General features: G+C 59.9%; 196 protein-coding genes and 1 pseudogene (2 of these 197 cut by a window edge). 87 read left to right on the forward strand and 110 right to left on the reverse strand.

Annotated elements, in window-relative coordinates:
- Nucleotides 1-1,243 carry the 3' portion of an acyl-CoA carboxylase subunit beta gene (locus ACQY1J_RS01305; RefSeq protein WP_430249803.1) on the forward strand. 290 nt of this gene lie to the left of the window's left edge, so the window shows 1,243 of its 1,533 coding nt (coding positions 291-1,533); its start codon lies off the left edge, out of view; it ends in the stop codon at nucleotides 1,241-1,243.
- 10 nt (nucleotides 1,244-1,253) lie between these two features.
- Complete coding sequence (locus ACQY1J_RS01310) at nucleotides 1,254-3,257, forward strand: acetyl-CoA carboxylase biotin carboxylase subunit (RefSeq protein WP_430249805.1); 2,004 nt, start codon at nucleotides 1,254-1,256, stop codon at nucleotides 3,255-3,257.
- A 57-nt stretch (nucleotides 3,258-3,314) separates the two neighbouring features.
- Here the strand turns inward: ACQY1J_RS01310 and ACQY1J_RS01315 are convergent, their stop codons facing one another.
- From ACQY1J_RS01315 to ACQY1J_RS01330, 4 genes are read right to left on the reverse strand one after another with little or no spacing between them, the layout of a single operon-like run.
- Entirely contained in the window at nucleotides 3,315-4,205 is an 891-nt protein-coding gene (locus ACQY1J_RS01315) for a lytic transglycosylase domain-containing protein (RefSeq protein WP_430249993.1), read from the reverse strand.
- A gap of 55 nt (nucleotides 4,206-4,260) precedes the next feature.
- Nucleotides 4,261-4,803: a hydrolase gene (locus ACQY1J_RS01320; RefSeq protein WP_430249806.1), complete on the reverse strand. Its 543-nt coding sequence runs from the start codon at nucleotides 4,801-4,803 to the stop codon at nucleotides 4,261-4,263.
- A 58-nt stretch (nucleotides 4,804-4,861) separates the two neighbouring features.
- Nucleotides 4,862-8,026 (reverse strand): efflux RND transporter permease subunit, encoded by a 3,165-nt coding sequence (locus ACQY1J_RS01325; RefSeq protein WP_430249808.1) that lies wholly within the window; start codon nucleotides 8,024-8,026, stop codon nucleotides 4,862-4,864.
- Nucleotides 8,023-9,222, reverse strand: a complete 1,200-nt coding sequence (locus ACQY1J_RS01330) for an efflux RND transporter periplasmic adaptor subunit (protein ID WP_113111471.1) — start codon at nucleotides 9,220-9,222, stop codon at nucleotides 8,023-8,025. The genes ACQY1J_RS01325 and ACQY1J_RS01330 overlap by 4 nt, the downstream gene beginning before the upstream one ends.
- A 542-nt stretch (nucleotides 9,223-9,764) precedes the next feature.
- On the opposite strand from ACQY1J_RS01330, the gene recQ reads away from it, so the two are divergent.
- On the forward strand, nucleotides 9,765-11,624 hold the full coding sequence (gene recQ, locus ACQY1J_RS01335) for a DNA helicase RecQ (protein ID WP_430249810.1): 1,860 nt from the start codon (nucleotides 9,765-9,767) through the stop codon (nucleotides 11,622-11,624).
- 66 nt (nucleotides 11,625-11,690) lie between these two features.
- On the opposite strand, the gene ACQY1J_RS01340 is transcribed toward recQ, so the two are convergent.
- The 3 genes from ACQY1J_RS01340 to ACQY1J_RS01350 all read right to left on the reverse strand — a co-directional run bounded on the left by ACQY1J_RS01340 (nucleotide 11,691) and on the right by ACQY1J_RS01350 (nucleotide 13,651).
- Nucleotides 11,691-12,056 (reverse strand): response regulator, encoded by a 366-nt coding sequence (locus ACQY1J_RS01340; RefSeq protein WP_430249812.1) that lies wholly within the window; start codon nucleotides 12,054-12,056, stop codon nucleotides 11,691-11,693.
- Between the two features lie 150 nt (nucleotides 12,057-12,206).
- On the reverse strand, nucleotides 12,207-12,647 hold the full coding sequence (locus ACQY1J_RS01345) for a hypothetical protein (RefSeq protein WP_062459686.1): 441 nt from the start codon (nucleotides 12,645-12,647) through the stop codon (nucleotides 12,207-12,209).
- 140 nt (nucleotides 12,648-12,787) lie between these two features.
- A complete protein-coding gene (locus tag ACQY1J_RS01350; protein WP_430249814.1) occupies nucleotides 12,788-13,651 on the reverse strand; it encodes an SDR family oxidoreductase in 864 nt (287 codons plus the stop codon).
- A 291-nt stretch (nucleotides 13,652-13,942) separates the two neighbouring features.
- Here ACQY1J_RS01350 and ACQY1J_RS01355 point away from each other — a divergent pair, with 291 nt between their 5' ends.
- The gene (locus ACQY1J_RS01355; RefSeq protein WP_062459695.1) at nucleotides 13,943-14,152 is read left to right on the forward strand and encodes a cold-shock protein; all 210 of its coding nucleotides are present in this window, start codon (nucleotides 13,943-13,945) and stop codon (nucleotides 14,150-14,152) included.
- A gap of 121 nt (nucleotides 14,153-14,273) precedes the next feature.
- Nucleotides 14,274-14,498, forward strand: coding sequence for a hypothetical protein (locus ACQY1J_RS01360; RefSeq protein ID WP_062459699.1), 225 nt, complete (start codon nucleotides 14,274-14,276; stop codon nucleotides 14,496-14,498).
- A gap of 95 nt (nucleotides 14,499-14,593) precedes the next feature.
- Here ACQY1J_RS01360 and ACQY1J_RS01365 read toward each other — a convergent pair whose 3' ends face one another.
- The 4 genes from ACQY1J_RS01365 to ACQY1J_RS01380 form a co-directional block, all read right to left on the reverse strand.
- Complete coding sequence (locus tag ACQY1J_RS01365; RefSeq protein WP_430249815.1) at nucleotides 14,594-15,016, reverse strand: hypothetical protein; 423 nt, start codon at nucleotides 15,014-15,016, stop codon at nucleotides 14,594-14,596.
- A gap of 139 nt (nucleotides 15,017-15,155) precedes the next feature.
- Complete coding sequence (pcaF, locus tag ACQY1J_RS01370; protein ID WP_430249817.1) at nucleotides 15,156-16,361, reverse strand: 3-oxoadipyl-CoA thiolase; 1,206 nt, start codon at nucleotides 16,359-16,361, stop codon at nucleotides 15,156-15,158.
- Between the two features lie 10 nt (nucleotides 16,362-16,371).
- Nucleotides 16,372-17,076, reverse strand: a complete 705-nt coding sequence (locus tag ACQY1J_RS01375) for a CoA transferase subunit B (protein WP_062578016.1) — start codon at nucleotides 17,074-17,076, stop codon at nucleotides 16,372-16,374.
- A complete protein-coding gene (locus tag ACQY1J_RS01380; protein ID WP_113111465.1) occupies nucleotides 17,073-17,795 on the reverse strand; it encodes a 3-oxoacid CoA-transferase subunit A in 723 nt (240 codons plus the stop codon). Before ACQY1J_RS01380 ends, ACQY1J_RS01375 begins: the two co-directional genes overlap by 4 nt.
- Nucleotides 17,796-17,912: 117 nt before the next feature.
- On the opposite strand from ACQY1J_RS01380, the gene ACQY1J_RS01385 reads away from it, so the two are divergent.
- On the forward strand, nucleotides 17,913-18,674 hold the full coding sequence (locus ACQY1J_RS01385) for an IclR family transcriptional regulator domain-containing protein (protein WP_430249818.1): 762 nt from the start codon (nucleotides 17,913-17,915) through the stop codon (nucleotides 18,672-18,674).
- A gap of 39 nt (nucleotides 18,675-18,713) precedes the next feature.
- On the opposite strand, the gene mmsB is transcribed toward ACQY1J_RS01385, so the two are convergent.
- The 7 genes from mmsB to ACQY1J_RS01420 form a co-directional block, all read right to left on the reverse strand.
- Nucleotides 18,714-19,601: a 3-hydroxyisobutyrate dehydrogenase gene (gene mmsB / locus ACQY1J_RS01390; protein ID WP_062459718.1), complete on the reverse strand. Its 888-nt coding sequence runs from the start codon at nucleotides 19,599-19,601 to the stop codon at nucleotides 18,714-18,716.
- A 9-nt stretch (nucleotides 19,602-19,610) separates the two neighbouring features.
- A complete protein-coding gene (locus tag ACQY1J_RS01395; RefSeq protein ID WP_062578415.1) occupies nucleotides 19,611-21,206 on the reverse strand; it encodes a GMC family oxidoreductase in 1,596 nt (531 codons plus the stop codon).
- Between the two features lie 13 nt (nucleotides 21,207-21,219).
- Nucleotides 21,220-22,218, reverse strand: a complete 999-nt coding sequence (locus ACQY1J_RS01400) for a branched-chain amino acid ABC transporter permease (RefSeq protein ID WP_062459725.1) — start codon at nucleotides 22,216-22,218, stop codon at nucleotides 21,220-21,222.
- A gap of 15 nt (nucleotides 22,219-22,233) precedes the next feature.
- Complete coding sequence (locus ACQY1J_RS01405) at nucleotides 22,234-23,121, reverse strand: branched-chain amino acid ABC transporter permease (protein ID WP_062459730.1); 888 nt, start codon at nucleotides 23,119-23,121, stop codon at nucleotides 22,234-22,236.
- A 97-nt stretch (nucleotides 23,122-23,218) separates the two neighbouring features.
- Entirely contained in the window at nucleotides 23,219-23,923 is a 705-nt protein-coding gene (locus ACQY1J_RS01410; protein WP_062459733.1) for an ABC transporter ATP-binding protein, read from the reverse strand.
- Nucleotides 23,923-24,705, reverse strand: coding sequence for an ABC transporter ATP-binding protein (locus tag ACQY1J_RS01415; protein WP_174197701.1), 783 nt, complete (start codon nucleotides 24,703-24,705; stop codon nucleotides 23,923-23,925). The genes ACQY1J_RS01410 and ACQY1J_RS01415 overlap by 1 nt, the downstream gene beginning before the upstream one ends.
- Nucleotides 24,706-24,708: 3 nt before the next feature.
- The gene (locus ACQY1J_RS01420; RefSeq protein ID WP_430249819.1) at nucleotides 24,709-25,923 is read right to left on the reverse strand and encodes an ABC transporter substrate-binding protein; all 1,215 of its coding nucleotides are present in this window, start codon (nucleotides 25,921-25,923) and stop codon (nucleotides 24,709-24,711) included.
- 212 nt (nucleotides 25,924-26,135) lie between these two features.
- On the opposite strand from ACQY1J_RS01420, the gene ACQY1J_RS01425 reads away from it, so the two are divergent.
- The gene (locus ACQY1J_RS01425; RefSeq protein ID WP_184655383.1) at nucleotides 26,136-27,056 is read left to right on the forward strand and encodes a LysR family transcriptional regulator; all 921 of its coding nucleotides are present in this window, start codon (nucleotides 26,136-26,138) and stop codon (nucleotides 27,054-27,056) included.
- Between the two features lie 77 nt (nucleotides 27,057-27,133).
- Here the strand turns inward: ACQY1J_RS01425 and ACQY1J_RS01430 are convergent, their stop codons facing one another.
- Nucleotides 27,134-29,413: an FdhF/YdeP family oxidoreductase gene (locus ACQY1J_RS01430; protein WP_430249820.1), complete on the reverse strand. Its 2,280-nt coding sequence runs from the start codon at nucleotides 29,411-29,413 to the stop codon at nucleotides 27,134-27,136.
- Nucleotides 29,414-29,696: 283 nt separating this feature from the next.
- On the opposite strand from ACQY1J_RS01430, the gene osmF reads away from it, so the two are divergent.
- The 4 genes from osmF (at nucleotide 29,697) to ACQY1J_RS01450 (ending at nucleotide 33,524) form a co-directional block, all read left to right on the forward strand.
- Nucleotides 29,697-30,608, forward strand: coding sequence for a glycine betaine ABC transporter substrate-binding protein OsmF (osmF, locus tag ACQY1J_RS01435; protein WP_062578000.1), 912 nt, complete (start codon nucleotides 29,697-29,699; stop codon nucleotides 30,606-30,608).
- Between the two features lie 68 nt (nucleotides 30,609-30,676).
- The gene (locus ACQY1J_RS01440; RefSeq protein ID WP_092663035.1) at nucleotides 30,677-31,843 is read left to right on the forward strand and encodes an ABC transporter permease; all 1,167 of its coding nucleotides are present in this window, start codon (nucleotides 30,677-30,679) and stop codon (nucleotides 31,841-31,843) included.
- Nucleotides 31,840-32,778, forward strand: a complete 939-nt coding sequence (locus ACQY1J_RS01445) for an ABC transporter ATP-binding protein (RefSeq protein WP_062459754.1) — start codon at nucleotides 31,840-31,842, stop codon at nucleotides 32,776-32,778. The genes ACQY1J_RS01440 and ACQY1J_RS01445 overlap by 4 nt, the downstream gene beginning before the upstream one ends.
- A complete protein-coding gene (locus ACQY1J_RS01450) occupies nucleotides 32,775-33,524 on the forward strand; it encodes an ABC transporter permease (RefSeq protein ID WP_062459757.1) in 750 nt (249 codons plus the stop codon). Before ACQY1J_RS01445 ends, ACQY1J_RS01450 begins: the two co-directional genes overlap by 4 nt.
- A gap of 33 nt (nucleotides 33,525-33,557) precedes the next feature.
- Here the strand turns inward: ACQY1J_RS01450 and ACQY1J_RS01455 are convergent, their stop codons facing one another.
- From ACQY1J_RS01455 to proV, 4 genes are all read right to left on the reverse strand, one after another.
- Nucleotides 33,558-33,818, reverse strand: a complete 261-nt coding sequence (locus ACQY1J_RS01455) for a helix-turn-helix domain-containing protein (protein WP_062459760.1) — start codon at nucleotides 33,816-33,818, stop codon at nucleotides 33,558-33,560.
- 78 nt (nucleotides 33,819-33,896) lie between these two features.
- Nucleotides 33,897-34,769, reverse strand: a complete 873-nt coding sequence (locus ACQY1J_RS01460) for a glycine betaine ABC transporter substrate-binding protein (protein ID WP_430245663.1) — start codon at nucleotides 34,767-34,769, stop codon at nucleotides 33,897-33,899.
- 67 nt (nucleotides 34,770-34,836) lie between these two features.
- Nucleotides 34,837-35,727, reverse strand: a complete 891-nt coding sequence (locus ACQY1J_RS01465) for an ABC transporter permease (protein ID WP_062459766.1) — start codon at nucleotides 35,725-35,727, stop codon at nucleotides 34,837-34,839.
- 88 nt (nucleotides 35,728-35,815) lie between these two features.
- Nucleotides 35,816-37,048: a glycine betaine/L-proline ABC transporter ATP-binding protein ProV gene (proV, locus tag ACQY1J_RS01470; protein WP_062459769.1), complete on the reverse strand. Its 1,233-nt coding sequence runs from the start codon at nucleotides 37,046-37,048 to the stop codon at nucleotides 35,816-35,818.
- A gap of 712 nt (nucleotides 37,049-37,760) precedes the next feature.
- Between proV and ACQY1J_RS01475 the strand changes: the two genes are divergently transcribed.
- The 4 genes from ACQY1J_RS01475 to ACQY1J_RS01490 all read left to right on the forward strand — a co-directional run bounded on the left by ACQY1J_RS01475 (nucleotide 37,761) and on the right by ACQY1J_RS01490 (nucleotide 41,181).
- Nucleotides 37,761-38,939, forward strand: a complete 1,179-nt coding sequence (locus ACQY1J_RS01475; protein WP_430249821.1) for an amidohydrolase family protein — start codon at nucleotides 37,761-37,763, stop codon at nucleotides 38,937-38,939.
- Between the two features lie 67 nt (nucleotides 38,940-39,006).
- Nucleotides 39,007-40,005 (forward strand): alpha/beta fold hydrolase, encoded by a 999-nt coding sequence (locus ACQY1J_RS01480; protein WP_430249822.1) that lies wholly within the window; start codon nucleotides 39,007-39,009, stop codon nucleotides 40,003-40,005.
- Nucleotides 39,992-40,435: a DoxX family protein gene (locus ACQY1J_RS01485; protein ID WP_430249823.1), complete on the forward strand. Its 444-nt coding sequence runs from the start codon at nucleotides 39,992-39,994 to the stop codon at nucleotides 40,433-40,435. Before ACQY1J_RS01480 ends, ACQY1J_RS01485 begins: the two co-directional genes overlap by 14 nt.
- Nucleotides 40,436-40,563: 128 nt before the next feature.
- Nucleotides 40,564-41,181, forward strand: coding sequence for a hypothetical protein (locus ACQY1J_RS01490; RefSeq protein ID WP_062578413.1), 618 nt, complete (start codon nucleotides 40,564-40,566; stop codon nucleotides 41,179-41,181).
- Nucleotides 41,182-41,198: 17 nt separating this feature from the next.
- On the opposite strand, the gene ACQY1J_RS01495 is transcribed toward ACQY1J_RS01490, so the two are convergent.
- From ACQY1J_RS01495 to ACQY1J_RS01505, 3 genes are all read right to left on the reverse strand, one after another.
- Nucleotides 41,199-42,557 (reverse strand): histidine kinase dimerization/phospho-acceptor domain-containing protein, encoded by a 1,359-nt coding sequence (locus ACQY1J_RS01495; protein ID WP_430249825.1) that lies wholly within the window; start codon nucleotides 42,555-42,557, stop codon nucleotides 41,199-41,201.
- 4 nt (nucleotides 42,558-42,561) lie between these two features.
- Complete coding sequence (locus ACQY1J_RS01500; RefSeq protein ID WP_062459782.1) at nucleotides 42,562-43,215, reverse strand: response regulator; 654 nt, start codon at nucleotides 43,213-43,215, stop codon at nucleotides 42,562-42,564.
- Nucleotides 43,216-43,396: 181 nt separating this feature from the next.
- Entirely contained in the window at nucleotides 43,397-45,097 is a 1,701-nt protein-coding gene (locus ACQY1J_RS01505; protein ID WP_430249827.1) for a phosphoethanolamine transferase, read from the reverse strand.
- A 351-nt stretch (nucleotides 45,098-45,448) separates the two neighbouring features.
- Between ACQY1J_RS01505 and ACQY1J_RS01510 the strand changes: the two genes are divergently transcribed.
- Nucleotides 45,449-46,678 carry a M24 family metallopeptidase gene (locus tag ACQY1J_RS01510; RefSeq protein WP_430249829.1) on the forward strand — a complete coding sequence of 410 codons (1,230 nt, stop codon included), beginning with the start codon at nucleotides 45,449-45,451 and terminating at the stop codon, nucleotides 46,676-46,678.
- Nucleotides 46,679-46,862: 184 nt separating this feature from the next.
- Nucleotides 46,863-48,971: a carboxy terminal-processing peptidase gene (locus ACQY1J_RS01515; RefSeq protein ID WP_430249830.1), complete on the forward strand. Its 2,109-nt coding sequence runs from the start codon at nucleotides 46,863-46,865 to the stop codon at nucleotides 48,969-48,971.
- A gap of 713 nt (nucleotides 48,972-49,684) precedes the next feature.
- Here ACQY1J_RS01515 and ACQY1J_RS01520 read toward each other — a convergent pair.
- The 8 genes and pseudogenes from ACQY1J_RS01520 to ACQY1J_RS01555 form a co-directional block, all read right to left on the reverse strand.
- Nucleotides 49,685-51,355: pseudogene (locus ACQY1J_RS01520) on the reverse strand (HAMP domain-containing methyl-accepting chemotaxis protein); the annotation flags it as partial.
- A 436-nt stretch (nucleotides 51,356-51,791) separates the two neighbouring features.
- Nucleotides 51,792-52,277 (reverse strand): chemotaxis protein CheW, encoded by a 486-nt coding sequence (locus tag ACQY1J_RS01525; protein ID WP_062459796.1) that lies wholly within the window; start codon nucleotides 52,275-52,277, stop codon nucleotides 51,792-51,794.
- A 1-nt stretch (nucleotide 52,278) separates the two neighbouring features.
- Nucleotides 52,279-53,514, reverse strand: coding sequence for an HD-GYP domain-containing protein (locus tag ACQY1J_RS01530; RefSeq protein ID WP_082471774.1), 1,236 nt, complete (start codon nucleotides 53,512-53,514; stop codon nucleotides 52,279-52,281).
- Nucleotides 53,515-53,525: 11 nt separating this feature from the next.
- Nucleotides 53,526-55,718 (reverse strand): ATP-binding protein, encoded by a 2,193-nt coding sequence (locus tag ACQY1J_RS01535; RefSeq protein ID WP_192087348.1) that lies wholly within the window; start codon nucleotides 55,716-55,718, stop codon nucleotides 53,526-53,528.
- Nucleotides 55,715-56,224 (reverse strand): molybdopterin-dependent oxidoreductase, encoded by a 510-nt coding sequence (locus tag ACQY1J_RS01540; RefSeq protein ID WP_342366109.1) that lies wholly within the window; start codon nucleotides 56,222-56,224, stop codon nucleotides 55,715-55,717. The genes ACQY1J_RS01535 and ACQY1J_RS01540 overlap by 4 nt, the downstream gene beginning before the upstream one ends.
- A gap of 341 nt (nucleotides 56,225-56,565) precedes the next feature.
- The gene (locus ACQY1J_RS01545; RefSeq protein WP_062459805.1) at nucleotides 56,566-57,300 is read right to left on the reverse strand and encodes a helix-turn-helix transcriptional regulator; all 735 of its coding nucleotides are present in this window, start codon (nucleotides 57,298-57,300) and stop codon (nucleotides 56,566-56,568) included.
- Between the two features lie 102 nt (nucleotides 57,301-57,402).
- The gene (locus tag ACQY1J_RS01550; protein ID WP_092663013.1) at nucleotides 57,403-58,860 is read right to left on the reverse strand and encodes a chemotaxis protein CheW; all 1,458 of its coding nucleotides are present in this window, start codon (nucleotides 58,858-58,860) and stop codon (nucleotides 57,403-57,405) included.
- Nucleotides 58,861-58,863: 3 nt separating this feature from the next.
- Nucleotides 58,864-60,966: a methyl-accepting chemotaxis protein gene (locus tag ACQY1J_RS01555; protein WP_430249832.1), complete on the reverse strand. Its 2,103-nt coding sequence runs from the start codon at nucleotides 60,964-60,966 to the stop codon at nucleotides 58,864-58,866.
- A 266-nt stretch (nucleotides 60,967-61,232) separates the two neighbouring features.
- On the opposite strand from ACQY1J_RS01555, the gene ACQY1J_RS01560 reads away from it, so the two are divergent.
- The 4 genes from ACQY1J_RS01560 to ACQY1J_RS01575 all read left to right on the forward strand — a co-directional run bounded on the left by ACQY1J_RS01560 (nucleotide 61,233) and on the right by ACQY1J_RS01575 (nucleotide 65,642).
- Nucleotides 61,233-61,481 (forward strand): hypothetical protein, encoded by a 249-nt coding sequence (locus ACQY1J_RS01560; RefSeq protein WP_062459810.1) that lies wholly within the window; start codon nucleotides 61,233-61,235, stop codon nucleotides 61,479-61,481.
- Nucleotides 61,482-61,840: 359 nt separating this feature from the next.
- Entirely contained in the window at nucleotides 61,841-62,542 is a 702-nt protein-coding gene (locus tag ACQY1J_RS01565; RefSeq protein ID WP_062577964.1) for a gluconate 2-dehydrogenase subunit 3 family protein, read from the forward strand.
- Between the two features lie 2 nt (nucleotides 62,543-62,544).
- Nucleotides 62,545-64,314, forward strand: coding sequence for a GMC family oxidoreductase (locus ACQY1J_RS01570; RefSeq protein WP_062459814.1), 1,770 nt, complete (start codon nucleotides 62,545-62,547; stop codon nucleotides 64,312-64,314).
- Between the two features lie 11 nt (nucleotides 64,315-64,325).
- Nucleotides 64,326-65,642, forward strand: a complete 1,317-nt coding sequence (locus ACQY1J_RS01575; RefSeq protein WP_430249834.1) for a c-type cytochrome — start codon at nucleotides 64,326-64,328, stop codon at nucleotides 65,640-65,642.
- 64 nt (nucleotides 65,643-65,706) lie between these two features.
- Here ACQY1J_RS01575 and ACQY1J_RS01580 read toward each other — a convergent pair whose 3' ends face one another.
- The 4 genes from ACQY1J_RS01580 to ACQY1J_RS01595 form a co-directional block, all read right to left on the reverse strand.
- Nucleotides 65,707-66,681 carry a GGDEF domain-containing protein gene (locus ACQY1J_RS01580; protein ID WP_430249836.1) on the reverse strand — a complete coding sequence of 325 codons (975 nt, stop codon included), beginning with the start codon at nucleotides 66,679-66,681 and terminating at the stop codon, nucleotides 65,707-65,709.
- Nucleotides 66,682-66,799: 118 nt separating this feature from the next.
- Complete coding sequence (locus tag ACQY1J_RS01585; RefSeq protein ID WP_430249838.1) at nucleotides 66,800-67,105, reverse strand: hypothetical protein; 306 nt, start codon at nucleotides 67,103-67,105, stop codon at nucleotides 66,800-66,802.
- A 39-nt stretch (nucleotides 67,106-67,144) separates the two neighbouring features.
- Nucleotides 67,145-68,734 (reverse strand): globin-coupled sensor protein, encoded by a 1,590-nt coding sequence (locus ACQY1J_RS01590; RefSeq protein WP_092663004.1) that lies wholly within the window; start codon nucleotides 68,732-68,734, stop codon nucleotides 67,145-67,147.
- Between the two features lie 520 nt (nucleotides 68,735-69,254).
- A complete protein-coding gene (locus ACQY1J_RS01595; protein WP_092663462.1) occupies nucleotides 69,255-69,599 on the reverse strand; it encodes an ArsR/SmtB family transcription factor in 345 nt (114 codons plus the stop codon).
- Between the two features lie 281 nt (nucleotides 69,600-69,880).
- Here ACQY1J_RS01595 and ACQY1J_RS01600 point away from each other — a divergent pair, with 281 nt between their 5' ends.
- Nucleotides 69,881-70,147 carry a flagellar biosynthetic protein FliQ gene (locus ACQY1J_RS01600; RefSeq protein WP_430249840.1) on the forward strand — a complete coding sequence of 89 codons (267 nt, stop codon included), beginning with the start codon at nucleotides 69,881-69,883 and terminating at the stop codon, nucleotides 70,145-70,147.
- 21 nt (nucleotides 70,148-70,168) lie between these two features.
- Here ACQY1J_RS01600 and ACQY1J_RS01605 read toward each other — a convergent pair whose 3' ends face one another.
- The gene (locus tag ACQY1J_RS01605) at nucleotides 70,169-70,540 is read right to left on the reverse strand and encodes a hypothetical protein (RefSeq protein ID WP_430249842.1); all 372 of its coding nucleotides are present in this window, start codon (nucleotides 70,538-70,540) and stop codon (nucleotides 70,169-70,171) included.
- 146 nt (nucleotides 70,541-70,686) lie between these two features.
- Nucleotides 70,687-71,559: an MBL fold metallo-hydrolase gene (locus ACQY1J_RS01610; protein WP_174197741.1), complete on the reverse strand. Its 873-nt coding sequence runs from the start codon at nucleotides 71,557-71,559 to the stop codon at nucleotides 70,687-70,689.
- A gap of 466 nt (nucleotides 71,560-72,025) precedes the next feature.
- On the opposite strand from ACQY1J_RS01610, the gene ACQY1J_RS01615 reads away from it, so the two are divergent.
- The 4 genes from ACQY1J_RS01615 (at nucleotide 72,026) to arsK (ending at nucleotide 75,163) form a co-directional block, all read left to right on the forward strand.
- Nucleotides 72,026-72,559, forward strand: coding sequence for a lipocalin family protein (locus ACQY1J_RS01615; protein WP_430249843.1), 534 nt, complete (start codon nucleotides 72,026-72,028; stop codon nucleotides 72,557-72,559).
- 300 nt (nucleotides 72,560-72,859) lie between these two features.
- A complete protein-coding gene (locus ACQY1J_RS01620; RefSeq protein ID WP_113111623.1) occupies nucleotides 72,860-73,192 on the forward strand; it encodes a metalloregulator ArsR/SmtB family transcription factor in 333 nt (110 codons plus the stop codon).
- Nucleotides 73,193-73,238: 46 nt separating this feature from the next.
- Nucleotides 73,239-73,946, forward strand: a complete 708-nt coding sequence (gene arsH, locus ACQY1J_RS01625) for an arsenical resistance protein ArsH (protein ID WP_184655801.1) — start codon at nucleotides 73,239-73,241, stop codon at nucleotides 73,944-73,946.
- Nucleotides 73,943-75,163: an arsenite efflux MFS transporter ArsK gene (gene arsK, locus ACQY1J_RS01630; RefSeq protein WP_430249845.1), complete on the forward strand. Its 1,221-nt coding sequence runs from the start codon at nucleotides 73,943-73,945 to the stop codon at nucleotides 75,161-75,163. The genes arsH and arsK overlap by 4 nt, the downstream gene beginning before the upstream one ends.
- A gap of 45 nt (nucleotides 75,164-75,208) precedes the next feature.
- Here the strand turns inward: arsK and arsB are convergent, their stop codons facing one another.
- The 17 genes from arsB to ACQY1J_RS01715 form a co-directional block, all read right to left on the reverse strand.
- Nucleotides 75,209-76,279, reverse strand: a complete 1,071-nt coding sequence (arsB, locus tag ACQY1J_RS01635; protein WP_430249847.1) for an ACR3 family arsenite efflux transporter — start codon at nucleotides 76,277-76,279, stop codon at nucleotides 75,209-75,211.
- 84 nt (nucleotides 76,280-76,363) lie between these two features.
- Nucleotides 76,364-76,798: an arsenate reductase (glutaredoxin) gene (gene arsC, locus ACQY1J_RS01640; RefSeq protein WP_113111431.1), complete on the reverse strand. Its 435-nt coding sequence runs from the start codon at nucleotides 76,796-76,798 to the stop codon at nucleotides 76,364-76,366.
- The gene (locus tag ACQY1J_RS01645) at nucleotides 76,795-77,322 is read right to left on the reverse strand and encodes an arsenate reductase ArsC (protein WP_062577942.1); all 528 of its coding nucleotides are present in this window, start codon (nucleotides 77,320-77,322) and stop codon (nucleotides 76,795-76,797) included. The genes arsC and ACQY1J_RS01645 overlap by 4 nt, the downstream gene beginning before the upstream one ends.
- Nucleotides 77,319-77,672, reverse strand: a complete 354-nt coding sequence (locus ACQY1J_RS01650) for an ArsR/SmtB family transcription factor (RefSeq protein ID WP_092662990.1) — start codon at nucleotides 77,670-77,672, stop codon at nucleotides 77,319-77,321. The genes ACQY1J_RS01645 and ACQY1J_RS01650 overlap by 4 nt, the downstream gene beginning before the upstream one ends.
- A gap of 97 nt (nucleotides 77,673-77,769) precedes the next feature.
- Nucleotides 77,770-80,271, reverse strand: a complete 2,502-nt coding sequence (locus ACQY1J_RS01655; protein WP_430249849.1) for an ATP-binding cassette domain-containing protein — start codon at nucleotides 80,269-80,271, stop codon at nucleotides 77,770-77,772.
- Between the two features lie 72 nt (nucleotides 80,272-80,343).
- A complete protein-coding gene (locus tag ACQY1J_RS01660) occupies nucleotides 80,344-81,411 on the reverse strand; it encodes a substrate-binding domain-containing protein (protein WP_062459847.1) in 1,068 nt (355 codons plus the stop codon).
- Between the two features lie 23 nt (nucleotides 81,412-81,434).
- Nucleotides 81,435-82,430, reverse strand: a complete 996-nt coding sequence (locus ACQY1J_RS01665) for an ABC transporter permease (RefSeq protein ID WP_200943513.1) — start codon at nucleotides 82,428-82,430, stop codon at nucleotides 81,435-81,437.
- Nucleotides 82,427-82,663, reverse strand: coding sequence for a hypothetical protein (locus tag ACQY1J_RS01670; RefSeq protein WP_430249850.1), 237 nt, complete (start codon nucleotides 82,661-82,663; stop codon nucleotides 82,427-82,429). The genes ACQY1J_RS01665 and ACQY1J_RS01670 overlap by 4 nt, the downstream gene beginning before the upstream one ends.
- Before the next feature lie 276 nt (nucleotides 82,664-82,939).
- Nucleotides 82,940-84,001, reverse strand: coding sequence for a ketopantoate reductase family protein (locus ACQY1J_RS01675; protein ID WP_430249851.1), 1,062 nt, complete (start codon nucleotides 83,999-84,001; stop codon nucleotides 82,940-82,942).
- Between the two features lie 73 nt (nucleotides 84,002-84,074).
- Nucleotides 84,075-84,374, reverse strand: a complete 300-nt coding sequence (locus ACQY1J_RS01680; protein WP_430249852.1) for a Dabb family protein — start codon at nucleotides 84,372-84,374, stop codon at nucleotides 84,075-84,077.
- Nucleotides 84,375-84,517: 143 nt separating this feature from the next.
- Nucleotides 84,518-85,576 (reverse strand): maleylacetate reductase, encoded by a 1,059-nt coding sequence (locus ACQY1J_RS01685; RefSeq protein WP_430249853.1) that lies wholly within the window; start codon nucleotides 85,574-85,576, stop codon nucleotides 84,518-84,520.
- A gap of 9 nt (nucleotides 85,577-85,585) precedes the next feature.
- Nucleotides 85,586-86,443: an intradiol ring-cleavage dioxygenase gene (locus tag ACQY1J_RS01690; protein WP_430249854.1), complete on the reverse strand. Its 858-nt coding sequence runs from the start codon at nucleotides 86,441-86,443 to the stop codon at nucleotides 85,586-85,588.
- Between the two features lie 39 nt (nucleotides 86,444-86,482).
- Entirely contained in the window at nucleotides 86,483-87,541 is a 1,059-nt protein-coding gene (locus ACQY1J_RS01695; RefSeq protein WP_430249855.1) for an SDR family oxidoreductase, read from the reverse strand.
- Between the two features lie 4 nt (nucleotides 87,542-87,545).
- The gene (locus tag ACQY1J_RS01700) at nucleotides 87,546-88,529 is read right to left on the reverse strand and encodes a zinc-dependent alcohol dehydrogenase (protein ID WP_430249857.1); all 984 of its coding nucleotides are present in this window, start codon (nucleotides 88,527-88,529) and stop codon (nucleotides 87,546-87,548) included.
- Nucleotides 88,530-88,551: 22 nt separating this feature from the next.
- On the reverse strand, nucleotides 88,552-89,565 hold the full coding sequence (locus ACQY1J_RS01705) for a Gfo/Idh/MocA family protein (protein WP_430249859.1): 1,014 nt from the start codon (nucleotides 89,563-89,565) through the stop codon (nucleotides 88,552-88,554).
- Nucleotides 89,562-89,846, reverse strand: a complete 285-nt coding sequence (locus ACQY1J_RS01710; RefSeq protein WP_062459867.1) for a YciI family protein — start codon at nucleotides 89,844-89,846, stop codon at nucleotides 89,562-89,564. Before ACQY1J_RS01710 ends, ACQY1J_RS01705 begins: the two co-directional genes overlap by 4 nt.
- A 116-nt stretch (nucleotides 89,847-89,962) precedes the next feature.
- Complete coding sequence (locus tag ACQY1J_RS01715) at nucleotides 89,963-91,036, reverse strand: 2,3-butanediol dehydrogenase (protein WP_430249860.1); 1,074 nt, start codon at nucleotides 91,034-91,036, stop codon at nucleotides 89,963-89,965.
- 506 nt (nucleotides 91,037-91,542) lie between these two features.
- Between ACQY1J_RS01715 and ACQY1J_RS01720 the strand changes: the two genes are divergently transcribed.
- Together ACQY1J_RS01720 and ACQY1J_RS01725 are read left to right on the forward strand one after the other, a co-directional pair.
- On the forward strand, nucleotides 91,543-92,445 hold the full coding sequence (locus tag ACQY1J_RS01720; RefSeq protein ID WP_062459871.1) for an NAD(P)-dependent oxidoreductase: 903 nt from the start codon (nucleotides 91,543-91,545) through the stop codon (nucleotides 92,443-92,445).
- A 94-nt stretch (nucleotides 92,446-92,539) separates the two neighbouring features.
- Nucleotides 92,540-94,258, forward strand: a complete 1,719-nt coding sequence (locus tag ACQY1J_RS01725) for an extracellular solute-binding protein (RefSeq protein ID WP_430249862.1) — start codon at nucleotides 92,540-92,542, stop codon at nucleotides 94,256-94,258.
- Between the two features lie 113 nt (nucleotides 94,259-94,371).
- On the opposite strand, the gene ACQY1J_RS01730 is transcribed toward ACQY1J_RS01725, so the two are convergent.
- Entirely contained in the window at nucleotides 94,372-94,800 is a 429-nt protein-coding gene (locus tag ACQY1J_RS01730; RefSeq protein WP_062577910.1) for a DUF3429 domain-containing protein, read from the reverse strand.
- Nucleotides 94,797-95,792 carry an NAD(P)/FAD-dependent oxidoreductase gene (locus tag ACQY1J_RS01735; protein ID WP_430249863.1) on the reverse strand — a complete coding sequence of 332 codons (996 nt, stop codon included), beginning with the start codon at nucleotides 95,790-95,792 and terminating at the stop codon, nucleotides 94,797-94,799. Before ACQY1J_RS01735 ends, ACQY1J_RS01730 begins: the two co-directional genes overlap by 4 nt.
- A gap of 215 nt (nucleotides 95,793-96,007) precedes the next feature.
- On the opposite strand from ACQY1J_RS01735, the gene ACQY1J_RS01740 reads away from it, so the two are divergent.
- Nucleotides 96,008-96,424 carry a thiol-disulfide oxidoreductase DCC family protein gene (locus ACQY1J_RS01740; protein WP_430249864.1) on the forward strand — a complete coding sequence of 139 codons (417 nt, stop codon included), beginning with the start codon at nucleotides 96,008-96,010 and terminating at the stop codon, nucleotides 96,422-96,424.
- Between the two features lie 126 nt (nucleotides 96,425-96,550).
- Here ACQY1J_RS01740 and ACQY1J_RS01745 read toward each other — a convergent pair whose 3' ends face one another.
- Nucleotides 96,551-97,933, reverse strand: a complete 1,383-nt coding sequence (locus tag ACQY1J_RS01745; RefSeq protein ID WP_062459880.1) for a GntP family permease — start codon at nucleotides 97,931-97,933, stop codon at nucleotides 96,551-96,553.
- Nucleotides 97,934-98,130: 197 nt separating this feature from the next.
- Nucleotides 98,131-99,054, reverse strand: coding sequence for a helix-turn-helix domain-containing protein (locus tag ACQY1J_RS01750; protein ID WP_430249865.1), 924 nt, complete (start codon nucleotides 99,052-99,054; stop codon nucleotides 98,131-98,133).
- A gap of 145 nt (nucleotides 99,055-99,199) precedes the next feature.
- Between ACQY1J_RS01750 and ACQY1J_RS01755 the strand changes: the two genes are divergently transcribed.
- The 6 genes from ACQY1J_RS01755 to ACQY1J_RS01780 all read left to right on the forward strand — a co-directional run bounded on the left by ACQY1J_RS01755 (nucleotide 99,200) and on the right by ACQY1J_RS01780 (nucleotide 107,401).
- Nucleotides 99,200-100,435, forward strand: a complete 1,236-nt coding sequence (locus tag ACQY1J_RS01755; RefSeq protein WP_430249866.1) for an ABC transporter substrate-binding protein — start codon at nucleotides 99,200-99,202, stop codon at nucleotides 100,433-100,435.
- Nucleotides 100,436-100,517: 82 nt separating this feature from the next.
- Nucleotides 100,518-101,426 (forward strand): carbohydrate ABC transporter permease, encoded by a 909-nt coding sequence (locus ACQY1J_RS01760; RefSeq protein WP_430249867.1) that lies wholly within the window; start codon nucleotides 100,518-100,520, stop codon nucleotides 101,424-101,426.
- Nucleotides 101,426-102,277, forward strand: a complete 852-nt coding sequence (locus ACQY1J_RS01765) for a carbohydrate ABC transporter permease (protein WP_430249868.1) — start codon at nucleotides 101,426-101,428, stop codon at nucleotides 102,275-102,277. The genes ACQY1J_RS01760 and ACQY1J_RS01765 overlap by 1 nt, the downstream gene beginning before the upstream one ends.
- Nucleotides 102,274-104,376, forward strand: a complete 2,103-nt coding sequence (locus tag ACQY1J_RS01770) for an alpha-galactosidase (protein WP_430249870.1) — start codon at nucleotides 102,274-102,276, stop codon at nucleotides 104,374-104,376. Before ACQY1J_RS01765 ends, ACQY1J_RS01770 begins: the two co-directional genes overlap by 4 nt.
- Nucleotides 104,373-105,470 (forward strand): ABC transporter ATP-binding protein, encoded by a 1,098-nt coding sequence (locus ACQY1J_RS01775; RefSeq protein ID WP_430249872.1) that lies wholly within the window; start codon nucleotides 104,373-104,375, stop codon nucleotides 105,468-105,470. Before ACQY1J_RS01770 ends, ACQY1J_RS01775 begins: the two co-directional genes overlap by 4 nt.
- Entirely contained in the window at nucleotides 105,470-107,401 is a 1,932-nt protein-coding gene (locus ACQY1J_RS01780) for a beta-galactosidase (protein ID WP_430249874.1), read from the forward strand. The genes ACQY1J_RS01775 and ACQY1J_RS01780 overlap by 1 nt, the downstream gene beginning before the upstream one ends.
- Nucleotides 107,402-107,615: 214 nt before the next feature.
- Here ACQY1J_RS01780 and ACQY1J_RS01785 read toward each other — a convergent pair whose 3' ends face one another.
- The gene (locus tag ACQY1J_RS01785; RefSeq protein WP_430249875.1) at nucleotides 107,616-108,425 is read right to left on the reverse strand and encodes a transporter substrate-binding domain-containing protein; all 810 of its coding nucleotides are present in this window, start codon (nucleotides 108,423-108,425) and stop codon (nucleotides 107,616-107,618) included.
- Between the two features lie 237 nt (nucleotides 108,426-108,662).
- Between ACQY1J_RS01785 and ACQY1J_RS01790 the strand changes: the two genes are divergently transcribed.
- Nucleotides 108,663-110,945 (forward strand): putative bifunctional diguanylate cyclase/phosphodiesterase, encoded by a 2,283-nt coding sequence (locus tag ACQY1J_RS01790; RefSeq protein WP_430249877.1) that lies wholly within the window; start codon nucleotides 108,663-108,665, stop codon nucleotides 110,943-110,945.
- Between the two features lie 152 nt (nucleotides 110,946-111,097).
- Nucleotides 111,098-111,691, forward strand: a complete 594-nt coding sequence (locus ACQY1J_RS01795) for a hypothetical protein (protein WP_162728385.1) — start codon at nucleotides 111,098-111,100, stop codon at nucleotides 111,689-111,691.
- Between the two features lie 79 nt (nucleotides 111,692-111,770).
- On the opposite strand, the gene ACQY1J_RS01800 is transcribed toward ACQY1J_RS01795, so the two are convergent.
- The 4 genes from ACQY1J_RS01800 to ACQY1J_RS01815 form a co-directional block, all read right to left on the reverse strand.
- The gene (locus tag ACQY1J_RS01800) at nucleotides 111,771-112,421 is read right to left on the reverse strand and encodes a hypothetical protein (protein WP_092662941.1); all 651 of its coding nucleotides are present in this window, start codon (nucleotides 112,419-112,421) and stop codon (nucleotides 111,771-111,773) included.
- 697 nt (nucleotides 112,422-113,118) lie between these two features.
- Nucleotides 113,119-113,742: a pyridoxamine 5'-phosphate oxidase family protein gene (locus ACQY1J_RS01805; protein WP_184655823.1), complete on the reverse strand. Its 624-nt coding sequence runs from the start codon at nucleotides 113,740-113,742 to the stop codon at nucleotides 113,119-113,121.
- A 204-nt stretch (nucleotides 113,743-113,946) separates the two neighbouring features.
- Complete coding sequence (locus ACQY1J_RS01810; RefSeq protein ID WP_430249879.1) at nucleotides 113,947-115,716, reverse strand: CHASE2 domain-containing protein; 1,770 nt, start codon at nucleotides 115,714-115,716, stop codon at nucleotides 113,947-113,949.
- 36 nt (nucleotides 115,717-115,752) lie between these two features.
- Complete coding sequence (locus tag ACQY1J_RS01815) at nucleotides 115,753-119,397, reverse strand: FecR domain-containing protein (protein ID WP_430249881.1); 3,645 nt, start codon at nucleotides 119,395-119,397, stop codon at nucleotides 115,753-115,755.
- Between the two features lie 127 nt (nucleotides 119,398-119,524).
- On the opposite strand from ACQY1J_RS01815, the gene ACQY1J_RS01820 reads away from it, so the two are divergent.
- A complete protein-coding gene (locus ACQY1J_RS01820) occupies nucleotides 119,525-120,079 on the forward strand; it encodes a Pycsar system effector family protein (protein ID WP_062459905.1) in 555 nt (184 codons plus the stop codon).
- A gap of 143 nt (nucleotides 120,080-120,222) precedes the next feature.
- On the opposite strand, the gene ACQY1J_RS01825 is transcribed toward ACQY1J_RS01820, so the two are convergent.
- The 8 genes from ACQY1J_RS01825 to ACQY1J_RS01860 all read right to left on the reverse strand — a co-directional run bounded on the left by ACQY1J_RS01825 (nucleotide 120,223) and on the right by ACQY1J_RS01860 (nucleotide 127,573).
- On the reverse strand, nucleotides 120,223-120,945 hold the full coding sequence (locus tag ACQY1J_RS01825) for a hypothetical protein (protein ID WP_430249883.1): 723 nt from the start codon (nucleotides 120,943-120,945) through the stop codon (nucleotides 120,223-120,225).
- On the reverse strand, nucleotides 120,945-121,976 hold the full coding sequence (locus ACQY1J_RS01830) for a zinc-dependent alcohol dehydrogenase (RefSeq protein ID WP_430249884.1): 1,032 nt from the start codon (nucleotides 121,974-121,976) through the stop codon (nucleotides 120,945-120,947). Before ACQY1J_RS01830 ends, ACQY1J_RS01825 begins: the two co-directional genes overlap by 1 nt.
- Before the next feature lie 31 nt (nucleotides 121,977-122,007).
- Nucleotides 122,008-122,853 (reverse strand): ABC transporter permease, encoded by an 846-nt coding sequence (locus ACQY1J_RS01835; protein WP_113166521.1) that lies wholly within the window; start codon nucleotides 122,851-122,853, stop codon nucleotides 122,008-122,010.
- Nucleotides 122,846-123,613 (reverse strand): ABC transporter ATP-binding protein, encoded by a 768-nt coding sequence (locus ACQY1J_RS01840; RefSeq protein ID WP_062577877.1) that lies wholly within the window; start codon nucleotides 123,611-123,613, stop codon nucleotides 122,846-122,848. Before ACQY1J_RS01840 ends, ACQY1J_RS01835 begins: the two co-directional genes overlap by 8 nt.
- A gap of 43 nt (nucleotides 123,614-123,656) precedes the next feature.
- Nucleotides 123,657-124,679 (reverse strand): ABC transporter substrate-binding protein, encoded by a 1,023-nt coding sequence (locus tag ACQY1J_RS01845; RefSeq protein WP_430249886.1) that lies wholly within the window; start codon nucleotides 124,677-124,679, stop codon nucleotides 123,657-123,659.
- Nucleotides 124,680-124,796: 117 nt separating this feature from the next.
- Nucleotides 124,797-125,750, reverse strand: coding sequence for a LysR family transcriptional regulator (locus ACQY1J_RS01850; protein ID WP_430249887.1), 954 nt, complete (start codon nucleotides 125,748-125,750; stop codon nucleotides 124,797-124,799).
- A complete protein-coding gene (locus tag ACQY1J_RS01855; RefSeq protein ID WP_062459919.1) occupies nucleotides 125,740-126,648 on the reverse strand; it encodes an alpha/beta fold hydrolase in 909 nt (302 codons plus the stop codon). Before ACQY1J_RS01855 ends, ACQY1J_RS01850 begins: the two co-directional genes overlap by 11 nt.
- Nucleotides 126,641-127,573 (reverse strand): LysR substrate-binding domain-containing protein, encoded by a 933-nt coding sequence (locus tag ACQY1J_RS01860; RefSeq protein WP_062459921.1) that lies wholly within the window; start codon nucleotides 127,571-127,573, stop codon nucleotides 126,641-126,643. Before ACQY1J_RS01860 ends, ACQY1J_RS01855 begins: the two co-directional genes overlap by 8 nt.
- A gap of 144 nt (nucleotides 127,574-127,717) precedes the next feature.
- Between ACQY1J_RS01860 and ACQY1J_RS01865 the strand changes: the two genes are divergently transcribed.
- Nucleotides 127,718-128,974 (forward strand): FAD-dependent oxidoreductase, encoded by a 1,257-nt coding sequence (locus tag ACQY1J_RS01865; protein WP_430249889.1) that lies wholly within the window; start codon nucleotides 127,718-127,720, stop codon nucleotides 128,972-128,974.
- Between the two features lie 144 nt (nucleotides 128,975-129,118).
- Here the strand turns inward: ACQY1J_RS01865 and ACQY1J_RS01870 are convergent, their stop codons facing one another.
- The gene (locus tag ACQY1J_RS01870) at nucleotides 129,119-130,081 is read right to left on the reverse strand and encodes a dihydrodipicolinate synthase family protein (RefSeq protein ID WP_092663450.1); all 963 of its coding nucleotides are present in this window, start codon (nucleotides 130,079-130,081) and stop codon (nucleotides 129,119-129,121) included.
- 101 nt (nucleotides 130,082-130,182) lie between these two features.
- Nucleotides 130,183-130,887, reverse strand: coding sequence for a GntR family transcriptional regulator (locus ACQY1J_RS01875; protein ID WP_062578394.1), 705 nt, complete (start codon nucleotides 130,885-130,887; stop codon nucleotides 130,183-130,185).
- A gap of 215 nt (nucleotides 130,888-131,102) precedes the next feature.
- Between ACQY1J_RS01875 and ACQY1J_RS01880 the strand changes: the two genes are divergently transcribed.
- Nucleotides 131,103-132,305, forward strand: a complete 1,203-nt coding sequence (locus tag ACQY1J_RS01880) for a M24 family metallopeptidase (protein ID WP_430249891.1) — start codon at nucleotides 131,103-131,105, stop codon at nucleotides 132,303-132,305.
- 65 nt (nucleotides 132,306-132,370) lie between these two features.
- On the opposite strand, the gene ACQY1J_RS01885 is transcribed toward ACQY1J_RS01880, so the two are convergent.
- The 3 genes from ACQY1J_RS01885 to ACQY1J_RS01895 form a co-directional block, all read right to left on the reverse strand.
- Nucleotides 132,371-132,871, reverse strand: coding sequence for a cytochrome b (locus ACQY1J_RS01885; protein WP_113166514.1), 501 nt, complete (start codon nucleotides 132,869-132,871; stop codon nucleotides 132,371-132,373).
- A gap of 439 nt (nucleotides 132,872-133,310) precedes the next feature.
- On the reverse strand, nucleotides 133,311-135,227 hold the full coding sequence (locus ACQY1J_RS01890; protein ID WP_430249893.1) for a PAS domain S-box protein: 1,917 nt from the start codon (nucleotides 135,225-135,227) through the stop codon (nucleotides 133,311-133,313).
- 21 nt (nucleotides 135,228-135,248) lie between these two features.
- Nucleotides 135,249-136,001 carry a helix-turn-helix domain-containing protein gene (locus tag ACQY1J_RS01895; protein WP_082471767.1) on the reverse strand — a complete coding sequence of 251 codons (753 nt, stop codon included), beginning with the start codon at nucleotides 135,999-136,001 and terminating at the stop codon, nucleotides 135,249-135,251.
- Nucleotides 136,002-136,112: 111 nt separating this feature from the next.
- Between ACQY1J_RS01895 and ACQY1J_RS01900 the strand changes: the two genes are divergently transcribed.
- From ACQY1J_RS01900 to ACQY1J_RS01920, 5 genes are all read left to right on the forward strand, one after another.
- Nucleotides 136,113-136,853 (forward strand): response regulator, encoded by a 741-nt coding sequence (locus tag ACQY1J_RS01900; RefSeq protein ID WP_430249895.1) that lies wholly within the window; start codon nucleotides 136,113-136,115, stop codon nucleotides 136,851-136,853.
- A 938-nt stretch (nucleotides 136,854-137,791) separates the two neighbouring features.
- The gene (locus ACQY1J_RS01905; protein ID WP_430249897.1) at nucleotides 137,792-138,988 is read left to right on the forward strand and encodes an acetate/propionate family kinase; all 1,197 of its coding nucleotides are present in this window, start codon (nucleotides 137,792-137,794) and stop codon (nucleotides 138,986-138,988) included.
- A gap of 73 nt (nucleotides 138,989-139,061) precedes the next feature.
- A complete protein-coding gene (locus ACQY1J_RS01910) occupies nucleotides 139,062-141,467 on the forward strand; it encodes a phosphoketolase family protein (RefSeq protein ID WP_430249898.1) in 2,406 nt (801 codons plus the stop codon).
- A 143-nt stretch (nucleotides 141,468-141,610) separates the two neighbouring features.
- Entirely contained in the window at nucleotides 141,611-141,970 is a 360-nt protein-coding gene (locus ACQY1J_RS01915; RefSeq protein ID WP_082476380.1) for a TraR/DksA family transcriptional regulator, read from the forward strand.
- Between the two features lie 156 nt (nucleotides 141,971-142,126).
- Nucleotides 142,127-142,774, forward strand: a complete 648-nt coding sequence (locus tag ACQY1J_RS01920; protein ID WP_430249994.1) for a CBS domain-containing protein — start codon at nucleotides 142,127-142,129, stop codon at nucleotides 142,772-142,774.
- 131 nt (nucleotides 142,775-142,905) lie between these two features.
- Here ACQY1J_RS01920 and ACQY1J_RS01925 read toward each other — a convergent pair whose 3' ends face one another.
- Nucleotides 142,906-143,607 carry a CBS domain-containing protein gene (locus ACQY1J_RS01925; RefSeq protein WP_430249900.1) on the reverse strand — a complete coding sequence of 234 codons (702 nt, stop codon included), beginning with the start codon at nucleotides 143,605-143,607 and terminating at the stop codon, nucleotides 142,906-142,908.
- Between the two features lie 250 nt (nucleotides 143,608-143,857).
- On the opposite strand from ACQY1J_RS01925, the gene ACQY1J_RS01930 reads away from it, so the two are divergent.
- Nucleotides 143,858-144,688, forward strand: a complete 831-nt coding sequence (locus ACQY1J_RS01930; protein ID WP_092662899.1) for a universal stress protein — start codon at nucleotides 143,858-143,860, stop codon at nucleotides 144,686-144,688.
- A gap of 302 nt (nucleotides 144,689-144,990) precedes the next feature.
- A complete protein-coding gene (locus ACQY1J_RS01935) occupies nucleotides 144,991-146,841 on the forward strand; it encodes a heavy metal translocating P-type ATPase (protein ID WP_430249902.1) in 1,851 nt (616 codons plus the stop codon).
- A gap of 85 nt (nucleotides 146,842-146,926) precedes the next feature.
- Here the strand turns inward: ACQY1J_RS01935 and ACQY1J_RS01940 are convergent, their stop codons facing one another.
- Entirely contained in the window at nucleotides 146,927-147,943 is a 1,017-nt protein-coding gene (locus ACQY1J_RS01940) for a LacI family DNA-binding transcriptional regulator (RefSeq protein ID WP_062577848.1), read from the reverse strand.
- Between the two features lie 133 nt (nucleotides 147,944-148,076).
- On the opposite strand from ACQY1J_RS01940, the gene ACQY1J_RS01945 reads away from it, so the two are divergent.
- The 9 genes from ACQY1J_RS01945 to ACQY1J_RS01985 all read left to right on the forward strand — a co-directional run bounded on the left by ACQY1J_RS01945 (nucleotide 148,077) and on the right by ACQY1J_RS01985 (nucleotide 157,088).
- Complete coding sequence (locus tag ACQY1J_RS01945; protein ID WP_430249996.1) at nucleotides 148,077-149,111, forward strand: Gfo/Idh/MocA family protein; 1,035 nt, start codon at nucleotides 148,077-148,079, stop codon at nucleotides 149,109-149,111.
- Between the two features lie 50 nt (nucleotides 149,112-149,161).
- Nucleotides 149,162-150,028, forward strand: coding sequence for a sugar phosphate isomerase/epimerase family protein (locus tag ACQY1J_RS01950; protein ID WP_430249998.1), 867 nt, complete (start codon nucleotides 149,162-149,164; stop codon nucleotides 150,026-150,028).
- 78 nt (nucleotides 150,029-150,106) lie between these two features.
- Complete coding sequence (locus tag ACQY1J_RS01955) at nucleotides 150,107-151,342, forward strand: ABC transporter substrate-binding protein (RefSeq protein WP_430249904.1); 1,236 nt, start codon at nucleotides 150,107-150,109, stop codon at nucleotides 151,340-151,342.
- 118 nt (nucleotides 151,343-151,460) lie between these two features.
- Nucleotides 151,461-152,363, forward strand: a complete 903-nt coding sequence (locus ACQY1J_RS01960; protein WP_430249906.1) for a carbohydrate ABC transporter permease — start codon at nucleotides 151,461-151,463, stop codon at nucleotides 152,361-152,363.
- On the forward strand, nucleotides 152,360-153,187 hold the full coding sequence (locus ACQY1J_RS01965; protein WP_062577842.1) for a carbohydrate ABC transporter permease: 828 nt from the start codon (nucleotides 152,360-152,362) through the stop codon (nucleotides 153,185-153,187). Before ACQY1J_RS01960 ends, ACQY1J_RS01965 begins: the two co-directional genes overlap by 4 nt.
- Nucleotides 153,184-154,254, forward strand: coding sequence for an ABC transporter ATP-binding protein (locus ACQY1J_RS01970; protein ID WP_430249908.1), 1,071 nt, complete (start codon nucleotides 153,184-153,186; stop codon nucleotides 154,252-154,254). Before ACQY1J_RS01965 ends, ACQY1J_RS01970 begins: the two co-directional genes overlap by 4 nt.
- A gap of 3 nt (nucleotides 154,255-154,257) precedes the next feature.
- Nucleotides 154,258-154,473 carry a hypothetical protein gene (locus ACQY1J_RS01975; protein WP_430249910.1) on the forward strand — a complete coding sequence of 72 codons (216 nt, stop codon included), beginning with the start codon at nucleotides 154,258-154,260 and terminating at the stop codon, nucleotides 154,471-154,473.
- A 40-nt stretch (nucleotides 154,474-154,513) separates the two neighbouring features.
- On the forward strand, nucleotides 154,514-155,188 hold the full coding sequence (locus ACQY1J_RS01980; RefSeq protein WP_062459961.1) for a response regulator: 675 nt from the start codon (nucleotides 154,514-154,516) through the stop codon (nucleotides 155,186-155,188).
- Nucleotides 155,189-155,570: 382 nt separating this feature from the next.
- Nucleotides 155,571-157,088, forward strand: coding sequence for a sensor histidine kinase (locus tag ACQY1J_RS01985; protein ID WP_430249912.1), 1,518 nt, complete (start codon nucleotides 155,571-155,573; stop codon nucleotides 157,086-157,088).
- Between the two features lie 74 nt (nucleotides 157,089-157,162).
- On the opposite strand, the gene ACQY1J_RS01990 is transcribed toward ACQY1J_RS01985, so the two are convergent.
- Nucleotides 157,163-157,510, reverse strand: coding sequence for a hypothetical protein (locus tag ACQY1J_RS01990; RefSeq protein ID WP_430249914.1), 348 nt, complete (start codon nucleotides 157,508-157,510; stop codon nucleotides 157,163-157,165).
- A gap of 204 nt (nucleotides 157,511-157,714) precedes the next feature.
- Here ACQY1J_RS01990 and ACQY1J_RS01995 point away from each other — a divergent pair, with 204 nt between their 5' ends.
- The 4 genes from ACQY1J_RS01995 to ACQY1J_RS02010 all read left to right on the forward strand — a co-directional run bounded on the left by ACQY1J_RS01995 (nucleotide 157,715) and on the right by ACQY1J_RS02010 (nucleotide 164,456).
- Entirely contained in the window at nucleotides 157,715-159,613 is a 1,899-nt protein-coding gene (locus ACQY1J_RS01995) for a mechanosensitive ion channel family protein (RefSeq protein WP_430249916.1), read from the forward strand.
- Between the two features lie 233 nt (nucleotides 159,614-159,846).
- Complete coding sequence (locus tag ACQY1J_RS02000) at nucleotides 159,847-160,131, forward strand: hypothetical protein (protein ID WP_430249918.1); 285 nt, start codon at nucleotides 159,847-159,849, stop codon at nucleotides 160,129-160,131.
- 53 nt (nucleotides 160,132-160,184) lie between these two features.
- Nucleotides 160,185-161,297, forward strand: a complete 1,113-nt coding sequence (locus ACQY1J_RS02005) for an efflux RND transporter periplasmic adaptor subunit (RefSeq protein ID WP_430249920.1) — start codon at nucleotides 160,185-160,187, stop codon at nucleotides 161,295-161,297.
- 30 nt (nucleotides 161,298-161,327) lie between these two features.
- A complete protein-coding gene (locus ACQY1J_RS02010; protein ID WP_430249922.1) occupies nucleotides 161,328-164,456 on the forward strand; it encodes an efflux RND transporter permease subunit in 3,129 nt (1,042 codons plus the stop codon).
- Nucleotides 164,457-164,536: 80 nt separating this feature from the next.
- Here the strand turns inward: ACQY1J_RS02010 and ACQY1J_RS02015 are convergent, their stop codons facing one another.
- Both ACQY1J_RS02015 and ACQY1J_RS02020 read right to left on the reverse strand, forming a co-directional pair.
- The gene (locus tag ACQY1J_RS02015; protein WP_113469222.1) at nucleotides 164,537-165,928 is read right to left on the reverse strand and encodes a DUF4360 domain-containing protein; all 1,392 of its coding nucleotides are present in this window, start codon (nucleotides 165,926-165,928) and stop codon (nucleotides 164,537-164,539) included.
- A gap of 57 nt (nucleotides 165,929-165,985) precedes the next feature.
- A complete protein-coding gene (locus tag ACQY1J_RS02020) occupies nucleotides 165,986-166,576 on the reverse strand; it encodes a DUF4360 domain-containing protein (protein WP_062577828.1) in 591 nt (196 codons plus the stop codon).
- A 249-nt stretch (nucleotides 166,577-166,825) separates the two neighbouring features.
- Here ACQY1J_RS02020 and ACQY1J_RS02025 point away from each other — a divergent pair, with 249 nt between their 5' ends.
- A complete protein-coding gene (locus ACQY1J_RS02025) occupies nucleotides 166,826-167,110 on the forward strand; it encodes a hypothetical protein (protein ID WP_430249924.1) in 285 nt (94 codons plus the stop codon).
- Nucleotides 167,111-167,164: 54 nt separating this feature from the next.
- Here the strand turns inward: ACQY1J_RS02025 and ACQY1J_RS02030 are convergent, their stop codons facing one another.
- From ACQY1J_RS02030 to ACQY1J_RS02060, 7 genes are all read right to left on the reverse strand, one after another.
- Nucleotides 167,165-168,289, reverse strand: coding sequence for a zinc-dependent alcohol dehydrogenase family protein (locus ACQY1J_RS02030; protein WP_113111592.1), 1,125 nt, complete (start codon nucleotides 168,287-168,289; stop codon nucleotides 167,165-167,167).
- Nucleotides 168,290-168,328: 39 nt separating this feature from the next.
- Nucleotides 168,329-169,210 (reverse strand): MBL fold metallo-hydrolase, encoded by an 882-nt coding sequence (locus ACQY1J_RS02035; protein ID WP_430249926.1) that lies wholly within the window; start codon nucleotides 169,208-169,210, stop codon nucleotides 168,329-168,331.
- A gap of 25 nt (nucleotides 169,211-169,235) precedes the next feature.
- The gene (locus ACQY1J_RS02040) at nucleotides 169,236-170,204 is read right to left on the reverse strand and encodes a flavin reductase (RefSeq protein WP_092662867.1); all 969 of its coding nucleotides are present in this window, start codon (nucleotides 170,202-170,204) and stop codon (nucleotides 169,236-169,238) included.
- Nucleotides 170,205-170,221: 17 nt separating this feature from the next.
- Nucleotides 170,222-171,565, reverse strand: coding sequence for an MFS transporter (locus tag ACQY1J_RS02045; protein ID WP_430249928.1), 1,344 nt, complete (start codon nucleotides 171,563-171,565; stop codon nucleotides 170,222-170,224).
- Between the two features lie 81 nt (nucleotides 171,566-171,646).
- Complete coding sequence (locus ACQY1J_RS02050; RefSeq protein ID WP_062459166.1) at nucleotides 171,647-171,964, reverse strand: DUF4387 domain-containing protein; 318 nt, start codon at nucleotides 171,962-171,964, stop codon at nucleotides 171,647-171,649.
- Between the two features lies 1 nt (nucleotide 171,965).
- Complete coding sequence (locus tag ACQY1J_RS02055) at nucleotides 171,966-173,327, reverse strand: acyclic terpene utilization AtuA family protein (RefSeq protein ID WP_430249930.1); 1,362 nt, start codon at nucleotides 173,325-173,327, stop codon at nucleotides 171,966-171,968.
- Nucleotides 173,328-173,348: 21 nt separating this feature from the next.
- Nucleotides 173,349-174,716, reverse strand: a complete 1,368-nt coding sequence (locus ACQY1J_RS02060) for an LLM class flavin-dependent oxidoreductase (protein ID WP_430249932.1) — start codon at nucleotides 174,714-174,716, stop codon at nucleotides 173,349-173,351.
- Between the two features lie 183 nt (nucleotides 174,717-174,899).
- Here ACQY1J_RS02060 and ACQY1J_RS02065 point away from each other — a divergent pair, with 183 nt between their 5' ends.
- Nucleotides 174,900-175,925, forward strand: coding sequence for a LacI family DNA-binding transcriptional regulator (locus tag ACQY1J_RS02065; RefSeq protein ID WP_082476356.1), 1,026 nt, complete (start codon nucleotides 174,900-174,902; stop codon nucleotides 175,923-175,925).
- A 46-nt stretch (nucleotides 175,926-175,971) separates the two neighbouring features.
- Here the strand turns inward: ACQY1J_RS02065 and ACQY1J_RS02070 are convergent, their stop codons facing one another.
- From ACQY1J_RS02070 to ACQY1J_RS02085, 4 genes are all read right to left on the reverse strand, one after another.
- Nucleotides 175,972-177,252 (reverse strand): TRAP transporter large permease, encoded by a 1,281-nt coding sequence (locus ACQY1J_RS02070; RefSeq protein WP_092662859.1) that lies wholly within the window; start codon nucleotides 177,250-177,252, stop codon nucleotides 175,972-175,974.
- A gap of 1 nt (nucleotide 177,253) precedes the next feature.
- Nucleotides 177,254-177,784 (reverse strand): TRAP transporter small permease, encoded by a 531-nt coding sequence (locus ACQY1J_RS02075; protein WP_062459152.1) that lies wholly within the window; start codon nucleotides 177,782-177,784, stop codon nucleotides 177,254-177,256.
- Between the two features lie 158 nt (nucleotides 177,785-177,942).
- Entirely contained in the window at nucleotides 177,943-178,932 is a 990-nt protein-coding gene (locus ACQY1J_RS02080; protein WP_062459149.1) for a TRAP transporter substrate-binding protein, read from the reverse strand.
- A gap of 169 nt (nucleotides 178,933-179,101) precedes the next feature.
- Complete coding sequence (locus tag ACQY1J_RS02085; protein ID WP_430249934.1) at nucleotides 179,102-180,082, reverse strand: LacI family DNA-binding transcriptional regulator; 981 nt, start codon at nucleotides 180,080-180,082, stop codon at nucleotides 179,102-179,104.
- 92 nt (nucleotides 180,083-180,174) lie between these two features.
- Here ACQY1J_RS02085 and hisD point away from each other — a divergent pair, with 92 nt between their 5' ends.
- The gene (gene hisD / locus ACQY1J_RS02090) at nucleotides 180,175-181,485 is read left to right on the forward strand and encodes a histidinol dehydrogenase (protein ID WP_113166492.1); all 1,311 of its coding nucleotides are present in this window, start codon (nucleotides 180,175-180,177) and stop codon (nucleotides 181,483-181,485) included.
- A complete protein-coding gene (locus ACQY1J_RS02095; protein WP_113166491.1) occupies nucleotides 181,482-182,234 on the forward strand; it encodes an SDR family NAD(P)-dependent oxidoreductase in 753 nt (250 codons plus the stop codon). The genes hisD and ACQY1J_RS02095 overlap by 4 nt, the downstream gene beginning before the upstream one ends.
- Here ACQY1J_RS02095 and ACQY1J_RS02100 read toward each other — a convergent pair.
- Complete coding sequence (locus ACQY1J_RS02100; protein ID WP_430249936.1) at nucleotides 182,231-183,169, reverse strand: 3-hydroxyacyl-CoA dehydrogenase; 939 nt, start codon at nucleotides 183,167-183,169, stop codon at nucleotides 182,231-182,233. The genes ACQY1J_RS02095 and ACQY1J_RS02100 overlap by 4 nt on opposite strands.
- A 1,196-nt stretch (nucleotides 183,170-184,365) precedes the next feature.
- On the opposite strand from ACQY1J_RS02100, the gene ACQY1J_RS02105 reads away from it, so the two are divergent.
- From ACQY1J_RS02105 to ACQY1J_RS02205, 21 genes are all read left to right on the forward strand, one after another.
- Nucleotides 184,366-186,384 carry a bifunctional diguanylate cyclase/phosphodiesterase gene (locus ACQY1J_RS02105; RefSeq protein WP_430249938.1) on the forward strand — a complete coding sequence of 673 codons (2,019 nt, stop codon included), beginning with the start codon at nucleotides 184,366-184,368 and terminating at the stop codon, nucleotides 186,382-186,384.
- 287 nt (nucleotides 186,385-186,671) lie between these two features.
- Entirely contained in the window at nucleotides 186,672-187,100 is a 429-nt protein-coding gene (locus tag ACQY1J_RS02110; RefSeq protein ID WP_430249940.1) for a YeeE/YedE family protein, read from the forward strand.
- Nucleotides 187,100-187,537, forward strand: coding sequence for a YeeE/YedE family protein (locus tag ACQY1J_RS02115; RefSeq protein WP_174197540.1), 438 nt, complete (start codon nucleotides 187,100-187,102; stop codon nucleotides 187,535-187,537). Before ACQY1J_RS02110 ends, ACQY1J_RS02115 begins: the two co-directional genes overlap by 1 nt.
- Nucleotides 187,538-187,884: 347 nt before the next feature.
- Complete coding sequence (locus tag ACQY1J_RS02120; protein WP_430249942.1) at nucleotides 187,885-189,498, forward strand: TolC family protein; 1,614 nt, start codon at nucleotides 187,885-187,887, stop codon at nucleotides 189,496-189,498.
- Between the two features lie 313 nt (nucleotides 189,499-189,811).
- Entirely contained in the window at nucleotides 189,812-192,718 is a 2,907-nt protein-coding gene (locus ACQY1J_RS02125) for a BapA/Bap/LapF family large adhesin (protein ID WP_430249943.1), read from the forward strand.
- An 84-nt stretch (nucleotides 192,719-192,802) separates the two neighbouring features.
- Nucleotides 192,803-195,010 (forward strand): type I secretion system permease/ATPase, encoded by a 2,208-nt coding sequence (locus tag ACQY1J_RS02130; RefSeq protein WP_430249945.1) that lies wholly within the window; start codon nucleotides 192,803-192,805, stop codon nucleotides 195,008-195,010.
- Between the two features lie 4 nt (nucleotides 195,011-195,014).
- Nucleotides 195,015-196,214, forward strand: coding sequence for an HlyD family efflux transporter periplasmic adaptor subunit (locus ACQY1J_RS02135; protein WP_430249946.1), 1,200 nt, complete (start codon nucleotides 195,015-195,017; stop codon nucleotides 196,212-196,214).
- 6 nt (nucleotides 196,215-196,220) lie between these two features.
- Nucleotides 196,221-197,933, forward strand: coding sequence for a hypothetical protein (locus ACQY1J_RS02140; protein WP_430249948.1), 1,713 nt, complete (start codon nucleotides 196,221-196,223; stop codon nucleotides 197,931-197,933).
- A 182-nt stretch (nucleotides 197,934-198,115) separates the two neighbouring features.
- Nucleotides 198,116-199,060, forward strand: a complete 945-nt coding sequence (locus tag ACQY1J_RS02145; protein WP_430249949.1) for a DMT family transporter — start codon at nucleotides 198,116-198,118, stop codon at nucleotides 199,058-199,060.
- 58 nt (nucleotides 199,061-199,118) lie between these two features.
- Nucleotides 199,119-200,408 (forward strand): 3-oxo-tetronate kinase, encoded by a 1,290-nt coding sequence (otnK, locus tag ACQY1J_RS02150; protein ID WP_430249950.1) that lies wholly within the window; start codon nucleotides 199,119-199,121, stop codon nucleotides 200,406-200,408.
- Nucleotides 200,405-201,052, forward strand: a complete 648-nt coding sequence (locus tag ACQY1J_RS02155; RefSeq protein WP_092662831.1) for a class II aldolase/adducin family protein — start codon at nucleotides 200,405-200,407, stop codon at nucleotides 201,050-201,052. Before otnK ends, ACQY1J_RS02155 begins: the two co-directional genes overlap by 4 nt.
- Nucleotides 201,053-201,071: 19 nt before the next feature.
- Complete coding sequence (locus ACQY1J_RS02160; protein WP_430249951.1) at nucleotides 201,072-201,860, forward strand: shikimate dehydrogenase family protein; 789 nt, start codon at nucleotides 201,072-201,074, stop codon at nucleotides 201,858-201,860.
- Nucleotides 201,861-201,993: 133 nt separating this feature from the next.
- Nucleotides 201,994-203,097, forward strand: coding sequence for an ABC transporter ATP-binding protein (locus ACQY1J_RS02165; protein ID WP_430249952.1), 1,104 nt, complete (start codon nucleotides 201,994-201,996; stop codon nucleotides 203,095-203,097).
- Between the two features lie 44 nt (nucleotides 203,098-203,141).
- Nucleotides 203,142-203,972, forward strand: a complete 831-nt coding sequence (locus tag ACQY1J_RS02170) for an ABC transporter permease (protein ID WP_430250000.1) — start codon at nucleotides 203,142-203,144, stop codon at nucleotides 203,970-203,972.
- Nucleotides 203,969-204,760 (forward strand): ABC transporter permease, encoded by a 792-nt coding sequence (locus ACQY1J_RS02175; protein ID WP_430249953.1) that lies wholly within the window; start codon nucleotides 203,969-203,971, stop codon nucleotides 204,758-204,760. The genes ACQY1J_RS02170 and ACQY1J_RS02175 overlap by 4 nt, the downstream gene beginning before the upstream one ends.
- Before the next feature lie 43 nt (nucleotides 204,761-204,803).
- Complete coding sequence (locus ACQY1J_RS02180) at nucleotides 204,804-205,871, forward strand: extracellular solute-binding protein (protein WP_082471756.1); 1,068 nt, start codon at nucleotides 204,804-204,806, stop codon at nucleotides 205,869-205,871.
- Between the two features lie 115 nt (nucleotides 205,872-205,986).
- Nucleotides 205,987-206,337: a hypothetical protein gene (locus ACQY1J_RS02185; RefSeq protein WP_062577779.1), complete on the forward strand. Its 351-nt coding sequence runs from the start codon at nucleotides 205,987-205,989 to the stop codon at nucleotides 206,335-206,337.
- Complete coding sequence (locus ACQY1J_RS02190) at nucleotides 206,327-208,573, forward strand: N,N-dimethylformamidase beta subunit family domain-containing protein (RefSeq protein ID WP_430249955.1); 2,247 nt, start codon at nucleotides 206,327-206,329, stop codon at nucleotides 208,571-208,573. Before ACQY1J_RS02185 ends, ACQY1J_RS02190 begins: the two co-directional genes overlap by 11 nt.
- Nucleotides 208,574-208,656: 83 nt before the next feature.
- The gene (locus tag ACQY1J_RS02195; RefSeq protein WP_430249956.1) at nucleotides 208,657-210,324 is read left to right on the forward strand and encodes a N,N-dimethylformamidase beta subunit family domain-containing protein; all 1,668 of its coding nucleotides are present in this window, start codon (nucleotides 208,657-208,659) and stop codon (nucleotides 210,322-210,324) included.
- Nucleotides 210,325-210,386: 62 nt separating this feature from the next.
- A complete protein-coding gene (locus ACQY1J_RS02200) occupies nucleotides 210,387-211,253 on the forward strand; it encodes a transketolase (RefSeq protein ID WP_430249958.1) in 867 nt (288 codons plus the stop codon).
- Nucleotides 211,250-212,248, forward strand: a complete 999-nt coding sequence (locus tag ACQY1J_RS02205; protein WP_430249960.1) for a transketolase family protein — start codon at nucleotides 211,250-211,252, stop codon at nucleotides 212,246-212,248. The genes ACQY1J_RS02200 and ACQY1J_RS02205 overlap by 4 nt, the downstream gene beginning before the upstream one ends.
- 23 nt (nucleotides 212,249-212,271) lie before the next feature.
- Here the strand turns inward: ACQY1J_RS02205 and ACQY1J_RS02210 are convergent, their stop codons facing one another.
- Complete coding sequence (locus tag ACQY1J_RS02210) at nucleotides 212,272-212,994, reverse strand: GntR family transcriptional regulator (protein ID WP_192078357.1); 723 nt, start codon at nucleotides 212,992-212,994, stop codon at nucleotides 212,272-212,274.
- A 258-nt stretch (nucleotides 212,995-213,252) separates the two neighbouring features.
- Here ACQY1J_RS02210 and ACQY1J_RS02215 point away from each other — a divergent pair, with 258 nt between their 5' ends.
- Entirely contained in the window at nucleotides 213,253-214,488 is a 1,236-nt protein-coding gene (locus ACQY1J_RS02215; RefSeq protein WP_430250002.1) for an aminotransferase class III-fold pyridoxal phosphate-dependent enzyme, read from the forward strand.
- Nucleotides 214,489-214,594: 106 nt separating this feature from the next.
- On the opposite strand, the gene ACQY1J_RS02220 is transcribed toward ACQY1J_RS02215, so the two are convergent.
- The 6 genes from ACQY1J_RS02220 to ACQY1J_RS02245 all read right to left on the reverse strand — a co-directional run bounded on the left by ACQY1J_RS02220 (nucleotide 214,595) and on the right by ACQY1J_RS02245 (nucleotide 220,485).
- Nucleotides 214,595-215,698: an FAD-dependent oxidoreductase gene (locus ACQY1J_RS02220; RefSeq protein WP_430249962.1), complete on the reverse strand. Its 1,104-nt coding sequence runs from the start codon at nucleotides 215,696-215,698 to the stop codon at nucleotides 214,595-214,597.
- Nucleotides 215,691-216,365, reverse strand: a complete 675-nt coding sequence (locus ACQY1J_RS02225; protein ID WP_062577766.1) for an ATP-binding cassette domain-containing protein — start codon at nucleotides 216,363-216,365, stop codon at nucleotides 215,691-215,693. The genes ACQY1J_RS02220 and ACQY1J_RS02225 overlap by 8 nt, the downstream gene beginning before the upstream one ends.
- Nucleotides 216,365-218,053: an ABC transporter permease gene (locus ACQY1J_RS02230; protein WP_430249963.1), complete on the reverse strand. Its 1,689-nt coding sequence runs from the start codon at nucleotides 218,051-218,053 to the stop codon at nucleotides 216,365-216,367. The genes ACQY1J_RS02225 and ACQY1J_RS02230 overlap by 1 nt, the downstream gene beginning before the upstream one ends.
- A gap of 42 nt (nucleotides 218,054-218,095) precedes the next feature.
- Nucleotides 218,096-219,325: an ABC transporter substrate-binding protein gene (locus tag ACQY1J_RS02235; RefSeq protein WP_092662806.1), complete on the reverse strand. Its 1,230-nt coding sequence runs from the start codon at nucleotides 219,323-219,325 to the stop codon at nucleotides 218,096-218,098.
- Nucleotides 219,326-219,412: 87 nt separating this feature from the next.
- Nucleotides 219,413-219,658, reverse strand: coding sequence for a zf-HC2 domain-containing protein (locus tag ACQY1J_RS02240; RefSeq protein ID WP_113166147.1), 246 nt, complete (start codon nucleotides 219,656-219,658; stop codon nucleotides 219,413-219,415).
- 35 nt (nucleotides 219,659-219,693) lie between these two features.
- Nucleotides 219,694-220,485, reverse strand: coding sequence for a TVP38/TMEM64 family protein (locus ACQY1J_RS02245; RefSeq protein ID WP_430249964.1), 792 nt, complete (start codon nucleotides 220,483-220,485; stop codon nucleotides 219,694-219,696).
- 154 nt (nucleotides 220,486-220,639) lie between these two features.
- Here ACQY1J_RS02245 and ACQY1J_RS02250 point away from each other — a divergent pair, with 154 nt between their 5' ends.
- Nucleotides 220,640-221,248 (forward strand): RNA polymerase sigma factor, encoded by a 609-nt coding sequence (locus tag ACQY1J_RS02250; RefSeq protein ID WP_430249965.1) that lies wholly within the window; start codon nucleotides 220,640-220,642, stop codon nucleotides 221,246-221,248.
- A 17-nt stretch (nucleotides 221,249-221,265) separates the two neighbouring features.
- On the opposite strand, the gene ACQY1J_RS02255 is transcribed toward ACQY1J_RS02250, so the two are convergent.
- From ACQY1J_RS02255 to ACQY1J_RS02285, 7 genes are all read right to left on the reverse strand, one after another.
- Nucleotides 221,266-221,883, reverse strand: coding sequence for a CDP-alcohol phosphatidyltransferase family protein (locus tag ACQY1J_RS02255; protein WP_430249966.1), 618 nt, complete (start codon nucleotides 221,881-221,883; stop codon nucleotides 221,266-221,268).
- The gene (locus ACQY1J_RS02260; RefSeq protein WP_430249967.1) at nucleotides 221,880-223,382 is read right to left on the reverse strand and encodes a dihydrolipoyl dehydrogenase family protein; all 1,503 of its coding nucleotides are present in this window, start codon (nucleotides 223,380-223,382) and stop codon (nucleotides 221,880-221,882) included. Before ACQY1J_RS02260 ends, ACQY1J_RS02255 begins: the two co-directional genes overlap by 4 nt.
- A 164-nt stretch (nucleotides 223,383-223,546) precedes the next feature.
- Nucleotides 223,547-224,806, reverse strand: coding sequence for a DUF2254 domain-containing protein (locus ACQY1J_RS02265; RefSeq protein ID WP_430249969.1), 1,260 nt, complete (start codon nucleotides 224,804-224,806; stop codon nucleotides 223,547-223,549).
- A 254-nt stretch (nucleotides 224,807-225,060) separates the two neighbouring features.
- Nucleotides 225,061-227,049 (reverse strand): BCCT family transporter, encoded by a 1,989-nt coding sequence (locus tag ACQY1J_RS02270; protein ID WP_430249970.1) that lies wholly within the window; start codon nucleotides 227,047-227,049, stop codon nucleotides 225,061-225,063.
- 363 nt (nucleotides 227,050-227,412) lie between these two features.
- Complete coding sequence (locus tag ACQY1J_RS02275) at nucleotides 227,413-228,123, reverse strand: ribonuclease activity regulator RraA (RefSeq protein ID WP_430249971.1); 711 nt, start codon at nucleotides 228,121-228,123, stop codon at nucleotides 227,413-227,415.
- Nucleotides 228,124-228,143: 20 nt separating this feature from the next.
- Nucleotides 228,144-229,880, reverse strand: coding sequence for an L-arabinonate dehydratase (araD, locus tag ACQY1J_RS02280; RefSeq protein WP_430249973.1), 1,737 nt, complete (start codon nucleotides 229,878-229,880; stop codon nucleotides 228,144-228,146).
- A gap of 49 nt (nucleotides 229,881-229,929) precedes the next feature.
- Nucleotides 229,930-230,686, reverse strand: partial view of a tripartite tricarboxylate transporter permease gene (locus ACQY1J_RS02285; protein WP_430249974.1) — the 3' portion only. Its footprint extends 743 nt past the window's final position; 757 of the gene's 1,500 nt are visible here — the last part of the coding sequence; its start codon lies beyond the right edge, outside the window — the gene reads right to left on this strand; its stop codon occupies nucleotides 229,930-229,932.

The raw sequence follows: 230,686 nt of genomic DNA on the forward strand, positions 1-230,686 counted from the left end.
CGGGTCTCTGTCCGAAACCCATGCCCAGAAGATCTGCAAGATCATGGATATGGCGGTGAAGGTCGGGGCGCCCGTCATAGGCCTCAACGATTCCGGCGGGGCTCGCATTCAGGAAGGTGTTGCGTCCTTGGGCGGCTATGCGGAGGTGTTTCGACGCAATGCCGAGGTTTCCGGCGTCATCCCGCAGATCTCGGTGATCATGGGACCATGCGCCGGCGGCGCCGTCTATTCGCCTGCCATGACCGACTTCATCTTCATGGTGCGTGACACGTCCTATATGTTCGTGACGGGCCCGGACGTGGTGAAGACCGTGACGAACGAGATTGTGAGCGCCGAAGAACTGGGGGGCGCCACGACCCATACCCAGAAATCCTCGGTCGCGGATGCCGCATTCGAAAACGACGTGGAAGCGCTGGAAGCGGTCAGACAGCTGTTCGACTTTCTGCCTCTCAACAATCGCCAGAAGCCACCGGTTCGACCCGTTCATGACGATCCGTCGCGGTTGGAGATGCGCCTGGACACACTGATCCCGGATAGCGCGGCCAAGCCCTACGACATGAAGGAGCTTATCACCGCACTTGCCGATGAAGGCGACTTCTTCGAGATCCAGGAAGCCTTTGCGAAAAACATCATCACCGGTTTCATTCGCATGGAAGGCCAGACGATCGGCATCGTTGCCAACCAGCCGATGGTGCTGGCCGGCTGCCTCGATATCAACTCGTCGCGCAAGGCAGCGCGGTTCGTGCGGTTCTGCGATGCGTTTTCCATTCCGCTGCTGACGCTGGTCGATGTGCCGGGCTTCCTTCCGGGCACGGCGCAGGAATATGGCGGCGTCATCAAGCACGGCGCAAAGCTGCTGTTTGCCTATTCGCAGGCCACCGTGCCGATGGTGACGCTGATAACCCGCAAGGCATATGGGGGCGCGTATGACGTGATGGCGTCCAAGCATATCGGCGCCGATATCAACTATGCCTGGCCGACGGCTGAAATCGCCGTTATGGGCGCTAAAGGTGCGACCGAGATCCTGTATAGGTCGGAGCTTGACGATCCGGACAAGATCGCAGCCCGCACCCGGGAATACGAGGAGCGGTTCGCCAACCCGTTTATCGCGGCAGAGCGTGGCTTTATCGACGATGTGATCATGCCGCATTCGTCGCGCCGTCGTATCGCAAGGGCATTTGCCTCGTTGCGCGACAAGCAGGTGCAGACCCATTGGAAAAAGCACGACACAATCCCGCTGTGAGGCTCCAAGCATGATCAAGAAAATCCTGATCGCCAATCGCGGCGAAATTGCCTGCCGGGTCATCCGGACCGCCAAGCGGATGGGTATCGCAACCGTCGCCGTCTACTCGGACGCTGATCGTGATGCGCTGCATGTGAGGATGGCGGATGAGGCGGTTCATATCGGTCCAGCACCTTCCGACCAGTCCTATATCGTCATCGACCGTATTCTCGATGCCGTCGCGAAAACAGGCGCAGATGCCGTCCACCCTGGATACGGGTTTCTGTCGGAAAACGCCCTGTTCGCAGCAGCGCTCGAGAAAGCCGGCATCATCTTCATCGGTCCGCCGGTCAGGGCGATCGAAGCGATGGGCGACAAGATCACGTCCAAGAAGATCGCCGCCGAAGCGGGCGTTTCGACCGTGCCGGGTCACATGGATCTCATTGCGGATGCCGATGAGGCCGTAAAGATTTCCTCCTCGATCGGCTATCCGGTCATGATCAAGGCGTCTGCCGGCGGTGGCGGCAAGGGCATGCGGATCGCCTGGAACGATGCCGAGGCCCGGGAAGGTTTCCAGTCATCCAAAAACGAGGCGAAGTCTTCCTTTGGCGACGATCGCATCTTCATCGAAAAATTCGTGACGCAACCGCGTCACATCGAGATCCAGGTACTCGGCGACCAGCACGGGACCACGCTCTATCTCGGGGAGCGCGAATGCTCGATCCAGAGGCGAAACCAGAAGGTTATCGAGGAAGCGCCGTCTCCCTTCCTCGATGAGCAGACCCGGAAAGCGATGGGCGAGCAGGCCGTCTTGCTCGCAAAGGCCGTTGGTTATTTCTCCGCAGGAACAGTCGAATTCATCGTCGACGGCAACAGGAATTTCTACTTCCTCGAAATGAACACCCGGCTGCAGGTCGAGCATCCCGTGACGGAGCTAATTACCGGCGTCGATCTCGTCGAACAGATGATCCGGATCGCGGCTGGCGAAAAGCTGGCTTTCAGACAGGATGACGTGAAGCTCGAGGGCTGGGCGATCGAAAGCCGGCTCTATGCCGAAGATCCCTATCGCAATTTCCTGCCGTCGATCGGCAGGCTCAGCCGCTACCGTCCACCGGTCGAGGGCGTCAAGCAAGATGGCACGATCGTGCGCAACGATACCGGCGTCTTCGAGGGTGGCGAGATTTCGATGTACTACGACCCGATGGTCGCCAAGCTCTGCACCTGGGCAAAAGACAGGACGGCTGCGATCGATGCGATGGCGACTGCGCTCGACGGTTTTGAGGTCGAGGGCATCGGCCACAACCTACCCTTCCTCTCGGCGGTCATGAGCCAGGAGCGTTTCCGCTCCGGCAACTTGACGACGGCCTATATCGCCGAGGAGTTTCCCGATGGCTTTTCCGGTGTGCAACCCGATGCGGATGCGTTGCGGACGCTGGCAGCGATCGCGGCGTTTGCGCATCAGATGATCAGGCAACGGGCGCTGCAGATCTCAGGAACGCTTGCGACCGCTGGCCGCGTGACGGCAAAGGACTGGATCGTGGCGCTGGCAGACGCTGAGGAAACGGTCACGATCGAGACCGGATCGGCAGAAAGCGCCGTCGTATTTGCAGATGGCAGTCGCTTCGCGATTTCTTCGGACTGGCTGCCCGGCAAGCGACTTGCCAGTTTTACCATCGGTGACAGAGTTGCCGAAGTGAAAATCGATCTGATCGGATCGGCCATCCGGCTACGTTGGCGAGGTATGGATGTCAGGGCGCGGGTGCGTTCACCGCGTGTTGCGCAGCTTGCACGCCTGATGCCGGTCAAGGTCCCGCCGGATATGTCGCGAATGCTGCTTTGCCCGATGCCCGGCGTCATCACCTCGGTCACGGTCGGCGTGGGCGATCAGGTGGAAGCAGGTCAGACGCTGGCGACTGTCGAGGCGATGAAGATGGAAAATGTCCTGAAGGCGGAACGTCGTGGCGTGGTGAAGCGGGTGACAGCATTGCCCGGCCAGAGCCTTGCGGTTGATGAACTGATCATGGAATTCGAGTAAGGCCCGCCGACGATTTCTCAGGAAACGGTATCGACGCCCACACACAGGGTCCACGGTTCAGCGGTTCTTGAGAACCGTGCAGGAAACGCCGTGGGCTTTGATTTCATTGCAAAGCTTGACTGCAGCGGCCCGGCTTTCCTCACCGATGCGGGCTGCGTAGCGCGGACGACGACCAAAATTTCCGCCGCGCTGGCGCACGATAAGTGCGCGTTCGGCATTAAGCGGCGAGGGCAGTTTCGCAGCCGAGGCCGCAAACAGCCGGCCGGCAACGCCAGGGTTATAGTGCGCGGCGAGCTGGACACCCCACGGCGCCCAGTCGGCTGACGCACCGAGAACCGGATCGTTGATGCGCCGAGTGTCCGCCAGCGCGACGCAGGCGTCCTTAAACGGTTTTTGAGGGTCCAGATCGGGTGCGGCAACCGCCGGAGCATTGTCTCTCCAGACTTCCGCGGGATAGCCTGTGATGGCGAAGACGTAGTCCCGCGTCTCCATCGGCAGGCTTCCCGAGGTGAGAAACCTCTGCAGCCTTGCTTCGCCGGCATTGTATGCGGCCGCCGAGAGACCGAAATTGCCGAACTTACCTCTCATTTCAGCGAGATATGTCGCGGAGGCATCAAGCGCTTCGAGAACGTTGAAGCTGTTGTTCAAACCGCGTAGACGGGCCGTATCCGGCATGAATTGCGCGATGCCCTGCGCGCCTTTCGGGCTGACTGCTTCAGGCCGAAAAAGGCTCTCGCGCCATATCAGGCGGGCGAAAAAGGCGGGCGGGATCTTCTGTTCTGTGGCAAAATGTTCGATTGCGTGACAGAGATCGACGTTGAACGTCTCCTTGGCGATGCAGAGCGCTTCGTCGCCGTCGCGCCGCTCGTAGAGGCACTCCGTCTCTTTGGTTGGTTCCGGAGGTGCGGTCTCGGCAGCGACGGGTTCGGCAAAGGCAGCCGCGACCATCAAAGCGCCAGCGCCCAGAAGTTGGAATTCCCTTTTCAACAAAAACCGCTCTCTTCTATCCGTTTGCATATCCGCCGCCCTGTGTCACGACAGAGGCGACCTTTGGCGCTGCCTTCTTCTTGACGACATCCTCCAGCGTTACCGGCCGAAGCCCCTGCGCATCGACGCCAACGTCAAACTGCCGTGGCAGCGGTTTGAGCCGGCCATGCGAGTGGCCGTGGAGGTTGATCGATTTCTTGCCCATCTTGTTCCAGGTGCGAAACGCGTAGTGGCAGAGGATCAGATGGACATCGTCGATATGAAGCTCATGATAGTGCTGCACGGACGTCCAGCCACCGGCCGACGTCGTGGTCTCCGGGTCGTTATTGCCGATGATCAGGTGTTTGCGGCCGTTGAGCTTCGCCAGTAGCCCATCGCAATCGCCACCGCGTACCGACATGAAATCGCCGAGATGCCAGACATCGTCGTCAGCGCCGACTATATCATTCCAGTATTGAATGAGTGCCTCGTCGTGCGCGACCATGTCCGGGAACGGTCGCCGGTCGATGCGCAACACGCGAGTATCGGCAAAATGGGTGTCGCTTGTGAAGTAGATCATGTGGTTTTAACCGGACCGCGCGAGAAGGACAGCCGCATCTATAACGGACATGCTGGTGCTATGCGGTCTCTGTCTTGGCCTCCAGATTTTCTGCCTTAGCTTTGCGACCGCTGAAGATGCGCCGTACGAGCACGAAAAACAGCGGGACGTAAAGCGTTGCAAGGATCGTCGCCGTGATCATGCCGCCGATGACCGCCGTACCGATCGCGATGCGGCTCTGTGCACCCGCGCCGGACGAAATTGCAAGCGGCAAAACGCCGAAGATGAAGGCAAGACTGGTCATCAGGATCGGTCTTAGCCGCAGGCGGGCGGCTTCCATGGCCGAATCGTAAGCGCTCTTGCCGGACCGTTCCGCCTGTTCCGCGAACTCGACGATCAGAATCGCATTCTTTGCAGAAAGGCCCATCGTGGTCAGAAGGCCGATCTGGAAGTAAACGTCGTTCTCCAGTCCGCGCAACGTGACAGCACAGACCGCTCCGATGATGCCAAGCGGGATGATGAGCATGACCGAGAACGGGATCGACCAGCTTTCGTAAAGTGCTGCAAGGCATAAGAAGATGACGAGAAGCGACAGCCCGTACAGGATGGGCGCTTGTCCGGCGGACAGTCTTTCCTGGTACGAGAGACTGCTCCAGGCCACCGACGTCCCCGGCAGTTCCGCGGCCAGTTCCGTCATACGGTCCATTGCCTGACCGGAGCTTAGGCCCGGTCCCGCTTGTCCCTGGATTTCGTAAGACTGCAACCCGTTGAACCGCGTCAGCGTTGTCGGCGCCTGGGACCAGCTCGTCTTGGCAAACGAAGAGAAAGGTGCCATTTCGCCGCTTGCCGTGCGCACATACCAGCCATCGAGATCCTCGACAGCGCCGCGGTGGGCGGCGTCACCCTGGACGTAGACCCGCTTCACGCGCCCACGGTCCACAAAATCGTTGACATACACGCCACCCCAGGCTGCGCTCAGGGTTGCATCGACATCGGACTGCTGGATCCCGAGTGCGCCGACCTTTTCGTCGTCTATGTCGATCTGTAACGTCGGGACGTCTTCAAGTCCGCTCGGACGTACGCGCGCAAGTGTCGGATCCGCAGTCGCCGCAGCGAGAAGCTGATCGCGCCGCTGCTTGAATTCCGTCAGGCTGAGATCGCCATTGTTCAAAAGCTGCATGGTGAAGCCGTTGGACTGACCCAGTCCCTGCACCGATGGCGGTGTCAGCGCAAAGAACTGGGCGTCGCGCAAGGAGCGCCCGAGCGCGGCTGTGGCACGCGCCACAATCGAGGCGGCCGCGTTCTCTTCGCCCACTCGTTCGTCCCATGGCTTGAACTGCACAAAACCCTGACCGACGTTCTGGCCGGAACCGCTGAAACGGAAACCCGAAATCGTAAACAGGCCAGCAATATTCGCCTGTTCCGGTCCGAGGAAGTGGTCTTCGATCGCGGCTGCCGTCTCGACCGTGCGAACACGGGTTGCGCCGGGAGGAAGGGTGTACTGAACCACGCCGTAACCCTGATCCTCGACCGGGAGAAAGCCTCCGGGAAGTTGGAGGAAGAGAAACACGACGGCGCCGACCAGCGCACAAAAGGCGATGATCGAAAGCCAGATCCTGCGGATGGCGATCGTGACGGCCGCGAGATATGTCTTTTGAACCCAGCCGTAACCGCGGTCGAACATCGTCCCAAACCGCCGGATCAGGCCGCCAGTTCGCTTTGGCGCATCCTCTTTGCCGCGTGGTTTCATCAGCGTTGCGGTCAGGGCCGGAGTCAGCACCAGCGCCACCACGACCGACAGAACCATTGCGGAGATAACAGTAACCGAGAACTGCCGGTAAATGACCCCGGTTGAGCCGCCGAAGAATGCCATCGGAACAAACACCGCCGACAGGACCAGCGCGATCGCAATCAACGCCGTCTGGATTTCACCCATCGAGCGAAGCGTCGCGTCTCGGGGGCTTAAGTCCGGCTCCTCCTCCATGACTCGTTCGACATTCTCGACGACGACGATCGCGTCATCGACCAGAAGACCGATCGAAAGGACCAGTCCGAATAGGGTGAGCGTGTTGATCGAATATCCGAACAGTGCGAGCACGCCGAACGTGCCGAGCACGACGACCGGGACGGCAAGTGCTGGAATAAGCGTCGCGCGCCAGCTGCGCAGGAAGACGAACATGACGATGACGACGAGAACAATCGCCTCGATCAGTGTCTTCACCACTTCCTCGATCGAAAGCCGGATGAACTCGGTGGAGTCACGAGGGTAGGTGACGCGGTAGCCATCCGGCATGTTTGCCGCTTCGCCATCGATAGCCGCTTTCACCAGCTCGGCCGTTTCAAGCGCGTCCGCGCCGGGGGCAAGCTGAACGGCGATGCCGGATGCCGGATGACGGTTGAAACGGGTGAAGCGCGTATAGCTTTCCTGTCCGAGTTCGACGCGGGCGACATCCGCCAAGGTGACACGTGCGCCGCTTTCGTCCGTGCGGATGACGATCCGCTGGAACTCCTCCGGTGTCGTCAGGCGCGAACGGGCGGTCACGATCGCATTCAGCATCTGCGTGTCGGGGGAGGGTTGGGCGCCGATCTGGCCGGCCGCAACCTGCGTATTCTGCGCCTCGATCGCGGTGATGACGTCCGACGGCATCATCCCGTATGAAAACAAACGACCCGGGTCGAGCCAGATGCGCATCGCGTATTGCGAGCCGAAAAGGTTGGTATCGCCGACACCGGGAAGGCGACCGATCCGCTCCTGGAGATTGGCGGCAATGTAGTCCGAAATGTCGGAATCCTTCGCCTTATCGGTTTCGTCGTAAACTGCGGCGACAAGCAAAAAGTCACTGTTAGACTTCGTAACGGTGAGACCTTGCTGCTGCACCTGCTGGGGCAGGCGAGAGAGAGCCTGCTGCACTCTGTTCTGAACCTGAACCTGCGCGATATCAGGATCGGTACCCTTGTCGAATGTCACCGCGATCGTGACCTGGCCTTCGGCGCTGGAGGTCGACGTGAAGTAGATGAGGCCGTCGATGCCGGTAAGCTGCTGCTCGATCACCTGTGTCACGCTGGTTTCAAGCGTTGCAGCAGAAGCCCCAGTGTAATTGGCGCGGATGTTCACCTGCGGCGGCGCGATATCCGGATACTGCTCGACCGGAAGCGTCAGGATGGAGCCGATACCACCCAACATGATCACGATCGCGATCACCCAGGCAAAGATTGGACGATCGACAAAGATACGGCTGATCATAGCGCGGGGACCGCCTTGTTCTCTGTTGCTTCTGCGGTCTGCTTCTTACCCACGTCGACAATCTTGACCTTGTCGTCGGGTTTGACCTTGGAGACGCCTTCAACGATGACCCGGTCTCCGGGAGCAAGGCCTTCGGTCACAAGCCAGCGATTGCCGACAGCCTGAGCGACCTGGAGCGCACGCCGCTGGACGGTATCTCCCTCGCCGACCACGAGCGCGCTTGCCTCTCCCGTCGGGCTCCTCGTCACGCTCTGCTGCGGCACGAGGATCGCATCCTTCGCCTGAGTCTGTGAGAGAACTGCGCGGACATACATGCCTGGCAGGAGGATGGCGTCGGGGTTCGGAAACTCGGCGCGAAGTGTGACAGACCCGGTCGACGGATTGACGGTGACATCGGTAAACTGGAGTTTGCCCGGAAGCGGATATTCCTGCCCGTCTTCCAGTTTCAAACGCACCTCGGCCGTGTCCTTGGACAATTCGCTCGAGGCCATCGCATCTCGCAGCTTCAGAAGCGCGGTCGAGGATTGCTGAATATCGACGAAGATTGGGTCGAGGCGCTGGATGGTCGCCAAGGCCTGCGTCTGCTGAGCCGATACGAGCGCACCTGTCGTCACCAGCGAACGGCCGATCCTGCCGCTGATCGGCGCGGTCACCTTGCTGTAGCGCAGGTTGATCTCCGCGGTCTGGAGCTTCGCATTGTTCTGTGCGACGGCCGCAGTGGCAGACCGGAGCGCTGCAGTGGCATCCGTAAACGCCTGCTCGCTAACCGCTCCCTTTTGCGCCAGGGGCTTTAAACGTTCGAATTCGATCCGCGCGTTGTCTTCGCCGGCCTTGGCACTTTCGAGATTGGCGCGTGCCTCCGCAACCGAGGCTTCGAACAGGCTTGCATCGATCTGGTAGAGCGTGTCTCCCTTCTTGACGAAAGCACCTTCGGTAAACGAGCGAGCCTCGATGATCCCTGACACCTGGGGCCTGACCTCAGAAGTCTCGAACGGGGAGGTGCGACCTGCAAGCTCGTTCACGAGCGGCACGTCTTCTGTCATCGCCGTCACAATCCCAACTTCCGTTGGCTGGCGCGGTGGCTTTGCTTCCTCCTCGGCCTGCAGATTGCAGCCGGCAAGCGCAACGGCACAGCCGATGGCTGCGAGCCGCGGCAGCAACCCCTTCTTCGGGTAGGAGAACTGTGTGGGGATCATCGTAATTTGGCCTGTTCCGTCGCTGCCGAGATGAGTTGCTCGGCAGGTAACGCGGAAGGCGGCAAATCGTACGGTGGTGTTTCATCACGATGTTGCGATGCAATCGCGAGCCGAACATTTTGCGTCCGAGAGGCCTGAGAAAGCTGGCCGATGAGAGCTGGCCTGTCCGCAGTTTCTGCAAACAGTTTCAGAGTAGCTGTATGGTGACTGCTTCGACCAGAATATGATAGATATTCTCTATGACCGTCTGGCAATCCGTTTTGAACGGTGCCGACAGGTTTTTAGAATGTTCCTAAAGTGTTCAAATTATCGGTATCTAATATTATCGTTTGCTAATTTTGCAACGTGGTCGCGATCCCGCTGCCCCCTTAAATCTAGGGGTGTGTCGATTGATATTTTCTATCAGGTCATTTGTTTCGTGCCTCAATGTCATTCGGGCACGAACCGCTTGATGGATAGTGGCGATATCTGCGTCGGCGGGCTTTGCAAAGGTCGTGCCGTGTGAGATGGCTCGCGAGCAAGGATGGAGGCGGAACGAGCTCATGCAAGCGAAATCAACCAGCGAAGATGGTGAACGCAAAAGCGGTGTGCAGGCGGATCCGGTCGGGGTTTTGCAGAAGGTTTACGGCTACCCTTCCTTTCGCGGCGACCAGGAGGCTGTCGTTCGCCATGTTGTTTCGGGCGGAGACGCGGTTGTGCTGTTTCCGACAGGCGCAGGAAAATCTCTGTGCTTTCAGATCCCGGCTCTCTGCCGCGACGGCGTCGGCATCGTTGTTTCGCCGCTGATTGCGCTGATGCGCGATCAGGTCGAAGCGTTGAAGCAGATTGGCGTCCGCGCCGCCTCGATCAATTCCTCCATGCCGCGGGAAACGTTCGGCGAGGTCAAACGCGCGCTGGCGGCCGGCAGGCTCGACATGCTGTACGTGACCCCCGAGAGGATCGTGACGTCAGGGTTTCGTGAGTTGATCGGAGACGCCAAGGTCGCGCTGTTTGCAATCGATGAAGCGCATTGCGTCTCGCAATGGGGGCATGATTTTCGCCCGGAGTATCGGCAGCTCGGTGAACTCGCCGACCTTTACCCGGGCGTGCCGCGTATGGCGCTGACCGCGACCGCCGACCCGCATACGCGGGAAGATCTCATCGACAGGCTCACCCTGCGCAATGCCCGGGTCTTCACCGCATCGTTCGATCGCCCCAATATTGCCTACGAGATCGTCGAGCGGGATCAGCCGCGCCAGCAGTTGCTGCGCTTCCTGGAGAATCACAAGGGATCGAGCGGTATCGTCTACTGCCTGTCGCGCGCGAAGGTCGAGGAAATTGCGGAGTGGCTAAGTGCGCAAGGCATCCGCGCGTTGCCCTACCATGCGGGTATGGACCGGGAGGTTCGCGATGCCAATCAGGACGCCTTCTTGAAAGAGGAAGACCTCTGCCTCGTCGCGACCGTTGCCTTCGGGATGGGCATCGACAAACCCGATGTACGCTACGTCGCGCACCTGGATTTGCCGAGCTCAGTCGAAGCCTATTATCAGGAGACGGGCCGTGCCGGTCGTGACGGTCTGCCGTCCGAAGTTTGGATGGCCTACGGGATGGCCGACGTCATTCAGCGCGGCAGGATGATCGACAACGGCACGTCCGGCGACGACGTCAAGCGGGTCGAGCGCGCCAAGCTCAATGCGTTGCTTGCTATCTGCGAGACGGCCGGCTGCCGACGACAGGCGATCCTCGCACATTTTGGAGAAAAGCATGCGGGGCATTGCGGAAACTGCGATACCTGCATCAAGCCCGTGGACACCTGGGACGGAACCGAGGCCGCCATCAAGGCGCTCGCTGCTGTGTATCGAACAGAGGAACGGTTCGGTACCGGCCATTTGATCGATGTCCTGCTCGGCAATGACAACGAAAAGACACGTCGCTTTGGCCATGTGGACATGCCGGTCTTCGGTGCGGGAAAGGATCTGGCACAAAAGACGTGGCAGTCTGTCTATCGCCAGCTTCTTGCCGCAGGCCTGGTGCGCGTCGATCACCAGGCTTTCGGAGCTTTGAAACTGGAGCCTTCGGCACGCGATGTCTTCCGCCACGAGCGGACCGTCCGTTTCCGCAAGGACCCGGTGACCGGCCGCAAGACGCCACGAGGGCAAACGGCAGGCTCGAAAAACCCAAGGTCGCAGTTGGGAGAAACCGACGCGGTCTTGTTTGAGGCATTGCGCAAGATGAGAATGACGATTGCGAAGGATCTGGCGATCCCTCCCTACGTCGTATTCGCCGATGCGACGCTGATCGCGTTTGCAACGCAGCGGCCGACAACCCACGACGCGCTCCTTGGTGTATCCGGCGTCGGGCAAGCGAAACTTGAGCGCTATGGCGACGCGTTCCTCCATATTATTCGGGCACACGACGGATAATTGATAGACGACGCGCTGCGAGCGGCTAATGGTCGCCCCGACACTATATCGGGACGACGCCGGTCCTTACTGCTTTGTGACGGGAAACGTTCTGAGGCGGTCCGGCGGGCACGTGCCCTCGATCCCGGCGCGTCTGTCCGCTACGTACTGGATTGCTTTCACGACCTCGAGATCGAGGATCGGCTTCTCCATCACGCCAAGCGTTCCCTTCACGCCCGCCCCCAGCGCGCCCGGATCGCTCGTCATGAACAAGACGGTGATGTCGGCGATTGCGAGGTCGCGCCCGATGCCCGGCCCGGTTGGACCGTCATCGAGGTTGACATCGACCAATGCCATATCCGCCGTGGCAGCAAGCAACGTGGCTTCCGCTCTGTTTCTCGCCACGCCAATCGAATGGTGCCCCAACGCTTCGACAGCGTCTTCCAGACCCATGCAATAATTGGCTGATCTTCGACAATCAGAACATTGAAAGCCATTTCCATTCTCCGTTCATGAACACTTTTGCGTAATCTCTTAGTGAACGAACGGGCGGAAATGCAGGGTGTTCCAGTTTTCGTCACAAATACTTATGGTTGAACGTGGCTATCGCGTGATGCCCCACAGAAATCCGATAGCCGCCGCAAGCCCAACGGCTCCGATTGGAGATCTTTGGATACCGCGCTTGATGTCGTCCACAATAAGGCGGGGTTCGTTCGCGTACTCGCGGTAGGTTGCCGGCTCTACGGCTCTGTCCTTCAAACTTTCGAGCTCGGCGCGCAGGGCTGTCAGCGTATCTCGTGCTTTGGCAGTTGCCGAGTTGTCGCGGTCGTGGACCGATGCCAGCGCTTCATCGACAAGCGGTTCGTCTGAACTCGTGCTCGGGCCGCCAAAGCCTGTGGCAGTGGACGAAGATGAAACAGGATCGGAACCCGGGAAGGTCTCCTCGAGGCCCTGTTGCAGGACTTCGTCTGGAGTGCGGGCGCGTTGTGCTGCCTGTTCGCGAAGAAGAGAAGCGGCAGCAGGCGACTGGGAATGATCGGCCATTGGGTTTTCCTTGCTTGTTTGTTTGGGGATCGAGACATCCTCTGATCCGGCTCGTGTTTCTATGGGTACCGAAACTCGCTCTTCGAGAGCGGTTTCGGGAGAGGAGCGAGCCTTCCCGAAACCGAACGACAATGAACGGATCAGATCATGATCTCGCCGCCGGTCACCGGAATGACGGCGCCAGTCATGTAGCTGCCAAGGTCGGACGCCAAGAGAACATAGGCACCTGCCAATTCGGCTGGCTGGCCCGCACGACCGAGCAAGGTCTGCTCGCCGAACTTCGCCGCCTTTTCAGCCGGCATGGTCGAGGGAATGAGAGGCGTCCAGATCGGGCCCGGCGCGACGGCATTCACCCGGATCCCATGTTCTGCCACCATTTCGGCAAGACCAGCCGTGAAGTTGGAGATGGCACCCTTGGTCGAGGCGTAGGCGAGAAGCTGTGGCGAAGGTTGACGCGACTGGATCGACGTCGTGTTGATGATCGAGCTACCCGGCTTCATCAGAGGGACAGCCGCCTTCGATAGGTAGAATGGTGCGTAGATGTTGGTCCGGAACGTCTCGTCCCACTCTTCCGCAGTGATATCGGTAATGGTGGCATAGGTGCGCTGGAAGGCGGCATTGTTGACGAGGATGTCAATTTTTCCGAGCTCATCGGCCGTGCGCTTCACGAGCGCGTTGCAATGCTCCTCCGACTTGATGTCTCCGGGAACGACCACTGCCTTGCGGCCTGCTTCGCGCACCCACTTCGCCGTGTCTTCAGCGTCTTCGTGTTCACTGAGGTACGAAATGAGGATATCCGCGCCTTCGCGGGCGAATGCGATCGCCACAGCTTTGCCGATGCCTGAATCGGCTCCGGTGATCAGCGCGACCTTGCCCTCAAGACGACCATTGCCCTTGTAGGAGTGTTCGCCATGATCCGGCGCCGGATCCATCAATGCGGTCTGGCCTGGCGGATCCTGATGCTGGGCGGGATGGGGAGGTGTCGGGCGACGTGTTTCTTGCATGGTTTGATCTCCAGTCTAGCGTTCTGAGCAGAAACAAGCTGATCCACAATCGGTTCCGTTGTCGCTCGCTCAGCCTCTTCGAAAGCGCTCCACTCGGGCCGGGGAAACTAAAAGTTGACTTTCGGGAGCGTAGCCGCTATTTGTGGTTTATCGATATTTTGCTTGCTGATCTTTGGTTATTGCGCTTCGAACGAAGCGCCTGAGCGAACTTCCTCTTCAAAACAAATCGCTATCACCTTCTGCAAGATCTCGTTTTGCAGATATCTTCTCTATGCTTTGAAAGGGTTCACTATGACCACCGGCACAGTAAAATGGTTTAATTCCACTAAGGGCTTCGGCTTCATTCAGCCTGACGATGGCGGCGCTGATGCGTTCGTTCACATCTCCGCAGTCGAGCGCGCCGGAATGCGCGAAATCGTTGAAGGCCAGAAGCTGGGCTACGAACTTGAGCGCGACGCAAAGTCGGGCAAGATGTCGGCCTGCAACCTTCAGGCTGCTTAATTCGATTTTTGCTTCGCTTTGACCACGGATGTACTGGCACTGTCGAAGTAGCAGTTGGTGAGGGCCGAGCATACGTGCTCGGCCTTCTTATTTGGCGTCTACCGCCAGGATTGGATAAGAAATGACGGAAACAATGTCGAAGTCGCGCGAGCGTGCGGAAGCCGCATTTGCTCAGACCCAGACCCAGTTTTTCTCCCGCGTCGAAGCGGTCGCAGAATTAAACGCACACGTCGCCGAACGTGACTCAAAGACGGCTCGGCTCAAGGCTGCGCGCCTTGCAAAAGAAATTGAAGACCGCGCCTCGGCGACTGCTGCCCTGATTGCCAAACGCGCCAAGAAGGCCTGACACCAGCCCGACTTCGAATGAACTCGGCCCGCAGCCTGCGCGGCCGATCTTGTTTCATGCCCGTGGCTCCGACTACCGCTATAGTCGACCAGAGATCACGGACCTCCGATCGTGGGCAGATACGTCTCGACTTCACGCCTTCCCACGGTGTCGAGCACAGCGATATTCTCGTTCCAGAAATCTTCAGCTTCTTTGGTATCGGTTCCCCATGCACGCGTAGCGCTGCGACGGCCACCGAGACGCAGATACTGATGGGCCAGCATCGACAGGCCGGACGCAGTCCCAGTCTCAATCGTGGAGTTTCTAACGGGAAGTGCAGATAGCATCCGCTCAAGCGCGTCGTGCTCGGGGCCACGTGGGTGTTGACTTAAGAACACGTCCACTGGAATCCGCGTTTCGTGGCCACCGGACGGCAAGTTGCCACGGTGCGTGACGGTTGCGCGATGGTTGTCGGGATCAGGTTCGATAAACCACCGATCTCCATTGGTGCTGTGCGCAAACTCCTGCGGTTCGTTCATGCTGCCGATCCTTACGAGTTTTCGAGGGGGAGACGCTATCCGGCTTGTGTTCTTGCCGTGCGCCTCGCTTATCAACAGTCACCGCCGCCAATGGTTGCCGGAGGCGTCGAATTGTCTTCGAGCTCCGGCTGCAATCCCCCTAAACTCGTTCCAAAGCCAGAGCTATCCCCTGGCCAACGCCGATGCACATCGTGGCAAGCGCGTATCGCGTACTCCCCAGCGACAGCTCCAGTGCCGCGGTTCCGGCAATGCGTGCTCCGGACATGCCGAGCGGATGACCCAGCGCGATGGCGCCGCCATTCGCGTTAACATGCTCTGCATCATCTGGGATTCCGAGCTCGCGCAAAACGGCGATGCCCTGAGAGGCGAAGGCTTCGTTCAGCTCGACAATCCCGAAGTCCTGCGGCGACAGGCCGAGGCGTGCACAAAGTTTCTGCGTCGCTGGCGCAGGCCCGATGCCCATCACCCGTGGCGGAACACCAGCCGCAGCGCCGCCGAGGACGCGTGCAATCGGCGTCAGGCCATATTTCCGGGCCGCCTCCTGCGAGGCGATGATGAGGGCCGCTGCCCCGTCATTGACGCCGGATGCGTTGCCGGCCGTGACCGTGCCGCCTTCGATCTTGTTCACCGGCCTGAGCTTGGCCAATGCCTCCAGGCTTGTCGTACGGGGATGCTCGTCCTTGTCGACAATGATGCTATCGCCCTTGCGTTGCGGGACGCTGACGGGTGTGATTTCGCGCGCTAGACGGCCGTTCTGCTGAGCTGCCGAGGCTTTCTCCTGGCTGCGCAGTGCAAAAGCGTCCTGATCTTCGCGAGAGACGTGATAATCGATCGCGACGTTGTCGCCGGTTTCCGGCATGGAATCGACGCCATACTGCTTTTTCATCAGCGGATTGACAAAACGCCACCCAATGGTGGTGTCATAGATCTCGGCGTTGCGCGAAAACGCGGTCTCGGCCTTCGGCATCACAAATGGCGCACGGCTCATGCTTTCGACGCCACCGGCAATCATAATGTCGGCTTCGCCGGCCTTGATGGCGCGGGCAGCGGTGATCACGGCATCCATGCCCGATCCGCAGAGACGGTTGATCGTCGTGCCGGATACGGAAACAGGCAGGCCGGCAAGCAGCAGCGACATGCGCGCGACATTCCGGTTATCTTCGCCCGCCTGGTTGGCGCAGCCAAAGACCACGTCGCCGACCGCTTCCCAGTCGACGGCAGCGTTTCGCTCCATCAGTGCCCTAAGAGGTACAGCGCCCAGATCGTCCGCACGGACCGATGACAGCGCGCCGCCGAAACGACCGATCGGGGTACGGATATAATCGCAGATAAATGCTTCGGTCATCGATCTCTCCTCAAAGCGCCGGTACGACAAGATCGGCAACAGCGCCGTCCACATGGAGCTGCGCGCCGGTCATCGCCTGCAATTCCTCGATGGTCATTGCGGCGAGCTTTTCACGCAGGACAAAACGGCCGTCCGCGATATCGATCACCGCATGGCTCGTATAGACCCTCGTGATGCAGCCGACGCCAGTCAGGGGAAATGTGCATTTGGAGACAAGTTTCGGCTTGCCGTCCTTCGTCACATGCTCGGTGATGACGAAAACCTGCTTGGCACCATGCACCAGATCCATCGCGCCGCCGACCGCCGGCACGCCTTTGGAGCCGACGCGCCAGTTGGCGAGATCGCCATTTTCCGCCACCTGATAGGCGCCGAGGATTGCAACGTCGAGATGGCCGCCCCGCACCATGGCGAAGCTGTCCGCGTGATGAAAGAAAGCCGCGCCGGGCTTGACCGTGACGGCCTTTTTGCCCGCGTTGATCAGATCCCAGTCTTCCTCACCGGCTGCCGGAGGCTCGCCGAAATCGAGGATGCCGTTTTCCGTATGGAAGATCGCCTGTCTGCCGGGCGGCTGATAGCGGGCGACCATTTCCGGAAAACCGATCCCGAGATTGATATAGGCGCCATCTTCGATATCCTGCGCGGCACGCCAAGCGATCTGCGTGTTCGACAGTTTGATGTCTTCGCGGGTGTCCAGTGTCTGAGTTTCGCCGCTCATGCGCTCATTCCTCCGGCATAGGCCACTCCGGCCCGGATGAGTTCTTCTTCTTGCTGAGGGTTTGAAACCTCGACCACCGCATCGACAAAGATGCCGGGCGTGATCACGTGTTCGGGGTCGATGTCGCCGGGTTCAACGATCTGCGAGACCTGGGCGATGGTCGTGGTCGCCGCCATGCACATCAGAGGATTGAAGTTCCGGCCGGCCTTGCGATAGGTGAGGTTGCCATGGGTGTCGCCCAGATGCGCCTTGACGATGGCAAAGTCGGCCTTGAGCCAGCGCTCCTGCACATAATGTCGTCCATCGAACTCGGCGACTGGTTTGCCCTCGGCGAGTTCCGTTCCATAACCCGTCGGCGTGTAGAAGGCCGGTATGCCGGCGCCACCTGCGCGGATCCGCTCGGCAAGCGTGCCCTGGGGGACGAGTTCCAACTCGATCTTTCCGGCCAGATAAGTATCGGTGAAGGCGCGCGGATCGGACGAGCGAGGGAAGGAGCAGATCATCTTCGCGATCATGCCCGCATCGATCATCGCCGCAATACCGATGCGTCCGTTCCCGGCGTTGTTATTGATCACGGTCAGGTTTTTAGGACCATTGTCGATCAGCGCGTGGATGAGTTCGATCGGCGCACCGGAGCCTCCGAAGCCACCGATCATCACCGTTGCACCGTCGGTGATCTTGGACACGGCATCAGCCAAAGTCCGAATTGTTTTATCCATCAGTATCCTCCGCAAACCGCTCCCGCTGCAGAAACAACTAAATCCCATAAGGATGGACGGCAAACCATTTGTGCGATATCGTCTCTTTGTACGATTATCGCACAAAACGAGGCTCTGTTGGACGTCAAGACGAGAGACATGATGGGCGGGCTGGCAAAGGGCCTCAAGGTCATAGAAGCCTTCTCTGCCGAGCGACCGCGTCTCAGCATCGCCGAAGCCTCACAGCTCACCGGTTATGATCGCGCGACGGTGAGACGATGCCTCCTGACGCTCTCCGAACTCGGCTATTGTGCCTATGACGGAAAATTCTTCACCGTCACGCCCCGCGTCTTGCGACTGGGAACGGGATGCCTGGCAGCGATGCCACTTCCGAAGATCGTGCAGCCTTGGCTCGATGACCTGTCCGAACAGACAGGCCAAAGCACATCCGTTTCCATTCTTGATGCGAGTGACATCGTCTACGTCGCGCGGGCCGCGCAGCGCAGGGTCATGTCGATTTCGCTGATGCCGGGCTCACGCCTTCCAGCCTACTGCACCTCTATGGGGCGGGTGATGCTGGCAGCACTTCCTGTCGAGCAGGCAGAAGATCTTCTTTCATCAAAGCCGCTCGTGGCGAGGACCGCAAAGACCGTGACCGACATCGAAACACTCAAGGGCGAACTGCTCCGCATCCGTGATCGCGGCTATGCCTGCATCGATCAGGAGGTCGAAATCGGCCTCCGCTCTCTGGCCGTCCCGCTATTCGGCCCCCGCGGCCAGGTTGTCGCCGCATTGAATATCGGGCTCGCCGCATCGGAAGAGCCGATGCAGGCTGTCGCTGACCGTTATATTCCGTCACTGCTTAAAGTTCAGAAGGAACTGACAGGCATATCCAGCTGAAATTGCAGGATATGACAGTCTTCCAACTCCGAAACCATCTTATTCCCGCGGTATCTCCTGCAGCATCCGGATGATGGCGGAAAAGTCCTCGCCGCCGTGTCCGGCTGCCTCGAACTGGGCGTAGAGGTCGGCCGCGTGGGCTCCGAGCGGTGTCGCGGCGCCGGATTGTTGTGCTGCTTCTTGCGACAGCAGCAAGTCCTTCAGCATCAGCGCCGTGGCAAAACCAGGCCGGTAGTCGTTGTTGGCAGGCGATGTCGGCACGGGACCGGGCACAGGGCAATAGGTCGTCAACGACCAGCACTGGCCCGATGAGGTCGAGGCGACATCGAACAGCGCCTGATGCGAGAGGCCCAGCTTTTCAGCCAGACCGAACGCTTCGCAGACGCCGATCATCGAGATGCCGAGGATCATGTTGTTGCAGATCTTTGCAGCCTGACCCGCACCATCGCCGCCGCAGTGGACAATCTTGCGGCCCATGGCTTCGAGGATAGCCTTACCCGACGCAAACGCACTCTCCGAGCCGCCCACCATGAATGTCAGCGTGCCCGCTTCCGCGCCAGTCGTTCCCCCGGACACCGGAGCATCGAGAGAGAGGCAACCCATCGCGCTTCCCAGAGCATGCGCCTTGCGGGCGCTTTCCACGTCCACGGTCGAGCAATCGATGAGCAGCGTTCCCTCGGGGATCACGGATGCCAGATCCGACCAGACGGCGAGGACATGCTGGCCCTTGGGCAGCATGGTGATAATGCAGTCTGCATTCAGCACAGCCTGGGGGAGGGTGCTTGCCGCGTTGACGCCATGCGCGCTTGCGGCATTCCTGCTCGCCTCCGAAAGATCGAAGCCCCAGACGTCATGTCCCGCCTTGACGAGATTGGCCGCCATCGGCCCGCCCATGTTCCCAAGTCCAACGAATGCAACCTTGCTCATAGTCCCCCCTTACCGATTGTCCGCCAAGATCATCGCCGCCGCCTTTTCGGCAATCATGATCGTCGGAGAATTCGTGTTGCCCGATGTGATGGCGGGCATGATTGATGCGTCGGCAATTCTCAGCCGGCCGAGTGCTCTCATTTTCAGTCGCGGATCGACGACGCTATCGGGATCCGACCCCATCCGGGCCGTGCCCACGGGATGGAAAATCGTCGTTCCTATTTCGCCGGCAGCGCGCTCCAGATCTGCATCCGTGTCGTACGCCGGTCCCGGCTTGTATTCTTCCGGCTGGTAGCGGGCGAAAGCAGGCTGCGCGACGATGTTGCGGGTCAGCCGGATCGAACTTGCCGCGACACTGCGGTCGGCAGCTGTCGAAAGATAGTTCGGCCGGATCGCCGGCGCTGCTGCAAAATCCGGGCCTTTCAGATGCACGGAACCGCGGCTTTCGGGGCGAAGATTGCATACGCTTGCGGTGATTGCCGGAAAAGCATGAACCGGATCCCCGAAGCGGTCCAGCGAGACCGGTTGGACATGGTATTCGAGATCAGCCGTTTCCTTGTCCGGACCCGACCGGGTAAAAATCCCGAGCTGGCTTGGAGCCATGGACATAGGTCCTGAGCGTTTCAGCGCATATTCCAGCCCGATCGCAGCCTTGCCGAGCCAGCGAGAGGCTTTCTCGTTCAGCGTCGGCACGCCGGTGACCTTGTAGACCAGCCGTAGCTGCAGGTGATCCTGCAGGTTTTCGCCGACCTGTCGCACCTCCTTGACCATCTCGACCCCGGCGTCCGCCAGAACCTCGCCGCGTCCGACGCCTGAGAGTTCGAGCACATGCGGCGTCCCGATCGCGCCGGCCGAAAGCACCGTCTCGCGACGGGCATGAGCCACCTGCGACACGCCATTCTGCTGGAACTCGACGCCTTTCACCTCACCGGTTTCGATGATCAGGCGGCGGACATGCGCCTTGGTGAGGACGCGTAGGTTCGGCCGCTTCATGGCGGGCCGCAGAAACGCCTTGGAGGTGTTCCAGCGAATGCCCGAACGCTGGTTGACGTCGAAATAGCTTGAGCCTTCGTTGTCGCCGCGGTTGAAATCCTCGATCATCGGGATGCCCGCCTGTTCCGCCGCCTTGCGGAAACTGTCCAGCACCGCCCAGTGCAGACGCTGCTTTTCGACCCGCCATTCGCCGCCTTCGCCATGCAGATCGTCGCCGCCCTTGTAGAAGTCCTGGCTCTTGCGAAACAGCGGCAGCACGTCGTCCCAGCCCCAGCCGGCACATCCCATCTGCCGCCATAGGTCGTAATCGCGCGCTTGGCCGCGCATATAGATCATGCCGTTGATCGAGGAGCAGCCACCGAGCAGCTTTCCGCGCGGATAGAACAGGGAGCGGCCGTTGAGGCCTTCCTCCTTTTCGGTGGCAAAACACCAGTCGGTGCGCGGGTTGTTGATGCAATAGAGATAGCCGACCGGGATATGCACCCAGTGATAGTTGTCGGTCCCGCCGGCTTCCAGCAGCAGCACGCTGTTGCGGCTATCGGCCGAAAGGCGGTTCGCAAGAACGCAGCCGGCGCTTCCGGCACCGATGATGATGTAGTCGTAGGTTTCCATGATCTTCAGCCAATCAGCGGCGATGCTCGAAGCCCAGTTTTCGGCCAAGCCGCGAGGCGTAGAATTCCCCGATCAGGCCGCGCCGGAAGAGGAGGACGCAGACCATGAAGACCACGCCGGTGATGATCGTGACGGGAAATTCCGAGGTCGCGAGGTAGTTCTGCAGTGCCACGACAAGCCCGGCGCCAAAGATCGGTCCGATCAGCGTGCCGATGCCCCCAAGCAGCGTCATCAGGATCACCTCGCCGGACATCTGCCAGCCGACATCGGTCAGCGTCGCGAACTGGAAGACGAGCGCCTTGGTTCCGCCGGCAAGCCCGGCAAGCGCCGCCGACATGACGAAGGCGCCGAGCTTGTAGCGGGATACGGAATAGCCGAGCGAGATGGCGCGCTGCTCGTTTTCGCGGATCGATTTGAGGATCATGCCGAAGGGCGAGTTGATGAACCGCCAGATGATCGCCATGCCGATCAAGAAGACGGCCAGCACGAAATAGTACATGTTCGTCGTTTCGCTGAGATCGATAAAGCCGAACAGGTGGCCGCGCGGCACGGACTGGATGCCGTCTTCGCCATGCGTGAATTCCGCCTGCAGGCAGAAGAAGAAGAACATCTGCGAAAGCGCAAGCGTGATCATCGCAAAGTAGATGCCCTGCCGCCGTATCGCAAAGAAGCCCATGATCAGGCCAAGCACGGCCGCTCCGAATGCACCGACGAGAATGCCGAGTTCCGGCGACAGACCCCAGACCTTCACGACATGGGCAGTAAAATAGGCGGCTCCGCCGAAGAACGTCGCATGGCCGAAGGACAACAGGCCCGTGTAACCCAACAGCAGATTGAACGCGCAGGCAAATAGCGCAAAGCACAAAAGCTTCATCAGAAAGATCGGGTAGAAGAACAGCGGTGCAACAAGGAGCAGCACCAGTCCCAACCCGATGAAGATCGCGTAGGTTTTCGTGGCTGTGCCCGATCTCTCGATGCGCGGCGGGGCGGCGGTGTGGATGATGTCGCTCATCTCTGGCATCCTTCCCTAAACATCCCGGCCGAAAAGACCGGCTGGCCGCAGAAGCAGCACGATCGCCATGATCACGAAGATCACGATGCTCGATGCTTCCGGATAAAACACTTTCGTCAGGCCCTCGGCGATTCCGAGCATGTAGCCGGTCAGGATCGCACCCATGATCGATCCCATGCCGCCGACGACGACGACCGCAAAGACCACGATGATAATGTTGGACCCCATCAGCGGCGAGACCTGGTAGATCGGCGCCGCCAGAACGCCGGCAAAGGCGGCAAGGCCCGCGCCGAGCCCGTAGGTGAGTGTCAAAAGCACCGGCACGTTGACGCCAAACGCCTGCACCAGGATCGGGTTTTCCGTGGCTGCCCGCAAATAGGCGCCGAGCTTGGTCTTTTCGATCAAAAGCCAGGTGCCGATACAGGCGACCAGGGAGACGACCACCACCCAGCCGCGATAGATGGGTAGGAACATGAAGCCGAGATTGGTGCCGCCGGCAAGCTGCGTCGGAACCGAATAGGGCTGGCCCGACGAACCGTAGAGATACCGGAACGTGCCCTCGATGGTGAGCGCCAATCCGAAGGTGAAGAGCAGGCCGTAGAGGTGGTCCAGTTTGTAAAGCCGTGACAGCAGGAAGCGTTCGGTAATTGCTCCGAACAGGCCGACGACGAGAGGTGCGAGAACGAGCGCGAACCAGTAGTTGATGCCGAAATACTGCAGCATCAGCATGGCAACGAAAGCGCCGAGCATATACTGCGCGCCGTGGGCAAAGTTGATGACCCGCAGCAACCCGAAGATGACCGCAAGACCGAGGCTTAAAAGTGCGTAGAAAGAGCCGTTGATCAGGCCGATCAGGAGCTGTCCGAGGAAAGCCTGGAGCGGAATGCCGAAAATCATGGTCATGGTGCGGCGCTCCTGGCGTCGTCTGATTTTACCGAAACTGGACGCGAGCGCGTTGCCAGGTCGTCCGTGCGGTGATCCGTTTGCATTGCGACCATGCTCAAACCCCCAGAACCTTATGCAGCATGTCCATCCGCTCCGGCAGCTCGCCGACGGGGAAATTGGCCACCATTTTTCCGTGGTCCATCAGGTAGAACCGGTCAGCGACTCGGCTTGCGAAGCGAAAATTCTGCTCGACCATCAACACCGTCATGCCGCGGTCCTTGAGCGTCTTCAGGACTTCGCCGATGCGCTGCACGATGACAGGCGCTAGCCCTTCCGTCGGCTCGTCGAGGATAAGCAGTTTTACCCCGGTGCGCAGGATCCGGGCGATCGCCAGCATCTGCTGTTCGCCGCCGGAGAGTTTCGTGCCGGGACTGGAGCGGCGCTCGTGAAGGTTCGGGAATAGTTCGTAGATCTCGCTGAGCGGCATTCCCCCTTGCGCAACGACCGGTGGCAGCATGAGGTTTTCCTCGACCGTCAGCGTCGAGAAGATTCCGCGCTCCTCAGGCACAAAGCCGAGACCCGCATGGGCGGTTCTGTGCAATGGAACCCGCGACATGTCCTGGCCGGAAAACAGGATCTCGCCGCGCCGTTCGCGGATGATGCCCATGATCGTGCGCAGCGTCGTGGTCTTGCCGACGCCGTTGCGACCGAGAATGGTGATGGTTTCGCCCTCGTGCACCGTCATGTCGACGCCGTGCAGGACATGGCTTTCACCATACCAGGCATTGAGATTGGAAACCTGAAGCAGCGGTTGTGCCATCATGCCTCCTCCGTGCCCATGTAAGCGGTGCGGACACGCGGATCCTGGCTCACCGTCGCGTAATCGCCCTCGGCCAGAATTTCGCCGCGCTGTAGCACCGTGACGTGGTGGCAGATATCTGCAACGACGGAAAGATTGTGCTCCACCATCAGCACCGCGCGGGTTTTCGCCACTTCGCGGATGATGGCGGACACGGTGCCGATATCCTCCTGGCCCATGCCGGCCATCGGCTCGTCGAGCAGCAGCACTTTGGGATCGAGTGCCAAAGTCGTGGCAATCTCCAGTACCCGCTTGCGACCGTAGGAAAGGTCGGCAGCCAGCGCATTTCGCTCGCGTTTCAGCCCCACAGTCTCGATCAGCTCGTCGGCGCGGGCATCCAGCCGGTCGAGCGAGGAGAGCGGCAGCCAGAACTGTGTCGACAACCCGCTCGGACGCTGCAATGCGACGCGGACATTGTCACGCACGGTCAGATGCGGAAACACGGCCGAGATCTGGAACGAGCGGACCAGCCCCATCCGCGCCACCTTGTCGGGTGGCAGTTTCGTGATGTCGGCGCCCATCAGCGTGATCGAACCGGCCGTCGGCTGCAAAAACTTGGTGAGCAGATTGAACACCGTCGTCTTGCCGGCGCCGTTCGGACCGATCAGCGCATGGACACTGGCGTCGTGAACATCGAGATCGACATTCTTGACGGCTGCGAATGCTCCAAAGCTCTTCGACAGGCCACGGGCGGACAAGACCACCCGTGGCTGCTCGTTAGTCGAGATCGATGCGACTGCCATCGCTCACTTCACCAGCTCGCAACCGGCCTTGGCCGGGTCGAGATAGGCCTCCTTGCCGGGAATGGTGGCAAGCACGTTGTAATAGTCCCACGGCTCCTTGCTTTCGTCAGGCTTCTTTACCTGCAGCAGGTACATGTCGTGGATCATTCGGCCGTTGGCTCCGACCGTGCCGCCGCGCGCGAAAAAGTCGTCGACCGGCATTTCATGCAGAGCTTTGGAAACCGCATCGCTCTCGTCCGTACCGGCCTTCTGCACGGCTTTGAGATACTGCGTCACGGCAGAATAGGTGCCCGCATGAACCATGTTCGGCATCTTGTTGGTCCGGGCAAAAAACTTCTTGGCAAACTCGCGGCTCTTGTCGTCGAGGTTCCAGTAATAGCCTTCCGTTAGCGTCAGGCCTTGTGCTGCCTCAAGTCCGAGCCCGTGCACTTCGGCCAGCGTGAACAGGAGCGCCGCCAATTTCTGACCGCCTTGGACAATACCGAACTCGGCCGCCTGCTTGATCGAGTTGGCCGTGTCGAGACCGGCATTGGCAAGCCCGATCACCTTCGCGCCTGATGACTGCGCCTGCAGCAGGAAGGATGAGAAATCCTGGCTCGACAGGGGATGCCGCACCGAACCGACGACCGTGCCGCCATTGGCCTTCACGTAGTCACTGGTCTGCTGCTCGAGGGAATAGCCGAATGCATAGTCCGCGGTCAGGAAAAACCAGCTGTCACCGCCCTGCTTGACCATCGCACCGCCTGTGCCGACCGCAAGCGCGTGGGTATCATATGCCCAGTGAAAGCCGTAGGGCGTGCAGGACTTGCCCGTGAGATCAGTGGTCGCCGCACCGGTGTTGATGGTGATCTTCTTCTTGTCCTTGGACAGCGCCTGGACCGCGAGACCGACCGACGACGTTGTCAGGTCCATGATCGTATCGACCTGCTGGGTATCGTACCACTGGCGGGCGATGTTGGAGGCGATGTCGGGCTTGTTCTGATGGTCGGCGTCGATGACCTCGATCGGAACATTCAGAACCTTGCCGCCAAAATCCTCGACCGCCATCTTTGCAGCCTCAACGGACGACTTGCCGCCGAAATCGGAATACACGCCGGACTGGTCGTTCAGGATACCGATCCTGACCTTGCCGTCGGATGCCGTTTGGGAAAATGCAGTGCTGCTGGCGAGCAATACGGCCAGCGGTGTAACAACGGACGCCACAAACGTCTTTCGCATAAGGTCTCCTCCCAGAGATAACAGCGCGCGAGTCTGTTCAAATTTGGCGGGCCACCCTCCTCAAAGCAGCCCCTCCTGTGGGTATGGTCGAGTAAAACGAACGTTGACGCAAGGAGGAGCGCGCTATTAATTGCAAACAGCCTCTGTTCAATTTTGAACAGACACGTGACAGCGTTTGAACAGATAGGGACATTGGAGCGCTAACCGCCGACATGACAGCCAGCCCGAACTTCACCTGGGACGACCTTCAATATTTCCTGGCCGTCGCCCGAACCGGGCAGCTTTCCGTCGCGGCCCGGCAGTTGCGCACCAGCCATGCCACCGTATCGCGCCGCATCGACCGACTGGAATTCAGTCTCCGGATCAAGCTTTTCGAGCGCAATCCGCGCGGCTATGTCCTAACGGGAATTGGACAACGCTTCATCGAAGCGGCGGAACGCATGGAGGCGGAAGCGGACCGGTTACAGATGGATATCTTCTCGGGGAGCGCTGCTCACCAGGGCGTCGTCCGTCTCAGTGCTCCGGAAGGAATTGCGAACTTCTTCCTCGCGCATCAGATCAGTGATTTCACCGTCCAGCATCCCAATCTCTCGCTCGAGCTGGTGACGATCCAGCAGATCATGTCGTTGTCGCGCAAGGAGGCCGACATTGCCATCTCGCTCGATCCGCCGAAGGGCGGACCCTACGAAATCGAGAAGATCACCGACTATCGGCTGAACATCTACGGCGCAAAATCCTACCTGTCCGATCGACCGGAGATCAAAAGCCGCGACGACCTGCTGCTACACCCCTTCATCGGCTACATCCAGGATATGATCTTTGCGCCGGGACTGGACTATCTGGGCGACGTCCATCCGGGGATCCGGCCGCGGTTTCAGAGCTCAAGCATCTCGGCGCAACTGACGGCGACGCTTCAGGGCCAGGGACTCTGCATCCTGCCGCATTTCATTGCGCGCCGTCAGCCGGATCTCGAGTTGGTGCTGTCCCGCGAGGTGCAGTTGACCCGGCACTACTACCTGGTCCGCCACCGCGACATGAGCCGCATTCCCCGTGTACGTGCCGTCGCCGATTACCTTTTGGCAGTCGTGCAGAACAATCGAGATGCTTTTCTTGGCGAAATAGAAAGCGCCTGAGCAGAACGAAATGTGCCCGCCAAACCGGGTTTACCTGGCGTGGCGGGCACTGTACCGAGACAGTACCGCGTTTGGAATCAGTGGCTGACGATTTTTACCGGGATTGCCTTGGACGCCGGCGTCTTGGACATCTCGTCGTGATGGTCGATTGCGTTCAGCACATTGCATTCGGGATAGTACCCACCGATCGTGCCGCGCGGAAGCTTGTGCGCTCTGACCGTCAGCCCGCCGAGTTCGCGGTGTTTGCCGTCTTCGAAGTCACTGACGAGCGATACGACCTGACCTTCCCGAAGTCCTGCTGCAGCGATGTCTTCCGGACACATGAGAAGCACGTCTCGCGTACCCTCGATGCCGCGGAATCGATCCGAATAGCCATAGATCGTTGTGTTAAACTGGTCGTTGGATCGCATCGTGATCAGCCGGAACCGACCAGGCGCATCCTCGAACGACAACGCGTTGAGCTGATGCGGCGTTGTAAAGACCGCTTTCTTTTCCTCGGTATTCCACTTGCGGTCATGCGCATCATTGCCGCGGTAAAAGCCGCCGGGCTCGAACATGCGCTGGTTGTAATGCTTGAAGTCGTCGGGGTAGGTTGCCTCGATGAGATTGCGGACGAGGCTGTAGTCCCGCGTCCATTCGTCCCATTTCAGCTTCGGGTTATGGTCGAGGGTTGCCTTGGCGATGCCGGTCACGATCGCAAGTTCGCTCTGGAGTTGCTTGGATGCCGGCGTGCGCTTTCCGATCGAACCGGAAATGTGGGAGAAGCTGTCTTCCGTCGTGACGGACTGATTTCCGGTCGCCTGCATGTCGATCTCGGTTCTGCTAAGACATGGCAAGATCCAGGCCTCCTTGCCCGGAAACAGATGGCTGCGGTTGAGCTTGGTCGAGACCATGACAGTCAACTCCTGCTCGGCCCAGACCCGCTCCATATCGACCTGATCCGGCACGGCGCGAAGCAGATTGCCGCCGAGTGAGATCGTGGCGCGAATGGTTCCCGCCATCATGCCTTTGACCGCATCGACGATGTGCGTTCCGTCCTCGGTTGGAGGATCGAAATCGAACAGTTCCTTCAGTTTGTCCATCGGGATGAGCTTGGTTTTTTCGGCGATGCCGACGGTCCGCTGGCCCTGAACGTTCGAGTGGCCACGCACCGGACAGCAACCAGCCCCCTCGCGGCCGATATTGCCGCGCAGGAGGAGAAGGTTGACCAGCATCGCGATGTTGAGGCCGCCCTGCGAGTGCTGGGTCAGTCCCATTCCATAGACGCCGATGACGCGCTTGGCGGCAATATAAGTCGCGCCTGCCTCGCGCAGATCAGCCTCCGTGAGCCCGCTTTCGCGGACAATGTCCGACCAAGGCGTATCGCGCACGCATTCGATGAACTTGTCGAAGCCCGTCGTATGCTCGGCGATGAAATCGACATCGAGAACACGCGCCCGGCCAGCGGCAACCGCCGCATCATCGGCCTCGACGACGGTCTTACAAAGACCCAGCATGGCAGCGACGTCACCACCGGCCTGCACCTGCAGATACTGATCGGATATCTTGGTCTCGTTGCCCGTGACCATGTCGAGCGGATTTTGCGGGTTCACGAACGACACGAGACCCTGCTCGATGACAGGGTTGAATGTGACGATCTTCGCGCCGCGCTTTTTGGCTTCCTGCAGCGGATGCAGGAAACGTGGACTGTTGGTGCCCGGGTTCTGGCCGAAGAAGAAGAAGGCGTCGGTCTTTTCCAAATCTTCCCAGACGATAGTACCGACCGGCGAGCCGATGACCTTGGTGAGGCCGACGGACGTCGTCTCGTGGCACATGTTCGAGCTCTGCGGCAGGTTGTTGTTGCCGTAGGCGCGTGCCAGCAAGGCATAGAGGTAGGATGCTTCCAGTCCGGCATGGCCCGACGAATAGAAGACTACACTCTTCTTCTCCAGGCGCTTTAGCGTTGCGCCGATCTTCTGGAAAGCCTCGTTCCAGGTGGCCTCCACGTATTGTCCGGTCGCGTGGTCGAAGCGGAGAGGATGGGTCAGGCGACCTATCATCTCCAGATCGTGGTCTTTCCAGCCCTTCAGCTCCTCCACCGTATGCTTCTTGAAGAAATCAGGTCCGCAACGGGAGTTGGTCAGGTCCCACATGGTGGCCTTGGCACCATTCTCGCAAAACTCGAAGGGGTGATAGTTCTTAGGCTTTGGCCAGGCGCAGGAGACGCACATAAATCCGCCCGGCTTGTTTTGGCGAGACAACGTTTCGAGAAACGCTGGTGGAGGCGAACTCTCGCCGTAGATCCGGAAAATCGACTTTACCGAGCCCCAACCACCTGCAGGGCCTTTGCCTTCAGGATTGCTGATGTTGTCTGCCATGGGTGGGCCTCCGAAATGTTCGCTGAAAGGGATGCTAGGGGCGGCATCGACATAACTCGAAGAAGGCGCGATCGTTCCTCCCGCCGGGCAGTCGTTTCCGAGCGGCTGTCGGATCCGGAGACGGCATAGGGCTTCGGTTTCAGGATGACGCATAGAGCAAATGACTGACGTGACGTTGCTCCACTATTCTTCTTGAACCGGCGGCATATATAGGCGTTTGCGTCCGGACGATTGCGGTTGGGCGCGCCAGGCAAGACTAGTTGTAAACAGGGAGATACCGGCCGTGCACCTGCCCAAGATCGTGATCGGAACCATATTCGCCATTGCCGCATCTGCGGCCACGGCATCGGCGCAAGTCGTCGTATCTTCAAAGATCGATACCGAGGGCGGCGTCCTCGGCAACATCATTTTGTCCATCCTGAACGCAAACGACATCAAGACGACGGATCGCGTTCAGCTCGGCGCCACACCTGTCGTGCGCAAGGCGATCACCGCCGGCGAAATCGACATCTATCCGGAATATACCGGCAATGCGGCGTTCTTCTTCGAAAAAGCCGAAGACCCGGCCTGGAAGGACGCGGCAAAGGCCTATACTGAGGCCAAGAAGCTGGATTACGATGCAAACAAGATCGTCTGGCTGACCCCGTCTCCGGCAAACAACACCTGGGCGGTCGCCATCCGCAAGGAAGTCGCGGACGAAGGCAAGATCAAGACCTTCAGCGAATTCGGCTCGTATGTTGCTGGCGGCGGTAAGGTCGTTCTGGCTGCCTCCTCGGAATTCGTCAACTCGGCTGCAGCCCTTCCGGCCTTCCAGAAGACCTACGGCTTCACGCTGAAGTCCGACCAGCTGATCACGCTGTCCGGCGGCGACACCGCTGCTACGATCGCAGCAGCTGCAAACCAGACCAACGGCGCCAATGCGGCGATGGTCTACGGCACGGACGGTGGCATTGCGCCATCAGGTCTCGTCGTTCTGGAAGACGACAAGGGCGTCCAGCCGGTCTACCAGCCGGCTCCGATCATCCGTGAAGCGGTTCTGAAGGAGCATCCACAGATCGAAACGCTTTTGAAGCCTGTCTTCGAAAAGCTTGACCTTGTGACACTTCAGGAATTGAACGGCCGCGTGCAGCTCGGTGGCGAACCGCCGAAGGCCGTTGCCGAAGACTTCCTGAAGAAGAACGGATTTCTGAAGTAAAGCTGGCTGTATGATGCATTCCACCCTCAGGGGCGGGATGCATCACCCGGGGGCCAAGGAGGATCGGATTGAAGCTTCGCCTCGATAAGCTGGGTGTCGTCGTGGCGCTGCTGGCGGTCTACGCTGCCTTCTTCGCGCCCCTCATGATTTTCCGTCCCAACCGGATCGTGCCGGGGCAGGGGAAGTCTCTCTGGGAATCCCTGCCGCCCTCCACGTCGATCGCCTTCGTCGTCGTTATCGGCGTCGCGATCCTCATCACACTCTTCAAAACACCTCTTTATCTGAGGCTGTCGGCTGCGGCGGCCGTTCTCGCGGGACTTGCCATCTCCGTCGGTTCCGCCGCGTCGTTTCTGACGCCGGACGGCAATACCTATGCTCGTGTTTCGCCGGCCTCCGGTGCCTGGCTGTTGATGCTTGCCTTCGCTCTGCTCGCCGCCGATGCGATCGCCAGACTGCGGCCAACGCCCGTCGTTCGGATCGCCTTGCTGGCGGTCAGCCTAGCGGGAATAGCGGTCGTCCTGTCTTCGGGTCTCTGGGACGGACTTTCCATCATCAGGGAATATGCGGGCCGCGCCGACGTCTTCTGGCAGGAAGCGGGAAAACATGTGACATTGGCGATCGGATCGCTGATTGCAGCCGTCGTCGTCGGTCTTCCCCTCGGCGTTCTTGCCCACCGAGTCACGTCCTTGCGTTCCGGCATTCTCAACACGCTGAACTTCGTCCAGACGATCCCGTCGATTGCCCTGTTCGGCATTCTCATCGCGCCGCTCGGCTGGATCGCCATCAACGTGCCGGGTGCGGCCGCGATCGGCATACGCGGCATTGGCGCTGCACCCGCGTTCGTCGCGCTGTTCCTCTACTCCCTGTTGCCTGTTGTCGCCAACACCGTCGTTGGCCTTGAGGGCGTGCCCCGGGAAGCAAACGAGGCGGCCCGCGGAGTCGGCATGACCGGGCGCCAACGCCTGTTCGGCATCGAACTGCCGCTCGCCATGCCCGTCATCCTGACCGGTATCCGCATCGTTCTGGTTCAGAATATCGGGCTTGCGACCATTGCGGCCCTGATCGGCGGCGGCGGGTTCGGCGTCTTCGTCTTCCAGGGCGTCGGCCAGACGGCAATGGATCTTGTGCTCCTGGGCGCCGTACCCACCGTCGTGCTCGCCTTCACCGCAGCCACCGTATTGGACGCACTCGTCGAACTGAACGCCCCTGTTGGCACTCGAGGCAAAGCCGCATGATCGAAATCGAGACCCTCACCAAGCGTTACGGCGACAATACGGTTGTCGACACAGTGACTATGACGATCCAACCGCGCACGGTAACGGTCATTGTCGGAACGTCCGGCTCCGGCAAGACCACGCTTCTGCGGATGATCAACCGGCTCGTGGAACCGACCTCCGGAACCATCAAGCTCGACGGCGTCGACAATCGCGACCTGCCGGGGTTCGAACTGCGGCGCAGGATCGGCTACGCGATCCAGGGACACGGGCTTTTTCCGCATCGAACCGTCGCGCAGAATATCGCCACTGTTCCGGGTCTGCTTGGCTGGGACCGGCCCCGCATTGACGCCAAAGTAAAAGAGCTGCTCGAACTCTTCCAGCTCGACCCCGCCGATTTCGCGTCGCGTTTTCCGCATGAACTCTCCGGCGGGCAGCAACAGCGCGTCGGCGTGGCACGCGCACTTGCGGCTGAACCCAACGTGCTCCTGATGGATGAGCCGTTCGGCGCTCTCGACCCGATCATTCGCGCCAAGGCGCAGCAGGACCTTATCAGCATTCAAAAAGTGCTCGGCACGACCATCGTTCTCGTCACGCACGATATGGACGAGGCCTTTCATCTGGCGGACCGGATTGCGGTGATGGACAAGGGCAAGGTCGTTCAATACGGCGCGCCCGTCGAGCTGGTTCGACAGCCTGCGACCCCGTTCGTCGAGACCCTGATCGGTGATACGGAGCGGCCGTTCCGGCTCCTGTCGATGCAGACTATCGGTGAGGCCGTCGAGCCCAATCAAGCGACAGGGGAACCACTGTCCGAAGACATGAGCCAGCGAGAAGCGCTATCAAAGCTTTTGTGGACGGGACAGCAGGCATTGCCTGTTCGCGCATCCGATGGGCGGATCATCGGCTCTGTTTCGGTCGAAGGACTTTCGAAGCGCGCGGCGGGTCTGGCATGAGAGCGTGGCTTCCTCTCATGCTGCGGGCGTTACTGCTCGTTCTTCTGCTGACGTTCCTGCTGATGCCCGAATCGTTCGATCCCATCCTGCGCCCGCTGGTTCAGCAGAATGCGCCCGCGATCTACAATCAGGGAAGTCTTCTGACACTCACGCTTCTGCATCTGAGGACGGTCGCCATCGCCACGACAGCAGCGATTCTTGTGGCTGTTCCCATGGCAATTCTCGTGACGCGGCCGATCGGCGCCGAGTTTTTGCCGCTCTCGCGGGGCCTCGTGAATATCGGGCAAACCTTCCCGCCAGTAGCGGTGCTGGCGCTCGCGGTTCCAACGCTGGGGTTTGGTGAAAAACCGACGCTGGTCGCGCTCTTTCTCTACGGTTTGCTGCCGATTTTCGAAAACACACTGACGGGGCTGACGACCCTTCCGCCGTCTGTCATGGAGGCGGCGCGCGGGACAGGCATGACCGGGTTGCAGCGGCTGTTCAAGGTCGAGCTGCCGCTCGCCACACCCGTCATCCTCGCCGGTATCCGTCTGTCGGTCGTGATCAGTCTCGCCACGGCCACGATCGGTTCGACCGTTGCCGCAAAAACCCTGGGCGAAGTCATCATCGCCGGCCTGCAGGCCAACAACCTCGCCTTTATCCTGCAAGGCGGCCTGATCGTCGGCGCTCTTGCGATCCTCATCTACGACACGCTGTCCGCCGTCGAGCGGGTTGCAGCTCGTCGTACGGGCCTGAACGTGCGGTAATTCCGCTTCTGGTAGAGCTTCAACGCTGACAGTCTAGCTGTCCCACTTCGGCCCGACACCGCGGCCGGTAATCAACCAGCCGAGGCTTACCTGCAGGGAGCGTGCGACGATCTCGAGATCGGTTGCGATCGGTGCGTCACGGTCGTTCTCCCAGGCCTCCCAGACACTCCGGTCAACACCGGACATGTGGGCAGCATCATCTACCGAAAGATCAGTCGCATCGCGTGCCAGGGAGATACGCCCGCCGAGCGTATCGCCGGTAGCCTGGTCGAGATCCGTTCCGTCAATAAACATCGTCTGCTCCTAACAACTGGACGCTGGCATCAAGTAGCAAAAGGGCTCCGCGGATAACCGCGAAGCCCGAGGCCTATGTCAGCCTTCTTCTCCAACCCAGGCCTTGACCTGATCCGGATGGTCCTTGATGTATTTTGCGACCGCTTCGTCGTAGGACGTCTCCTGCGCGGTAAACATCCCCGCTTCGAGATCAGCGATCGGCAGCTTCATGCGCGAGAGGAAGCCGGCAACCTTCGGATTTTCGGTCTTGAAATCCTTGCGGGCGAGAACGTCGACATGCTCTGCTTCACCCAACGATTTCTTGGGGTCGGTCAGGTAACGAAGCTTGTACTTGCCGAACATCCAATGGGGGCTCCAGGACGTGGCGACGAACCACTTTTCGCTGCGCATGGCGCGATCGACCGTCGTCAGCATGCCCGCCTCACTGGAGATCTGCAGCTTGTAGTCGTCGAGACCGTAATCCTTCACGGCCTTTTCTGACAACCGTGTCAGACCTGCGCCCGGATCGATGCCCTGCACGATGCCGGAAAGCTTCTTTTGCACTTCAGGCTTCTTCAGATCCTCGATCGAAGCGATCTCGCTTTCCGGGATATAGGCCGGAACGACCCAGCCCAGCTTTGCGCCGTCATAGACGGTACCGAGCGTTTCGACCTTGTCCTTCACCTTCTCGTAGTAGTCCGCATGGGTCTGCGGCAGCCAGGCCATCATCATCGCGTCGAGATCGCCGCGGCTGACACCCTGGTAGAGCGGAGCGACATCGGACTGTACCAGCTCGACTTCCGTGCCGAGTTCATCCTTGATGAGCTTTGCGGCGAGCTTGGTGACAAATTCAGCATCGGACCAAGCGGACCAGCCGATCTTTACCGGCTTGGCGTCCTGCGCCATCGTTGCGGTCACAGATCCACCGATGAGAGTGGCGGCGAGCCCGAGGGTTGCGAGGGTCTTGAACATGTAGTCTCCTTTTTGGGAGGTTTGCAATTGCGGGTTCATCACCCGCACGGTTCGGCGAAGGACTGGATCAGGCGGTTGCCGTCACCATGTCCTCACGCTCGTTTCTCTTGAAAAGCGCGCGCCAGAGGGCGTTCGGCTTTCTGGATTTCTGGCCGAGGCTCTGGGTGATCCGGTCGAGAATGACGGCCAGGATGACGACGGCAAGACCGCCCTCGAAGCCCGTGCCCACATCCAGGCGCTGGATACCGGTCAGAACCGTGTTGCCGAGCCCGCCGGCGCCGATCATCGAAGCGATGACGACCATCGACAGCGACAGCATGATCGTCTGGTTGATACCGGCCATGATCGAGGGCAGGGCATTGGGAAGCTGGATCTTGAACAGAAGCTGCGTCGAGGTGCAGCCAAACGCGTTGCCTGCCTCGATAAACTCGTGATGTACCTGGCGGATGCCAAGATTGGTCAGTCGCACGACAGGCGGCATTGCAAAGATCACCGTGGCGATGGCACCCGGTACCGCTCCAAGCCCGAAGAACATCGCTGCCGGAATGAGGTAGACGAACGCCGGCATGGTCTGCATCAGATCGAGGATGGGCCGGACGATGGCTGCGACACTATCCTTGCGCGCCATGGCAATGCCGAGCGGCAGGCCGATGATCATCGCCATCAGCGTGGACGCGATCACCAGGGAAAGCGTCTCCATCATGGCGCTCCAAAGACCCATGTGGTCCACCAGCCAAAGTGCGATGCCGGTCAGCAGGCCGAAGCCGAGGCCGACCCGCCAGAGGGATAGCGCGACAAAGATGGCAATGCCGACGGGCATCGGGAGCGCAAGCAGCGCATCCTGGATCGTCCCGGTCACAAAGCCGATCGCCGACGCGATCAGATCGAGAAAGGGGGAGAAGTTGTCGAGGATGTAGTTGACGGCTGTATCGATGCCGTCGCCGATGTTGAAATTCATGTCTGTCTCCGGTTTCTGGCCGGCTACAGCGCCGCCTGCATCGTGGACCGGCAGGGCGCTGCAACAATTCTAAGGTCGTGAATGGAAATCAGCTGGCGCGGTCGAGCGTTTCGAGCAGCGTCGTTTTGCTGATCGATCCGAGATAGCGCTTGGCGTCATCGATGACGGGGACCGGCCAGGCGCTGGCGGCGACCGTGCCGAGAACGTTCGACAGCGGTTCGTCGGCTGCGATTGTCTCGATCCCGGTGAGAAACGCTCCGCGGTAGGGATCATCCGCCTTGGCGCGCAGCTTTTCGACAAGCGATGTCTGGCTGACCATTCCCTGGTAGGTCTTGTCGCGACCAAGAATGATCGCGTATTCGCGGTCGAAGTGCTTCATGCGTTCGAGTGCGGCGGCGGCCGATACACCCTGACGGTCGATGATCGTGACCTGGGTCTTGCGGGCAACATCGCCGGCCTTGAAGACATGGCTGACATCAACATTGCGGAAGAAGGAGCGGACGTAATCATTGGCCGGGCTCATGACGATTTCGTCCGGCGTGCCTACCTGAATGACGCTGCCGTTCTGCATGATGCAGATACGGTCGCCGATCCGCATGGCTTCGTCGAGATCGTGGCTGACGAAGACGATCGTGCGGCTTTGTTCGGACTGAAGACGGACCAACTCGTCCTGCATCTCGGTCCGGATGAGCGGGTCAAGTGCCGAGAAGGCTTCGTCCATGAGAAGAATGGTCGGTTCACTGGCCAAAGCACGGGCAAGGCCGACGCGCTGCTTCATGCCGCCGGACAGCTGATCCGGAAGGCTGTCCTCGTAACCGTCGAGGCCCACGGCCTTCAAAGCAACGAGAGCCTTCTGCCGACGCTCGGCTTCGTTGACGCCTGCGACCTCGAGACCGAAGGAAGCGTTGTTGAGCACGGTACGGTTGGGCAGAAGCGCGAAGGACTGGAACACCATGCTGATATCGCGGCGCCGCAGATCGATCAGTTCCTTGCGCGACATCTGGGTGATGTCACGCCCGTCGATTTTTATCGCACCGGATGTCGGCTCGATGAGCCTGTTCAGCAGACGAAGGAGGGTGGATTTTCCGGAGCCGGACAGGCCCATGATCACGAAAATCTCGCCAGCTTTGATCTCGAAGCTCGCGTCGTTGACACCGACGGAGCAACCGGTCGCTGAATGGATTTCGGATTTTGTCTTGCCGGCGCGGATCATGTCCAAGGCCTTGTCAGGCCGCTCGCCGAAGATTTTGTAGACGTTGTTTAGACTGATCTTGGTCGGTGTCGCTTCGAGCGGCGCGTCATTTTCAGTTGCATAAGCCATTAAAAATTTGGCCCGGGCTCGGTAGCGCGGGCATTCTCCTAGACAGTCGGATCTACTCTAAGGCGGAAGCATAGGCTTTCCGGCCAGAGGTCGTCCGTGTATTTTATTTGGGCGATATAGCCATCGCCGGCGAAGAACCAATCCGATCAGCGTATCGCGAGGATTGTATCAAGTCAGACGTCACGCACTAAAAGCGCGCTTCAGACGCACATTCGTTATGCGCATCTGCAGCCCGTCCATGACCTGTTTGTAGAGCGAGAGATGTGGATGTCCATCAAAAAATCCAATTTGCATGGGCCGGAAAATCTCCCGAAGCGCGCTCATCCATCGCAGATCCACTGCATCAACGAGCATCTCGCCCTATCGAACCCGGATTTCAGACCGGCCATCACGAAACCGTGAAACAATGAAAATCATGCTCTAGCCCAAATTGCGAACCTCCAGACTTTGTGAGCCAGTGAGCTAGACTGCGACGCGCAATCGTCCCAACAAGCCGATTTCCCGACCGTTACACAGCCAACGCAACTCCCCGCAGTCGCTCTGAGAAACACTCGCGTTGCACTGCGACATGGGATATTTGCATTGTTGGGTGATGGGCGGGTAACGACGTCTGGTCTTTGTGAAGCGGTTTACTCAGCGTGGTCTCATGAGCGTTGTCGGGCAGAGTACTTTTATCATCGACAATCTGAGATTAGCGGACGGTCGCCAAGGCATGTCGCTGAGTGTTTCGAACGGCGTGATAGTCGCGATCGGAGAGCAGACCGCACAGCTATCGTCGCCGCGTTTCGATGCTGGAGGGGTGCTGATCCTGCCGGGACTGACGGATGCGCATGTCCATCTCGACAAGGCGATGATCCTTGGCCGCTGCCCGCTGTGCGAGGGGACCCTTGCTGAAGCCGTTCGGCTGACGGCGCAAGCGAAACGCAGCTTTACCGCAGAGGATGTCGAAGCGCGCGGCGCGCAAGTCTTGGAATTGGCTGTGCGTGCGGGTACGCAGCGCATGCGCAGCTTCGTCGAGGTGGATCCACGCGCAGGTCTTCGAAGTCTGGAAGGTCTGCTGCGGCTGAAGCGCAGATGGTCGGGTCTCATCGACGTCCAGCTTTGCGCCTTCGTGCAGGAAGGCCTGACCAACGAGCCTGAAACCATCGACCTTCTTCACGAAGCCATGAGGATGGGTGCGGATCTGATTGGCGGATGTCCTTATACGGACCCTGATCCCGTTGCCCATGTCGAGCTCATCTTCGGCCTTGCCCGTCGTTACAACGTTGATGTCGACTTCCACGCCGACTTCGATCTCGATCCCGGAAATTCCATTTTGCCCGAGATCATCAGGCAGACCGAAGCCTTCGGCTGGGGTGGGCGTGTCACTGTCGGCCATGCAACGAAGCTTGCAGCCTTCGACCCTGACGAGCGTGAGAGGATGGCGCGGAGCATGGCCGAGGCCGGTATCGCTCTCGTCGTCTTGCCCGCGACAGACGCGTTTTTGAACGGATCGCGCGACAACCCGATGCGGCCGCGCGGCATCGCTCCGGCAGCCCAGATGAAGCGCTTCGGCGTGGATGTCGCGCTCGCCACCAACAATGTGCAAAACCCGTTCACCCCGTACGGCGACGCCTCACTGCTTCGGATGGCAGGTCTCTACGCCAATCTCGATCAGCTCTCGACGGCTGCCGACATGCACAGCGTTTTCGAGATGGTTTCGACGGATGCGGAGAAGATCATCGGGATGCTGGCGCCACCGATCGCTGTGGGTGCGAAGGCCGAATTCATTCTTGTTGCCGCAGAAACGGCCGAAGATGCGATCCGCCGCAACGCGCCCGTCGTCGCCGCTGTCAAACGCGGCGTGTTGCGACTATGGGCGCCTCTTGCGCCTTTGATCATTCCGGACTGAAACTTTCCTTGTCCCGCGCGCGTAGTAGGAGCGAAATGCTCATTTCGGCGAAACGCATTGAGGACTAATGCAAAAGATTGTCTTGCTTCTGGGGTTTGCGCTCGCGGCGTTCGGCATCGTCGGCGCGCGGCAGGTGACGGCCGATGACCATGTGCCACAAGCGGTCCGGATCGATGTCGGCGGTTACAAACTCAACAGCGTTCTGATCGAGCCGGACAAAAAAGCGGATCTTCCCCCGATCGTCTTTCTCCATGGTGCGAGCACGAGCCTCAAAGATCCCCTCTTTTCGTTCAGGAAGACGTTGCAGGGCAGGGCGCGACTGCTGTTCGTCGACCGACCGGGACATGGCAGTTCCGATATCGGAGGCGAACAGAATATCCTTCCGGATGGCCAGGCTGATGCCGTCGCGCAACTGATGAGGAAGCGGGGGATCGGCAAGGCCATTATCGTCGGCCATTCCTTCGGGGGCGCCATCGCCGCGGCATTTGCAGTTCGGCATCCGGACATGGTGTCCGGTCTCGTCTTCCTCTCGCCGGCGGTCTACCCCTGGGACGGAAGCGTGGCATGGTATTATTCTGCAGCCACAGCCCCTTTCACGGGCCAGGTCTTCAGCGCACTGGTCGTTCCACCGGTGGGGCTGCTGGCGATCAAGGGTGCGGCGAGCGCAGTCTTCTCTCCCAACCCTGTCCCCGCCGGCTATATTGCCGAGACCAATGCATTTCAGGCGCTGAGCCCAACCGCATTTCGCCATAATGCGCGGGAAATCTCGGCGCTCAGCGACTGGGCACGTACCGCCTCGCGACAATATCCGAAGATCAAGGCGCCGACAGTGATCATCACCGGTGATGCCGATGAGATCGTATCTCCCGAAATCCATGCCAAACATCTGGCGCGCGATATCCGCGGCGCAAAACTGATCGTCGTCCACAAGCTCGGGCACAAGTCCGACTACATCGCGAGGGATCTGGCGGTGGCTGCCATAGAAAGCGTTGCGGGCCGACGCAAGGACTTAGCCTCCATTGCAAGGTCGGTGGAGCGACGGATAGCGGCAGATGCAAAGGATTGAACCCGCCAGGGAACGCGAGGGACAGGACCTGACCGTCTGGCGCCGTCGGTGCCGGTTGGGCCTCTTCCTGTTCTATGCCGCAGCGGGCGTCCTGCATATCACCGTGCCGCGGCCGTTTCTCAGCATCACACCCAGCTGGGTCCCTGATGCACCGGAGGTGATTCTTGTAACGGGCCTCTGCGAGATCGCAGGCGCGATCGGATTGCTTATTCCTTGGTCGCGTCGGTATGCAGGCATTGGCCTGGCGCTTTACGCAGCCTGCGTCTTTCCTGCCAATATCAAGCACGCAGTTACCAGCCTGACTGCGCCAGATGCCTCGCAGTGGCAGTGGCTTTATCACATGGTCAGATTGCCGTTGCAGCCTGTTCTGATCTGGATCGCCCTGTTTGCGGCGGGCATCGTCAGGTGGCCGATGAGGGCGAGGGGCTGATCTGTCGCCTCTGCGCGACAACAATTCCGCGCCGGCATCGTGCCGCGCTCGGCGAAGGTCGGAGGATTTCCAACCCGAATCCACCGGCAGCACGACACGACCTTAAGGGTTTCAAAAAGGAAGAGACCATGTCCTCCATTTCCAGAACCGGCTTTACGATACTCTCAGGCGCACTGATCGCCGTCACGCTCGGTGTTTCGGCCTTTGCGGCAGACACCGTCCGGGTCCGCGGTACAGTCGAGAGCCTCCAAGGCAAGACCCTGTCTGTCAAAACCCGCGAAGGCACGAATGCCAAGATCATGCTCAAGGATGACTGGAAGGTGTCGAGCGTTGCCAAGGCCTCTATCGATGACATCAAGCCTGGTGACTTTGTAGGGATCGCCTCGCTGCCGACTGCCGATGGCGGTGACGGCGCTCTTGAAGTTCTGATCTTCCCGGCGGCGATGAAAGGCACCGGCGAAGGCAGCTACGCCTGGGATCTGAAGCCGAACAGCTCGATGACCAATGCGACGGTTGCCGATGCGGTCAAATCCGTCGATGGCCACACAGTCACCGTGACGTACAATGGCCAGGAGAAAAAGATCTCGATCCCTGAGGGCACACCGATCGTGACGTTCGCGTCAGCAGTCGAAGCGGATATCAAGGCAGGCGCGACTGTGTTTGTGCCGTCGGAAAAGGCGGCCGATGGCTCCATGTCGAGCGGCCGGGTCGTTGTCGGCACCAACGGCGTCGTGCCTCCGATGTGAACGAGCTCGTCGATCGCCTAGAGATGGCGCAGTTCTATCCGCGCTTCGAAACCGTCGGAGCGTCCTGTCGCCGGAGATGCGAGGATCAACTGTCCGTTCATCTGACCGAGTAGTCGGTCCACAATGGAAAGACCGAGACCGGAGCCTTCGGCTTCGGTCCGGCCACGCCCGAAGCGCTTGCGAATGGCGGCGAGTTCAATCGCACTCATAACCGGCGATCCGTTGGTAATGCGCACCGGGCCACCATCCTCAAGAAACACCTCGACCGGTTTATCCGGCGTCCCGTGAATGAGTGCGTTTTCGATCAGATTGCGCAGCACGATTGCGAACGCATCCTCGCTCACCGGCGCCGTCAGGCGCGCGCCGGCTGGATGGTGGAGGACAAGCCGTTGCGGATCCGCCATGCCGCGCTGAAAATCGGTCACCACCATGTCCAGAACGCGACCGAGATCGACGGCGTGGTCGGCGAGGCCGATGCCAGCTTCTGCGCGCGACAGCTGCAGCATCTTTTCCGCAAGGTGGCTCAGTCGCGTCAATGAGGCTTCAACCTGGTCGGCACGCCGGCGATGAGGGCTTCCCACAAGTTCGGCGACCAGCATCTGAGTCTGCGCCAGCGCGCCCGCAATCGGCGTTCTCAGCTCGTGGGCGCTGTTGGCGGTAAATTCACGCTCTGCATCAAGTGCTGTGCGCAGCCGCTGCATCAGCCGATTGACCGATGCGGCAATCGGCATCAACTCTTTCGGAAGCGCCGTCGCGTCGATCGGCTCGGTGTTGCCGCCGTCCTTGGTTTCGATCTCCTCGCGCAACGCACCGACGGGACGGACAGCTCGCCGCACCACGAACCAGATCGCCATTCCGCAGACGGGAATGAGCAGCAGAAGTGGCAGAAACAGTGCCATGGCGCCTTCGCGAAGCGCTTCTTCTCTGTTTTCGAAAGCGTCGGCGACCTGCACGAAGACACTCCGATCGCCATTCGCCGCGGTATAAAATTGATAGGTGTCGCTTCGCCACAGCCCTGCCTTCAGAGGCGCCTCGAAAGGTTCTGCCGGCGCATCATGGGAACGGATCAGGATCCGCCCGGCCGTGTCTCTCACCTGATAGATCAGGTACTCCCGTTCGCCGCTCGAACTCGCGGTCTGTAGTTGTTGGGGGGAGGCGCCGACGAGGCTGCGATGTTCAAGGTCGTCGACGGCAAGAGGAACCAGTCTCTCGGCCGTATCCTGCAGAGTGCCATCGAAAATTTCGGCGAGCTCCTCTTCCATCACAACCAGGCCGAGGCCCACGGCAAGCAGCCAGAGAAACGCCATCACCACGGTCAGCCACAAAATCAGACGCCGGGTCATGGAAGGCGCCGACTTGGAAAGAAGCATGCTCATCGATCTACCCTAGCCGATATCCAATTCCGCGCAGTGTTGTGATGTGGTCGCGGCCAAGCTTCTTGCGCAAGCGGCTGACATAGACTTCGACGGTATTGCTCTCGATTTCCGAGCCGAAGGCGTAAAGCGCTTCCTCGATCTGTGATTTGGAAACGACCGCACCGACACGAGACGACAGCGCGTCAAGCACGGCCCATTCCCGGCTGGAAAGTTCGATGACGGTGCCCGTTGCGGTAACGCGGCGGTCGGTCGCATCGATCTCGAGATCGCCCACGCGAAGAAGCGAAACCGGACGGCCGCTGTACCGGCGACTGACCGCCAACATGCGCGCCGTCAGCTCACCCAGGTTGAAAGGCTTCACGAGGTAGTCGTCTGCACCGCTGTTCAATCCTTCGATGCGATCTGAAATCTGGTCATGTGCCGTCAGAATGATTACCGGCGTGGTAATACCCTTGGCGCGCAGGCGTTTCAAAAGCGCGATGCCGCTGCCATCCGGCAGGCGCAGATCCAGAAGGACAAGACCGTAGCCGGTCGTCGAGAGGGCGCTCTCTGCAGCGTCAAGCGTCTTGGTCCAGTCGACGGCATGGTCGGCGCTCACCACATGGTCGCGCACTGCTTCCCCGAGTGTCACGTCATCCTCGACCAGAAGAACTCTCAAGCAGTCTGCTCCATCCCTTTGCCATTTCGCTTCGGCGATCCGGAGACGAGGATAGCCGGAAATCTCAGGAAGTGGAGCGACAATCGTGCGCACACAAGCGAAGCACGAGAGTCCTGTTGCCAACCCAGCAAGCGATGTCGAGAAGAACTGTCTGACCGGACTACCACCAGTGTCGAACGGGTCAGAAGTCTGCACGCGCGCTGGCAACGCCGCTACTGTCTCTCACCCGCCGGCATGATGCCATTACGTCAAGGTCCGGCTTGTAGCTCGAAGTCCGAACGGACATCATTCCGAGTACGGTGTGAAACAGATTGTCATGTGAGGCGGGTGCAGCCGCTCGGGAAGAGAGGCATTGCGGATCGGTCGTGGTTTTCAACTCCGACCCTTGCCACAGCACAAAGGGCACGTGGGTCTGCTGCGATGGCGCAACGACATACGGAGCGCCGTGCAGATAAAGGCCATGCTCACCGAGCGACTCGCCGTGATCGGACATGTAGATCATGGCTGGAGCGATGACGTCCTGACGCGCCTTCAGACTGTCGATAACCGACGCGAGGATGTGGTCCGTGTAAAGGATCGTGTTGTCATAGGCGTTGACGATCTCGTCGGTTTTGCAATTGCCCAGTTCAGCATTGCGGCATTCCGGCTTGAAGCGGGCAAAGGCCGTGGGATAGCGCTCAGAATAGGCGGGGCCATGACTCCCCATCTGATGGAGGACCAGAACGCTGTCGCCCTTGACTGTCGAGAGCCAGCCATCGAGTGCCGCGATCATTCCCTCGTCGAGGCACTCCCTGTCTTTGCAGTAGCGGGGATCGTTTGCATCGGAAAACGAGTGGTAGGCGGTACGGCTTGCAACGTTCTTGCTGCCGGTGTTGTCGTCCCACCACTCCGTTTTGACACCCGCGTGACCGAGGACATCGAGCAGATTTTCGTTCGCGAGGCCGGCACGATGGGAATAGCCCCGCCGTGTCAGGTTGGAAAACATGCAGGGCACGGAAACCGCTGTTGCCGTGCCGCAGCTTGATGTTTCCTTGAAGTAGGTAATGTCTCGGCGGGCGAGCTCCGGATTGGTGTCGCGGCCGTAGCCACCAAGCGAAAAATTCTCGGCACGGGCCGTCTCGCCGACAACGATCACCACGACGCGCGGTCGGCCGGAGGATGTCGGGGCAATGACGCGGGCATCGGTCCCGAGCGATTTCACGACGACGGTTTCGTCCTCGCCGGTCGCCATGGCAAAGCCGATGGCATTGCCGATCGGCACGAAGGGGTTAAGTGTCATCATCAGGTCTTTGTGGAGCCGCGTGACCGAGGCAATGCTGCGAGCGCTGCTCATTCCGCAGGCGAGCGCGACCAGCAGAAGTGGAACGATTGCCGCGCTGTTCCACAAGACTTTGCCGAAGAACGGCCTGTGTTCGATCTTGACCCAGCAGACCAGAAGCGATGGCAGGATGCCGAAAACGGCCATGTGCAGCACGAAGGCCGGTGTCAACAGATGCCCGGCTTCGGATGACGTCGTCTGGACGGCGTTGCGGATCATGTCGACGTCGATGATCGTTCCGAACCTGTCCATGAACCAGGAGCCCGCAGCAGCGCTCACGAAGAGAAAGACCAGAACCGGCTTCAGGACATACTTGAGCGACAACGATACGATCAATGCTGCGAAAAGGCATGCGAGACCGAGTATGAAGGCAGCAAAGGCAAGGTGACTGTCGAAATAGGCGAAAGCCCGCGTGAGAAACATCCGGTTGGTAAAGGCCGCCAGATAGAGTGCACCTGTCACAGCCAGGGTAACGCTACCCATCCGCGGGCGGAAGAAAGGAGGTGCGGTTCTGGACAGACTGTAGATCGGCACTGGTTGATCCTCGGCGATATCGATTGCCACGGATTTGCATCGGATCCTGACACGCACCTGAATGCCCTAGACCAACGGCCACCCTTCAGCTGGGAGTCAGCTTCGTTCGTCATCATTGCCTGAGTGAGAAGCAACAAGGCCTATACTCGGTGAACAGTTTTCGTCTTCGGCCCGGTCTAATTTTCGTGGGCATATTCGTACTGATCGTGTGCTCGATCTCGCTGCTGCGCGATCCCCGGCACATTCGCAATCCCCAGACGCTACCGGGATCGAACGTTCGACAAACACATATGCCGACGGGTTAAGCCGCCGCATCTTGACCGGCCGATGTCCGGTGCGCCATGTCATGGGGTGCATCTTTACGGACGACGGGGGCAGGCAGTGGGCGATATCGATCGGGACAGGGCAGAGCGATTGATGCAAGAGGCCGATCTTGATGGCCTGCTGCTATTCCAACCCGAGGGATTCCGCTACGCAATCGGCGCACCCGCTGGCGTAGCAACGATGTGGGGCAGGGCAGGGGCAGCAATCGCTTTTGTTCCGGCGGATGCGGGGCTCTCGCTTGCCGCCGTCGTCAGCGATCACGCCCTTACAAGCATCCGCAAATCCGCACCTGATGTCGAGCTGCGCAGTCATCGGATCTGGATCGACACCGTCGATACATCGGACGCCGGCTCCATCGCGCAAATCGACCAGTGCTATCGCCGAGGTGGGGCGACGGGGGAAAGGCCTGAAACCTTTGATCGCGAAGTGTCCTTCGGCCTGCTGGGAGAACTGCTTCGCGAGCGCGGTCTATCTGAGGCTCGTCTTGGCGTTGACATGGAGTTCATGCCCGCCGCCGATTTTGCCGCGCTGAAGCACCATCTGCCCCGCGCCTTGTTGACAGATGGATCTCCGGTTCTGCGCCGCCTGCGCTCGGTGAAGACGCCGGTCGAGATCGCTCGATTGCGTCTTGCGGTCAATGCGGCAGAGGCAGGCATTGTCAGAATGGTCGAGGCCATACGGACTGGCTCCTCTGTCCAATCGCTTTCCGACGCTTGGAAATCCGGCGCGAAGGCGTTCGCAATCGGGAAGGGCGTCAGCCTGTCCGGGTCATGGGACTACATCTCCGTTGGCCCGGATCTTTCAGACGCGAACGCAACGGTTGTTCCGGGTGCGCTCATCAAGGCAGATGTAGGAACGCTGGTGGAGGGATATTCTTCCGATAGCGCACGAACCTTTGTCTATGGCGAGGCGTCGCCGCTCGCGAACGATCTCGACAAGATCCTCCTCGAGGCATTTGAAGCGGGCCTCGAGCACATCCGGCCCGGCAATACATTCGGCGCGGTGCATCGGGTTGTCACGGCCGCCATCCGTCGTGGGGGATTGAGCGAATATCATCGTGGGCATTTCGGGCACTCGGTCGGCGGCAGTGCCGGCATCGAGGAATGGCCATTTTTCTCGATGGGAAATGAGGAACTGATCCAGCCGGGCATGGTGGTGGCGCTCGAGACGCCCTTCTACGGGAATGGCTTTGGTGCCCTGATGATCGAGGACCAGTTCCTTGTGACCTCTGACGGCACGGAATGCATGAATAGATTGCCGCGCGGTCTTCAGAAGATCATGTATTGAAGCCTGACGACCGAACGCCCGCGAACGGCATTCTTCAGAAATCAGGGGCCCTCCGCGCACGCCGTTCGTCCTGGTTCTTGCGATGGACACGCAATATTGCACACCCAGACAGTTGCCAAAACTCGATCATTGTTGCACCACCATTGCGCAAAACGAACCGACATCGCAATTGGAACATAGCGGAATGCGTCTGAGATATTCTTTCTTTGGTCTACTTCTTGCCATCGCACCAGCAGCCTATGCCTTGGAACCGGGCACACCCCCCGTCTTGGCTCCGCTCGATCGGCAGGCACAGGCGGCCAATATCAGCGCACAGTTTCTCGGCCGCTACAGCTACAAGCCCGTACCGCTGGACGACGCGCTGTCGGTCAAGATCATGAACAGCTTCATCAAGTCGCTGGATCCGGACCGGAGCTTTTTTCTCAAATCCGATATCGACAGCTTTGCCGCGAACAGCAAGAAGATCGACGATGCGATCGAGGACGAGGACCTGAAGCTTCCCTTCTCGATTTTCAACGTTTATTCGCAGCGCGTTTCAGAGCGCCTGACCTATGCACGTGAGTTGCTGAAGCAGGGTTTCGACTTCACCCAGCGGGAAGAGTATTCCGTGCTGCGAGACGACGCGCCGTGGCCGCAGTCGCAACAGGAAAGCAACGACCTGTGGCGCAAGCGTGTGAAAAGCGACTGGCTGCGCCTGAAACTGGCAGGCTCCCAAGACGCGACGATCCGCGAGACGCTCGACAAGCGCTACCAGAACGTCCTTGATCGGACCTACCGTTATAAGAGCGACGATGTATTCCAGTCTTTCATGGCTGCCTACACGACGTCGGTTGACCCGCACACGGACTATTTCGGGGCGAGGGCAGCGGCTGAATTCGACATCTCCATGAGCCTGTCTCTCGTCGGTATCGGCGCGGTTCTGCAAGAACGCGACGGTTACACCACGATCCGTGAACTCGTGCCTGGCGGCCCGGCGCAGCTCTCCGGCAAGCTCGCTGTCGGCGATCGCATCGCAGGCGTTGCGCAAGGTGAAGATGGCCCGATGAAGGACGTCGTGGGTACGCGCCTCGACGAAATTGTGCAGATGATCCGTGGCGCGAAGGATTCTGTCGTCCGTCTGGACGTGCTGCCTGCAGATACCGGTGAGACCGGAAGCCACCGGGTTATCAGCCTCGTGCGCGACCGGGTTAGTCTCGAAAAACAGGCAGCCCAGAAAAGCATTATTCCGGTCGAGGACAAAGGTGTCACCCGCCGCATCGGCGTGATCACTCTGCCTGCCTTTTACGAGGACTTCGAAGCGAGACGCAAAGGCGAGAAGAACTACAAGAGCGCCAGCCGCGATGTCGCCAAGCTGCTCGTTGAACTCAAACAGGAAAACGTTGATGGCGTCCTGATTGACCTGCGCGACAACGGAGGCGGATCCCTGTCTGAAGCGATTGAACTCACCGGGCTCTTTGTCGGCAAGGGACCGGTCGTACAGCAGCGCGATGCCAAGGGTAAGGTTGAAATCCTGAAGGACGATCGGTCTGCTCCCGCTTGGGCGGGCCCGGTCGGCGTGCTCATCAACCGCGGTTCGGCTTCGGCCTCCGAGATCTTTGCTGCAGCTATCCAGGATTATGGTCGCGGCGTTGTGATCGGCGAGCCCAGCTTCGGCAAGGGAACCGTGCAGACCGTCGTGGATCTCGATCAGGCGACGCGCAGCAGCGAATCGAAATACGGCGAATTGAAACTGACCATCGCCCAGTTCTTCCGTGTCGATGGCGGTACGACCCAGCTTCGCGGTGTGACGCCGGATATCAGCCTCCCGGGCCTTTCTGACCCGAAGACGCTGGGTGAGGCGAGCTATGACAATGCCCTGCCATGGACACGTATCAAGCCTGCCAAATATGCCGCAGTCGGAAATGTCGCATCGGTTCTGCCACAACTGCAGACCCAGCACGAAGCCCGAATCAAGGATGACCCGGATTTCCAGCGGTTCATCGAGGACGCTGCCGAACTGAAGCAGCAGCGCGAGAAAAAGGTCATCTCGCTCAACGAGGCCGAACGCCGGGCAGAACTCGCAGCCGTCGCCAGTCGTCTGAAGGCTCGCGAGCAGATCAACAATGGCCTGGTCGGCAGCGAAGACGATGGTCTTCAAGCAAACGAACGTAGCTTGAGTGCGGAGATCGCTCTTGAGGATGCGCGCAAGAATGCCAAGGACGTCCTGAAAAACGAGGCGTCTGCGATTGTCGCCGATCAGGCGACTTTGCTGCAAGACAGCAATGCACAGCCCGGGCGCGCCAAGCGGAACTAGTCACCAGCGGGGTGCGGGGTCGTCGGGGTTCAAGTGAACCTAATGACGGTCATCAGAGCAACTTCGAATGACGTCGACAGCGCGCGGTAGCGATACCGTGCGCTGTCGTCAAAGCGAAGGGGAGATGCAGTTTCAGCGACGTGGAAAACCCGAGTCACCCAAACACAGCGCATCACCCAGTTATCAGATAATATGCATTATGGAACCAACGGATATTGATGGCGTGTAGCAGGCTTAGCGGCCTTGGCTGAGACGGTAGATACGTCCGCTACGGTTCAACGTGCCGCCTCTGAAGTGCCGATATCAGCACGCCATTCCCGGCTATCTTTGCCGACGCGTGAGAGACGAAGCGTGAGAAGCAGTGGCCGCGGGTTTAAAAAATGCAAATCCTAGTTCAGCCGCGACCTTCGGTAGCTTGTAATCCCGGCCGACCTTGGAGCCTTACCAGACCGCGGCTAAAACTCCTCCCACGCCTCGGCGACAGCTGCACTTGTTGGAAAAGAGCTGTTCACTCTCGCCATCAGCTTTCTGGCTGGGGACGGCATATGGGGCGCGCCGTTGGCGTTTCCGGTTCGAGGTTGAAGGTCATGTCCTTTGCTCAACGTGAACCGACCAATCATGGTGAAAAGGTTATCTGCTTCGCGGGCAAGGCTGTTGCTGGCTGCAGTCGATTGTTCGACCATGGCCGCATTCTGTTGCGTGGCCTGGTCCATCGTATTGACCGCCATATTGATTTCCTTGAGCCCGACCGCCTGCTCCTTGGCCGCTTCGACGATGGCGGTGACATTGACGCTGACGTCTTGGACGCGGGAGACGATCTCAGTGAGCGATTTTCCGGTTTCTGCAACAAGCTGAACTCCGTTTCGAACCTGCTCGCCTGAGGTGTTGATCAGGGTTTTGATCTCCTTCGCCGCCTTTGCAGAGCGTTGAGCAAGTTCACGGACCTCCTGCGCGACGACGGCAAATCCCTTTCCGGCCTCCCCGGCGCGCGCCGCCTCGACGCCGGCATTCAATGCCAGCAGATTTGTCTGGAAAGCGATATCATCGATGACCCCTATGATATTGACGATCTCGTTCGACGAGCGCTCGATTTCGCCCATTGCCGAAATAGCTTTTCGGACGACGTCGCCAGACTTTTCGGCACTGTCCTTTGTCTCGGTGACAAGGCGACCAGCGGCTTCGGCACGCTTGCTCGATCCGGCAACGGTGGTCGTGACCTGCTCAAGGGCCGCAGCCGTTTCTTCAACAGAGGCAGCCTGTTGCTCGGTGCGCTTCGAAAGATCATTGGCGGCCGACATGATCTGGTTGGAACCCGCCGCGATCGTCTGCGCGTTCTGGCCGACAGTGCGCAAGGTCTGCTCGAGCCTTTCCATGGAGCTGTTGAAGTTCGTCCTCAACACATCAAGCTGCGCAACGAATGCTGCATCGATCCGATGCACGAGATTCCCATTCGCAAGCTGATCGAGACCATGTTTCAGGTTATCGACAGCGAACTCCATCGCTTCGGCTTCGGCGGCTCTGATCCGGTCGCGTTCGATACGCTCCCGCTCTGAAACGCTGCGGTTTGCATCGGCCTCGGCCTCAAGACGAGCTCGATCTTTCGCACTTTGCCTGAAGACACCAACGGCGCCTGCCATTGTGCCGATCTCGTCGCGGCGGCCCTCTCCAAAGATGCGCACGTCAAGTTTGCCGCCCGCCAACTCGGTCATGGCCCTCGTCATCTCGGTCAACGGCCGGATAACCGCAGAACGAACCGTCCAAACCGAAATCGCCACGACGGTAAGACCCGCGAAGGCAATGATCGCCATGACCAATGTCAGGCTAGCCTTCATCTCCTTTCCTGTCGCGAGCGTTTCGGCTGCGACACGAAGCTGAAGCTTCACCAGTTCGTCGATTGGACCACCAAGCGGATCGATTGTTGGATAAAGATCGGCGTCGGCGAAGCGTCCCAAGGCATCCAGATCGCCGGATGCAATCAGGGTCAGCAGGCCTTTCAGCTTTGCATCGGCCGCTGAGCGAGACGCCTCGAAGGTCGTGGCGATCGCCTGCTCTTCGGCTGTCATCTTCGTGTTGCGATATTCGCGCCATCGCAGGTCGATGACCTTCATGGCGGTCTCGATGTTTTCGGTCGCCTGCCGGGCTGTCAACGTTCTCGCGCGGGCCTTGTGGACCGTATCGACGATGTTTACCGCGTAACTGTCGGCGACCTGCTTCAACTGTGCCAAGGGGATGACGCGATCTTCAACGATGGAATTGGCAAGCTTGCCTTCTTCGTCGAGTGCATAGAAAGCAAAACCAGCCATCGACAGTAGCGCCGTAGCGAGGACGAAAAGACAGGCTAGAAGCTTTGTTCGTATCAACATTTTCAACCTCTCATCGGGCATCGACCTGCCACCGGCACAACGGGCCGGAAGTCAGTATGGTCGCAGATTTTGGATTTTGGAAAAACTGACCGTATGCAGTGGCAAGGCGTCTTGCTCGCCGGTACCGCAGGGGTCAATCGGAAAAGGAATTCTAGACGATTGGCCCAAACTAAAATTGTTGCCGTTTACCGGGCAGTGCAAATCCTGAAATCGGTCTCGCGCTGACAAAAGACGAGCGCCTACCCACTCCCTCGATTTGTAGGGCAGATTCGTTAAACTGTGGTTACGATGCGAAAATCAGCAATTCGTCTTAATCAAATACTCATACGTTGTGCGATTGAGGCGTAAGTTGCGTTTCAGGTTGTACCTGCTTCCGCAAGCCAAGTTTGGTCGTGCACCGAACCGTCATCTGACAGTCACGGAGCGTCTAGGCGGATGAGTGCGAACGGCGCAGCTATCAGGCGGCGATGAGGCCGGCAGTATTCAAACCTTCGAACATTCGTTCCAGGTTCAGAAAACAGATCATTCCTGTGGGCTGGACGATGATGCCGTCGGAATAGCTCGTCGCGGCACCCGCGTTCATGTCAGGCACAGGCTGCATGTTTTCGACGGGAATCGTGAGGATGTCCGAGACCCGGTCGACAACAAGACCAAAGGCCATTCCGTGGACTTCCGCCACGACGATCGCACTCCGCTCATTGGGTTCGGTACTCCGCATACCGAGCTTGCAGGCGAGGTCGATGATCGGAATCACTGCACCGCGGAGGTTCATCACTCCCAGAACCTCTCTGGGTGAATGCGGGATCGGCGTCGCAGGGCCCCAGCCGCGGATTTCGCGGATCGTCACCGTCCTGACGCAGAACTCCTGGTCGTGAAGGCGGAACGCGATGATTTCCAGGGTCTCACCGGAACGTGCAGAATTGGAAGGATGCAAAGTGTTCATTTCATCGTCCTTGCAAAGCGGTCGGTTGATTTTCGAGTTCGTAGTTCTGTGTTGTTGGTGACGTCATCATTGCAACAGTCAGTGGACCGTCATTTTTCTCCACGCGGGCATCGCTGATGGCGCGGCGGCAGCGTTCAAAGGATTCCTTCGACTGCGAGCACCCAGCGTGAACCGGGATGCAGCTTGTAGGCACTGAAAGCAGGCTTTCCCTGCGATCGGTCTCCATGATTTCGAGAATGACGGACAATGCCTTGTCGAAGGCAGCGACGCAGCGGGGGTCGAAGTGGCTCCCCGATCTTTCACGTATGTGGGCTACGGCGCGATCCACGCTCCACGCCTCTTTGTAGGGCCTTGCGCTCGTCAACGCATCGAAATTATCGGCAATAGCGACGATGCGGCCGGAAACCGGAATGGTCTCACCCGAAAGACGGAACGGGTACCCCTGCCCGTCCCAGCGTTCATGATGACTGCCAGCAATTTCCGCAGCAAGCTGCAGAAGACTCGACTTCGATTCCCGGAGAATATCGCAGCCGACGACCGTATGTCGCTGCATGGCCGCGAACTCCTGTTCGGTCAGCTTGCCGTTCTTCAGGAGGACGGCATCGGGAATGGCGACCTTTCCGATATCGTGCATCGGCGAGGCAAGCCTGATGTCGGAACAAGCCCGCGCCTCCATGCCGTAGGCCCGCGCGATTGCCTCGGAGTAAAGGCCTACGCGCCGCGTGTGCCGGGCCGTCTCGAAGTCCTTGTAACTTGCTGCGATAGTCAAGCGGTCAATGATTTCCTCCTCGCGGGCACGCAGCTCAACGACCGCTTTCTCGACCTCGATACGAAGCCACTCGGCCTTGTCGGCAAGCTTGTTGCGCGCGTCCACGAGGGCGACCAGGTTCTTGATCCGGGCCTGAAACTCCAACGGGTTCACGGGTTTCGTCAGAAAGTCGATCGCGCCTGCATTGAGCGCCGCCATGCGCGTCGCCGTATCGGTATCGGCCGTGACAAATACCACGGGCTTGTCGCGGTAATTCTCGAAGCGAACGAGTTCGGTCAATAGCTCGATGCCGCTATAGACAGGCATCTGGAAATCGATGACGGCGATGTCGAATTCGAGCGCTGGAGCATCTGCCAGCACGTCTTCGGGATGAAGATAGGGAATGGCGACGCAGTCCGGCAGTTTCTCGACGAGTCTCGTCAGGAGAGAGAGGTTCGTTTTATTGTCGTCGACAAGTAGAATGCGCATGTGAACGTCCCTTATGCGACAAGGAGCTGCCTGTAGCGGGTGACTGTGTCTTCAAGGTCTGCAAGTACGGTTTCGGTGATTGATGCATGACGGAGGTCTTGAGACCGGTCAGCCACGTCTTGAAGACCGACGCTGCTTGCTGCGCCCTTCAGAGTGTGCAGCAGATGATCGGTATGACGGTGGTCATTGACGGCCAAGGCGGAGTGAAGATCAGTGAGGAGTAGGCTTGCGTCTTCGAAAAAGCTCGACAGGAGTTCGTCGAACGTCTCTTCGCCCAGTGCCTCCACGATCTCCAACCGCCGGGTTTCGAACGCGTTATCGATGCTCGGACTTTGGACAGCCTCCACAGCAGTTTCCGCAGCCGCCTCCAGAGACCCGATGATACCCCGAAGCTGATGCATCGAGACTGGCTTCGACTGGAACCCCGTCATCCCCGCCTCCTCGCAAAGCCGCCTGTCGTCGTCAGAAGCATTCGCGGTCATGGCGATGATGGGAGCATTCCGGCTAAGGCCGTTGGAAGCGCGAATTTGCTTGGTAGCCTCTATGCCGTCCAGCCTCGGCATCTGCATGTCCATGAGGACGAGATCGAAGCGGGTCGTCTCCGCCAGTTTGACGGCTTCCAGCCCGTCGTTCGCGATCGTGACCAACTGGCCGAGATGGGCGAGAAACCCGGCCGCGACCTGCTGATTGATCACGTTGTCCTCGACAAGAAGGATATTCCATGCCTGAAACTGTTGGGGCGCAGCCTTTGCCGCCAAGGCGTCGACAAGACCCTTCTCGGCCGGGTTGGCAGGGATTACGAACCAAAAGATGCTGCCCTCGCCTTTGCGGCTGTTGACACCTATTGTTCCCGACAGCGCCTCTACGATCTGCTTGCAGATGGTCAGTCCCAGTCCCGTACCACCGTATTTCCGGCTGATAGACGCATCGACCTGCGAGAACGGCTGGAATAGCTTGCCAAGACCTTCACCGTCGATCCCGATGCCTGTATCTTCAATCTCAAACCTCAGCTGTGCGTCTTGCGGCTCGCCAATCTCCAGCACGCGCAACGTGACGGTGCCCTCGCTCGTGAATTTGATGGCGTTGCTCAACAGGTTGAGAAGAACCTGACGCAGACGGGTGGGGTCCGATGATATGACCGGCGTGGTGAACGAGGTCGGCAGTTCCAGCGCAATGCGATTTCCATGTTCAGTTGCTCTGTCTCGTACCATTTCGACCGTGGCTGTGACGACGGCCCGAACGTCAACCGCGCGGGTCTCGACGTCCAGTTTTCCGTGTTCGATCTTTGCGAAGTCGAGGATTTCGTTGATGATTTCGAGAAGAGCCTGACCAGAACGCCTGATGGTCTGCAGGCCAGGTGCAACTGACGGCGGTAGGGGGGACAACTCCAGTAGTTCCGCAGTTCCGAGAATGGCGTTCAAAGGTGTGCGGATCTCGTGTCCCATCGTCGCCATGAACTGGGACTTGGCGCGGTTCCCGGCTTCCGCCGCGAGATATGACTCCTTCAGCTGGTTCGAAATCGCCTCCAGGCTGAGACCGGCAAGCTGAACTGACTTGAGCTGACGTCGCAGCGTAAGAATGAGGAATACCACGCAGCAGACAAGAAGTGCGACGAGACCCGCCGATTTCATCTGAAGGTCAAGGACTGCGTCCCGAGCCTCAGCCCGTTCGATGCTGACGGTGCTGTTCGTATAGAGAAGCAGTTTTTCCGTGTTCTCTACCAGCCTCTCAAACTCTGAATCTGCTGTCTCTAGCTGCACCGGATCCACGGGGTCGCCTGCGGCCAGTCTGTCGAAAACGGCGCTGCGACCGAACACCGCGTCGCGAATGGCAGTGACCTGCTCGGCAACAGCCGCATCCAGCTTGAACTTTGTCTCGAACGAGGTTTTGTCGAGAATGTTCATTCGCGAGTACAGAATGTCGTAGCGCGTCCCGAGAGCCTTGATGCGCTCCGGAGTCAGGTCGTTTTCAACGAGCATGATGTGCAGGGTCTCGTGCAACCGGCGCGCTTCCCGGTCGAGCTGGTAGACGGACCACAAAGCGTTCTCGCGAATGCCGTCCTGCAGGGCGGAGTATTTCCTTGAGATATCGGCAAACAGAAAAACGAGGCCCAGCAACAGCAACACGGCAAAGCACTGCAGCACGACGGTCGCCTTGCTGGCTTTCCGGATGATATCGCCACTCTGCTGGGCGGCAGTGATCATTCAGTGACCTCGATATCCTTGATCTGCCAGACCGACCGGGAGAAGTATTTCTCGTTGAACAGACCTTGGTCCTTATCGAAAGGATACACGAGGAAGAGCGGGCCCTTGTCGCGGACAGACATCAGCTTGCCGTCCATGCGGGTGGCGAGCATTGTGTCGAGCGAGGTTGCATCTTCCATCGGCAGGTCAGCGGCATAATCGTTGAGCGCAATGACCTTGAGCTTGTTGCCATGGGCCCCCGCTGCCTCGAGTACAGACCGCAGAAGCGGGCCGGAGAACTTGACCACGCCTTCGGTCCAGGGGGTCTCCATTTCACCCGTGCGGCCCGCAAGGGCTTCGAGCATAGGCATGTCGAACTGGGCTTTGCCACCGACGTTGGGATGATCGAGCTTGGTGCCAGTCACCGTAAGCACCACCTTGCCTTTCGGCAAGTCAAGCGCCGTCGCCTGAAGAGGAAGCAGCGCGCCGGCGACAATGACGGCTGCGATCATGATGCGGTTTATCACTTGAAACTCCAAGATACGAAGTAGACTCGCGGCGCGCGCGACAAGCTGTCAAAACGGGGGGTGCCTATTGGCCAGCGTCCCATCGGGGCATGCGTGGTGGAATACACCGCGCGCTCCTCCCAGATCGGCGTCATGCCGATTGCGTGTTCAACGCTGTGGACGCCTTAATTCTAGGGCGGAGGCATTTATATTAGGTGAATCTTGAAATGAGAATTGGAGTAGAAAGAGACGTTACGAGACGTATCGCTCAATTCTTACTTCTTTGCTGTTGCCTCAGGCGCTTACGGTCGAAAAGATGACCGCGCCCTGTGGCAGATCGCTTTTTAGCTAAGCCGATGCGATCATGCGATGAGCCGGCGGCGTATAGCTTCGGCAATGGCCTGCGTTCGGTTGGTCGCGCCGATCTTCTTCACGGCCGACTTTATGTAACTGTTGACCGTATCGTTCTGGTATCCGGTCGCGACCGCAATCGCCTCGCTCGTAAGCCCAAGACTGGCCTGGGTCAGGCAGGCAATTTCACCCTTGGAAAGCCGAAGCTGGTGGGCAGCGAAGCGATCCATCAGCGGCTTGGTGACAGCCGTGTGAATGGATTCCGCTACCAGCGAAAGGAAGATCAACTCTTTTTCGTCAAACGGTGTCGAGCGGGAAAAACAGATCGCTCCGTAAATGACATCGTTCCTGAGGATCGGGATAAGCGTTCGGTTGTGCAGGCCGAAGGTTCGTTGGAGGTAAACGAGCCTCTGCGGCGGCGGAGTTTCCGCGTAGACCTCGCTCTCGACCACGATCACGTTCGAGGCCTTCGCGGCTAGCACGAACGGGTCGGTCAGATAGAGGCGATCCGCGTCATAGGCGTCGAGGAATGCAGGAGGCATGTCGGTGTCGATCGAAAAACCCTGACCGAACCTGTAGTGGTCGACGTCGAGACCGCTGATGGAGATGTAGTCAAATGGAACCGCCAACCGCAGGCGGTCAACGATGTCGTTTTTTCCGAAATGACGATGCTTCGGCACCGAACGCAGGTCGCAATAGTCGTCGAGAGCGTTTGGATCAAGAATGGAAAGCGCGCTGACGGGCATATCAGAATCCGTTGGAAGATCGTCAACACGAGTTTTGGCGTCTCAGCGTTAACAAAAGGTAAAGACTCAACCTTGGATTTTGCAACCAACAGTCGGGCTCTTTCAAGCGAGGGCTTTTCTGAGGTCGATATATGGGAGGAGCCGCCCGTCCGCTGACCGAACCATGAAGTCTCCCAGGATCCGGTGCTCGAACCCGCTGGAGTCCGTAGCGTCCGGTCCTGTCGCACATTTCGAGGCCATTTCGATCCGTGCCAGACTGTCGACCACAAGGCCAGTCGTCTTGAGGCCGTCCGACACGAGAAGAACGCGACCTTCTTGGCCGGGAGGAACTGCAGGCAACCGGAGCCGTCTGGCAAGGGAGATGAGAGGGATAGCTGTGCCACGGTGGACAAACAGGCCCATCGTGCCGCGTCCGACATTGTTCAACGAAACGTAGTCTTCCGGCATCTCGACGATCTCCCGGACATCGGCAACCGGCGTTGCCATGTCTCCCCCTGCTCTGAAGACCAAGTATGGCAGCAACGCGTCTCCGCGCTGCCCCGGCGCTCGACCGGCCGCCGCTGTCTTGGGCTTGGTGGATGAAAGTCGCGAAAACATCAGCAGGACATCGTCACTCATCATTGTGCGCTCGTCGAGGACGAGAAACAATGTCCGTCCGTCGACGGAATAGACACCGCTGAGAACAGACCCGGTCTCTACGGCATTATCAGGCATCGCCATAATGTCGCCCAACGGTATCGGCCGTATATCGACGACGGTATCGAGCGCAAAGCCCAGCAGCCGGTCGTCGGGGTAACGCAGGACGAGGACGGACGACTGCTTGCGTTCCGACAGGACGCCCATGCCAAGCACCCGAAGCGTATCAAGAACCGGCACCTGGGTGCCATGATGATCGATGACACCGAGGCAGGTCTCCGTCTTCATCGGCGAATCCTTCAACTGCGCGGTCGGCGCGGTGGCCTCGACCACCCCGGCCGCAACGCCGAAAGAAAACGCGCCGCACGTGAACAGCAGAAGCGGCTTCGCATTCGAGCTCGTCTTTGCGACCGCCTCCGCGACTGGCTCTTGCACCGACGGAATTCCCGGCAACGCCAAGATGCGCTCCGCTGCCAGGACCGAGATTACCTTTCCGCTGTGGAAGAATGAATGCGTGACCAAAGGTCCCTGTACAGCGGGTCGCGACACGCCCAGTTCATCGAGTGCCGCGACGTCTTCTGTCGCGATGCCGCGCACTTCGTCAGCAAAAATGCATATCAGCCTCTGTCTTACCCGCAGGACCAGAATCACGGCGCCGTAGGCCTCCGTCGCCGGCAGGCCGAGCATCGGTCGGATATCCATAACCGGGATGGTGCTGCCTCTCAATTCGAACAACCCGCACAAGCCGGTTGCCGCGATGCCTGCATTCGATAGCCCACCGGGCGCCGGAACGACTTCTCGGATATTCTCGACATTGATGGCAAGCATCGCCTCGCCAATGCGCAGGAGGCCGAACTGCTGCGTTGCAGGGCGACTGCCTCTCAGCACTTCCGGCATCGCGAGAGATCTGACCATCTGGTTCATGGGTTAACCCACTTTGCGCTGTTGCGCCGTCGATGACGTCAGGTCATTGATGAGCTCGACAACAGTCCTTGAGACACGCTGCTGAGCATCCGTCGATTGCGCAATCTCCCGGATGGACTCGCCGGTCTTGTTCACGCTGCCGACGATCCGTTCGAAAGCCAGTCTCGCATGCTGCGACCGGTCCGTTCCCTGGTTGACGCGCATGGTCGATTCCTGGATGAGCTTGGATATCTCGTGCGCAGCTTCCGAACTTCTCTCGGCGAGTTTCCTGACCTCGCCCGCGACGACCGAGAACCCGACCCCATGTTCCCCTGCCCTTGCGGCTTCGATTGCCGCGTTGAAGGCGAGAAGGTTGGTCTGACTGGCGATCTCGCCAATCACCTTGACGATATCGGAGATTTCCGTGGAGGACTTCTGGATGAGATCGATTGCCGCGATCGCGCTGCCCAGCGCTTCTGAACCCTGTTCCGCATTGCCCTGCGTCTCGGACGCAAGCGTGGTGGCCGTGCGGGTGTTAGCGGTGATTTCCGCGATCGATCCGGACAGTTCTCCGACAATGCTGGTCATTTGCTGCGATTTCGAACGGATGTCATGCTCGAGCTTGACCTGATCGGTGATGTCGCTGGCATACTTCACCACGCGCACCGTCTCGCCCCGCAGATTGACGATCGGGCTGTAGATCCCCTGAATGTGCACTTCCCGGCCATACTTTCCAACGCGGGCAAAACGCCCCGAAAAGAATTCACCCTTGTTGAGACGCAGCCAGAAATCCCGGTAGTCTTCCGAGACGATGTAATCCTGGCTGCAGAACATGCTGTGGTGCTGCCCCGTGATTTCGCGAAGTGAGTATCCCATGACCCGTAGGAAGTTCTCGTTGGCGGAAACGACATGTCCGTCGAGATCGAATTCGACGACCGCCTGCCCCCGCGAGATCGCGTCGACCCTTCCCTCGAACTCGATGTTGCGCAGTTTCGCCTGCGTGATGTCAGAGGCGAACTTTACGATCTTGATCGGGCGGCCTGCGAGGTCGAGGATCGGATTGTAAGTCGCCTGAAGCCATATGTCGTTACCGCTTCTGGTGAGGCGCCGGTATTCCCCTCCTTCGAACTGGCCACGTCCAAGCCGGTCCCAGAAGGAAGCGTATTCCGCTGTCTGCGTGAAGGCAGGGTCGCAGAACATCCGGTGGTGCTTGCCCCGGACTTCCTCCAGTGAGTAGCCGACGGCGGCAAGAAAATTCTCGTTCGCGTCAAGGATATTGCCGTGCAAGTCGAACTCGATGACGGCCTGGGCCCGGCCGATCGCGTTGACCTTGCCTTCGAACTCGGCGTTCCGGATCTTGCTGGCAGTCACGTCATAGGCATACTTGACCACCTTGCAGGGGTTGCCGTTGAGATCGAAGATGGGATTGTAGGTCGCCTGGATCCAGACATCCTTTCCGCCCTTGGCGAGACGACGGTACTCTCCGCTCTCATAGTCGCCGCGCCCCAACCTCTGCCAGATTGCCTTGTAGGCGGGTGTTCGGGTTTGGTCGGCTCCGCACAGCATCCGGTGATGCTGACCGATGACTTCTTCCCGAGCATATCCCATCAGGGTGAGGAAATTTTCGTTCACTGCGAGGACGTGGCCTTCGAGGTCGAATTCGATCACGGCCATTGCGCGGTCGATCGCCGCTACTTTTCCCAGGAGTTCCGCCTCTACCGACTTGGTCGCTGTGACATCCATCGCGTACTTGACCACCCCGATGGTCACGCCGTTGTCGTCGAGGATCGGATTGTAGCTCGCCCGGATCCACACCTCGCGTCCGCCGCGTCCGATGCGCTTGAACTCTCCGTCGTGGAGCTTGCCCTCCGCCAGATCACTCCAAAACGCGGCATATTCGGGAGCTTCGACGATCTCCGGCTCGCAGAACATGGAGTGATGTCGGCCACGCACCTCGGCCAGCGAATAGCCCATGAGGGAAAGGAAGTTCTCGTTAGCGTTCTTTACCGTGCCGGTTAGATCAAATTCGATGACCGCTTGCGCACGGTCGATTGCGCGTGCCTTGTTGCGCAGAACGGCGATCTCGTTGAGGTCCGAAAGGGTGCTGACAGAAGACTTTACAGTCATGGGAGAGCACTTTCGGTAACCAGGCAAACTTCGAATTTCATCACGAACCCCCTCCATCTGAAGCAACGGCACGACCGCGACGGTCTGATACCCGAATTTTAGAGGCAACTAACTAATGAAGGATTAATGCTAAATTAGAGCCTGCGTCGTTATGCGTCCGTTTCCGGTCGTACTGGCGCCGTCGCGGTAACCAAATCGCTGTAACCAAATTTTGACGGGTTAGCGCTCATCCTTGTCCTGAATTGTAGTGAGTACGGGATAGGAACATGCGTTTCAGCGCTCAGCGGCTTGGCGATCTCGCCGGTATCATCCGGCATCTGAACTGGCGCCTCAGCCCGCTCAGCCGGATGGGTGTCGCCCGGATGGTCAACGACACGACGGCAGCGCTGGAAACTCTTGCTCGCAGCGAGGCCGATCTCTCGATATCGGAGCAAGCTGAAATACGGGCTATTGCCTCGCGGCTGATCGTGATCCTCCAGGACGCGTATTCCGGCAAAACACCGACAATCCACTGACGTCGGCAACCGGCCGTGGCCCTCCCACCTTTTTTATCGGACCGGTCCTGCGGATCCCGCCACCTGAATTTCGAACGCCGACAGCGATCCGCCGGCAAATTGACAATTGATAATAATACTCGATGAAGTCGAGCAAGCCACGAACTTCCCGCAGAGGTAGGCATTTGTGCGCACGCATGGCAGCATCGCTAATTAGCGCAAAATTTTTCTCATAAATCGTACCTCATAAGCATTGCATACTCAAACCTTGCGGGTTTAAAGGTCAGCAACGAATGAGGCCATATGTCGCAGCGACGGGTGCCTCACGTTTCCAGCCTATTCGGTTCCGGCCCCCTGTCGGGACACCAAGGAGCGATACAATGAGAGATGTCCCGGGGTTACCGTCCCGCCGTAGCTTTTTGAAAGCTTCGGCGGCAAGTGCGGCCGTCGTCGGCGTGGTGATGCAGGCGAAGGCGGAGACCCCGCCGGCCCCGCCACCGATCGAAGAATACCAGCCGGTCTGTCTCAAGCCCACTGAGTGGGCCTTCGTTATGGCTGCCACGGCGCGGCTCATTCCCTCCGAAGGCGAAGGTCCCGGTGCCATCGAGGCCCGCGTCCCCGTCTTTATCGACAAGGAACTGGCCGGTGGATTCGGTGAGGCGGCAGACTGGTACATGGAAGGTCCGCACGATGCCGCAGCCCATCCGTTCCGCGGCTGGCAATCGCCTTTGACGCCGCTGCAAATCTATCAGCAGGGTATCCCGGTGTTCGACGCATGGTGTCAGCAGACGCACGGCAAGATATTTGCCGAGCTTGACGCCGCAACTCAGGACAAGGCCCTGACCTCCCTCCAGAAAGACGAGATGAAGATCAAGCCCGAACTGCGCGACTTCTTCACGATCCTCTTGCAGAACACCAAGGAGGGCTACTTCGCAGACCCGATGTATGGCGGCAATCACGGCATGCAGGCCTGGAAATATATCGGTTTCCCAGGTGCCCGCGGCAGCTACAAGGAGTGGGTGTTGAAGCACAACGTCGCCTACCCGCTCGGTCCCGTTTCGATTTCCGGTGAGAGGGCATAACGATGGCACGCACGGCAAAGAAGAAGGACGTCGTCATCGTCGGTCTCGGCTGGACCGGCTCGATCCTCGGCATGGAACTCGCCAACGAGGGTCTGGAGATCGTTGCGCTCGAACGCGGCCATGACCAGAACACCGTTCCGGACTTTCAGTATCCGAACATGATCGACGAGCTGAAGTACGGCGTTCGTCTCGGCATGATGCAAAAGCCGCGCAATTCGACCCTGACGATCCGTCGCAACGTCGATGAAGCCGCCCTGCCCTATCGCAGCCTCGGCTCGTTCCTGCCGGGTATCGGTGTGGGCGGTGCAGGCACCCACTGGAACGGTCTGAACTGGCGTCCGCAGCTCTCGGAATACCGTCTGCGCTCGCATGTGGAAGAGCGCTGGGGCGCCGGCATCATTCCGGAAGACATGAACCTGCAGGATTACCCCGTCAGCTACGAAGAGCTGGAGCCGTTTTTCGATCGGTTCGAGCATGTCGCGGGGATTTCCGGCAAGGCCGGCAATCTCAATGGCAAGAAAATCGAGGGCGGCAATCCGTTCGAGGCACCGCGCTCGCGCGAATACCCGATGCCGCCTATGCCGGTGACCTGGGACGGAGCCAAATTTGCCGAAGCCGCGAAAGCTGCCGGCTGTCACCCGTTTCCAAGCCCGGGCGGCATTGCCTCGCAGGCCTATGTCAACGAATACGGAATGCAGATGGGCCCTTGCAACCACTGCGGTTTCTGCGAGCGCTACGGCTGCTACAACTATTCGAAATCCTCGCCGCAGACGGCGATTCTCGACGCGTTGAAGCGCAAGCCGAACTTCGAATACCGCACCCATGCGGAAGTGTTGAAAATCGAAATGGCGCCCGACGGCAAAACCGCGACCGGCGTGACCTATTTTGACGAAAAGGCCGGCGAAGAGGTGTTCCAGCCCGCGGATCTGGTAATCCTGGCCGCCTACCAGTTGCACAACGTCCATCTGATGCTGCTCTCGGGCATCGGTCAGCCGTTTGATCCCGCAACGAACGAAGGCGTCACCGGTCGCAGCTATGCCTACCAGATGAACGGCGGCTACACGATGTTCTTCAAGGACGAGGTGTTCAATCCGTTCATCGGCACCGGTGCCAACGGCATGTCGATCGATGATTTCGGCATGGACAATATCGACTTCGGTCGTGAAGGCTTTATCGGCGGCGCCTACTGGCGTGCCGGCCAGTCCAACGGTCAGCCGATCCGCTCCATGGCGCTGCCCGCGGGCACGCCGACCTGGGGTGCCGGCTGGAAGAAGGGCATCGGCGAGTGGTACGGCCACTCGATGTCGATCGGCTCGCACGGTTCACACATGTCCTATCGCGGCAATTATCTCGACCTCGACCCGACCTACAAGGATCGCCACGGTCGTCCGCTGATGCGCATGACGTTCAACTGGCAGCCGAACGACATCCGCATGACCCAGTTCATGAAGTCGAAGATGGAGCCGATCGCCAAGTCGATGAACCCGACCTCAATGCAGGAAGGCTTCAAGAAGGACGGCGCCATGTACGACGTGCGTCCTTACCAGACGACGCACAATGTGGGCGGCACTGTGATGGGTGACAATCCGAAGACCTCGGCAATCAATCGATATCTGCAGGCCTGGGACAAGCACAACATCTTCGTGATGGGCGCCGGCGCCTTCCCGCAGAACACCCAGTACAACCCGACCGGCATGGTCGGCGGCCTGGCCTATTGGGCGGCGCATGCGATCCGGACGCAGTACCTGTCCAATCCGCGGCCACTGGTGTGAGGAGCGCAACGATGAAAACCTTTCTTCGCGTCATTCTCATCCTCGCCGTTCTCGGCGTCGTCGGCCTTCTCGCCTTCATCTTCGTGCCGGTCCAGCGCACTGCCGCGGTTGCCCAGCTCCCGGCTGATTACAAAGCACCGGCAGGCAGTGGCGAATACGCCATGCGGGCCGGTGACTGCATGGCCTGTCACACCGCGGAGGGCGGCAAGCCCTTCGCCGGCGGCCGGCCGATCCACAGCCCGATGGGCACGATCTGGGCCACCAACATCACCCCGGACAAGGAAACCGGCATCGGCAATTACACGCTCGATGATTTCCGCGCGGCGCTCTACGACGGCGTTCGCAACGACGGTGCGCATCTCTACCCGGCCATGCCTTACGAAAACTATCGCAAGCTGACGGAACAGGACATCCAGGCCCTCTACCAGTATTTCATGACCGAGGTGCCTGCAGTTTCCAACAAGGTCGAGGAAACGGCACTGTCCTTCCCGTTCAACCAGCGCTGGGGCATTCGCGCCTGGAACTGGCTGGCGCTGGGCAAGCCGGGCTTTGAACCTGTTTCGCAGGACGAGCAGTTCAACCGCGGTGCCTATCTCGTGCAGGGCGCCGGACACTGCGCCGCCTGTCACAGCCCGCGCAACCTGCTGATGGCACAGGACGGTACCGACGAGAGCAGCGCTGCCTTCCTGACCGGCGGCGAGATCGACGGCTATACGGCACCTGACCTGCGCGGCCCGCAAAGCGCACCGCAGAAATGGTCCACCCAAGAGCTCGCGGCCTATCTTACGACTGCCCGCAACGCGCATTCCACGGCAACCGGCGAGATGATGCTGGTGGTGCGCGATTCGCTGCAATACATGACGCCCGAGGACAATCTGGCGATCGCAACCTACCTCAAGAAGATCGGCAGCACTGGTGGTTCCACGGCACCGGCAACGCCTTCGGCGGCGCCTGAAAAGGCCGAGGTTACCGACACCGAGAAAATGCTGACGGAAGCCAAAGCGGATATGCCGCTCGGTCCCCGCCTCTATCTCGACAATTGCGGTGGCTGCCACTTTGTCAACGGCAAGGGTGCCGCGGAAATCTTCCCGGAGCTTGACGGAAATTCGCTGGTTACCGCGAAGTCTTCAAAGGGCCTGTTGGATGTCATGCTGCACGGAGCGGAACTGCCTTCGACCAAGGACCGTCCCATGCGCGTGCGCATGCAGGGCTATAACGACCGCCTGAACGACGAAGAAGCGGCAGCACTTGCCACCTTCCTGCGCCAGGCCTGGCATAACGACGCTCCGCCGGTCACTGCGGAAGACGTCAAGGCTGTCCGCCGCTAGACCACGACATCAGACCCTGCCGGTTCGTAACTGGCAGGGTCTTTACACGTCGCCATGGGTGGCATCAGCCGTTGGCCGTTGCCAAGGCCTCCGGCGGCCCGAGGATCGCAATACTTCGCCGCGTCAGTTTGGCGTGATACATGCGCCGATCTACGAGAGCGACAAGAGCCGTTCTCGACCACTTGACCTCGCTTGCAAAGCCAAAACCCAGCGCCGCACCGACGCTCAGCGTTTTGCTTCCGATCGTGACGGCGGCCAGCACAGTGTCCATCATCACGGCGAGCCTCTGCTCCTGCATTTCACTGTCTCCCATGTCTGACTGGAACAGGAGGGCAAACTCGTCACCGCCCAGCCGCGAGACGAATTCGCCCGCTCTCAGGGACGACAACAGCCTTTTCCCGATAACCGCAAGCAACTCGTCCCCGACCGGGTGACCGTGCATGTCATTGACGATCTTGAAGCCGTTGAGATCGAAGATTGCGAGCCCGAACTCCTCATGGTTGGCGCGATCTTCGATAAAGTGAGCGATCCGTTGCTCGAACCCAAGACGGTTCGGCAGCCCGGTCAGGCTATCGGTGACGGCCGCGGCTCGCAACGCCTCTTCCTGTCTGATTTGCGCGCTCGTCTGTTCGGTGACATCGGTCAGCGCCTCGAGATCGTAGAGGTCGTTTCCGATCGTGATCCGGCGTGCGGAGATCATCACGGAAATCTCCCGCCCGTCACGATGCCGGATCTTGCCCGACTGCGCGGAGTAATACCCAACCTCGTCAAGGAGTTTGATCCTGGCAACACGGTCTGAGCCATCGACGATCAGGCCGACATCTGTCAGTTTGCGACCAACCAGTGCCGTTTCGTTCATCCCGACGAGGTCCATGTAAGCCTGGTTGACCCGCACATAAACGGAGTTTGGCCCGGCCATCGAAATGGCATAGGCAAGCGGAGAGATGTGAAACAGCGTCTGCAACATTCCGTCCAGCCCATCTCCGCCCTGTGTCACACTGGAAAAGAGTGAGGCTGCCGCCCGTTCATCCGAAAGCATCGGCCTAACCCTTATTCGCTTTAGGGAATTGCCACAGCAGGACGACCGGTGACGGCAAGAACCGCAGATCCACCCGATATTGCATGTCGCAGGTTCTGTCTGTCATCATTCCCTCGCCTCAACCTCGCCCGATGGAGAGGTTCGCGGCTGAAAAACCTCCAGCTAGTTTTGCGTCCACAATACGAGTCACAAACTCGACGACTTCCGTCATCTCTGTCCATTCGGCCCCGGCTGCTTGCTGTCTTGACCGATACCCTCGACGACCCGCAATCAACGTGAGCAATACCAGATCGAACTGCGCCGTATTGCCGATGTCCAGGTGCCCAAGATTCCTCCTGACCAAAAGGATCAGTTTATCGAGCGCTTGTGCGGTGGAGAGCCCGGCAGCCAGCAGTGCGAGTGGTATTGCGATCAGCATTTTCACAAAACTACCCTCATGATGTGGCGTACCGGGTCGCCATGCTCAGAATTCCGACCAGCCTTCATTGGCCGCCTTCGACCGCTGTAGTTTGCCAGGAAGCGACTGGATCATTTGTCGCGCAGGCGAAGCTGCAGGCGCATGCGCCCGACCGTTGCTTTGCCCTACCGCGCTTGGCGTCGTTTTGAACCCGGCGACAAGCTCGGAAAGTCTCTCGGCCTCGTTGGAGAGTTTTATCGTCGCCGCAGACGTCTCTTCCACCATGGCAGCGTTTTGCTGCGTGATTGTATCCATGCTGCCCACGGCAGAGTTGATTTCAGCTATCCCAGTCGCCTGTTCGCGCGACGACATGGCAATCGATACCATGTGTTCATCGATCGTCTGCACCTGTCTGCCGATGCTTCTCAATGCCTTGCCCGTTGTGTTCACAAGATCGACGCCGCGCGCGACATCCTGAGAAGATCTCGAGATGAGATCCTTGATTTCCTTGGCGGCCCGGGCTGAGCGTTGCGCGAGCTCCCGCACCTCCTGCGCCACCACCGCAAAGCCTTTCCCCTGGTCACCGGCACGGGCTGCTTCGACCCCCGCATTGAGTGCGAGGAGGTTCGTCTGGAACGCAATTTCGTCAATGACACTAATGATGTCGTTCATTTGTTTGGATGACTCGACAATGTCGCTCATCGCCTTGACGGCCTGCTCTACGATTTCTCCGGACGTTGCTGCCTCTGTTGCAGAGGCCGTTACGACCGCCTGGACTTCTGTCGTCCGGGTTTGAGACTGCCGCGCGATTGAACTGATCTGCTCTAGCGCTGCCGCTGTTTCTTCAAGCGCCGTGGCCTGCCGTTCGGTGCGCTTTGCCATTTCGTCGGTCGCAGTGGCGATTTCGGCCGACTGCGAGAGAACGAAGCCGACCGTGCTTGAGATCTCGGAAAGAGCACCGTTGAGGCTCGATACGGAATCGTTGAAATTATGCTTGAGCCCGTCGAAACTGACCGCGAGGGGCTGTTCCAAGGGCCGGGTCAGATCACCGCCGGAGAGAGATCTCAACGCACTTTCGAGGGCTGAGAGCGCTGTGTCTTGTTCCGCTTTCAGCGTCGCCTGCTCCGCTTCGGCCTTGGCTCTCTCGTCCGCAAGGACGTCGAGATAGACGGAGATCGCGTAATCCATGTCCACGAGGGCCGCTTTGACAACCGTCGTTACGTCGTCTCCGATCTTTTGGCGTTTGCCGCGCACCAGGAAACTGCCGAGCTCGTTATCGATGACGGCGCGCACGATGTTCTCGATCATCAACGCATAGCCGCCAATGTACCAGCGCGGTTGAAGCCCAAGCCTTGCATGGGCTTTGCCGATCATGGTGACTTCATCAACATAGGCTTCGTCGAACTTTGCCGAGGAAATCGTTTCCCAGTGTCGAGCCTGTCGTCCTTTTGCCTGGGTGATGTGATTTTCACCGGAAAAGTATTTGGAGGTTTCCGGGTGATGACGGACCTTGGCGTAAAACACATCGAGCGCGCTATCGAGCGACCCGTTAATGATGGGCGCCAATGCTGCGAGTGTCCTGCGCTGTGGATCACCAAGACCAGCGAAGTCCAGTCGGTCGTTAAGCGTTGCCTGTGCTGATTTCTGCGTACTCATGTATGTCCCCTGCTGCGGTCCCTTGGTAACAAGGCATGGTTGGTCTGCCCGCTAAAGCGAGTGCGATCTGTTGCTGACGGGAACGCAGTCCATCACCGGCGCGCGTGCTTCGAAGCCATCGCGGGGCAAGCAAGGGGGCTCAAAAACCCAGATGTCTACCGAACAGGTGTTAGACTGTCAGGTGGCGGCTGTTCCTGATCTTCACGGCCATAAAACCCTCATGGGTATGCGGCGCCACGGCGCCTATCTGGCACCACAAATCTAGGATTCAGGGGATAAAAAACCGTTAATAGTTCGCCCTATGCTATAGTAGCAGAACTTGATTTAAGCTGCGCCATCGTTTGACCGAGGCTAAATCTGGCAATCGTCAAGCATAGAGCCAAAAATACGAGTTTTTGCCTTAAAATTCATGCCGCATGTAAGCGCTGCTATGACCGGCAGCGTGCTCATTGCATTCTCAAGACAGCGGTCGATATTGACAGAAGAGAGCTGGGACATCGTCAAGGTCATTGCGTAGGGTCTAAGCGTAGGCAACCGCCACAGCTTCGTGAGTCTCTGCGACGGGACAGAATATGCTTTGCATACAGTCAAGAACCTGGCGGACGCCTTCCTCGTGAGAGCGATAGAAAACCGTCTGCGCTTGTCGACGCGCCGAGACGAGGTTCGCGTCCCTGAGAATCTTCAGATGTTGAGAGAGTGCCGATTGGCTGAGATTCACCGCCTTTGCGAGTGAACGCACGTCGCGCTCCCGATCCTGCACCAGACAAAGGACTTTGAACCGTGCGGGGTGCCCCATAACCTTCAGTAGATCGGCGGCGTCGCCCTCATCGAAGGGAAGAACTTCTCCCGACAGACCGATGTCCATAACGCCTCCAACCACCATTGAATAAAATCGCGTATCTTCATGGACCGAACCGAGTCCGGCGCCACATAAGCGAGAAGTAATACAAGCAAGATATAAGCTGCGGTGGCTAAGCATCTCCGCATTACGTCTCTGCTTCAATACGCAAATTGTACGTTATTTTATCGCAGTCCAGACGTTTTACGCATCTTAACAATACTTAACTCTGATAACCGCCGAATCTGTATTAAGGCAGATACGAAACGCGGTCTCGCCGCCCAATATACATTCAATGCTGGTGTGAAATGACAGAAGCAGACGCGTTGGAGATCCTGCGGATCTCTGTCTGGGCAATGCTCCTTGCTTCAGCGCCCGCGGTTTTCACCGCGATGGCAGCCGGCCTGGTTATCAGCCTTGTCCAGGCTCTCACGCAGGTCCAGGAAAGCACGCTGAGCTTTGCGCCAAAAATTGTTGCTGTCTTTGTAGCGCTGGCAGTGGCCGCCCCGTTCATAGGCGGCCAACTCAATCTTCTCGTTGTCGAGATTTTCTCTCATGTGCAGTCGGGTTTCTAGGCCGGCTGCGATCTCAAGAGGTCAGGCGTCTGCAGTCTCTCGCACTACGTCGAGCAGGAAGAACACGACCACATAGCGGGTCGCATAGGATCGGCCGCCCTCGGCATCGCCTGCGTCCGAACCTCCGTCGGCCGGGTGCCATTGCTGGTAGTGCGGATTGTTGGCGATCAGCGTGATCGCTTTGCCAGTACGGCTACCGCCAAGACGATAGCGTGTTTCCGCCAACGGCCAGACACGTTCGTAATCCTGTTGCGTGAGACGGACCTTAAGAGCATGGCGCGTTACCGTTTCGCCCTGCGAAACATCTCCCTTGCGGGCCACTGGAACCTCCAGCGAAACCTCCTCAGCCCCATCCAGTATGAAGTCGAATTCCTCAGGCCACGTCCGCTTCATGTAATCGCTCCTCCAAGCTATACCGAGGGTTGCCGACGACTGTATCGTCGTCTGCCGAGACAATATGCAAACATTATCCCCTTCTGAAAAGCATCAAACCGCCTACGGCCGCACTATTTCGTGAGGCTTGGCGCCGACAAAATGTCTTACCAGGCCGCCACAGGGAAGGCGTCGATCGGGATCTTCAGGTACCTCACGCCGTTCGCCTCCTTTGGCGGCAGCTCTCCTGCCATCAGATTGACCTGCAGGGCATGCAGCATCAGTTTCGGAAACGGCAACGTTTTGTCACGGCTGATGCGGGACTGGATAAACTCGTCACGCCCTGACCGGAGGTGAATGTTCTGCGCCTTCTGTTGCGCGACGGTGCTCTCCCAGAGCGCTTCCCGCCCGCCATGACGATAATCGTGGCCGGTGAACAGCCGGGTGTCGTCGGGCAAGTTCAGGATTGCCTCGATCGACGACCACAGATCTTCAGCGCTGCCTCCGGGAAAATCGGCGCGGGCCGAACCGCTGTCGGGCATGAACAGCGTGTCGTGGATGAAGGTCGCATCACCGACCAGATACGTGATCGATGCCAGTGTGTGGCCGGGCGAATGCATGACGCGGCCCTCGATCTCACCGATCATGAACCGGTCGCCATCCGAAAACAGCCGGTCCCACTGGGATCCGTCGGTTGGCATCGCCGGCGCATTGTAGATGTCCTTCCATAGCGCCTGGACCTTGACCACGTCGGCGCCGATCGCGGTCGGCGCGCCGGTCTTCGACTTGAGGTATGCTGCTGCGGTGAGATGGTCTGCATGGGGATGCGTGTCGAGGATCCACGCGACGTCCAGTCCCTGCATTTGGATATGTGAAAGGAGCGCATCGGCGTGACGCGTGGCCGTGCTTCCGGATTTCTCGTCGTAGTCGAGAACCGGATCGATGATGGCGCATTTCTTCGTGGCCTTGCAGCTTACGACATACTGGATGCTGCCGCTACGCGCGTCGTAAAAACCAGCGACTTCGGGTTGGGCACTCATGGTGTAAAATCCGGCTTGTCAAACGCCTACACTGGCGCGGCTCTATGATGGTCTGGCCACAGGATGTCCACGAGGCAGGTCTGATCGCAGCAACGCTGTGACAGCGGGCAAGACGAGGACATCAAGCGTCACGGCGGCCCCTCCTAAGTCAACCTCTCACGAACGTCAACTCGGAGCCCTTTGCCGCAATCTTGCTTACCAAGCGATAGGGCCAACCCGATAAGCCGCGCCATTGGATCGAGACCAGCCGAGCAGTTGTTCGCGCGTGGCAACGCGCTTGATTTTGCCCGTCGCAGCCATAGATCCACATCGTTGGCCGGCAAACAAACTGGTTGTGCCTGTGGCGCATGTCTCGGCGACCCTGGATGCGGCTGATGTGTGGTTCCGTTTGGCAACTGCGAGTACTTCCGCGGGGAGTACGGTTGCCTCGAGATCACGCGGGATCGGCAACCGACAGGATGAGCATATGCACAATCTTATCAGACATCTCAGCTTGCACTTAATCACATGCCTTTTCGCGATCGGCGTCGTATCGCAGGCCCTCGCCGCTCCCGATGTCGTCAAAGTCGGGCCGGATCATTACCAGGGGACATGGCTGGAAATCGGGAGGACCCCGATGTTCCTGACCGACGGCTGTGTTGCCGGTTATTCCACCTACCGCAAGGGCAAAACGCCTGACACGGTCATGGTCGAAGACGGTTGTCGTGTCGATACTCCAAACGGTCGCCTCAAAACGATCAATGGGACCGGGAAGATCCAGGATTACGGAACGACGAACGCAACGATGCGCGTCCGCTATCCACTGTTCATCACCTTCACCTACCGCGTGCTCTACAAATCGCCGGATAAATCCTGGTTCATCAGCGCCAACCCGTCGATGTCGGACCTGTGGATCTATTCGCGAAACGTACCATCGAAATCCAAGCTCAACCGCATGGTGCGCAAGGCGAGCGAACTCGGCTACGACGTAAAGAAGCTGGAATTTCCGCCAGCCCGCTAGGCTGACTGGAAAGCGTCCGAACGGTTTGGCGTCCACGCGACAAGACAACCGTTCGGAACGCGAGCTTCGCTGCGGCTTCGAGCCTTGGTTTTATAAAGCTCGGCCCCTACCCTGCGACCAGCTTGAGAGACCGAATGGAATTCTGGGATCGAGCGCGCGGGCTTCGTCACGCAGATTGTTTTCGGCCAATATTTCAATAATCCTTGAAGTCTTGAATAATTATTGTTCTATAGCCTTTACAGGGCTTTGAAAGCCGGGCAAGCGCCCGCGCCTGATCACTATTGGACAAGGAACGAACTGGTGAACGAGCGACAGGTCCTTGATGCGTTTGGCGCACTGTCACAGCAGACCCGACTGCAGGTCATTCGCAAGCTCGTCGTCGCAGGCCCGGGCGGACTGGCGGCGGGTATGATTGCCGACGCTGTGAACGTGTCGCCTTCCAACATTTCTTTTCATCTCAAAGAACTGGAACATGCGGGCCTGATCAGCGCTCAGCGGGAGTCACGCTCCATCGTCTACAGCGCGAATTTCGAGACCCTCAACGGCCTCGCCCATTTCCTGATGGAGAACTGTTGTTCGGGCCAATCTGATGCCGGTTGCGGGCCTACAGAACTCGCAGGGTCTGCGTTATAGGAGCCCCAAATGCGAACGTTTCAATTTTTTTCGATGGAGTATCCAAATGGCTGATCTGCCAGCCGCCTCGCTTGATCTTATTTCCCAGCCCGACCTTGAGGCACTTCGCCCACCCTATTCGCAGCACAAGCCGCGGATCCTGATCCTCTATGGATCGCTGCGGAAGATTTCGTTCAGCCGTCTTTTGGCGGAAGAGGCATCACGGCTCCTCGAGCACCTTGGATGCGAGGTGAAGATCTTCAACCCCGAAGGTTTGCCCCTACCAGATGGCGCACCCGATACGGATCCGAAGGTTCAGGAATTGCGGGCGCTTTCTCTCTGGTCGGAAGGCCATGTCTGGGTCAGCCCCGAGCGGCACGGTGCGATGACCGGCATTATCAAGGCGCAGATCGACTGGATCCCCCTCACGACCGGTTCGGTGCGACCGACGCAGGGCAAGACGCTTGCCGTCATGCAGGTTTCCGGTGGCTCGCAGTCCTTCAACGCGGTCAATCAGTTGCGCATTCTCGGTCGTTGGATGCGGATGATCACCATTCCGAACCAGTCGTCGGTTGCCAAGGCATGGCAGGAGTTCGACACGGATGGCCGCATGAAACCCTCGGCCTACTACGATCGCGTCGTCGATGTCTGCGAGGAACTGGTCAAATTCACACTGCTGACCCGCGATGCGTCCGACTACCTGACAGACCGCTATAGCGAGAGGAAGGAAGAGGCCGCAAAGCTCGAACAGCGCGTGGATCTGAAGTCGATATGAGCGAGCGGCCGCCGATCGGCACTATCCTTGCCCTGGGCCTCACCCAGATCATCGGCTATGGAACTCTCTATTACAGCTTCAGCATTCTTGCACCCGATATGGCGCGAGACCTGAACTGGTCGACGGAGTGGATATTTGCCGCACTTTCGGCGGCACTTCTTCTGGGCGGCTTGACCGCTCCCTGGCTCGGCCGGGCCATTGATCATTTTGGCGCAGGACGGGTGATGACGGCCGGATCCGCGATTGCCGCGGCAGCGCTGGTCGCTTGTGCCTATGCGCCGGGCAAGAGCGGCTTCGTCGCCGCTTTGATCGTGATCGAGATCGCCGCCAATCTCGTACAATATGGCGCGGCCTTTGCGCTGCTGGTGCAGGCAAGCCCCCGCACCGCCCAGCGCAGCATCACCTATCTGACCCTCATCGCCGGCTTCGCCTCGACGATCTTCTGGCCCATCACAACGGCTCTGCACGCCCATCTGTCCTGGCAGAATGTCTACCTGGTGTTTGCCGGGCTCAATCTGCTCGTCTGCCTGCCTCTGCACGCCTGGCTGTCCTACGGCCTTGCCCAGGGGAAGTCGCAGAAACAGAACGGCACGGCGCAAGTCGTCGAAGGGTGCCTCAGCCCGGACGTCCGGCAGTTCGGGTTCAAGCTGATGGTGGTGGGGTTCTCTTTGCAATCTCTCGTCAGTGCGGCGATCCTGGTGCATATGGTGCCGCTGTTGTCGGGTCTTGGCCTTGGGGCCACTGCCGCCATTGTCGGCACGCTGTTTGGTCCGTCACAAGTGCTGAGCCGGTTTGCCAATATGGTGCTCGGCGGCAATCTGCCGCCGCTGGCTTTGGCAACGATTGCCGCCACGTTGATCCCCGGGGGTGTATTGATCCTCACCCTCACCGCTCCGTCGGTGACAGGCGCCATGGCGTTTGCCGTTGTCTTCGGTTTGGGCAACGGTCTTTTCAGCATCGTCACCGGCACCCTGCCGCTGATGCTGTTTGGCAGCGCTGGCTACGGCAGGCTGCAGGGCAAGGTCATGGCCGCACGATTGATCCTGTCCGCGACCGCACCGTTTGCGCTGTCGTTTGCCATGGCCCATTTCGGCACGCTGTGGTCACTGACCATCACAACAGCGCTCGGGGCCTGTGCGATTGTCGCCTTCGTCGGGATTGCGCGACTGGAGCGCCGTCAAAAGTCTGGCGATCATCTCGCGAGCCGTCCGGCCTGAACCAGTACGCCGGGTCCGTGCGTCCTTCGGTGCCCGCTAGGAGCGCTACACGGCCGGGCTTCCTGCCGATTTGGCAAAATATCTGCGGCCCATCCACAGTGCCATCTGTACCAAAAGGATCAGCACAGGCACCTCGACGAGCGGGCCGATGACGGCCGCAAATGCGACCGGGGACGCCAGGCCGAACGCGGCAATGGCAACCGCGATGGCCAGCTCGAAGTTGTTGCCGGCCGCAGTAAAGGCAACCGCTGTCGTGCGCGGATAATCTGTCCCCACCGACCTCGCCATCCAAAAACTGACAAGAAACATGATGAGAAAGTAGATCGTCAGCGGAATGGCGATCATCACCACATCGCCCGGCAGGCGGACCACGTCTCCGCCCTTCAGGCTGAACATGGCGACGATCGTGAACAGAAGGGCGGCCAGGGTCATCGGGCTGATCTTCGGGAGGAAGACATTCTCGTACCAGTCCCTGCCCTTGCTCGCGGTCAGCAAGCGGCGCGACAGATATCCCGCGAGGAACGGAATACCGAGATAGATCAACACCGCTTCCGCAATCGTCCAGAACGAGACGTCAATCACACTGCCTTCAAGACCAAACAGCGGAGGCATGACGGACAGGAAGAACCACGCATAGACGCTGAAAAACAGGATCTGGAAAATCGAATTGAAGGCAACGAGACCCGCGACATACTGGTTGTCGCCCCGGGCAAGCTGGTTCCAGACGAGAACCATTGCAATGCAGCGGGCAAGACCGATCAGGATGAGGCCGGTCATGTATTCCGGATAGTCCCGCAGGAAGGTCACCGCCAGCGCGAACATCAGCACCGGACCGATAATCCAGTTCTGCAGGAGAGAAATCGCCAGAACCCGCTTGTCGGCAAACACCTGAGGGAGTTCCTCAAAACGCACTTTCGCCAGAGGCGGATACATCATCAGGATGAGGCCGATTGCAATCGGAATATTGGTGGTGCCGACGGACAGGCTGTCGAGCGCTGCGGGCAGGCCGGTAAAGACAGTTCCGAGCAGCACACCCAGTGCCATGGCGGCAAAAATCCAGACGGTCAGATAGCGGTCGAGGAACGACAGACGCAGTGTTGGTTCTTCGGGACGCATTTGCGACCTCCTTGGCAGATAGACATCGTCCGCAGCCTTGCCATGAAGACTGGGGCCGCACGGGTTCGGCTTGAATGGCGTGCGTCAGACGACGCGACGACCGGCCTGATCGACGACGACTTCGCCATCTTCCTTGGCAAACGCAGCCTGCTGGCCAGCTGGAAGAATATCCAACACCGCTTCCGATGGTCGGCACAGCCTGACACCGGCAGGCGTGACGACGATTGGACGGTTGATCAGGATGGGATGGTCCATCATGGCATCGACCAGTTGCTCATCGGACAAGGAAGGGTCGCCCAAACCGAGTTCGGAAAATGGCGTTCCCTTTTCGCGAAGAAGATCGCGCACTGAAATTCCCATCCGGTCGATCAACTGCTTAAGCAGCGCGCGCGCTGGCGGGGTTTTGAGATACTCGACCACATGGGGTTCGATGCCGGCGTTGCGGATCATCGCAAGCGTGTTGCGCGAGGTCCCGCAGTCCGGGTTGTGGTAGATGACGATATCGATAGGGTTAGTCATGCGACGTCAGGCCTTTTGTTTGTCGATCCTTCGAGCTGACCGATTTCCTGAAGCTTGGCGGTCAAGCTTATCCTTTCGAGGCTTTGCAAAGGCAGCGCGGCGAAAGCCGCAATACGCAGCTTCATGTAGCGAAGCGCTGTGGTGAAGGCGATGCGCTTTTCCGCGTCGGTCCCCTCCACCGCAGCAGGATCCTCGATACCCCAATGGGCGGTCATCGGTTTTCCCGGCCAGACCGGGCAGGATTCGCCAGCAGCGTTGTCGCAGACCGTAAAGATAAAATCTAATTGCGGAGCCTCGGCACCCGCAAACTCGTCCCAACTTTTTGACCGAAGTCCCTCCGTGGGAAACTTGTGGCCAACAAGCACATCGAGCGCCATTGGGTTGACGTTGCCTTTAGGCTGGCTTCCCGCCGAGTAGGCATTGAATTTCCCAGCGCCAATTTTTCGCAAAACACTTTCCGCGAGGATCGATCTCGCAGAGTTGCCGGTGCACAGAAACAGGACGTTGAATGTCTTGTCGGTCATGAGAGCGCCTTTTCCGGAGGGCAGCACGGGGTGAGTTCCGCAATCAGCGGCGCGCAGAGCTCTGCGTTTCCGCCACAGCAGTCCTTGAGAAGGAAGAGCACCAATTCCCGTAACGTCTCCATCTCCACACGGTAGGTAACGACGCGGCTTTGGCGCTGCGAAGAAACAAGACCCGCGCGTGACAAGATGTTGAGATGCGCAGACATCGTGTTTTGTGGCACCGCGAGCGCGCGCGCTATGTCACCTGCGGGCAGTCCATCCGGTTCATGCCTGACAAGCAGGCGAAAAGCTTCGAGCCGGGTTGGCTGAGCAAGCGCAGCAAGGGCGAGAATAGCGACTTCTGATTCCATATATCCAGAATACTGGATTTATGGAATCAGTCAAGATGCGTGTTCCGGGTCGTCTTCTTACGATCGACGGCAGGTACTCGTGTTCAGAACCAGGAAGTCAGTGCGATTTCCGCCGGCCAGCGCTTGCGTAGATCAGCGCTGCCACCACAACCAGCAATCCCTGGAAGAGATACTGGTAGGTCTGGGTCAGCCCCAGGAATGTCACCGCGTTCAGCACTTCGGTCAGAAGCACGGCTCCGAGAAGGGTTCCGATGAAGGTTCCCCGCCCGCCCGAAAGGCTCGTTCCGCCCAGAACGACTGCGGTGATGCTGGCCAGCGTGTAGTTCACGCCCTGGCGCGGGTCACCGACACCGATCTGCGTCATCAGCATGATGGCACCGACAGCGGTCAGCAGCGAACAGGCGATATAGCCGCCGATGAAGGTGAGTTCGACAGGAATGCCGGCCCGGCGCGCAGATTGTTCATCGGATCCGACCGCCCGCAGACGCCATCCGGCCCGGGTCCGGCGCAGCAAGAATTCGGCGCCGACCGCTGCAACAACCAGTACCAGAAAGGCGACCGGGAAAGGACCCAATTGCCAGTTGACCCAGTCGGTGACCGTCGCGCTGATATAGCCATCCGGATTGTCACGCAGCAGGAAGCTGCAGCCCTGGATCGCGATATACATGGCGAGCGTCGCGGCAATCGGGGTGAAATTCGCAAATCGGATCAGCACACCGTTGATAGCCCCGGTCACAAAGGCGCCGGCAAACATCAGGAGGAAGCCGACCGCCATCATCGCAGTGGAATTGTCGTCGGTAATGAAGAATGACGCGACCACGACCAGAAATCCGGCGAGAGGACCGACCGAAAGATCGATCCCGCCCATCAGCAGCGCCAGTGTCTGGCCCATGGCAATAAAGCCGAGCGCGGTCGCCAGAAGCAGGATGTTGTAGATGTTGTAGACGGAGAAGAAGTTCTCGTTCTGGCCATAGACATAGAGCCCAAGGAGCACGGTCACGATGGCGAGCGGGACTGCTGGAGCATTGTCCGACCGCAGCAGGTCGCGCCATCGGCTGCCGGTACTCGGCTGTGCCACCGTCAAACTGCTGTCGCCATGCGTCTCCGCTCCAACGGCCGCAGCGACTATGCGTTCTTCGGTGACGTCGTCACCTTCAAGGATCTCGACCACATGCCCGCGCGACAGCACGACGACCTTGTCGCACAGACCTTCGAGCTCCACGGCATCGGAGGAGTTCACCACAACCGGCGTCCCTGCCTCCGAGACTTCGCGCAGAATTCGGTAGATTTCAAACCGGGCTCCGACATCCACACCTTGCGTCGGTTCGTCGGCAATGATCAGTCCCGGCTCGGACAAAAGTGCGCGGGCCATGACCACTTTTTGCTGGTTGCCGCCCGACAGCGCAAAAATCGGCGCTTCGATCCCGGGCGTCTTGACCGCCAGCTCACTGAAGATCGCACCGACCTGCGCCAGTTCCTTCTTGCGGCTCATCACGCCACCGACCGCGAACTTCTCAAGCGCGGAATAGGTTGCGTTTTCCCGAACGGTCAAACTGCCGGCGACACCTTCGACGTGGCGATCCGACGGCATGAAGGCCGCCTCATGGAGGAGTTCCGGTTGGGCGAGTGCGCGCCCGCGTAAGACGATCTGCCCCTCGGCAGGCCTCAGCCCTGCCAGCACCCGCATCAGTTCCGGCTGACCGTTGCCGGCGACACCGGCGATCCCAACGATCTGCCCGCGCGGCACGTCGAAGCTGATGTTCTTCAGGTCCCTGTTGGTGATGCCCACCACGGACAGACCGGTCTCCGTATCGGCCGTTGACGCTTTCGGCGGGAATGCCGATTCCAGAGTACGCCCGACGATCAGCCCGACCAGATCGGAATCGCTGATCTCGCCGATGACGGCGGAGCCGCGCACGCGACCATCCCGAAGCACGGTGACCCGATCGGCGATCTGGCGAAGTTCGGCCAGGCGATGGGTGATGTAGATGACCGATGTGCCAGCGGCCGCAACCTCTCGGATGCGGGCAAACAGCATGTCGGTCGAATCCTGGTCGAGCGAGGCAGTGGGTTCGTCCAGGATCAGCACCTTCGGCTCAAGCGCCAGCGCCTTGGCGATCTCCAGCAAATGCTTCTGCGCAACCGTCAGACCGTCGGCGCGCATGCCAAGCGGGAGATGCAGGCCGACCTTGGCAAGCACGCGCCGGCCCACATCGTCGGGCTTTGCGCCCGCAAACACCGAGGCTGGCAAGGCCACGCGCAGGTTTTCCAGGATCGACAGATCGTCCAGAATGGCAGGATGCTGGAAGCAGATGCCAATCCCGTGGGACTTGGCGATTTCCGGGGTCATTTGCTGTACAGCGCGGCCTTCGAAGTGAATCTCTCCCTCGGTCGGCTGCAGCGTTCCGGAAATGATGTTCATCAGGGTCGATTTGCCGGCGCCGTTCTCGCCGAGAAGGGCATGCACTTCGCCGGCGCGGAATTCCACACTGACATCGGCCAGTGCCGCGACAACCGAGAAATATTTCGAGATGCCCGAAAGGCGGATCACCACATCCCGAGCGTCCAGCGCCACGTCTTGACTGTTTCGTGCCAACATTATTTGCAATCCGTCCTGGTGACAGAGCCCCGGAAGGTAAACCCTCCGGGGTCAGCGATGCGTGAGTTTCAGTTACTGGCCGACGGCCTTTGCCTGGTCTTCCGGCTTCAGCGCCGAGGACATGTAGATGGCGCCCGGCAGATCCTTGCGGCACTGAACGGCATTGGGCTTGCCCGATACGGAATCCTCGTAGGCAGGCGCCTCGAAGATCTGCTCCTTCGGCTTTTCGCCGCCGGTTGCAAGCGCGACGGCCCACTGCACGGCCAACCGGACATTGTCGTTACCGGTGGCGACGGTGAACAGCTTGAAGTCCGGGTTGCTGGCGTGGTTGTCCTGCCAGAAGCAGCCGAGCGAGTTGCCGTCTGACGTAGCCAGTGCCGGGATCGATTTGCCCTGCTTGGTGAAGGCCGGCAGAGCACCGACCAGCGACGGGCCGAAGTCGGAGACGATGACGTCGATCTTGGCGTTCTTGGCGATTTCGGCGGTCAGCACCTTTTGCGTCAGCGCCGGATCCCAGTTCGTGACGGCAAAAGGCGCCTGATTGACGAAGACATACTCAGGCCCGAGCACACTCTTCAGGCCTTTCAGCTCATCCAGGCCCTGGCTGTTGCCGGCAGGACCGCTGAGGAACAGGACATTGCCGCCCTTGGGAAGCACACCCTTGATCCATTTGCCCCAGGTGACGCCGTCGTTTTCGAAGGACGAGCCGATGAACTTCGAATAATTCATGCCTTCCTTGCCGCCAACAGCGACGCGGTAGGGCACAATGATCTTTCCGGCCTTGAAGACGCTGGTGATGGCCGGCAGCATGGCCGGGCCGGCGTCGCCAAAGACGACCAGCGCATCGACGCCCTTGGCGGCCATACCCTTGATGTCGGAGATTGCCTTCTGGGTGTCGCCCTGGCCGTCTGCATACTCATACTTGGTGATACTGGGGCACAGTTCGACGGTCTGCTTGCCGGATGCCGTCGTCACCTGACGCCAGCTGTTGCCGCCGTAGCCGTCGAGAAGGGCAAGCGTCGCCTTCTTCGGCCCGCACCAGGACGGTGTCTCCGCCTTGGCCAGACCCGCACCTCCCAGTGCGATGACCGCAGTCGCAACCGAGACTGCCAGGCCCTTCTTCAAATTTGCATAGTTCATGTCTGCTCCTCCACTTGTTATTGTTAGGTTGTTTTTCTGACTTTCCCGCTCCACCGGAGCGAGTAGACGCCGATGCCGAAACCGAGGGCCAAGGCCTGGATGATGGTTTGCGCTGAATAGGGCACACCGACCGACAGCGCGAACTGGCTCAGCTGGTTGAGGAAGAAGGCCGCCAGCACCGTCGAGATGGGAAAACCGCGCCCGCCGAGCAGCGACGTGCCTCCCAGCACGACGACGGCAACCGACGGCAGCAGCAAGCTATCGCCTTGGAAGGCCGTGGGTTCGCGGGTGATGCCGGCAATCAGGACGCCGGCCAGGCAATAGAACAGCTGGGCATAGACATAGGCCATCATCTGATAGGAGCGCACGCGCAGGCCTGCGGCCTCTCCGGCAGCAGGGCTTGCGCCGATCGCCTCGAACCGGCGGCCGCCCACGGTCTTTTTCAGCATGAAGGAGACCAGCGCGGTGGCGCCGAGGGCGAAGTAGACGGCATTGGGCAGGCCGAAGGTTTCGCCGCCGGCAATGTTTGCAAGCAGGCCCGTCGTAACAGACGGCACCCCGCCCGACATGGCAAAGACGGTCGCATAAAGCAGTGCGTTGGTGCCAATCGTCGCAATGATCGAGTTCAGGCGGAAGATGCTGACGAGCGCGCCATTGAGAAAGCCGATCGTCAGATTGAAGGCCAGCGCCAAGAGCACTGCCTGATACAGCAATCCGTCATTCTGCTGCGGGTAATGGGTCGAGACCACGACGGCGAGAGAGACGGCACCGGGAAGCGAGAGGTCAAAGCCGCCCTGCTGAACCACCATCAACTGGCCGAGGCCGACAATGGCAATGATCGCCGCAAACGGAAGACTGCCTGACAGGGCACCCCAGGATACGCTTGAGGGCGCAAAGACCAGGCAGGCGACCAGAAGGACCATGGTTGAGAAGACCACGGTCACGAAACTCCGCGTCAGCTTCATCCTGCCTGGGGCATAGCTGTCCGCCCGTGTGGGGATTGTTGAGACTGCACTCACCGGTCGGCTCCTTTTGATAGTCGCACCTCACCCGAGGCGATGGCCGGGCGGCGCAAGCCGATCTCTTCGGCGGCGCCGGACGCCGCCTTGAAGTCTGCAAAGAGACACGTCGGTTTGTCAGCAAAATCAGGCATCGCGTCGTCCTCCCAGAGCCGGTTATGGTTCATACCTGGAGGAAGCAATCTGCTGGACAGATCCTTGACATCGTCGGTTTCAGCCTCAAGCTTCGGCAAGCCTGTAGCTGGCTCCGAACCGCTGTGCGGTCAGAACTTCACAAGGCACGATGATTTGCGGATTGCCCAAATTCTTGCTCCTCCAAGAATTTGTCACTCTGGCCGGTCAGCGTCTCTTGCTAAATCAAGTACGCAATCCGGCGCTTCAAATACGTCAGGAAATTCTCTCCTCCGAACTCCTTCCGATCAACTGTATGTATTTTAAAGACTACGAAAACCCTGAAAATATCCGCTTTGGATAAGTGTATTCGAGACGGGAAACATATCAGTGCACCCTCAGCCCGCCGGGATGCCGGCCGCATAGGTTTCGATCAGCAAAGCGGCGTTTTCTGGCTTCGCCTCAAGCGTGTCCGCCTCGATCTCATAGGCCAGGTCTACGACCCGCTGATTGATCGGGGCCGTCCGGCCATGCGCTTTCAGCGTGTCGATGACCCAGCCGTTGACCTCCTGGATCTCGGCTCGCCGGCCCTTCCGCCAGTCCTGCAGCGAGGTCGTGAGCGTATCGGCTTGCGAGAAGACGGTGAGCACTTCCTCGAAGATCTGATCGACGTAGCGTTCCGGATGGTTGGTGGTGACTGGTGGCATGCCGATGATCGGGACAATCTTTGCGCCATCGGCAATCGCCGCCTGCATAGCCTCATATCCGGCAGCTCGCATCACCTCTAGCATTCCCGGGCTGCGGGCTGCATCGCCGAGCGGCAGGTTGACGATGGCAGACGGAATAAGTTCGGCGGCGTTGACGACGAGCTTCATCCATTTGGCGGAGCGGATATCATCCGTCACCTCGACGGTCCCGGTGCAGCGCAGCAGGTCGGCCACCGACTCCACCCTCTCCTGGGTCTGCGGGTCTAGGGCGCCGAGCGCAAACCAGGAGGTATCGTGGTCGTTCTGCCGGTTGGTGACGCCGGGTACGAACATGTTGGAAGCGATTTCGATGACGGCGCCGATAGTCCGCTCCCGCCCTACGATGGCCGCAATGTCCTCGTGGGTCATGCCGTTTTGGAGGCCGATCACAAGGCCGTCCTCGGCCAGCACCGGCTGGATCAGCTGGGTCGCCCATTTCGTGTCGTAGGCTTTGACCACCAGGAAGACGAGATCGAACGGCTCCTTGATCTCCGCGACTTCGCAGAGATGCAAGGCCTTGACCCTGGCGTTGATCGTCCGGCTCGGCAGATTGACGGTGATGCCATTCGCACGGATCGCGTTCACATGGTCGGGCCATTGCTCGATGAAGGTCACGTCATGACCGGCGAGAACGAAGTCCGCCCCGATCGAAGCGCCCTGAGCGCCGGTTCCGAGAAAAGCAATTCTCGGCGTCTTGCTGGAATGGGAGGTCATGCGATGGTCTCCTAGAAGGGCATGAAGGCGGGGGCCGCGCAGCGCTTATCGCGCGGTCAGGCGACACGTGTGGTCAGCAGATATAATCGACCTGATGGCGGGCGATCCGGATGCCCTCGAGCTCGGCCCGCACCTTCGCGTGCGCCGGATGGTCCGCGTAAAGTTTGAGAGCGGCTTCGTCGTCGAACTCGGAGTAGAGAACTACGTCGCAGGCATAGGAGATGCGGCTGATGTCCAACCCCACCTCAATTGTACTCAAACCGGGGATCTGTCCTTTGAGGCCTTCGAATTTGGTCTTGATCAGATGCGCAGAGGCGAGTTTTTCCTCGGGCGTCTCGCCGCGCACGTTCCACATGACGATGTGCCTGATCATGGCTTGTCTTTTCGCTCGGATGAGCCGTCGTCCACGACGTGGGCCGCGCCCAGTTCACGAAGCCAATCCGATATCACCTGCCAGTATTCACTAAGCCACTTGCTCATCGCTACCCCCTCCCAAGGGCCGTTCATCATAAGACGTTATTCTGGTCGCTGGCCCTCGTAAGCCCCGGCCAGGAGCTGGCGCAAACCATCCTTTTCCAGCACTCGCGGGTTCCAATAGGCGTTGGCCATGGCCTGCTCGACGGCAGGATCGATGCCGTCGTCCGGCATGCCCATAGTTTTAAGAGCCATCGAAGCCCCTAGTCCTTGAGCCAAATCAAACAGCCCCGTTGCCGCATCCTTTGCGCCGAGCGCCTGCGCAATACGCGCCATGGCTTCCGGCGCGGCCGGTGCGTTATAAGCGACCGCATGCGGCAGAAGGGCCGTATGCATGGGGGCGTGCGGCAGGTTGAACATGCCGCCGAGCGTGTGGCAAAGCTTGTGGTGCAACGCCATGCCGACGGATCCAAGGCACACGCCACAGAGCCAGGCCCCATAGAGCGCGTCCGCCCTGGCATCCGGATTATCCGGGCGACGGGCAATGATGGGGAGCGCGCGGGCAATCGCGGCAATCCCCTGCTCCGCCATCAGCGAAACAATCGGGTTGGCCTCGCGGGCATAAAGCGCTTCCACCGCATGCGCCACGGCATTGATGCCGCTTGTCACCGACATGGCAACCGGCAGGGTGAGAGTGAGGTCCACGTCGTAGACGATGACCTCGGGAAGGATGCGCGGGTCGGATTTCGTCACCTTACGGCCATTCTCCGTCTCACCCAGAATGGGCGTCGCTTCAGACCCGGCATAGGTCGTCGGCACGACGATCTGCGGAAGGTCGGTGCGAAAGGCGATCGCTTTACCAAGCCCTGTCGTGGACCCGCCGCCGATCGACAGAACCGCATTGGCCCCCAGGCGCTCGACCTCACGCAAAGCATCGGCCGTCACGTCGACCGGCGTATGCATCTGCGCCTTGGAATACAGCCCGGCAAAGCGCGATCCCAGAACCTCTGCAATCCCTTGCGCCTGGTCTGCCTGTTCGGGCGTTGAAAGCACCAGCACCCGGTCGGCCGACAATCGCTCGGCCTCTTCCGCCAGGCGAGAGATCGTTCCACGCCCGAAAATCACGCGGGCCGGATTTCCATTATAGATGAAATTGTCCAAGCCTGGCTCCTATCTTGACTGGTCAGGTCGCACGAGGGTGAAATCGAACTCCGAACGCCACAGCGTCTCGCCATCTTCCATACGGTCGAACGGTGCCACAAGGGTCGACTTGACGCCAAACACCGCGTCGGACTCGAGATACGCATCACCGCCGACAAACGTATGCGTCACCAGTTTCTGGTAGCCTTCGGCACGCACCATGTAATGCATATGCGCTGGGCGATAAGGATGCCGTCCCAGATGCGCCAGCATCTCCCCCACAGGGCCGTCGTCGGGAATGGGGTAGGACACCGGCTTGATGCCAATGAAGCTGTAATGTCCATCGGCCCCGGTGACGAACACGCCGCGATTGTTCCATTTCGGCTGAATGTCGGGCTGCTGGACGTCATAGTAGCCGTCGGCATTGTCGGACCACACGTCGATCCGCGCCCCCTCGATTGGCTTGCCCTCAAGATCAAGCACACGGCCGAGGAACAGGCAGCTCTCGCCCTTACCATCCCGACAGATCTCGTCGCCCATCTCCCGCACCGGCGCGCCTTCGACATGGAACGGGCCGAACACGGTGTTTTCCGTGGCACCCTCGGGCCGGCGGTTATTGATAGCATCCACCAGCATCGACAGACCGAGCGTATCGGAGAGAAGAATGAACTCCTGCCGCTCCGGCGTGCAGATCTGGCCGGTGCGCGTGAGAAACCCGATCGCCGTTTCCCACTCGTCCTGGGTCAGCTGGACGTCCAGGGCGAAGTCATGCAGATGCTTCACGAGGCTCGCCATCACGTGCGCAAGGCGCGGATCAACGTCAGCGCCCATGCGCGCATTGACGGTATCGACCGAGTTCGTCTCCGTAAAGTAACCGATGTCAGCCATGGCCTGTCGATCTCCCTTGCTGGTCGCGTGGTCCTGTCATTACGGAATGATCCGGTCGGCGCGCAGACGATCGAACGCGTCCGTGAAGGATTCTGTCGTGTCCTGGTAGGCGAGGAAGCCTGCCTTGCGGCTGCGGGCCATGTCGTTGAACGTCTCCACCTGCCGGCCGAGGTCGGCATCTGTGTGCCAGAAGGAGGCCACGCGCGAGAGCGCATTCTCCTTCAGCCCGTGCTTCTTCACGAGCGCATCCCAGATGGGCGCGGCATCGGCCATCTTCGTCTCGAGCGGCTGAGGAGAGCCCGGATAGTCCGCAGCTTCGATGCCGAAATAGGCAGCGATGCGCGGCCAGAGCCACTTCCAGCGGAAGACATCGCCATTGACCACGTTGAACGCCGTGTTGGCTGCGGCCGGCGTCGTCGACGCCCAGGCCAGTTGATTGGCGAGGATGCGCGCATCGGTGACGTCGGTTGCCGCCTGCCATTGCTCGGAGGATCCCGGAAACACGAAGGGCATGCCGGTTTCCTTGCAGATGGAGGCATAGACGCCGAGCGTGGCCGCCATGTTCATCGCATTACCGACCGCATAGCCGATCAGCGTGTGCGGCCGATGCACCGACCAGGTGAACCCTTCGCGGGCTGCCGCCGCAAAGACCTCGTCTTCCTGCACATAGTAGAAGTTCTGGTTGGGAAGGCGCTCCTGCTCTTCGCGGAACGGCGTCTGCGGCGCGACTTTCGCATAGTTCTCGAAAGGCCCAAGATAATGCTTGGTGCCGGTAACGAGGGCGACATGGTTCACACCTCGGCCACGCAGGGCATCGAGAACGTTGCGGACGATCGCACCATTCACATTGCAGTTCTCGTCTTCCGTCTCCTGCCGCGACCAGGCGGTGATGAACACATGGGTGGGCCGGATACCCTCGAGGGCGGCAGCGACGGAAGCAGCGTCAGTGAGGTCGCAGGACAGGGTCCGGACGGCGGCAATCGGGCTTTGCGACCGGGACAGACCGGAAATCTCCCAGCCGCCTTGGGCCAGCAGATATTCGGCAAGATTGCTGCCGGCAATGCCGGTCGCACCGACAATGAGAGCGTGATGTGTCATGTCCTCATCCATTCAAAAGAGTGATCTTGATGCTCTTGGTCGCGTCCTTGCCAAAGGCAAAGGCTTGCACCGCATCTGTCAGAGCATAGTCATGGGTCTGGATCGGCGAGAGGTCGATGCCCGTTCGCTCCAGGAAGCGGATCGCGGCCGGCCAGACGCCGGGCGAGCCGATACAGCCCCGGACCGTCAGATTCTTCATCTGGATCTGGCCGATGACAACAGGGACTTTGCGGCCGATGTTGATGCCGACCATCGACATGCGCCCGTCTTCTCTTGCGTAGTCGAACGCCGCCGCAAGCGAGGCATCATGTCCGGAGGCTTCGACCACCAGATCAGCGCCATGACCACCGGTCATCTCGCGGATCCGATCTGCCGCGCCGCCATCGGATGGATCGATCGCAGCGTCTGCGCCGAGTTTCAGCGCCACATCGCGACGGGTTGCGAGCGGATCAACGACGATGACGCGCGCACCCATGCCAATCGCAGCCGCTGCCGACACCAGGCCGATCGTTCCGCCGCCGGAGACGACGACCGTCTCGCTGGCATTGGTGCCGCCGGACCGCAGCACCGCATAGAAGCCGCAGGTAAACGGCTCGATCAGCGCCGCCTTCTTGTTGTCCACCGCGTCCGGCAGCTTATGCAGCCACTCCGGATTGACGGCGAAGAACTCCCGGTCGGCGCCGCTTATCGAAAAACCGAAATGATGAAGCCGCTCGGGCGTGCGCACCACGCATTCGCCGACGACACGGTCTCCCGCCTTGAAGCCCGTGACGTTGCGACCGACCTCGACGATCTCGCCGCTCCACTCGTGGCCGGGCGTCACCGGATAGGAGATCGGAATGATGTAGCGACCGGCCAGAAGTTCGTAATCCGAGTGACAGATGCCGACGGCACGGGTTCGGACGAGGACCTCGTTGGCAGAGATTTCCGGCATGGCCAGATCGGCAATGACAGGCTTGTCCTGTGCTTCGAATACCAAGGCTTTCATGATGCTCCTCCCAAAGCCAATCTCAAAGTTGCTCGACTGCGCCCGAGCGGGCAGACAGGATGATCGCTTCGAGCAGCGCAATATTGTCGATCATTTCTTCGCCGCTGATCGGATAGGTCTCTCTGCCGCGGACAGCGCGCGCAAAAGCCCGCAGGTTGTCCCGGACCGGCTCGGCCGGTGACACTTCGCGGGTCGTGATCGGCTGGCCCTTCCAGCCCTCGGTGACGATCCACCCATCCGGCGATTCCACATGCGCTTTGTCCCGCACCTCGATCCAGCCGAGCGTGCCGAACACCGCAAAGCGCGAGATGAACGGCGTTGCAAGTGTGGCGGACACATAGGCCGACCCGCCGGACTTGAAGCGGATATGCGCACTCATGGTGTCGCCCTGAGGGATTTCCGACGCGAGGTTTTCGCAGATGACGCGGACATCCTTTGCCGGCCCCATCAGCTTGACGGAGAGGTCCGTCAGATGGATGCCGGTGGCAGTCATGCCGCCCGCCGGCGCCTGTTCGGCATTGAGTCGCCAGTTGGACGGATCGAGCCCCAGGAACTTGTCATGGCTGAAATTGGCTTCGATCTGCAGCAGGCGGCCAAGGCGGCCCGTGGCCGCGGCATCAAGGATCTCGGCAATCGGCGGTTCAAAGCGGCGCTCGTGGCCCATGCCAAGCACCAGACCGGCCTTCTCGCACAGCGCGACAGAGGCTTCGGCGTCCTTCCTGGTCATCGCAAGCGGCTTTTCGCAAAAGACATGCTTGCCGGCGGCAACCGCCTGCGCGATCTGGCTCTGGTGCAGCGAATGTGGCGTTGCCAAAATCACCGCCTCGACCGCAGGATCGGCAAGCGCCTCGCCGAGTTCGGAGGAGAAACGCATGCCCCGTTCCGCGGCAAAGCCCTGCTCTGCCGGGTTGGGGTCGACGCCATGCACGAAGTGCATTTCAGCACCTCCCGCATTGACCAGCGTCGCCATTTTCTTGCCCCACCAGCCAAGGCCGACAATGGCCGCCTGGACGGGTTTTCCCTCGTAGCCGCTCATCGGTTGTCCACCCGCTTGGCAAAGGGATGGATGTTTACCGACGCCCAGACGCCGGCAGCATTGAACGGATCTGCCTGGTTGAAGGCCACCACCTCGTCCTTCGTGTCGGCCTCGAGCAGGAACAGCGAGCCGATCATCGTCTCGTTGTCGTCGGCGAGAAGAGGACCGGAGATTACGGTCTTTGTCTTGGCAGATGCCAGATAGGCCTTATGGGCATCGTAATGGGCGAGGCGCTTGTCAACGGCGCCGGGATGGTCGAGGCAATGAACGATGTAATGCATGATAACCCTCTTGGATCAGGCTGTTTCAAGTGCTGCAGACCGCCCGCAAATCACCTTTGGTCGGACGGATCTGCGTGGCGGCCGCGCTTGTCACGGTCCGCGGCAAGCGCAGGGTGTCAGCCCTGCATGTTGACCAGAATCTTCATGTGTGACGCATTGGGATCGAGCAGAGCCTCGAAACCCTTCTCGACCACATCCTCCGGCGAGATCTGCGCGGTCACAATCTGCTCAACCGGAAAGATGCCGGCGCCGATCATCTGGGCTATGCGTGGCCAGATCGTCACCGGATAGCACCACGTCGCCTCCACTGTGATGTCCTTCAAGGCCCAGAGCATGGCGTCGATCGAGGCAGGTTTGACATGCAGGCCGACCTGGACGACCGTGCCTCGGCGCTTGACGGCCTTGACGCAGAGATTGAGAGAGGCTTCCGCGCCGACGCATTCGAGCGCCACATCGACGCCGACGCCGTCTTCGGTATGCTGCCGGAAAAGGCTTTCCGTATCCGTTTCGCGCGGGTCGAAGACGATCGCCTCCGGGACCAGCTTCTGAGCCAGCGCGCGGCGGTTTGGATTGAGTTCGGAAACGAAGATCGTCGTCGCACCGGCCGATCGGGTCGCCAGAAGGACCAGCGCTCCGATCGGCCCGACACCGGAAACGAGAACCGTGCTTCCGGCCTCGACACCGCCGCGATCGACGCCATAGAGCGCGACCGCCGCCGGTTCGATCATCGCCGCCTGAACGTCGCTGACGCTGTCAGGGACCGGAAAGACGTTGTAGCTGTTGACGACAGCGCGCTCTCCCATGCCGCCCCAGTCCCAGGACAGGCCGACGCAGGCCATTTTCTCGCTGAGATGATACTGACCGCGGCGCCCGTAGTAGTCGTCGCGTGGGGAGATGAGCGGCTGCACCGACACGCGGGTTCCGGGCGAAACATGCGTGACGTTGCGCCCGACTTCGAGGACGCGCGCCGAGAATTCGTGGCCTAGAATCTGTGGCAGTGTTGCGCCCGAATAGACATGAGGCGTGCTCGGCGTGACGATCGGTCCGGCAATGTATTCATGCAGGTCGGTCCCGCAAATGCCACAGACCAGCGGCTCGATCAGCACCATGTCGTCCCCGAGCGGACCCGAAGGCGCCGGGACATCCTCCACCCGGATGTCTTTCTGTGTGTAGTAGCGAACGGCTTTCATCTGACTGTCCTTCCCGAAATAACTGCATCTGCCTGCGCTGCCAGCCGCGCCCCGCCAATCTCCGATGTCACGAGGCGACATGGCGGCAGTAGCCTCACCAACGCATTGCCGAGGTTTGCTCGCGGCGAATATCCAAATTTCTGAAATGATCGTCTTGCATGGCGGATCCTCCTCCGATCCTCGACATATCCTGCGAAACACACGCCACAGGGGAACGACGCTCGACAGCGCGCACACCATGATCCTTGTTGTCAGCTAAGTTCCTCCCACGGAACGCTGAACGGTCCGACTTCAGGCTAGTAGATAACGGAACCTGTCACAGCCCCCCTTTTGTCCAGAATGGATATTTTGCAGAGAGCATTCGGTAGGCTGTCGCCCTAGTGTTTTGGAGGGAGGAAATGTCTGGTCCGCGCTGATCGATGCGCGCGCTGGGCGTATGGATCCCCAGGCGATGGCCAGATCGGTGGTCCGTCACAGCCTGTTGTCGATTGGGACGGGAGGACGCAATGAACGAAGAAATTTCAGTCGGCTGGGCTGGCATAGGCAAGATGGGCGCTCCGATGAGCCGCCGGGTGCTGGAAGCCGGTTACCGGCTTCACGTCTATGAACCCTTGCCCGAAAATCGGGCGACGATCGTCGCGGAAGGCGCCAATGTCGCCCACACGCTTGAGGATCTGGCCGCGAAATCCGACGTCGTGATCCTGACTATTCCCAACGACGCCGTTTTGCGCGACCTCATCTTCGGCAAGGGCGGCCTTGCGAGCGTCATGAAAACCGGCCAGACGCTGGTGGAAATGAGCACTGTGTCGCCCGCGATCTCCGCCGAAGTGAATGAAGCCATGAGCGCATGCGGCGTCCATTACCTGCGCGCACCGGTCTCGGGCAGCACGGCGACCGCGTCTGCGGGAACCCTTTCGGTTATGGCGTCAGGTCCGGAAGACGCCTACAAACGCCTCGATCCTATCTTCGGTTGCTTTGCCTCGCGTCGCTTCTATGTCGGCCAGGCCGAGGAGGCCCGCTATCTGAAGCTCGTCCTCAACGCCCTGGTGGGCGCCACATCGGCTCTGCTGGGCGAAGCGCTGACGCTCGGCCTCAAGGGAAACCTCTCGGTTGAGACCATGCTCAATGTCATTTGCGAAAGTGCAGTCGCGTCGCCTTTGATCGCCTATAAGCGTGACCTTCTGGTCCAGCGCAATTTCGATCCGGCTTTTTCGGTGTCGCAGATGATGAAGGACTTCGACCTGATCCTCGACGCGGCCCGGGCAGACCATATCCCGATGTACATGGCATCAATGATCCGTCAGCAATACGAGACCGCCTTTACGGAAGGGCTGGCTGAAAAGGACTTCTTTGTGCTGTTCGAGCAGTCCGAACGCCGCGCGGGTCTGCTGCCGCCGGCGGAAAAATAATCACCACATTCGCGTCAGCACCTGGAGCGCCTAGCCAAGAGGCGCTGCAATGGCTACGAACATCGTCTAGTGACGCGACGGACGGGGGGCCGACGTGAACGACTACGAAATGCTGCGGGTGATTGAGTTCCTGGACAAGACCCGGCGGCCCTTCGGCGACGTGATCGGCGGATTCGACGAAGACCCCGGCTGGAAAATCGTGGTCTTTCTCATCAAGGCCCATATCCACAGCCAGACTGTCGCCATCTCAACGCTCGGCCAGGAATCCGGCCTGCCCTACGCAACTTCCATGCGGCTGATCAATCGCATGGTGGACAGCGGCTACATTTTGAAAGTCCCCAAGGGGCCCGGCGCCAAGACCTTTTCCCTGCAACCGAGCGAAAAGCTCCTGCAGTCCTTCCAGGCTTATGCCGGAAAGACGAAGTCCCTGCTTGCCCAGACGCTCGGCCTGCGCGGCGGCGAGCAGGAGGAAGACTATTACTTTGGCGGGACCCCGTTGGGCTCGCAGATCATCCCGCCCATGCGACTGGTGCAGAAGCGGGTCGAGTCGCATATCGAACTGCGCTTCCTCCTCAACGACGACAACTACTTCTCGTCCATGCGCAACATGTGGGCCGACTTCCGCAACAACCTCGCATCGAAGAAGAACTTCGACCTTCTGCCACTGCCAGATCTCTATCGCCGCATCCTGGACAATCGCAACAAACCGGTCTCTGACTACGATGTTCTCGCCATCAACATGCCCTGGCTTGGCGAGTTTGCCGAAAAGGACATCATCCGCCCCTTCGATGCCCTCATTCAGAAAACCGGTATCAACCCGCTCGACTTCCATCCCTCCATCTGGTCGACGGCCCGTTGGGATGGCCAGGACTATGGCGTTCCGGGCTACTGCACGATTGAGATCCTCGCCGCCCGGCGGGACCTGTTCGCCGATGCCGGGCTGGATTTCCCGCGAAAGTTCGAGGACGTGCTTGCCGCAGGCCGGCATTTCCACGCACCGCAGCACGGCATGTATGGCGCAGTCTGGGACGGTGCCCGCGGCATGCCGATCGCGTCGAGCTTCATGTTCTTTCTCGGCGCCTGCGGCCAGCCGACCATTTCACTGCGCAAATCTCGGGCGGGCTTTACGCTGGAGGGCGTAAACCTTGAAGAACTGCACTGTACCATCCAGTCGGATGCCGCCCTCTCCGCGCTGGACTTCATGCGGCGCCTGATCGAGATCTCGCCGCCGGGCATTCTCAACATGGCGTGGGACAAGACGCTTGACGTGTTCATGAAGGGAAAGGCCAGTCTCGGCTATTTCTGGACGATGCGCGCGGCGAGGTTCGAGTACGACGTCCAGTCCGTGGTCAAGCGGCGGGTCGAGTACCTGCCACAGCCCTCCGGGCCTGGCGGCACCCGCGCTTCGCCGATCGGCGGTTTCCTTTTCTGCATTCCGTCCAATCTGCCCGAAGCCCGGGTGGAACTTGCCGCCGACGCAATCGCCTGGATGGCGTCGCGCGAGGCCATGAAGGCCCATGTCAAGAACGGCTTTCCGATCGCCCCGCGCTTCTCGGTGAGTGCGGACCCGGAAGCTGCGGCGAGTTCGCCGATCGTGCGTTTTGTCGATCAGCTCGCGAAGAAGAACCTGCTGCACACCTGGCAGCGACCCAATATTCCGCAATATTCAGCGATCGAAAGGATCCTTGGCGAGGAAGTGCATGACGCATTGTCGGGGGCAAAGTCAGACAGGACAGCATTGGCAGATGCGGCCGATCGGATCAACCAGGAGCTTAAAGCCTCAGGGAAACGACGCACCGGGCCTGCGAGCTAGAAAAGGACGGAAGCCGTCTTGAGACGGCCACCGGCAGTATGCCATCGAGATACCTGCGGCTTCGCCAACCTATCGAGTTGATGACGCTTGAGAGCGCAGTTTCAGCCACCCGTTCAAAAGACGTAGCGGAAAAGCATGACGCCATAGGCAAGCGCGACAAGCGCAGTCACCCGAATGCGCAGTTTCCAATACCACTGCCGTGAAGGATCCGTAGAAAGGGTCCTGTGGTCGGCGATCAGCAGAAGGGCAAACAACAACACCTGTACCAGCAGGGCTATCGGCAAAGGACTGGCAACCAGTGTCGCAAAGGCAATGAGAGCCAGCACGTTACTGGCGACAATGATCACCAGGTCGCCCCTGCCGGTTTGAGCGCTTCCCCAGAGGGCTCCGGCCATAAAGGATGCGATGACTGCCCCGTAGGACAGGAATGCGGGTGCCGTTTCAAAACCGAGAACGGTCGAGGGGGCAAATGCCAGCAGCCAGAACGGCAGGGCCCCGCAATAGGTCAGAAGCGTGGAGATGGTCCGCGGGGTTATTGTCATGGCGCTACCTTTACGATCTGTTTGAGCGCATCGCCAAGGGCCGCGGCGCTGAGGAACGCTGCCTCGACCCGCCCTGCGATGCACCAGTCTCCGCAAGCCGCCAATTGGGACACATCATCGAGAAGGAAAGCCTGTCCGGCCGGCTGATCGACATTGGCATAGCGCCAACGATGGATGGTTGCAGCCTCAGCCTCACTTGGGGAGATCGGAATATAGCGCTGGAGCGCCTCCAGCATCGTCCGACGAACATCTTCCAGTGGCTCCTCCAAATGATCGTCGGACCACTTGGCCGTCGCGTTGACCACTAGACAGGGCTCGTCAGGCCGTTCCGGCTTGGAATTGTTGCGGGAGATCCAGCCGATGACCGGATCATCGACACGGGTGGCAGCAAAGGGAAGCTTTGCATCCTCGGTCTGGCGGATCATCAGCGTGTAGCAGGCATTCATCCGGGTTTTTGCCAGCGCCCCGTGATGCGTAAACTCGTCAGGAAGAAGCAATGCCGACTGTGGGGCTGGCGCCGCTAAAACCAGCCAGTCGAACGGGCCCTCGCGGCGATCGCCGATTTTCAAGAACCACTTACCCGCCGTGCCGCTGATCGCCTCCACAGGCGCGTCGGTCTGGATATCAAGGCCTGCCGCCATCGCTTTCGCAAGCGCGTTCATCGAAGGGCTCCCGACATAACGCGTGGTGTCGCCCCCCGACAAAGCCGCGAGATTTCCGTCGGGCAGCGTTGCAAGCGCACCGGTCCAGGGCTGAATCACTCCGTCGGCCTCCGCCGTCTCCAGCGCTGCACGGAAACGTCCGTCCCTGATGGTGAAATACTGCGCTCCATGATCAAAAGTCACGGCATCGGTTCGCCGTGTCGCCATCCGTCCGCCGACGCCTCTGCTTTTCTCGAAAATCCTGACATCGGCACAGTCGGCCATGGCTCTGGCCAGAGTCAGTCCGGCGATCCCTGCACCGACAATGCCCAGTCGTATTCGTCTTGCCATGTCTGTCGATCTCCGGCGGTGGCTGAGGCCATCAATGCCCCATAGGTTCCGCCGCCGCAAGCCGATCAGGCTGCGTCTCTGGTTTCCATCTTGGATGGGGCCATGGTTGAATACGTGGGCGCTCATGGGCGCAAGATGCCCTATATCGGGGATAGAGGGCACCCATCCAGCAGGTAGCCTGTGATGTAACCTATGCTTGCGGAACATCTGTGCAGATGGGATGGTTTGGCATTCTTCGCACTCGAGGTATTAGCCATGCTCATCAACACTACAAAGCACACGTCATGATGGAGCAAGTCACCGTCTGGTTTGACAGCGGCTGCCCGCTTTGCCGGCGCGAGATCGCGATGATCCGGAGGCTGGACCGCCACAATGCAATCCGCTTCATCGACGCCTGCGATCCCATGGCATCGTGTCCTGTCGATCGTGTGGAGATCCTGTCGCGGTTTCATGCCGAAGAAGGAGGCAAGCTTTTGTCGGGGGCGGCAGCCTTTGCCGCCATGTGGCGTGCGATACCCCTTTTGCGCCCGCTCGGTCTCATCGCAGGCTGGCCTCCCGTCACACCATTCTTCGAGATGGCCTATCGGGGGTTCCTGCGACTGAGGCCGTCTCTGCAGAAGTTTTTCCGGTGAGAGATACCGTGGTCACGGCGCTGTTTGAACGCGGCTCGCTGCCGACCGTCCCGAAATTTGCCGATTAGCGCGGGGGAAGCCAGGCACACCTTCATCAAGAGCGTGCCTGGCTATGAAACCGGGTTGTTAGGCCAGCCAGAAGATGATCCCGGAAAGCGCAAAGCCAACGAGGCCCACCAACGTCTGCATCGCGGTCCAGGTCTTGAACGTGGTCTTGATGTCCATGTTGAAGAAGCGACCGACCAGCCAAAAGCCGGAATCATTGACGTGCGACAGCATGACAGAACCGGATGCGACCGCGATGACGATCGCTGACAGCTGAATACCCTGATAACCGGCAGCCTGCACCGCAGGCTGCACGAGGCCAGCAGCCGTGATGAGTGCAACCGTCGCGGAGCCCTGTGCAACGCGCAGCGCGGTCGAGATCAGGAAGCCTGCCACCAGTATGGGCATACCGATATCGGCAAGCACATCCGACAAAGCATTGCCGATCCCAGAAGCACGCAGAACGCCGCCAAACATGCCGCCCGCGCCGGTGATCAGGATAACAGAGCAGACAGGTCCAAGAGCAGAGTCAACGATGCGCTCCACCTTGATCGGATCGCGACCGCGCATTGGCCCAAGAACGTAGCCGGCGACGAGAACCGAAATCAGAAGTGCGATTGGAGTAGAGCCTACGGTGCGGGCAAGCTGGAACCAGCTGGCATCCTTGCTGACCCATTCCTGTGCGCGCGCGAAGTCGAGGCCGGTATTCATGAAGATGAGAACGAGCGGCAAAAGAAGAAGTGCAACGACGAGGCCAGGGCTCGGCAGGGAGATTCTCTCGTCGTCGGAGGATTGCTCATCAGTGACGTTGTCGGGCACCGGCAGGTAGATGCGTTTGCCGATCCAGCTTCCGAAAAAATGGCCCGCAACGACCCAGGTCGGGATGGCGACCAACAGACCGACGATGATCAGAAGTCCGACGTCGGCGCCCAGCAGTTCGGCTGCGGCGACAGGCCCGGGATGCGGCGGCACGAAAACGTGCATGCACGAGAACGCGGTCGCGACCGGGATGCCGTAGAGAAGAAGGCTTCCGCCAAGGCGACGCCCTACCGTGAACATCACCGGAAGCATGACGACGAGGCCTGCATCGAAGAAGATCGGGAAGCCGAAGAACAGCGACGCGATGCCCAACGCCAGCGGTGCACGTTTTTCGCCAAATCGGCGGACGAGGTCATCCGCAAGAGCCTGCGCACCACCCGATACTTCCAGCAAGCGACCCAGCATGGCGCCAAGGCCGACAAGCAAAGCAACGCCCCCGAGGGTCGAGCCAAATGCGGACGTGAGGGTGGTGAGGATATTCCCTGCCGGAATTCCCGTCACGAGCGCGGTCAGGAAACTGACGAGAATGAGCGAGACAAAAGCGTGGATGCGAAACTGGATGATAAGAACCAGCAGCAGCGCAACGGCGCCAGCCGCAATGGATATGAGCGTACCCGCTCCCAGGGTCTGTTCGAACTCCGGCAAAATTATACTCCTACAGGGCTTAGCGGTTGTGTCTGCGCGATGTACGGAGGTATCGCCCAGAATGCAAACTCAACCTCAATCGACGTGCACGACCACGTTAGGGCCGCTGCTCAGCGCGGCTTGCAGGAATTGCCTGCGAAGGCTCTATTCAACTTGAAATCGGACGTTCAACCAGAACGGCTGGTCATCACGCAGTGTCAGTCGCGTCGCGCATTTGCCTGCATCCTGCGGCGAAACGCGGATGGCCGGTCGGCGAAGCGGTCGGCGAAAGCTTCGTAGAAGCGCGAGACCGAGCCGAAGCCGGATTCGAAGGCGACATTCGTGATCGACATGTCTGTCGAGATCAAAAGCGAGCGAGCCGTGTCCAACCGGTGGCGGGCAATCGCCTGGTTCATCGTCTGGCCGACCGCCCGCTTGAACAGGCTCATGGCATAATTTGGATGAAGTCCCACATCCCGCGCCACGTGATCGACGGAAATATCGCCGAGGGCGTGTTCGGCAATGAAGCGCAACATCTGCTCCACATGACCGGCGCGCCCGCTGTCACTGGATGAGAGGCCGGCAATGGCAGGGGCGTGTTCGCGCAGATCCCGCCAACCTTCCCGCTCGATCCTCAAAACCCGGGCCGTGAGCTCGGTTCGGACGATCTCTGCCAGTCCCTCGTCACCCTGCAAGAGTTCCTCGCGCCATCTGAGAAAAACGTCCTCATCGAAAGGCCTGATAACGGTCGCTTCGATGACCGCACCACGGAAGACGGCATCCCGGAACCGGCTGAGAGTGGCAAGACCAAGAAAAACGGACATGGGAACATAGAGACAGACAAACCGCGTACCTTTTTCGATCTCCGTCACCTGATGCGGTACCATGCCCCAGAAAAGGCAGAGACGACCCGCGCCGATCGTCAGTTCCCGCCCGTCGAACCAGTAGGTCATCTGGCCCTGGGTAAGAAAATTCAGTTCGATCTGACTGTGCATATGCGGGCCAGCCATCCGCTGCACGACAAGCGTTTCGCCCGCGCAGAACCGATGGTCGCCGAACACGACAAGCGGGTGCCGCGGATCGAGATCGGGATGTGCCGGAACCGATCCGTCCTTTAAAATGGTTAATGCGGCCTTATCCATCTTAGGATCCCGGAAAACATTCCCTGAAAAACGGTGGAACTCTACGGGTTTGTGGCGGAACATCAAGACGGGCTGGAGGAGCTCGATCGGTAAGGCTGAAATCTAGGACTTCATCCGGTTACCGATGGTCACAAGGGAGGAACACATGACCGTTCTAAGAAAGAGGCTGCTTGGCCTCGTATTGTCGACTTTTCTGATCGCGCCATCGGTTTTCGCGGGCGAAATCACTGTCAATTCAGACCATTCGGATCCCGTGCCGAAAAAGGCGATGGGCGATCTGATTGCCGCCTTCGAGAAGGCCAACCCCGACATCAAGGTGAAGTGGAACAACTTTGACCACGAAGGCTACAAGGCCGCCATCCGCAACTTCCTGACCGCGGACGCGCCTGACGTCGTCGCCTGGTATGCCGGCAATCGCATGGAGCCCTTCGTCAAGGCGGGACTGTTTGCCGATGTGAGCGATGTCTGGGCGGCCAATGGCTACGATGAGCAGATGAAGGCTGCCGTACCGTCAATGACGATCGACGGTAAGAAGTGGGGCATGCCCTACACCTACTATCAGTGGGGCATCTACTACCGTAAGGACATCTTTGCCGAAAAGGGCATCACCCCGCCAAAGAACTGGGCCGAGCTGATCGCCGCGAGCGCCAAGCTCAAGGCTGCGGGGATCACGCCCTTCACGATCGGCACCAAGGCGCTCTGGCCGACCGGCGGCTGGTTCGACTATCTCAATCTTCGCGTCAACGGCTACCAGTTCCACATGGACCTGACGGCGGGCAAGGTTCCTTACACCGATCCCAAGGTAAAGGCAGTGTTCGAGAAATGGGCCGAGCTCGTCAAGCCCGGCTACTTCATCGAGAACCATGCGGCGATCGACTGGCAGGATGCAGTCCCGCAGCTCGTCCAGGGCAAGGCCGCCATGTATCTGATGGGCAATTTCGCCGTCGCCACGATGAAGGACGGCGGTCTGAAGGAAGAGCAGATCGGCTTCCTTCCCTTCCCTGAAATCACCCCCGGCCTGCCGAGGGCCGAAGAAGCGCCGACCGATACGTTCCACATTCCGGCCAAGGCGAAGAACAAGGAAGACGCCAAGAAATTCCTGGCTTACGTCGGCTCGGCCCAGGCACAGTCGACGATGAACGCCACGCTTGGCCAGCTGCCCGTCAACAATCAGGCCGAAAAGCCGAAGGACGTCTTCCTCGAGGCCGGCTTCACGATGCTATCGGGCGCCCAGGGCCTCGCGCAGTTCTACGACCGCGATGCCAATGCCGAAATGGCAAAGGCCGGCATGGAAGGCTTCCAGGAATTCATGGTCAAGCCGGACAAGATCGACGCCATCCTGGCACGGCTCGAGAAGGTCCGCACCCGCGTCTACAAGTAGCGCTTCCTCCCAGGAGACCGGGCGCAGCGACCGAGAGGTCCTGCGTCCGGGCGCAACTCTTACAATCTGCAGGGGTATCGTCGTGAGCTATTCCGCAACGCCGCAGTCGCGCCGCTCGAAGAACAACAGGGAATGGCTCACGCCATGGCTGTTTCTCGCCCCCGGCCTTTTCATGTTCATCGTCTATGTTCTTTTGCCGATCTTCCAGTCGATCTGGATCAGCTTTCATGACTGGGACGGGCTTGGCGAAAAGGTCTGGATCGGGCTTGGCAATTACCGCGAACTTCTGGATGACGATTCCTTCTACGTTTCCCTGAAGAACAACGTCATCTGGCTGCTGCTCTATCTTCTGGCGATCCCTGCAGGCCTTGCCGTAGCACTTTTTCTCAACCAGTCGGTCACCGGGATCCGGCTCTACAAGTCGCTGTTCTTTTTCCCGTTCGTCATAAGCCAGGTCGTGGTCGGCCTGATCTTTACCTGGTTCTACGCGCCGGATTTCGGGCCGTTTTCGAAACTGCTGGAGTGGCTGACGGGAGAGCAGCTGGCGGTTCTGGCGGATGAGCGCTACGTCACCTACGGCATCATCATCGCCGGCCTGTGGCCACAGACGGCCTATTGCATGATCCTCTACCTGACAGGTCTCAACAACATCAATCCGGAACAGGTCGAGGCCGCGCGGATGGATGGCGCCAAGGGGTTCAAGCTTCTCTGGTACGTCGTCCTGCCGCAGCTAGCGCCGGCGACTTTCATCGCGATGGTCGTCACCGTTATTGGTTCGCTACGCTCCTTTGACCTTGTCTCGATCATGACCGCCGGCGGACCTTACGGATCGAGCCAGGTTCTCTCCTATTTCATGTTCGAGCAGGCATTGTCGGAATACGGTTTCCGCATGGGTTACGGCGCCGCCATCGCAGTCGTGCTGTTCCTGATCATGATGGTGTTCATCTCGCTCTTCATCGTGCGGATGCTTGTCCAGGAAAGGAACGCCTGATGTTCCCCTCCCCCATTCAGAACGCATCGCCATGGATGCGAACCGGCTACAAGTTTCTCCTGCCTGTCTCGCTCGTCCTCTGGCTCCTGCCTCTGATCGGCGTCGCCATCACCTCGGTGCGGCCGGCGGGCGATCTTGCAGCCGGCAATTACTTCGGCATGCCCTCCGGTTTTGCCGGTGTCGAGAACTACACGGCCGTCTTCCGGGATTCTCCGATCGGTCTCTACATCCTGAACTCGTTCAAGGTGACGATCCCGACGGTCATCGGCGCGGTCGGCATTTCCTGCCTCACCGGCTTTGCGCTGGCGGTCTATCGCTTCAAGGGCAACCTCGTCCTGTTCTTCATGTTCGTCGCGGGCAATTTCATTCCCTTCCAGATCCTGATGGTTCCGGTTCGCGACCTGACGCTGAAACTCGGCCTCTACGACACCGTAACTGGACTGGTCCTTTTCCACGCAGCCTTCCAGACCGGTTTCTGCACGCTGTTCATGCGCAACTTCATCAAGGGCCTGCCTTTTGCCCTGATCGAATCCGCGCGCGTCGAAGGCGTGTCGGAATGGAAGATCTTTCGCCATATCGTGCTGCCGCTGATGCGGCCGGCGATTGCGGCGCTATCCGTCCTGATCTTCACCTTCGTCTGGAACGACTATTTCTGGGCGACCGTGCTCGTGCAAGGCCAGCACGCCATGCCGGTGACTGCCGGCCTCTACTCGCTGAACGGCCAATGGGTTGCCGCCTGGCATCTCGTGTCCGCCGGATCGATCATCGCGGCCCTGCCGCCGGTCGCCATGTTTTTCCTGATGCAACGGCATTTCATTGCCGGCCTGACACTTGGAGCCACCAAGGGATGAGTGACATCGTAACTGTCGGCTCTGGCGATTTCGCACTCAGCCTTCGCCTGCCCGAAAACGGAATGCCCGAGTTTCTGGCCTTCGGCCGCCCGCCTGTTGTCGCCGATCCGCTGTTTGAGATCGAACGATCGAGCCGCATCAACGGCATGGACGTCGCCGTCCCCTCGACCGTCCTGCTGCCATCAGGAGGAATGGGCTTTTTCGGCTGGCCGGCGATTGCAGGCCACCGCGCCGGCCGCGATTTCATTCTCGCCTTCAGCGGCTGGTCGGCAGCACGGGACGGAGCACAGACCGTGCTTTCGGCGAACGACCCGGTCGCACGGATCGGGATCTCCATCACGCTTACGGACCATGCGTCCGGCGTGCTCTCGATCGCAACCCGGCTCTCCAATGCGGGCGATAGCGACTACCAACTCGATCGCTGCATGGCCGCGAGCTTCCTCGCGCCCTCAGGTGAGACAACCATCACCAGTTTTACCGGCTCGTGGGGCCGTGAATTCCAGACGCGTCGCGAGACGCTCGGCAATGGCCTATGGATGCAGGAAAACCGCCGCGGCCGCACCTCGCACGACCGTCTTCCAATGCTGTTCGTCGAAAGCGCTGACCAGCGTTTTGGCGTCACGCTCGGCTGGAGCGGCAATCACCAGATCGCCATCGACCGGACCGATGACGGCCAGCGCCTCGTCCATCTCGGCGAACTGTTCAAACCCGGCGAGATCATTCTTGCGCCCGGCGAGAGTTACCAGAGCCCGGTCGCCTATGCCGGGCCACACAGCGAGGCATTTCATGCCTTCGTCCGCACCGAGCTTGTCCAGTGGCCGGGCGGGTCCATGAGCCCAAGGCCTGTCACGCTCAACACCTGGGAAGGCAACTATTTCGACCACCTGCTCGACTCGCTTCAGGCGCAAGCTTCTGCGGCTGAAGCACTCGGCATCGAGCGTTTCGTTCTGGACGACGGCTGGTTCGGCAAACGCGACGACGACACGACGAGCCTTGGCGACTGGGATATCGACCCGCGCAAATATCCGGACGGACTGAAACCGCTCGTCGATCACGTGACCAGCCTTGGCATGCAATTCGGCATCTGGTTCGAACCGGAAATGGTCAATCCGTTGTCCGACCTGTTCACCCTCCACCCGGACTGGGCGCTGCAGGTCGAAGGGCGGCCACTGCTTGCGTCGCGCAACCAGCTCGTGCTCGATCTTACCCGGCGGGACGTCTCAGACTATCTGTTTTCGAAGATTGATGCGGTGCTTGGCGGCCACGCGGTTTCCTATGTCAAATGGGACATGAACCGCGACCTGACCCATAGCGGCGGTCGCGACGGCAGGGCGAAGACCGCCGCCCAGACACGCGCCGTCTACGCGCTGATGGATCGCGTTCGCGCCGCTCACCCCGATGTCGAGATCGAAAGCTGCGCGTCGGGCGGTGGCCGGATCGATTATGGCGCGCTCGCCCGCACCCATCGCGTCTGGACATCGGACTGCACCGATGCGCTGGAGCGGCTGGAAATCCAGCGCGGCGCCTCGCTTTTTGTGCCGCCGGAAATTCTCGGCAGCCACATTTCCGCAGACCCCAACCACCAGACCAACCGTCGCCATTCCCTAAGCTTCCGGGCGCTGGTGGCGATGGCCTATCATTTCGGCGTCGAACTCAACCCGCTGGAACTCTCAGTCAAAGAGCGCGCCGAACTGGCGCTCTATATCGAAACACACAAGCGGCTTCGCCCGCTTCTGCATGCACCCGGCGCCAACTTCCGGCTTGAGCCAATCGATGGCCGTTATGTCTGGGGTGCCGCAAGCGCTGAAAAGATCGTCGTCATCGTTGCGCAGGGACCGCAGATGGTGGGCGAACAACCCGCAACCCTGCGGTTGCCTGAACAGATCATACGCTTCGGGGGAACCTGGCGCATCGAAACTGTTCTGCCCACAGAGCCTGATTTCATCCGCATATCGGACGGTCAGAAGCGACTGCTTTCCGGCGAGATCGCTTTCGATCTGGCAAATTCCGGGCTTGCAGGCCTGCCCTTGCCGATGCTTCGGCCCGAAAGTGCCCTGCTTCTCGAACTAACACCTCACAATGGGAGACAGACGCGATGAGCGACGTCAGCCTGCGCGCCGTCAAGAAAAGCTTTGGCGCCGTCAGTGTCATCAAGGGTGTCGATCTCGATATTGCCGATGGCGAGTTCTGCGTTTTCGTCGGCCCGTCCGGCTGTGGCAAGTCCACGCTCTTGCGGATGATCGCAGGCCTGGAACGGATTTCCGACGGCACGCTGTCGATCGGCGGCCAAGAGATGACCGATGTCGGCCCGTCCGAGCGCGGTGTCGCCATGGTGTTCCAGTCCTATGCGCTCTATCCGCACATGACTGTGGCGGAAAATATCGGGTTTGGCCTGAAGATGACGGGCCATCCGAAAGCGCTTGTCGCAGAGCGCACAGCCTACGCGGCAAAGATGCTGCAACTGGAGCCGCTGCTTCAGCGTAAGCCGGGGCAATTGTCGGGCGGCCAGCGCCAGCGCGTTGCAATCGGCCGCGCGATCGTCCGCAATCCGGACGTCTTCCTGTTCGACGAACCGCTCTCCAACCTGGATGCCGCGCTGCGCGTGCAGATGCGCTCGGAGCTCTCGAAACTGCATCAGGACCTCCAGGCGACGATGATCTACGTCACCCACGATCAGGTCGAGGCGATGACCATGGCCGACAAGATCGTCGTGCTGTCGGCAGGTCGCATCGAGCAGGTCGGTGCGCCGCTCGAACTTTATCACCGGCCGAAGAACCTGTTCGTTGCCGGTTTCATCGGTTCGCCGAAAATGAACTTTCTGACCGTTGCCGTGACACCCGGCGAGAGCGGCCGCGTCAACGCAAGCCTTCCTGGCGGCACGTCGCTTTCGCTCGACACGCATGGCGCCTCTGTGAAAGGCGCAACGATGACGCTGGGCGTCCGCCCCGAACATCTGGATGCGACCGGCAATGGCGACGTCGTTCTCGAAGGCCGCGTGAAGCTTGCCGAACATCTCGGCTCCGAGACCCTGTTCTTCGTTTCGCTCGCCGATGGTTCGGAAATTTCGGTCAAGGCCGACGGCCTTGCAAGCCAGCGGGCCGGCGACCCTATCCGCATCGGCATTCCGGCCAGGGCCTGCCATCTGTTCGATACCGACGGCCTTGCCGTCGTCAATGGGGATCTCACACGATAATGCTTGGCGTCTGCTACTATCCGGAACACTGGAACGAAGACCGTTGGGAAACCGATGCGCGGCGCATGCGCGAACTCGGCATTTCCTTCGTGCGCATCGGCGAATTCGCCTGGTCACGGCTCGAGCCGAGCCGCGGCAACTTCGACTTCGCCTGGCTCGACCGGGCGATGGACGTCCTGACCAAGGCCGGCCTCAAAATCGTGCTCGGCACGCCGACGGCGACCCCGCCGAAATGGCTGATCGACGCATATCCCGACATCCTGCCCTATGACGAACAGGGCCGTCCGCGCGGTTTCGGCTCGCGGCGTCACTACACGTTTTCCTCGGAAACCTGGTGGCGCGAGAGCGCACGCATCGTCGAGGCGGTCGCGAAACGGTACGGCGACCATCCGGGTCTCGTCGGCTGGCAGACTGACAACGAATACGGCTGCCACGACACGACGCTGTCCTTTGGACCTGAAGACCTGAAGGCATTCCGCCGCTGGCTGCGGCTGCGCTACCAGTCTGCCGAGCAGCTCAACGAAGCCTGGGGCTCGGTGTTCTGGTCGATGGAAGTCGCGAGCTTCGACGACGTCGCGCTGCCGAACCTCACCGTAACCGAAAGCAATCCGGCGACGCGGCTCGATTTCTGGCGTTTTCACTCGGATCAGGTCGCGGCCTATGACGCGATGCAGTGCGAGATCATCCGCCGGCATTCGCCGGATCGCTGGATCACCCATAACTTCATGGGCTTCGTTCTCGATTTCGACCATTTCCAGTTGGCCGACAATCTCGACCTCGCCTCCTGGGACAGCTATCCGATCGGTTTCGTCGAAAAGTTTCCGTTCTCGGAGGCGGAGCGCAACCGCTGGGCGGAGACATCGCATCCGGATATCGCGCCGTTTCACCACGATCTTTATCGCGCGGTGGGCCGTGGCCGGTTCTGGGTGATGGAACAGCAACCCGGCCCGGTAAACTGGGCGCCCTGGAACCCGATCCCGAAGCCCGGAATGGTGCGCCTCTGGACCTGGGAAGCGCTGGCCCATGGCGCGGAAGTCGTCAGCTATTTCCGCTGGAGGCAGGCACCCTTCGCGCAGGAGCAGATGCATGCGGGTCTGAACCTTCCCGGCCTAGACGAACTTTCGCCCGGCGGCCGTGAAGCGGGACAGGTAGCGAGCGAGCTCGCCACTTTCGGAACTCTGCCGGAAACACAGACGGCTAAAGTTGCTGTTGTCTTCGATTACCAGAGCTACTGGACGACGGTGATCCAGCCACAGGGCAAGGACTTCCGTTACGAAGAACTGACCTTCCGCTGGTATGAAAGCCTTCGGCGCCTCGGCGTCGATATCGACTTCGTGCGCCCCGGCGCGCCGCTGGATGGCTACGCGCTCGTCGTTCTGCCCTGCGTCACGGAAGTATCCGCGGATCTGGAGAGGGAACTCCGCCAATTCGACGGCGTGGTCCTGATCGGTCCACGAACCGGATCCCGAACCCGCAATTTCACCATTCCCGACAATCTGCCGCCCGGTCCGCTCTCCGATCTCACCGGCCACCGCGTGTTGCAGGTCGCGACACTGAGGCCGGGCCTTGCCCAGCCTGTGAAGGGACAGGTCTCGGGAGCGGCGATCCGCTGGCGCGAAGATATAGAAGCGACCGGCGATGTTCTTGCCCGCTTCGGCGATGGCATGCCGGCCCTCACCCGCAAGGAGAAGATCCATTACCTGGCCTGCTGGCCGGATGAGTCACTCCTTGCCGCAACGATGAGCCTGGTTCTGGACGCTGCGGACATCCCCACGTTCGAGCTGCCGGAACATGTTCGTATGCGGCGACGCGGCGAGCTCGTCTTCGCGTTTAACTACGGTGCGGAGGACTGGACGGTTCCAACCGGGATCCGCATCGTGCTCGGCGAGCGCACTCTTCGCCCGTATGAGGTTGCTGTCTGGCGGGCGTGAGCGAGCCAGACAGCAACCAAACACGCGCCTGCCAAACGGTTGCTCGGGAGCTGAACGGGCCCTATGGAACGGTGCGGAACTGACCGAAATGATGCGAGCGGATCTCCACTACGACATTCGCTGAGCTGTATCAGGATTCCGGCTTAGGCCGGTTCGCGGCAGGGTGTCGACCCGACATTCTGGTCCGATCTTCAGGAATGCCAGATAGCCCGCATCAACGGATGCTGAAGGGGAAATATTTCGCGTTGATGCTGTCATAGACTTCGCCAGCCTGAAGCTCCGCCAGGGCCGCATTGATCTTTGCCGTCAACGCAGCATCGTCCTTGCGGAAAGCGATGCCCGCACCTTCGCCGAAGATCGATGTGTCCTTGACGTCGGTGCCAACGAACTTGCAGCAACGTCCTTCGTTCGTGTTCGTGAGCCAGTCGTACACGGCAAGCTTGTCTTCAAGCATGACGTCAACGTCCTCGTTTGCCAGCGCCTTGTAAAGCTCCGGCGAGGAGCGAAACACCGTTGTCTCGGCGCTTGGGAAAAACTTCTTGATGTATGCCTGCTGTGAGGTCTCCGCCGCGATGCCGACGCGCAGGCCCTTGAGGCTTTCGTCCGATATGGTGGTCAAGACCGAGTCTTTGCGTGCGATAAAGACGGAGGGACTGTCGTAGTATTTGTCCGAGAATGTCACGAGTTTGCGTCTCTCTGCACTCATCGACATGGACGATACGATCATGTCGTATTTGTTCGAAAGCAGATTGGGGATCATGTCGGTCCATTCCTGGACGACCAGTTCGCAGGAAAGCCGTGCCGTCTCACAAAGGGCCTTGGCGATGTCGACGTCGAAACCCTGCAGTTGACCGCTGGAGTCCACGTAGTTGAAGGGAGGAAAGCCTCCCTCAAACGCAACCTTGATCTTCTGATCTCCTGCCCGGTCGGCAGCGCCTGCCTCTCTAAGGTTATGTGTGGGCGAAAGGAGCCACGAAGCAGCTATACACAGTGTGATCAGCGCTCTGGGGTTCATTTTCGGCATCTGGCTCTCCTCTTGTCGTCCGGGCTCGATTCCCGTATTGGGAATATTAGAACATACAAGGATTAAGAGCTTCTCTCGCATGCTTGTCAGCGGCCAACCAGAAGCTCATCTTGACCCCGGCCGCCTCCGGCATTGCGTGTTTTCGTCATCAATCGCGAATGCTTCAATTTTGAGACATGCTTTAAAAGCATTTCGTAATTAATCCCCTCTACACTTCCCTGGGCGAGGGGAGATTCCGTGTCTTCAAACTGGGTGTTTTCATTGTTGACGCGACTGTCGGCTCGTTCGTCGTCGCAGTCGGTTTTGATCCTGCTGACCGGAACCGGTCTTGCAATATTAGGGCTCGTTGTTCTCGCAGCCATTTGGGCCGGAAGTGAAAGCGACTCTGCGGCGCGCGACAGGCAACGAGAGCTGGTTGACGGCAGGCTGCAAAATCAGGTCGACCGCGTTGCACAGGATATGCAACTGCTGGCGGAAGGCTATGCTTCATTCTTATCGCCCGGCTCTTCGGACAGCGGCACGGAGATATCCAGAAGCGCGTCGATCCAGACGTTTGGTCGGATCGCCACATCCGTCTTTGGCTACAGCGCCGTTTTTCTGATTTCGCCCGACGGAGAACTCGCACTCCAGCCTGACCCCGATAGCGTGCGTCGTTTCAAATGGGTTCGTCCCGTCCTTTGGCCAATGATCTCGGCCGTAACAAAAGGCCTGGAAACCAATGGGCAGCACGCTCCCGCTCCCCAAAAGAATCAGGTGGAGTTGCTCCGGCTGGAAGGCAGGCCCTCGATTGCGGGCATCGTTCCGGTGGTTCATCAGGTGCAAGATGATCCAGGTAAGGTGAAGGCGGAATACTATCTGATCGCCATCCGGTTTTTGGACGGCCCGACGCTCGATATGTTGAGCAGGGAGCAGGGTCTCGCGGGGGCACGTTATGCTCGCACAGCGGATTACGAACCGGGTGAGGTCGCGTTCCAGGTGGCGTCCACCCGCACGGCAGAGCCCATCGGATTTATCGTCTGGAAACCGGATCTGCCTGGGTCTCGCGTTATCGCGCGTCTCCTGCCCTTCCTGTCTGCCGCCGGACTTGTCGTCACCATCTTGTTTTCCGCCCTGCTGCTGCGCCTGCGTTATAGCCTGAAACAACTCGCTGCGAGCGAGACCCATGCGCGGCATCTTTCCCATCACGACGTGCTGACCGGTCTTCCCAACCGCGCTTTGTTTGCGACAAGACTTGAGCAATGTCTTACCGAACTCGGGACACAAGACCGCGAGACTGTCGTCGCGCTGATCGACCTCGACCGATTCAAGCAGGTCAACGACGTCTACGGCCATCTCGCTGGCGACGAGCTGTTGCGTATCGCCGTAGAGCGGATGAAGTCGCTTCTTCGGCCTGGTGACACGCTTGCGCGTTTCGGCGGCGACGAGTTTGCCCTCCTCATCCCCTCTCTCGGCCACAACCGAAGCATCATCGGTTTGTGCAACGAGATCATGGTGCGCATCAGCGACCCGTTTCATCTTGTGAACGGTACTGTCGTTGTCTCTATCGGCGGCTCCATCGGATACACGGCCCCTGAGGGCGCGTTTACCACTGCCCGGGAACTCCTTCGTCGGGCAGACGTCGCACTCTACGATGCCAAGGAAAGTGGCCGCGGCCGCGCGGCAGAATACAATAGTTCGCTGGACACCCGCGCAAACGAACGCACCGAACTGCGGAACGAACTGCGCATCATGCTCGAAAGAGATGAAGGTCCGGGTGACACGCAAGGGGTGATCCGCGACAACCGGGTAGGTCATCTGGAAGTTTTTGCCCAAGGGGTCCATCAGGCAGACAGGTCAGGTGATGTTACAGGTGCGGAAGCTCTTGTCCGATGGCGCCACCCGACAAGGGGGCTTCTGTCGCCCGACAAGTTTATTCCGATTGCTGAAGAAGCCGGGATGATCAACCAGCTTGGCCGATGGGTCTTGCTCACGGCGGCCGCCGCTGCTGCGTCCTGGCCGGCTCATCTCTCGATTGCCGTCAACGTTTCCCCGTCACAAATCGGACAGCGCAACTTTGCCCAGATGGTTCTGTCGATTCTGAGGGATTGCGGGCTTTCCCCGGATCGCTTGGAGCTTGAAGTAACAGAGGCTGCCATTTTCAACCTCGACGAAGGCGCGGCCGAGAACCTGAACCTACTCAGGTCACGCGGGGTGAGAATTGCGCTCGACGATTTCGGCACCGGCTTTTCGTCGCTGAGCCATTTGATCGACCTCAAAATCGACCGCGTAAAGATTGACAGGTCCTTCGTCCAATTGCTGGGCTGCAAGGCAGAAGGTGCCGCCATCGTCTCCGCTATCGCCAGTCTGAGCCGGACATTGGGCAAGGCAACAACGGCCGAGGGTGTCGAAACCGAGGAGCAGAGGGAGTTCCTGATCGCAGCGGGATGCGACGAGCTGCAAGGTTACCTTTTCTCGCGACCCATACCGATCGAGGCCTTCGGCCACCAGGTGCGGCCGAGCCAAATACGCGTCTCGTTATAAACGGAACACGAACGGTGGCAGAATTCCATCGGTCGTTTCGGATCTGCCACAACTCTCGACAGTCGATGACGTCTTGCCTACAACGGATCAGGTCGTATGTTGTCTTGCTAACGTTACGGCGCGCGAAACAACTCCTGAGGAGGAAAGCTGGAATGAATTTCTTCCCGAGGATGGCTTTGGTGGCCGTCGTCTTGCAGTTGGGTCTCGGTCATGCGCGAGCAGACCGTCCTGATCTGGATCAGTCGGTGATGGTGTTCGGTGGCGCTATGGTCGATGAGAATATGCTCGACGCTGCCAACGTGTTCGGTTCTGACTACGAAGATAACGCGTTGATTGGGCTGGGGTACCAGGTGTTCCCATACCAGTTTGGGACGTTCAGCTTCGGCCTGGAGGCGGGTCTTGCTGGTCGGTTCGGCGAGAGCACGAGCGGCGAGGTGTGGGGCGGTGTCGTAGGTCGACATGACGGCGTCAGGCTCGGCCCTGTGCGTGTCTCGCCATCTTTCACGTTCGGCCTCAGCCATGTCACCAAAAGCCAGAAAGGTCGGGAGCGGGATCACGAGCAGGAACGGGACGGCAACGCACGCACCCTGTTCTACCTTGGACCCGAGCTGAGCCTTTCGAGCGACAAGCTCCCGAACACGGAGGTGTTCTGGCGGCTCCACCATCGCTCAGGCGCATGGGGAACGCTTGGCGACATGCACGGCGGCTCGAACGCCAATGTCGTAGGGGTCCGGTACAAGTTCTGACAAAAAAGGCCCGTATCAGGCTCAGCCTGATCGCATAGCCTGACGTTGGAAATGTCGGTCAACAGATGCAGGCTGCAGATCACACTGACTTTGGGAACAGTGGAGTCACATTCGTGGTTGCATTCCCGGTGGCGGGTTGGAGCTTGTTTGCGGTCGCCTTATCGAGGCCGTGCAGAATCTTGGCCAGCCCTTCCGCCTGACGATAGTAGTCCGGTTTTTCAGGAAGGGTCAGGTCGAACTCGCTGCTGATCCGAGCAATCAAATCCATCGCTCTTGCAGCAAGCCGGGCGTAACCCTCAATGCGGCGCTCGAAAAAGCCGTCATGCGCAGGTTTCGACAAATCGAGGCTTTCGAGAGCGTTCTCGTGGTTGCTAACACGGTTTGAAAACCACAATATCTCTTCGCCAAGATCCGCCCCGAAAAGTTGCCAGTCCGCGTCGTCAGGAAGGATCAGCACTGGTTCGGGAAGATGGAACGCGAACTCCTCCTGGTCCATAGGATTGAACTCAGGCCGGTCATGGACGGCTGCATAGGCGGCCCCAACGTAGTCATCGAGCGCCAGCATCGTTCGCATTGCAAGGCTGCGCGCGTTCCGGTTTGTCTGTCCCGGACGGACGAGAACGCCGAGTTTGTGGATGGACCGACTGGCGGATCCCAGAGCAAAGCTACCAGCGCCAATCAGCGCTCCCAACGTCATGAAACCTTGCGTTGTGCCGAAGAAATCAATCACCGAGTACCTCGTTAAGTAAGCCTGTCGTGGAGTCGACTGAAGAGTAAAAACCGGAATCGTTCCAAGTGACAGTCTGCACCGAAGCGTGCAGAAAACAAACGTTACCGTTCCAGTTTGTTGAGATTTTCAAGATGGAGCGGACTTTACTGGCAATAGATGTGATGCCGAGCAGCCGTGTTCAAGTCTGCGAGCGATGCCCATCCTTCAGCGCGGGGCCTACGTCATAGAGGTTTTCCATGTCTCCTGGACGAAGCATTGTCACGAGAAACAGGCTTGGTCGCCGGCAACAAGAACCGCGTCCATGCGTTATCGTCGCAACGGTCTCATGGTAACTGCGAAGAGATCGATAATGGAGACGACGATGGCGGCGGGTGTATTTGACGTTACGCAACTCAACTTGATCAGAGACGCGCACCTCGACTGGTCCGCCGTTAACACCGTTGAGCCGACCAGCGTGTTGGGGGAGGAAGCGGTTGCCTATCTGTTGAGGGCATATGGCGCTGGCTGCGACAGCCCCCAAGAGATGATCGCGTCCCTCGATCGTCACATCAGCGAACGGGCGAGCCACGTACAGCTGGGATCGCCTGCTATACCATCATGCGGCGACGAACGTTGAGACCAGCGGCTGAGGCAACGCTGCCCGGCGACCGACCACGCAATCTCGTGTGTAAGTCTTAGACGATCGTTCGAGCGCCGGTCACAAGGCTTTGCCTTCCAAACGGGCCCGCAGTGTCGCGTTTTCTGCTTCCAGCTGATGCAGTCTTTGACGAAGGGGTGCTACCGCTTCCTCGACCTGCTGCTCGGTATAGCGCGGAATGATGTGTTGCGGGCAGTTCCAGTCGTAAGCCTCGAGCCGAAGCTTGAATAACCGCTCCGGCCTGCCTTTGTAGGTGGGATCGGAGACCAGATCGGTAAGAGCCTGATCGGCATCGAGCGTTAGCCGCTCGACATGTGCGTAGATTTTGAGCCGGGCTCGTCGGACGTAGTCCATCAGGAACAGGCAGGCCCGGTCGTTGGCTGCGAAATTTCCTGCACTGATGTACTGGCGGTTACCTCGATAGTCGGCAAATGCCATGGTTCGAGGATCGACGACCTTCAAAAAACCAGCTCTCCCTCCACGGTGTTGAACGTATGGCCACCCGGTTTCAGACACCGATGCCATGTAGAAGCTGTCGCGCGAGGCGATGAAGGCGATTTCGTTTTCCGTGAATGTATCTGAGGGGCGGTCGTGGTTGCCCAACCATATTTGATCCGCACCCATATCCGCCTGTGCGGCTCTGACGCTCGGCGTCACGGCGACTTCCAGGAAATGATACGGCACGTGAACCCCCATATTCAGGCGGGCCCGCATGGTGACCGGACGGTGCGGCGCCGCGGATCGGACTATAGCTCGACCAAATCAAATATTGGAATGCTCATTCTTCCGGCCGGTGGACATTCCGGCCGCAGTTGATCGGGATCACACTCTTCGGTTCGTCTCTATCGATGCACGCTTTCTCCCGTCAAATTCTTCCTGTCCGATCTCCTACCGCACAACAGTGAAAACCGAGACTTCCTCGCTCTTGCCTTTGACGAGGATGCGGCCGAGCTCCCTCACACCGCTCGTGTCGGCCAGGCTGGCCGCCGTCCCTGCCCCGATCAATAGGGAGACGCCGAGGTTCTTGGATTCCCCCTCGAGACGTGCTGCCAGATTGACGGCATCGCCGAGCGCGGAATAGTCAAAGCGCCGGGTCGAACCCATGTTGCCCACGACGCAATCACCCGTGTTGATGCCGATGCCGATACGCAGCTCGTGATGCGTTCGACCGGCGATCTCCGCCTCACGCGCGAGCTCGGCGTTCAGGCTCTCCATTGAAGCGAGCATTGAGAGCGCGGCTGAAACCGCGTGATCGGCATGGTGGGGATCGTCGAGCGGCGCATTCCAGAATGCCATCAGGCAGTCGCCGATATATTTGTCGATCGTTCCCCCATGGGAGAGCACGATATCCGACAGCGGCGTCAACAGCCGGTTTATCAGCTCGGTGAGGTGTTGAGGGTCATCCTTTAGCTGCTCGGCGATTGTCGTGAACCCGCGGACATCGCAGAAAAGGACGCTCAGCTTCTTCTTCTCGCCGCCAAGCTTCAAACGGGTCGGATCGCTGGCCAATTGAGAAACAAGGTCAGGCGATAGGTACTGAGCGAACGCTTGCGTGATTTGGCGACGGCCCGCCCGCTCCTTCGCGTAATCGAGCCCCGCCTGCGCAGCGCTCAGGCTGAGCATCGCCAATGCGGGCGAGACCGGAGACACAAACACCCTCCCGAACCGCAACGAGGCGTAAGCTCCACCCAGCATCACGACAAGCGCGACACTGTTGTACAACACGGTTTTCCAACCCGTATCCTTGCGGACCAGCAGCGCCCCGATGACGACCGCACCAAACAGCAGAAGTTGACGCAGTGCCTGGTCAGCTTCTGTAACGGAAGATCCCAGTCTGATGTTGTCGACGATCGTCGCCTGAATTTCAGCGCCGGCCGTCAGGTGACCGGTGTGGACGGTGTAGGGTGTTGCATAAGCGTCCGCTCCGCCCTTCTCCACCGTCGCTGCGGTTTGAAGGCTTAGACCGACCAGAACGATCCTATCCTTGAAAAACCCATCGGGCAGGAACCGCTCCGGCTCGAGCGCCTGGTAATAGGAAACTGTCGGGTATGTGCGGGCTGGCCCGTAAACCTGAAGCAGTTTGTTCGGCACTCCCAGAGGAATTTCGAAACCTGCAGCAGTCGCAACCGTGGCGGCGAAGCCATCGTCATAGGGTGGCAGACGACGCAGAACGCCGTCGCGATCAAGCGTAATCGAGGCAATGCCCGTCAAAGCATAGGCGTCACTGAACATTTGCAGCGGCAGAACCCGCACGAACTGATCCGCCTGCGCAGACGTCACAAGCGTTTCGTCACCGGCGAGCACGACGTCTGGTCCAAGCGCTGCGGCAAGGGCGGCGTCGTCTCCCGGATTGGACGGCTCCGCGAAGATGATGTCCATGCCGATCGTCTTGGCACCGGCCGCGCGCAACGCCGTGATCAGTCTGGCATGCAGGCCTCGTGGCCACGGCCACTGGCTCTGGATTTCGGCGAGAGAGGGTTCGTCGATCGCAACGACGATCGGGCTGTCCGAGGCAAGCGGCAAAGGGTTCAGGGTCGAGAGATAGTCGAACGCACGGTTGTCGAGCAGCGACCAAGCTGGAAGCTGAGCGATCAACGTCAATGCGACGTAGATTATCAGTGACAGCGCCGTGAGCTTTAGCTGCCGAGACCCGAGCATGGGCCCGCCGCGGGCATTCGACCGACTACCTGACATCTAGAAACGAACCTTCAACGTACCCTTGAAGGATCTTCCCCATGCGGGAACGCCGGCGTCGACTTCGAACTCTTCGTCGAGCAGATTGAAAGCCTCCAGTTCCAACGCCATCCGCTTGTCGAGAGGCTCCCAGGTCAGCTTGCTGTCGAGGGTCCAGTAGTCACCAAGGCCAGTCCCGGCACTGCCTATCCGCTCGCCAATGTAGTTGGCGGCCAGCGAAACCTGGACATTGGCCGGATTGACATAGGTGAGCGCCAGCTGGCCTGCCCATTCCGGGATGAACGGCAAGGATGAGCCGGCGGGCAGGCTGCCGCCTTTTTCTTCCGAATCCGAGTAGGCGATCGTGGACGAGAGACCGAAGCCGTGCCCTAAGAGAAGATTGCCTGTCAGACTCGCCCTATCGATGCGTCCCTCGCTGGTGGTGAAGGGAACGGCTGTCAGTGGAACTGCGATCTGCATGTCGCGCACGTCCTGGTGCTGGAACTCCGCAGCCGTGAAGAACCGGTCTGTCCACTCGGCATCCCACCGAAGTGCGACCGTATCGGCACGTCCTTCGGGTGCAACGTCGAAAGCATTCGGCTGCAGGCCGACGACAGAGACCGGCGACAGCGTCGGCGTCGACAGATCCGTGCTGCTGCGCATCACGGCAGCGCGGAGCCACTGTCCCTCGGCAGGTGACCAGGCAAGGCCGAGACGCGGCTCTAGGCGAACACCGTCAGATGCGTCGTTGCTGAGGTAGTTACCGAATACGGCGTACTCAGCCTTCAAGTTTGACTGGATCTCGTGGAGCAGATCGACATAAACGCTTGCGACGCTCGTGCGATCCGAGCTGCTGACGGTCCTAGCACCCCCGTTAAGAAGGTCTTCTAACGTCTGTGACTGGGATTCGGAGATCCAGCCTCCTTCAACACCATAGCGCCAGGTCAGATCACCCGCATTGAACGTATGGCTGGCTGCGGCAATATAAGCATTTTCTTCAAACTCATCGCTTTCCCGCGCGAATGGAAGGGTCGGGAACGGAGGTCCAAAGTCGATCTCGCTGTACCGGGTGTCATTGCGCCTCGTCCCGCTGTACAGAATGGCCGCGTTCATGACATTCTCGTAGGCGAATGTGTGGCTCCAGCCTAAGCCGCCGTTGCGGCTTCTCCCGACGATCTCATTCCTCACAAGGGGGAAGGCTCCAGAGCTTGTCACCTCTTGGTCGAAGGTGCTCTTGGCGTCGTTGTAATAGAGAACGATGCGATCGTAATAGGTCGGACTGGTGGTCAGGAAGACATTGCCGCCGAGCACCTCCAGCTCTGTCCCGATATCCGTGATCAAGCCGGCGTCGCGGGCGTCGAGTGACTTCTGCCATTCGAAATTGGCATAGTAGCTCGTCGGGTTCGGGAAGTTCGTATAGCCCTGAATCTCTGCCTCGCCCGTCCCGCCGGTGCCTCCGCCCGCCGCAGTGAAGCCACCTCCGACAGACGCCTCGAAGAACGGCCGGGTGAGAATGTCAAACCCGCGACTGGGAGACGAGATCAGTGTCGGCTCCAGCAGGAGCCCCTGAAGCGTTGATGAAAAGAATTGCCCGTTCGGGGCATTGTTGATGACATCCTCACCATAGAGGTAGCTGTTCGCGAAAGGGTTGACGCTGCCACGGATGCTTTCATCGATATAGGCAGCACCGGAAAATGGATCGAAGACGGCATCGCTGTAGAATTCGCCCCAGGCGTTCAGGCCTTGAAAGCGGAACGCACTGTTGAGAATCGAACCCGCCTGCTGGTTTGCGCCCAGCGACGTGTACTCTCCACCGCGCGCTCGCGCACGCAGGACGTAGTCTCGCGCATGTTGGATCGCACCCGGCGCATCATACTCCGAAATGGCCACCGAGGCCCGAACCGCCGCGATGACGGGATCGTTGTTATCCAGTCTATCGGCATTGTCGATCGCCTGTTCTGCAGCGACACGGTCCCCTTTCTGGTAGTAGGCCGCGCCAAGAACAATTTGCCCCTGGGCATCCGCCGGATTGGAAACAGTGCCTGCGAGCAGGTCTTCGACCGCCTTGTCGGGCTCGCCTGTCTGGAGATAGTAGCGACCTCTCGCAATCAGAACCTGATCCAGCGCCGGATCCGCAGCCATGGCGAGATCGATCTCGCGCTTCGCCTCCTTCACCCGGTTTGTGTCCAGATAGAAGATCGCCAGATTCGAGTGCGATATAGGATCGATCGGATCCAACTCGATCGCCTTTCGAAGCGCTGCCTCTGCCTCTCGATTGGCACCTCTGGTCGAGTGTATGTCGGCGATCGCATTCCAGGTGGTGCTGCTTCCCGGCGTTACCTTCAGAACCTCGTAGAGATCTGCCAGCGCTCCGTCGTTATCGCCCTGGAACCCCGCCTTGAAATGAGATCGCGCCTCCAGCGCAGTGGGCTCATGCGGATCGAGAGACAGTGAGCGGTTTATCGCCTCCTCCGCCTGCTTGCGGTCATTCAACAACAACGCGATCCAGCCGCGATAGGCCGGAAGCGAGGGGTCGGAAGGGTACTGTCGCTCCGCTTCGCGAAGGGCTTCGATCGACGCATTCAGGTCCTTCAGGAAACCGACCGCATAGGCCCGCAGAAATGCGGCTTCCGGTCCTCCAGCGCTCGGTGGCAGCGGCTCGACACGGCTTGGATCTGCCAGCGACCGTGCGTAATAGCCACCCCAAAGCGCGATCGCTCTCCTGCGCGGATCGAGGCGGTGAGAGACCTGCACGAATAGGGCCGCGGCTTCGCCGTATCGTGCTTGGTTGGCTGCGATGATGGCCTTGATCAGGATCAGCCGGTCCCGTTGGGTCGATGATAACTGCGTGCGCTCCAGCGCACCAAGCATCTCCATTGTCTTTGCCGGGCCTTCAAGCGACAACTGCGCTTCCGCCAGATCGACCAGGTCGGCTGTCGAACGTTTCTCAGGTGGAATCGCCAGAATCCGATCGGCATTTCGGCGCATGTCTGCAAATGGGACCGCTGCTGGCGGCATACGCTCGAACGCTTCTCGCGGCGGAAGGTAGAACAGCATTTGTTCGCGGTCATCGGAGTCGACGATAACCACCTTGCGAGGCGCCTGACCCAAGGTGGCTGCTGCCGCCTCACCCGCACGCACGTCGACCATGCCTTGTGGATTGGCGAGTTGCACGACCCCGTCGAGAACCGTCAGCGACGTGTCGTTGCCGCTGACCGTCATGGTCCAGTCGGTCCCTCGAATAGCGGCAGCCGCTGCGGCCGTCTGGACCTGTACGCCGGGCCCTCCGCGCTCGGCCCGGGCCCAGATCGTTCCTGACTGAAGCTGCAACACCGTGTCGGAACTCGTCTCGCTGGTGATCTGCTTCACGACCATCGAGGTGTTGCGGCCGAGCCTGACCTGGGTACGGTCCGAGAAAACGATGGCGAGCTGGCCGACCTCGTTCGTGCGCAGGATATCGCCGCTCATCAGGTCCTGTTTGAGATCGACGGACTGCCAGTCGGACACGTCAATAAAGCGGACTTCCTCGCCGGTCTTACGTGCGATGACGGCCCCAGCTGCAGTACCTGAGCGCGGAACGGGCTCCGCACCCGCAGACTCAAGTGCAGCCGATAACAGAACAGCCGTCGTCAGTGACAGCACTGTTGCTGCCTTAAAAAGTTTCACTCTACAATCCGGCATCCCCCGCCGCTCCACCCTTAAGCAACTAAGTGTCGTAGTCGCCCTAGCAAGACTATTGAATAGCCGCCAGAGTCTTATTAGAGAGGATACTTTGTAAGCGGAGAATTTTCACGTGAGTGACTTTGATAGCGCACCTACGGAGATGCTTGACCTGACCATGGCAAGCGGTGAGGTGACGGAGGAGTACATAAACCACATCCGAAAAATCAATGACGTCTTCTATGACCAGATCAAGATAGCCGACCAAAAGGCCGCCTATATCTTCACGTTTATGCTGGCTTTCTTGATCTCTTCTGCGGAAGGGCGAAGTGTGTTCGATTGGGCGCTCTATGCAAAGGCAGACATTCCGGAGGCATTGCTTCGCGCGATACTGGCCTGCGCGTCAGTCTTTTCAATCATTTGCGCAATCCTGGTTGTCCTCCCCCGCAACATCCCCCGCTCGACGTCTCTCTTCTGGGGCACCTGGCCGCATCATCGCCCGCTGTTCGAGCTCGCTGCGGCGAACCGCGATGTCTCTTACCTGTTCAACGAATATCTCGATAACGCCGACATCCTGTCGCTGATCTCGCGCCGTAAGTACAAGTGCGTGTCGTTCGCCTTCCGCGGACTGGTCCTGACCGTCCTCGCCTATGTCATTCTCCTGCTGGCGACGCAGAACATCCGCTAATCACGCCATCTTGAGGCGATGAGCAATACTCAACCCCGGTCCTGTTCATCGTCACATCGGCACGGCTGCGGCACCCACCAAGCGACCGCGGAATTGGCCTTTCGAAAGAGGTCGATCCCTTCCGTTTCTGACGTCGATTTGGATCAGGTGTGATCGCCGATATGCCACATCGTGTTTGTATCGATCTCGGACCGATGCGAGGGAAAGTCCTCGCCGCGGTAGCTGATCAGCAGCTTGAACAGGTCGCTGCGCAGCCTTTTGCGGGGTTCGAGACGGTGCTCGATCTGCCGCGTCAATGCGGCCTGCATGACCGATAAAGCTTCGACGGAGGTTCCTTCGGCGATGATGACAACATTGACCGTATCAGGGTCGGTCGCTTCATCCTGCTCGAAAACCTCGTACACCTGGTTGGGCTCGGCGAGTACGACCTGGAAGCCCGTTATGCGGGTCTGGGTCATCAGCTGGCGCAGAATTTCTTCCATTGTCGGTATCGATGCATGGGCCTTTCCGCTTTCGACAGAATAGGCCTGCACGAGTGTTGCGCCTCCGATACCGCTTCCAGCTTTCACAGCGATCTCGCCCGGGATCCGCAGCACGCTCGAAAAATGCTGCCGCATTTTCTGAGACCAGGGCGTCGGATTTCGCACAAGATCGAGATAGGACGGCTGCTCGATCACCGCGAGACTTTCAAGCTCGTAGAGGGTGAAATAGCTCTCTTTTCCGGCTGCCGAAACGTATCGGCTGGCGGCACGCATGCCGGGGACCGTCAATCGCTCCGGGACATGCTCGAATGTGTGCCAGGCGTCGTATTCCTCCGCCATGGCGGCGGGATAATCGTTCCAGAGCGCAAGAATGGCGGGGCTCATCAGGGCTCTCCCATGCGAAGGACGACCTTGGATGCGACCCGATCCTGCGCGGCCTGGAAACCCGTTAGCGCGTCCGACAGTGGGAGCGTGTGCGAAATCAGCTGTCGCATCAGCGGCTGATTGGCGTCAAGAAAGGCAATGACGCCGTCCCAGTCGGCAGCAGGTGCCCGGTAGGAGCCGCGGATCTGCTGATGCATGCGCACGACGGATGTGAGGTCGATTTCGGCTGGCCGGGGGTGGATGCCGACAACGGTGAAGATCCCGCGCTTCTTGAGATACGGCAGCGTCGCGCTGACGAGCGCGGGTACGCCGGCCGCCTCGATGATCGCGTCGAACGGCGCAAGGTCCGCCAGGGCGCTCGCCATGTCTGTCTTCGCCGTATCGATCAGTTGCTCGAAACCGGCCGCGCGGAGTGCATCCAGCCGCGGCCCGTCATCGCGGCCGATCACTACGACCTTGGCACCTTTCGCCCGTGCCATGATGGCGATGCCCTGTCCGATGAAACCCGGACCGATCACCAGAATGGTTTGACCCGGCTGGACCTCCGCAGTCGCGACCGCCTCGGCGCAGACGGTCATCGGCTCTGTCAAAGCCGCGACATCCATGTCGAGACTGTCGGGAAGGGTGTGGCAGTTGTCATAGGGCACGCACACAAACCCTGCGAATGCGCCGTTGCGACCGATGCCGATCCCTTTGCGCGCCGTGCAATTGTCTTCGTCGCCGCGAAGGCAGGCATCGCAACGGCCGCAGGTGGTAGAGGGTCTTGCGGTAACGCGGGTGCCGATAATCGTTTCCGACAAAGCCTCCCCTACCCGTTCGATCGTGCCCGCAAACTCGTGGCCAAGGGTGACAGGCATGGCGCGCTCCATCGACTCGTAGCCCGGCGTCCACTCCGCGATGTGCAGGTCTGTTCCGCAGATGCCGGCCGAATGGACACGGACCAGAACGTCGCGCGGAGCAAGAGCTTCCGGGAAGCCGATCTCGCGAACCTCCACGCCTTTGGCGGGCCGGACCTTTTGCAATGCCAGCATGGTGTCGTTCCCTTCGATAATATTTAGGTGTTTAGCCGCGCCAGCTCAGAAAGCGCTTTTCGACCTGCCCGATTACAAAATTCACGAGCAGTCCCATGACCGACAGGATGGTGACGCCGGCAAAGAGCTTTTCCAGGTCGTAGAGCGAGCCGGCCTCAAGGATGTAAGAGCCGACGCCGTATTGCGCACCGAGCATCTCTGCGGCGACGAGAAGAATGATCGCGATCGAAATCGAGACGCGCAGACCCGAAAGGATGGCCGGGAATGCCCCGGGCAGGACGATCTTGCGGACGATCGACCACCAGTTCAGCCCGAAGCTCTGGCCCATGCGGATCAGCGTGCGATCGACGTTGTCGACGGCGCCATAGGTGGCAACCACGGTCGGCGTAAACGTGCCGAACGCGATCAGTGCGTATTTCGACATTTCGTCGATGCCGAACCAGATGACGAACAGAGGCAGGAGCGCGATCTTGGGGATCGGGAACAGCGCCGCGACAAGCGGGACCAGTCCGGCGCGGACATAACTGAAAAGACCGATCAGCACGCCGACCGCTATGCCGACGCTGATGCCCATGAACGCACCGACGAAAAGCCGCTGCAGTGAAGGCAGAAGATGCTTCCACAGCAGACCCGTCTGCCAAAGCTGGACAAAGGTATCGAGGACCGCCGAGGGCCGTGGCAGCGTCAGGTTCGAGATGAACCCGCTACGGGTGCCGATTTCGGCGAGCGCGATCAGAACGACAAAGACTGCAATGCCGACGCCCTGCACCGGGATCGGCGCAAAGCCGCCACCGCGGAACGATACGGTCGATATCTTTCCTGTTTCACCCTTGCTTGATGTCTCTACAGGGCTGGAAAACGTGGTGACGTCAGACATTGACCAACTCCTTGTCGGCCGCCATGGCCTCTTCGCGCATCAGGTCCCAGAGCTGCTTCTGTTTTTCTTCCAGTACAGGATCGCCGAGATGCCGATCCGACAGTGGAATGTCGATATCGACGATCTCGCGGATCCGGCCTGGCCGGCGGGACAAGACGACGACGCGGTGCCCGAGCCGGACCGCTTCGTTGAGATTGTGGGTTACATAAACCGAGGTGAACGGCTGGCGCGTCCAGAGCGAGATCAGGTCATCCATCAGCAGTTCGCGGGTCTGGCTGTCGAGGGCTGATAGCGGTTCGTCCATCAGCATGACTGCGGGACGGACCGCAAGCGCCCGGCTGATTGCCACACGCTGGCGCATGCCGCCCGACAGTTGCTTGGGGAGCGCTTTGCGGAACTCGGAAAGGCGGGTGCGATCGAGAACATCCGTCACGATTTCGTCCATCTGACGTCCGCTCAGCCCATGGTCCTCGAGGACCAACCGTATATTGCCCTCGACCGTGCGCCAGGGCAGCAGAGCGAAATGCTGGAAGACGTATGTCAGCGGGTTGAGCGAATCTGCCGGCGGATTGCCGACCTGCAGCACGTTGCCAAAGGTCGGCCGCTCCAGGCCACCCAGGAACCGAAGCAGGGTCGACTTGCCGCAGCCCGACGGTCCGATCAGGCAGATGATCTGTCCTTGCGGAATGTCGAGCGAAATATCCTTCAGAACCTCGACGGCTCCATAGGAGTGGCTGATGTTGTTGAGCTTCAGATCCATGGGTACTCCAGGCAGGCCGCAGTGCTGCCGCAGGTTCGACCGGTCAGATGGTCTTGACGTAGGACGTATCGAACAGCTGTTCGTTGGTGATCGCGTCCTTGACCATGCCTTCGGACTTGAACCATTCGAGCTGTTCGGCACAGCTTCCAAGCGACAATGCGAGGCCCTCGTTGACGCGCATGGCGCCTTCGATCAGGTTCTGCTTGGCCGTTTCGAATGGGCTGTCGCTTTCCACATATTTGTGGACGATCTTGGCCAGGGCATCGCGCTCGGCGTCATCTGCCTTGTTGTCGACGAAGGCCGCGTTGTAGTCGGCGATCGCCCGCGAATAGGCCTTTACGAAAGACGCTGTCATGTCGCGCTCGTTGGCGGCGTTTTTGGTCGAGGTAAAGGCGGTCGTCACCTGGTAATCCGGTGCGTAGTCCGACACGAGGCCGATTTGCTTGGCAGCGCCTTCGCGGATCATCTTCTTGGCGACATTCGGCTGAATGGCCCAGGCATCGATCTGGCCCGTGGTCAGGGCGCCGACGATTGCGCCAAGCTTCTGCAGCGGACGCAGCTGGATGTCGGACAGCTTGATGTTGTTGGCTGTGGCAATCTTGTGCGCCATGAAATGGAAGGAGGAACCGGCCGTTGTGATGCCGAAACTCTTGCCGGACAGTTTCGAAGGGTCGGTGAGACCGGCCTCATAAGCCTTGTTCGACGCGAGGATGATCGCGCCGGTAACGCCCTTCTGTTCGGTCAGCGCGCCGCCGATAACCTTGATGGCGTCCTTTTGCGCGAGGCTGATCAGGCCACCGCTCATCGCGGTAACGCCGAAGTCGGCATCACCTGAAGCGATTGACACGGCCATCGGCTGCGCTGCCTCGAAGAACTTCAGTTCGATGTCCAGCCCTGTGTCCTTGTAGTAACCGCGTTCGAAGGCAATGAAGCTCGGTGCGTGGCTGGCAAGGTGAAGCACGGCGAGGTTACGGGTTGCAGCCCGTGCAGGCAGACCAAAAGCCGCAGCGCTGCCGAGTGCACCCATGCCGATGAGTGCCTGACGGCGGTTCATTTGAAACTTCATGATTATCCTCCTCCAAGGACGGCGTTGCGTTACGCCAGTGCCCCTCATTGCCACTCACCGCACCAGAAGACAACAAACAATGATTATGCCTCCCATGCCTTCAGAGCATGTTACCTCTCAGGGCAGCGGCGGCAGGGCTGACAGTCGTGCGGCGAGGATCTCGATCAGTTTGCGCAGGTTGGCAGAGTGCGAGCGACGACGGTTCCACAGGACGGATATCGAGAACTGGGGTGCGTTGTGGATCGGCCGGATGACAAGATTGCTGCCAACCGGGCCGAGGGTCGTGACGTAGTCGACAAGGACGATACCCATAGCTTCGTTCGCCAGCGCCAAGGCAGTGTCGGAAAAGCGCGCAACGGCACGGGTGTTGACCTTCAGCTTCTCGCGGCTGAGGAAACGATCAACGATTGTCTGATGGGCACCCCCGGCGGCAAAGCTGATGAAATCCACGTCGGCAAGATCCGTTGCATGGATGACGGGACGGGCCGCAAGGCTATCGCTCTTGGGAATGACGGCGACCAGATCGACGCGCCCGACATGTTCCCTTTCGATCAGCGGATGGTCCAGCGATGCAATCGTCACCACCGCTTCACCGCGGCCGGTAATCAGATATTCCTCGATCTGGTCGACCGGCAGCACGTCGAAGAACAACTCGATACCCGGCACTTCGACGGAGAGCGTCCGCAGCGCCTGCGGAACCAGCGCCCGCGCCACGCTGGCCGTCGAACCGACCCGAAACACGGCGGTTTCGCCGCGCGCGATACGGCCGATCTGCGTTCCGACACCGGTCAGCTGGCGGATCAACGGATCGATTTCCGCGTATATTTCCAGCGCCTCGGACGTCGGCACCAGCCCGTTACGATCACGGGCGAAAAGCGCGATTCCAAGCAGGTCCTCAATCCGGCGGATCGTGCGGCTGAGCGCCGGTTGCGATATGGTGAGAACCTTGGAGGCGCCGGTGATCGAACGCGCCTGCATTACCGCATGGAAAACCTCCATCTGGCGCAGGCTCAGCAATCCGTCGGTGGTGGCCGGCACCCTGTGCTGGTGGTCGTCGTTCTCAGCGGGCATCGGTGATTTTCCCAAGGAAGGCCAGCAACCTCTCGATCATCTGGTCAGCCGCCGTTTCGGGCAGCAGATGTCCGCCTGGAAGACCCTCGCATTCTACCGAGACCGCCCAGTCAGCCCAGATGTCGAGCGGCGTGCGTCCGCCACCGTAGAGCCGGCCTTGTTCGGAGAGCACCAGCACCGGCGCCTGTATCTTTCGACCGGAGTTGCGATCGGCAAGGTCGTCTGCCTCGTCCACCGACGCGCCAGCCCTGTAGTCTTCGCACATCGCATGACGGACCTCGTCACTGTCGAAGGCCATCCGGTAGTCTTCCAGCGCCGCAGGATCGATCAGGCGGATGTCGCCGGCCATCTTGGCGAGCGTCAAGTCGATAAGAAAACGCGGATCGGCCGCCATCAGCGTTTCAGGCAGCGGTGCGGGTTGCGCCAGCATGAACCAGTGCCAGGCGCCAAGCCCGAAAGCCTTGCCTGCCCCTTCCCACATTTCCGGCGTCGGCACGACGGTGACGGAAACCAGTGCGCGCACCTCCTCCTCGAAATCGAGCGCGAGCCGATAGGCAACCCTTCCGCCGCGATCGTGGCCGACGACGACGAAGCGGTCGTGCCCAAGGGCTCGCATCATCTCGTGCAGGCTCTTCGCCATCCGGCGCTTGGACCCCATATCCATGAGCGTCCCGGTGACCCGGCTATCGCCGTAACCCGGCAGGTCGGGCACGACCACGGAATAGGAAGCAGCGAGCACGGGCGCGATCCGGTGCCAGGCCGAACGGGTTTCCGGATAGCCGTGCAGCAGCAGGATGGCAGGGCCGGAGCCTGAGGTGAGGACGGCGAAATCGACATCAGCCGTCTGGACGCGACGGTCCTTGAACCCCGGGAACAGGGCGTTTGCCGGTCTACTCATCGGTTTTCGCTCCTGCTTGCGTGTTTGTCACAGCTGCCGCGATTTCTCGGAGCGCGGTTATTAGGCTGTCGACGCCTTTCTGTCTTGGACGACGGTCGCAGACGTGAACATAGGCGGAAACGCTGGCGCTGTTTTCGATCGGTATTGCCACCAACCCATGGACATCGCAGTCGATTGCCGAAAAGGCATCGAGAACGCTGATGCCGATACGTTCGGCGACGAAGGCGAGAGCGGCGTCGACAAAATGGACGTAGACCGCCGTTTTGCGCGTCTCGCCCCAGCGCTGATAGGTCTGATCGATCAGAAGACCGTGCGTCGTGGTCGCGCCAAACGAAATTAGTTGTTCGTCCGAAAGATCCGCTGGCCTGACGGACCGTCTACCTGCCAGCGGATGGCCAGCAGGCACCACGCAGACCAGGCCAGCGGTGGCGATCGGGACAGTCTGGATAACCGGATCGTTAACCTCCGCGATCGTCGCGACGCAGGCCCCTTGGCCAAAGAGGAGGTAGTCACGCACATCGCGCTGCGACAAGGAATCGCTGTAGAAAGTGCCGGCGGTGCCTTGCTGCTGCAAGCGCTTCAGTGCCTTCGGGATCAGCCGGGCGCCAAGGCTTGGCGTGGAGCCGAAGCGGAAGGTGGACGCGTCGCCCCGGGCAATCGAGTAGATGACATCGGACAGAATTTCCGACTGCTGATGAACATGCTCGACCTCGGCAAGAATGAGTTCGGCCTCCTGCGTCGGGACCAGCCGGCCGGAGATGCGGGCAAACAGCGCGATGCCGAGCTGGTCCTCCAGACGCTTGATCGCGGTCGACAGGCTGGGCTGAGAAACGCCGAGATGTCTTGCGGCAACCGTCAGCGAACCCGTCGCCATGATCGTCCGAAAAATCTCGATCTGCCGTTCCTTGAGCTTGGGGTTCGGCATCCGCCACGGGTCTCCGTCCTATAAATCCGGGTTATACCCTGGTTCGGAAACTGTATTGGCGTCAATACCCGCGGCCGCCTATCGTCGCCTTTATGCTCGCAACCGCAGTGAGCATCATCGATTGAGATCCATAGGATGAGCATTATGCGTGGTGGTCGATATGATGTCGTGGTAGCCGGAGGCGGTGCAGCCGGCATGAGCGCGGCGGTGGCCGCATCCCGGTTTGGCGCACGAGTTCTGCTCGTCGAGCGGTACGGCTTCCTCGGCGGCGCAGCGGCAAACGCGCTGGTGCTTGCCTATTGCGGCTTCTACCAGAAAGGCCCCGAACCGGTCTTTGCCGTGCGCGGCATAGGTGCGGATCTCTTGCACACCCTCGGCACGCTCGGCCAGGAGGTCGCGCCGATCAGGTCGAGCAGCGGCAACTGGATCGTCATGCTGGATCCGGAGGCAATCAAGTTCGGCTTCGACCAGATGACCGACGCTGCCGGTATCGACGTGTTGCTGCACTCTCGCGTGACAGCCGTCGCAACCGGCTCGGACGGCCTGACCGCAATCACCGTGACTGACCACGCCGGTTGCTACGAGATCACTGCCGCCGCATTCGTCGATGCCAGTGGCGAGGCAGCGCTCGCATCGCTCGCCGGGTTCGAAATGACAGTCAACAGCATGGCAGGCGACAAGGTTCAGCCGGCCTCATTGCCGGTTCGCATCGGCGGAGTAGCGCCAGGGGTTTCATTCGACCGGGCGCGGATGGCAGACCTGATTGCAAGGCACAACGAGAGCGGCGATACGCAAATCCACCGTGCAGACGGGGGCGTTATGCTGCGGCTTCCGACATCGAACGACTACTGGTGGATGACGATCGACCTCGACACGGACGGTTTGAGCGGCGCAAGTCTTGGATCAGCGGAACGCCAGGCACGACGAGAAGCGTGGCGAAACCTTCAGTTGCTGCGGCAGCTACCGGGCTTTGAAACGGCCTTCATCGCAGCGACCGGACCGCAGATCGGCATCCGCGAAACGCGCCGGACACGGTCGCGCAACGATCTGACCGGTGCAGCCCTGGCAAAAGGCGAGCGGCGCGAAGACGGTATCGGCCGCGCAGCCTGGCCGATGGAGGTTCACGAGGCGCCTGGGAAAGTTCGTTTCGTCTATCTTGGGGGAGAAGGATTTGCAGACATCCCGATGGGATCGATCGAGGCTGCCGGAGCTTCCAATCTTTTCCTCGCGGGCCGCGTCGCCGGGGCCGATCAGGCAGCCTATGGTTCGCTGAGGGTGATGGGAACCGCTTTCGCAACAGGGCATGCAGCCGGCGTTGCCGCAGCATTGCGCGCCTCGAGCGCAACAGTTTCGGCCGACGACGTGCGGGCAGCGCTTACGCTCCAGGGCGCGTTGATTTGAAATCCTGCAGGTTCACTGGCGGCCGGAAATCTTCGGGGCAACAATGACTTTGATCACCGCAGTGCCGGGGCCGCGTTGAGTTCAACACGGCCACGGCGTTTATCGTCGCGGAAACAGGAACCGTTTTACCCGCGAGCGCAAAGATCAGGGCTTGCAGGTCTGTACAGCGCCGGGGAGCGTGCACCAGTCGGCATACCAGGTGTCGAACAGCGTCAGCTGGGCTTCCACATAGCCGCGCTGGCTGTCGCTGAGCACGTCCGTTTCGATGAAGTTCAGCGCATATTCTGCGTCGCCCTTCAGGACCATCATGTGCTTGAAGTAGAGAACCAGATCCGGGCCTTCATCGAAGGAGGAAAGCACGCCGAGCGCTTCTTCCAGTTCCTTGGCGCGCAAGCGTGCATCCGCGTTACCCGTGGCCGCGGCTTTCGCGAGGTTGCACAGATGCAGCACTTCCCTGGGAAGAACGTTGCCGATGCCTGTAATGGCGCCGGTTGCGCCGCAATTGACGTAGCCGTGGTAGACGGCCGTATCGACGCCGATCATCAAAGACACGCCGTCATCGCGGCTGGTAATGGTTTCGGCCGCATAGCGCATGTCGGCCGGACCGCCGAATTCCTTGAAACCAACAAGGTTGGGGTGTTCCGCGCGAAGCGCGAAAAACAGATCGGCGCGCGTGGCAAAGCCGTAATAGGGGCTGTTGTAGATGACCGCAGGCAGGTCCGGTGCAGCGGACAGGATTGCCTTGAAATGCGCCTTCTGGGCGGCGATCACAGAGCCGCGCGACAGAACCCGCGGGATGACCATGAGACCGTTTGCGCCGACCTTCTGGGCGTGTGCGGCAAGCGCGACGGCAGATGCGGAGTTGATCGCGCCAGTGCCGACAATCACGGGGATGCCAGCCTCAACCAGGCGCGAGACGCCTTCCATGCGCTGCGCATCTGTGAGCAGGGGCCAGTCGCCCATGGATCCGCAATAGACCACTGCCGACATGCCCGTTTCGATCAACTGCTGTGCCTTACGGACCAGCGCGTCAAAATCCGGCATGCGGTTTGCGGTGCACGGTGTCATCAGCGCCGGAACGACGCCCGAAAATATGCTTGCAGTCACGGGAAGCTCCTTCGTTTCGGCGCACGGAAACGCGCCCCTGTCCCTATCGACGAGCAGCATAGCGTCTTCTTCAATCTTGTCGACAAGAAAAATACAAGGACCTACAGGAGGATGTCGAGCCTGTCATGGCGGGTGAGCAACCGCTCGATCTGGGCTTCGATCTGCTCACTGTGAGCGCGGCCGAGCCTGTCCGCGGCCTCGACGTCTCGCGCTTCGATCGCCGCGATGATTTCTTCGTGTTCGTCCACAAAGCGGGATGGCAGCCGATCATCATAGGATTGGTAGTAGAGACGCAGCATTCTCCGCCCTTCGCCCAGCAGACGCTCAAAGAAGCGCGCATAGTATTCATTGCGGCCAGCCGCAGCGATCGCCGCGTGAAAGTCCGCATTGGTTGCGATCATGGCCAAGGCGTCCTGGGCTTCGACAGCCGCTTTGAATTCTGCCTGATGAGCTCGAATGATGTCGAGGTCACCTGCCTTGTGGTGCTGCGCGGCGAGCCGCGTCGTGACCCGGTACATCAAACCCAGCGCATCGAAATAGGCGTGCATGCCGAGAAAGTCGATGTTCGACACCATGGTCGACCGGTTCGGCAGGGTCTCGATCAGCCCCTCTCCGGCAAGCCGCACCAGAGCTTCACGGATCGGCGTGCGCGACATGCCGAACCGCGTTGCCAGTTGAACTTCGTCGATCGCACTTCCAGGGGCGAGGCGAAGATCAAGGATTTCATCCCGCAAGAGGTCATAGACCTGCCTCGCGCCGGACCCCCTCTTGCGCTCCAGCGCATGATTTTGATTGCTGTCGTCCATGCCGGCACCCACAAAGTTTTTATCTGTCATTCATGCACTACTGCATCCTCTCCTCGTCGTCAGCCCGTCCGGCAATTCGAACGAAAGTCTTGACGACCGTCGCCAGCAGCATATTCATCGCCCAACGCTACCGCTACGCCAACTGCGCACGCTCAAAGATCTCACCCCTCGCGTAGGCCCCGCCCGCCGAACAGCGCTTTCAGGAAAGTCCCAGCATGAGTGCCCCTGCCTACATATCGTTCGAACAGTCGCTTGCCGGTTTTGACAATATTGCTGCCGCGGTTCCGCCGATCTCGAAGGAGGAACTGAACGCGCGCATAGCCAAGCTGCAGGGGCTGATGCGCGACGGAGGCGTCAAGGCGGTCTATCTCGATACATCGACGAGCCTCACCTATTTTACCGCCATGACGCTCGGGGCGAGCGAACGCATGCATGGTGCGATCATCCCTTCGCGCGGCGCTCCGATCTATATCAGCCCAGCCTTCGAGGAGCCGAAGACCCAGACGCTAATCACGATCCCCGGCGAGATCGCGGTCTGGGAGGAGCATGAGGATCCGGCCCGTTTGGTCGCTGACCTGATCTGCAGCCTTGCCGCAGACGGGAACATTCTGGCCTTCGATCCGGCGACGCCATTCGCATTTTCCAGCCCGATCACCACGCATCTCGGCGACCGCCTGACGGTTACCGGCGCCAAGGACTTGATTGCCCAGTGCCGGCAGATCAAGTCGGCGAACGAGATCGCGATCATCCAGGCCGCGATGACCGCGAGCCTTCGTGTTCACAAGGCCGTCTGGGAAGGTCTCTACGAGGGCGTGAAGACAACGGAAGTCACCGATTTCATTGCCGCTGCGCATGCCAAGCTCGGTATGAAACACATCTTTGCCGCTGCGCAGTTCGGCGAAGCGACCGCCTATCCGCACGGCGTTCCCTACGCGCAGACGCTGAAGGCGGGCGACATGGTGCTGATCGATCTCGGCGCGCATATCCACCGCTACTGCTCTGATATCACCCGCACTTATGTCTTCGGAGAGCCGACGGAACGGCAGCGCGAGATCTGGTCGCTCGAACAGAAAGCCCATCGCGCCGCCTTTGACGCGGCAAAGATCGGGATCGCCTGCGAAGAGGTTGATTTTGCCGCCCGCAAGGTGCTGACCGATGCCGGCTACGGTCCCGACTATCAGGTTCCCGGCCTGCCGCACCGGACCGGACACGGGCTCGGCATGGACATGCACGAAGACCCCTACATCGTTCGCGGCAACAAGACACCTCTTGCTCCAGGCATGGTGTTTTCCGACGAACCGATGTTGGCACTCTACGGGGAATGCGGCGTCCGCCTGGAAGACATCATCTACATGACCGAAGAGGGCCCCGCCTTCTTCACGCAGCCGTCGTCCTCTCTCGAGCGGCCGTTTGATTGACGAGGCGAGTCTATCCGAGGGCGTGAGCCGGGGCCGGCGTCACCTGTGTCGGCCGGCGCAGCCTTCTAGCCAGTCGTCATCCTGCGCAGAACATTTGTTTTCCAATAGAACTGGTGGACAAGAGCGCCCAGCACATGGCCGGAGATCAGCACCCATAAGGCGACTTTGAGGACATCGGCATGCAGTTCCCCTGCACTGCCGTAGCCAAGATAGTATGCAGCCATGCCAGTCAGCGGCATTGCGACGAGCAGAATGTAGAGCGCGGCATGCGCGGCTGTGGCAGCCATCCGAAAAATCGGGGGTTCCTGCGGCGGGGATGCCGGAACGCCACTGGTGAAGCGGATGATCAGGCGAAGCACGACGAGAGCCAGAATAGAAATGCCCACATAGGCGTGAATATTGGCACTTGCCACTTGGTCGGCAGAGGCCATCCCGTCTCGCTCCATACTCCGGTTCCAGTCGCTCATGCCATCGGGCAGGACGAGGTTGAAAGTGACGAGCGCAGCGGTAAGCCAATGCAGGACGCGTTGAGATACGGAAAATGATAGAGGTCTAGACGTTGTCATTGGTGATCCTTCCATCGTGGTTGTCTCAGACGTCGCATGGGGCGGTCGGATGTGAGCGTCGACGGGGCATTGGGTTTGATCATCGAGATCGCTTGGTGCGGGGACTTCAGTCTCACACGCACCGTTTCATTCCTTCGGTTGTCACGATGATCGACTAGAGGCCGAAGCTGACATTGAACTGAAGGCGGTCAGGGTCATTTCCCAACGCCTGCCTCCGCTGCCATGACGCGGTCTCGAAGCGTTTTGCGACTGCATCAGGTAGAGAGACCCAGCCGCCACGACGGTCCGTTCCGGACGGCCCGAACACCGTGCCGGTCACCGTGGAAAGGTTCATCCGCGCGAGCCGTTGCGGTCACGGATAGAGTTACACGGGGTGAAAGACCGATCATTCAAAGCGTATGCGAAAGCAGAAGAAAAACAGACGCCGTGTTCAGGGGAGTCAATCCAAAAGTTCGCGTAAGACCGTCGCGAGCTCCCGAGCAGTATGTGGTTTCCGCAACCATCGTCCTGACTGAGCCAGTTCTTTACCTGCGATGGTTGGCTCGGCGTATCCGGACGTGAACAGAACCTTTATCGTCGGCTTTGCCATCCTCACTTGATCCGCAAGCTCGTTGCCTGTCATGCCGCCTGGCATGACGATGTCGGTAAAGAGGAGCGAGATGTCATCGTGCTTTTGGAGAAGTTCGAGCGCCTGAATTCCAGTTGCTGCTTCGATGATTTGGTAGCCGAGGTCTGCAAGCCGTGCGACCACCACTCGACGTACCCTCGGATCGTCTTCGACGACCAAAAGCTTTTCCCGGCCTCGGGGCAACGGAGCGGTTTCTGCCGTGTCGAAATGCGTGATCTCTTCGTCAGCTTTTGACCGGGCGGAAGGCAGAAAGAGCCGGACGCTCGTTCCCTGCCCGGGCTCGCTGTAGAGCTGGATGTTTCCACCGGATTGCTTGGCAAAACCGTAGACCATACTCAAACCCAGACCTGTCCCGGCACCAAGGCCCTTCGTTGTGAAGAACGGGTCAAAAGCCTTTTCGCGAACCTCGGCCGTCATTCCCGAACCCGTGTCCGTTACTGAGATCAAGACAAAGTCACCAGTCCTTACCGACGGATAGGTTTTCGCGTAGTCAGCATCGAGTTTGACGCTGGAGATATCGATCGTCAGCCTTCCGCCTTTTGGCATAGCGTCGCGCGCATTTATCGCCAAGTTCAGGATGGCATTCTGAAGCTGCGATCCATCGACCGAAGCCTCGATGGCCGCGCCTGATATAACCGTGCGAAGCTCAACGGCTTCTCCAAGGGTTCTGCGCAACAGGTCCGAAAAGCCGCCGACGAGTTGCCCTATGTCCACCGTTCTCGGATTGAGGCTTTGACGCCGTCCGAATGCGAGAAGCTGGCTCGTCAGTTTGGCACCGTCATCTGCCGCGCTTTGCGCCTCACGCAGGAGCACTCGAAGCTTTGGATCCTCAAGCTTGTTGTCAATCATTTCCAGATTGCCGCTGACCACGGTCAGAAGATTGTTGAAATCGTGAGCCAAACCGCCGGTCAGCTGGCCGATTGCCTCCATCTTCTGCGATTGGCGCAGTTCTTCCTCTATCTTGTGTCGGCTCGTCAGGTCCCGGATGAAGCCCGTAAAGATCCGCTTGTTGCGGGTTGCTGCTTCGCCCACCGAAAGCTCCATCGGAAAGGTCGAGCCGTCCTTGCGTCGTCCGGTCACAACCCGGCCATATCCGATGATGCGCCGTTCGCCGGTCGTCAGGTAATTGGAAATATAGCTATCGTGCGCCGCTCGGTCGGGGTCGGGCATCAAAACCTTGACATTCAGTCCGCAGACTTCTGCTGCCTTGTATCCGAACAGCCGTTCCGCAGCCGCGCTGAACGACGAGATGATGCCCGCTTCATCAATGACGACCATCCCGTCAGGAACGGTATCCAGGATAGAAAGCTGGTGGGCCTCGCGCTCGGCGACGGTTTCCTGCATCACTTTCATGGCCGTGACATCGTTGTTTGTCTGGACCACGACCTGCTCGGCCGAGCCCAGCGGCGACAGAAGAACCCAGTGGGTCGCAATGAAGAGAGGGCGGCCATCCTTGTGGTGATGGATGACTTCGCCGCTCCAAGACTGCGCAGCCAAGAACCGGTTTCTTTGCTCTTCAACAGATTCAGGGAACTGCGTGCTAAGAAGCTCGTGAACCTCTTGGCCAACGGCCTCGATGCGTGACCATCCGTAAAGGTTTTCGCATCCTGCAGTCCAGCTGCGGATGATACCATCCGTTCCGTGAACAATGATGTTTGCCGCATCCAGCAAGCCTGTAACAGCAGAAAGCTGTCGTTCGAGCTCATCTCGACTGCCTCTATATGACATAGCTTTCCCATGATCGCACGCTCAGTGGGACCGTCCCCCGCGGACGATCGTTAACCGGGGCTCGCGGGAACGATCATCTTCATCTCCGGCCATCTGCGCAAGCAGAACCGGACGGCAGATCGTTATCGCGTTTCGAGCCGCCACACCGTCGATTTGGATGGCACCCTTGCCGATGAGCTTTGTCATGGTGCGCGAGACTGTTTCGATTGTCAGTCCAAGGTAATCGGCTATGTCCTGCCTCCCCATGGGAAGCTCCAGCGTGGTCCGGTTGCCTGAGGAAGCCGCTTGGCGCCGGAGTGTCGCCAGCAGAAAGGAACAAAGGCGTTCCTCCGCGTTCTTGGATGACAGGAGCACCATCTGATCCTGCGCTGCCGCCATCTCGTCGGAGACCAGAGCGAAGAGCTGTGGGCGCAAGTGATCACTCTCGGTCACCGCTGCATCGAACCGGCGTCGTGACAATCGCCTCAGGGTTACAGACGTCACCGCCTCGGCACTGTAGAGATAACGCCCGCCAAGCGAGATGCCGACGATATCGTTTGGATAGAGGAAGCCGGTAATCACCCGCCGTCCGTCGGCGATGATCCGAAAAATTCTCAACGTACCTTCGAGAATTTCGAAAACATCGACCGCATCGTCGCTCTCAAAGAAAAGCGCTTTTCCCGCTGTCAAATGTTCAAACGGCTGCTTGCAGAACAGGCTGTGAAGGCTGGTTTGGTGATGGACTGCGTGAAGAGCAGTCGTCCCACTTTCATAATTCTGAGTTGTACTGAGCATAACCGTGCCTCCAATCTCGATGCGCGCAGTTGACTCGCGTGGCGTGACGGGCGGATGCTGTTTCCGTGACAATCTATGGAATTGCGTAACACATTGTAACAGGAGGGGATAATGGCGCGGCAAAATCCTGCGACAGCTCACATCCTCATCGTCGATGATGATGTGAGGATCACTCAAATGTTGAAGCGATATCTCAACGAAGAGGGTTATTTAACCAGCGAGGCCAAGGACGGTGAGGAGATGCGCCTGCAACTTGCGCACACACAGGTCGATCTCATCCTGCTGGACGTCTCTTTGCCCGGAGGGGCCGATGGTTTTGATCTTGTTCGGGAGGTGCGAGCGGCGTCCGATACCCCGATCATCATGCTGACCGGTCGAAATGACGTTGTGGACCGGATCATCGGGCTTGAGATGGGCGCCGACGACTATCTCGCGAAGCCGTTTAACCTCAGGGAGCTGCACGCCAGGCTGAAAGCCATTCTGCGCCGGCGAAACGTGCAACCTTCCGAGCAGGAAGAGACCGACAAGATCGTCCATTTCGACCGCTGGGCTCTGAACCTTACGCGACGCGAGCTGTCATCAGCGGAGGGCGAAGGTATCCATCTGACAACAGGCGAATACGACCTTCTTGCTGCCTTTGTGGCCCATCCAGGACGCGTGCTGTCGCGAGATTTCTTGCTAGAGGAAACAAAAGGGCGTCATCTCGATGCCTACGATCGGGCAATCGACGCTCAAATCGTCCGGATCCGGCGCAAGGTGGAGATCGACCCCAAACAGCCGCAAATCATTCGCTCCATCCGGGGCGTCGGCTACATGTTCGCCGCACGCGTCAGCGTGGCGAAGGTTGCTTAGAGGGCGATAGGTCATACGTTAAACCGGCCCGCGGTACCTTGAAAGTCGAGGTGTCGCCCAGAAGCCAGTGGTCGGTTTTGGCGACGGGCCAGACGTGGATGCGATTGCATCCTTCCTCTGCAGCGCGGTGTTTCGCATACTCCAACAAGCGCCCTGCCACGCTGTGCTCATTGAGGAGACTTACGGACGCGAGAACAGGAACTTCCAGCTGTTTGCTCAAGCCACTTTGCGGGCTGACAAATACCAGGGAAATCCCGCGGACAACCCCTGCCGGGTCGATTACAGTAAGCCAATTTCTCCGGAGGTCTTCTGTGGAAGTCGCTGCCTGCCACTCGGCAAGATCAATGTTCGGAAAGAGATGCCGCACAATTGCGTAAGCACGAGCAACGTCCGAGGCTCGAAGTGCACTGACCGTATAGTCCGCATCCATCTCCATCCCCCCGTTGCACCGATAATCTTTGGTGGACCGGCTGAGCCTGCATTGACGGCGGTCAACGCAACGACTGCAGATGTCGAAGGGTCAGCGCGGGTGAAGAAAGACGCAATATGGACGCTGAAGCGCCTTCTTCAGCGCGTAGCCTGAGGATCGAAGGAGAGCGCAAGGATGTGCTTATCCATTCGCCCGATGAACCTGGAAGGCATGCCTGCTCGGAAATCAGGCGACGGTCTTCAACTGGTCCTCTGCCAACATCTGCTGCGCCACAAACACCTGACCCGCAATGGCTCAACGATCAACGCCCCGTTGCATTGCGCTTTATCAATGAGAGCCGCACCATTCCGGGTGAAAGAGTTACCGGAGGCGAGCCACCGAGAACGACCGTTTTGAACACGCGGCCCCAAAGAGCCCAGCCATGCGGTCGCGGGACTACTGAATGATTGCCATTACAGCGCCGTGTCGAGCCGCGGGCTGCAAGAGGACGTGAAACAAGGACGCCTTTATGACGGACAAGCTTCTCCTCACCTTCAATGCCGGATCTTCATCCGTGAAAATCGGCATCTTCAGAGTGGACGGTGAAAGGCCTGAGCGGATCGGCAAAGCCGTGGTCGATTTTGCAAGCGACCCCGTGTCGCTGCATCTGAAGGAAGGTCCGGCGCAGTTCGAACTGTCGCTGGAAGGCGCTTCCGGCGACGATCTTGCCGGCCTGATGGACAAGGTGTTCGGGGAACTGAGTGCCCATTTCGATCTCGACGCCGTCACCTCCGCCGGTCACCGCATCGTCCATGGCGGCGACGTCTTCGACGGTCCCGTGGAACTGACGACCGCGACTGCTGCGAAGGTTCGGTCGTTGACGGCACTTGCGCCACTCCATCAGCCCCAGGCGCTGCGGATGATCGAAGCCGTCCGGCACCTGCGCCCTGATTTGTTCCAGACCGGTTCCTTCGATACGACTTTCCATGCGACACAGTCCGACCTCGTGCGGCGTCTCGCAATTCCGCGCGCCTATCATGACGAGGGTATCAAGCGGTACGGCTTCCATGGACTGTCCTATCGCTACGTCGCCGGTGCACTGGCCGCCAAGGCGCCCGGTATTGCGGACGGCAAGGTCATCATCGCCCATCTGGGCAGCGGCGCCAGCCTCTGCGCCATCGAAAACGGTCTCAGCCGCGATTCCAGCATGGGCTTTTCGACGCTGGACGGAATCCCGATGGCAACGCGACCCGGCTGGCTTGATCCCGGTGTGCTGCTGCATTTTCTGGGGCCGCTCGGCAAGTCGGTCGAAGACGTGGAGGACATGCTCTACCACAAGTCCGGCCTGCTGGGTGTCTCAGGCCTTAGCGGCGATACGCGCGAGCTCCTGGAGAACGACAGTGAAGAAGCGCGGGAGGCAATCAATCTCTTCACACTGAGGATCGCCGGCGAGGTCGGGAGGCTTGCATCCACGCTCGGCGGGCTCGACGGCCTCGTCTTCACCGCCGGCATTGGCGAGAACCAACCGGAGATCCGCAGGCGTATTACAGACCAGCTTTTGTGGCTGGGCGTAGAGCTGGACGGTTCGGCCAATCAAAACAACGCACTCACGATCAGCACCGCGGCAAGCCGCGTTGCCCTTCATGTCATCGCTACGGATGAAGAACAGATGATCGCAGAGGAGTGCCTGTCCGTTTTTCGCGCGAGGGAACATCCCGCCACCTGACGACACCCCGGAGGCGTCGCTCCCAGTCACGACAGTAATTTTCGATCACTCGCCCTTTCGAAGGAGCAAGAAGATGCAGCTACGTAACAACCTGCCCGTCACGCCCGAGATCAGCACCGAGGAGCTGACGCTCATCGACCGCTATTGGCGGGCGGCAAACTATCTCTCCGTCGGGCAGATTTATCTTCTCGACAACCCACTGTTAAAGGAGCCCTTGAAGCCGGAGCATATCAAGGCACGGTTGCTCGGCCACTGGGGCACGACGCCCGGCCTCAACTTCATCTATGCGCATCTCAACCGGATGATCCGCAACCGCGATCTCAGCATGATCTATGTCTGCGGACCCGGCCATGGCGGTCCCGGCATGGTGGCGAGCACCTATCTCGAGGGCACCTATAGCGAAATCTATCCGGACATCTCCGAGGATGCCGAAGGTATGCGGAAACTGTTCCAGCAGTTTTCCTTCCCTGGCGGCATTCCGAGCCATGCGGCCCCGGAAACCCCGGGCTCGATCCATGAAGGCGGCGAACTCGGCTACGCTCTGGTGCATGCCTATGGCGCAGCCTTCGACAATCCCAACCTCATCGTCGCCTGCGTCGTCGGCGATGGCGAGGCAGAGACCGGACCGCTTTCCGCAAGCTGGCAGTCGAACAAGTTCCTGAACCCCGCCCGCGACGGTGCGGTGCTGCCGATCCTGCATCTGAACGGCTACAAGATCGCCAACCCAACGCTTCTCGGCCGCATGGCCGACGAAGACATCGAGCACCTTTTCCGCGGACACGGCTACGAACCGTTTTTCGTGGAGGGCCATGAGCCTGCCGATATGCACCGGCAGATGGCTGCGGCATTCGAGACGGTTTTCGATCGCATCCGCACGATACAGGCCGAAGCCCGCGACGGTACGGTGTCCGAAGGCTTCCCACGCTGGCCGATGATCGTGTTTCGCAGCCCAAAGGGCTGGACGGGACCAAAGGAAGTCGACGGCAAGAAGGTCGAGGGTTTCTGGCGCGCGCACCAGGTGCCGGTCTCCGGCTGCCGCGAGGACGACGAGCATCGCAAGGTCCTTGAGGACTGGATGCGGAGCTACAATCCGGACGATCTGTTCGACGCCAACGGCCGGCTGAAGGAGGAATTGCGGGCGCTTTCGCCCGGCGGCGAACGCCGCATGGGTGCCAACCCCCACGCCAATGGCGGCCTTTTGCGCAAGGAACTCATCGTCCCCGACATCCGCGACTATGCGGTTCCCGTAAGGACGCGGGGCGCCGACATGGTGCAGACGACGGAGATCCTCGGGAAGTATCTGCGCGACGTAATGAAGCGCAACGACGCGAATTCGAACTTCCGCATCTTTGGTCCGGACGAAACGGAATCGAACCGGCTCGGCAATGTCTTTGAGGTCACCGACCGCGTCTGGATGGAGAAGATCGAGCCCTACGACGTGCATCTGTCCCGCGACGGCCGGGTGATGGAGGTGCTTTCAGAGCATCTCTGCCAGGGCTGGCTGGAAGGTTATCTGCTGACCGGCAGGCATGGCCTCTTCTCCTGCTACGAGGCCTTCATCCACATCATCGATTCGATGTTCAACCAGCACGCCAAGTGGCTGAAAGTGTCGAGTGAACTGCCATGGCGCAAGCCAGTCTCTTCGCTCAACTACCTGCTCACCTCGCATGTCTGGCGGCAGGACCATAACGGCTTTTCCCACCAGGACCCGGGCTTCCTCGATCTCGTTGCCAACAAGAAGGCGGATATCGTACGCATCTACCTGCCGCCGGATGCCAATACTCTGTTGTGGATCGGCGATCACTGCCTGAAGACCTGGGACCGCGTCAACGTGATCGTTGCCGGCAAGCAACCTGAACCGCAATGGCTGACTATGGACGAAGCGATCCGGCATTGCGAGGCCGGCATCGGCATCTGGGACTGGGCTGGCAACGAGGACGGTGCGGTCGAACCCGACGTGGTGATGGCCTGCGCCGGTGACGTGCCGACGCTCGAGACGCTGGCGGCGGTTTGCCTGCTGCGGGACGCGATCCCGGAACTCAGCATCCGCGTCGTCAATGTCGTCGACCTGCTCGCCCTGCAATCGCAGGACCAGCATCCCCATGGTCTCTCAGACGAGATGTTCGACGGTCTGTTCACCACCGACAGGCCGGTGATCTTCGCCTATCACGGTTACCCCTACCTCATCCACCGGCTGACCTACAAACGCACCAACCACCAGAACATCCATGTTCGAGGCTTCATCGAAGAAGGGACGACGACAACTCCATTCGACATGACGGTGCTGAACGAACTCGATCGCTTCCATCTCGCGATCGAGGCGATCGAACGCGTACCCGGTTTGAAGGACAAGGCAGGCAGCGTGATCGCGAGGCTTGAGGACAAGCTGGCGGAACACACACGCTATGTCCGCGAACATGGCGAGGACATGCCGGAAATTCGCGACTGGAAATGGAAAGCCTCCAAGACGGTCGGATAAGAGGCCGGACATCAAACGAAGCAGCCCGACCTATCACGCTCGCGCTGCTTTGAGCGGAAGCACCAAGTCCCCTTGACCACGATCAATGCCCTTTCCTGCGAGTGGAAGACTATCCGGTCTCACACTCAAAACTCGGGGACACGATGACGACATTCTCATTTGAGCAGCGGCAGCAGCGCGAGACGAAGTTCAAGGCGATCCTCCTCCAACGACAGCAGTATCTGCAAACACGCCTCGAAAAAATCGAGCATGACTTTGAACAACCTCGTAATCGCGACGACGACGATCGTGCGGTCGAACGCAACAACGACGAGGTTCTGGATGAGCTCGGCGAGGCGGGGCAAACGGAGCTGTTGGCGATCGAGGCCGCCCTTCACCGGGTAAAGGAAGGCACTTTCGGTATCTGCGCCAAATGCGGCAATGCCATCAGCGACCAACGTCTCGACGTCGTCCCGCACACGCCGTTCTGCCAATCCTGCGCACACGCGCTTCAGCATCTCTAGACCGCCCTATGGCGGCGTTACGGGCGAAGGCGTGAATTCTGGCAGTGGCTGCGTCTCGGGCGCCTTGCGTTGCGAAAGATCAAAGGTCTCCAGCATCGCATCTGTCAAAGTGAATAAAAGCTGCGAGAGGATTGTTTGATGTTGGTCAGGGACTTCATGACACAGAGGCCGATCTGCGTGTCGGCGAACACGAGTATCAAACATGCGATCCAGCTGATGCTCGATCACAAGGTCAGCGGTCTGCCGGTGATCAGCGACGATGGTCAAGTCGTCGGGATGCTGACGGAAGGCGATCTCTTGAGTCGGAGCGCCTTCAATCTCGGCCCGCAGTCTCCACCGAAAGACCCTGACGATAGTTTCTTCGAAAATTACGTGCGAGCGCACGGCACCACCGTGGCAGATTCCATGACAAAGGACGTTATCTCCGTCTCGCCACAACAATCGCTTGCGGATGTTGCAGCGCTTGTCAGGACGCATGGTATCAAACGGTTGCCCGTTCTTCAGTCGGAAAGGCTCGTGGGGATCATCAGTCGGAGCGATATCATACGGGCCGTGACTGCAAACCGCGATGCGGTGGCAAAAGGAGATGTCGCGTTGCGGCTTGCAGTTTTGACGCGGCTGCGCTCGGAGCTCGGCCTCGAGCCAGAGCGACTTACAGTTGAGGTCAGGAATTCGATCGTCGAGATCTTCGGCCCTGTCCCCTCGCCTGCGCAAAGGCGTGCCATGCAAGTCGTCGCAGAAAGCGTTGCTGGTGTAGCCGGCCTGATTTTCGAAACCAACTGCGTTGAGACACTGGACCACTGACGCGACGTTTGCCTTGTCCAACGCCTTTCGGTTGTCCAAATAGGCAGGCGTAGGCGGCGACCGCCCCTCAAAACGAAGACGACCATGCGCGAGCGATTTCGTACGGTCCGCCTGCGCAGGCACTGTTCGGCTCAAAATCCTGGAGGTGAGACTGGCATCTCCGGTAGTCCGACAACCAGAACCTGATCGATCACCTTGGTGACACCCAGAGTGTTCTCAGCCGCGACCCGCGCAGCCGTCTTCTCGCGTGCATCCAGTACCCTGCCTTCCAGTGTGACCACAGTCGCGTCGACGGCCACCATGATGGTGTCAGCCCAGCGTTGCCGGTCATATTCAGCCTCAAGTCCGGCTTTGATATCCGCGTCGATCCGATCGACGGCGGACGCTGACATCTGTCGGATCAGGGTGCGCATGATGTCGGCTCGCGTGACGATGCCGACAAGCTTGTTATTTTCGACAACCGGCAGGCGTTTGATGCCGCGATCGCCCATCAGGTTCGCGGCATCTTCGACGGTTATCCATGGCTCGACCGTGATCGCCGGCGAGGACATGACTTCGCTCACCTCTTTCCCGAAAGCTTTCGCGTAATCCTCCGCCAACGCACCGCGTGACGAAAACAGCCTACGCCACATCCCGGGCGAAGCCTGCGACCGAAGCTCCCCGCGTCGCAGGAAATCGCTTTCACTGATCACGCCCAGTACCTGCTCGTCATTATCGATCACCGGCAGACCGCTGAACCCGCAATCCAACATGGTGTTGGCCGCCTCCCAGATCTTGGCGTCTGGGTGAACAGAAATCGGATCTGCCGTCATGATTGATCGCACGGTCTGCATGGTTTTTTCTCCCTCGTTGTGGGGAGGTTAAACCCGCGGCTGGGGCCGTCCTTGATCTTCATCAACGATCACCGCTTCGAGCGCCCCAGTCCGGGCAACGCGCGTGCGAAGAGGCCGGTCTGAAGATAATGGTCCTGTTCGGTCTCCCGAAAGCGCTTTCGTACCCATCGATTGACAAAGATCATCGCCATCTCTTCCGAGGCTTCTAGGCTTGCTTCATCCAAAACCTCTGAAATGGATGGAGCCAACCATGTCGTTCAAAACTATTCTTGCTGTCGTCGGTGAACACGGCGCCAACGCCGATATTGCCAAGGCCATCGAGCTGACAATTGAGTCAGACGCGCATCTTTCGATCATGGTCATCGGCACGGCGTTGCAGCCGATCACGTCCGACTACCCCGTGGGGACCGCCTGGCTTGAGCAACGGCAGGAAGAGATAAAGGCGCTGGTCAACGTCAAGACGGCCGCCGAGGCGCTGTGCAGCCAGAGCGCCATTTCCTTTGATATCGATCACTTTTACGACGACAATTTCATCCTTCAGAGCAATATCGGCGTGCGCGCCATGTATGCCGACCTCGTCATTCTCGGCAACAGCGTCCGGCGCGAAAGAGGGTTGCGACGTCTTGTGGTCTCGGCGGCAGCCTTTGACGCCCGCACGCCGATCCTGCTGATCCCTTCCAAGGGCAACATCACTTTTCCGCCCAAAAATGTTCTTCTCGCCTGGAATTCCAGAGCGGAATCCGCAACAGCCGCCAAGGACGCACTGGATATTCTGAAACGAGCCGATGCCGTGCATGTCGTTCTCGTCGATCCGGATGGTGCCTACTTCAAAAACGGGGGCGAGCCTGGCGCAGACGTTGCCGCATTTCTCTCGCGACATGGCATCAAGGTTGTCGTCGAACAGCTGGCGAGCGGCGGCCGAGCAACGGAGGACATTCTCACGCAGCATGCATTGGAGACCGGCTGCGACATGATCGTCATGGGAGCCTACGGCCATTCGCGGCTGCATGAACGTATCTTCGGCGGTGTGACGGCAACCTTGCTGGAATCTTCGGATTTTCCGATATTCATGGCCCGATGAGCGGCTGTCACGCACAGTCTCCGAACCTTAGGGGCATCGGCTGCGGTCGGGCCTCTCGTTCCGTCCGGCGCGTTGACGGCCTCACGGCCGTCGCGCGGCCGATGGTTCTCGTGGTTCAGGGCTTGGTCCGTCCAGCACGTTCCCGCGTCGCTGACCCGGTCGATCCTATACAAATCGTCTCGGCGGCAACCGGGGTGGGAATACCGCACTCTTAAGATTGCAATCCTGATCATGCGATCGGTCCCTGGTAGCGGATCCCGGTGACGGTCCCCTGCCTTAACAACAGGCGCTTGAAGACGAGGATGACTATGCCCCTGGAACACTGGCTCCGGCCGTTACGGCCCCTTCTCGTCGCGGCCCCGATCATCGGGCTGACAATTGGATTGATCGCCTGGCACGGCGGATTTCAGGATCTCTATGTCACATCGCTGGCGCTTGCGACCGGCCTCGTCATGGTCGCCCTCGTTGCCCAGATCATCGCGCGGATTGGCGCCGGTGAAATCGGTTTGGATGTCATCGCGCTTCTCTCAATGGGCGGAGCCCTACTTTTTGGCGAATACCTTGCGGCGACGATCGTGGCCTTGATGTATTCCGGCGGTCAATATCTCGAGAATGTCGCCGAGGGCAGAGCCCGACGCGAGATGACCGCGCTTCTTTCGCGTGCACCTCATGTGGCAACGAGGCGCCGTGAAAGCCAGATGGAGGAAGTGTCAGTCGATTCCATAGCAGTTGGCGACTGCCTTGTTGTTCGGCGTGGCGATCTGGTGCCGGTCGACGGTACCGTGAACGACGGGGAGGCTGTTCTTGACGAGTCCGCACTGACAGGCGAACCGCTGCCTGCCAAGAAACGCCCGGGCGATATCGTCATGAGCGGGGCCGCCAATGTCGGTGACCTCTTTAATATGACCGCCACAAAAGCAGCCTCCGACAGTACCTATGCGGGCATCTTGAAGCTTGTTGAGGCGGCCCAGCAGAGCAAGGCGCCGATGGCCCGCATGGCAGACCGGTATGCGTTGGTCTTCCTGACCGTCACAATCGCAATCGCTTTGCTGGCTTGGTGGATTTCCGGGGATCCCGTCAGGTCCGTCGCTGTCCTCGTGGTCGCAACACCCTGCCCACTCATCCTCGCCGTACCGATCGCTTGGGCTGCTGGTGTCTCAAGGGCGGCAAGCTCCGGTCTTCTGATCAAGGGGGCAAAAATCCTTGAAGAGCTAAGCATGATCCGGACGCTGGTGCTCGACAAGACAGGGACGCTGACCGATGGCAGACCGACCCTGCGAGAAATTTCTACATCTTGGCCGGAGGACGAGTTTCTGCGCCTCGTCGCCTCGCTCGATCAGGCATCGAGCCACGTGGCCGCCAAGGCGCTGGTTGATGCAGCGCATGCCCGGAACTTGAGCCTTGTTTCGCCGGAACAGGTGAGGGAGGAACCCGGCGAAGGAATTGCTGGGACGGTTGGCGACAGAAAGGTTGCCATCGGTGGCATCAACTTCATCGCCTCGGCCTACGGCGTTGAAATCAACGACGCACACACACCGGGAACCATCGCCGCAGCGGTCGCGATCGACGGGAAATTTGCCGGCATCTTGTTGTTTTCGGATCAACTGAGGGCGGGAGCTGCTTCGGCGTTGAACGGTTTCAAGGCAATTGGGGTAACGCGGATCATTCTGGCCACGGGCGACCGCGCGATCGTCGCACGCCAAATCACCGCCGGCCTGCCTTTCGATGAGGTCAGAGCCGACCTCTCGCCAGGCCAAAAGATCGACATCGTCAAGGATGAAAAGACACGCGCGCCGGTGATGATGATCGGCGATGGCGTGAATGACGCGCCTGCCCTTGCTGCAGCGAATATCGGACTTGCCATGGGTGCGCATGGCTCAGCTGCCGCCATCGAGTCGGCCGATGCGGTTCTGTTGGTCGAGAGGCTCGACAGGATTGTGGAGGGCATCGCGATTGCGCACGCCTGTCGACGGATCGCGCTACAGAGTGTTTTTGCGGGCATCGGTCTATCGGTGGGCGCGATGGTCCTCGCCGCAGCGGGGTATTTGACGCCGGTGCAAGGTGCACTGTTTCAGGAGATCATCGATATCGCCGTCATCCTCAACGCCCTGCGTGCCCTGAGAATCCGACCTTCCGCCTCGCGTCTGTCATAACGCGATTGGCGTCGCGCCTGTCTATTCTACCGCCACTGCTTGGTTTGGCTTGGATCGACGACCCGATCTACAGAGGCGGCAGTTCTCAGCTGCTCTCACCTTCAATCAGGTCCATGGGCCATACCAAACGTTTGACGGCATCAGGGTAGTGCAGCTTGTATTCCGGCATGACAGATAACAGACCCTCGGCAAGGCTTATGCCGAGATCGCGAAGAGAAAGACTGAAGCAGGTCAGGCTTGGTTTGAGAAACTGGGCCTGCGGGCTCTGCCGCCCGATGATGGCGATGTCCTTGCCGGGCATCAGCCCGACCTCTTCCAGCCCACGGTAGAGCCCGGTCACCAACGTCTCGTTGACAAGGACAACAGCCGTCGGACGGGTTTCGCAGTCCATGATCTGACGAGCCACGCCATAGCCACCCGTTTCGCTCGGCGTGGCACGAAAAATGTGCTCCGGCGAAAGCGACAGATTGTGCCGGGCAAGAACCTCCTGGGATCGGTGAACGAACAGATGGCCGAGGTTCAGATCACCATTCGGCCAGATCAGGCCGATGTGCCGGTGACCGCTTTTCACAAGCCGCTCGATGGCGACCTCCGCCATGCCCTCGAAATCCAGATCGATCCAAGGCTGGCCGACATCGGTCTGGCTTCGCCCCAAGGTGATGAAGGGAATATTGTGGCGAGCGAGCAGTTCAAAACGCGCATCGTGGAGACGGGTGGCAGAGAGAATGACAGCATCCGCGAAGCCACGCGCGACGACGCGCTGAAGATAGGCGTCCGGGTCTTGGTCGGATGAACACAGCAGCGCGACGAGATCGAGCTTGTGACGGGCAAGGACGGTTTGCACGCCGTCAAAGACACTCATAAAGAACGTGTCGCCCTGGCCGGTAATTTCGGGTCCCGTCTGCATCATGAAGCCGATGACGCCTGTCGACCCCTTGCGCAGAGAACGCCCCGACTGGTTGGCGACATAGCCCAGTCTGGTGGCCGCTTCGAGAACCCGGCGCCGCGTCTCTTCATTCACGTCCGCCTTTCCGTTCAAGGCGCGGGACACAGTTCCTATTGATATATCTAGATAATTTGCCAGCTGGCGAATGCCCTTCATGAACTGCCTTTCCGCGGACCCGAATGCGTCGCCCAAAACAATATTGACAAATTCTGGCTCCTGTCCATACTACCGTAAACGTTTACGGAAAATCGGAAGAGGAGTTTCGATTTCCGTAAGGAGGAGGATACCAGTGACATACAATGCTGTTTTGTGTGGATGCGGAGCTATGGCCAAAGGCTGGCTCCGGGCGGTGCGGGACACGCCCCACATCAAAGATGCCATAGAAATCGTTGGCCTCGTTGATCTCGACCGAGCGACAGCTGAGGCGCTTGCAACCGAATTCAATCTTCTACAAGCGGTTATCGGGACGGATCTGGAAGTTGTTCTCGCGGAGACCAAGCCAGACATCCTGTTGGATGTCGTCATCCCCAACGCTCGCCATTCGGTGGTAAGGGCCGGTCTGGCCCATGGCTGCCACGTCTTAAGCGAAAAGCCGATGGCAACCTCCATGGAGGAAGCACAGGATCTGCGCCGTGCCGCCAGCGCAGCGGGTCGTATTCATGCCGTCGTTCAGAACCGACGTTTCATTGCAGGCGTCCGCCGCATGCGTCGTCTGGTCGAAAGCGGCGCGATCGGCGAGGTCACGGGCATTCATTCCGATTTCTTCCTCGGCCCACATTTCGGTGGCTTTCGAGAAGAGATGGAGAATGTCCTGCTCCTCGACATGGCGATCCATACGTTTGATGCAGCGCGTTTCGTGTCCGGCAAGGCGCCCCTCTCGGTCTATTGTGTTGAAACCAATCCGGCCGGCTCATGGTACGCCCATGGCGCTGCGGCCAATGCGATTTTCCGTTTCTCGGACGATGTGGTCTTTACCTATCGAGGTTCCTGGTGTGCCGAAGGCGAGCGCACCAGCTGGGAAAGCGCGTGGCGCATTGTCGGCTCGAAAGGCATGCTGACCTGGGATGGCGAAGACACGTTTAGGGCTGCCGTTGCCGGGAACGAACCCGGCCTCCTCCCGGGCTTTACGTCAATCGACGTCCCTGCCCCTGCCAGAGACGAGGAAACCCACGGCCACGCCAGCGTGATCGCCGATTTCCTCGATGCCATCAGCACCGGGCGCGAACCCGAAACAGTCAACCACGACAATATCAAAAGTCTGGCCATGGTGCTTGGCGCCATCGAAAGCGCCAAGTCGGGCCAATCCGTCGACATTTCAGCATAGGGACCGTGACATTGATCAACCAGCAGGAAAAATTCATTCGCATCGGCACCATGGTCAGCGCCTCGAAGGGGCAGGCTGCAGAACGCATTTCGCAGATCGCCGACATGGGGTTTGAAAGTTTCGAGCCCTTTTTCTGGCAGACGACCAATGGTCAGGACATTGCCGAGCTCGGCAAGCGCTGCCGCGAGGCGATTGGAGATCGCGACATTACGATGTCGACACTTGGCATGTTCGGTAACCCGCTCGAAGAGACCGACATGGACCTTCAGACGTTGCAGGGTTGGAAGGATTGCATCGACAACGCCCACCATTTTGGAGCGACGTGCGTTGCCGGCTTTACTGGCCGCATCCGCAACAAGCCCCTGCCCGACAGCCTTCCACGTTACAAGCAGATTTGGAGTGAGCTGGCCAAGCGGGCGGCGGACAAGGGTGTGAAAATCGCTTTTGAGAACTGCGCCATGGACGGCAACTGGGCGACGGGCGACTGGAATATCGCTCACAATCCGGATGCCTGGGAGCTGATGTTCAACGAGACCCCCGATGACAATATCGGGCTTGAGTGGGAACCCTGCCATCAGATGGTCTACCTCATCGACCCACTGCCGCAGATCCGCAAATGGGCTTCGAAGATCTTTCACGTCCACGGCAAGGATGCGACCATTCGGTGGGACGTCATTCGCGAACATGGCATTTTCGGCAAACATCCGTTCGTTTTGATGCGCACACCCGGTTTCGGCGACAGCAACTGGACGGACATCATCTCCGAGCTGCGACTGGCGGGCTGGTCCGGCTCCATCGACATCGAAGGCTGGCACGACCCGGTCTATCGGGATGGGCTGGAGATGACCGGACAGGTTCGCGGTCTCAATCACCTGAAACAGGCGCGCGGCGGCGATTTCGTCGTCGACCCGGTTTAGATCGTTCAATGTTGGCGCGGCAAGGAGGAGGCCGCGCCGCGCGAAAGTGCATTCCGGAGAACCACAAAGGAGGACAAAATGGGTATCCGAACATATACGATCGCCATCGCTACGGCGTTTGCAGCAACTGCATCGCTTTTTGCGCTCAGCGCTCAGGCAGAAGACGTTAAGCTCACGCTATGGTCGCTCGACCGCGACATTCAGCCCGCCCCCAATCTCATCAAGGAATTCAACGCCCAGAAGAACGGCATCCAGATCGAATATCGCCAGATTCAGTTCGACGATGTGGTCAGCGAGGCGATGCGAGCCTATTCGACCGGTAAAGCACCTGACATTATCGCAATCGACAACCCAAATCATGCCATGTTTGCGTCCCGCAAGGCATTTCTGGACCTTACCGACATGATTGCCGGTTCAAGCACGATCAAGCCGGAAAACTACTTCCCCGGCCCGCTCGCCTCCGCCACCTGGGACGGAAAATATTACGGCGTGCCGAAAGCGACCAATACGATCGCGCTTTATTACAACAAGGACCTGTTCAAGGCCGCGGGTCTGGATCCGGAAAAGCCGCCGCAGACCTGGGACGAGTTGCTCGAGACCGCCAAGAAGCTGACCGACCCATCCAAGAATGTTTACGGCATCACCTTCTCGGCCAAAGCCAATGAGGAAGGCACGTTCCAGTTCCTGCCCTGGGCACAGATGGGCGGCGCCACCTACAAGTCCATCAACAGTGATGGGGCTGTCCGGGCGCTGACGATCTGGAAGCAATTGCTCGACGGCAAAATGACATCTCCGGACACGTTGACGCGCAGCCAGTGGGATTCCACGGCAACCTTCAATGCGGGCAATGCGGCGATGGCGATATCCGGACCTTGGGAAATCGACCGCATGGTGACCGATGCCAAGTTTGACTGGGGAACCGCGCTCTTGCCGGTGCCGCAGGAAGGTGCCGAGCGCTCTTCCGCTATGGGCGACTACAACTGGGCGATTTTCTCCAACACCAAACATCAGGAAGAGGCGTTCAAGGCGCTTGAGTTCTTCGCCTCCAAAGACGTCACCATGTACAAGGATTTCGGCCAGATCCCTGCCCGTTCCGACCTGTCGATCCCGCCGACCGGAAATGCGCTCAAGGATGCGGCCCTCAAGACCTTCGTGGAACAGCTGAAATATGCCAAGCCACGCGGCCCTTCGCCAGAATGGCCGAAGATTTCCAAGGCAATTCAGGATGCCGTCCAGGCGGCGCTGACCGGACAGATGGAGCCTAAGGCCGCGCTCGATCAGGCTGCCGAGAAGATCAAGCTTATCGAAGGCTGAGGCAAGACTGCCTTTCTCAGGAGCCGATGGCATTCTTGCCATCCACCTTTTCCTCCCGGAAGGAGCTGTCTCGTTCGTCAAGAGGGGACAGCTCCACACCGGCTCTTATGGGGTTTCCATGAAAAGGATACTTTCCAGCATCACGGATGGCCGCGGCTTCGACATCGGGCTCGTCGCAATTCCCTTTGGCTTCCTGTTTCTTCTCGCGGGATTGCCCTTGATCTACAATATCCTGATGAGCTTTCAGGAAGTGGACATGTTCAGTCTGGGAAGCATCATCAGGCCATTCGTCGGCTTCAAGAATTACATCGACCTTTTCAAACAGCCTGAAACCCTGCCTATCCTCTACAACACCGTTATCTTCGTGGTCGGCTCGATTGCCGGCCAGTTTCTCATCGGGTTTGGCCTCGCCCTGTTTTTCTGGGTCAACTTTCCGGGATCATCGTGGCTTCGTGGACTGTTTCTGGTTTCATGGGTCATGCCGGGTCTGGTCGTCGGTGCGATCTGGAACTGGATACTCTCGGGAGATTTCGGCGTCCTGAACTTCTTTCTGCGTGAAAGCGGCCTGATTGACAGCAATATCTTCTGGCGCTCAGACCCCAATTTCTCGCTCTGGGCGGTCGTGCTCGCCAATATCTGGCTTGGTACATCGTTCAATATGATCCTTCTGTCCGTCGGTCTTTCCGCCATACCCGGCGATCTCTATGAAGCAGCCGAGCTGGACGGTGCAAACGCCTGGCAGCGCTTCTGGACCATCACATTGCCCATGATGCGCTCCACCATCGGTGCGATCATTTCGCTCGGGCTTATCTTCACACTGCAACAGTTCGATCTGTTCGCGGCAATCACGGATGGCGGGCCGAACAACTCATCCAATGTCGCCCAATACTGGGCCTGGGACCTCTCCTTCCGGCAATACGACTTTGGCAAAGGTGCCACGATCTCGGTCATCATGACTGTGTTCGTGATGTTTGCGGCTATCGTCTATGTGCGCTCGACCCGTCATGAGGTGCGCGGATGACTGAAACCAACCGAAACCGCCTGATGCTCGCCATCGCCATCATCATGGCGGCGATCTACCTGTTTCCGCTCTACTGGATGTACGTCACGGCTCTCAAAACGGGCTCTGAGATGTTTGCCACCCCGCCCAGCTTCTGGCCATCGACAGCGCAGTGGAGCACCTTCGCGTATGTCTGGGAAAGCCGGAACATGGGGCGCTACCTTTGGAACTCAACGCTGATCGCCTTTGGATCGGTGGCGCTCATCGCCGTTCTCGGTACCGGCTGTGCCTATGTACTGGCGCGGTACCGCAACCGCTGGGTGGATGTGGGCCTGTTCCTCATTCTGATGCTGCAGGTTCTGCCCGCATCGCTGATGATCACGCCGATCTTCGTCGGGTTCTCCCAAGTCGGTTTGCTGGACTACCCGCGCTTTGCCGTCATCCTGGCGATAGCGGCAAAGAGCATGCCGTTCTTCGTGGTGCTGGTGCGGGCGACATTCATGGCTGTGCCGATGGAGCTTGAGGAGGCCGCATTGGTCGATGGCAATTCGCGCATCGGTGCCTTCTTCAACATCGTGCTCCCGCTTGCCCGCAACGGTATCCTTGTCAGCGCCATCCTCATCTTCATGCAGGCATTCGGCGAGTTCGTCTATTCGAAGTCGATGATCCAGAACATCGAATTGCAGCCCGCAAGTGTCGGTCTCAACTCGTTCATGGGTCCAAACACCAGCGAATGGAACAACATCATGGCGTACGCAACGATGTACGTAACCCCGATCCTTGCCATCTTCGTCCTTCTGCAGCGCCGCATCGTTTCCGGCCTCACATCGGGAGCTCTCAAATGACCAATCAAATCGAATTGTCGGGCGTCAACAAATATTACGGTGCCTATCACGCGCTGAAGAACATCGACCTCACCATTCGCAAAGGCGCTTTCGTCGCCCTGGTGGGACCGTCCGGATGTGGCAAATCAACGCTTCTGCGCGCCCTCGCAGGGCTTGAATCGATCTCCGAAGGAAACCTGGTTATTGCCGGCGACCGCATGAACAACGTACCACCCCGCAAGCGGGATCTGGCCATGGTGTTCCAGTCCTATGCGCTCTACCCGCATATGACGGTTGAGGAAAACCTCACTTATAGCCTGCGCATTCGCGGCACCAAGAAGGCGGAAGCGAAAAAGGCGGCAGAGGACGTGGCCGCCATTACCGGCCTGTCGGACCTGCTGCATCGCTATCCCCGCGAACTCTCGGGCGGACAGCGACAGCGTGTCGCGATGAGCCGGGCCATTATCCGCAATCCCAAGGCCTTTCTGTTTGATGAGCCACTGTCCAACCTCGACGCCGCCCTGCGTGTCCATATGCGCAAGGAAATCAGGGCACTGCATGACCGGCTTGGCGCGACCTCGGTCTATGTCACGCACGACCAGATCGAAGCGATGACAATGGCTGATCACGTCGTGGTCATGCGCCACGGCGTGATCGAGCAACAGGGCCGGCCGCTTGAACTCTATGACCGACCGGTCAACCGTTTCGTTGCCGGATTTATAGGATCGCCGGCCATGAATTTCATTCCGGCAACGACTGGACCGGATGGAAAAAGCCTCATTCTGGATCTTGGCCGGCCACAGACGATCGGTCTCGACAGAACCATTCCGGCCAATCGAAATCTTGTCGTCGGTCTGCGGCCCGAACATCTTACCATCGCCGAAGACGGCAAGGGTTTGTTGGAAGCACCAGTGGCCTTGGTCGAGTCGACAGGGTCAACGACCTTCGTCACAACGGCAACGACGCCCGAATGTGTCGTCGTCGTAAATGGACGAGTTCCAATAACCGGCGGTCAAACCGTCGGATTGAATTTCCAGCAGGAACACATTCATCTGTTCGATGCGGAAACGGACAGTCGGATTGAATGATTGATGCCTGTGGCGACAAGCGTAACCGTGCGCTTGAGCCGGATGGCCGCGTCCGACGGCTTGCAGAAATCGCTCTGGCCGGTTTTGCTGAGCGCAGCTGGCACCGATGTCTTTTCCGCTGCGGCTTTCTTCTCCGCATTTTCCCTTTGCGGTCCGCCAATTCTGACCCGCCACACCCCCATGTTCATGGCTGGCGCGGTTTGGGAATTTGCTCAATAATCCTTTCTGGCCAAGCCGAGGCCTGAAAGCGAGTGTTATCTTGAACACCCAAACGGAGAGAGCCGGACCTATATCCGTTGTCATCGTCGAGGACGATGGACCAACACGTCAGCGTATCGCTGACGGCCTGTCCGACGCTTCCGCATTTTCGGTTCTTCAGGCGGGAACGCTCTCGGAGGCGCGCCAAGTGCTGGGGTCTGGTTACCCTGATGTGCTTCTGACTGACCTCCAGCTACCCGATGGCCATGGCATGGACCTGATCCGCGACGTCCGGCAGCATAGCCAGACCACCGAGATCTTGGTCATCTCCATCCTGGGCGATGAAGAAAGCGTCATTTCGGCTATTTTACTCGGTGCCAACGGCTATCTGCTGAAGGACGCTCTGCTGACCGACATCGCCGACACGGTGCGCGATCTTATGCGGGGCCACTCGCCAATCTCGGCCTCGATAGCCCGTTTCATCGTCAAACGGACCCAAGGCGTCAAGGATCCCGTCGTCGGGACGGACTTGAATACCGCCAAGCTGACAGCGCGCGAAATCGACATTCTCTGGGGCATCGCAAAGGGTTTCAGCTACGCCGACATCGCGGATTATCTGGGTATTTCACGCCAGACCGTTCCCGGCTATATAAAGAACATCTATCGCAAGCTCGAGGTGAATACCCGCGGTGAGGCCGTATTCGAAGCCTTGCAGCAGGGCTTGATAAAGCTTTAGGATGAAAGCTGCCGCTCACCAAGTTGGAAGGATGGCTCGACCGCGTGGCAGGATCGGCTGGCTGCTGCTGTACCTGGCGCTGCAACCTGTCATCATCGTCCTTTGCATCCTGGCCCGCCAGATCGGCCCGCCCCTGCCTCCCGCGGTCTATGAACTGAGCGGCGTTGAGCTCCAGGACGCGACAGGCCAATTCCGTTCTGTGAACCTCCCGGACTTTCGGCCCGTCTCCGAAGATGCAACCTCTTCCGCGATTTATCGCGTCTCACTCGAACGACCGACCACACAGAAAGATCTGGCATGGAGCATTTTCGTGCCGCGCTTTACCACGGGCGTACAATTCGAGGTTAACGGCTCAATGATCCACGATACGCACCGGAATGTTATGAGCCGCAGACCCGACCGCAATACGTCCGCCATAGCGACGATTCCGGAGAGCCTGCTGCATGAGGGGCGCAATGAGCTGATCATTCACCTCGTCACATGGGGGCCGGTCGGCGGCTATCTGGACAGCGTTTATGCCGGTCCGGACAAGGTCCTGAGACCGGTTCACGATCAGCGGTCAATCATGTTCGAGACCCTGCCACTCATCCTCGTTGCCGGACAGGCGACATTGGGAGCGATCCTCGGCCTGATCTGGATCAACCGCCGGAACGATCGCAGCTATGGGCTGCTTGCGCTCGCCATGCTGATCGGTTTTTTTCAGTATTTCGTCTCGATGCCAGCATCACCACAAACTCTCGGCCTCGTCGGCGCTGCCGTTGTTACGCAAGCGCCGCTGGTTCTGCACTTCATCGTGCGCTTCATCGACATGCCGCCACCGCGATGGCTTCATCTCACATTCGTACCCGGCATTATTATTGCCTTTGCGGGCCTTACGGGACAGCATGATTTACTTCACGCACTCTTCCTGCCGCTAGGGCCACCAACGATTGCTCTCTGCGCCGCCGTTGCTTGCCTCCTTTTGGGCAACGCAGCTCTGCGCGGAAACCGAAAGGCGCTGATAATGGCGCCTGTATTCTCAGTCATGCTGGGGTGCGCCCTGAACGATATCCTGACGGTCAGCCGGCTCATTCCGGGTGAACGGATCTTTATCGGCTGGTTCGGTTATTCGATCGTCCTGATCGTCATCGGAGTCTGGCTGACCTGGCGTTTCGTCCAAGCTTTGAATGATGCCGACAGTTTCGCCGACCGGTTGGTGAAGCAAGTGTCGGAGGCCGAGGTCAAGCTCAGGGCAAGTTTTTCCCGCGAAGAAGAACGCGCAAGGGCGGCGGCTTTGGCCTCGGAGCGGACGCGATTGATGCGGGACCTGCATGACGGGTTGGGCGGGCAACTCGTCAGCATCGTCGCTCTTGCCGAACAGCCGAGAGATACAACGAATACAATCGGAGATGCCGCTCGCGCTGCGCTGCGCGATCTTCGTCTGGTCATCAACGCAATGGAAGAGATCGATGGCGACCTCATGCTTGCCCTTGGCTCCTGGAGGGAGCGGATATCAGGCCAGTTGCGCGCCCACGACATGCAGCTGGTTTGGAGCGTACAGTCGCCACACGGACTTCCCGTCTATCCAGGCCTGCGTCCAAGGCACGTTATCCAGGTTATCAGGCTGCTTGACGAAGCTGTCACCAATGCGATCAAACACTCGGGCGCATCGATCGTGACGATCATGATCGAGACCATAGCTGGCCCCGACGGCGACGCGAGGGGCCAGATCTCCGTCAGGGACAACGGTTGCGGCTTTGCGGTCGATGCGGTGAATGGGGCGGGGACGGTGCAGGGCCGGGGCTTGCTCAACATGAAAAAGCGCGCAGCCCTCTGCGATGTGACCTTGTCCGTCACAAGCGCACCGCTCGGCACAACGGTCTCGCTGCTGCTACCCGCCGACTTCCCCGAAGCCGGCTAAGGGGGCTGATGCCAGCGGGGAGCGCGCGGATAAGGTCATAGGAACCGAGCGCGGAGACACTTTCATCGCCTGGACTATCTGATGCCGAGACGGTTCCTCGGGCCACCACGATTGACCGGCTTGACACCGAGACCGGGTGCGCGAACGCCCGGCCTGCGGACACAGCCAACCGGCAAGCCCGGAGCAGTACAATAGATCGCGGTCCTTGCCACGGGACGCGCCACGCAACCAAGCGGAACCGCCGGCGCCGTGCAGTAGACGACCACCGCGGCCGGGGGGCGCACCACGCAGCCTTTTGGGACGCCGACGGCGTTGCAATACACGACGGCCGCCGCCGGCGCGGCCGTGAAAATTGGCGCTGCCAGCACGGCAAGATAGGTAAGGGCCAATGCGGCCTTGAAACCATTTGGGCGATGTTTCATGGCGAATGTCTCCCGGATTCTGAACTGCGCCGACGGATACCGGCTTGACCCCATCATGCCCGTTTCCGGTGCCGCGAATACGCCATGAACATGGGGTGGATGCGCATCTTAAACGCACCTAATGGTTGAAACTATCGGTTGCTCGCCAGGCCGGTTTGCCCGGCGAGCCGTAGTTTCTCTGCAAGTGCGAACGGGACTGGCACGATGGACGTCTCCGCGACTGCAACAGGCCCGTCCCCGGCCCCCGATCAGTCTGTCGTCAACGTCGCGGACTGGATCGTCAGCGCAGAGCAGGTCTTCGATCGTCTCGAGACGGCGTTGGTGGACACGGCGCTCGCCCTGCCACATCTTGATCAGGAACTGTTATGGGCGGGCACGGTGTCCATGACCTCGGCGCCCAGGGTTCTTGCCCTCAGCGTTGGCGCCGGCGGTGTCGTCATGCTGATTTTTCTGCTCAGCAGTTACGGTCTGAGAGGCCGACGCGAGGCTGCCGCGCGCGAACGCGTCCCATTCCTCGCCGTCTTGAAACGGACGGCCTGGAGCCTTGTGCCGTTGCTGGCCGCCATCGCAGTGGGGCGCGCAATAGCCGTTCGACTGCTGAGCGCCGATCCGCTCGGGGATGGCTTTGCCAGGGAGTTTCTCGTTTCCGTCATCTACTGGCTGTCTGCCATTACCTTTCTAGGCATTGTCTTTTCGCCCCGCACTCCTCATTTGCGGCTTCTGCCGCTGGACGAGAGCGGAGCGGAAAAAGGACTTAGGCGAAGCGCCGTGATCCTGGCGTGCGGATACCTGATGGTGTGCCTTCTGGCCGCAGCCGCCCGCGTCGGCATGCCGCCGAACTCAGTGCGGCTGCTGGCGATACTCGGCGCGTTTGCCATGACGGCGGCGGCTCTTCGATTGCTGCATCTTCTGCGCCGGCACGGCCTGACGCCGCTGCTACACATGGTCGCCGCCTGGATGATCCTGCTGGTGTCAGGCTTGTGGATATGGGGCTGGCTGATGCAGCAGTTTGACCTGTACCAGGGGATCAAGGGAACAACGATCGCCCTTATGCTGACGCTGGCCTTCGATCGCTCGATCGCCCTCTCGATCCAGCTGTCGCGCAAGCCCGAGGTGATGCGTCGACTGTTCGTGGTGAGGGTGGTGATCGATGCCTTGGCGGCAGTTGTCATCCTCAGGCTGATCGTCGAGTACTGGCTGGTCGGCACACTTGCGGTCATCCCGCAACAGGATTGGCCGCAATACTCTCGGCAGATCAATTTTTCGCTTTTGGTGTTGGTGCTCGCTGCCGTGCTCGCCGCGGTTACCCACGCATGGGTAGAGTCGCGCATGATGCCGAAGGAGGCTCTCACCTCGCTGGAAGACGCGGAGTTGCACCTTGCGCGTATGACAACGGTTCTGCCGATCCTGCGTGTGGTCTTGCTGGGGCTCATCGGATCGATTTTCTCGCTTGTGACCCTGTCGGTTCTGGGGGTCGACACCACTCCCATCATAGCCGGCGCCGGCATTTTGGGTCTGGCCATCAGTCTCGGGTCCCAGGCGTTGGTGAAGGACGTAATATCGGGCATTTTCTGGATGCTGGACGATGCGTTCCGGCTCGGCGAAGAGATTGAGATCGACTCCACTCCCGGCAGGGTGGAGCAGATACTGATCCGCAGTCTCAGACTGCGCGGCTTAGATGACAGGCTGCATACAATTCCCTACGGCCAGATCGAGACCGTTGTCAGCCGCAGTCGCGGACTCGTCCTCGCTCGGGTGAGCCTGAGACTGGAGAGCGACACGGACGCCGTCGGGCACGCGCGGTTAATGCGGTTGGCGGCGTCGACCCTTCGAAGCGAAACCAGGCTTCAGGCCGATATCGTCGGCAAGATCGCCATCAGCCCGCCTGAAGCCCATCTGCAGACCAGGGAGCTGGTGTTGAGCTTCAATTTGGCGCGTGCCGCAGCGGTGACCGCCCTTCCCCTGATCCGCTCTCTGCTGCTTGAAGTGCTCGAAGCCTCCGGCTTCGATCTCGCGCCAGATGGCGTCCACGTCTCCCTTGCTGAAAGGCGCGCCACCGCAGCCCCGGTGGCTGGCACGCTGGACGAGGTGCAGACCCCATGAACATGGGATGGCTTCACTGCAGCCTTTGGTTGATCGTGCCGTCCAGCATCGCAGGGACATTGACCAGTCCCTTGGAGCAGGTCCTGCGGCCTCGTCGCGAAGAATTGGTCCGGATTAGCTGATGCTGGCAGTTCCGCAACTGAAGAATGGACTGCTGACCGCGTCCGCCCGGCAGGAGGCTCCCGACACAGGGATCAACCTGGCGGATATCGCAACACTCAAAGGAGATCGAAATGGCAAACGTTAAGCTGATCACCCCTGTTCTGGTCGTCTTCGGGCGGCTCGCCGTCGCTTCGAGCGGCTATGCGCAACAGGAGGCCTTCATGACCGCAGACAAGAACGCCGACACGATGCTGGACCAACCCGAATTCAAGGTTTTCATCGACACGATGGCCGCGTCCGGAAAGCCGATAGCCCTCAAGGTCAAGCAGGCCGGTCGCTACAACCTGGCGTTTGGCCGGATCGACAAGGACAAGAACGGACTCCTGACGCCGAACGAGTTGCAGTCGCTGAAATAGCTGCCGCTCCCTGAGCAGGCCTGCCACGACATGCGCAAGGGAAGGATCTTTCCATGGAACATGCACTGTTGCCCGTGGTGGCCGCAGCTCTGCTGATTGGCTGGGTCGGGCAGGCCTGCGCCCAGGCCGAGAAGCGGAAAGTCATGGTTGAGGCACCTACCCTCGTTGAAGTGACGCTGTACCTGGAGACGACAGGAACGTTCCGCGCGATCAACCAGGTTGACCTCGTCGCCCGAGTTTCCGGTACGCTCGAGAAAGTGAACTTCAATGACGGCGACACCGTGCGAAAAGGTGACGTCGTCTTTCTCATAGAACCCGAACCCTATCTCATCATCCTCGCAGCTGCCGAAGCAGAACTGCGTCAGCAGCAGGCCAACCTGCAACAGGCCGTCTCAAACGCGGCCCGGCAGGAAGGACTCTCTGCCAAGCAGGTCGTATCGCAAAGTGCAAATGAATCGGCGGTGGCACAGCGACTGGCAGCCGAGGCACAGGTCGAAGCCGCCAAGACCAAGGTGCGAAGTGCTGACATCAACCTCAGCTACACGGAAGTGAAGGCGCCCTTCGCCGGTATCCTATCCGCACGCGCGGCCGATATAGGCGCCTTTATCAATTCCGCATCGGCTCCGAAGCTCGCATCGCTGGTCGTCCCGGACCCGCTCCACGTACTCTTTTCGGCCGATGAGCGGCAGGTAATCGCCTTTCGCCGCGCGATGGCTGAGCGCCATATAGACCTAAGGAGCCTCGGGGCGATCCGGGTCGAAGCCGGTCTTCAGGGTGACGCGACCTACCCTTACAGTGGATATCTCGACTACATTGCCCCCGAGCTAGACAGCGCGACTGGAACCGTGACCCTTCGCGGCGTCATTGCCAACACGCAACGCCTGCTATCGCCGGGCATGTTTGCCCGCGTCCGAGTCCCGATCGTCACGCGCAAGGCATTGACCGTGCCGGAAGCCGCGATCGGCAATTCCCAGTTGGGCCGAACGCTTCAAATCGTCGATGCCGAAGGCAGGGTCGCAACCGTCAAGGTCGCGCTCGGAGAAAAAGCCGCCGGTGGCCGACGGGAAGTTGTCCACGGCGTGAGGGAGGGCGACCGCGTGATCGTCAAGGGCGGGGCTGGGTTGCGTGCCAGAGAAGTCGTCGAAGTCGTGACGGCACTCGATTGATCTGCTTACAGAAACAGGGAATGCCCCAGGATGGCCAGGTTCTTTATCGATAGACCGGTGCTTGCGAACGTGATCGCGCTCCTGACCGTCATACTCGGTCTGGTGGCGCTGGCCAGCCTGCCTGTCGCACAATATCCGAATGTCGTACCGCCCTCGGTGCAGGTGACGGCACGCTATCCCGGTGCCAACGCCGAGACGATCGTCCAGGATGTGGCATTGCCGATCGAGCAAAAGGTCAATGGCGTCGAGGGCATGCTCTACATGCAATCGACCTCCACCAGTGACGGCACCTACGCACTCACCGTGACCTTTGCGATCGGCACCGATCCCGACGCGGCGCAGATCCTGGTGCAGAACCGTGTGGCGAGTGCGACGCCTTCCCTTCCGGATGCCGTACAGGCACAAGGCGTGCAGACGGCCAAGCGCTCGACGGCTATTCTGGCGATTGTAGCACTCACCTCCGACAACCCGGATCATGACAGCCTGTTCATGACCAATTATGCAACCATCAACCTGATCGATCAGATCGCTCGCATCCCCGGCGTCGGTAGTGTCTCGGTTTTCGGCGCCGGCAACTATGCGGTGCGCATCTGGATGGATCCGGACCTGATGGCGGCACGCGGTCTCATGCCGTCAGATGTGAACAACGCGATCCGCCAGCAAAGCCGCACATCGTCCGCCGGCCAGCTTGGCCTTCCACCGGTGCCGGAGGGACGCGATTTCCAGTACACGCTGAAGCTCGACTCCAAGCTCGCCGATGTGGTGGCCTTCGAAGACATCGTCCTGCGCGCAAATGACAATGGTGATCTCGTGCGCTTGCGCGACGTGGGACGGGTAGAGCTGGGTGCTCAGCAATACAGCCAGGATTTCAGTCTCGATGGAAAGCCGGCGGCAGGCCTCGCACTCTTTCTTTTGCCCGAAGCCAACGCGCTCGACGTCGTAGCGGCGGTCAAGGCAAAACTGGAGGTCATGTCGACCGACTTTCCCGAAGGGCTTCGCCACTCCGTGCCGTTCGACACGACGCTGTTCGTCAAGGCCGCCATCGATGATGTCTACCACACCCTGGTGGAAGCCGCGTTCCTCGTGCTGGTTGTCATCCTCATCTTCCTGCAGGATTGGCGCGCGATGCTGGTGCCTGCCACCACGGTGCCTGTCACCAGCATCGGCGCCTTCGGCGCACTGGCCTTGTTCGGTTTCTCCATCAATCTTTCCACCCTGTTCGCCATCATCCTTGCCATCGGCATCGTGGTTGACGATGCAATCATCGTGGTCGAGGCCGCTGCTCGCCATCTCGATGACGGAAAAACGCCAAGGGAGGCGGCGGCGCTTGCCATGGACGAGTTGATGGGCCCGATCCTCGGCATCACACTTGTGCTGCTTGCCGTGTTCCTCCCGGCCTCCTTTCTGCCTGGCCTCAGTGGCGAAATGTATCGCCAGTTCTCGCTGGTCATTGCCGCCACGGCTCTGATCAGCGCGGTCAACGCCGTGACCCTGAAGCCGACCCAACGCGCCCTATGGCTGAAACCACATGCCCTGAAGCCGCGCAAAAACATCGTCTACCGCGGTTTCAACGCAAGTTACGACGCCGTCGAACGGGTCTATGCAGGGCTGGTGAGGATCATGGCCCGTTTCAGTGTGACAGTCTCGCTGGTGGCACTGCTGTTAGTCGCGCTCTCGCTCTCCCTGCTGGCGCAGGTGCCGACGGCCTTCCTGCCGATCGAGGATCAGGGGTATTTTCTGATATCTGTCCAGTTGCCCGAGGGCGCGTCGCTCGAGCGCACCCGCCGCGCAATCGAAAACCTGCGGGGGCGGGTCGAGAAGCTGGATGCCGTCGAGACAGCGGTCGCAATCAGCGGCGTCTCCGCCCTCAACAACAATGCCAGCCTTTCCAACGCGGGTGTCCTCTACGTGATCCTTAAGGACTGGAGCCTCCGCCAGCAGGGAGATGACCTGTTGTCGCTCTACACATCCCTGCGGAGCCTGACTGCCGATCTCCCGGACGGACAGGCGCTCGTGCTTCCGCCGCCTCCGATCCAGGGTATCGGCAACGCGGCTGGCTTCACCATGCAGGTAGAGGCCCGTGACGGCGCCTTCGACTATGCGGCTTTGGAAGAAGTGGCGGCCAGCATCGCCCGTGCAGCAGGGTCTGATCCGACATTCCGCGAAGCCTTCAGTCCGTTCCGTGCCGACGCCCCCCAATTTGCCGTCTCGATTGACCGTAGCAAGGCTCAGCGCGCCGAGATCGATGTCGGCGGCGCCTATGACGCTGTCAGCCAGTACATCGGATCGTCCTATTCCGGCCAGATCAACCTCTTCGGCCGCATTTTCCAGGTTTATGTACAGGCAGACGCCTCAAGGCGCGCCGAAGTCGCCGACCTGGAGCGGCTTCGGCTGCGCGGCGCCTCCGGCCAGATGGTGCCGCTGGGCTCGATCGCAGACGTAAAACCGGCCACCGGGCCTGCGCTGATCAGCCTCTACAATCTCTATCCATCCGCTCAAATCATCGGCTCGCAGGCGCAAGGCTATTCGACCGGCCAGGCGCTCGATGCACTCGACGGGATCGCAAAGTCGCTGCTGCCTCACAATTTCGAACGGGAATGGACGGCTGTGTCCTACCAGGAACGAGAACTCAGCGGACAGATTTATCTGGTCTACGGCCTGAGCCTGCTTCTAGTCTATTTCGTTCTGGCTGGCCAATATGAGAGCTGGTACGCACCAATCAGCGTCATCGCGACCGTCCCGCTCGCGCTGATCGGAACGGCTACGACGCTGCTGTCGCTCAATGCCGCCGTCAACCTCTACACGCAGATCGGTCTGGTGTTGCTGGTGGCACTGTCGGCCAAAAACGCGATCCTGATCGTTGAAACCGCGCGGCATCTGCGGCTGCATGACGGCGCAGAGACCGTGGATGCGGCCATAAGGGCTGCGATCACGCGGCTTCGACCGATCCTGATGACGTCGATCGCCTTCATCCTCGGCGTCGTGCCGCTCGTGCTGCAGACCGGGGCGGGAGCGAGCGCGCAAAAGTCGATCGGGCTCGCGGTTCTGACCGGCATGATGGGCTCAACCTGCCTGACCGTCGTTTTCGTACCGTCGCTCTTCGTCGTCATGCAGAGAATGGAAGAGCGCTTCAAACGTCGCGTTCCAGTTTCAAGCTAACTGTGGCCGGCAAGCAGAGAGCCTTGTAAAGTCGTTCGCATGAAACCGAACCTCCACGTAAGCGCTTTCGTTGCGGGGACCTAGAACGACGCCTTCAGCTGGCCGCCGATGCTCCATACAGGATCGGCGTCTTCGCGAAACGTTGCTGCGGCAGAGGTGTTGACCTGCCATTTTTCGGTAACCATCCACCCGATGCGTCCGCCAAGCGCCGCATAATTCTGGTCCTCTGTGCTGCCCTTGACATCGCCGACCCAGTCGACGGAGGCTTCTACGCCCTTCTTGTCTGCGGACGTGCGTCCTACACCCAGTAAAAGCGTCAGGTCGAACCGCTCATCGAGCTTGCGGCTCCAAGCTAATTCGGCGCCGAGACTGTCAGTGATCGTTGAGCCGGATCCCATCCTGGCGGCGAAGAGATTGTCGGTCTTGTCTTCCCCATAGCCATCGAGGTCGAGCCAGGATCGAGCGAAACGGGTCGACAGCGCCAGTTCGTTGGTATCGTCGGGCGCGTAGATGACACCAACCCGAGCGTAGGACGCAAACAACGATCCAGATGTCGCACCCCCGGTCTGGATCATCTCATCGATGTTCATGTAGCTTCGGGTGAGCGACGCGGAAACATCGGGCGATCCCCATGCGCCAGCCTCCCCGAAAGCACGCCATGTTGCCGGCGCAGTCGTGTATCGGATACCTCCGGCAAAGAGCGCAAGGTCGTCCGAGAGAGCGTCCGACGCGCTCGCGCTGACGCGTGTTGCGCCCCCAAGCAGGCTGAAGCCGCTGCCAGCTTCCCAGCGAGCGTTAAAGCCCGCCGCCGCGTCACTGTTGCCCGAGAGAGAGACATAGCTTCCGCTGTCGAAGCGCTCGGATTGGCCTAACAGCGTTAGTGCGGTTTGAGAAAGATCGAGTGCAATGGACTGCCGCTGATGTGCAATCTGGTTCATCGAGTCCACCACGGAGCGGGTTGTGGTGAAGCCGAGGCGAGCGAAATCGATGGTATCGAGGAACAGGATTGCGTCCTGGGCCTCATCGTCCAAGGGCCCGGCGGATGTGAGGAGCACTGTAAGGTCGAGTGTGCTCGATCCCGAGACCCCGACCTTGCCACCAACCGCGACGTCGGCATCCACTGGGCCGGACGCCTCGTATTTCAGTATCTCCATCCGATCCTTGAGAGCTTGAATGGACACGGCCTGCCCTTCCGACGTCGAAACAAAGCCGCGATAGTCCATCGCATAAACTGAGTGACCATCCGGCTGTGTCACCGGTACGCTGAGCGAGCAGCGTGTCGTGGCGCGGCGGATACCGGAGGCACCGCCCGCTGTCGCCGAAAAATCGTCGAACAGATAACTGGTCGCGTTGCCGTCGGGTGATCGGACGCGCGAGTATGTCCCTTCAGCGCATCCGTCTGCTGCGAGCACCAGATCTGGAACAGAGAAATTGACCACAGCAAGCAGCGGGAGGAAACGGCGGATACGCATGACAAAATATTCCCGGCATCGGGGGGGCAGCGACCGTGCTGCCCCGGATTTTCCTTTTTAGCGGCAGTCGCGCCACTGAAGTTGGTAGACGATCGCTGCCTTCACGTCCTGCGTATCAACTGTCGCCATGGCCTCCTGCTTGCGCGTGGTATTGACGCGGATGCTGGAATTGGTGCGCAGGTTTACGTCCTCGCCGCACGCCGACCAGATCAGTGATTCCGCAACGAGCTTGTTTGAAATCAGATAATCCTTCTCGACCGGGCCGTTGAACGTTTTTGTGAATGCCGGACCACTTCTGCCCGCGAAGAAGTACTCCACATTGAACTGCGAGCGCGCGCCGCGTGGGAGCTGGTTAAACCCGCGGTAATCGATCGCGAGGACCGAAACACTGCGACCCTGCGGGACATGGACCGGTATGGCAACGTTGCAGGTCTTGCGGTCCAGGGATTTGCCGGTATCACCGCCGGCTTCAACAATGTAGTTGTCGAACAGCAGGCTGAGAGCCTTTCCATCAGGGCTGATGGTCGCCGATACGCTGTCAGAAGGGCAACCACTTCCGCCATAGCCTGGTGTGCCAAGCGAGATATCGTCTGCTTGGGCGGCCGAGGCCATAAGGAGAGATGCGAGCAAGAGACCTGCGGTTTTCATGGGGTTCCTCAAATTTTGTCGAACGTGGCGTTCGGTAGCGGCATGACGCGAGTGAGCTGAACTTCTCCTGAGTGGGACATTCATGTCGGAGTCATTCGCCTGATGCCAAATGTCAGTAGGAGAGTTAAAAGATTTTTAACTAAAAGTGGCGGTGAAGGTACTTTTCGTAGGTCTAATTAAGGCAATCCAATCACTTTGCGCGAGAAACCGGATCCATCGAAGCAAAAAGCACTGACCGAGGAGATTCAGATGTTCAGGATTGGCACAACTTTGCGTCTTTCAGCTCTGGCGGTCAGCCTCGGCATTGGCCTGTCGAGTTGCGCTGCGACGGCACCATCCATCCGTTCCAGTGAAGCCGGACCATCTCAATCCTCGCGGGCTGCCGAACACCGGCGCGCGCAGAGGCAAAAAGCGATTGATGGCGGTTATCAGCGGCTTTATCGTCCTAAAGGATGCCGCTCCTCGACGGCATCATGCGATGGATTTCATCGAATGTCGTTCAAGCTGTCCACACCGGGCACGGCGACGACATAGAATTCACACCGAGCGACGCCCGATGGTGATCGTCTCTACCGCTCAAGCCCGCCGTCACATTTGAACAACCAGCCGGATCACTTCGCCCCGGTGCAAGCGGTCGAAACCTTCGTTGATCTCGTCGAGCGGGATCTCGCCGCTGAGAAGCTTGTTCACCGGCAGGCGCCCGGACTTGTAGAGAGCAACGTAGCGCGGAATGTCGCGGACGGGGACGCAGGTGCCGATATAGCTGCCCTTCAGCGTTCGCTCCTCGGCGACGAGACTGACGATGTTGAGGGGAAGCGTCGCGGTGGGTGCCGGCAGTCCGGCTGTCACCGTCGTCCCGCCGCGCCGTGTCATCCTGTAGGCGCTCTCCAGCGCCTTTTCGGAACCGGCAAACTCGAAAGCGAAATCGGCGCCGCCATTGGTGAGCTGCCGAACCTTATCGACCGCGTCCGCATCGCGGGCATTGAATGTCGCCGTGGCGCCCAGATCGCGGGCGATGCTCAGCTTCTCATCCGAGAGGTCGACGGCGATGACCTGCGCCGCACCCGCCGAAATAGCTCCCAGCAGAGCAGCAAGCCCGACCCCGCCGAGGCCGATGATCACCGTGGTCTGGCCTGCCTGGACCTTCGCCGTATTCACCACCGCGCCGACGCCGGTCAGGACCGCGCAGCCGAAGAGCGCTGCTTCGTTGAACGGCAGGTCCTTGTCGATCTTGACGATCGAGCGGCGCGACACGACCGCGTGTTCGGCAAAAGCCGAGCAACCGATGTGATGATGGACCGGCTCGCCATGCGATTTCAGCCGAATGCTGCCTGTCAGTAGTGTGCCCTTGCCGTTTGCTGCAGCACCCGGTTCGCAGAGCGCCGGTCTTCCTTCCGCACAGGGAAGGCAGTGGCCGCAGCTTGGCACGAAGGCAAGCACGACGTGATCGCCGACCTCAAGATCGTCGACACCTTCACCCAGCTCCACCACTTCGCCCGCGGCCTCGTGACCGATTGCCATCGGCAGCGGTCGCGGCCGGCTTCCGTTGATCACCGAGAGATCCGAGTGGCAGAGCCCTGCGGCACGAATGCGCACAAGCACCTCTCCCTGCCCCGGCGGATCGAGATCCAGCTCGGCGATTTCAAGCGGCTTGCTCTCCGCATAAGGCATGCTCGCGCCTGTCTGGCGAAGCGTTGCGGCTCGGATCTTCATGTCATACCTCTCTGGAATCTGGAATGCGGCGCGTGAAAACTAGCATTGTCTGCACCGCATGCGAAAACTTCCGCCGTCGGTTTCGATCTGCGTGGCGTGCGGCGCCAGGAAATGCCCCGTCATCAGCATAGTCTCGGTGTCGGCGATATCGCCCAGCAATGCTGCCCGCGTAAGCGCGGACTGGGCCTGATTTTCGCAGCCCATGCAACTCAGTTGCGGATATTTGAGCTGGATCGGGTGATGGATGATATCGCCTAAAAACACGCATTCGCGGCCATTGGAATGCAGCCATATCGCGACATGGCCAGGCGTGTGGCCCGGCGCCGGTTTGAACGTGAGGCAGCCATCCAGTTCATACCCATCGTCGACCAGCACGACCTGACCGGTCTCCACGACGGGCAGAACGCTGTCGCTATAGGCTGCAAGATGATGGCCGCCGGGATCGGAGCCGTATTTCTCGGCCCAGTAATCGTACTCTGTGCGGCCAAAGATGTACTTGGCATTCGGGAAGGTCGGAACCCAGCGTCCGTCGATCAGCCTTGTGTTCCAGCCGACATGATCGGCGTGGAGATGGGTGCAACAGACATAATCGATGTCCTCGGGCTCAACGCCTGTTGCGCGAAGACGCTCGAGAAACGGGGTCGAAAGGTTGGACCACTGGGTGCGAGCGTGCCGTTCCTTGTCGTTGCCGACGCAGGTATCGATCAGGATCTTGTGCCGGCCGGTGTCGACCAGCCAGGCATGGATGCTGAGCCTGATCCGATCGCTATCGGCATCGTAGAAAGCCGGTGCAAGCCAGGAACGCTCGCGCTCGAGGATCTCGTCCGTAACGAGAGGGAAGAACGTCTTCATCCGGAACGATGTATCTTCCAGCTCCCAGATGGCCGAAACGGTGATGTCTCCAATGGCAAAACGGGTCATGAAATTCTCCGAAGTTCGGGCCTGCTCACGCGCTCGCGACAACTGCCTGTTGCCGGACCGGCGGCCAACCGGAATCAGTCGATGTCGCAAGCCGGTTCAGCAACTGTTTCAGCACCCAGACCTCGTTTTCGTCGAGAAGCGCAAGGCAGTCGGCTTCGGCAGCCTTCAGCATGGCGACGATCTCCATCATCGCCTTGCGTCCCGCGCCCGTCAGATGCGCACGCCGTGGGGCTGTCCCGTCGATCTCGATCAACCCTTCGGCCTCGAGCTTTGCCATCGTCTCGTCGGTAATCTCGTCTCCGCGCGAGCGACCGATCTCGCTGATGGTGTCGAGTGTCCTGCCATCCTCATGGCCGAGCAGCGTCAGCACGGCATAGTCCGCGCCGCTCCATCCGCGCCGCCGGCGTTCGACCACCGCGTCGTTGCGGATTTGATAGAAGACCCGTGAGATCTGGTAGATGAAATCATCGGGCGAAAGACTGCTTTCCGTTTTCTCAAACGAGGTGTTTTCGCCCGCGTGGCGAATGAGCCGGCCGTATTGCCCGCCATGGAAGACCAGCGGCGGTGTGCTCGAATGCTCGAACCCGGTGATCTCGCCCACGAAAATGATATGGTCCCCGCCTTCATACTGATGGGCGGTCCGGCATTCGAAACGGGCAGCGCAGTCTTTGAGCAGCGGAATGTCGCCGTCTCCCCTCTCCACGGTCAGCCCCTCGAACTTGTCTTCCTTCTTGCTGGCGAAAAGACCGGAGATGTCGCTCTGTTCGGCTGACAGGATGTGAACTGCGAAATGGCCCGCCTGCCGGAAATCGTCGAAGCTCGAGGATGTCCTGGCAAGGCTCCAGAGGATCATCGGCGGATCGAGCGACACCGAACTGAAGCTGTTTGCTGTGCGTCCGATATCCTGCCCGTCCGCGGATCGGGTGGTGACGACGGTCACGCCGGTCGCGAAGGATCCAAGCGCGTTACGCAGAATGCGGGGGTCGTTGGACATGGTGATTGCTCCCTGTCTTATTGATGGTGATAAATGGTCTTTGCGGATGATGCCGGTTGGGGCAGCGAGCCGCTCTGTTCGTCCTCGAGATCGGCACCGGCCGCCTCGCGCAACGGAATGATCGTTACGACCGACAGGCAGGCGGCGGCGATGATGTAGCAGGCAAGCGGTATCCAGCTCCCTGACCAGGCCCAGAGCGCGGCTGCGATCATCGGCGTCGGTCCGCTCCAGAGCACGGTTGCGAACTGATAGGCGACAGACACGCCGCTATAGCGGACCGACGCCCCATACTGCTCGGCGAAAAGGCTGGGCTGGGTGGATTGCGTCGTGGCCTGCCCGAAGATGATGGACAGGGTCATCGCAGCGGTGATCCAGAATACGCTCGCCGTATCCATGAGAAGAAAGAACGGCACGATGAAGAGGCCGTTGAAGATCATGCCCCCCATGAACACCCGCTTGCGGCCGATCCGGTCGGAAAGTCCGGCAAACAGGGGCTGGGCGATAAAGCAGAAAACGGCTGCGATCATCAGCGAATTGAGCGCCGTCGCCCGGTCGATGCCGACGACCGTCGTCAGATAGACCAGCGAATACACCGCCACGATATAGAAACTGGTGTTTTCCGCGGCCTGACAGGCGACCAGAAGCGCTGTCTTCTTTCCATGCTTGCCAAGCACGTCCACGATCGGCAGGCGCTGGCGTTCGCCACCGGATTTCAGCTTCTGGAAGCTTGGCGATTCCGCAAGGCGTCTGCGGAGGAAGATGCCGAAGACGAGAAGGATGCCACTGAACAGGAAGGGCAAGCGCCATCCCCAGGCCATGAACTGCTCGGGCGTCGTCAATCCGCCGACAAGCGCCATCACGCCGGACGAAAGAAGAAGGGCCGCCGGAATGCCCATCTGCGGCCAGCTGCCGAAAAAGCCGCGCGTCTTGTTCGGCGCGTGTTCGACGACCATCAGGGTCGCTCCACCCCATTCGCCGCCAACCGCAAAGCCCTGCAGGAAGCGAAGCACGGTAAGCAGGATCGGCGCCCCGACGCCGAGGACGGCATAGGTCGGGATAAGACCGATCAGAAATGTGATTCCGCCCATCATGGTGAGGCTGAGGATCAGCATCGCCTTGCGGCCGATCCGGTCACCGAAATGGCCGAACACGATGCCTCCGAGAGGCCGGGCAATGAACCCGATGGCGAAGGTCGCGAAGGCTGCGATCATACCTGTGACCGGGTCGAATTCCGGAAAGAACAGTTTGTTGAAGACGAGTGCCGTGGCGGTACCGAAGATGAAGAAATCGTACCATTCCAGGGTCGATCCGATAAAGCTCGCCAGTGCGACCTTGCGGATGTCGGATGTTTGCGTGGCCATGAAGCTCCTCCCCGAGCTGTTATTGGCAATCGCATGGGTCTCCCTCAAGCCTCCAGCGGAAGACCCATGCGCAGGTCGTGGTTAGTTTTCGAGCGGAATATCGACATCCAGCAGGGGGGCGTGCTGCTGCGCACCGTAGACGTCGGTATCGCCGATATCGCCGGCGGGAATCGCTCGCGGGAACGTCGCCTTGAAAGCGGCGGCGGTATCGTAGGGCGTAAACAGCACGTCTTCTTCCTTGACGCCGTAGAGCCTGGAGAAAAGGGCCGCATTGAGCGTTCCCGTCGCCTTCACGCGGCGGTAGAGGTCGTGATCCTCGAACAGGACGTCGATCGTGACGTTGAAAGGACCGGCATTCTTGCTCTTGCAGATCTGGGCGATGTCTCTGATGAGGGCCATGTCACACCTTCTCGTATTCGATGGGGAACAGGGCGCAGGGATCGCTGACTTCGACCGTATGGAAGATGCTGAAGCGATACATCGGGCCCATGTCGATATCCGATGGACTGAACGGGAACGCCATGTTGCCTTCCTTGCACAGACGTCCGGGGAAATCCGCATGCAGCATCGAGGTGCGCGCCATGGCGATGACCGCATTGGCGACATCCGCCGTCTTGGCGACAACCTCGATCACGAAGCCGAGTTCGTGGCTGGTGATCTGCTTGACCGGCTCCCAGCCGCCCATGACGCCGTCCTTGCCGTAGCAATGGATGATCATCCGGTAATCGTCGCGCGGAACGCCGAAGGATTCGGCCTTCACGGCAACCTTCTCGCGGTGGGTGGCGAGATAGTCGTCGATCTGCGAGATCAGGATCGGATCGCGCGTGCCGCAGATCGCGATGGACCGGTAACCGGCCATCTCGACGCCTTCGAGCTTGATCGTGTAGCGGTCGGCCGGTGTCCAGGTCATGCCGTCGATCTTGACGGCGCGGTCGCTGATCGCCTCGAACCGGCAATCGGTCGTGTCCAGCAGACCGCCGGGCTCGACATGGTGGATCGGGCTCGAATTCTCATGCAGCGCGAAATTCGCCACGGCCAACGGCGTCGAGCGCCGGATCGGGTTCGGCGGCTCGCAGACGACATGGTCGTCGCGAACGCGAAGGAAGATGCAGTCCGGCTCCTTGGGCACGGTCGGCTCGGCGCCGCATTCCAGCATCTTGCCCGCATACCACGACGGTGCAGGCGCCATGCCGGCCCGGATGGCGGGTGCCGCCCACTGCGCCGGATCGCTGCTTCGACCGGCAAGAATGACCTGCGCACCTTCGTCGAGGGCCTTCGCAAACGGCTCCGGCCCCATCATGCCGACGACGCGGGTAGAGTTGTCGATCATCTGCCGGTCGAGCGGCTTCATCTTTGCAAGCGGTTTCGTGAGGCCTTTTTCGGCCCAGCCGGCAAGGTCGCCCTTGCTTTGCTCGGAATGGATCAGCGCCATCTTGAACGACAGCCCCTCCTCCCGCGCAATTTCCCGCACAAGTGCTGCCGTATCCTGCAGATGCGGCTCGCCCCCTGCCCCACCGGACGTGCCGATGATGCAGGGAATACCGGCCGCAATGCTGGCCTGCAGCATCAGCCGCAGGTCACGCTTGACCGAAAGGCGCGAGCAGAAGGACGTTCCGGCACCGAGATAGTAGGGCCCCGGATCGGTACTGCCGCCATCACAACCGATGACATGGGGCTCCCAGGACATTCCGATCTTGAGCGATTCCTCGGCATAACCGTAGCCGAGGATGCCGCTCGTCGAGAGCATTCTGAATTCTTTCATCACTCTTCTCCGACTGCTCGCTTATTCCGCCGCCTGGCGCTGGGCGGGATGAACCGGCATGGGAATGCCCAGGTTTTCGCGCAGCGTCGTGCCGGCATAGTCCTTCTGATAGACGCCGCGACGCTGGAGCTCCGGCACCACGTAGCGGACGAAGTCCTCGTAGGCGCCCGGTGTATGGGTGGCCGCCAGCACGAAACCGTCACAGGCTTCTGATGTGAACCATTCTTCCATCTGGTCGGCGACCATGGTCGGCGTCCCGCAGAAGATCGGAAACTCGCCGATCGTGCCGCGGCCCGAATAGTGCACGAAGTCACGCACGGTCGGATTGGGTTTGCCGCTCAGGGAGATGACGCGCTCCTTGAAGCCCGACCATGACAGCTTCTTCAGCTCCTCGTCGGTGAATTCGCTGTCCATCGGCTTGCTGGCGAAATCGAAGTTGAGCGCTTCCGACAACAGCACGACGGCATCGATCGGCTTGGCGAGCGCACGGATGTACTCGCGCTTCTCCTCGGCAATTTCCTGGCTCTCGCCGACGCAGACGTAGCAGGCCGGGCAGATCGCCACATCGTCGGGATTGCGACCGGCGGCAGCGACCTCCTGTTTGACAGCGGCATATTGTTTCTGCCCTGCCTCAAGCGTCGGGTAGACAACGAAGATCAGATCGCCCCACTTGCCCGCGAACTCGCGACCGCGGCCGCTCTGGCCTGCCTGGATCAACACCGGGCGCCCCTGCGCTGACGGCGGCACCGGCAGCGGACCCTTCGAGCTGAAATACTTGCCCTTGTGATCGAGCCGATGGACCTTCTTCGGATCGGCGAACTGGCCGGTCCCCTTGTCGACGATCAGCGCATCGGGCTCCCAGCTGTTCCAAAGCCCTGTCACCACGTCCAGGAATTCGTCGGCCCGCTCGTAGCGCAGGTCATGCGCAAGATGCTCGACGCGGCCGAAGTTGGCCGCCTCGGAATTGTTGAGCGAGGTCACGACGTTCCACGCAGCACGACCCTTGGTCATCAGGTCGAGCGTTGCGAACAGACGTGCCACATGAAAGGGCTCGTAATAGGTGGTCGAATAGGTAATGCCGAGGCCGATATGGCTGGTTGCCATGCCGATCGCCGTGATGATCGAGACCGGATCCATCTTGACGACGCGAACACCGTTCTCGACCGCTTCCTGGTGATCGTCACCGTAGATGTCGGGCATGGCCAGACGGTCGTCGAAAAAGGCGAGATGGAACTTGCCGTCCTCGAGGATGCGTCCGATGCGCTGGAAATATTCGGCGGACAGAAAATCGGTGGCGCCGGCAGGATGCCGCCATGAGCCGGGCGCAATCGAGCAGTTCTGCGCCTGCAGGAAGCCCACCATTTTCATCTGGCGTTTTGAAGTAGACATCGTTCCTCCCGTGTCATCGTCAATCGCAAATATGTGCGCAAACGTTTGCGCACTCCGATCCAATCGCTTTCTGGAGGAGATGTCAAGTTGGGAGCGAATATTTTGTCATGCAGCCCCTCTTTTTCGCATCGGTGCGGATGCGGAGTGACGCGACAGGGCGCAGCTGTTTTGTTATGAATCGGTATGAACTCAACACTGCCGCCTTCCACACCGCGCCGAGCGACGGTCGTCACCCTGTCAGCACTGGCAGGAGTCGCGCCATCGACGGTGACCCGCGCGCTCAAAGGCGACACGCGGATTTCCCAAAAAATGCGGGACCTGATCATCGGGCTTGCGAAAGAACACGGCTACATGCCGAACGTTCTGGCGCGCACCCTGTCTTCGGGAAAGAGCGGTCTGTACGGACTTGTCCTCGGACCGGCTGAAAACCCGTTCTATACGGAGCTGTTGCACGAAGCGACACGACAAGCGGAGAAGCTCGGCTTTCGCCTCCTCATCATTCATGCCGGCGGCGGGCCTATCGAGGACACCACTGCGCAAGCGCTGATTCAGTACCAGGTCGATGGCTGCATCATCTCGTCGGCCATATTGTCTTCAAAGGCCGCCGACATCTGCGCCCAGAACAACGTCCCGCTCGTGATGGTCAACCGCGTCGCACTTTCGCACGGATGCTTCGTCACCTGCGACAATCGTGCTGGCGGTGCTGAGATGGCGAAACTTCTGATGTTGCGAGGATGCCGTCGTTTCGGACTGATCTACACCTCCTCCACCAGTTCGACGTCTCGCGAACGCGAGGAAGGATTTGTCGCCGAACTGGAACAGGCCGGTCTGGCACTCTCGCTTCGAATCGACGGCCACTCCAATTACGACGGCGGTTTCGAGGCCGGTCGCGAGATCGCGGCGATCCCCTCGGCGGAGCGCCCGGATGCGATCTTCGCGTTGAGCGACATCATGGCCATGGGCGTCCTCGACGCACTGCGCCTGGCGTCGATCGATGTGCCCGGCGACATCCTGGTTGCAGGCTTCGATGGCGTTGCGGCGTCCGCCCGGCCGATCTACGACCTCACGACAATCCAGCAGCCCCTGCCCCTGATGATCCAGCGCGCCTTTGAACTGCTGCGGGCGCGCACGGTCGATCCGAGCCTGCCGGACGAACTGATCGCCATGCGCGGCAAGCTGATTGTTCGCGGCTCCACCGGCAGGGCATGAAAAAGGGCGCTAAAAGCGCCCTTCCTCGATCCAAAATCCGTGCAGCCTATCCCCCCGCTTTCGGAATATACATCACGATTGCCGGGAAGAAGTAGATGGCAAGCACGGCGAACAGCATGATGACGACGTATGGCAGAGCCCCGTACATCACCTCCTTCAAACTCGATTTCGCCACCGACTGGATCACGAAGAGGTTCATACCCACCGGCGGCGTAATCAGCGCGATCTCGATCATCAGCACGAAGTAGATGCCGAACCAGATTGGATCGATTCCGTGGACGCCGAGCGACGGGAGAAGCACCGGAAGCACGATCAAGATCATCGCGATACCCTCCAGGAACAGGCCGAGCAGGAGCAACACCGCTGTGACCGCCAGCATGAACATGCCAGCCGTCTCGATATTAACGGCGATCCACTGGGAGATTTCGTAGGGAATGCGGTAAAGCATGATCGCCTTGCCGAATACGTTTGCCCCCGCAATGATCAGCAGCAGGTTCGCCGTGGTAAGACCCGCGCCGAACACCGCCCCCCGAAAATCTGCAAAAGACACGCCCCGGCGTATGCCGAACACGTAGATCAGGGTCATGACGAGGCCCACAGCTGCCGACTCCGTCGGCGTGAAGACGCCTGCATAGATCCCGACGATCATCGTCAGCGCAATGACCATGGTCGGCAGGGCGCGAAGGCTTGCAGCCATCCGACCACCCGAACCGGATTCACCTTTTTCCGCCTTCGGTGCCGCGCCCATGAACGACTTGACGATGCAGTAGATCAGGAACAGCACGATCAAGAACAGCCCGGGCCCGACGCCGGCAAGGAACATCGAGGCGGTCGACTGCTCCGCGACCGCCGAATAGATGATCAGCGGAATGGACGGCGGGATGAGAATGCCAAGCGTTGCGCCAGCAGCGAGCGTTCCCATGACAAAGCGACGATCGTAGCCGCGCTTGGTCATCTCGGGAATTGCCACGGTGCCGATCATGGCCGCAACGGCCACGGAAGAGCCCGAGATCGCGGCAAAGATGCCGCAGGAGATGATCGTTGCGATCGCGACACCGCCGCGCACGCCGCCGACCCATCGCTGCACCGCATCGAACAGGTCTTTCGCGACCCCCGCCTTCAGTAGGATATTCGACGTCAAAAGAAACACCGGCACCGCCAGCAGGATGAAATTGTTGACCGAGCCGAGGAATTCCATCGACACGCTGGCGAGCGGGACGTCCTTCATCAGGAGAAGAACGATACCCGTCGTCGAAAGCGCGATACCGACCGGTATGCCCGCAAACAGAAAGACGAAGAGCGCGACTAGTACGATAACGCTTTCCATATCAGATCTCCTCGTGCGCGAGTTCGAGCTTGCGTCGCTGCCCCGTCGCAACAAGCAGGATCAGTTCCAGCGCAGCCTGGACGAAGAAAAGAAAGAACCCGATCGCGACCGGCAGGTAGAAGAGCCAATAGGGGATGCGCAGGACACTCGCCGTAGCGCGGCCGACTGTCGCCGCGTCGATTGCGGCAACAAGCGCCTCGAAGGAGACGACGGCACAGGCGAGCGCAATGATCGCAAAGCTTATGCCTTCTAGAACGACCTTGGCGCGTTCGCCGACCGCATCGGAGAAAAGCGTGATCGAGATCAACTGCCGGCGCCCCATGCAGGCTGGAAACAGCAGGAATGTTGCCCAGACCATGCCGAGACGTGAGGTCTCCTCGACCCAGTCCGTCGGACTGTTGAAGAAGTATCGCGATGCCACTTCATAGGCGACGATGATACCGATGAAGAGGTAGATCCATGAACTGTATTCACCGATCCTCATGATGGTCGACTCGATTGTGCCGACCCATTTCTTTTCTTGCGGGGGCATGGTGCCGTTCCTCCCAGACGTTCGCGTCTGACCCTCTCAGACGCTGCGCGAATGCGCGTTTCGCCGCGACGGTGGCATTGCGCCCCGCCCTTGTTTTTGGTGTCGTGCTTTTACATTGTGCCGACTCTGTGCAAGGCGGCGCGGCTAGCCAATTGCCGCTACTGAAGCTTTTGCGCTTCGTCGAAAACAGATTTCGCAAGGTCGTTTCCGTTGTCGTAGAACGACTTTGCGACAGGTGCCGTTTCCTCTTTCCACCGGACGATTTCATCCGGCGTGAGATCGATGATCTCCATCTTCTTCGCGAGAACCTCGCGCGTATGCTTGGTGGCATCGAAGATGCGATCCATGAGCACCGTCTCGAGTTTCGCGGCCTCCTCCTGGAAGATCGCACGAAGTTCGGTCGGCATCTTTTCGAGCGCTTTTTCGCTCATCAGGGCGAAATGCGTCTCATACATGTGGTCCGTGGCGATGACGTAGCGCGAAACCTCGAAAAGGCGGCGTTCCTCGACCGACGGCCATCCCGTCAGCCCGCCATCGACGATACCGCGCTGAAGCGCCAGGAACTGTTCGCTACCGCTGGTGACGACCGGAGCGGCTCCCACGGCCTCGACGAATTCGCTGACGGTAGAGCCGAACGTTCTGATCTTCAGGTTGCGCATATCCGCAGGGACATGAACTTCCTTGTCGCGGGTGATCATCGTGATGAAGCCATAAGGGATCCAGAACATCGCGCGCGACCCGGTCTGGTTGATCCTCTTGTCGAGTATGGTCCTGATCGGGGTTCCGGGCAGCACAGCGCGATCAAGCTTTTCGCGCGTATCGAAAAAGAATGGCACGGCGAACACGTTGAGAGCGGGCACGGTGCCGGCAAGGATGGATGCAGAGGCAATGCCGATATCGATCGTGCCGTTTGCAACCGCCTCGTCCATGTGCTGGTCGCTGACGAGGGAACCCGAGTCATAGAATTCGAAGGTAATTTCGCCGTTGGTCCGCTTCGACACGTTGTCTGCGAACTCCTTGATGACGTTGGTGAGGTAGTGATTGTGCGGAACGCTGGTGGCGACGCGAAGGGCCCGCTCGGCGGCGAAACCCTGTCCCGTTCCCATCACAAGAGCTGCCAGAACGACAGCAAGTGTCTTGAGCTTCATCTTATCCCTCCCGGTCAAAGCTTGCATCCGGTGACTCAGCCGCGACCTCCTAATCGCCGCTGCAGATGCGCAAACGTGTGCACTACCTTTCGCAAATTTGCCCGTCCCGTCAAGTTTTTTTCTGCCGACGCCTGAAATATCCTTCTTCCCTGGTCGTGCAGGATCGTCTTCAGGCACTGCCGCGCACGATCAATTTGCCAGGCAGGATGCTGGTCGTCGTCTCGTCGAGTGGAACGGTATTGCTGGCCTGTATCAGGCCCACGACCTCGGAGATCATGCGGGTAATCGGCTGCCGGATCGTCGTCAGACGATAGGATCTCCAACCGGCCATGGGAATGTCGTCAAATCCAACGATCGAAAGATCCTCAGGTGCGGACAGTCCAAGTTCGCGGGCAGCATCTATGGCGGCGAGCGCCATGATGTCGTTGCAGCAGAACAGCGCATCCGGACGGTTTTTTGCTGTCAGCAGTGATAGCACTGCGCCGTAGCTGCCTCGGTAGGTGAACTCCCCGTTTCCCTCGGCAAGCACGGAATGCCCGCTCTCGCGTAATGCTTCGGAAAAGCCTTCCGCCCGGTCACGGTGGGTAGACGTGTTGGAGATCCCGCCGATGAAGCCTATCCGTCGGCGCCCCCTGCCGAGCAGAAACAGTGCCGCATCACGACCGCCTGCGTGATTGTCGCACGCGACCGCATTTACGCGGACATTGCGCTGGATCCGGTTGAGCAGCACCACCCGGATGCCATGCTGCCGGCAGGCGTTGGCCATTCCAGACGTCAGGCTTGCGGAGGTCACGACAAGTGCGCTGGGGCGAGCTGCAAGGATCTGCGGCGTCAGCCGGTCCATGTCCGCCTGCGGCGGGATGGCATAGACGAGCAATTGTCTCCCGACCGCCTGCAGTGCTTTTGCGAGCGTGTCGAGAACGAGTGGATAGAACGGGTTGGCGAGATCGCCGGCCACCAATGTCACTGTACCGGCGGAGATCACCTCGGCAGTACGGCGCGCCGGACTGCTATAACCCAACTGCGCTGCGACCTGAAGGATACGCTGTCTTTTCAACGGATCGATGGACGATCCCGGCGAAAACGCGCGTGATACCGCGGCGATGGAAACGCCCGCCTCATGAGCGACCTGCTTGGCTGTCGGCTTCAAAACAGACTCCATGAAATTTTTTCACGCAATGATGAAAACTTGCATTCAACGTCGCTAGCACATTACGCTCGATGTCAAAAGGGAGGTGAGACATGTCAATTCGCTATATGAAACAGGGGAAGGCGGCCGCCGAACGCGCCGAGGATGACGCCAAAGTCAGGACGCTTGTCGAAGCGACGCTCAAGGACATCGAAACCCGAGGCGACGCCGCAGTACGCGACCTGTCGGCGAAATTCGACAACTTCTCTCCGGCCTCGTTTAGACTGACCACGTCCGAGATCGAGGCGGCAATCAACAAGGTGTCGGCTCGCGACATGGACGACATCAGGTTTGCCCAGACTCAGATCCGCAAATTTGCCGAAGCCCAAAGAGCGTCGATGACCGATATCGAAATCGAGACAATGCCGGGGGTCTTCCTCGGCCACCGCAATATTCCGGTCCAGTCGGTCGGTTGCTATGTTCCAGGCGGCAAGTACCCGATGGTCGCGTCGGCGCATATGTCTGTCCTCACGGCCTCGGTGGCGGGAGTTCCCCGCATCGCAGCAGCGGCTCCGGCCCAAAAAGGCGAACCCCACCCCGCCATCGTCGCTGCAATGCATCTCGGCGGGGCCCATGAAATTTATGTCCTCGGCGGCATTCAGGCGATCGGCGCGATGGCGCTCGGGACCGAGACCATTCGCCCCGTCGACATGCTTGTCGGCCCCGGCAACGCGTTTGTTGCGGAAGCAAAGCGCCAGCTCTACGGGCGCGTCGGAATAGATCTCTTTGCCGGCCCGACCGAAACGATGGTCATTGCGGACGAGACTGTGGACGCGGAAATGTGCGCCACAGATCTTCTGGGGCAAGCCGAACATGGCTACAATTCCCCGGCGGTTCTCGTGACCAATTCGGAGACGCTGGCGAAAGCGACGATCGCTGAAATCGATCGAATTCTCGGAATCCTGCCAACTGCCGAAACCGCTTCCGTATCCTGGCGCGAGTACGGCGAGATCATCGTCTGCGACACCTACGAGGAGATTCTCAACGTCGCCAACGAGATCGCCTCCGAGCACGTGCAGGTTATGACAGACCGGGACGACTGGTTTCTCGAAAACATGCATTCCTACGGTGCGCTCTTCCTCGGCCCACGCACCAACGTTGCCAATGGCGACAAGGTCATCGGCACCAACCATACTTTGCCGACGAAAAAGGCGGGGCGTTATACCGGCGGTCTCTGGGTCGGCAAGTTTCTCAAGACCCATTCCTACCAGCGCGTCACAACGGACCAAGCGGCGGCTGAGATCGGCGCCTATTGCTCGAGGCTGAGCATGCTCGAGGGTTTCGTCGGCCATGCCGAACAGGCGAACTTACGGGTGAGACGCTATGGCAACCGCGACGTCGCCTATGGCGAAGCAGCCGAATGAGCGGCCTTTTCAATCTTGCCGGAAAGCGGGCGCTCGTCACCGGCGCCAGCCGTGGCATTGGACGCGCGGTCGCCGAAGGCCTTGCCGAGGCGGGTGCCGAAGTAACGCTTTGCGCGCGCTCGCGGACGGAGATCGAGGAGGCCTGCGCTTTGATGTCTACCCGCGGCTGGAGGGCGCGGCCGCTTGTGTGCGATGTCACCGACATTGCCGGCTTCCGCCAGCATGTCGAGGCGCAAGCGCCGTTCGATATCTTTGTCAACAATGCCGGCACCAATCGCCCCAAGCCGCTGACCGAGGTCACTGAAGACGACTACGATGCCGTCTTCGGCCTGAACACGAAGGCTGCAATTTTTGCAGCCCAGGCCGTGACGGCCGTGATGCTGAGGCACGGTAGGCGGGGCACCGTCATCAACATGTCCTCGCAGATGGGCCATGTCGGCGCGGCCAACAGGACGCTCTATTGCGGCTCGAAGTTTGCGATTGAAGGTTTTACCAAGGCGTTGGCGGTCGAACTTGGACCTGCCGGCATCCGCATCAATACCCTTTGCCCCACCTTTATCGAGACACCGATGACCGCCTCGTATTTCGAGGATGAGGAGTTTCGCCGCGAGACGCTGTCCAAGATCAAGCTAGGTCGCCTGGGGCAGCCGGCAGACGTCGTCGGCGCCGCCATTTTCCTTGCCTCCGACGCGTCGTCCCTGATGACCGGCTCGGCGTTGATGATCGACGGCGGCTGGACGGCGGACTAGTCCGCCACCGCCTGCTTCGCCCGGACGATCCGCATCAGCATTTCATCGCGCCAGGAGCGTCTGGCATCGAGATCGTGCTCTGCAAGCAGTTCGCGACGCTCCGAATCCGCCCGTGTCACCGCATCCGGCTCCCAGCTTCGGTCTGCCTTGCGCTGATCGGCAAATCCGGCATACATCGGCCCGAGCCGTTCGGCATAATCTGCAAGCCCCTTTGGCGCGTTGAGATCGATGGTCTCGAACGGTCCCATGAACGACCAGCGCAACCCAAGCCCGTCGCGCACAGTGCGATCGATGTCTTCGGCCGTAGCATAGCCTTCCGCAAACAGTGCAAACGCTTCGTCCAGCAGGGCGCCCTGCAACCTGTTCAGCACGAAGCCGGGAATTTCGCGCGACAGCGACACGGCTGACTGCCCCACATCCTCCATCAGGCGCCGGACACGGCTCGCTGCCTGTGGCGCAGTCCAGGGCGTCGGGACGATTTCGACCAGCGGCACGAGATGCGGAGGATTGACGGGATGCACCACCATCAACCGCTCCCGGTTGCCACACTCCTCATAGAACGCCGACCCGGGAAATCCTGAGGTGGAACTGCCGACGATGGCATGGGCGGGAAGCACCGCATCGATCGCAAGACTGACCTCGCGCTTCACATCGATCCGCTCGAACGCCGACTCCTGTACGTAGTCGCAGCCCGACACAGCCTCGCTGAGGCTCCGCGCAAAACGGATGCGCGACAGGACCAAAGGCACGTCGCCGCAAAGCCCCCCGGCGGCAAGATCGCCGACGGCCTTGTCGATCTGCGCGCCGATGACACTCTCGGCGTTTTCGCGGGCATCATAAACGGTGACGTCCATGCCGGCCCGCGCGAAGACAATCGCCCAGCCCTGCCCCACCAGACCTGCGCCGACGATGGCAACGTTCCTGATCGCATTCATGTCCTGGATCTCCCCTTGTGAGCTGCAGTCAAATGCAGCGCCTCCACGCTGGCTGTGTGAGCAAGCAGCAAGGCAGCCAGAGGGTCAATCGTCGATCATGCCAGTGAAAATCTTTCACGAAAGAAGGTGTCCCACCGTCGTCGTATCGGCTTTTGGCAGTGGACGAGGCAGGCGGTTGCTCCCGGACTGATATCCCGAAGCAGCGTCACCGCCCGGGGGTTACTTCATTCCAGAAACGAACTTTTCCGAAGGCATTTCTGCAATCTCGGTGCTAGTGCGTCCTCGACGGCGAAGAGCCTGTCTCGCCGTAAATAGAGAAATCCTTGGACAGCCCACCTCATGCAGAGATGCGATGCCGGAGGACCGCTCCGACGAATTCGCTAGCGTGACGCCGAACAGCATTGAAAGCCTTCCAACCACGCGAGGAATTCGGACGGTTGTGTCAGTGCGCTGAAAGGACAGTGGCCGACATCGCGGTTTGCCTTCGCGGCGATGGTTCCCCGATGGAAAGCCAACAGAAGTTGCTCCTTATCGACTCCAAGGTTTCCATCTTGTTCTTCGCGGACTGAGAAGTCATCGAAGACACTTTTGCATCGCGTAGCGAGCATGAGTCCATGCCTCCCATTGTTAAGTTGGAGGTCAAACTAGTCATCGGGCCTGAATGGTGACTGAATAGCAGCTCCCGCAGTTTCACACGACCAGAAGTTCCAAGAGCGCGCGACCACTGTGTTGGACGCAGTTTGTGTGGCGGTAATTTCCGATTGGAAGCCCGCCAAACGGCGTCGGGCCGCCCGTGAATGGTTGATGGGTGTTGTCCAGGCAAAGGCTGGTAGGCAGTTCGCGCATGCCAGTTAACCCAGCGGATTTGTCCGGAGAATGCCTCGCGGCAAGGCTTACTCCGTGACCCTCTTCGCACTCGTTAATTGGAGGATGCCTGAGGAAGTCGTGCCGCTGTTTCGCCATTTAACGCAGACGTAACCACCTTACTTACCCGTGCTTTAATAGCCTCTGTTTTACCATCACGTAAAATAAGAGATGACGGTTGCGGGATGAAGATACAGTTTCAGAGTCAGTGGTTTCTACGATGGTGCCTGCCGGCTCTCGTTTCTTTGGTCGTCTGTGGTCTGCTTTTACTGAGTTTGAGTTGGGCGGCTGCTACAAGCGATGAGGTGGCCGCGGCAAGGCAGCGCGATCTCATGAAACTTGCGGTCGCGAAACTGACGGCTGGCATTGCGCATGACCAGGAAAGCGCAACTGTCTGGGACGACGCCGTGAGGCATGCAACCAGTGGCGACCTGAAATGGATCGAGACGAACCTCGGTTCATGGATGCACAGCTATTTTGGGCATGATGGCGCCTTGGTCCTTCGACCGGACCTCTCTGTGCAATATCTGTTTTCATCGGAGACAGACTATTCCCCTACCCCAGATGATCTCCGCAACGCCTACTTGCCGCTCGCTAAAAAGCTTCAGGCGCGTCTACTTGCCGAAGATACCGAGGGTATCAGCGAACGGACGCTTTCGATTGGCGAAGCTGATCTGAGCTATGTCGGATTTCGACCTGCAATTGTCAGCATAAAGCCAATCGTTTCAGACACCGGTGATCTGGAACAGACGCCGGGCGAGGAAATGCTGCATGTGAGCATACGCTTTCTCGACGGCGATCTTCCTCTGGCCATCGGTACCGAATATGAGTTCGCCAAACTGGAGTTCACCTCCAAGCGACCTCGGGAACGGAATGTTGCGTACGTACCCTTGGTCGCACGAGACGGGCAAGTCTTCGGATACTTCCGTTGGAACCCATTCCAACCCGGACAATATGTATTCGAAGCCACTGCCCCAGCCCTTTTTATCGCGTTTATCGCACTTTTCGCTGGGACCAGTTTTTCTGGAGGTGCAATCTGGCGCCGCTCCGAGCGGCTGGCTGCGAGCCGCGCAGAACTGAAACATCAAGCCTCCCACGATGCCCTGACCGGGCTTGCAAACCGCGCTTACTTCAACGAGCAACTCAATCGTCAACTATCGAACGGACACGCCGACGCCCTCCACTGTGTGTTGTTCGTTGATCTTGATCGCTTCAAGGCTGTCAACGATACGTTCGGTCACCCGGTTGGCGACAAGCTGATCTGCTTGGCAGCAAACCGGATGCGCGATCTCCTGCCGCAATCTCTTTTGGCGCGGGTGGGAGGCGACGAATTCACCATTCTGCTGGGAGAAAATGATGCCAGGAATGCTGAAGATCTCGCATCGAAAATTGTGCAGTCACTGCGGGCACCGTTCGAAATCGGAACGACGCATGTCGTCATTGGCGCAAGCGTCGGAGCAGCTCTAGCAACCGGCCCATGTGACCCCATCGAACTGACGCGCCAGGCTGATATCGCGCTTTATCATGCCAAAGCAGCCGGCAGGAATACCCATGCGGTGTTTGGTGAACATATGGACGAACTGCTACGCAGGCGCAGGGTGTTGGAAAGTGATCTCCGTTTTGCAGTCGAGACCAGGACCCAGCTCGAGACTTTTTATCAACCAGTCTTCAATGCGACCGACGGAAGCATTTGTTCTCTCGAAGCGCTTGCTCGGTGGAAGCACCCGACGATGGGCTACATAAGTCCCGACCAGTTCATTCCTCTGGCGGAGGACATCGGGTTGATCAACGACATCGGCGCCCTTGTGCTGGACGATGCATGCAGGACTCTTGCTGATCTTCCCGGCATCTCTATTGCGATCAACGCTTCGCCGCTTGAGCTTGGTTCTCCCGGCTACAGTCTGCGGGTTTTGACGACCCTCGCAAACATGAACGTAAGCCCCGAGAGGCTTGAGATCGAGATGACCGAAACTGCAACTGCGGATAACACGATCGACCTGAAGCGAACCATAGCCATGCTGCGAAAAGCAGGCGTCCGGTTTGCCATAGACGACTTTGGAACCGGGTATTCTTCATTCTCGCGCGTGCAGAATATCGAGGTGGATCGCATCAAAATCGATAGGTCGTTTATCGGCGAAATGCACCAAAGCGGCAGCAGGGCCGTTGTTGTTGCGATGATTGGCATGGCCAGAGCGAAAGGGCTGAAGATAACGGCTGAAGGCGTTGAGACAATCGAGCAGCGTGCCGAACTTGAACGGCTTGGATGCGACGATCTTCAGGGCTTTCTGATGTCGCGACCTCTTCCTCGCCAGGACGTTGCAGCATACGTCTCCCGGATGGCTCGAACCTGAAGGGGACAGGTTACGCTGGGGCTTTGCATTCTGATGCCATGCCCCGGCAGGAAGACCCCACGCGCAGACTTAAACGCATGCGTCCACCGCTGCGTCATAGTAACGGAACTTGCTTGGCGTCGTTTCGGACGCGCTTACGGCCATCACGCGTTTAGCAGTACCGCGCTGCTGCTGCGTTGTCATTTGAGCGTGTAGGGACTGCGCGCCAGTTCCCCCTGGCCGAAGACAACGGCATCCATTATCTGAAGATATCGGTCAACGCGCTGTCGGCGCCAAGGAAACGACCCATGTCTGATCTCAGCTTTATCTGGCCGCTGTCCGGCGGCCTTCTGATTGGCCTTTCCGCCGCGATCTACCTGCTGCTGAACGGTCGGATAGCCGGAATTTCCGGTCTGGCCGCATCTGCTGTCGGATGGACAGGCAGTGGAATCAGTCCGCTCGGGGTCGGTTTTCTGGTTGGCATACTCGGTGGAGCTGCCGCCGCCTTTACCTTGTTACGGCACGCAGAGTTCGCGATCACCGCCTCGTCTCCCCTTCTTGTGGTAGGCGGGCTCCTGGTCGGCTTCGGGACGCGGCTTGGTTCCGGCTGCACCAGCGGCCACGGTGTTTGCGGACTGGCACGCCTATCGCCCCGGTCCATCGTCGCGACGGCAACGTTCATGATCGTGGCGGCAGCAACCGTCTTCATTACCCGACATTTGATGGGAGTGGCATGATGACCCAGCGCATTCTCGTCTCCATCGCCTGCGGAATTCTGTTCGGCATTGGCCTTGTCGTGTCCGACATGGTCAATCCTGCCCGTGTTCTGGCGTTCCTCGATGTGACCGGTAACTGGGATCCGTCGCTTGCTTTCGTGATGGGCGGGGCACTGATCCCGTCATCAATTGCCTATGCGATCCGGCGTCGTTGCCGCAAACCGGTCTTCGAAACCCAGTTCCATGTGCCGACGAGCCGCACGATCGACCGTCCGCTTGTCGCAGGCGCTGCACTGTTTGGTCTCGGCTGGGGCCTCGTCGGTCTATGCCCGGGTCCCGCAATCGCCTCTCTCGTTACAGGCCGCTGGGAAGCAGCACTGTTCGTCGCGGCCATGCTTGCCGGTATGTTTGTCCATCGCATGGTGTCGTCCCGACAGACTGTGGCAGCGCGGTCCTGATGGGACGGAGAGGGTAACTTCCGCAACCTCGATGGCATTCGAACCACCATCCCATGAACCATTGAAGGCAGTATAAGGGGTTCTTTACTCCCGCATTGTCGAGCATAGCATTTACCAGAAGTCAGTTTAGCTTCGCCCTCTCGTCCGGCCCGCGGCGCGGCCTTTTCCCGCCCACTCCGACAACACAATTATCATGCTCCAGAGACTGACGAGATCTCAGTTAAGCAGTCATTAACCATCTTCAGACGTATATTAGAATTGCTTGAAATGCTTCGGCTTGGAAAGTAGTCGAGCGGCGGTGGTTTGTCTTTGCAGGTCCGTCTGGACCTGCGGGCTTGGGGGATACGATGAGCATGCTTTCCCGTGTTGTCCGGACGGCGATATTTGTGCCGCTCGCCTTCAGCGTTGCGTCTTGCGCGCAGACGCAGACGCGGGCGCGGACGACATCGGTCGACAGTATCGCGACCGCATCAGTCCCGAGCTCTCGGCCCGCAGTGAAGGACCGGAACACGAATTTGACCATGCAGGCGGCCGTCCGGCGGGCGGTCGACTATCAGCCATCGATCATGCAGGCGGCGGGCGAACTCAACCAGCAAGGCGCGGCGATCCGGGATGCACGATCGGGATATTTTCCGTCGATCGGGGGCGGGATCGATGTCGGCAGGCGCAGCGCTTTCGGGAACGGTTTTCAGCCGGCCGCCACCGTGACGGCGTCGCAGATGATCTACGACTTCGGGAAAGTCTCCAGTCAGGTCGCCAGTGCCACGGCGACAGAGGAAACCCGGCGCGCCGAGTTCATTGCCGTGGTCGACAACGTGATCAGGGACACCGCGCTTGCGTCCCTCGAAACCCTGAGAAACCGCAGTCTGGCGGTTGTCGCGTCCGATCAGGTGCGCGACACAAAGGAAATACTCGAGCTCGTCAACGCGCGAACGGAACAGGGAGCCAGCACGAGATCGGACAAGCTTCAGGCCGAAGCGCGGGTGCAGATGGCCCAGACCACGGCACTGGAGATCAGGTCTCAGTCGGAGCGCTGGCAGGGCAGCATGGCGTCGCTGTTGGGTATGTCCGGGAAGATCAATCTCGGAGCGAGTATTCCCTCAGACCTCCCCAATGCCTGCTCTGCGAAAGAGCCCGATTGGGATACGGTGCCGAGCGTCCGAGCGGCGGCATCGAAGAAGACGGCCGCCGAGGCCAATCTGCGGTTCAGCAAGGCCGATGTCCTGCCCACCCTGGCGCTTGAAGGCGGTAGCAGCATGGATCTGCTCGGAAATTCACCAGGCAGCCCGGACTATACGATCGGTCTGAAACTGACCGGCAAGCTTTACAACGGCGGCTCTTATAAGGCCCGGAGCGAAGCTGGCCAGTTCGCGGTTCAGTCCGCTGAGGCCGGCATCGCCAATGCCAGGACAGGCGCGCAGCGGAGCTGGATGGAATCGCGCACGCAGCTGTCTGGAATGCGCGCTTTGCTCACGACACTCGCCTCGCGACAGACGCTGATGCGCGAAACCCGAGATCTTTATCAGAGGCAGTTCCTCGACCTGGGAACGCGGACTCTCCTCGATGTCTTGAATGCCGATCAGGAGCTACATGCCGCACGTTTCGACGCAATCAACATCCAGTTCGATGTCCATAAGCTGAATATCGAGTGTGCCTCCGCAGCGGGGCGCTTGCGGGACATCTTCAAGCTCGAAAAGAAGCCGGGCACGGCCGCGACCGTCCTGAACGGCGGCGCCTCCAGGTCGGAGACGCCAATCGAAATGGCGGTCACGATGCCTGCGCGACAAGCACTGCCGATAGAGGCAGGACCAGCTGCCGCAGAGAATGCCGAACGCGGAGCAGACGTTGAGACCGAGCTAAGCGAGGCGCTTGCCGTTTCGCTTCAAGCCTCCAGTATCGGCGCGGACGTTAAGGACAAGCGAAACCGGTTCGAAGAGCTTGCTTTGCGCGGCGCTCTCTAGCCCGCAGGGGTCAAATTCGGTTCTATCCGCCTTTCATAAACGCAAATACGCTGACCGGCATTAACACTGCATCAACCGTCCGATGCGAGAATTAGTTATCGCTAATTGATAACGTTCTAAAATTGAGCAAGTCTTATCCCAGAGTTTCTTGGTAGGATTGACAGCAATCGAGACACTGCCGGACCAGCCAGTTCGGTATTCAACATTTTGCCCGGCGCAGACCTTTGACGGTCCGTGTCATCGCATCTCGCTGCCCATCCGCCAAGTCCGTTCGGTTTCGCTGTGACGCTCACGGCCTTAAGAGGATGTATCCATGGTTGCCGTTGTAACGAATATCGCAAGTGGTGAAAGCATTACCGTCGCATCGGGAAACATCTCTGTCCGTGAACCAAGTGTTATTCAGCTTGAGGTCGGCCCGAAAGACATTGCTGCGACCATCCGTCAGGGCGACGATCTCGTCATCCGCCTGCAGAACGGTGAGGCGATCCGAGTTGCCGATTTCTACGCCAGCGGCCCTGGTGAAGCATCAAGCAAGCTGGTCCTGGTGGATGAGAACGGGGTCGTCTGGGATGGCAACCACACCGTCGGAGAAGCCGATTTCTCATTCACCGAGTCAGCCGGCGGCGACCAGTTGGTGGGTGGCGCTGAAGGTGGGGGCGATGCATCCATTCTCGGCCTTGCTGCACTCGGCGCGCTTGGAGCTGGAGGAATAGCTCTCGCTTCCGGAGGCGGCGGCGGCGCCGGTGGCGACGACAACGATGACTCGGACGCAGATGCAGACGCGGATGCAGATGCTGACGCCGATGCAGATGCCGATGCAGACGCCGATGCGGATGCGGATGCCGACGCGGATGCGGATGCAGATGCTGACGCCGATGCAGATGCCGACGCGGATGCGGATGCAGATGCTGACGCCGATGCAGATGCCGACGCGGATGCGGATGCGGATGCTGACGCCGATGCGGATGCCGACGCGGATGCAGACGCCGATGCCGATGCGGATGCCGACGCGGATGCGGACGCGGACGCGGATGCCGATGCGGATGCCGATGCGGATGCCGATGCGGATGCCGACGCGGATGCGGACGCGGATGCAGACGCGGATGCCGATGCAGATGCAGATGCAGATGCGGATGCAGATGCGGATGCAGATGCAGATGCAGATGCAGATGCTGATGCAGACACAACCGCCTACGACAATACCGCCGTCGCGTCGATCAACCTTTCCCCCGTGGTGACCAACGTTGATATAGGTACCCAGACTTACGGCGTTGCCGTCAGCCTTGGTGGCTTGGATCTCCAGGTGCTTCCGAACGTCGAAACGATCGATTTCAACGTCGAGGAGGGCCATACGCTCGATGCACGTTTTGAACTCGACGAGGGCCTAAGTCTCGGCGTTCTGTCCGATTATCAGGTGGTCATCCAACGATTTGACGGTGTCCAGTGGACCAACGTCACAGGCACCGGCACCGGCAATGCCACACTGCTGGACCTGCAGTTGCTGGATGGTGCACCGACAGTGAGCCTGGAGGATCTTGGACCGGGCCAGTACCGCGCCTTTATCGCCTATGACGGCTTGCTGGGTGCGGGCCTCGGAAGCGAGCTGACGATCACCGGGACGGATACCGACACAACCAGTATCGGCGCCATCGCCGTAGTTGCTGCCAGCGGCAACGTGATCACCGACGCAGGTATCGGCGGCGAAATCGACGCGGTCAATCCCGGCACCATCATTCAGAGCATCAATGCCACACCGGTGACCGCTGCAGGCGCAACCATCCAGGGAGATCACGGTACACTGGTCATCGGCCAGGATGGCAGCTACACCTACACCCCGAACCCCGATGCAGCCGGCATCGGACGGGTAGACTCCTTCGAATACACGATCTTCGATCCGCAAACCCAGGCGACTTCGACTGCGGAACTGCATGTCCAGATCGACAGCGAGGGACAAAACCTCACCTTCTCGACGATTGATCCAACGGCGGATGCGAGCCTTGGAATTGTCGCCACGGACGACGCTGGGGCGGCGACCGTCGTGACCACTCACCCGGTGACGGAGGCCGTGAACGCCGACTTCCTCGATGTCTCGTTGGGACTGTTTGGGGGAAGTGAAACGGGAACGTTCACGGTGGCCGCCGGATCCGTGGCAACGGTTCAGATCGGCGCGGACACAGACCAGCTTCTGGGTCTCCTCGGGACAACGACGATCGCCGTCGAAATGCAGCAGGCTGACCTCAGTTGGACGGTCGTCGAAACCAGCACAGGTGCCAATCTGGCCGAGCTTGCCGGTTTGCTTGGCGGCTCCACAGGCCTGGAACTGCAGGACCTGGACGCGGGCAACTACCGCGTTACGGTATCGCAGGATGGCGTGAACATCGGTGGCAACATCGACGTGCAGCTCGCCACGTCGACCAGTGACCTCGGAACGGTGATTTCCGATGGCGTAGTCGCGGCAGTCGGCAACGTTCTGGACGGTGATACGCTCGGCTCCAACTTCACCAACTTCCAGGTGTCCAATGGGACAGTGTTTGTCGATCCGGCCGCCGCAGGTACCGTCATCGTGGGTGATCACGGCACGCTCAAAGTCTCTGCCGATGGCAGCTATTCCTATGAGCCGAACGACACACTCGGCCTTGATGGAATGACCGACAGCTTCACCTACCGTCTCGTTCATCCCAATGGAGAGGTCGTTGAAGCAGAGTTGACGATCCTCATCGACCAGGCCGAGCCCGTCGCCGGAACGTCGATGATGATGGCGGCCGATACAGGCTCTGAAGCTTTGCAGCCGAGCATGCTGACGTCCGCGTTCGCAGACGTCGACCTCCTGGATCACGATACCGGAAGCCACGGCCGTTTCGGCGATCTGACAGACGTCATCTCGCTGGATGGTGTGAGCACCGAACTCGGTGAGTTCATCGATCTCGGGAGCGTCAGCGCACTGCCGATCGACGTTGGCCTCCACGAACTTCTAAGCGGAGACACGGGCCTTGTCGTGGACGGTGACCTTGATATCGGCGGGCTCGCCGTGGCTGACGGTGTTGCCGACCTGCCCGAGTTTGCCGGCAACCTCGTCCCCACGATCTTGGACGATACGACCGTGGACCTGCTGGACGGTTCGGCCGCAGACAGTGTGCTGCATGGCGGCTTGCTGGGGGGAACTGTGGGCAGCCTGCTCGACGACGACGCTCTGCACCATGCCGGTACCTCAGTGATCTAGCCCTCAGTCGTGCTGCTGCCGGTTCTGCGGCAGCGGCACGACACCCGCTCGCCCGTCGTTTGCAGACGCTTGAAAGGCACGGCATTGACCCAAGCAACACCTCAGTTCGACGTCGTGCAGCAGAACCAGGCGGACGACTGGATCGAAGTGTTTGAGCAGGTTGCCCGGATTTACGGACTGGGCTTCTCGATCGAAGCGGCCCGCAAGGCTGCGGCGGCTTATTCGCTGGAAGACCAGGCGAAATACGTCCAGTGGCTCGCGCAAAAATTCGGGCTTCGTGTGAAGCTGGCTCAACCCAGTCTGGACATGATGACCAGCTGGAGGCTTCCCGTCATCGTGCAGCTCAAGGACGGGTCGGTTGCAACGGTTGTCGCCATCGATGCGCAACGCAATGGCGCCGTCGTCTTTGCAGGCGACAACGGTCTGAAAACGACGCTGGCGATCGATGTGCTGTGTGCCGAGGCAACGCTTGCGGCCATTCCCAGGCCGGCACGCTCCACACCTGACTCGAGGGTGGACACCTATATCGCCCCGCATGACGAAAGCTGGTTCAGACGGTTCGCGCTCGGTGACCTGCGCCCCTATGGCTACGTTCTGGTCGCATCCCTGATCGCCAACGCGCTGTCGCTCGCCGGCGTCATCTTTTCGATGCAGGTCTATGACCGCGTTGTCCCCGCCAACTCCATGAGCACGCTTTATGTGCTGTTTGCAGGCGTCATGCTCGCCGTGCTGTTCGACTTTGTCGTTCGCAAGATCAGAGGTTCGATCATCGATATCCTCGGCAAGCGCTGTGATCTGCGAATGTCCGATCTGATCTTCGGCCACGCGCTGCGTGTGAAAAACAGCGTCCGCCCAAGATCGACCGGAACATTCATTGCTCAGTTGCGGGATCTTGAGCAGGTCCGCGAGGTGTTCACCTCGACCACCGTTGCCGCAGTCGCGGACCTGCCGTTCTTCTTCCTGTTTCTGGTCATCTTCTGGTTCGTGGGCGGGATGCTGGTCGTCATTCCGGCGGTCGCACTCGTGCTGCTTGTCCTGCCCGGAATTCTATCACAACGAAGACTGCACCAGAGCGCCAGCGCTGCAATGCGCGAGGCATCACTCCGCAACGCGATCCTGGTAGAGAGCATTCAGGGCATCGAAGACATCAAGATGCTGCAGGCGGAGGAGCGCTTCCAGCAGAAGTGGAATAACTACAACGCGGTCAATGCCGATGCCCAACTGAAGATGCGCGTTCTGACGTCGTCTCTGACCGGCTGGAGCCACAGCGTTCAGACGAGCGTTTACGCGTTCATCGTATTCTTCGGCGCACCGATCGTCATGGCTGGGGACATGACAACGGGTGCGCTTGTTGCCTGCTCCATTCTCGGTTCCAGGATGATGGCGCCGATGGCGCAGCTCACCCAGGTTCTCAGCCGTGTCCAGCAGGCAAAAATCGGGCTGAAGAGCCTTGACGCGATCATGCAGATGCCCGTCGACCATCCGGTCGCCGAGACACGCATATCCATCTCCGCCATTGCCGGAACCTACGAATTTCGATCGACCGCGTTCCACCACGCGGAGCCTGCCAGTAAACCCGCTCTGGTGCTGAGAAGCCTCAAGATCGCCGCCGGCGACAAGATTGCCGTACTGGGCAAGAACGGTGCAGGGAAATCAACTTTTCTGCAGGCGCTATCCGGGATGATCGAACCGAGTTCCGGCGAAGTCATGCTCGACAATATTGCGCTGAGGCATATCGATCCGTCGGATCTGCGCCGTGACGTGGGGCTGCTGACCCAGAATTCCCGCCTGTTCCACGGGACCCTGAGGGAGAACGTTACGCTCGGTGCCTCCAACGCCTCCCAGTCCGCAATCCTCGACGCGCTCTCGATCGTCGGTGCCGACGAATTTATCCGCGCTCTGCCGAAGGGACTGGACTACCCGTTGCAGGAGGGCGGCAACGGGCTGTCCGGCGGGCAGCTGCAGGCGCTCCTCCTCGCCCGCCTGCTGGTGCGCGATCCCAATGTCGTCCTGCTCGATGAGCCGACAGCCGCCATGGACGAGGCGACGGAGCGGTTGTTCATAGCGCGCTTCCAGACCTGGTCGCGCGACAAGACGGTTGTCATCGCAACCCATCGCATGCGGGTTCTGGAACTGGTCGACAGGGTGATGGTGTTCGACAAGGGTCAGCTGGTGCTCGACGAGGCAAAGGCAGATGCGATGACGACGCTGAAGGGCATCAAGCCGCTCGCCCCAGAAAAAACAGTGCCACCCAAACTGGTTCCTGTTCACAACACGTCTGGCGGGATTTGAAGACATGGCAGAGATCTCGAGCGACAAGGCTTCGGACTACGGGTGGGCTTTCGGTGACGAGGACGATGTCCAGCTGTCAAAGGCAAAGACCGTCATTCTTTTGGCCATGATCCTCCTGACAATCGCGACGGTTTGGGCTTATTTCGCCATGCTTGAAGAGGTCTCCACCGGCGCGGGTCGTGTCGTTCCGATCAGGCGCGAACAGGTCATCCAGTCGCTTGAGGGGGGCATCGTTTCGGAGCTCTTTGTTCGCGAAAACCAGATTGTAGAAACCGGCCAGCTTCTGGCGCAGCTGGATCCGACGATCACCGAATCGGATGTCGGTGAATCATCGGCCAAATACCGTGCCTCGCTTGCGGCCGCCGCACGCCTGACGGCCGAGATCAACCGGACAGCTTTGACCTTTCCGACCGAGCTGAATGCCTATCCGGATCTCATCCGTTCGGAAACCCAGCAATTCGAGGCGCGGACGACAAGCCTTGAACAGTCTCTGGAATGGATGGAACAAGCGATCGTGCTGGCCAAACGCGAGCTGGAAATGAGCGAGTCGCTTGCCAAGATCGGCGCCGCCAGCAATGTCGAGATCATCCGGCTGAAGCGGGAATTGGTCGATCTTGAAATGAAGAAGGTCGATATCGCCGCCAAGCAGAACCTCAGCGCCCGCGAGGAACTCGCCAAGGCAAATTCCGACATCACATCGCTGTCCTCGACCATCAAGGGACGGTCCGACAGCCTGCAGCGCCTGACGCATCGCTCACCGGTGCGGGGCATCGTCAAGAATATCGAGGTGTCGACGATCGGTGGCGTCGTGCCGCCAAACGGCAAGCTCATGGATATCATCCCGCTCGACGACGAGTTGCTGATCGAAACGCGTATATCGCCACGCGATATCGCCTTCATTCACCCCGATCAGCGCGCCAGCGTCAAGATCAGCGCCTATGACTACGCCGTCTATGGCGGGCTGGAGGGACGGGTAACTGCGATTTCCCCCGATACCATGCGCGACGAGGTCGATCCCAACACGTTCTATTACCGTGTGTTCGTGCAGACCACCACAGATGCGCTGGTGACCGCGCAAGGGACGCGCCTGCCGATCGTTCCGGGCATGGTGGCAACCGTCGATGTCAACACGGGCAGCAAGAGTGTGTTGGACTACTTGATCAAACCCTTCAACAAGGCGCGCGAGGCGCTGCGCGAGCGATAGGTGACCATGCCCGCAGAAACTTTCGGCCTTGCGCGGCTGGATCGTCTTCGAGACCCTGTTCGGCAGGTCATCCAACCACTCGACGCACCGCATCCGGCTTATGTGCTGTTTGTCTCGATCAGCGACGGAGACAGACGAGCGTCCGTTGCAACGGTCGGCGCCGACAGTTTTGACGCAGCCTGGCAAAAGGCTTTAAGCGCCGCCGGCGACCTCCTGGACAGCCAGAGGCTCGACGGCCGTCTGTTGCGGATCGACTGGCCAGTGCGGATCGAGAAGATCACGGTCAAGACCCTCCACAAACAGCTTGGTCGCACCAAGAGAAACTACTTCCGGCTCGGACTGTCGCTGGACGATCAATTCGAAACCGCGTTCCTGGACAACGAACTGAACGCCAACGCCATGCTTTATGGTGGCAACAAGGTCGAGCACTGCGTTCTAAACGAACGAAACTTCGCGCTCTATGCGAAGACACGATTTGGAAACGCGTTCGAAACGGATTTCGCCGAGGCGAGAGCGCTCTGGGCGTTTACAACGAGCGGTTTTTTTCTCGATGAGGAAGGCCGACACTACCGTCTTTGCGGCGAAGGTGCGGGAAGCGGTCAGCGTGAAGGTCAGCCGCTTGATCGTGCCATGCTCGATCGGCTGATCGACTCCTCATCCAGCTATCTTGCGTCTCAGGTCAAGCCGGACGGCGCGTTCGTCTACGGCTATCACCCGTGCTTCGACCGCGAGATCCGCACCTACAATGTCCTGCGCCATGCAAGCACGACCTATGCAATGATCGAAGCTTACGAGGTAACGAGGGATAGCAAGACGAGAGCTGCAATAGAGCGCTCGCTCGGGCAGCTGACCGGTCATCTTACCCGGATCGCGAGACTGCCTGATGGGGCCGAGGCCGCCTTTCTGATCGACGTCGGTTCGGAGATAAAGCTCGGCGGCAATGCCGTCTTCCTCCTGGCGCTCGCGAAATATACAAGTGTCATGAGCGATGATCGATATCTGCCGCTGATGGATAAGCTCGCCACGGGCATCGTTCATATGCAGGACGCAAAGACCGGTGAATTCCGCCACGTCCTGCTTTACCCGGACCTTTCCACCAAGGCCGAGTTCCGCACTGTCTATTACGACGGCGAGGCCGCCTTCGCGCTGATGCGCCTTTATGCGCTCACTCGCGATATCCGCTGGATCAGCGCGGTTGAAAAAGCTTTCGAGCATTTCCTGCGCCGGAACTACACGCAATATCACGACCACTGGCTGGGTTATTGCGCCAACGAACTGACGCTGTTTTGGCCGGAGGAACGCTATTTCCGCTTCTGCGTCGAAAATGTCAGCACCTATCTCGATTTTGTCGCCAATCGCATCACCACCTTTCCGACACTGCTGGAACTGATGATGGCAACCCGGCAGGCGCTGTCGCGGATTGCTGACCACCCGGATCTGGTTCCGCTCCTCGGCGAGATCGACCTTGCAGCGTTCGAGGTAGCGCTCGAAAAACGCGCTCATTACCTGCTGAACGGTCATTTCTACCCGGAGGTGGCGATGTTCATGCGCAACCCAAGGCGGATCATGGCTTCGTTCTACATCCGCCACCACGCGTTTCGCGTCCGGATCGACGATGTGGAACACTATCTGTCCGGGCTGATCGCCTATCGCGCGTATCTGAACGAGAAAGAGGCGTTCAAATCGCTGGTCTCTCGCCAAGGAGGAGCCGGGTCATAGTACGGCTCACCAAGGGCGAGTGGCGTAATGATCGGTTAGTCGCGCAGTGACATTTTACCATATCAAGAATGACCATTGGGGAAGCTCGAACAGATCGAGATAAAGGATCCTCAGAAACTAGCGACCCTAGGCGTGGAAATATGATATATTTTCCATGTTCTATGCCGTGGGATCGAATTGTCTTGAGACGTGTCTACATCCATGCACTCCTTGCCTATGGGGCCTTCTCCATCACTGACGCTAGTGTAAGGGCCGCCGGCGGCGGCCATTTGTCGGTCTTCCAGATGGCATTCATCGTCAACGTCTTCGCAGCTCTGGCCGTTCTCTTCACCCGCCATCCCGGCGAACGATGGCGCGACTTCTGGCGCACCGCCCATCCTCTTGCCGTGCACGGCCGCGCGATCTGCGGCGTTGTCGCCAGTCTTACAGGTGTCTACGCTTTCACCGCGATCCCGCTGGCGCAGGCCTACGCGCTGGTGTTCATGGCGCCCCTGTTCGTGACCATCATGTCGGCACTGGTGCTAAAGGAGCATGTGGGGATGTGGCGCTGGTCAGCCGTTATCATCGGCTTCATCGGCGTTCTCCTTGTCGTGAAGCCGGGCCACGCGGCATTCGAGGGCGGCTATCTTGCCGCGATGTTCACCGGCCTCGGCACTGGCTCGGCGGTCATCATTCTTCGGCGCGTTAACGGCAAGGTTAAGACAACCAGTGTTCTGGGAACACTCATCGCCTACCTTCTCCTAGTCAACGCGGGGGTTATGCTCATCCACGGCGCCAGCGTGCCGACATTGAAGGAATGCGCCCTGCTGGCGCTTGCCGGCATGTCTTACGGCCTTGGTCAATGGGCCTTCGTGTCGGCCACGCGACACGGGAACGCTACCCAGATCGCGCCAATGCACTACTCGCAGCTGGCGTGGGCTGTGGTCTTCGGCGCATTGATCTTCGACGAATTTCCCGATGCCGTTGCGCTTGTCGGTATCTCGATCATAATTTTCGCTGGCCTCTTGACGGTCTTGCGCGAGAAAATGCGTGGCACGAGCGGTCCGATCGGTCAGGCTGCAACCGTTGACAACGCCGACCTCGGGCACGATGCCGCGGAAAAATATCCGCCACCCATTCCCAAATAAAATATTTGATATATCATGTATCGTCTAACTGAGGCGCAACAGGGATGGTCGTGCAGACATGATGGGCAAGCCGGTGTTCGGGGTCGTGGCCGACGATCTCACAGGTGGAATGGAAACTGCCGCAATGCTTGTCGCGCACGGCGTCGACTGCGCATTTGTGACCGATCCTGAGGCTGTGGATACCATCGGCGATGTCGACGCTATCGTCGTTGCGCAGAAAACCCGCGTCATTCCGGCGGCACAAGCCGTGGCAAGAACCGAGAGAGCGGCCCGAGCATTGCTTGCGCGCGCCACACGCCAAATCTTCTTCAAGTATTGCGCAACGTTCGACTCGACCGATGACGGCAATATCGGCCCCGTGGCTGACATCCTGATGGCGACCACCGGCGCGCCCTATGCCGCCTTCTGTCCTGCCTCGCCGGCACTGAAGCGTACAGTCTACAACGGGCACCTGTTTCTCGGCAGCCAACTGATTTCGGAATCCCCCAAGCGGCACGATCCACTGACACCAATGACCGATCCGGACCTCGTCCGCGTGCTGCAGCGGCAGACGAAGACCCGAGTCGGGCTACTTGCCCACCCCGCCGTCAGCGAGGGCGGCACGACGCTCCGGCAGGCCGTCGCCGACCACGCAGCAGAGGGCATCCGCTATTTCATTACCGATACGATCTACGATCGTGATCTCGACGCCATCGCCGAACTGACCTGCGACTGGCCTCTAATGACCGGCAATGCCACAATCGTCCAGCACTATCCGGCGCTGTGGCGACAGAGAGGTCTCCTGACCGGCGAACCGCATACGCGCAGCCTTCAGCCTGTGTCAGGCAAGGGTGTCGTGCTGTCTGGCAGTTGCGCCGAACGGACACTCGAACAGCTCGCCGACTTCGAGCGGTCGCATCCCGTCCTGCGGATCGATCTAACTGACATCGACAGCGCCGAGTCCGCGGTCGATGCAGCCCTCCGTTGGGCGCTGCCAAAACTCGAGACCGGCCCAGTCGGACTGTCGACATCCGCCGCGCCAGAGGCCGTTGCCGCTGCGCAGGCGCGGTACGGCAGGGATGGCGCTGCGGCGCTTGGCGAAAAGATCGTCGGCGACCTTGCCGTCGCCTTCCATGGCGCCGGCGTGCGGCGGTTCGTCGTCGCCGGTGGAGAAACGTCCGGGTCCGTCGTCGAGCGCCTCGGCATCCGCGGCCTGAATGTCGGTCCCTATGGCGGACCGGGCGTCGGCACGGCGGTCACTAACGGCGATGATCCGGTCGCGCTTTGCTTGAAGTCCGGAAAACTCGGCCCGGTCGACCTGTTCACCCGGGCGCTGGCCTCGATGCAGAACCCGGAGGAGAACGCATGAACGAAATGGACCTACGCAAGACGATGCTTGACGTCGTCGCGACGCTCGAATTCAAGGGCTTCAATCACGGATCGAGCGGCAATGTCAGCTGCCGGCTTGGCGAAGACATGCTGGTCACACCGACCGGCGGCAACAGCGCCAACATGACGCCCGAGCGGCTGGTTCGACTGGATCGCAACGGCGACACGATCGGCGACGGCCTTCCCTCCAGCGAATGGCACATGCATCAGGCGATCCTGCACGCCTATCCGCATGTCCAGGCCATCATCCACACCCACGCCGACTGCTGCGTGGCGCTCTCCTGCCTCGCAAGACCAATCCCCGCCTTCCACTACATGATCGCCAGCTTCGGCGGTACGGACGTTCCGTGCGCGCCCTATGCCACCTTCGGCACGAAGGCGCTGGCGGACGGCGCCGTCGCGGCGCTGAAGAACCGCAAGGCCTGCCTGCTCGCCAATCACGGTATGATCGTTGCCGGAACATCCCTGCAACAGGCCCTGGACCTGACTGTGAAGCTCGAAACGCTAGCCCGCCAGTACATTCTGGCTCGCCAGGCCGGTGAGCCGGCCATCATTCCCGACGACGAGATCGAGCGGGTTCTGGAACGCTACAAGGGCTACGGCCGCAGCCGGTTGCCCGGCTGATCATAGGGGGAAAAGCTCCATGGAGATCACTGGTCATTCGAAGATCATGTTCGTGCTGGCAGATCCCGTAGACCATGTCCGCGCCAGCGCCGTGCTGAATGCCTACTTCTCAGGGATCGGTGAGGATGTGGCGACATCGCCTCTCGCCGTTCTCCCGCAGGACCTTGGGACCGTTGTCAATGCGATCCGCCTCATGGGCAATGTCGTCGGTTTCGGTGTCACCATTCCGCACAAGGTGGCCATCATGCAGCTTCTCGACGACGTCACCGATCGGGCCGGGATGATTGGCGCCGTCAACTTCGTACGGCGGTGTCAGGACGGAAGGCTGGTGGGGGACAACCTGGATGCGCCCGGCTTCCTCGCAGGCCTCAGCGCCCACGGATTTTCAGCCGCCGGCAAGCGCGTCCTGCAACTGGGCGCGGGCGGTGCAGGACGCGCGACGGCACTCGCGGTCGCACAGGCTGGAGCCGCCGAACTGCGGATCTCCAATCGAGACCAAGCCCGGGGCCACGCACTCGCCGTTGCGGTTCAAGCCCTCTTTCCGGCAACACAGGTGTCGGCCGGGCCGGCCGCCGCCGAAGCGTTTGATCTGATCGTCAACACGACCCCGCTCGGAATGAAGGCTGCCGATGCGATGCCGGTCGATATCAGCAACATTACCAGTTCTACGGTTGTCTACGACATCATCGTCAATCCGCCGGTAACACGATTGATGGATGCCGCCAGAGCGCGTGGAGCCGTTACCATCGGCGGAAAAGCCATGCTCGACGCGCAAATGGCCCTTGTCGCAACGTTCATTAAGCGGTAGCATTCCGATATATCAAATATCATAGAGGAGTTCGACACGTACAAAGACGGGATCGACTGCAATCTGGAGGGTCCTTCCGGTCTAAGCCAAGCCAAACAATAAAAAATGGGAACAGGCTTCAGTGACGATAGCAATGAACAGAGAACCGGCGGCAGGCGCATCCATTCGCATCAGCCGGCTGGAAAAGCGCTTCGGGAGTGTTGTCGCGGTCGACGGCGTGGATATAGACATCGCCGCCGGCGAATTTCTGGCGCTGCTCGGGCCGAGCGGCTCCGGCAAGACGACAATCCTGATGAGCGTAGCGGGCTTCGAGTTTCCGACGAGCGGAAACATCGTCGTCGATGAGGAAGACCTCACCTATCTCCCCGCCAACAAGCGCAATCTGGGAATGGTGTTTCAGAACTACACGCTGTTTCCGCACATGTCCATTTTGGACAACGTGGCGTTCCCTCTGAAGATGCGCGGCATGGCGAAAGCCGAGCGACACGCAAAGGCTGAAGAAGCACTCGCCACCGTACGCCTCGCCGGGTACGGGAAGCGCTTCCCCAACCAGTTGTCGGGTGGGCAGCAGCAGCGCATCGCGCTGGCGCGGGCTATCGTCTATCGACCCCGCGTCCTGCTGATGGACGAGCCTTTGAGCGCCCTCGACAAGAACCTTCGCGAAGATATGCAGCTTGAAATCAAGCGCCTTCATGCCGAGCTCGGCATTACCGTGATCTTTGTCACCCACGACCAGAGCGAAGCGCTGACCATGGCAGACCGGGTCGCGGTGCTGAAAGACGGCAAGATCCAGCAGATCGGCCCGTCGCGCGAGCTTTACGAGCGTCCAGCCAATCTCTTCACCGCCGGATTTATCGGCGAGATGAACTTCATCAACGTCACGGTGGAAAGCATCGGCGACACGATGACGGTGCTCCTGCCATCAGGCGAGCGCTGGACCGTTCCGGCGAGTGCTGCGGTCGACACCATGAAAGCCGGCCAGAAAGCTGTCCTCGGCTTCCGGCCCGAGCGCCTGCATCTTGGGACGGCAGGATCCGACTACACGTTGCAGGCGACCCTTTCGGACGTCGTCTACGCGGGATCGGCCCTGCTTCTGATCGGCAAGCTGCCCGACGGCTCCGAAATCCGGGCACGTCTTCCTGGTGCTTCGGATCTTGCTGCCCTGACCCGGGGTGCGACAGCGACCTTCGGCGTGCCGAAAGAGGCCATCCTGCTTTATGCCGGAGGCGCGAAGTGACCAGCCACACCCGATCCCAGTTCTGGCATTCCGACGGCCGGCGCTTGAGCGGACTGGCAACCCTTCTACTGCTGTCGCCATTCTTCGCCATTATCGCCTTCGTGTTCCTCTATCCGATCGCACAGCTTCTTTATATCAGCGTTATGGAGCCTACCCCGACGCTCGACAATTATGCGCGGGTCGTCACCAATCCTGTCTATGCTCGGGTGCTGATGCGCACAGTCTGGACGGCTGTGCTGGTAACCGGACTTGCGGTGCTTCTCGGTTTTCCAGTCGCCTACTTCATGAGCCGCGCTGGCAGGACAGCAGCGGCCCTGGTGGGCGCCTGCGTCATCCTTCCCCTGTGGTCGAGCGTGCTGGTGCGCACCGCTGCATGGTCCTTCCTGTTCCAGCGGGAAGGCCTGATAAACTCCGGCCTCCTCGCAATCGGCATCACGTCCGAACCGCTGAAACTGCTCTATACCCAAGGCGCGGTCGTCGTCGCGATGACCCATGTGCTGCTGCCATTCATGATCCTGCCGATCTTCGGGTCGCTCCGCGCAATTCCGGACGACTATCTGCGTGCCGCCGCAGTTCTGGGCGCATCCCGTTTTGCGGCGTTTCGTGAAGTGATCCTGCCGCTCAGCCTGCAGGGCATCGCAAGCGGCTCGCTGCTGGTATTCCTGACGGCGCTCGGCTTCTTCATCACGCCGGCGCTGCTCGGCTCACCGCAGGAACTTATGATTGCGACACTCGTCTCGCAGCAAATTCGTGAGGTGCTGGACTGGCCCTTCGCTTCGGCGCTCGTCGGTGTCTTGACGCTGTTCGTTACTCTGCTGGCGATCATCTTCAGCAAAACCCTCCGGTTCGACCGCCTGATGGGAGCGCAATCATGAAACCACCCGTCGACAAAGGCTCGCTGGCTCTCGGCGCATATGTCTACGCCGTTCTCGCCTTCATCATCATTCCGCTGGTCATTGTCATCCCGATGTCCTTTGGCACAAGCGACTACCTGGAGTTCCCTCCACGCGGCTTTACGCTGAAATGGTACGAGGAATTTTTCGCCAGCCGCCAATGGCGCAACGCCATGTGGCTCAGCGTGCAGGTTGCCTTCCTCACCGCGATCTCGGCGTCGTTCATCGGCACCGCGGCGACGTACGCCATGGTCCGCGGAAGGAGCAGTCTCGCGACGCTCTTCCAGATCCTGCTGATCGGCCCGATCATTGTCCCGCACATCGCGCTGGCGGTCGGTCTCTACCTGTTCTTCCAGTCGATCGGGCTGTCCGGGACGGTTCCAGGCTTTGTGCTTGCCCACACCATCCTGGCGCTTCCCTTCGTCGTGTTCACAACCGCCTCTGCACTTGGGAAGGTGGATGCGAACCTGGAAGCGGCGGCGATGAGCTGCGGTGCGAGCCGTTTCAACGCTTTCCGTTTGATTACGCTTCCCCTCATTCTGCCGAACGTGGTGAGCGGCGCGCTGTTTGCCTTCATCATCTCCTTCGATGAACCGGTCGTTTCCTTCTTCCTGTCCGGTGTCCGCTACAAAACCCTTCCGCGACGGATGTTCGAAGACATCGAGCAAAACCTGACCCCCATCATTCCGGCGATCGCCACGCTGCTGATCGTCCTCTCCATAATAATACTCGCCGTCGCCTTCCTCATGAGGTCGCGAGCCAAAACCTGACTGGGAACCACGCGTAAAACTGAAAAACAAGAGGAGAACCATCATGCCGATACAGAACTGGAAATGGACCACCGCAGCGATCACAATCGCCGCAGGAATAGCCGCCACGACGCCCGCCGTCGCGCAGGAACTGGAGGAGCAGCTGGTCATCGCCACGACAGGCGGCCTGATGGGCAATTCGCTTGCCAAGTATTTCTACGAACCGTTCGCCGAGGCCAAGGACGTTGAAGTGGTGCCCGTCGCCATCGAGGTTCCCGACCAGTGGGCGCGTGCGGAAGCGATGACGCGCACAGGAAACGTCGAATTCGATATCGTCACTGCCACCGGCCCCGATCTCGTCGCGCGCACTAACATGCTCGAGAAGATTGACTGTAGCCAGCTTCCCAGCGTGCAGAAATTCGGCGTTGCGGATGCTTGCACGCCCTACGGCGTCGCCCGGACCACCGGTGGCATGCTGATCAACTACAATACCGACGTGTTCAAGGACAAGGCGCCGAAGACCTGGGCGGACTTCTGGAACGTCAAGGACTTCCCCGGCCCGCGCGGCCTGCCTGACACGGGCGATCGCGACTGGTGGGTTCCGGTCGCCGCACTTCTGGCAGACGGAGTGAAACAGACCGAACTCTTCCCGCTCGATCTTGAACGCGCGTATAAAAAGCTCGATGAAATCAGGCCGCATGTCGCGGTCTGGTGGAAGACCGGCGACCAGGTGCAGCAGATCATGCGCAACAAGGAAGTCGTGATGACCATGAGCTACTCCGGCCGCGCGCTGGCAGTGGTCAAGGAAGGCGCGCCGGTTGCCATGTCCTGGGACGGAGCCATCCGCGACACCGGCTATATGGCGATCCTCAAGGGTGCGCCCGACAAGAATGCTGCGCTTGCCTATCTCGACTTCTTCTACGCCAATTCCGAAGCGCATGTGCCTTTCATGCGTGACGTGAACTACGCGACCGGCAGCAAGACCGTCTACGACCAGCTGAAGCCGGAGGAAGCAAAGCTGTTTGCGACTTCGCCGGAGAACTACGAGAAGCTGGTGAAACCGGACTTCACATGGATCGGCGCCCATCGCGACGAACTGCGTCAGCGCTGGACAGCCTGGCTGACCCGCTAATCGCTTTAAAACGGTCAGTCACAACTGCTCCTCATCGCCTTCTCCCCGTCTGTGGGGGGAAGGCCCAACATGCCGATAAGCAAATCCATACGACTGCAACGACAGGACGATTTCCATGGATCACACCAGTGACCCGAACGCGCTGCGCTATGTCATCGACCCGCAACGGCTCGATCTGGTGGAGGAGTTCCGCGACAGCCCGCTTGGCGTGCATGGGGCCGAACTTCGCAAGATGCTGGCCAAGATGCGCTGGGGCAAAGCCCAGGGTCGTCTCGTGCTGGTCGTGCTGGAGGCCGGCAAGGCCTGGCGCCTGTCGCGCATTCCCGAGCGGCGCGGCGATCCGATGCCTTTCGTCGACGAGCGCATCTTCACCTCGCTGGCCGAGGCGGAATGGCATGTCTTCAAGATCCGCTGGCAGGCCATGACGGGTGCAACATTACCCCCGGAGTATCAAGGTGATCTATAAGACCAACGAGTATCTCGGCTACCCCGACCGCATCAGCGTTCCGGCCGGAGAAACCGTCAAATTCCAGCTGTCGAGCAAACGCGACGCCGTCAAGGTTGAAGTCATGCGCCTCCGCTGCGGTGACGTCGACGTCAACGGACCGGGCTTCAAGTACGACCTGATGGATAGCACCATCGATGGCGTCCACACCTGCCTCGACCAGGAAATCCGCCCCGGCTCCTGCGCGGTGATCCCTCATGGTGGCGCACTCGTACCGAGCGGTACCGCATGGTCTTTCGGCTGCTACATTTATCCGACCCGCATCGCCGACAACGCCCGAGGTATCATGGGCAGCTGGTGCGAAAGCACAGCCGAAGGATATGCGCTCGAACTCGATGTCGAGGGCCATCCCGTTCTGCGCACCGGAAGCCTTAGCCTGACCCTCGACGTCAGGGCGCGCGAGCGTGTCTGGTCCTTCATCTCCGCAACTCTCGACTTCGCAAAGAAGACTGCAACGCTGTCGTTGATCGTGCCTGCCGACGGCACGCGTCCGGCTGTTGCCCATGCCGAGACTTTCGACCTTTCCGACATGTCGGCACTCGACAGCGGCCTGGATTTTCTAATCGCAGCGCATCATCTGGACGGCGCGAAACGTTACACTGCCCACTTCGACGGCAAGATCGAGGCGCCGCGGGTCGTGTCGCTGGCGCTGAGTGCCGAAGCGCTGAGGGTTTACGACTGCCAGCCTCGCACCGGCTCTGCCGCACCCGGTCTTGTCGCCTCCTGGGACTTCGGCGAAGGTATCACCTCGCTCGACGTGAAGGATCTTTCCGCCAACTGCCTGCACGGGCGTCTGCACCAGTTGCCCCGCCGCGGCGTCACGGGCTTTTTCTGGTCCGGTGCGGTTCATGACTTCCGGCTTGCGCCGCGCGAATACGCCGCCATCCATTTTCACAACGATGACATCTACGACTGCCAGTGGCAGGCGACCTTCTCTCTCGATGTGCCCGAGGAGTGGCGAACCGGCGTCTATGCGCTGCGGCTGACGCCGGCCGGCGACGAACCGGAGCCGGACTGCGAGAGCTATGTGACGTTCTTCGTCACACCCGGCAAGAAGACGAAGCGGGCCGACCTCGTGGTCGTGCTTTCGGTTGCCACCTATCTGGCCTATGCCAACAGCGCGCTGCGTCTCTATCAGGTGCATTTCGAGACGCTGATGGAGCACGTGCTGTGGCTGCCGCTGGACGATGTCTACATGCAGGAGCATCCTCAGATCGGCCAGTCTACCTATGACAGCCATGTCGATGGATCCGGCCGCGCCTATTCGTCCTGGCTCCGTCCGGTGCTCAGCATGCGGCCGCGCGGCTACTGGTTCAACCTGATCAACGACACCCATATTCTCGACTGGCTCGAGGAGAAGGGCATCGCCTACGACGTCATCACCGATATCGAGCTGGACCGCGAGGGTGCCCGGGCGCTCAAACCGTACCGGGCGATGATGACGCCGACGCATGCCGAATACTACTCTTTCAACATGATGAACGGCATCATGGAGTACCAGAATGCAGGCGGTCGCCACGTCTCGATGGGCGGCAATGCCTTCTACTGGCGATGCGGCTTTCATCCCGCGGCTCCGGCGGCGCTCGAAGTGCGCCGCGGCATGGCGGGTACGCGCACCTGGGAGTCCGAGCCGGGCGAAGTGCATCTGGCAGGTACCGGCGAACCGGGTGCACTCTGGCGGCACAGCGGCTTTGCGCCACAAAAACTGGTCGGCACGGGCTTCTCGGCCATGATCAACGACACCTGCACCTACTATGTGCGCATGTCCGACAGTGAGGATCCGCGAGCGGCCTTCATCTTCGAAGGCACCGGCAGACACGAAAAATTCGGCGATTTCGGCTTCCGCTATGGCGGCGCCGTCGGCAGCGAGATCGACCGTCTCGACTACGAGCTCGGGACGCCGCGCCACGCGCTGCTGCTTGCAACCTCCGAAGGTCTCGGCGCCGGCGCACTTCCGACACCGGAGGAGTTCCGAACCATGGTCGACGGGCTCGACGGCACCCAGAACGCACTTGTCCGCGCCGACATGGTGTTCTTCGAGACAGCCAATGGCGGGGCGGTCTTCGCTTCGGGCTCGATCACGTTCGGCATGTCGCTGGGCTACAACAACTACGACAACAATATCAGTGCCATCACGCTCAACGTCGTGAAGCGGTTCCTCGACCCGGAACCGTTCGTCCTGCCGAGTTTGGCATAGGCGGAAATGCCAGGTCGCACATGCCAGTGCGGCCTTTCGAACCCGGCGGCATCGACCGCAAATATCGCAAGAGACCTTTACCAATGGCAGACAGACCGGAATTCCAATCGCCTGAACTCGGCACCATGAATGTTGCGCCCCGCAAGGTGCGGCCAATGTATGCCGACGATCACTGGAACAGCCAGCCATGGTACGAAGCGCCGCGCGAAGATCCCGATATTCCCGAGGTCTATACCTACACAGATGCGATCTCCTACGATCCGGGCGACGAGGTCACCTTCCACTCGACCTCGACTGCCAAGACATGGCGCATGCAGATCTATCGTGACGGTTTGCACCCGGAGACGGTGCATGAGGTCGAGGCAATCAACGGCGTATTTTCGTCAACACCCAAGGACGCCTACCGCAATGGCTGCAACTGGCCGGTCAGTCATCAGTGGACGCTTCCGGCAGACCTGAAGTCTGGTTTCTACCGGGTCGTCTCGACCTGCGAGAGGCCAAACGGCATCAAGTTCGTGCAGCACCACTTTTTCGTGGTGCGCCCCACGGACAAAACCCGCCGCGCCAAGATCCTGATGGTCCTGCCGACTGGCACTTGGACATCCTACAATGACTTCGGCGGCGCCAACCACTATTTCGGCGTCGAGGGCGAAAATCAGGACCAGCCCTCGCCCGTCCTCTCGCTGGAACGGCCCTGGACGCGCGGGATCGTCTGGCTGCCAGCGGGCGCCCCGCGCATCTGCGCCGATCCGGCGCCGGAGATGGGTGATGCACCGCGATACGCAATGAAGGAATGGGCCTACGCCAACGGTTTCGGCCAGTATTATGCGGCTGCCGGATGGGCGCAATACGACCGTCACTTCGTGCTTTGGGCCGAAAAGGAGGGGTTCGAGCTGGACATGATTACCCAGACCGACCTGCACTACCGACCGAAACTGCTCGACGCCTATCCTTGCGTCACAATCATCGGTCATGACGAATACTGGACCTGGGAGATGCGCGAGACGATTGAGCGCTATGTCGAAGGCGGTGGACACCTCGCTCGCTTCGGCGCCAACTTCCTCTGGCAAATCCGGCTCGAGGAGGATGGCAAACGCCAGATCTGCCACAAATTCAAAGCAAGCCAGAAGGACCCGGTCGCCGGCACGGACAAGGCGCACCTGCTCACCAGCGCCTGGGAAGACCACACCGTGAAGTGGCCAGGCGCCTCCACCGTCGGCGTCAACGGTGCGCACGGGATGTACGCATCTTGGGGTGGTTTCGCCCCGAACGGCCAAAAAGGCATGACCGTTTACCGACCGACCCACTGGGCATTTGCGGGGACCGGACTGCACTATGCCGACATCTTCGGCGACAAGCAGCATATCTTCGCCTACGAGGTGGACGGGCTGGACTACACGTTCCGCCACGGCCTCCCCTACCCCGTCGAGGTCGAGGGCCAACCCGACACGATCGAGATCCTTGCCATGTCGCCGGCGGTTCTCGCCGAAGACGAGCCCGAAGGCGAAGGCTTCCGCTACTATGTGCGCGGCAGCGACCACGAGGGCCTTGTCGAATGCGTGACCGGCGAAGTGACGCCGGAGGGGCTCGCCAAATACAAGTACGGTTCCGGCATGATGGTGCACATGACCCGCGGCAAAGGCGAGGTGTTGACCGCCGCCACCTGCGAATGGGTCATGGGCCTGAAACGCGGCGATCCTTTTACCCAGCGCATCACGCGCAACATCCTCGACCGGTTCACGGCCCGCTGAACCGCACTGCGGGGAGCCGGAACAATGTCAGAAATGAACGATGGCTTAGGAGCGCCTTATCGATGAACAGTGCCATCAGCCACGAACGACAGCCCGCCGCCCGCATCCGTGATGCAGCTGAACTCGCGCGCATCGCCCGGTTACTCCGGCGTGACGTGATCAATCTCGTGGCGCCCACGGGCCAGGGCTATGTCCAACAGGGACTTGGTGCAGCCGATCTCTTTGCCGTCCTGTATTTTGCCGAAATGCGGATCGATCCGACCGACCCGCGGTGGCCGGATCGCGACCGCTTTCTTCTCTCGACGGCGCATAACACTGCGATCTTTTACGCGACGCTTGCTGCGCGCGGGCTCGTCGACCGAAATCTGGTGCGCGACTACTGCAAGGACGGCTCCGTATTCGAGGTCAACGCGTCGGAGCGGGTCGGCACGGCGATCGAAGCAACGCTTGGCTCGCTCGGACAAGGCCTTTCGGTTGGCATCGGCATGGCGCTGGCAGCACGGCGCAGGAAGTCGGACAGCCGCATCTATTTGGTGCTTGGCGACGGCGAATTACAGGAGGGCCAGCTCTGGGAGGCTGCCCTCTACGCTGGCAGCGCCGGTCTCTCCAATCTCTGTCTGATCATCGATTACAATAGCATGCAGGTCGAAGGTCACATCGACAAGGTAGTATCGGTTGAGCCCGTTGCCGAGAAGTTCAAGGCATTCGGATGGGCATCCGAGAACATCGACGGACACGATATTCCGGCATTGCTAACGGCGCTCGATCAAGCCCGTGGTCGGGACAGGCCGACCTGCCTCGTGGCCACAACGATTGCCGGCAAGGGCGTGCCTTCGCTCGAAGGGATCCTCGCACACAATCTGAAACTGCCAGCCGACGTCGCCGAGGAAGCGCTGGTCGCACTTGCTGACGCAAAGGAGCGCACATGAGCCAGAGCAAAGATCGCGGATCGCTGGAAGTCCTGGACTTCAACGCGCGTGGTGCGTCTGCGGCAACTGCACGGAAACACTACGGCGAAGCGCTATTGCAGGCCGCGCGCGACGACGAACGGATTGTATGCCTGACGGCGGATCTGACACTTCCAACGGAGACGGACCTGTTTCGGGATCAGTTGCCGGAGCGCTTTCACCAGGTCGGCATCGCCGAAGCCAATATGATCGGCATCGCCGGGGGCTTGGCCCGGTCCGGCGAAATCCCATTCGTTCACAGCTTTTGCGTCTTTGTCACCCGTCGCTGCTACGACCAGGTGGCGATGCAAGTCGCCTATCCACGCGCCAACGTGAAGATCGTCGGCGTCATTCCCGGATTGACGACACTGCTTGGTGTATCCCATCAGGCGATCGACGATATTGCCCTGATGCGCGCTTTGCCGAACATGACGGTAATCGAACCGAGCAGCCCGGACCAAGTACGTGCATCGGTCGCCGCGATCGCCAAGTATGACGGTCCCGTCTACCTTCGGCTAAAGCGCACCGACGGGACGGAAAGAGCCGGTGAAACCGCGTCCGAATTCACCATCGGGAAGATGCGGGTGCTGCGCGAGGGCAGACAGGGTCTGATTGTCGCCTGCGGCATGATGGTCGACATCGCACTGTCGGCCGCTGACGAACTGAGCCGCGAGGGCGTCGAAATGACGATCGTCGACATGTCGACGATCAAGCCGCTCGATCCCGACTTGATCGACCTCGCCCGACGGATGCCGCTCGTGGTTACGGCGGAGAATCACTCGATCATCGGCGGGCTCGGCAGCGCGGTGGCGGAGATGCTGATGGAGAACGACGTGTCGTCGAAATTCCGCCGGATCGGCGTCCGCGACACGTTTGCGGAAGGCGGCACCACGCCATTTCTCTTCGAGAAATATGGACTATCCGCAAATGCCCTAGCCGCGACGGTGCGGCAGACCCTAGCGCAGCAGGAGCGATAACAGGCGCTACAAACTTTGCAGAGTCAGGGAGTGGGTGGCGGCAGGTATCGGGTACCGCCGGATTTCTCTAGCAGGCGCACTAGGTTTTGGCCACCCTCCATCATGTCTGCCTGAATGGCCTCGCGTACCTTGTCCGCACGACGCTGCCGCAAGTACTTGAGGACGGAGAGGTGCTGATGCTCGTTCGGGTAGGTCGGGGGAGCGCTCGGGTAGTGAAAGTTCAAGAGCGGACCGTTGCGCATCCAGATATCGTCTAGTATGGCCAGGACCTCCGGCAGTTCGGACCCCTCGTACAGGCCGCGATGGAACTGCCAGTTGGCGCGCACGGCATCCGACCACCGCTGCTGCTGCTCCGCGGCAATCAGTTCGGCGTGGATGGCCTCCATACGATCGATGTCTGCTTCCGATACACGCGTCGTCGCGTGTTCCGCCGCAAGGCCCTCCAAGAACAGCCTGACCGTCCGCAGCTCGATATACTGCTTGGCGGTCATGTGGGACACGGCGATTGAACGACCCGCCTGCATTTCTAAAGCTCTGGCGCGAACGAGCTGCATGAGGGCTTCGCGGATCGGTGTTTCGGACACATTCATCGTTGCAGCCAGATCGCGGATCTTAAAGCGATGGCCCGGCCAGAAACGCCCTTCCATCAAAGCCTGCCGAAGGTTGTTGTAAACCAGTCCGGTGAGGCTATCACGTGCGACTGGTCCAACACCAATCGCGTCTGTCGCCCGATCCGATTCACTCATCTCATTCCCCATCACAGCCGAACCATGCCAACCAAGCCACGGACTATATATAATATACGTGAAGGGCGCAGGTTGTTTCAAGCTTAGGCGGCAGGAGCGTTGATTTGGGTGCAGATGATGCCCTGCCTCCCAGGATTCTCTCACCATTTGTTATGATACGTCGGCTGCACGAGACAGGGGTACTCGTTCGATTTTCTCTATTAAATATTGTTTGCCACCGACATATATGATATATCAAATTATCAGATGGAGTTTTCGATGTTAGAGCTGGTCAGGATGCAAGACGCCGCGTTGCGCTCACGTGCACAAAAAGTCGTTCCTGGTGGAATGTGGGGACACCTGAATGCTGCAAAGCTTCCGGACAGATATCCACAGTTTTTTAGCCACGGCGAAGGTGGCCTGCTTTGGGATGTCGATGGCAACCGCTATGTCGACTTCATGTGTAGTTGGGGTCCCAATCTCCTGGGTCACAAGCACCCCGAAGTCGAGGAGGCAGCCGAACGCCAGAGGCGCATGGGTGATTGCCTCAACGGACCAGCTGAAGTCATGGTCGAACTGGCCGAACTCGTAGTGGATACTATTTCCCACGCCGACTGGACAATGTTCCAGAAGAACGGCACCGACGCTACTACAACCTGCGTCACTGTTGCTCGCGCGGCGACCGGTAAGCGGAAAATCCTTGTCGCCAAGGGCGCCTATCACGGCGCAGTTCCGTGGTGCTCTCCGTCGCTCATCGGCGTAACGGCAGAAGATCGTGCTCACCTCGCCTACTACACGTTCAATGATATTGAATCGCTCGAAGATGCGGTCAATGGAGCTGGGGACGACATTGCCGCGATCGTCGTCTCGGCCTATCGCCACGATATGAGTTTTGATCAGGAACTGCCCACTCAGGATTTTGCCAGAGCCGTAAGACGGCTCGCCGACGCCAAAGGTGCGGCCGTTATCCTCGACGAGGTTCGCACCGGTTTCCGTCTTCATACGGCCGGCAGCTGGGAGCCGCTTGGCGTCAGTCCCGATCTTTCCGCCTGGAGCAAGGCAATCGCCAACGGTTACGCCCTTTCGGCGGTGACCGGCAGTGACTGGCTGCGCAAGGCGGCCTCGCAGGTGTTCGTCACCGGCTCATTCTGGGCTGGTGCCGTGTCGATGGCTGCCGCTCTTGCAACGCTGAAGGTGGTCCGCCGCGACAACGTCCCGGACAAAATTGCACGGCTTGGTCAAATGCTGCGCGATGGTCTGGAAACACGTTCACGCCAGTTCGGTCTATCGATCCGTCAGTCAGGCCCCGCGCAGATGCCGACCGTTCTGTTTGACGACGACGCCGACTTCGCGAAAGGATATGCGTTCTGTAACGCAACCCTTGCCAAGGGCGTCTATTTCCATCCGCGGCACAACATGTTCCTTTGCGCGGCACATACGGAAGCTGACATCGCCGTCGCTCTCGAAGCCGCCGAGCACGGATTTGCAACTGTTGCCAAGACTGCTCCGAATTAGCTCGGCGTGCCTCATGCGGCGTCGCAACGGTTACAGCTCGCTCGAGGCGCACTGAACGATCAACCAGAATGGGCTCGCTTCGAGAAATAGCTATAAGGCGGCCGCTTCACTCCTGATATTTCCGCATGAAGCGGCTGTCGATGCGATGCTTCCACTTGGCCACCCAGCGGCCGGCCACGGCTATGTTCCACTTGTCGGCAATGGCCCGCCCGTCGGCGAGAGAGATCAGTGCCAGCCATTGCCGTTGCGGTTGATAAGAAAGCGGGGCTTCTCCGCAGAGGCTGCGGCGGATGTTCTCGGCCAGAACCGGTCCTTGCCGCACGGCAAACACGCCGGCCTTTGGACGGGGGCTCGGCAGAGATGCAACGTCGCCGGCAGCGAAGACATCCGGATGCGACAGGGATCGCAGCGTATCATCCACGCGAATGAAACCGTTTTGGTCGAGGAGAAGGCCGGTCTCGCGCAAGAAGCCTGGTGCGCCGCTCGACGTCGTCCAGATGACCTGATCTGCTGCGAGCCGCCGCCCATCGCGGGCGATGAGTTCAGCGTCGTGGAAAGCGACGACATCGAACGCGGGGTGATGGGCGATGGCCGCCCTTCGCAATTCCCGCTCCAACAAATGCCGCGCCCGCCGACTGCGCTCCGGAACCAGCTCCGCTGCCCGACCGACGAGGGTTATGCGGATGTCTCGTCCGGCAAACCGGCGTCTGAGCGCAAAGGCGACCTCGACGCCTGCCACCCCCTGCCCTACGACCGCGAGCGTTGAGAGCCGTCCTTCTGCGGCCAGCGCATCGAGCCGGGCAAGGCGATCGGCAAAGCTTGCGATCGGCTTTACGGAGATGCCGGCCGATATGCCTTCGGTCAGTATAGGGGTGGAGCCTATATCGATCGAGAGCAGACCGTAGCCGAGGCTTTGGCCGCTCGCAGTAAAGACGACGCGGCGTTCCGGGTCGATAGCGGTCGCCGTGGTTTCGGCAAAGGTGACGCGAGAGCGCGCGCACAAGGTCGCCAGATCGATGTGGAAATCGTCGAAACCGTATTCCCCCGAGATATGGCCCGGAAGCATGCCGGAATAAGGCGCATAGCGCGATGGCGAAACCAGCGTGATCTGCGCGCCGAGACCCATCTGCCCCAACAGGCGCACCACCTCGACATGGGCGTGGCCACCACCGAGAAGCACGACCGGGATTTTCGCGTTCGCCTCAGTCATGAGCTGCTCCCTTCATGCCAATACGATGAACGGGACCGCCAGCGGCCTCGGCATCCGCTTCGTCATGGGTGACAAGAATGACCGGCAGGCCGGCGGTTCTTGCACGCTCGAACACGAGGGTTCGCATCTGGGCGCGCAACTCCATATCGAGCTTGGAGAAGGGCTCGTCGAGAAGCAGCAATCTCGGCCGGGAGACGAGAACGCGAGCAAGCGCCACCCTGCCCTTTTGCCCGCCGGAGAGCGTGGCCGGGTCCCGATCCGCAAAATCTGCAAGGTTCATGTCGGCGAGAATGTCTGCCGCGATCTGCCGGCGTTGGCGGCGATCTCGCACATCTGCCGGAATGGCGAAGGCGACATTGGCGCCAACAGACATATGCGGGAAGAGCAGCGGGTCCTGGAACAGGATCCCGGCGCGACGGGCTTGCGGCTCCAGCGACAGGAGATCGACACCATCGACAAAGACGGTCCCTTTGGCGTCGAATACAGGATCGAGAAACCCGCCGATGAAGGACAGCAAGGTGGATTTGCCCGATCCCGAAGGTCCCATGACGGTGACGACTGAACCGGGAGGAACGTCCGCGGTCAGCGCAATCAGGCTGACATCACCCAGACGGATCAACACATTCGAGAGGGAGAGGCCATTGGTCGGCTGTCGCTGGACGATCATCAGACCCTCATATCCCGGCGGTTGCGGTGGAGCGCTGCGGGGATCAGCGCGAAGAGCACGAAGGCGAGGAAAGGCAGGATGGTCTGCAGCAGGGCATAGACTCCGATGACACGGCGATTGTTGCCGGAGGCTAGAGCGACGGCCTCCGTGGTGATGGTCGAGAGCCGCCCCTCCCCGATCAGGAGGGTTGGCAGATACTGCCCAACCGAGACGGCAAAGCCAAGGGCAAGCGCTGTCAGGATCGGACGGATCAGCATCGGCAGGCGGATAGACACGAGCACCGACAGCCGTGACCGGCCGAGTGCTGTCGCAATGATCTCGTAGCGACGGTCGAGCGCGCGCCAGGGATCGGCGAGCGAGAGGAAGACATAAGGCAGCACAAAAACCAGGTGGACGAGCACGAGGGCTGTCAGCCTGTAATCGCCGCCACCACTGCCGATGAAAAGCAGCTGCAGGCCGAAGACGAAGGTGATCTGCGGCACGATCAGCGGCAGGTAGAGCATCAACAGCGCCTTCTGGCTCACGCGGCGTCCCGTCTGAATCTCCCGCTCCAGGCAGCCGATGGTCAGCAGGATGGCCAGCAGCGTCGAGGCGAGACCTGTCACCAGTGTCGTTACGAGCGGATCGCCAATGCGCGGCAGGGCACTCATCCAGCTCCTTAGCGTAAAACTCTGCGGCAGGATATCGGGAAACTGCCAAAGACCGGCGAGAGACCAGATGGCCAGAATGGCGAGGCCTGCGAAGACGGCTCCGCCGATCAGGCCGACGACCAGGATCGAGGCCCGGCGCAGGAACTGGTCGCGAACGAACCGCCATCCCCTGTCCCGCGATGCGCGGAGCAGGACCGCAGCGACCCGCTCCAGCATCAACCACAAGAGCAATCCTGCCAGGGTGACGCCCAGTTGCAGGACGGCACCGGCCGAGGCGAGGAAACGCACGGACAGATCCGGATCGTTCATCCACTGGACGAGCCGGGTCGCGAGCGTGCCGGGCAGGTTGGGACCAAGGATCAGCGCCACATCCACGACCGAGGACGAGTAGGCGATGACGGCATAGACGGCAAAACGGATCTGCCGGTAAAGCGACGGCCAGAGCAGGTAGACGAAGCCCGCAATACGCCCATAACCGAAGGAGGCTGCAAGCCTTCGCGCAGCGGAAAGCTCCACCTGCGGCAGGGCCGCCAACGTGACCAGAAACAGGAACGGTGTTTCCTTGATCACGAGGCCCGCGATCATCGTCAGCCCCATCGGGTCATGCGGGATAAGAATGTCCGGCGGCCGATCAATGCCAAAGAGAGGCGCGACGAGGCGAATAAGGAAACCCGATGGCGCGATCAGGAAGGCGAGCCCGAAAGCGGCCGCCGCATGGGGCACGGCCAGGAGAGGCGACAGCAGATGCTGCAGGCGTGACAGCGTCGGTGTGCCGGCGTAACTCGCAACGAAGATCAGCGTGATGCCGAGAGAAATCAGGGTGGCGGCGAGGCCGGTTGCTACACTCAAGACTGCCGCTGTTGGCAGACCCGGTGTCGCCGCAAGATCTCGAAAGGGTTGCAGGCTGAGGTCATGTCCGCCGAGTGCGGGCAGATAGCCGAAGGCCGGCAGCAACGTGCCGAGGAGCCCGAAAGTGATCGGCAGGACCAGAAGGCTAAGCGTGACGGCAACCGCACTCCTCGGAAGAAGTGCGGTCATTCCGTTCAAAAAGGAGCGATCGGTCGCCTGGGCTGTCACAGCTCAGTTTCCGCTGGCGTAGCGCCGGCGCCATTCGACCTCGATGCGCTCCATCCAGCTCGCATGCGGCTCGGCAATCACGGGGCCGAGCTTGTCCGGCGCAAGGGTGGCTGCGCCGAGGTCGAGCGCTTTGAAGGCGGCACGATCCGGCTCCGGCAGTTTTGACATGGCGAGAACGGTCGGATCACCCCAATAAGTCGGGTCCTGCTTGCGAAGCTGCGCTTCAGGCGAGATGAGGAAGTTCGCCGTCACCAGCGCCCCCTCCTTCGCATTGGCATTGTAGGGAATGGCGACGAAATGGGTGTTGCCGAGCGTGCCTTTGGAGAAGGTGAAGGAGCGCACGGTCTGGGGCAGTTCGCCGGCCTTGATCCCGGCAGAGGCTTCCGACGGATTGAAGGCGAAGATGATGTCCAGTTCGCCGTCGGCCAGCTTCTGTTTCATATCCGAATAGTTCTGCGGGAATGTCTTGCCCGAACGCCAGGCTGCCGGATGCAACTGGTCGAGATAGGCAAAGAGCGGCTCGACATCAGCGTTAAAAGTCTCTTCGCTGACCGGCTTCGCCAGTTTGGAGGGGTCGGCGATCACCTCGCTCAAAACCTGTTTCAGAAAGGACGAGCCGCTGAAGTCCGGTGGGGCCGGATAGGAAAACCGGCCTGGGTTCTTCTTCGCCCAATCGAGAAGCGCAGTCGCGTTGTCCGGCATGGCGAAGGCTTCGGTGCGCGCGCTGTCATGGAAGAAAACCATCTTCGCGCCACCCCAGGGGCTTTCAAGGCCCTCTGTCGGCTCGGTGAAATCTGTGAGGATGGTCGGCTGGTTTTCGACATCGACATAGGCCCAGTTGGGCAGCGAGCTTGCCCAGCCGGGGGTGAGGAGCAGCCCTTGCTGCTTCATCGAGACGAAGTTTTCGCCGTTGATCCAGATGAGATCGACCGAGCCGCCGTCATTCTTGCCGGCGGCTTTCTCGGCGATCACCTTGGCGACCGCGCTTGCGGTATCCTCGAGCTTCACCTGCACCACGCTCACCCCGTAGCGTGACTGCATCTCGGCGCCCACCCATTCGAGATAGGCGTTGATGTTTTCCGAGCCGCCCCAGGCGTTGAAATAGACCGTCTGGCCGGTTGCTGCCTTCTCGACGGCTGCCCAGTCGGAAAGCTCGGGGCCGGCGGCTTTCGCCGGAAAGCTACTTGTGGCTGCCATCAAAGCGGCGGCGAAAATCCCTGTCATCAATCGCATTCTGTGCCCTACTCCCTGAAAGTCGACCGCCTGACGCTGACGCGCTGCGGCTCCTGTTTGAATTACGTCTTCGAGATGCGCCGGGTTTCATGCTTTCTTGCCGGGACCCATTTTTCGTCGCGCGAGCGCGGCCGCAATCTCCTCGCTTGGTGCCAGATCATGCAGGGCGCCCGCCATTGCAGTCAGATCATGGGTGATGCGCATCTGTTCGACGAAGGCCCGGCATCCCCGGCAAATCGCCAGGTGGAGCTTGATGTTGAGCCGCGGCCAGAAGCCGAGATCGCCGTCGATCAGAAGGCTCGAGCGCTCGACCACTTCACTGCATCGAAACATGGCTCAGCCCTCCCCGGATGTGGTAAAGTGAACGCTCATTGCGAACTCCTGCGCTTGCGGATCTGTCGCACGAGCGTCGGGATCAGCGCTACCAGCGCCAGCGCGAAGAAAGCGAGCGTGATATCGCGCGTCACGAGATCCGAAATCTGCGCTTGCCTTCCGCTCGCCTGCGCGGCGACCAGCACACTGTCAACTCCCTGGCCGAGATAGGCATAGGCGAAAGTGCCGGGCAGGATGCCGAAGAACGTGGCGGCTATGAACCGCCCGAGGCTGATGTCGAACAAGGCGGCCGCGATGTTGACGACAAAGAAGGGAAAGACCGGAGCGAGCCGGATGACGAAAAGATAACCGAAGGCGTTCTCCCGAAAACCGTCCGACATTTTCTTGATGACGCCATCGACCCGGTGGCGCAGAAAATCGCCGAAGGCCGAGCGCGTGGCGAGGAACAGGATCGCCGCACCGACCGTGGCACCAACGGCCACCAGCGCCCCCCCGATCATCCAGCCGAAGAGGAAACCACCGAAGATGGTCAGCACGGACGCTGCCGGAAACGAGAAGGCGACGGCCGCGGTATAGACGAGCAGGAAGATGACCGCCGACCAGAGGACATTGGCGTCGACGTAACTCCTCAAGGCCTGCCGTTGTTCGGCAAGAAATTTGAGGCTGAGATAGTCCTGCAGGCCGAAGACATAGCCGAGTGCGAGGCCGGTGATGACGAGGACCACGGGCGTATAACGCCACCTGCTACCTTTGCCGACAGCGCCCTTCGAGGTGGCGGGCTCGTCATCCGGCGGCGCGCCGTGTTGTGGGGAACGGCTGTCAATCATGGCGGTTTCCGTGAAGCTGCGGCATGCCTTGTGGGATCGGATGTACCGGCGCGACAGATCCCCCATGGTCACTATGGCTTGATAGGATCGAATGCGGCTGGACTTTGAAGGCGATTGTTTTGCTAATGACGCCTGAGCTGAGGCTGGGGGCAGCATGGCGCAGGTGGAAGGTGATGATCGGGCTCTGGCGCTGCGTCTCGCCGACGGGGATGCGGCAGCGTTCGAAATGCTCTATCGCCGGCACAATGCCGCGATGATCCGTCTTTGCAACGGCATCGTCCGCTCGCGTGTCATCGCGGAAGACGTCGCGCAGGACACCTGGGTCACAGTGCTCGACCGCATCGATCTCTTCGAAGGGCGCGGATCGCTTGCAAGCTGGATCTACACTATCCTGATCAACAAGGCGCGCAGCCGCGCCAGACGCGAAGGCCGCACGGTGTCCTTCGACGATTTTGGTGTCGACGGCACCCTCAACGACGCGTTCGACGGGCGCGGCCACTGGCGCACCATGCCCGCACTTTGGGAAAATCTGACGCCGGAACGCCATGTCGAGGGTCGAAGCGTTCTGCAGCATGTGGAAGCCGTCATCGAAACGCTGCCGCAGGCGCAGCGCGCGGTGCTGATCCTGCGCGGCCAGCAGGAGCTCGATCCGGCGGAGGTCGGCACCCTTCTCGACATTTCCGAGGGCAATATGCGGGTACTTCTGCACCGAGCGCGGCTGACGGTGCGCAACGCGCTTGACCGGCTGAATGCGGATCTCTGAGAGGGACACGGCGTGGCTCATCGATCATCTCCGGAAAAGGCGACCCAGCCCTGGCGCCAGCGGATGACGGTCGTCACCCAGCAAAGCGCGGCAAATCCATAGGCAATCAGCGGGAAATGCCAAGGCAAGAGGCACATGGCGATGAAGACCGCGATCGTCTCGAAGCCTTCGGCGAGACCGCCAGCGTAGTAGATGCCCTTGGTGGGAAATTCCGGGGCCTCGCGGCCGCGTTTCGCCGCAACCGCCGAAAAGGCGAGGAAGGACGAGCCTGTGCCGACGAAGGACACGATCAGCACCGCTGCGGGCAGCGCATTGATCTCGGGCACCGCAACCGCGAAACCGAGCGGGATCAGCGCGTAGAAGACCATGTCGAGCGCGATGTCGAGATACGCGCCACGATCCGTCGGACCATGCAGGCGGGCAACCGCACCATCGAGCCCGTCCAGCGCCCGGTTCACAAGGATCAGCAGAAGCGCCACCCAAAAGTAGCCGAGGCAGAGAGCGGCGAAGGCGCCGAGCCCGCCCCCGAAACCAACGAGGCTGATCTGATCTGCACGAACCCCACGATGGGCCAGAAATGCAGCGACGGGCTGCAGTACTGCCTTCTGCAGCGGCAGGATCTTGGCGTCGATCATCCGCGCCTCCAGGTCTGGAAGCGTTCAAGCAGCGAGAGCAGAAACCCGTTGATGTGATTGCGGCGCCACTGGCCTGCCACCATCTTGTTGGCCTCTGCCAGCGTCGGGTAGATATGGATCGTGCCGAGGATCTTGCCGAGCCCATGGCCATGTTTCATGGCGAAGACGAATTCTGCAAGCAAGTCGCCGGCGTGCTCGCCGACAATGGTTGCACCCAGGATCTTGTCCTTGCCCGGCACGGTCAGCACCTTGACGAAGCCACGGGCGGCCCCATCGGCGATCGCGCGATCGAGATCGTCCAAGCCAAAACGCGTGACCTCATGCGGTATCTTCGTCTCCTTTGCCTCGGTCTCGGACAAGCCCACCCGCGCCACTTCTGGATCGGTGAAGGTCGCCCACGGAATGACTGAGTAATCAGCCTTGAAGCGCTTGAGATCACCGAACAGCGCATTGACAGCGGCAAACCAGGCCTGATGTCCGGCGACATGGGTAAACTGGTAGGGCCCTGCCACATCGCCGGCGGCGAGAATGTTCGGATGAAGGGTCTGGAGGTATTCGTTGGTCTCCACCACACGATCGACCTTAATGCCGAGATCCTCGAGCCCGAACCCCTTCAGCCGCGGGGCGCGTCCGACCGCGACGATGATCTCGTCGAAGCCGATGCGGAACCTAGCCCCGTCCTTTTCGACCTCGATCCATTTTTCACCGCCATCCGCCCCACAGGCGACCGCCTTGTGGCTCGTCAGCACATTGACGCCGTCCGCCTTCATCGAGGCTTCGACGACCCTGGCCGCATCATCGTCCTCACGCATCATCAGCCGTGGTGCCATCTGGATCTGCGTGACCTCGGAGCCAAGTCGAGCAAAACTCTGCGCCAGCTCGCAGCCGATCGGCCCTCCGCCCAAAACGACGAGCCTCTGCGGCACAGAAGGGCGATCGCGGAGCCGCTCCCACATGGTATCGGATGTGAGATAGCCAATTTCGGCGAGGCCCGGTATCGGGGGCACAAAGGCCCGGGCGCCGGTCGCAATGATGATCGCGCGCGTCGTCAGACGCTGCGTGCCGCCTTCGTTCAGGGAAATTTCCACCGTCCAGGGATCGATCAGCTTTGCGTAGCCTTGCAGGACGTCGACGCCGAGCCCCGTATAGCGTTCGACGCTGTCATGCGGCTCGATTTCGGCGATCACCTTGTGGATCCGCTCCATCACCGCAGAAAAAGGCACCTTCGGCTCGACCGGCTCCAGGCCATAATGGTCCGCATGGCGCATCTGGTGCGCCACCTTTGCGCTCTTGATCAGGGCCTTCGAAGGGACGCAGCCATAGTTCAGGCAATCGCCGCCCATCTTGTTCGCCTCGACCAGCGTCACCTTCGCCTTGGCGGCGGCAGCGATATAGGCCGACACCAGCCCAGCGGATCCGGCGCCAATGACCACCAGGTTGCGATCGAAACGCTTCGGCCGCGTCCAGGTGGATCGGGAAAAGCCCTCGTTCTGGTCCATAGATTTCGTCTTTCCACCCGCAATATACGTTGCTTCAGGAAGACGCGCAGGAATCCACATTGTTACAAGGCTTCATCAAGATTTCCTGTGATGAATGGATTTTCCCTTCAGAACAGCGCTATTACGCGATGCTGGCTTCGCTCGTCACGCTTGAACAACCGCAGCTACAATCCCCCAACCGCCTCTGCCGCGGCTTTTACGCGCTCGAAATCCGCCGGCAAAGTCAGTCCATGTTTGGCCCGCTCAAGGGCCTCCCTCGAGTGGCGTAAGGCATTTTCGCGATAGCGATCATGTTCAAACGTCGCGAGAATTCGCAGCACTTTCTGCAATCTCAGCCCGACTTCGACAACGCCGGCGCCGTCCCGCGCGATCGGTGTGAAGAGATCATCAAACAGTTCGTCAAGGCTGATCGCCGGCACGTAGACATTTGGATACGGCACTTCATGCTCATCCTCCCCTGTCGTTTCGTTCCAGACAGCCAGAACGCGCACTGTCCGCGTGAGAACATCGATCGCCGTACCGGGATCGTTGGTGGCTGCCGAAAGGGCGCGAGACGCAATCTCCGACAGAACTGCAGCGCCAAATCGCGGGTCCTGATCATAGGACCTGGTATCGCCCACCGTGAAACAGCGGGAGATTGCCGTTGTCTCCTCGGCGTCATCGGCGCCGTCGATCCACGCAACCGGCGTCGACGGATCAACAAACTGACCCGGAATCATGTGAATGTATATCTGCGCTTTCGCGTCGGTTGCGATGCCGGAAAGGGCGCCGGTATCAAGGTGCTGCACGTACCCTATCCGATCGACAAAGACCGGTCTCGCCGTGGCCGGAATGGTCTCTGCAGCGCTTAACCGGCTTCCGCCGAGATACGGTTGCTTACGCCGGGACCGCATCGCCTCTATGGTGACCTTTTCCACTCTCTCGGTCGTTTCTGTGACACGCCCGAGCCTGGAAAGGTGGTCGATCCAACGCAAGAGCGTGACGACAATCAGCACAATCACGGCAACTGTCACAACAAAGAGAACGACGCGGCCGCGGTCGCCGTAGGCGCCGGTGCTCAACGCGATGATCCCGACAAGACTGAAGAGAAAGGAGCCGATGAAGGTCGCGAGCACGTTCTGCGTCGTGCTGTCCTCCATGACCAGCGTGGTCGCGCGGGGCGTGACGTTGCTGGTTGCAGCCGAATAGGCCGAGACCATCGTGCTGAGAGAGAATGTCGTGACTGTCAGCATACTTGAGGCAATGATGCCTAGTATATTATCGACAGCGTCAGCGCCAATCTTCGTCGGAAGATCATCCGGAATGAACGGACTGGCGACGATGGCGACAAGTGCGGTGATAATGGCAAGGATGGAAAACAGACTTGCCCGAAACCAGATTTTCCGGACCAGTTTCGACAAAAGCCAAACCCAGCGTGATGTCATCGGTATTCTCACTCTTCTGGCTCATCGCGGGCCGTCTCTTGTCGACGTCTCAGGTGTACGCCTTTGCCTGCCAAGTTGGGATTAATGAGGTCGCTCGTCAGTCTGCCGCGACAGTTGGTGTCCGCTTTGGAGCTCAACCCACGTCGCGGGACCTCTGATCAAGCGTCTGCGAACAGACCGCCTTCCGCTACGTTGAGCGTCGGACCTGTTATGGTAACAGGCGCGCCTTGCAACGAGGCCGCCCTCCATAACAGCTATATTCCGGATGGATGTTCTGGAGCACTGTGGACCAGCTGAAACTCCGGCGAATGCACCAGGTGAAGATAGCGTTCGAACTGTGCCAGGACGTCGCTGATGAGTTGATCGCGCGACATCCCCATCACGTCATACCCGCGATTGCCGCTCGAGAAATAGGTTCGTGCCTCGAAGCGAAACTCAGGCTCTCCGGCCCGCACAGGCGTAAAACTCGCGACGCGCTGCTTTGTGGGTGTGACACCGTAGACAAAGTCACGAACATCTTGTGCGGGTGAGCGCAGGACGATCGCTCCGTCCGGGTCATCGACCACCTGCGCATGCCGTCCCCTGGAGGTCAGTTCCTGCGCGACCTGATCAAGGGCTGGACGCACATGCGTGTTGATGAAGCGACGGACATCGGCTTCGGTCGCGGTGGCCAGCATCAGGGCCAGTCTCCGCTGCCAGGTCTGCCCGGATGCCGGCTGGGCAGCCGGAAGGGTGGCGCCGTTGTGCGCATCGCGCTGTGCAAGGTCCTCTCGCATGCCCAGATACAGCGAAAGGACAAGACCGAGCATGATCACGGCAAACGGCAGCGCGCTGGCGACAGTGGCAGATTGCAGCGCTGTCAGGCCACCGGCGAGCAGCAGGCACCCCGCCACGAAACCTTCCATAACGCACCAGAAAACCCGCTGTCCTGTTGTCGTGTTCGTCTCGCCGCCGGCTGCAATGGAGTCCACGACCAGCGCACCCGAATCTGCCGAGGTGATGAAGAAGATCGACACCAGCAGAACCGCGAGCGTCGAGGTAATTGCCGGCAGCGGCAGATACTCGAAGAACCGGAACAGCCCGACTGAGACGTCATTGGCGATAGCCGCGCCGAGAGCACCGTTGGCGATGCCGGTATCGATAAACATCGCCGTATTGCCAAACACCGTCATCCAGAAGAAGGTGAACCCGGCGGGAATAAAGAGGACGGCGACGACGAATTCACGCACCGTTCTGCCGCGGGAAATGCGGGCGATGAACATGCCGACGAAGGGCGACCAGGAAATCCACCAGGCCCAGTAGAACAAGGTCCAGGCATCAACCCAGGGCGTCGGCTCATAGGCGTAGATGTTGAATGTGCGCAGGACCAGCGTGTCGAAATAGAGACCGAGGTTCTGCACGAAATCCCGAAACAACAGGCTGGTCGGACCAACCACGAGAACGAATATCATCAACAGGATGGCAACGATAAGGTTGGTTTCCGACAGGATGCGGACGCCCTTGTCGAGGCCGGTCACGACCGACACTGTCGCCATCGCGGTCACGACTGCGATCAACGGCAACTGCACAGCGATGCCGATCGGAACGCCGAGAAGATGGTTGAGACCCGCATTGATCTGCGAGACGCCGACACCGAGCGACGTGGCGATCCCAAACATCGTGCCGACAATCGCAAAGATATCCACCGCGTGACCGATCGGACCATCGATACGGTTTTTGAGAAGCGGATAGAGGCCGGAACGGATTGTCAGCGGCAGGTTGTAGCGATAGCCGAAATAGGCAAGCGACAGGCCGACAACGGCGTAGATTGCCCAGGCGTGGATCCCCCAATGGAAGAAGGTCACGGTCATTGCTTCGCGCATGGCTGCGACCGAACGCGGCTCGGCCGTCGGCGGCGCCATGAAATGCGTCATCGGTTCACCGACGGCGTAGAACATCAGGCCGATCCCCATGCCGGCGGCAAACAGCATGGCGATCCACGACAGGAAGCGGAAATCGGGAACGGAATCATCCGGACCAAGCTTGAGCTGTCCGAAGCGGCCAAAACAGAGCAGCAGGACGGATGCGAGAAATATGCCGACGGAAAGCAGATAGAACCAGCCGAACGCGCCGAGGATCGATGCCTGTACGGCGCCAAAAAAAGCGCCCGCTTGCCCGGGTATGGCGATGCCGACCACCAGAAACAGACCGATGACGATGACTGAGCCGTAGAAAACCGGGGGGTTGATGACAAAACTTTTCATACCGCGGATTTGTCCTCCTGCGCTCCGACTTGCGGATCATTGGGACGGACGATCCCGCCCCAATCCGGCCGCTTTTCACGGAAACTAGGCGGCGCTCCTGAAAAGTCCACAATGACGACGCAAGCCGATGCCTATCGCAAATGTCCATTCTTCGACCATGACGGCGAGACATGATACGAGACCGAAGTTTGCAATCGTGCTCCAGCTTGGCCGTCGTTACTCGCGAACAGCGTATGTCGGCCTCCGGTGAGGCGTTGAAACGCGCGGCAACCATCGATCATCGTGGTAGGGCAAAATAGCTCCGCAAGCGCCTTCTCCAGAGGTCTTGGCCGACCATCACCCTGGACCCCGACCTCCATCCCCTCATCGACCATTCGCCTTTCTCCATTCGGCAAAGATCGACAAATTGTTCTCGTCCGTGGCGGGATACAGGCCGATGATCGTGTGGCCGGCCTTGACCCGTTCGGCGACAAAATCCTCGTAGGCCGTCATCTCGACCGCCTCGTCTGCGATGTCGTCGGCGATTTCCAGCGGGATGATGATGACACTGTCGTCGTCGCCGACCACGATATCGCCCGGGAATACGGCGACGTCGCCGCAGCCGATCGGCACGTTGATGTCGATCGCCTCGTGCAGGGTCAGGTTCGTCGGGCTGGACGGCCGGTGATGATAGGCGGGAATGTCCAGTTCGCCGATCACCATCGCGTCACGAAAGCCGCCATCGGTCACGACCCCTGCCCCGCCGCGCACCATCAGGCGGGTAATGAGGATATCGCCGGCGGACGCTGCACGCGCATCCTTTCGGCTGTCCATCACAAGCACATGCCCCTGAGGGCAGGTCTCGATCGCGTGGCGCTGCGGATGCTGCGGGTTGCGGAACACCGTTATGGGATTGCGGTCCTCGCGCGCCGGCATGTAGCGCAGCGTAAAAGCGGGCCCCACCATGTTGCGCCCCTTCGGCTTGACCGGCCGCACGTCCTGGATCGTCTGGTTCCTGAGGCCACGCTTGTAGAGCGCCGAGCAGAGCGTCGCGACGGAGACGCCCATCAGTTTGTCACGGGTTGCGGGGTTCATAGTTTCTCCTTGATGCTTGCTCAGTTGATCGCCGGCTCGGTCACCTTGGCGCCGAAGTCCGTCTTCAGGAAATCGAAGTCGCAGCCCTTGTCGGCCTGCTCGATGTGTTTGGTGAACATGAAGCCATAGCCCCGTTCATAGCGCGGTTCCGGCGCCACCCAGGCGGCTCGACGCGCGTCGAGCTCTTCGGCCGAGACCAGCATGTTGAGGCTGCGCGCCGGAATATCGAGTTCCACCATGTCACCGGTCTTCAGGAGAGCCAGCGGACCGCCGACGAAGGCTTCAGGCGAGGCATGCAACACGCAGGCGCCGAAACTCGTGCCCGACATGCGTGCATCGGAAATCCGCACCATATCGCGCAGTCCAAGCTTCAGAAGTGCCTTCGGCATCGGGATCATGCCCCATTCCGGCATGCCCGGCCCGCCTTGAGGCCCGGCATTGCGCAGGACCAGCACGGTTTCCGGCGTCAGCGGATAATCCGGGTCGTCGATGATCGTCTTCAATTCGGCATAGCTGTCCGCCACCAGTGCCGGGCCGCGGTGCTTGTGGAATTTGGGATCGCAGGCGGCGGGCTTGATCACCGCTCCATCAGGGCAAAGGTTGCCCTTCAGCACGGCGAGAGAACCCTCATGATAGACCGGATTGTCGAGCGGCCGAATGACGTCCTCGTTGTAGATCTTCACCTGATCCAGCCCTTCGGTCAGCGGCAGTCCGGTGACCGTGATCGCCGTCGGATCGAGCTTGTCGCCAAGTTGCTTCATCAGGGCCCTGAGGCCGCCAGCATAAAAGAAGTCTTCCATCAGATAGGTGCTGCCGGATGGGCGGATATTGGCAATGACGGGCGTGGTGCGGCCGATCCTGTCGAGGTCGTCGAGTTCCAGCGGAACGCCGGCCCGGCGCGCCATGGCGATCAGGTGAATGATCGCATTGGTCGAACACCCTGTCGCCATCGCGATTGTCACGGCATTGTTGACGGCGGCCTGTGTGATCACCTTGTCCGGCGTCAGATCCTCCCACACCATCTCGACGATCCGCCGCCCGCAGGTGGCCGACATGCGCTGGTGGTTGGCATCTGCGGCCGGAATGGAAGATGCGTTGGGCAGCGTCAGCCCCATGCCTTCGGCGATCGCCGTCATCGTGGAGGCCGTGCCCATCGTCATGCAGTGACCGTAGCTTCGAGCGATACCGCCCTCGATCCCCTGCCATTCCTCCTTGGAGATCGTGCCGGCCCGTCGCTCGTCCCAGTATTTGAACCCGTCCGTGCCCGACCCCAGCGCCTTGCCTGCATAATTGCCGCGCAGCATGGGTCCGGCCGGCAGGTAGATGAAGGGAACGCCCATCGATACCGCGCCCATCACCAGTCCCGGCGTGGTTTTATCACAACCGCCCATCAGCACGGCGCCATCGACCGGGTGCGAGCGCAGAAGCTCTTCCGTCTCCATGGCCAGCATGTTGCGGTAAAGCATCGTGGTCGGCTTGACGAAATTTTCAGAAAGCGACAGCGCCGGCAGCTCCATCGGGAACCCGCCCGCCTGCAGCACGCCGCGCTTTACCCATTCCACACGCTCACGAAAATGCATGTGGCAGGGCTGCGCATCCGACCAGGTGTTGATGATCGCGATGATCGGCCGGCCTTCCCAGTCTTCCGGTGCATAGCCCATCTGCATCGTTCGCGACCGATGTCCGAACGACCGCTGATCATCCGGCATCATCCAGCGCGCCGAGCGCAGTTCTTCGTAAGTCTTCCTGCCTGCCATTCCAAACTCCCGTGCCGCGAGGGCACTCTTCCAAGATCACGATGATCGCTTATTCGGTAAACGCCTCTTCGCGTTTGCGGCTGATGCTCGGCGCCAGAACGAGCGCGAGGACGGCGACGGCGAAGATCAGCAGCGACAGGCTGAGCGGGCTGCGCACGAAGATCGACGGGTCGCCCTGGCTGATCAGCATCGCGCGCCGCAGGTTTTCCTCCAGCATCGGTCCGAGAATGAAACCGAGCAGCAGCGGTGCCGGTTCGAAGCGCATCTTGCTGAGGGCGAAACCGACCACGGTGAAGCCTGCCATGACGAAGACGTCGAACACGCTGTTGTTGATGCTGTAGGCACCGATGCAGCAGAAACCGATGATGGCCGGAAACAGCAAATGATAGGGGACCGTCAGCATCCGCACCCAGAGCCCGATCAGGGGCAGGTTGAGGATCACGAGCATCAGATTGCCCGACCACATCGAGACGATCATGCCCCAGAACAGTTCCGGCTCGTCGGAGATGACGTTCGGGCCGGGTGTGATGCCCTGGATGATCATTGCTCCAACCATCAGTGCCATCACCGGGTTGCCGGGAATGCCGAGCGTCAACATGGGGATGAACGAGGTCTGCGCGCCGGCATTGTTGGCCGCTTCCGGCGCAGCCACACCCTCGATCGCCCCTTTGCCGAATTCGGCCCGGTTCGGAGAGATCCGTTTTTCCACGGCGTAAGAGGCAAACGATGCCAGCATCGCCCCACCACCCGGCAGCACGCCAAGGAAGGAGCCGAGTGCCGTGCCGCGCAGGACCGGCGCGATAATC

Origin of the sequence: Neorhizobium sp. DAR64860/K0K1, assembly GCF_050500205.1 — a bacterium.
Classification (GTDB): Bacteria; Pseudomonadota; Alphaproteobacteria; order Rhizobiales; family Rhizobiaceae; genus Neorhizobium; species Neorhizobium soli.

Excerpts from the sequence above, each read along its gene's own strand:
- ACQY1J_RS01310 (WP_430249805.1), top strand. The coding sequence starts at position 1,254 with ATGATCAAGAAAATCCTGATCGCCAATCGCGGCGAAATTGCCTGCCGG.
- ACQY1J_RS01315 (WP_430249993.1), bottom strand. The coding sequence starts at position 4,205 with ATGGTCGCGGCTGCCTTTGCCGAACCCGTCGCTGCCGAGACCGCACCT.
- ACQY1J_RS01320 (WP_430249806.1), bottom strand. The coding sequence starts at position 4,803 with ATGATCTACTTCACAAGCGACACCCATTTTGCCGATACTCGCGTGTTG.
- ACQY1J_RS01325 (WP_430249808.1), bottom strand. The coding sequence starts at position 8,026 with ATGATCAGCCGTATCTTTGTCGATCGTCCAATCTTTGCCTGGGTGATC.
- ACQY1J_RS01330 (WP_113111471.1), bottom strand. The coding sequence starts at position 9,222 with ATGATCCCCACACAGTTCTCCTACCCGAAGAAGGGGTTGCTGCCGCGG.
- recQ (WP_430249810.1), top strand. The coding sequence starts at position 9,765 with ATGCAAGCGAAATCAACCAGCGAAGATGGTGAACGCAAAAGCGGTGTG.
- ACQY1J_RS01340 (WP_430249812.1), bottom strand. The coding sequence starts at position 12,056 with ATGGGTCTGGAAGACGCTGTCGAAGCGTTGGGGCACCATTCGATTGGC.
- ACQY1J_RS01345 (WP_062459686.1), bottom strand. The coding sequence starts at position 12,647 with ATGGCCGATCATTCCCAGTCGCCTGCTGCCGCTTCTCTTCTTCGCGAA.
- ACQY1J_RS01350 (WP_430249814.1), bottom strand. The coding sequence starts at position 13,651 with ATGCAAGAAACACGTCGCCCGACACCTCCCCATCCCGCCCAGCATCAG.
- ACQY1J_RS01355 (WP_062459695.1), top strand. The coding sequence starts at position 13,943 with ATGACCACCGGCACAGTAAAATGGTTTAATTCCACTAAGGGCTTCGGC.
- ACQY1J_RS01360 (WP_062459699.1), top strand. The coding sequence starts at position 14,274 with ATGACGGAAACAATGTCGAAGTCGCGCGAGCGTGCGGAAGCCGCATTT.
- ACQY1J_RS01365 (WP_430249815.1), bottom strand. The coding sequence starts at position 15,016 with ATGAACGAACCGCAGGAGTTTGCGCACAGCACCAATGGAGATCGGTGG.
- pcaF (WP_430249817.1), bottom strand. The coding sequence starts at position 16,361 with ATGACCGAAGCATTTATCTGCGATTATATCCGTACCCCGATCGGTCGT.
- ACQY1J_RS01375 (WP_062578016.1), bottom strand. The coding sequence starts at position 17,076 with ATGAGCGGCGAAACTCAGACACTGGACACCCGCGAAGACATCAAACTG.
- ACQY1J_RS01380 (WP_113111465.1), bottom strand. The coding sequence starts at position 17,795 with ATGGATAAAACAATTCGGACTTTGGCTGATGCCGTGTCCAAGATCACC.
- mmsB (WP_062459718.1), bottom strand. The coding sequence starts at position 19,601 with ATGAGCAAGGTTGCATTCGTTGGACTTGGGAACATGGGCGGGCCGATG.
- ACQY1J_RS01395 (WP_062578415.1), bottom strand. The coding sequence starts at position 21,206 with ATGGAAACCTACGACTACATCATCATCGGTGCCGGAAGCGCCGGCTGC.
- ACQY1J_RS01400 (WP_062459725.1), bottom strand. The coding sequence starts at position 22,218 with ATGAGCGACATCATCCACACCGCCGCCCCGCCGCGCATCGAGAGATCG.
- ACQY1J_RS01405 (WP_062459730.1), bottom strand. The coding sequence starts at position 23,121 with ATGACCATGATTTTCGGCATTCCGCTCCAGGCTTTCCTCGGACAGCTC.
- ACQY1J_RS01410 (WP_062459733.1), bottom strand. The coding sequence starts at position 23,923 with ATGGCACAACCGCTGCTTCAGGTTTCCAATCTCAATGCCTGGTATGGT.
- ACQY1J_RS01415 (WP_174197701.1), bottom strand. The coding sequence starts at position 24,705 with ATGGCAGTCGCATCGATCTCGACTAACGAGCAGCCACGGGTGGTCTTG.
- ACQY1J_RS01420 (WP_430249819.1), bottom strand. The coding sequence starts at position 25,923 with ATGCGAAAGACGTTTGTGGCGTCCGTTGTTACACCGCTGGCCGTATTG.
- ACQY1J_RS01425 (WP_184655383.1), top strand. The coding sequence starts at position 26,136 with ATGACAGCCAGCCCGAACTTCACCTGGGACGACCTTCAATATTTCCTG.
- ACQY1J_RS01430 (WP_430249820.1), bottom strand. The coding sequence starts at position 29,413 with ATGGCAGACAACATCAGCAATCCTGAAGGCAAAGGCCCTGCAGGTGGT.
- ACQY1J_RS01445 (WP_062459754.1), top strand. The coding sequence starts at position 31,840 with ATGATCGAAATCGAGACCCTCACCAAGCGTTACGGCGACAATACGGTT.
- ACQY1J_RS01450 (WP_062459757.1), top strand. The coding sequence starts at position 32,775 with ATGAGAGCGTGGCTTCCTCTCATGCTGCGGGCGTTACTGCTCGTTCTT.
- ACQY1J_RS01455 (WP_062459760.1), bottom strand. The coding sequence starts at position 33,818 with ATGTTTATTGACGGAACGGATCTCGACCAGGCTACCGGCGATACGCTC.
- ACQY1J_RS01460 (WP_430245663.1), bottom strand. The coding sequence starts at position 34,769 with ATGTTCAAGACCCTCGCAACCCTCGGGCTCGCCGCCACTCTCATCGGT.
- ACQY1J_RS01465 (WP_062459766.1), bottom strand. The coding sequence starts at position 35,727 with ATGAATTTCAACATCGGCGACGGCATCGATACAGCCGTCAACTACATC.
- proV (WP_062459769.1), bottom strand. The coding sequence starts at position 37,048 with ATGGCTTATGCAACTGAAAATGACGCGCCGCTCGAAGCGACACCGACC.
- ACQY1J_RS01475 (WP_430249821.1), top strand. The coding sequence starts at position 37,761 with ATGTCGCTGAGTGTTTCGAACGGCGTGATAGTCGCGATCGGAGAGCAG.
- ACQY1J_RS01480 (WP_430249822.1), top strand. The coding sequence starts at position 39,007 with ATGCAAAAGATTGTCTTGCTTCTGGGGTTTGCGCTCGCGGCGTTCGGC.
- ACQY1J_RS01485 (WP_430249823.1), top strand. The coding sequence starts at position 39,992 with ATGCAAAGGATTGAACCCGCCAGGGAACGCGAGGGACAGGACCTGACC.
- ACQY1J_RS01490 (WP_062578413.1), top strand. The coding sequence starts at position 40,564 with ATGTCCTCCATTTCCAGAACCGGCTTTACGATACTCTCAGGCGCACTG.
- ACQY1J_RS01495 (WP_430249825.1), bottom strand. The coding sequence starts at position 42,557 with ATGAGCATGCTTCTTTCCAAGTCGGCGCCTTCCATGACCCGGCGTCTG.
- ACQY1J_RS01515 (WP_430249830.1), top strand. The coding sequence starts at position 46,863 with ATGCGTCTGAGATATTCTTTCTTTGGTCTACTTCTTGCCATCGCACCA.
- ACQY1J_RS01525 (WP_062459796.1), bottom strand. The coding sequence starts at position 52,277 with ATGAACACTTTGCATCCTTCCAATTCTGCACGTTCCGGTGAGACCCTG.
- ACQY1J_RS01530 (WP_082471774.1), bottom strand. The coding sequence starts at position 53,514 with ATGCGCATTCTACTTGTCGACGACAATAAAACGAACCTCTCTCTCCTG.
- ACQY1J_RS01535 (WP_192087348.1), bottom strand. The coding sequence starts at position 55,718 with ATGATCACTGCCGCCCAGCAGAGTGGCGATATCATCCGGAAAGCCAGC.
- ACQY1J_RS01545 (WP_062459805.1), bottom strand. The coding sequence starts at position 57,300 with ATGCCCGTCAGCGCGCTTTCCATTCTTGATCCAAACGCTCTCGACGAC.
- ACQY1J_RS01550 (WP_092663013.1), bottom strand. The coding sequence starts at position 58,860 with ATGAACCAGATGGTCAGATCTCTCGCGATGCCGGAAGTGCTGAGAGGC.
- ACQY1J_RS01555 (WP_430249832.1), bottom strand. The coding sequence starts at position 60,966 with ATGACTGTAAAGTCTTCTGTCAGCACCCTTTCGGACCTCAACGAGATC.
- ACQY1J_RS01560 (WP_062459810.1), top strand. The coding sequence starts at position 61,233 with ATGCGTTTCAGCGCTCAGCGGCTTGGCGATCTCGCCGGTATCATCCGG.
- ACQY1J_RS01565 (WP_062577964.1), top strand. The coding sequence starts at position 61,841 with ATGAGAGATGTCCCGGGGTTACCGTCCCGCCGTAGCTTTTTGAAAGCT.
- ACQY1J_RS01570 (WP_062459814.1), top strand. The coding sequence starts at position 62,545 with ATGGCACGCACGGCAAAGAAGAAGGACGTCGTCATCGTCGGTCTCGGC.
- ACQY1J_RS01575 (WP_430249834.1), top strand. The coding sequence starts at position 64,326 with ATGAAAACCTTTCTTCGCGTCATTCTCATCCTCGCCGTTCTCGGCGTC.
- ACQY1J_RS01580 (WP_430249836.1), bottom strand. The coding sequence starts at position 66,681 with ATGCTTTCGGATGAACGGGCGGCAGCCTCACTCTTTTCCAGTGTGACA.
- ACQY1J_RS01590 (WP_092663004.1), bottom strand. The coding sequence starts at position 68,734 with ATGAGTACGCAGAAATCAGCACAGGCAACGCTTAACGACCGACTGGAC.
- ACQY1J_RS01595 (WP_092663462.1), bottom strand. The coding sequence starts at position 69,599 with ATGGACATCGGTCTGTCGGGAGAAGTTCTTCCCTTCGATGAGGGCGAC.
- ACQY1J_RS01600 (WP_430249840.1), top strand. The coding sequence starts at position 69,881 with ATGACAGAAGCAGACGCGTTGGAGATCCTGCGGATCTCTGTCTGGGCA.
- ACQY1J_RS01605 (WP_430249842.1), bottom strand. The coding sequence starts at position 70,540 with ATGAAGCGGACGTGGCCTGAGGAATTCGACTTCATACTGGATGGGGCT.
- ACQY1J_RS01610 (WP_174197741.1), bottom strand. The coding sequence starts at position 71,559 with ATGAGTGCCCAACCCGAAGTCGCTGGTTTTTACGACGCGCGTAGCGGC.
- ACQY1J_RS01615 (WP_430249843.1), top strand. The coding sequence starts at position 72,026 with ATGCACAATCTTATCAGACATCTCAGCTTGCACTTAATCACATGCCTT.
- arsH (WP_184655801.1), top strand. The coding sequence starts at position 73,239 with ATGGCTGATCTGCCAGCCGCCTCGCTTGATCTTATTTCCCAGCCCGAC.
- arsK (WP_430249845.1), top strand. The coding sequence starts at position 73,943 with ATGAGCGAGCGGCCGCCGATCGGCACTATCCTTGCCCTGGGCCTCACC.
- arsB (WP_430249847.1), bottom strand. The coding sequence starts at position 76,279 with ATGCGTCCCGAAGAACCAACACTGCGTCTGTCGTTCCTCGACCGCTAT.
- arsC (WP_113111431.1), bottom strand. The coding sequence starts at position 76,798 with ATGACTAACCCTATCGATATCGTCATCTACCACAACCCGGACTGCGGG.
- ACQY1J_RS01645 (WP_062577942.1), bottom strand. The coding sequence starts at position 77,322 with ATGACCGACAAGACATTCAACGTCCTGTTTCTGTGCACCGGCAACTCT.
- ACQY1J_RS01650 (WP_092662990.1), bottom strand. The coding sequence starts at position 77,672 with ATGGAATCAGAAGTCGCTATTCTCGCCCTTGCTGCGCTTGCTCAGCCA.
- ACQY1J_RS01655 (WP_430249849.1), bottom strand. The coding sequence starts at position 80,271 with ATGTTGGCACGAAACAGTCAAGACGTGGCGCTGGACGCTCGGGATGTG.
- ACQY1J_RS01660 (WP_062459847.1), bottom strand. The coding sequence starts at position 81,411 with ATGAACTATGCAAATTTGAAGAAGGGCCTGGCAGTCTCGGTTGCGACT.
- ACQY1J_RS01675 (WP_430249851.1), bottom strand. The coding sequence starts at position 84,001 with ATGACCTCCCATTCCAGCAAGACGCCGAGAATTGCTTTTCTCGGAACC.
- ACQY1J_RS01680 (WP_430249852.1), bottom strand. The coding sequence starts at position 84,374 with ATGATCAGGCACATCGTCATGTGGAACGTGCGCGGCGAGACGCCCGAG.
- ACQY1J_RS01690 (WP_430249854.1), bottom strand. The coding sequence starts at position 86,443 with ATGGCTGACATCGGTTACTTTACGGAGACGAACTCGGTCGATACCGTC.
- ACQY1J_RS01695 (WP_430249855.1), bottom strand. The coding sequence starts at position 87,541 with ATGACACATCACGCTCTCATTGTCGGTGCGACCGGCATTGCCGGCAGC.
- ACQY1J_RS01700 (WP_430249857.1), bottom strand. The coding sequence starts at position 88,529 with ATGAAAGCCTTGGTATTCGAAGCACAGGACAAGCCTGTCATTGCCGAT.
- ACQY1J_RS01705 (WP_430249859.1), bottom strand. The coding sequence starts at position 89,565 with ATGAGCGGCTACGAGGGAAAACCCGTCCAGGCGGCCATTGTCGGCCTT.
- ACQY1J_RS01710 (WP_062459867.1), bottom strand. The coding sequence starts at position 89,846 with ATGCATTACATCGTTCATTGCCTCGACCATCCCGGCGCCGTTGACAAG.
- ACQY1J_RS01715 (WP_430249860.1), bottom strand. The coding sequence starts at position 91,036 with ATGAAAGCCGTTCGCTACTACACACAGAAAGACATCCGGGTGGAGGAT.
- ACQY1J_RS01720 (WP_062459871.1), top strand. The coding sequence starts at position 91,543 with ATGAACGAAGAAATTTCAGTCGGCTGGGCTGGCATAGGCAAGATGGGC.
- ACQY1J_RS01730 (WP_062577910.1), bottom strand. The coding sequence starts at position 94,800 with ATGACAATAACCCCGCGGACCATCTCCACGCTTCTGACCTATTGCGGG.
- ACQY1J_RS01735 (WP_430249863.1), bottom strand. The coding sequence starts at position 95,792 with ATGGCAAGACGAATACGACTGGGCATTGTCGGTGCAGGGATCGCCGGA.
- ACQY1J_RS01740 (WP_430249864.1), top strand. The coding sequence starts at position 96,008 with ATGGGATGGTTTGGCATTCTTCGCACTCGAGGTATTAGCCATGCTCAT.
- ACQY1J_RS01750 (WP_430249865.1), bottom strand. The coding sequence starts at position 99,054 with ATGGATAAGGCCGCATTAACCATTTTAAAGGACGGATCGGTTCCGGCA.
- ACQY1J_RS01755 (WP_430249866.1), top strand. The coding sequence starts at position 99,200 with ATGACCGTTCTAAGAAAGAGGCTGCTTGGCCTCGTATTGTCGACTTTT.
- ACQY1J_RS01765 (WP_430249868.1), top strand. The coding sequence starts at position 101,426 with ATGTTCCCCTCCCCCATTCAGAACGCATCGCCATGGATGCGAACCGGC.
- ACQY1J_RS01770 (WP_430249870.1), top strand. The coding sequence starts at position 102,274 with ATGAGTGACATCGTAACTGTCGGCTCTGGCGATTTCGCACTCAGCCTT.
- ACQY1J_RS01775 (WP_430249872.1), top strand. The coding sequence starts at position 104,373 with ATGAGCGACGTCAGCCTGCGCGCCGTCAAGAAAAGCTTTGGCGCCGTC.
- ACQY1J_RS01780 (WP_430249874.1), top strand. The coding sequence starts at position 105,470 with ATGCTTGGCGTCTGCTACTATCCGGAACACTGGAACGAAGACCGTTGG.
- ACQY1J_RS01785 (WP_430249875.1), bottom strand. The coding sequence starts at position 108,425 with ATGCCGAAAATGAACCCCAGAGCGCTGATCACACTGTGTATAGCTGCT.
- ACQY1J_RS01795 (WP_162728385.1), top strand. The coding sequence starts at position 111,098 with ATGAATTTCTTCCCGAGGATGGCTTTGGTGGCCGTCGTCTTGCAGTTG.
- ACQY1J_RS01810 (WP_430249879.1), bottom strand. The coding sequence starts at position 115,716 with ATGCTCGGGTCTCGGCAGCTAAAGCTCACGGCGCTGTCACTGATAATC.
- ACQY1J_RS01825 (WP_430249883.1), bottom strand. The coding sequence starts at position 120,945 with ATGAGCCCCGCCATTCTTGCGCTCTGGAACGATTATCCCGCCGCCATG.
- ACQY1J_RS01830 (WP_430249884.1), bottom strand. The coding sequence starts at position 121,976 with ATGCTGGCATTGCAAAAGGTCCGGCCCGCCAAAGGCGTGGAGGTTCGC.
- ACQY1J_RS01835 (WP_113166521.1), bottom strand. The coding sequence starts at position 122,853 with ATGTCTGACGTCACCACGTTTTCCAGCCCTGTAGAGACATCAAGCAAG.
- ACQY1J_RS01840 (WP_062577877.1), bottom strand. The coding sequence starts at position 123,613 with ATGGATCTGAAGCTCAACAACATCAGCCACTCCTATGGAGCCGTCGAG.
- ACQY1J_RS01845 (WP_430249886.1), bottom strand. The coding sequence starts at position 124,679 with ATGAAGTTTCAAATGAACCGCCGTCAGGCACTCATCGGCATGGGTGCA.
- ACQY1J_RS01850 (WP_430249887.1), bottom strand. The coding sequence starts at position 125,750 with ATGCCCGCTGAGAACGACGACCACCAGCACAGGGTGCCGGCCACCACC.
- ACQY1J_RS01855 (WP_062459919.1), bottom strand. The coding sequence starts at position 126,648 with ATGAGTAGACCGGCAAACGCCCTGTTCCCGGGGTTCAAGGACCGTCGC.
- ACQY1J_RS01860 (WP_062459921.1), bottom strand. The coding sequence starts at position 127,573 with ATGCCGAACCCCAAGCTCAAGGAACGGCAGATCGAGATTTTTCGGACG.
- ACQY1J_RS01865 (WP_430249889.1), top strand. The coding sequence starts at position 127,718 with ATGCGTGGTGGTCGATATGATGTCGTGGTAGCCGGAGGCGGTGCAGCC.
- ACQY1J_RS01875 (WP_062578394.1), bottom strand. The coding sequence starts at position 130,887 with ATGGACGACAGCAATCAAAATCATGCGCTGGAGCGCAAGAGGGGGTCC.
- ACQY1J_RS01880 (WP_430249891.1), top strand. The coding sequence starts at position 131,103 with ATGAGTGCCCCTGCCTACATATCGTTCGAACAGTCGCTTGCCGGTTTT.
- ACQY1J_RS01885 (WP_113166514.1), bottom strand. The coding sequence starts at position 132,871 with ATGACAACGTCTAGACCTCTATCATTTTCCGTATCTCAACGCGTCCTG.
- ACQY1J_RS01890 (WP_430249893.1), bottom strand. The coding sequence starts at position 135,227 with ATGTCATATAGAGGCAGTCGAGATGAGCTCGAACGACAGCTTTCTGCT.
- ACQY1J_RS01895 (WP_082471767.1), bottom strand. The coding sequence starts at position 136,001 with ATGCTCAGTACAACTCAGAATTATGAAAGTGGGACGACTGCTCTTCAC.
- ACQY1J_RS01900 (WP_430249895.1), top strand. The coding sequence starts at position 136,113 with ATGGCGCGGCAAAATCCTGCGACAGCTCACATCCTCATCGTCGATGAT.
- ACQY1J_RS01905 (WP_430249897.1), top strand. The coding sequence starts at position 137,792 with ATGACGGACAAGCTTCTCCTCACCTTCAATGCCGGATCTTCATCCGTG.
- ACQY1J_RS01910 (WP_430249898.1), top strand. The coding sequence starts at position 139,062 with ATGCAGCTACGTAACAACCTGCCCGTCACGCCCGAGATCAGCACCGAG.
- ACQY1J_RS01915 (WP_082476380.1), top strand. The coding sequence starts at position 141,611 with ATGACGACATTCTCATTTGAGCAGCGGCAGCAGCGCGAGACGAAGTTC.
- ACQY1J_RS01920 (WP_430249994.1), top strand. The coding sequence starts at position 142,127 with ATGACACAGAGGCCGATCTGCGTGTCGGCGAACACGAGTATCAAACAT.
- ACQY1J_RS01925 (WP_430249900.1), bottom strand. The coding sequence starts at position 143,607 with ATGCAGACCGTGCGATCAATCATGACGGCAGATCCGATTTCTGTTCAC.
- ACQY1J_RS01930 (WP_092662899.1), top strand. The coding sequence starts at position 143,858 with ATGTCGTTCAAAACTATTCTTGCTGTCGTCGGTGAACACGGCGCCAAC.
- ACQY1J_RS01935 (WP_430249902.1), top strand. The coding sequence starts at position 144,991 with ATGACTATGCCCCTGGAACACTGGCTCCGGCCGTTACGGCCCCTTCTC.
- ACQY1J_RS01940 (WP_062577848.1), bottom strand. The coding sequence starts at position 147,943 with ATGAAGGGCATTCGCCAGCTGGCAAATTATCTAGATATATCAATAGGA.
- ACQY1J_RS01950 (WP_430249998.1), top strand. The coding sequence starts at position 149,162 with ATGGTCAGCGCCTCGAAGGGGCAGGCTGCAGAACGCATTTCGCAGATC.
- ACQY1J_RS01955 (WP_430249904.1), top strand. The coding sequence starts at position 150,107 with ATGGGTATCCGAACATATACGATCGCCATCGCTACGGCGTTTGCAGCA.
- ACQY1J_RS01960 (WP_430249906.1), top strand. The coding sequence starts at position 151,461 with ATGAAAAGGATACTTTCCAGCATCACGGATGGCCGCGGCTTCGACATC.
- ACQY1J_RS01965 (WP_062577842.1), top strand. The coding sequence starts at position 152,360 with ATGACTGAAACCAACCGAAACCGCCTGATGCTCGCCATCGCCATCATC.
- ACQY1J_RS01970 (WP_430249908.1), top strand. The coding sequence starts at position 153,184 with ATGACCAATCAAATCGAATTGTCGGGCGTCAACAAATATTACGGTGCC.
- ACQY1J_RS01975 (WP_430249910.1), top strand. The coding sequence starts at position 154,258 with ATGCCTGTGGCGACAAGCGTAACCGTGCGCTTGAGCCGGATGGCCGCG.
- ACQY1J_RS01985 (WP_430249912.1), top strand. The coding sequence starts at position 155,571 with ATGAGCCGCAGACCCGACCGCAATACGTCCGCCATAGCGACGATTCCG.
- ACQY1J_RS01990 (WP_430249914.1), bottom strand. The coding sequence starts at position 157,510 with ATGAAACATCGCCCAAATGGTTTCAAGGCCGCATTGGCCCTTACCTAT.
- ACQY1J_RS01995 (WP_430249916.1), top strand. The coding sequence starts at position 157,715 with ATGGACGTCTCCGCGACTGCAACAGGCCCGTCCCCGGCCCCCGATCAG.
- ACQY1J_RS02000 (WP_430249918.1), top strand. The coding sequence starts at position 159,847 with ATGGCAAACGTTAAGCTGATCACCCCTGTTCTGGTCGTCTTCGGGCGG.
- ACQY1J_RS02005 (WP_430249920.1), top strand. The coding sequence starts at position 160,185 with ATGGAACATGCACTGTTGCCCGTGGTGGCCGCAGCTCTGCTGATTGGC.
- ACQY1J_RS02010 (WP_430249922.1), top strand. The coding sequence starts at position 161,328 with ATGGCCAGGTTCTTTATCGATAGACCGGTGCTTGCGAACGTGATCGCG.
- ACQY1J_RS02015 (WP_113469222.1), bottom strand. The coding sequence starts at position 165,928 with ATGCGTATCCGCCGTTTCCTCCCGCTGCTTGCTGTGGTCAATTTCTCT.
- ACQY1J_RS02020 (WP_062577828.1), bottom strand. The coding sequence starts at position 166,576 with ATGAAAACCGCAGGTCTCTTGCTCGCATCTCTCCTTATGGCCTCGGCC.
- ACQY1J_RS02025 (WP_430249924.1), top strand. The coding sequence starts at position 166,826 with ATGTTCAGGATTGGCACAACTTTGCGTCTTTCAGCTCTGGCGGTCAGC.
- ACQY1J_RS02030 (WP_113111592.1), bottom strand. The coding sequence starts at position 168,289 with ATGAAGATCCGAGCCGCAACGCTTCGCCAGACAGGCGCGAGCATGCCT.
- ACQY1J_RS02035 (WP_430249926.1), bottom strand. The coding sequence starts at position 169,210 with ATGACCCGTTTTGCCATTGGAGACATCACCGTTTCGGCCATCTGGGAG.
- ACQY1J_RS02040 (WP_092662867.1), bottom strand. The coding sequence starts at position 170,204 with ATGTCCAACGACCCCCGCATTCTGCGTAACGCGCTTGGATCCTTCGCG.
- ACQY1J_RS02045 (WP_430249928.1), bottom strand. The coding sequence starts at position 171,565 with ATGGCCACGCAAACATCCGACATCCGCAAGGTCGCACTGGCGAGCTTT.
- ACQY1J_RS02050 (WP_062459166.1), bottom strand. The coding sequence starts at position 171,964 with ATGGCCCTCATCAGAGACATCGCCCAGATCTGCAAGAGCAAGAATGCC.
- ACQY1J_RS02055 (WP_430249930.1), bottom strand. The coding sequence starts at position 173,327 with ATGAAAGAATTCAGAATGCTCTCGACGAGCGGCATCCTCGGCTACGGT.
- ACQY1J_RS02060 (WP_430249932.1), bottom strand. The coding sequence starts at position 174,716 with ATGTCTACTTCAAAACGCCAGATGAAAATGGTGGGCTTCCTGCAGGCG.
- ACQY1J_RS02065 (WP_082476356.1), top strand. The coding sequence starts at position 174,900 with ATGAACTCAACACTGCCGCCTTCCACACCGCGCCGAGCGACGGTCGTC.
- ACQY1J_RS02070 (WP_092662859.1), bottom strand. The coding sequence starts at position 177,252 with ATGGAAAGCGTTATCGTACTAGTCGCGCTCTTCGTCTTTCTGTTTGCG.
- ACQY1J_RS02075 (WP_062459152.1), bottom strand. The coding sequence starts at position 177,784 with ATGCCCCCGCAAGAAAAGAAATGGGTCGGCACAATCGAGTCGACCATC.
- ACQY1J_RS02080 (WP_062459149.1), bottom strand. The coding sequence starts at position 178,932 with ATGAAGCTCAAGACACTTGCTGTCGTTCTGGCAGCTCTTGTGATGGGA.
- hisD (WP_113166492.1), top strand. The coding sequence starts at position 180,175 with ATGTCAATTCGCTATATGAAACAGGGGAAGGCGGCCGCCGAACGCGCC.
- ACQY1J_RS02095 (WP_113166491.1), top strand. The coding sequence starts at position 181,482 with ATGAGCGGCCTTTTCAATCTTGCCGGAAAGCGGGCGCTCGTCACCGGC.
- ACQY1J_RS02100 (WP_430249936.1), bottom strand. The coding sequence starts at position 183,169 with ATGAATGCGATCAGGAACGTTGCCATCGTCGGCGCAGGTCTGGTGGGG.
- ACQY1J_RS02105 (WP_430249938.1), top strand. The coding sequence starts at position 184,366 with ATGAAACTTGCGGTCGCGAAACTGACGGCTGGCATTGCGCATGACCAG.
- ACQY1J_RS02110 (WP_430249940.1), top strand. The coding sequence starts at position 186,672 with ATGTCTGATCTCAGCTTTATCTGGCCGCTGTCCGGCGGCCTTCTGATT.
- ACQY1J_RS02115 (WP_174197540.1), top strand. The coding sequence starts at position 187,100 with ATGACCCAGCGCATTCTCGTCTCCATCGCCTGCGGAATTCTGTTCGGC.
- ACQY1J_RS02120 (WP_430249942.1), top strand. The coding sequence starts at position 187,885 with ATGAGCATGCTTTCCCGTGTTGTCCGGACGGCGATATTTGTGCCGCTC.
- ACQY1J_RS02125 (WP_430249943.1), top strand. The coding sequence starts at position 189,812 with ATGGTTGCCGTTGTAACGAATATCGCAAGTGGTGAAAGCATTACCGTC.
- ACQY1J_RS02135 (WP_430249946.1), top strand. The coding sequence starts at position 195,015 with ATGGCAGAGATCTCGAGCGACAAGGCTTCGGACTACGGGTGGGCTTTC.
- ACQY1J_RS02140 (WP_430249948.1), top strand. The coding sequence starts at position 196,221 with ATGCCCGCAGAAACTTTCGGCCTTGCGCGGCTGGATCGTCTTCGAGAC.
- otnK (WP_430249950.1), top strand. The coding sequence starts at position 199,119 with ATGATGGGCAAGCCGGTGTTCGGGGTCGTGGCCGACGATCTCACAGGT.
- ACQY1J_RS02155 (WP_092662831.1), top strand. The coding sequence starts at position 200,405 with ATGAACGAAATGGACCTACGCAAGACGATGCTTGACGTCGTCGCGACG.
- ACQY1J_RS02160 (WP_430249951.1), top strand. The coding sequence starts at position 201,072 with ATGGAGATCACTGGTCATTCGAAGATCATGTTCGTGCTGGCAGATCCC.
- ACQY1J_RS02165 (WP_430249952.1), top strand. The coding sequence starts at position 201,994 with ATGAACAGAGAACCGGCGGCAGGCGCATCCATTCGCATCAGCCGGCTG.
- ACQY1J_RS02175 (WP_430249953.1), top strand. The coding sequence starts at position 203,969 with ATGAAACCACCCGTCGACAAAGGCTCGCTGGCTCTCGGCGCATATGTC.
- ACQY1J_RS02180 (WP_082471756.1), top strand. The coding sequence starts at position 204,804 with ATGCCGATACAGAACTGGAAATGGACCACCGCAGCGATCACAATCGCC.
- ACQY1J_RS02185 (WP_062577779.1), top strand. The coding sequence starts at position 205,987 with ATGGATCACACCAGTGACCCGAACGCGCTGCGCTATGTCATCGACCCG.
- ACQY1J_RS02195 (WP_430249956.1), top strand. The coding sequence starts at position 208,657 with ATGGCAGACAGACCGGAATTCCAATCGCCTGAACTCGGCACCATGAAT.
- ACQY1J_RS02200 (WP_430249958.1), top strand. The coding sequence starts at position 210,387 with ATGAACAGTGCCATCAGCCACGAACGACAGCCCGCCGCCCGCATCCGT.
- ACQY1J_RS02205 (WP_430249960.1), top strand. The coding sequence starts at position 211,250 with ATGAGCCAGAGCAAAGATCGCGGATCGCTGGAAGTCCTGGACTTCAAC.
- ACQY1J_RS02210 (WP_192078357.1), bottom strand. The coding sequence starts at position 212,994 with ATGAGTGAATCGGATCGGGCGACAGACGCGATTGGTGTTGGACCAGTC.
- ACQY1J_RS02215 (WP_430250002.1), top strand. The coding sequence starts at position 213,253 with ATGTTAGAGCTGGTCAGGATGCAAGACGCCGCGTTGCGCTCACGTGCA.
- ACQY1J_RS02220 (WP_430249962.1), bottom strand. The coding sequence starts at position 215,698 with ATGACTGAGGCGAACGCGAAAATCCCGGTCGTGCTTCTCGGTGGTGGC.
- ACQY1J_RS02225 (WP_062577766.1), bottom strand. The coding sequence starts at position 216,365 with ATGATCGTCCAGCGACAGCCGACCAATGGCCTCTCCCTCTCGAATGTG.
- ACQY1J_RS02230 (WP_430249963.1), bottom strand. The coding sequence starts at position 218,053 with ATGACCGCACTTCTTCCGAGGAGTGCGGTTGCCGTCACGCTTAGCCTT.
- ACQY1J_RS02235 (WP_092662806.1), bottom strand. The coding sequence starts at position 219,325 with ATGCGATTGATGACAGGGATTTTCGCCGCCGCTTTGATGGCAGCCACA.
- ACQY1J_RS02240 (WP_113166147.1), bottom strand. The coding sequence starts at position 219,658 with ATGTTTCGATGCAGTGAAGTGGTCGAGCGCTCGAGCCTTCTGATCGAC.
- ACQY1J_RS02245 (WP_430249964.1), bottom strand. The coding sequence starts at position 220,485 with ATGATTGACAGCCGTTCCCCACAACACGGCGCGCCGCCGGATGACGAG.
- ACQY1J_RS02250 (WP_430249965.1), top strand. The coding sequence starts at position 220,640 with ATGGCGCAGGTGGAAGGTGATGATCGGGCTCTGGCGCTGCGTCTCGCC.
- ACQY1J_RS02255 (WP_430249966.1), bottom strand. The coding sequence starts at position 221,883 with ATGATCGACGCCAAGATCCTGCCGCTGCAGAAGGCAGTACTGCAGCCC.
- ACQY1J_RS02260 (WP_430249967.1), bottom strand. The coding sequence starts at position 223,382 with ATGGACCAGAACGAGGGCTTTTCCCGATCCACCTGGACGCGGCCGAAG.
- ACQY1J_RS02265 (WP_430249969.1), bottom strand. The coding sequence starts at position 224,806 with ATGACATCACGCTGGGTTTGGCTTTTGTCGAAACTGGTCCGGAAAATC.
- ACQY1J_RS02270 (WP_430249970.1), bottom strand. The coding sequence starts at position 227,049 with ATGAAAAGTTTTGTCATCAACCCCCCGGTTTTCTACGGCTCAGTCATC.
- ACQY1J_RS02275 (WP_430249971.1), bottom strand. The coding sequence starts at position 228,123 with ATGAACCCCGCAACCCGTGACAAACTGATGGGCGTCTCCGTCGCGACG.
- araD (WP_430249973.1), bottom strand. The coding sequence starts at position 229,880 with ATGGCAGGCAGGAAGACTTACGAAGAACTGCGCTCGGCGCGCTGGATG.